Here is a 230,686-nt window from a genome sequence, read left to right on the forward strand (position 1 = left end):
TGATGAGAGCTACGACCTCTTTTCATTTGCCGTGCTGTGCCTTCGCCTGCTTAATGAGGACGGGCTGAAGGTTGCTGCCCAGCAGCTTCCGCAGACCCGGAGCGTGGATGAGCTGACCAGACTGGCCAGAAATCTGCCGGACAAAAAGCTTTCCTCCTGGCTGTGCCTGGCGCTGAAGGGCGGGTTTACCGGATCAGCGGCGGCAGCGGCGGCGTGGAAGCATCATATCTATAATCAGCGCAAACCAGCCAAAGAGACTATGGCAACTCCGCGCTGGCTGAAGAATGCCTTTGCACTTTCTTTGTTTGTGCTGGCCTTTACAATTTACTGGGTGCTCCGTTTTTGACATTATACATACTACATACGATCCAGGGCCCAATATGCCGCTCAGAGCTCTTGTATTTAACAGGCAGGAAAGGAAGCCGCAGATGGAGCAAATGAATGAACTAGTGCAGTACGTAATGGAGTCCGCGGCCGAGCATGAGCTGTGGGCACCCCATGACACCATTGTAGTCGCAGTTTCCGGAGGACCGGACTCTGTGGCTCTTTTGCGTATTTTGCATGAAATATCCTTGAACCGTACACCGCTAAATCTGATATGCGCCCATGTGAACCATGGCTTTAGAGCTGAGTCGCAGGAGGAGGCTGAATTTGTCCGCGCACTGGCGGATGAGCTGGGTTTACCTTTTGAGCTGGCTGAATTCGATATTCCCTCTATTGTGAAGAAAAGCGGTCTGGGACCGGAGGGAGCAGCGCGGGAGAAACGTTATCAGTTTCTGATTGAAACGGCTAAGCGGTATGGGGCGCGCGCCGTCGCACTGGCGCATCATGCCGATGATCAGGCGGAGACGGTGCTGATGCGTCTGCTGCGCGGCAGCGGTCCTTCGGGACTGGCCGGGATGCGCTGGAAAAGAACCGAAAAAAAGGTGGAACTCATCCGCCCCTTTCTGCGTATTAACAAAACAGCTCTTATCGGGCTGTGTCAGAGTGAAGGGTTTGCTTATGCCATGGATGCCAGCAATCTGCTTATGAAATATAAGCGGAATGCGGTTCGGCTGGAGGTGCTGCCGATGCTGGAAAAGTATAACCCCAAAGTAAAGCAGTCGCTTCTGCAGCTGTCTGAAATTGCCGGAGCGGAAGATGAATTTATGGAGGCGAATGCGTTAAAATGCTTCGAAGAGCTAGTTTTGTTCGAGCATGGAAAATACACCTTTAAGAGAGCTTCATTTGCGGCCGTGCCCTCCGCTTTACAACGGCGTTTGATTAAACTAATATTAAATTATCTGTCGGCGGATTCACGGGCCTTGGATTTTTCCAAGATCGAAGCAGTGCGCCGGGGGACGCTGCAGGAACATCCCACCGTATGGAGTCTGGATTTGGGTGGGGGGCTGATCTGTGTGCGGCAATACGATACCATTTTGTTCTCGTCCAAGCCTCCGCAGCAGCAGGTTAGCTATACATATCGGCTGTCTTTGCCCGACTCCCGCCTTGAGCTATGGGAAATCGGAAAAGCAATGACAATGACGGTGCTGGAGAGGGAAAGTTTTGCTTTACAGGGGGAGGATTCCGGGAAGATGTCAGCCTGGTTTGACAGCGATGAGCTGGTGCTGCCGCTGACCGTCCGTTCCCGATTGCCTGGAGATACCATAAAGGTTATGGGATTAAACGGAAGCAAAAAGGTAAAAGATATTTACATTGATGATAAAATACCTTCTTCCGAACGTTCTAGAATTCCCCTCGTTTGTGATGGTTCGGGCAATATCGTCTGGATTCCGGGCGTAAGACGCTCGATGCATGCCGCAGTAGGGCGGCACACGGCCTCGGTTCTGCTCTTAACTCTGGAAGAACTGGAGAAAAGCGGAGAAACGTAATGGTCGCTGTAAGTCTTTCATAGTATAACTTAGGAGGTTCGCAAGTTGCAGAACGATATTCAGGAAATCTTGATCAGCCAAGAGGAAATTCAACAAAGAATCAGGGAGCTCGGCGCCCAGCTGAGCGAAGAATATGCAGGACGCACGCCTTTAGTGATCTGTGTGCTAAAAGGCGCGTTTATCTTTATGGCAGATTTGGTTAAAGTCATTACAGTACCCGTTGAAATGGACTTTATGGCAGTATCCAGCTACGGTGGTACGACCAAATCATCCGGTATTGTCAAAATCATCAAGGATTTGGACACATCAGTTGAAGGCCGCGATGTTCTGATTGTGGAGGACATTATCGACAGCGGTCTTACGCTCAGCTATTTGATTGACATGCTGCAGGGCCGCAACGCTGCTTCTGTCAAAGTAGTCACCCTGTTCGACAAACCGTCAGGCCGTGCAGTTAATCTTGAAGCCGAATTTACCGGTTTTGTGATTCCTGATGCATTCCTGGTCGGCTACGGACTAGACTATGCCGAGCTATATCGGAACCTCCCTTATGTCGGTGTGCTGAAGCCTGAAATTTATTCCAAATGAACCAATCGACAGCCTTAGATCTACGGATCAGATTCCCGGGCCTGATGTTATTTGAGGACTCCGGGCAGGCTATGGTACAATAACTTGAGCGTTGTGAGAGGAGGTAGGGGATGAATCGGTTCATCCGGAATTCTGGTTTTTATTTGATTTTATTTTTAGTCGTGGTGGGCATTGTCCAGTTTGTCAGCAATGGAAATGAATCCGCCGATTTCCCTAGATACGATGAGTTACGGCAGGAGATCAAAACTAACAATGTGAAGAGCATGACGATTCAGTTTGAAGGTAATGCATTTCTGGTTACCGGTGAATACAAAAATTTGCCGACTGATGCCAAATCGAAAAGCTTCTCCACATATGTTCCTCCTACTGATGCAGCCATCAATGAACTCATATCCGCCAGCGATTCCAATGGCGTAGAGTTGACCCAGAAGAAAATGGAAGGCGACAGCATCTGGCTGACATTCCTTTCTTCCATTATCCCGCTGGTAATTATGTTCATCCTGTTCTTCTTCCTGTTCAATAATGCGCAGGGCGGCGGCGGCAAAGTGATGAACTTCGGCAAGAGCAAAGCCCGCCTGTACAATGAAGAGAAGAAGAAGATCAGCTTCGAGGATGTTGCTGGTGCTGATGAAGAGAAGCAGGAACTGGTCGAAGTGGTCGAGTTCTTGAAGGATCCTCGTAAGTTCGCTGCAGTAGGTGCCCGTATTCCTAAGGGGGTACTGCTGGTCGGTCCTCCAGGGACTGGTAAAACCTTGCTGGCCCGCGCTGTTGCCGGTGAAGCAGGCGTTCCTTTCTTCAGTATTTCCGGTTCCGACTTTGTAGAAATGTTCGTCGGTGTCGGTGCTTCCCGTGTACGTGACCTGTTCGAGAATGCCAAGAAGAATGCTCCATGTATCATCTTTATTGATGAGATCGATGCAGTGGGCCGTCAACGCGGCGCCGGACTCGGCGGCGGACATGATGAACGCGAACAGACGCTCAACCAATTGCTCGTCGAGATGGACGGCTTTGGCGGCAACGAAGGTATCATCATCGTCGCGGCTACTAACCGCGCAGACATACTTGATCCGGCGCTTCTCCGTCCGGGACGTTTTGACCGCCAGATTACGGTTGACCGCCCTGATGTGAAAGGCCGTGAAGCTGTACTGAAGGTTCACTCCCGTAATAAACCTCTTACGAAGGACGTCAGACTTGATGTTATCGCTAAGCGTACTACCGGGTTTACCGGTGCCGACCTGGAGAATTTGCTGAATGAAGCGGCACTCCTCGCTGCCCGCCGTAACCGCAAGGATATTACCATGCGGGAAGTCGATGAAGCGATTGACCGTGTAATCGTGGGTACTGAGAAACGCAGCCGTGTCATCAGTGAACGCGAGAAGCGCATCGTTGCTTATCACGAAGCAGGTCATACCATCGTTGGCTACTTCTTGGAGCATGCTGATATGGTTCACAAAGTAACAATTATCCCGCGCGGACGTGCTGGCGGATATGTCATTATGCTTCCTAAGGAAGACCGTATGCTTGTTACCAAGCAGGAACTGTTGGATAAAGTAACCGGACTCCTCGGCGGACGTGTGGCCGAAGAATTGTTTATCGGTGAAGTAGGAACAGGTGCATACAGTGACTTCCAGCAGGCTACACGCATCGTGCGAAGCATGATTATGGAATACGGTATGAGCGACAAGCTGGGACCTATGCAGTTCGGCACCTCCCAAGGCCAGGTATTCCTTGGCCGTGATATTGGGCATGAGCAGAACTACAGTGATTCCATTGCTTACGAAATCGATCAGGAAATGCAGAACTTTATCCGCAGTTGCTATGAGCGCTGCCGTGAGCTGCTGACTAAGTATTCTAAGGAAATGCACTTGATCGCTAACACACTTCTTGAGAAGGAAACGCTGGAACTTGATCAGATCAAAGAACTGATTGAGCAAGGGTACCTGACTGAGGATGGCAAACCGGAAGAAGTGCCTGGGGTGACTCATGAAGCAGGAGAGCCAGTCATTGATTCTATTGGTGATGTGCGTGTTCGTATTCAGGGCAAAACCGATGATGATTCAGCTACACTGCCTGATCTGACCAAGGATATCCCGAACAAAACGGATTCCGAGGACGGAAATGATCCGAACGGCGGCAATAAAGACGGCGGCGGAAGCCTGGTCTAAGTTGCCCATGACCGAATAAAGAGTATACAGTCCAACCGGAGAACCCATGGGTTCTCCGGTTTTTTTTGTAATATAAGCATGGATATACCCGGGGTTCTATGTCTTTGTGCAGCCTGTGCAGGGCGCTGCTGCTTGCCTGGTCACATTGACAGGGGGTGGAACGTTGTGTACATTAGTGATTAAATATTAAATAATAAATATACCTTGAAATAGCAGAGCTGAGTGGCTTTGCATATCTGAATGCAGCGGGTAACTGGTATAATGAATGTCCGGCTTTGATTAGCTATAAGAATTAAGGGGGAGAACAGACCGTGGAAGCTCTGGCGCTTGAGCGCAAGCAGGAACAGAACCGTGAACTTCGTGAGCGCCTCGAACAGCTTAAGAAGGAACGGAATGCAATTATTTTGGCTCATTATTATCAGCGGGATGAAATTCAGGAGGTAGCGGATTTCCGGGGGGATTCTTTTTTACTGGCTCAAAAGGCAGCGGAGACCGATGCGGAGGTTATTGTATTCTGCGGTGTGCATTTCATGGGCGAAAGCGCCAAGATTCTTGCCCCGAACAAAACCGTACTGATTCCGGACGAACGTGCAGGCTGTCCTATGGCGGATATGGTCAATGTGGATGGGCTCCGTAAGCTCAAGGCGCAGCATCCGAACGCCAAGGTGGTCACCTATATTAACTCGTCGGCTGAGATTAAGGCGGAAACGGATATTTGCTGTACCTCGGCCAACGCCGTCAAGGTGATTGAATCGCTCGACGCGGAGGAAATCATCTGGGTGCCGGACAAGAACCTGGGCAATTATGTTCAGGAACAGACCGGTAAGAAGCTGATCATCTGGGAAGGCTATTGCAACACTCATGATATGCTCACGGTTAAAGATGTTATTGAAATGAGAGCCAAATATCCGGAGGCAGAATTTGTGGTACATCCGGAATGCCGCCCTGAAGTAGTTGCGATGGGTGATTATGTAGGCAGCACCACCTCGATCATTGAGTATTGCCGGAAATCGGACCGCCGGCAGTTTATCGTTGGAACAGAGGACGGTACTGGCTACCAGCTGCGCAAAGACAGTCCGGATAAGGAATTCCACTTTGCGACAAAATTCCTTGTCTGCCCTAATATGAAAGTTAATAATCTAAAGAAACTGGTAAAATGCCTGGAGACGATGAAGCCGCAGATTTACGTACCGCCCGCTGTCGCCGACAAAGCCAGAACCTCCCTAGAGCGCATGCTACAAGTCCGGTAGCATGCGCTACTCTTTCGTTGAAACAGGTGAAAAGCGGTCATGATTCCACAATATTTAGTAGATTTCGATCTTCGTGAGCTCCCTACAGTAAAGACAGACTGCCTTGTAATCGGCTCGGGGATTGCCGGATTGTTCACAGCAATTAAAGCCAGTGAAGACCGGAAGGTTATTATGATTACTAAGAAATCACTGATGGAGAGCAACACCCGGTATGCACAGGGCGGAATTGCTGCAGTATTCTCAGAAGATGATTCACCAGTCTACCACCGCCAGGACACCCTAATGGCTGGAGCGGGGCTTAACTCTTCCGCAGCAGTGGATGTATTGGTGCATGAAGGTCCTGAGGGTGTGCGTGAACTGATCCGCCTCGGCACCATATTCGATAAGGAAAACGGTGTACTGGCTTTAACACAGGAAGCAGCACACAGCCACCGCCGTATCCTTCATGCTAATGGGGATGCTACCGGCTATGAAATTGTCCGTGCACTCGCGGAACAAGTCCAGCAGCATGAGAATATTGAGATCTGGGATGACCATTTTGTTATAGATCTTATTACAGAGGGGGGAGAATGCGTTGGTGCGCTGGTGCAGCGTCTAGGCGGCGGAAGACTGTTCCTGCAAGCCGATGCCACGATTCTCTGCTCAGGGGGAGCGGGGCAACTGTACCGCTATACTACGAATCCCGAGGTTGCGACCGGGGATGGGGTAGCGATAGCCTACCGGGCCGGAGCCCATGTGCGGGATATGGAATTTATCCAGTTCCATCCGACAGCACTGAGTTATCCCGGAGCACCACGTTTCCTGATTTCCGAGGCTGTACGCGGTGAGGGAGCTGTCCTGCGCAATATTAATGGTGAACGGTTCATGGAGCGTTATCATGAGCTGCTGGAATTGGCACCCCGTGACATCGTAGCCCGGGCGATTATCAGTGAGATGGAGCTCACCAAGTCAACCTTCGTATACCTCGACATTACACATGAGCCCGCGGATATGGTTAAACACCGGTTCCCGACAATTTATGAGACATGTATGAGTTACGGGCTCGATATTACAAGTGATTGGATTCCTGTGGCTCCTGCTGCGCATTATATGATGGGGGGCATCAAGACTGATCTGAACGGAGAAAGCAATATCGCCCGGCTGTTTGCCTGCGGCGAGGTTTCTTCGACCGGAGTACAGGGAGCAAACCGCCTGGCCAGCAACTCTTTATCCGAAGCTATCGTATTTGGACGGCGGATTATTGAACGTATCCGCCAGCTTCCGCCGCTTGGCCGGGATATCGTATCCGCAGGGTGTGATGAAGGGCGGGTAGAATCACCGACCCAAGCTATAGTCGAACGTCGGCTTAAGCTGCAAAAGGTAATGGTGCGATATGCCGGTCTCCGGCGGAATGAGGAAATGCTGGAAAAAGGGCTGGAAGAACTAAAACGGCAGCTGCCGATTTTTGGCTCTGCTCTAACCAAACGTGAGGAATATGAGTTTGCCAACATGCTTACCTGCTGCCTGCTGATCACAGAATCGGCTTTGGCGCGGCAGGAGAGTCGTGGAGCACATTACCGTGAGGATTATCCGCTAAGGGATGATGCGAAGTGGCAGAAACATTTGCTCCAGATTCGCGATCTCGGAATAGTGGAGGAATTAAGTGATGATGTTTAATGGATACAACGAAGAATTAGTGCAATTAATCAAGGGTTGGCTGCAGGAGGATGTCGGTTCGGGTGATATTACAACACGGACGACGATTCCCGCAGGACACGAATCCAAGGGAATCATCCATGCGAAGGAAGCCGGTGTCATCTGCGGCCTGCCTGTGGCAGAGCTGGTTTTTGAAGTTGTGGATCCGTCGCTTGTCTTTACGGCACTGGTTCAAGAAGGCCAGAGCGTGGCAAAGGGAACGGTAATTGCGGAAGTAGAGGGAAGCACGCACGCAATTCTGACCGGGGAGCGGCTTGCGCTTAACCTGATGCAGAGATTGTCCGGTGTTGCTTCACGGACAGCTGCTTTTGTAGAAGCGCTGAATGGTCTGCCTACACGGCTTGTTGATACCCGTAAGACTACACCGGGACACCGGATGCTGGAGAAGTACGCTGTCCGCGTTGGCGGCGGGGCGAACCACCGGTTCGGATTGTACGATGCTGTGATGATCAAGGATAATCATATCAAGGGAGCCGGAGGTATTCGTCAAGCTGTAGGCCGGGCCCGGGCGAATATACCGCATACCATGACCATTGAAGTGGAGACCGAGAGCCTGGAGCAGGTTGAGGAAGCTTTAGCTGCAGGAGCAGATATTATAATGCTGGACAATATGGCGCCTGAGCTGATGAAGGAAGCCGTTAGAAGAATTAAGACCAAATCACCGCATGTCAAAACCGAAGCTTCGGGGAATGTTTCCCTGGAGACTGTTCGCAGCATTGCTGAATCAGGCGTGGATGTGATTTCTGTTGGAAGGCTGACCTATTCCTTCACTAGTCTGGACATCAGTCTGGATCTGAATGCCAAGAAGGAGGCGCCTCTCTCATGATACTGGCGGTCGATATCGGCAATACCAATATTGTGCTCGGTGTTTACCGGAAGCGTGAGCTGCTGCACCATTTCCGGCTCAGCACTGCGCGTCAATCTACGGCCGATGAATATGGCGTGCTGATTCATAATTTGTTCCATATGTCGAACATATCGTTTAAAGATGTGGAGGGCGTAATTATCTCCTCTGTTGTCCCTCCACTTGTCCAAGTAATCGTTGAGATGTGTGTAAAGTATATCGGCAAAGATCCGCTGCTGGTTGGTCCCGGAATCAAGACCGGTCTTAATCTGCGTTATGAAAACCCCCGTGAAGTAGGGGCTGACCGGATTGTGAATGCTGTTGCGGCTATTGAACAGTACAAATGCCCGCTAGTGGTCGTGGACTTCGGGACTGCAACTACATTCGACTGTATTGATGCCGGTGCCAATTATCTTGGCGGGGCCATTGTACCGGGGCTCGGTATTTCCACCGAGGCCCTGTATCAGCGGGCATCCAAACTGCCGAGAATCGAGCTGGAGAAACCCAAGAAGGTAATTGGGCGCAATACGGTGCATGCCATGCAAGCCGGGATTATTTTTGGTTATGCCGGCCAGGTTGAGGGAATCGTACGGAGAATCAAGCAGGAAATGAATGCGCCGGTACTGAAGGTCATAGCAACAGGCGGGCTTGCAACGCTTATTGCCGGGGAGACGGACTGTATAGATGAAGTTAATCCTATGCTGACACTTGAAGGCCTGCGTATTATTTATGACCGTAACCAATAAAGATAAAGAAGCCTGAACGAGGCTAAGAGAGTGGAGGGATATGCACCCAATGGAAACAAAAAAAGACCGGCTGATCCGGGGGACTGCACTGGACGGAAGAGTCCGGGCATTTGCTGTCCGCACGACAGCACTCGTTGATGAATTGCGGCGCAGACATGATACGTACCCGACGGCTACAGCCGCACTGGGCCGTACAGTAACCGCAGCAGCCATGATGGGCGCTATGCTTAAAGGAGAAGAGAAGCTGGCTATTATGGTCAAAGGCAACGGCCCGATTGGACAGATTACGGCTGAATCGAATGCTCTTGGGGAAGTGCGTGGCTACGTGAGCAATCCGCATGTGCATCTGCCCAGCAACAGTCTTGGCAAACTGGATGTGGCCGGTGCTGTAGGCACCGAAGGATTTATTGATGTGAGCAAGGATTTGGGGATGAAGGAGCCTTATCGCGGAAGCGTACCTATTATTTCAGGTGAGCTTGGCGATGATTTCACCTACTACTTTGCCGTTTCCGAGCAGACACCGGCGGCGGTCGGGCTGGGTGTATTGGTGGAACCGGATAACTCTGTGAGTGTTGCCGGAGGATTTATCATCCAGCTGCTTCCAGGTCTTACCGATGCTGAAATTACTGAGATTGAACAGGCAGTAGGCGCTATGCCATCTGTTACTACCCTGCTTGATCAGGGACTTGAACCTGAGGAAATGCTGCGCTATCTTTTACCGGATGCCATAGTACTGGATGAACTGGATATTAATTTTGTCTGCCAATGCTCGCGGGAGCGGGTGGAACAAACATTGGTCAGTCTGGGCCAGCACGAGCTGGAGCGTTTAATCGAAGAAGACGATCAGGCGGAGGTTGTATGTCATTTCTGCAACGAGGCCTATTTATTTAATAAGGATGAACTTCAGGTTATCCTGGATCAAGCGAGATCGTAGGGCATGCGATGATGACTAGACAGGAGCGCGTGCTGCGCAATGCCGTTGTCATACTTGCTGTCGGCACTTTAGTCCTTGGAGGGCTGCTCTTTTGGAGTCTGCGGGCCATGTACATTCTGAAGGGTGAGGCTGCTGAGGGTGAATCCGCTGATATCGCCAGCGCAGGCGGACAGCCGGTAACGGACCGGGAATGGATAGATGAACTCAAAAAAAAGCACGGTGATGAGGTGCTTCTGGGTATACTCAATCACATTGTAGTCGATAAGGAAGCCAAGGCGCTTGGCATTACCGTGACAGATACAGACATCGAGCAGGAACTTCAGCGCAGTATGGCTGGTTATGGCTCAGAGGAACAGTATTACACGCAAATGCGGTCTGAGCTGGGACTTTCCCGTCAGGAGGTGCGTGAGGAGGCGGTTTACCGGCTCACTCTCCAGGCGGTGGCCACAAAGGACGTTATAATCAGTGAATCGGCAATCGATGATTATTTAGCGGAGAATTCCGCACGCTTCACACCCAAGAAGCAAATGCAGCTCTCGATGATCAAGGTGGAGACTTACGATGAGGCAGACCATGTGATGGACCGGCTGGAGCAGGGAGAGGATTTTGCCGCTGTAGCCAAGGAGGTCTCCATCGACACCGAGAGCAGGGAGCACGGAGGCAGCATCGGAATGGTGGAGGAGGATGACCCTTTCTGGCCTGGGGATCTGCTGCAAACGGCTGCAGGACTTGAGGCGGGCGATATCGCCGGGCCGCTGCAGACCGGTGAAGCTTATGCCGTAATCCGGCTGGAGAAAATGATTGATCCCCCTAAACCGGATGAGGCGGAAATCCGGGAGCAGGTACGCCGGGAGCTGGCACTGGAGCAGGCTGCCCCGTTACAGCAGGTAGAAAGCGATCTGCGTACTAAATATGACACAGCGATATATATTGACAACGGCCTGCAAGATTGATAATATGAGGTTAAATGTAAAACCTACCGTTTTAGTCGGGAATAACCGGCGGCGGATTACACAAAATGGCCGCCTTACAGCGTTATAACTTGACGCTGCGGTATTGAATATCCTGGTGCAGACTCATCGTCCCCTTGAGAGATAAGCCGCAATACATCAAACACCCGGAATTACATGCTGAAGACTTATGTCACAAGTTATGCACTCATAGATTATTAAATATTCCAAGGAGGTTTTTGCTCATGGCTAAAGTCGTCAACAGCGTAACAGATTTGATCGGTGGCACACCGCTTGTTCGTTTGAATCGGATCACTCCCGAAGGTTCCGCAGATATCTACTTGAAGCTGGAATACCAAAACCCGGGTTCCAGCGTTAAAGACCGTATTGCCCTCAGCATTGTTGAAGAAGCTGAGAAGGATGGTCTTCTGAAACCGGGCGGAACGATTGTAGAAGCTACCAGCGGTAACACTGGTATCGGCTTAGCACTTGTTGCAGCTGCCAAAGGCTACAAGGCAGTTATTGTTATGCCTGAAACGATGAGCCTTGAGCGCCGTAACCTGCTTCGCGCTTACGGTGCTGAACTCGTACTGACTCCGGGATCGGAAGGTATGAACGGTGCGGTTAAGAAAGCCGAGCAGATTTTGGCCGAGAATCCGGATTACTTCCTTGCTGAGCAGTTTAAGAACAAAGCTAACCTGAAGATTCACCTGGAAACAACCGGTCCTGAAATCGTAGAAGCGATTGAATCGATCGGTGGACCATTGGATGCGTTCGTTGCAGGCGTAGGTACTGGCGGAACCATCTCCGGTGCCGGCGAAGTACTGAAGAAGCAATATCCTGATGTGAAGATTTATGCGGTAGAGCCCGCTGCTTCACCTATTCTGGCCGGCGGCAAACCAGGCCCGCACAAAATCCAAGGGATTGGCGCTAACTTCATTCCGGATATCCTGAACCAGAACATTTATGATGAGATCATTCATGTGGAAAACGACGAAGCCTTCGAAACTGCACGCCGTGTTGCCAAAGAAGAAGGCGTGTTGTCCGGTATTTCTTCCGGTGCCGCTGTATTTGCAGCGCTTAAAGTAGCCAAAGAGCTGGGAGCAGGCAAAAAAGTCGTTGTCATTATTCCAAGTAACGGCGAACGCTACCTTAGCACTCCGCTGTATAACTTCGAAGTATAATTATTGAAATTTCTTATAAGAGTCTTCCTCTCCGCTCATTCAGGGATAGTGAAGGCTCTTTTTTGTGCATGCTGTTAGAAGAGACGATGTGGCGATATTCAGAGCTGTTGATGCGTTTTGAATGCGAGAATAAGCTTTATTTTACATAAATCCAATCTTCGGGGTTTTCAAAGCGTCCTGAAGTACAGTATACTGACAGGCAATAAACGATGATAACCATGTAAGCTTCACAAAACTTAAGCGAATGCTTACGAAGCGAGTTTTGTTGTGTAGAACCATCAAAGAAGTTGCAGCTTCGCAAAACTTTAAGGAGGATGGCTTTGGAAATCTTAACGGCGTGGCAGGACTGGGAGCAATGGGCAGATGAGAGCTGGAGCCTTCTTCCCTTGATTATACAATCACCACAGGATAAATCCGGCTTGCCGGCTTCTTGGATGAAGGCCTGGGAGCAGGCCTCCGCTTATTCAGTGGTACTGGAGAGCGGGAAAGGCGGCCGCTATACTTACCTGGGGCTTAGCCCTGTCTCCGTAATAGAAGGCAAAGGTGCACAAGCGGCAGCAATGGATTTAATTCCGGGAACATCGGGCTATCAAGTCCGGGAAGCTGCTGCAAAGGATCATTTGCACGGTAAACCGCTGGATGTGCTGCAGGGATGGATGAAGGGATTCACTTCCCCGCGCGCAGAGATCTCAGGATTACCGCCGTTTCATGGCGGCTGTGTGGGATTTCTCAGCTATGATGTAGTCCGTTCCCTGGAGAGGCTGCCTACGCTGGCCCAGGATGATCCGGGATTTCCTGATTATTTGTTTATGCGTTTCGAAGAGCTATGGATTTACGATCACCAGGAGGACATGCTTTATTGTACTGTTCATGTCCCAGTGACTGCCGGTAATAAATCTGATCTGTCTGGCCTCAGACTTCTCTATTCCGAGTCTGTACAGCGGGCGGAGAAGATGCTTGAACAGTGGCGGCTGATCGGTTCTGCTGCAGAACCGGAAGCACAGACCCAGGCAGCGGAGATGGACAGAATTGTCGCTGTGATTGAGGAGAGCATTAACCTGTCCGGAGAGTGGCCTGGCATGAGGTCAGCCTTTTCACCAGAGCACTTTCAGCAGGCCGTGCTCGATGTTCAGGAATACATCCGCCAGGGCGACGTATTCCAGGTCAACCTCTCGCTGCGCCAGGAGGCGCAGCTGAAAGCCCCGCCGGAGGATGTTTATGAATGGCTGCGCAAGCTCAACCCGTCCCCGTACATGGGGCTGCTCCGCTCGCCCGGCTTCGCGCTCTCCAGCGCTTCGCCGGAGCTGCTCGTCAAGCTGCACGGGGACAAGGTCAGCGCCCGCCCCATTGCCGGTACCCGGCGCCGGGGGTTCACTCCCGCGGAGGATGCCGCCATGGAGGCGGAGCTGCGCGGGAGCGAGAAGGAGATCGCCGAGCATATTATGCTTGTCGATCTGGAGCGGAGCGACATCGGCCGTGTCGCTGCATATGGATCGGTCAGCGTGCCGGAGCTGCTGACCGTGGAGCGATACTCGCATGTGATGCATCTCGTCTCGCAGGTGGAAGGGCGCATCGCCCCCGGCCGGGATGCTTATGATGTCATGGCCGCCTTGTTTCCCGGCGGCACCATCACCGGCGCGCCTAAGGTGCGCACAATGGAAATCATCGAAGAGCTGGAGCCGGTTCGCCGCGGCCCATATACCGGTTCACTGGGCTGGATTGACTATAACGGCAATATGGAATTAAATATTATTATACGGACGCTGGCAGTCAAGGACGGAGTAGGATATATTCAGACAGGCGCAGGTATCGTGATCGATTCCGATCCGTACCGCGAATACCGGGAATGCCATAACAAAGCCAAAGCGGTAGTGAAGGCGGTTCTCTGCAGTGAGCTTCAGCAGGAATCACGGATCACCGGCGGCGCCAAAGGGGGAGCAACACTATGATCTTGGTCATCGATAATTATGATTCCTTTACGTACAACCTGGTACAGTATTTAGGCGAACTGGGGGAAGAAGTGAAGGTGCACCGCAACGACGAAATCACGGTTCAGGAGATTGAAAAGATGGCTCCAGATCATATTCTGATCTCACCGGGACCCTGCACCCCGAATGAAGCGGGCATTAGCCTGGAGCTGCTGCAGCATTTCAAAGGCGTCATTCCGATCTTCGGCGTATGTCTGGGACATCAGGCGATTGGGCAGGCCTTTGGCGGCAACGTCATTCGCGCGGAACGTTTAATGCACGGCAAAACATCGCCGATTTACCATAACGGCACATCAGTTTTTGAGGGACTGGAATCCCCCTTTACCGCTACAAGATACCATTCATTAATCGTGGAACGCGAGAGCCTGCCGGATTGCCTGGAGATTACGGCAGAGACGGCGGAAGGTGAAATTATGGCACTGCGTCATAAAGAGTATCCGATTGAAGGTGTCCAGTTTCATCCGGAATCAATCATTACCGATCATGGCCACACCATGCTCCGCAACTTCCTGAAACGGAGAGCCGGAGAACCGGCATGAACTATATCGGACTGAATCAAAAGACAGTCGAGGCCAAAGACGCCGTGGTTTCCGCTCTGGATCACGGCTTTTTGTACGGCATGGGCCTGTTTGAAACCTTTCGTACTTATGGAGGAGTCCCTTTTCTGCTGCGGCACCATCTAGATAGGCTGGCGGACGGCTGCAGACAGCTGGGAATTCCGTTTGAGGCAGATGAAGACTCCCTGCGTAAATGGATTGGACAAGTAATGGCAGCGAATGAGCTGCAGGAAGCATATATCCGTTATACAGTTACCGCAGGTGAGGATATTTTGGGGCTTCCGGCCGGAGAGTATACGCAGCCTAATCATTTGCTCTATATCAAAGAGCTGCCCAAGGTGCCTGCGTCCCTTTACACGGAAGGCAAGCCGCTGCAATTGCTGCGGATACCGCGCAATACCCCGGAAGGGCCGGTTAGGCTGAAGTCGCTGCATTATATGAATAACATTTTGGCCAAACGTGAGCTTGCCGGATATGCCTCAGCTGCGGGCGGTGCGGAAGGGCTAATGCTGACGGATAAAGGGTTTATTGCGGAGGGCATCGTCAGCAATCTCTTTTACATCAAAGACGGGATACTCCATACTCCGGATATAGCTGCAGGCATCCTGCCCGGCATTACCCGGGAAATGGTGCTGGAACTGGCCCCGGGGGCAGGATTGCGCACAGAAGAGGGGTTTTACCGCTGGGAGCAGCTGCTCGCTGCTGAGGAAATATTTCTGACGAACTCGGTGCAGGAGATTGTCCCGGTGACGGCACTTTGGCAAGGTACTGAGTCATTGATGGTTAGCGGCGGGCGAAGCGGCAAGAACACGGCTGAATTGATCAGGTTGTACAGGGAAAGGACGGAAGGACTGAAATGAAACCTGTTATTTATAGACGGAACTACCGGTTTAAGGACAATGAACTGGTCTTAGGCGACCGTACCTTGATTATGGGTATCTTGAATGTAACCCCTGACTCTTTTTCCGACGGGGGCTTGTGGAATGAGCCGGATAGAGCGGTAGAGCATGCACTCCAGATGGCGGCTGAAGGTGCCGATATTATTGATATAGGCGGTGAATCCACACGTCCCGGCCATCAGCCGGTGAGTATGGAGGAAGAGCTGGAGCGGGTGCTTCCTGTTATTGAGAGCATTCACCGCGCAGCGCCCCATCTGGTTCTTTCGATAGATACGTACAAGGCAGAGGTAGCCCGGCAGGCTATTCAGGCGGGAGCACACATTATTAATGATATCTGGGGTGGCAAAGCTGACCGTGATATGGGCGCTGTAGCTGCTGAAGCCGGATGTCCCTTCATACTGATGCATAACCGTCATGACCGTAATTATAAGGATCTGGCGGCAGATATATCTGCGGATCTCAAAGAGAGTATTGATTTGGCACTGGCTGCAGGTGTAAAGCCGGAGAACATCATCCTTGACCCGGGTATCGGGTTTGCCAAGGATTATACCGAGAATTTGCAGGCGATGATGGCGCTGGACAGCTTGACTGAGCTGGGATATCCGGTACTGCTGGCTACCTCCCGCAAAAAGTTCATCCGGACTGCACTCGGTCTTCCAGCGGATGATGTTGTGGAGGGAACCGCCGCGACTGTAGCATTCGGCATTGCCCAAGGCTGTCAGATCGTGCGGGTGCATGATGTGTCCTTAATCAAACGAACCGTTCAAATGTGCGATGCTATGCTGTATGCCGCCTCTCTGCAAGTGCGGAAGTAGGTTAGGCCTACAGCGGCTGACTATTTTTATAATAAGAAAGCAGGTACTGTAATGGATAAAATGACGCTGCACCGCATGGAATATTACGGATATCACGGAGTGTTTGAAGAGGAACGCAAGCTTGGCCAGCGCTTCTATGTGGATCTGGAGCTGGAGCTTGATTTGCAGTCTGCAGGGCTGAATGATGATCTGACGCAGACCGTGAACTATGCCGAAGTGCATGAAACTGTTAAAAATATTGTCGAAACAAAGTCCTTTAAGCTGATCGAAGCTTTGGCGGAACATATTGCATCCGTGTTACTGGACACTTATACTATTATCAATGCAGTAACGGTCAAAGTGACCAAGCCGCATCCGCCGTTCGACATTCATTTTCAGGGAGTGACCGTAGAACTGCGCAGAACGAGAAAGTGAGACCAGGTCCATGAACATACATTCCACCTCTGAGGCATCAGAGGCTTATATTGCTTTAGGGGCTAATTTGGGTGACCGTGAGGGAACCTTGAAGGAAGCTTTGAACAGGCTGAACCAGCATGAGGGAATTGAAGTTGTACGCTGCTCCAGAATATACGAGACCGAGCCGGTAGGCTATCTGGATCAGCCGCAGTTTTTGAATATGGCTGCAGCCCTGCGTACTACGCTTGCGCCGGAGGATTTGCTTCATGTCATGCTGGCGATTGAGACACAGCTCGGCCGCGTCCGGGATATCCGGTACGGACCGAGAACCGTCGATTTGGATTTGCTCTGGGTAGAAGGCCGGAGTCTGGACACGCCCGAGTTAACGCTTCCGCATCCCCGGATGATGGAGCGGGCGTTTGTGCTGATTCCGCTAAGTGATATTGTTCCGCAGAATGATGCATCGTTCGGACTTTACGGAATGATTGCTGCAGCGCTTCAAGATTTGGACGGAAAGGAAGGAATGCGCTTGTGGACATCAAACGAATGGGACGGCGGGTCAGAGCATTCCGGAAGCTAAAAGGGTATACCCAGCAGGAGCTGGCGGATTCTGTCGGAATTTCCCTCGCTGTGCTCGGCGCAGTAGAGAGGGGCAATCGTCGTTTGGAAGATAAAATTTTAAATAAAATTGCGGATGTTCTCGGCGTTTCAGCCGAAGAGCTGGCCAATCCCTCCCCGTGAGACGGAGCTTTTATATAAACCAAAGAGTAAAGGAAGTGAAAGAACATGCTGAAAATTGGCGGTATTGAATTGAAGAACCAGGTGGTTCTGGCGCCTATGGCCGGCGTATGCAATCCTGCTTTTCGTCTGATCGCAAAAGAGTTTGGCACAGGTTTGGTCTGCGCAGAAATGGTCAGTGACAAGGCAATCCTGCACGGCAACAAGCGCACACGAGAAATGCTGTTTGTGGATGAGCGGGAGAAGCCGCTTAGCCTGCAGATTTTTGGAGGCGACCGTGAATCGCTGGTTGGAGCGGCAAGAGTGGTGGATAAAGAGACCAATGCCGATATTATCGACATTAATATGGGCTGTCCTGTCCCTAAAGTGACCAAATGTGATGCCGGCGCCCGCTGGCTGTTGAATCCTGACAAAATTTACGAGATGGTGTCGGCTGTCGTGGAAGCCGTGGATAAGCCTGTCACCGTAAAAATGCGCATCGGCTGGGACAGTGAGCACATCTTTGTAGAAGAGAATGCGCGTGCTGTAGAACGGGCCGGCGGCCAGGCCGTCAGTGTGCACGGCCGTACACGCGAGCAGCTGTATACCGGACATGCGGACTGGAAGTATATCAAAATGGCCAAAGAGGCTGTTTCGATTCCCGTTATCGGTAACGGGGACGTGAATACACCTGAGGATGCGCGGGCAATGCTTGATCAGACCGGCTGTGACGGAGTCATGATCGGCCGCGGCGCATTGGGCAATCCGTGGATGCTGTACCGTACGGTGCAGTATTTGAAAACTGGCGAACTGATGCCTGAGCCTGAAGTTGAAGAGAAAATCAAAGTAGCGATTCTTCACATGGACCGGTTGGTGACCCTTAAGGGGGAAGCGGTCGCCGTTCGTGAAATGCGCAAGCATATGGCCTGGTATTTGAAAGGTCTTAAAGCTGCCGCCCGTGTGAAGGATGTCATTATGGAAGAAACAAGACGCGACGGAATGGTGCGGATTTTGAATGATTTTGTCGTACAGCTTAGAGATGAAGAGGAAAAGGAAGACCTGAGCCCTTCTCTTTCGGCAGTATAATTTCCGCTCCTGCATCGGGGATCTCCATGCTTCTGCTTACATTATCAGATAACACTGAACTTTATATGGGGCGTCATTGACATTTAGTAGCGGTTCCAATATAATTTCACAGTATAAAATCGCCGTTACAGCAAGCGTTAATGCAGCAGGGAGGGTTCTTATCCCTCCGGATTCGCATATAGTATGGTGTTTTCAATAAATGTATACGACAGGAGAATCGGTTGAGATGAGCGATAAAGAAGTCATCCTTACGCCGGACGGACTTAAGCGTCTGGAAGAAGAACTGGAGACCCTCAAATCCGTGAAACGCCGCGAAGTGGCCGAGCGGATTAAAGTAGCAATCGGCTACGGGGATATCAGCGAGAACTCGGAGTATGAAGATGCGAAGAACGAACAGGCTTTTATCGAAGGCCGTATTATTACTCTGGAAAAAATGCTCCGCAACGCCCGAATCATCAACAGCGACGAGATTGTTACTGATGTGGTAAGCATTGGGGTTACGGTTAGCGTTGAAGATTTGGAATATGGCGACGTGATGGAGTATACCATCGTCGGCACAGCTGAATCCGATCCGTTAAATAATAAAATCTCTAACGAAAGCCCGGTAGGTAGAGCCATTATCGGCAAAAAAGTCGGCACAATCGTCGATGTTAGTGTTCCTGCAGGCGTCATTCAATATAAAATTCTCGATATTAGAATGAAGTAACTTACAGTTGTACCCCGAAAGCTTCCTTAGGGAAGCTTTTTTCAAAGTATAACAAGCGAAAAATATGGGTGAACATATATAGCTTATATTTTGTACTGAAACGGACTGCCCTCGCTCAATACCCGCGGGGAGCCGTTTCTTCTTATGTATATGACATGATGGTTTTAGAGAGGATGAACGAACATGACCGAGGAATTGAATACCGTGGAGAGCACGGAAAAAGAGCTTAGCGAGCTGCTGCAGATCCGCCGTGCGAAATTGGACGAGCTGCGTGCACTGGGAATCGACCCGTTCGGCAAGAAATATGAGCGTACTGCAGGAGCCGGAGACCTTCTGGCTAAGTATGACGGACAAACCAAAGAGGAACTGGACGAGCTTGCTCTGGATGTAAGCATTGCCGGCCGCATCATGGGTAAACGGGTAATGGGAAAAGCCAGCTTTGCCCACATCCAGGACCTAAGCGGTAAAATCCAGATTTATGTGCGCCAGGACAGCATTCCTGAAGAGCAATATGCAGCATTTAATGTTCTTGATTTGGGGGACATCATCGGTGTCCGCGGAACGTTGTTCAAGACCAAAACAGGTGAAACGTCGATTAAAGCGAGCAACCTCGAGGTATTGTCCAAATCCCTGCTTCCTTTGCCTGAGAAATATCATGGCCTGAAGGATGTAGAGCTGCGCTACCGTCAGCGTTATGTAGATTTGATTATCAACCCAGAGGTACAGCAGACCTTTATTGCCCGTTCACGGATTATCCAGTCGATGCGCCGTTATCTGGATTCACTGGGTTATCTTGAAGTTGAAACTCCGACTCTGCATGCAATTGCCGGCGGGGCTGCTGCACGTCCGTTCATTACCCACCACAACACACTGGATATGCAGCTGTATATGCGTATTGCTATCGAGCTCCACCTGAAGCGCCTGATTGTAGGCGGTCTGGAGAAAGTCTACGAAATCGGCCGCGTCTATCGTAATGAAGGGATTTCAACACGCCACAATCCGGAATTCACCATGATCGAGCTGTACGAAGCTTATGCTGACTACAAAGACATTATGCAGCTGACGGAGAACATGATCGCCCACATCGCCCAGGAGGTTCTTGGCAGCCAGAAGATTAACTATCAGGGACAAGAAGTCGACCTCTCACCGGGATGGCGCCGTGTAACCATGGTTGATGCTGTTAAAGAAGTAACGGGTGTTGACTTTGGCGTTCAGATGACCGATGAAGAAGCCCAGCGTCTGGCTAAGGAGCACCGTGTGCCGGTTGAGAAGCACATGACCTTTGGCCATATCCTCAATGCGTTTTTTGAACAATTTGTTGAGGAAACGCTGATCCAGCCTACGTTTGTAATGGGTCATCCGGTTGAAATCTCGCCACTGGCCAAAAAGAATGAGCAGGATCCGCGGTTTACGGACCGTTTTGAGCTATTTATTGTTGCCCGTGAGCACGCGAATGCCTTTAGTGAGCTGAATGACCCGATTGACCAGCGTCAGCGGTTCGAAGCTCAGATTCACGAGAAAGAGCAGGGTAACGATGAGGCTCATGAGATGGATGATGACTTCATCCGTGCGCTGGAATACGGTATGCCTCCTACAGGCGGACTCGGAATCGGTGTAGACCGTCTGATCATGCTGCTTACCAACGCCGCTTCTATCCGTGATGTTCTGTTGTTCCCGCATATGCGTAACAAAGACTGAATAATGTCCTGATCCCAAAACCACAATAACCAGGGAAGCTGTACAGGCAGTTTCCTTGGTTCACTGGTGGAATGAGCTGCTGTTAGAGATAATGTGCTTAGCCGTAGCCTAACAAATGCAGAATAGGCATAATCTTTTAAAATAATGCTTGCAATCAAACGCTATACATGATATATTCTATTTCTGGCCGCGAAACATCAACGCCGAGCTCGAAAAAGAAGTTAAAAAAAGAGCTTGCATTGAACGGCTGGATGTGATATATTATAAGAGTTGCTGGTGACGAGATGATCGGCACTGACAACGAGCTTGATCTTTGAAAACTGAACAACGAGTGAGTATCGGAAATCACTTCGGTGAGATCCAAAATTAGAGAATGCAAATTCTCGTCAGATGTTTCAAAATGAGCAATCGCTCTTTCTAAATACCAATTTGGAGAGTTTGATCCTGGCTCAGGACGAACGCTGGCGGCGTGCCTAATACATGCAAGTCGAGCGGAGCTTATCCTTCGGGATAAGCTTAGCGGCGGACGGGTGAGTAACACGTAGGCAACCTACCCCTCAGACTGGGATAACTACCGGAAACGGTAGCTAATACCGGATAATTCCTTTTCTCTCATGAGAAGAGGATGAAAGGCGGAGCAATCTGCTACTAAGGGATGGGCCTGCGGCGCATTAGCTAGTTGGTGAGGTAACGGCTCACCAAGGCGACGATGCGTAGCCGACCTGAGAGGGTGAACGGCCACACTGGGACTGAGACACGGCCCAGACTCCTACGGGAGGCAGCAGTAGGGAATCTTCCGCAATGGGCGAAAGCCTGACGGAGCAACGCCGCGTGAGTGATGAAGGTTTTCGGATCGTAAAGCTCTGTTGCCAGGGAAGAACGTCCGGTAGAGTAACTGCTACCGGAGTGACGGTACCTGAGAAGAAAGCCCCGGCTAACTACGTGCCAGCAGCCGCGGTAATACGTAGGGGGCAAGCGTTGTCCGGAATTATTGGGCGTAAAGCGCGCGCAGGCGGCTATTTAAGTCTGGTGTTTAAACCTTGGGCTCAACCTGGGGTCGCACTGGAAACTGGATGGCTTGAGTACAGAAGAGGAAAGTGGAATTCCACGTGTAGCGGTGAAATGCGTAGATATGTGGAGGAACACCAGTGGCGAAGGCGACTTTCTGGGCTGTAACTGACGCTGAGGCGCGAAAGCGTGGGGAGCAAACAGGATTAGATACCCTGGTAGTCCACGCCGTAAACGATGAGTGCTAGGTGTTAGGGGTTTCGATACCCTTGGTGCCGAAGTTAACACAGTAAGCACTCCGCCTGGGGAGTACGGTCGCAAGACTGAAACTCAAAGGAATTGACGGGGACCCGCACAAGCAGTGGAGTATGTGGTTTAATTCGAAGCAACGCGAAGAACCTTACCAGGTCTTGACATCCCTCTGAATCCTCTAGAGATAGAGGCGGCCTTCGGGACAGAGGAGACAGGTGGTGCATGGTTGTCGTCAGCTCGTGTCGTGAGATGTTGGGTTAAGTCCCGCAACGAGCGCAACCCTTGACTTTAGTTGCCAGCAGGTAAGGCTGGGCACTCTAGAGTGACTGCCGGTGACAAACCGGAGGAAGGTGGGGATGACGTCAAATCATCATGCCCCTTATGACCTGGGCTACACACGTACTACAATGGCCGGTACAACGGGAAGCGAAACCGCGAGGTGGAGCCAATCCCAGCAAAGCCGGTCTCAGTTCGGATTGCAGGCTGCAACTCGCCTGCATGAAGTCGGAATTGCTAGTAATCGCGGATCAGCATGCCGCGGTGAATACGTTCCCGGGTCTTGTACACACCGCCCGTCACACCACGAGAGTTTACAACACCCGAAGTCGGTGGGGTAACCCGCAAGGGAGCCAGCCGCCGAAGGTGGGGTAGATGATTGGGGTGAAGTCGTAACAAGGTAGCCGTATCGGAAGGTGCGGCTGGATCACCTCCTTTCTATGGAGAATCGTTTCCTGCAACGGAAACATTCAAATCGGAAGCTCAGCTTCCAAAACTCAGGTTTAGGCCTGTTACTCACTCGTTGGTCAGTTTTGAGAGTTTAAGCTCTCAGCAGTACCTTGATCCTTGAAAACTGGATACCGAAACGAATTTGCGTTTTAGAACATCTTTTAGCTGAAACTTGTGTAAGCAAGTTGAAATAGTTATTAGTTGATACGAATTTTTCTGTGAAGGAAATGAAGATCTTGAATTTATTCAATGGTCCGATATTTCTCCTCCGGAGAAAATCGAGGTTAAGCTAATAAGAGCACACGGAGGATGCCTAGGCGCCAGGAGCCGACGAAGGACGTGGCGAACAACGAAACTGCCTCGGGGAGCTGTAAGCAAGCTTTGATCCGGGGGTGTCCGAATGGGGAAACCCAGCTGTGGTAATTCGCAGTTACTCACATCTGAATACATAGGGTGTGTAGAGGCAGACCAGGGGAACTGAAACATCTAAGTACCCTGAGGAAGAGAAAACAATAGTGATTCCGTCAGTAGCGGCGAGCGAACGCGGAACAGCCTAAACCAAGGGGCTTGCCCCTTGGGGTTGTGGGACGTCTCACATGGAGTTACAAAGGAATATGGTAGGTGAAGAGGTCTGGAAAGGCCCGCGATAGAGGTAAAAGCCCTGTAACCTAAACTGTATTCTCTCCGAGACGGATCCCGAGTAGTGCGGGGCACGTGAAACCCCGTATGAATCCAGCAGGACCATCTGCTAAGGCTAAATACTACCTGGCGACCGATAGTGAAACAGTACCGTGAGGGAAAGGTGAAAAGCACCCCGGAAGGGGAGTGAAATAGAACCTGAAACCGTGTGCTTACAAAAAGTCAGAGCCCGATCTATGGGTGATGGCGTGCCTTTTGTAGAATGAACCGGCGAGTTACGTTTAACATGCAAGGTTAAGGTGAGAAGCCGGAGCCGCAGCGAAAGCGAGTCTGAATAGGGCGATTTAGTATGTGGACGTAGACCCGAAACCGTGTGATCTACCCCTGTCCAGGGTGAAGGTGCGGTAACACGCACTGGAGGCCCGAACCCACGTATGTTGAAAAATACGGGGATGAGGTGGGGGTAGCGGAGAAATTCCAATCGAACTCGGAGATAGCTGGTTCTCCCCGAAATAGCTTTAGGGCTAGCCTCGGTGAATGGAGTGGTGGAGGTAGAGCACTGATTGGGTGCGGGGCCCGCAAGGGTTACCAAGCTCAGTCAAACTCCGAATGCCATTAACTTCTTGCCGGGAGTCAGACAGTGAGTGCTAAGATCCATTGTCAAAAGGGAAACAGCCCAGACCATCAGCTAAGGTCCCCAAGTGTGTGTTAAGTGGGAAAGGATGTGGAGTTGCACAGACAACCAGGATGTTGGCTTAGAAGCAGCCACCATTGAAAGAGTGCGTAATAGCTCACTGGTCGAGTGACTCTGCGCCGAAAATGTAACGGGGCTAAACACACCACCGAAGCTATGGCTAGATACGTATGTATCTGGGGTAGGGGAGCGTTGTATGTGGGTTGAAGGTGTACCGTAAGGAGCGCTGGACAGCATACAAGTGAGAATGCCGGTATGAGTAACGAAAAGATCAGTGAGAATCTGATCCGCCGAAAGCCCAAGGTTTCCTGAGGAAGGCTCGTCCGCTCAGGGTAAGTCGGGACCTAAGGCGAGGCCGAAAGGCGTAGTCGAAGGACAACAGTTTGAAATTACTGTACCACCGTAATCCGCTATGAGCGATGGGGTGACGCAGGAGGGTAGTGACGCGGACTGATGGATGTCCGTCTAAGCAGTGAGGCTGGTGTGTAGGCAAATCCGCACATCGTAAGGCTGGGCTGTGATGGGGAGCGAAAATTATAGTAGCGAAGGTCATGATCTCACACTGCCAAGAAAAGCCTCTAGCCAGGAGAAGGTGCCCGTACCGCAAACCGACACAGGTAGGCGAGAAGAGAATTCTAAGGCGCGCGGAAGAACTCTCGTTAAGGAACTCGGCAAAATGACCCCGTAACTTCGGGAGAAGGGGTGCCTCGGTAGGGTGAATAGCCCGAGGGGGCCGCAGTGAAAAGGCCCAAGCGACTGTTTAGCAAAAACACAGGTCTGTGCGAAGCCGCAAGGCGAAGTATACGGGCTGACGCCTGCCCGGTGCTGGAAGGTTAAGGGGAGTGGTTAGGAGCAATCCGAAGCTATGAACCGAAGCCCCAGTAAACGGCGGCCGTAACTATAACGGTCCTAAGGTAGCGAAATTCCTTGTCAGGTAAATTCTGACCCGCACGAATGGCGTAACGACTTGGGCGCTGTCTCAACGAGAGATCCGGTGAAATTTTAATACCTGTGAAGATGCAGGTTACCCGCGACAAGACGGAAAGACCCCATGGAGCTTTACTGCAGCTTGATATTGAATTTGGGTACGATCTGTACAGGATAGGTGGGAGCCGTAGAGGCAGGAGCGCAAGCTTCTGCGGAGGCGCCGTTGGGATACCACCCTGATCGTATCTAGGTTCTAACCTAGTACCCTAAGCGGGTACGGGGACCGTGTCAGGCGGGCAGTTTGACTGGGGCGGTCGCCTCCTAAAGAGTAACGGAGGCGTTCAAAGGTTCCCTCAGAATGGTTGGAAATCATTCGAAGAGTGCAAAGGCATAAGGGAGCTTGACTGCGAGACCTACAAGTCGAGCAGGGACGAAAGTCGGACTTAGTGATCCGGTGGTACCGCATGGAAGGGCCATCGCTCAACGGATAAAAGCTACCCTGGGGATAACAGGCTTATCTCCCCCAAGAGTCCACATCGACGGGGAGGTTTGGCACCTCGATGTCGGCTCATCGCATCCTGGGGCTGAAGTAGGTCCCAAGGGTTGGGCTGTTCGCCCATTAAAGCGGTACGCGAGCTGGGTTCAGAACGTCGTGAGACAGTTCGGTCCCTATCTGTCGTGGGCGCAGGAAATTTGAGAGGAGCTGTCCTTAGTACGAGAGGACCGGGATGGACGTACCGCTGGTGCACCAGTTGTTTCGCCAGAAGCATGGCTGGGTAGCTACGTACGGACGGGATAAGCGCTGAAAGCATCTAAGCGTGAAGCCCCCCTCAAGATGAGATTTCCCAATTAGTAAGACCCCTTGAAGACGACGAGGTAGATAGGTTGGAGGTGGAAGTGCAGTAATGCATGGAGCTGACCAATACTAATCGGTCGAGGGCTTATCCAAAAATTTCGAAGAACGCAGATTCGTTTCGGATTCAGTTTTCAGGAATCAAGATTCCTGAAGCATTTACGCTGTAAATGCCTGTTTGGTGGCGATAGCGGAAGGGTTCCACGCGTACCCATCCCGAACACGACCGTTAAGCCTTCCAGCGCCGATGGTACTTGGACCGAAGGGTCCTGGGAGAGTAGGACGCCGCCAAGCACATGAAGCCATTGTTGAGTAATCGACAATGGCTTTTTTTGTTGTTTATATAGAGATTATGAAATGAGCCTAATGTCCACCCCGTATGGACTTTCGTCCAAGAATTCGCTTACTCTGTGGCCATTTTCCGAATACCTCCTCTGATGATGTAATATTCTTGACAGGCCAAAAAGCCTTTGCTAAGATGGCAATAATATATTTTTGGACAAGCATCTCAAACCTTAATTGAAGATCTCAATGTGCCTAACTTCGCTGTGACGGTCTGTGTCTATCGGATATGGACTTTAGCCGGAGTTTCTTCATTTATAAAGTTTGCGGACGTTTAGAATAAAGACATTCGAGGAGGAATGACCCAGGTGTGGGAAGATAAGTTTGGTAAAGAAGGACTGACTTTTGATGATGTGCTGCTGGTGCCGCGTAAATCCGAGGTACTGCCGAAGGAAGTGGATCTGTCTACAGTTTTGAGTAAAACTGTGAAGCTCAATATTCCGCTTATGAGCGCGGGGATGGATACCGTAACTGAAGCCGCAATGGCAATTGCAATTGCCCGTGAAGGCGGAGTGGGGATTATTCATAAGAATATGTCCGTGGAGCAGCAGGCTGAAGAGGTAGACCGCGTTAAACGTTCCGAAAGCGGCGTTATCACCAATCCTTTTTCCCTAACACCTGATCATCTGGTGTCCGACGCCGAACGGCTGATGGGCAAATACCGGATTTCGGGCGTTCCGATTGTAGACGATAACAATAAACTGGTTGGCATTATTACTAACCGTGACATGCGCTTCATTCATGACTATAGCGCTCCGATCAGTGAATATATGACCAGAGACAACCTGGTAACAGCTCCTGTAGGAACTACACTCCAGGAAGCGGAAGTGGTGCTGCAGCGTCATAAGATCGAGAAGCTGCCGCTAGTGGACGATAATAAGATTCTTAAAGGTCTTATTACTATTAAAGATATCGAAAAAGCCATCCAGTTCCCTAACGGTGCTAAGGATGCCCAAGGACGTCTTCTGGTAGGTGCAGCAATCGGTATCTCCAAGGATTCACTGGAACGGACAAAAGCTTTGGTTGAAGCCGGTGTCGATCTGATCGTAGTTGATTCCGCACATGGACACCATATCAATATTATTGAAGCAGTACGTAATCTGCGTGCCCAGTATCCTGACCTTACCATTGTTGCCGGTAATGTAGCGACAGGAGAGGCTACGCGGGAGCTGATTGAAGCAGGTGCTTCGATTGTTAAGGTTGGTATTGGTCCAGGCTCGATCTGTACCACGCGTGTTATTGCCGGTATCGGCGTACCGCAGATTACAGCAATCTACGATTGTGCAACGGTTGCCCGTGAGTATGGCGTACCGATCATCGCCGACGGCGGGATCAAATACTCAGGGGAGATTACCAAGGCTATCGCAGCTGGCGCTTCGGCGGTTATGATGGGAAGCCTGTTCGCCGGTACCGAAGAAAGTCCCGGGGAATCGGAAATTTACCAAGGACGTAAATTCAAAGTATACCGCGGTATGGGCAGCATGAGTGCGATGAAGCAAGGCAGTAAGGACCGCTACTTCCAGGACGATGATAAGAAGCTTGTTCCGGAGGGTATTGAAGGACGCGTTGCCTTCAAAGGATCACTGTCCGACACGGTTCATCAGCTGATCGGCGGACTCCGCTCAGGTATGGGGTACTGCGGTACTAAGACATTGACTGAACTGCGGAATGATACCTCCTTCATCCGGATTACAGGTGCCGGACTGCGCGAGAGTCATCCGCATGACGTACAGATTACTAAGGAAGCACCTAACTATTCCTTATAATCGGCCAAATTCGCTAAATTACGGACAGACAGGGCGAAATTCGTTCTGTCTGTCTTTTTTTGCAGGTACCCCTGTGTTAGAATAGAACAAGCAATGGATATGAACCAAAGGAGAGTAGTAATTTTGAAGCACAAGCGGAAGTTCAGCAGTAAACAATTTGTGATCAAGACAGCGACAGTAGGTCTGCTTTTAAATATGTTAGCTTCTCCTGCAAGTTCAGTACTGGCCGATGCGGTGAAGACCCCGGCTACAACAGAAGCAGGTACTGCTGCCACAGGCACTGCAACAGCCAAAGCAGCTGTAGCCAAAATACCCTCTGTAGAATCGCTAGGACTTAACGTGAGCTCGGCAGTATTAATTGAACCTACTACCGGTGAGGTGTTGTTGTCTTATAATGCAGATCAAGCTCTGCCCCCTGCGAGTATGACGAAGATGATGACAGAGTATCTTGTAGCCGAAGCCGTGAAGAATGGACAGCTTACCTGGGACCAGAAGGTCATCGTACAGGAGAATGCCGCCCAGCAAATCGGTTCCCGGATCTTTTTGGCACAAGGTGATGAACATACAGTTAAAGAGCTGTACATAGCTATGGCAGTTGGCTCAGCCAATGATGCTACGGTTGCTTTGGCGGAACTGGTTTCCGGATCTGAACAGCAATTTGTGACATTGATGAACGAAACTGCCCAGAAGATGGGGATGAAGACAGCGTATTTTATCAATTCGACGGGTCTTGACCGGGCAGATATGCCGGCTAAGTACCGTCCGGAAACGGACCGCGAAACGGTCATGTCTGCGATGGATGCGGCTATTCTTGCAAAATATATTGTAACTGATCATCCTGATTTCACTGAATTCACAACCATACAGTCTTATAAATTCCGTGACCGGGATACCAAACCTATGGTTAACTACAACTGGATGCTGGAGGCTAATAAGGATATTGCGAACTTTAAGGCATACGCCTACCCGGGTCTTGACGGACTGAAGACGGGACATACTAGCAATGCCGGCAACTGCTTCACTGGTACGGCCGTGCGAGACGGCATGCGTCTGATCAGTGTAGTTATGGGGGCCGATTCAGAAGCGCATCGTTTTACTGAAACCAAGAAAGTGCTTGATTTTGGCTTCAATAACTTTGAGATCAAGCAGGTCGTGGCCGCTAAGTCGGTAATCACCGGCAACGAAACCGTGCCTGTACAAAAAGGCAAGAACGAAAGTGTATCCGTGGTTACGGATGCAGGTGTAACTTTCATGGTCCCTAAAGGAACGGTTTCACCTCAAATCGAAACTGCCGTTACGGTGAATGATCCATCAACTTTGGTGGCTCCAATCCCCAATGCTACAGCAGTCGGTAAGGTAACCTACACTTATAAGGTGGAAGGCATGTCTCAGGTCCAACAGAAGACCGTTAATTTGATTACAGCTGAGGAAGCAGAGAAAGCCGGATGGTTCAAACTGCTGATGCGGGCAATAGGCGATTTTTTTGGTGATCTGTTTACAGGAATTAAAGATCTGTTCTAGAGTCAGCAATGACTTTAGGCAGACAGAAATCCGAGTAAATGGGTTGTATATATAACCGCCCTGCGGTAGAATTATTATTTAGATTCAGTCAGATTATTCGGGAGGCTTGGACATGGAAACTGGTACATCGAGAGTTAAAAGAGGCATGGCAGAAATGCAAAAAGGCGGCGTCATCATGGACGTCATGAATGCAGAACAGGCAAAGATTGCTGAGGCTGCGGGTGCAGTAGCCGTAATGGCTCTGGAACGGGTTCCTTCCGACATCCGCGCAGCAGGCGGTGTAGCACGGATGGCAGATCCTACAATTGTAGAAGAAGTTATCAAGGTAGTCAGCATTCCCGTAATGGCTAAAGCTCGTATCGGCCATTATGTAGAAGCTAAGGTCCTGGAGTCGCTGGGCGTTGATTATCTGGACGAGAGTGAAGTTCTGACTCCTGCCGATGAAGTTTTCCATATCGACAAGCGTGAATTTACAGTTCCTTTTGTATGTGGCGCAAAAGACCTCGGTGAGGCACTTCGCCGTATTAATGAAGGGGCTTCCATGATCCGTACCAAAGGCGAACCGGGAACAGGCAATATCGTTGAAGCTGTTCGTCACATGCGCTTCATTAATAGCCAGATCCGCAAAGTGACTAACCTGTCCAAGGACGAGCTGTACCATGAAGCCAAAACACTGGGAGTTCCTTACGAGCTTCTGCTTGAAGTCCACGAGCTTGGCAAACTGCCGGTTGTTAACTTTGCTGCAGGCGGTGTAGCTACTCCTGCCGATGCAGCCTTGATGATGCATCTGGGAGCGGATGGCGTATTCGTAGGTTCCGGTATTTTCAAATCGGATAATCCGGAGAAGTTTGCCCGTGCGATTGTTGAAGCAACCACACACTTCACTGACTACAAACTGATTGCTGAAGTATCCAAGAACCTCGGCACCCCGATGAAGGGGATTGATATTGCAACTCTGGCTCCGTCAGAACGCATGTCGGAGCGTGGCCGTTAATAGAGAGAAGGTTTCCCGGATGAAAATAGGAGTGTTGGCGCTTCAAGGCGCTGTAACAGAGCATATTGTCAGTATAGAGAAAACCGGAGCCGAGGGCCTTCCCATTAAGCGCGTAGAGCAGCTTGAGGAAGTGGAAGGACTGATCATCCCTGGCGGAGAAAGTACTACGATCGGCAAGCTGATGCGCAAATACGGCTTCATTGAAGCCATACGTGACTTCTCAGCCCAGGGCAAACCTATTTTCGGTACATGTGCGGGAATGATTGTGCTGGCGAAGAGAATTGCCGGAGGCGAACCTTCTCATCTTGAGCTGATGGATATTACCGTTGCCCGGAACGCTTTTGGCCGCCAGCGGGAGAGCTTTGAGTGTGATCTGGATGTAAAAGGGATAAATGAGCCGGTCCGTGCCGTCTTTATCCGTGCTCCGCTCATTAACGAAGTGGGTCCGGATGTCGATGTCCTGACGGTCTATAATGATGAGATCGTAACGGCGCGCCAGGACAACCTGCTGGTATCCTCTTTCCATCCGGAGCTGACCGATGATTACCGCCTGCATCAATATTTTGCCGATATGGTGAAGGCTAGTGTAGAAGCTAAACAATAGAACTGCATACAAGAACATCCTGACTCTTTCAATGCTGCAACAGCAATTTGAAAGAGTTTAGGCTGTTTTCAGGAGGGAAACTTTGTGCTAGATGTAAAAGTATTGCGCAGTGATTATGCCAAGGTAGAAGAGGCGCTTAATAAACGCGGGAAATCACTTGATTTGATTGCAGGCTTTCCACAGCTTGACTTGCGCCGGCGTGAACTGCTGCAAGAGACTGAAGGGCTTAAGAACCGCCGTAACATCGTTTCAGGCGACGTGGCTAAGAAGAAAAAGAATGGCGAGCCGGCAGAAGACTTGATTGCTGAGATGCGTACGGTATCCGACCGGATCAAGGAGCTGGATGATGAAGTCCGCGAACTCGAAACACAAATCGATGAGCTGACCATGAGCATTCCGAACATTCCTCATGAATCGGTGCCGGTAGGCAAATCCGAGGAAGAGAACGTTGAAGTGCGGCGCTGGTCGCAGCCAAGAGAGTTCGGATTTACGCCCAAATCCCATTGGGAGCTGGCACAGCAGCTGGATATCCTTGATTTTGAAGCCGCTGCCAAGGTTACAGGTTCCAGATTTGTGTTCTATAAGGGTCTTGGCGCCCGTCTGGAGCGCGCCTTGATCAACTTCATGATGGATCTTCACAGCGGAGAGCATAACTACGAGGAAATGCTGCCGCCATATATCGTAAATAAGGACAGCTTGTATGGTACAGGTCAGCTGCCGAAGTTTGAAGAGGATCTGTTCAAGCTGCGGGACACCGAATATTACCTGATTCCTACAGCCGAAGTACCGGTAACGAACTACTACCGTGAGGAGATTCTGACAGCTGCAGATCTGCCGAAATATCATGTTGCTTACAGCTCCTGTTTCCGTTCTGAAGCGGGTTCAGCAGGCCGGGACACCCGCGGGCTTATCCGTCAGCATCAATTCAATAAGGTAGAGCTTGTAAAGCTGACTACCCCTGAGACCTCATATGAGGAGCTTGAGAAGATGACAGCTGACGCTGAACGCGTACTGCAGCTTCTGGAGCTGCCGTACCGGGTGCTGGGCTTGTGTACCGGAGATATGGGCTTCACAGCAGCTAAGACGTATGATTTGGAGGTCTGGCTGCCTGAGAGCGGCATGTACCGTGAAATCTCCTCCTGCTCCAATACAGAGGACTTCCAGGCGCGCCGGGCTAATATCCGTTTCCGTAAGGAGCCTAAGGCAAAGCCTGAATTCGTTCATACCTTAAATGGTTCCGCATTAGCTGTAGGACGGACCGTGGCAGCTATTCTGGAGAACTACCAGCAGGAAGACGGCAGTGTGCTGATTCCGGAAGCACTCCAGCCATACATGCGTAATGTGAAATCGATTAGTCCGAAAATTTCTCAATAATATGCTTGCGTATTATTAGGATAATGTGATACAATTCCTAATGCATGTGAAATTTTGATGCATTGGAGAGGTACCGAAGCGGTCATAACGGGGCGGTCTTGAAAACCGTTAGGGTGCAAGCCCACATGGGTTCGAATCCCATCCTCTCCGCCATATCCTTATAAACTAATGAATTGCAGATAGAAGCCATCTTCTCCGGAAGGCGGCTTTTTTTGTGCTCTTCTGCCCCTACAAATATCCGAATATGGCTGGCAGTGGAGTGAGTGATCAGCAAGCAGGAATAAAAAAACCCATTTCTCCGCAATGTATTAGGGAAGGAGGGTGATTATAACAATGAACCGAGAAATGCAATTGGACCAGAATAGTCTGGTTTCGGCGTGGCAGGAGCGTTTGCCTGCTCTAATGGACGATGGGGACAGCTTTAGCCTGCAGGGGGATGCAGCAGACCCGAAGAGTCTGTTGATTCATTTTAACGCTGCCGGCCATCAGGCCTATTCCCTTGATTTCCGTTGTACCTATGTGGACAGCCGGGAGGTTGCCGTAGATTTGATTGATGTGGAGCAGGGAGGGCGCCATACTGACGAACGTACTGATGCCGTACAGCAGCTTGCGCAGCAATATACTAGACAGATTCATGAGTGCGCCCAGGCGTTGCAGAATCTGACCAATCCATAGGAGGAATAGTGAGATGAGCAAACCCAAAAGTATGCCGGTTCCCGGCGTAGAGACTAACCATGAGCCTAGGGAGGAGCATCACTCCTCCGGGCCTAAGCCGTTATCCGGTTCTAAAAAGGTAAAGCAGGCTAACCATGTGGATCATCACAACCGGCAGGGATAAGATTGAAACCAGAGGCGCGAATGAAACGTAATGTTTCTCGTATTTGCGAAATGGTTTATCATTAGGAGGGGAAATAATTTCTTTACATGGGAGAGGAGAACAATAATGATTAAAAAATGGGGGTTGTCAGCTGCTGCATTGTTGCTTACAGCTGCAGTGATTTTACCCGGATGTGCAAGTAAAGAACAGGCGCCTAAAGAGGCGTTGAAGTCGGCTGCAACCAAAGCCATGACAATGACATCTTATGAAATGCAGAGCAAGCTCACAGTGAATAATCTGACTATTGATGCACCTGCAGGGGAAACCGATGGAACTACGGGCATGGTGCTAAATATGCTGAAGAATGCGGATATTTCCGTGAACGGAGTTTATCAGGCCGATCCGAGGCAGACTGAATTAACGCTGGTGCTGAATCTGAAGGGCGATATGGCCATGACCTTCAATATCCCGATGGTGATGACCGGGGAAACTCTGTATGTCAAAATACCTTCAATTCCGCTCCTACCGCTTCCTGAGACTATTGTAGGCAAGTTCCTGAAGATGGATCTGAAGGATTTAGCGGAACAGGAAGGTGTTGAGTTCAACCCTGCTTCACTGGATACTAAGAAAGCGCAGGATCTCACCAATGAAGTGCTGAGCACGCTGCTGGGTGAGTATGATGAAAAGACCTATTTTTCAGACGTGAAGCCTAAGGATGCCGCATTGCCTGAGGGTGTAGAAGCCAACCAGGTTGTACGGTTCCAGGTGACTAATGATAACGTCAAAGAAGCGATCACAATTCTTGTAAATAATGCATTGCCTAAGATTATTGATATCCTGAGTAAAGAAGAATACAAAGAAATGCTGCAAATTGATGAGGCTGATCTGGCCAAAGCCAAGGAAGAGCTGCAATCCAGCGAGACCCGGGCAGAATTCGATAAAAGTTTGGCGGACCTGGGCAACTATCTTACAGTTAACAAGTTCCAGCTGAACACTGCAGTCAACAAGGATGATTTCCCGGTGTATCAGGATCTGCTGATGGACATTGTGGTTAAGGATCCGGAGCAAGGCCAAAATGTGAGCTTGTCACTAACCGGAAGCAATCAATACAGTAAGATTAATGAGAAACAAACCTTCACGATTGGTATACCTGAGGGTGAGAATGTCATTACAATGGAAGAGCTGCAGCAGCAGTTTGGCGGAATGAGCACTTACTAATCTTTTAAAATGAGAAAAACCTGCAGGAAGGCGAATCGCTCGCACTTCTGCAGGTTTTTTGCGTGTTAAGGTTGGATTTATTCCGCCAGGAAGTCGTCTGCCAGAATGGCATAGGTCCGGTGATCCTGCCATTCCCCGTTGATCTTAAGGTAGCGGCGGGCGACACCTTCAGCCTGAAAGCCGTTTTTCTCCAGCACCCGGCGTGAGGCATCATTATGAAGCAGGATAGCTGCCTGCACCCTATGGAGCGCAAGGCCACGGAAGGCATAGTCCAGAATCAGCCTGGCGGCAGCAGTTGTATAACCCTTGCCCTGGAAGGTATGATCTATAAAATAGCCGAGGTCGCCATATTGTGCTACACCGCGTACGATATTGGAGATAGTGATCTGTCCGGCCAGTTGCCCGTCCAGCAGGAAGATTCCAAACATATAGCCCCTGTCCTGGTCTGCATCGTTCATACGCTGGCTGATCAGCAGCTCCTGGCTTTCAAGTGTAAAATAATCGGCCTCACGCAGCGGTTCAAACGGCTGATGATGTTCCCTGTTACGCAGACGCAGCTGGAGCAGATCATTTGCGTCCTGCTTCTGCAGCAGGGAAAGGTAGATGCCCTGAGCATTATTGTAAAGCTTAAATGACATGGTGATCCTCCTATTATCCGCAAGTGGCAGCGTAGATGATGGGCTTTATAGCCTTTGGTACAAAAACGGACTAGAGCTTCGGCGGCCTCTGCCGCAACCGGCGGAAGAAGGAAGTTAGCAGCTCTGCGCATTCTTCCTGCAGGACACCTTGAATAACCTCGGTCCGGTGGTTGAATCTCGGTTCCTCCAGCAGATTCATAAGTGTGCCGGCGCAGCCCGCTTTGGGATCTGTGGTGCCGTAGACAGTTAACGGCAGCCGGGACTGAACCATCGCCCCTGCGCACATGGGGCAGGGCTCCAGCGTCACATACAGCTGGCAGTCAAGCAGTCTCCAGGAATTCAGCGCTGTGCTGGCTTCCCGGATGGCCACCATTTCGGCATGTGCAGTAGAGTCCAGCGTAGTTTCGCGCAGATTGTAGCCGCGTCCGATAATCTCGCCGTGACGAACAACCACTGCGCCGATGGGCACCTCGCCCAGGCTTTCAGCTTTTCGGGCTTCCGCAATGGCCTCTCTCATCCATAATTCGTGAATCGCCAGTTCTTCCGCCGACAGTTCACCGGTTTGAATATTCAAGCTCATCTTCCCTTCTAATAACCCTCTTTGTACAACGAACAAATATTCGTTCTTAACAAATTGTGCATAACTCTGTGGATAACCGCCGACTTATACACAATATTGTGCACATCGCCATTTAATAAATTGTTTATATGTGAATAGCCTGTGGATGGTTTTCACCTTTTCTTCTTGCTATTGTAGAGAAACCGCCCTTAAAATTCAATGTTTTATGGAGGAGAGCCAGATTTGAAATGTCTTTTCAAATGGTTAGGCAAAAGGTATGATATTCATGAACACTCCGCTTGATTTTTTTACCAGCGGATAAGAGGTGAAAAAGCAGCTTGTCCATAAAAACTAAATTATCAGCTATTATTTTTGGTTCGGTATTGTTAATCCTGGCACTCAATTTAACGCTGAACCTTTATACAGCCCGCAATAACCTGCGCAGTGAAAGCGAAAATAATATGAGGATGACGGCTATGCAGATTGCGGTCTCCTTCGAGCAAAGCAACTACAGCTCCAATTATGTACAGCAACAAATGGCCCAGAATCTTCGGCTGGCTGCCATACTTGCCGCTGAGGAGCTTGATCCGGATATTAAGAATGTGAATAACAACCAGCTGAAGAAGCTGGCAAAAAAGCTTGGTGTGTCTAATATTTCACTTCTTGTCAAAACTGATGATGACATTGTAGTGGCTAAATCCTCCGATCCTGCCGAGCTTGGGCTGTCTACCAGGGGCATGGATTATTGGTATGTAGCTTTACTTGAGCTGTTTGCAGGTCAAAGAGTATCGGTTAGGCAAGGCCAGACCCTTGAGAATTTCTGGTCAGGGCCCTTTGAATTCTCTACCTCCACTCCCAAGTACATCGAGAAATGGGGATATTACCGCGATCCGTCGAGAAACTATATTATCGATCCTTATATCCGCAGTACGGCAGTAAGTGACTATGTGAGAATTATGGAGCCCGAGGAACTGATCCAGCGATCTAAGGAAGTCAACTCGGGACTATTAGAGATCACAGGAATTAACCCCAAAAGCTTTGGTTCGGAGAGCATGCAGCCTGATGGCTCCGACAGTGTCAATTATAAGCTGCAAAACCGACCGATTCAGTATGGAACCTATATTTATGGTAACGTTGAAGAAGACAGGGTGGCGATCATGGCGGCGCTGAGCAAGGATGCCCCAGTTACACTGGAAACAGAAGCGCTGGGCAAAAGAGTGCTCAAAAGCTTTATCCCGATTAGCCAACCGGGCATCGATGACTATGTGATATGTGTGGTAATGGATTATTCGGTAATCTCTTCGGTAATCAAGAAGGAGCTGGTTAATAATATTACGACATCGGTGCTGCTGTTAGTCATCTTTTTCGTATGCAGCTATGCACTGGCTGGTGTTGTTACCCGTCCTATTCAGGATATTCTGCGAAAGGTCAGTGATGTTGCTGTTGGCAAGTTTGAGTCCCCGCTGAATGTGGACAGCCGTGACGAGCTGGGGCAGCTGGCCAGCCGGATCAATGCCATGACCTCACACCTGCTTCAGCACACGAATCAGCTGGGCAAGACGCTCGAAGAGAACAGGGCGGTTAAAGAGCATCTGGAGTCCGTCATCAACGGCACCTCGGATGCGATCCACACCGTAGACATGGAGGGCCGGATCACCAGCACCAACAGGGCTTTTGAAGAGCTGTACGGCTGGAATGCGGCTGATGCACAAATTAAGATGCCTTATCTGGTGCCGGCTACGGCGCAGAAGCAGGAAGAAGCGAGGCTGCAGGAGCTGAAGAATGGAGCTGTTCTGCCGCCGATAGAGACGTTCAGACTCAAGCGTGACGGATCGATTGTGGAGGTCAGCGTCAGTACCTCGATCATCCGTGATGAAGATGGCCGCCCGCAATCGTTTGTACATGTCTCCAGGGATATGACCGAACGTAACCGGATTGAAGAACTGCTGAGACGATCTGAAAAACTGACTACTGTTGGCCAGCTTGCGGCTGGGGTAGCCCATGAAATCCGTAATCCGCTTACGACACTCCGCGGATTCCTGCAGCTCCAGAAAGAGAAGGGTCTTCTCATACCGCTCCATATTGATCTGATGCTCTCAGAACTGGAACGGATCAATATGATTGTGAGTGAATTTCTGATTCTGGCCAAGCCGCAGGCTGTCCACTTCCAGGAGAAGGATGTGCGGCACATTCTGAATGATGTCATTTCCCTGCTGGGCAGCCAAGCCCATCTCTTCGGCATTGAATTTGAGTCGCAGTTCTCTGAGCAGCCTGCAATGGTACATTGTGAGGAGAACCAGTTGAAGCAGGTATTTATAAATATCGTTAAAAATGCAATTGAAGCTATGCCTGAAGGCGGCACCATCACCGTTAAGCAGCAGACGAAGGAGAATTCTGTTATCATTGTACTCTCGGACGAAGGCGAGGGAATCCCTGAGGATATGCTGCCGAAGCTGGGTGAGCCTTTCTTTACGAATAAGGAAACAGGAACAGGTCTTGGGCTGATGGTCAGCCAGCGGATTATCCAGGCCCATAAAGGCAGTATGGAAATTCGCAGTGAATACGGCAGCGGGGCTGAAATTACAATTATACTGCCTGCAGCACGTGAGCCGGGACCCCAGTCAAGGATTGATTAAAGAACGGAGTGAAGACAGAAGTGAGAATTAATAAATTCATCAGTGAGACAGGATACTGTTCACGCCGTGAAGCAGACAAGCTGGTTGAGAGCGGAAGGGTGACCATCAACGGAGAGCGTGCTGTGCTTGGCAGCCAGGCCTCTACGGGTGATAAGGTGCTGATCGATGGAAAAGAGCTTGAAACGGGCAGCAAGGTCGTTTATATCGCTCTAAATAAACCGGTGGGCATCACCTCCACCACAGAAGCCCATATTCAGGGCAATATCGTTGATTTTGTGGGCCATCATGAACGTATTTTCCCGATAGGCCGGCTCGATAAAGATTCAGAAGGCCTAATCCTGCTTACTAATGACGGCGATATCGTCAATAAAATATTGCGTGCTGAAGGTAAACACGAGAAGGAATATGTTGTAACGGTAGACAGACCAGTTACACCGTCCTTTATCACAGGGATGTCGAGTGGAGTCAAGATCCTTGGCGGCAAGACGCTTCCCTGTGAAGTGACACGGATAAGTGAGCGGGTATTTCGCATCATTCTGACCGAAGGAAAGAACCGGCAGATCCGCCGTATGTGCAGTGCTTTTGGTTATGAGGTTAGACGCCTCCAGCGTATCCGTGTTATGAACATTCGCCTGGGAACCTTACAAACCGGTCAATGGCGCGAGTTATCGGCACAGGAGAAGCAGGAGCTGGGAGCCATGCTGAATTATGAACTACAGTAGCGGCCAAAAAACGGGGCAATAGCCAAAAGTAAAGAGCTGTTCGGCGGGGAGACCCGGAGAACAGCTCTTTATTTGCACACTGGCACTTATTTGCCGGAAGGAACAACGGTTGTAGTATTCGCTGCCTCCTGGTATTTACGAAGGATGGAGACTTCTACACGGCGGTTCTTGGCCCGTCCGGCCGCAGTAGTATTGGGGGCAATCGGATGATATTCCCCGTATCCGATCGGACTGAACTTGACGGGATTCAGGTTCGGGTTCAGCAGCAGAATTTTCATGAAATGAAGTGCACGGTCTACGCTGAGGTCCCAGTTGGACGAGTAGCTGCTGTTGGAAATCGGAATGTTATCCGTATGTCCCTGCACCAGCACATCGTAATCGGGAAATTGCTGCAGCATGCTTGATATCGACTTAGCCAGCTGGCGCGACTCATCTTTTACCTCTGCCTGTCCGGACGCGAACAGGGCGTTGTCGCTGATCGTAATCATCAGCTGCGACTGATTCAGCTTGGTGCTGAGCAGATCGCTAAGCCCGTTTTTATCAATATACTGATCGAACTGCTTCTTCAGCTTCTCGAGATCCTCTTGTTCCTGTTTACGCAGCTTGGCAAGATCGGATTCTCCCGTATTTTCGGCAACGACACTGTCCATCTTATCATTCTTGCCCTGATCGAGCTGGGACTTAGTAGGAGTCGCTGACCGTTGGTCGAGAATGCCTGTTCCGCCGTTCAGCGCGTTGCTGAAGGCCTGGCTCATTTCTTCAAATTTCTTGGCGTCTGTAGCACTCATGGCGTACATAACGAGGAACAGGGCGACCAGCAGTGTCATTAAGTCAGAATAGGGCAATAGCCAGGATTCGTCGGCATGCTCTTCGTGTTCTTCATGTCTAGTCTTTTTGCTCACTCGAGCCGCCCTCCTTACTGCTTAGCTTGGCACGCTCCGAAGGAGTCAGGAAGACAGACAGTTTCTGGTTAATAGCGATGGTTGAAACCCCTGATTGGATGGACAGCAGCCCCTCCACCATCATCAGTCTGATTTGTATTTCTTTTTTGGAGATTCGTTTGAGCTTGTTAGACATCGGGTGCCACAATACATAACCGGTGAATATACCGAGCAGAGTAGCTATAAATGCGCCGGCGATCGCGTGGGCCAGAATTTCCATATCACTCATATCCGCAAGTGCGGCAATCAAGCCGATAACGGCCCCGAGTACACCAAGTGTTGGAGCATACATACCCGCCTGGGAGAAAATCAGCGCTCCGGCTTTATGTCTATCTTCTGTAGCATGGATATCTTCCATCAAAACATCACGGACAAATTCCTGATCGTTGCCGTCGATAATCATGCGCATCCCGTTTCTCAGAAAATCGTCCTCGATTTCGTCTACTTTGGATTCAAGCGCCAGCAATCCTTCACGCCGGGTAATGGATGCCCATTCCATAAACAAAGTGATCAGATCAGACTTTTGCACCATTTTCTGCTGAATAAAGAGCAGCTTGAACAATTTGGGAATACTTTTGATTTCCGACATCGGAAAGGCCATGAAAATGGAGGCTGTTGTACCGAGAAAAATGATGAGATAAGCTGCGGGAGTGTTCAAGCTGGTAAGCGGAGCATGCTTGAGCACCATCCCATAAAGGACTGCAATCAGACCAAAGACCAAACCAAGTATTGTTGAAATTTCCATTTATGCACCTCGTCCATGAGAATTAAGAAGTGATCCGTTATAACCGCATATATCATCCTTGAACAGCGGCGGGACACCCTGTGTGTAATAAAATCACGTATATTCTTATTTATCGTCAGCATTCCCTTTTTTGTGAAGTCATTTTTTCGGCTATAATGGGTAAGGTAAGTTATTATTCATCTGTGGAGAAAACGGAGTGATAGACGTGGGTGTTAAGCACGGAAGAGATTACAGCGAGATCTTAAATGAACTGACGGAAGCCGTTGGGCGTATTTCGGACGGGTATCTATTCTTTGAAATGGAGCCGGACGAATGGCAGGAGCTGCCGCAGGAATCGAAGATGGAAGTATGGGAAGCGCTGGCAGAGGATCTGTTTTATGCGCTTGGCAATGAGCCTATGATTCAGGTGGGCAGCGGTGTTGTGATCTATGATAAGGAGACGCACCGGATCAACATTTTGCTTGGTGAGGAAGATTTGGCATCGGTGGTTCTTGTCTAGAGCGGATGCAGCGGCAGGCGGCAAGTTTGCCCGGCGGCTGCGGCACGTGGTAAAATTGAGGCTGACGAGTGCTATTTGCCGGGAATTGAGAATACATTAAACCGAAAAAAAGCCTTCATCCTGGCGCATCCCTTGGTCTTTTAGAAGCTAAGGGATGTTTTGTTTAAGGCTTTATAGAGTAGGTAAAGAACTGGGTTGTACGGACTTTACTGCTAATTTAGTAAGGGAGGAAGCAAATTGCAATTTACAGAGGAAGAACTGCGTGAGCAGATAAGTAAGCTGGAGGGGTGGAAGCTGGACCAGGGGGGTGTGGTGCGCAAATATATGTTCAACGAATATATGAAGGGCATTGCCTTTGTGGATGAAGTAGCCGCCATATCTGAGGCCTTCGATCATCATCCGCATATTACCATTGACTACAAGACTGTGATCCTGCGCTTATCGGCAAAAGAAGAGAGCGGCCTCGGAGCGCTTGATTTCCGCCAGGCCCATGAATTTAATGAAGCCTTTGAGAAAAACCGCTAGGACACTGTTCAATATATTGCATATAAAAATGCCCGTGTTCAGGATAATCCGTTTATCCTCACACGGGCATTTTGTATAGTGGGCCAGTTACTTCTTCTCTGCAAGCCATAGGGCGACGTTTGCGATTTCCTCAGGAGCCAGCTTATCCTTAAAGGAAGGCATTTGCCCGCGTCCCTTGGAGACGATACTGTAGATGCCTTCAGCATCGTGTTCGCTGCCCTCATGCTGCAGACTCGGTCCTACATTACCCTGAAGCTGATCGCCATGGCAAGAAATACAATTGGCTGTAACGATTGCTTCTGCACTTGCGGCATCCAGTGTGACTTGCGGCATCGTCGGCTTACTTTCTTCTGCGACCTCTGCTTTGCCTGGCAGTGTGAACAAGAGCACTACCGCAAAGGCGCAGGCGGCGAAAAACAAACCGCTCATGATCCATTTCTGCATCTCCATCCGTCCCCTCCATGTAAGCTGCTTTCTTCATTATACCGAATGGTAAAGCGTTGTCATAGAGTTTGTGTCAAAAAAAGGAACGATTTTCGTTGCATAATTTAAAAGTTACCTGTATTTAGTGTTATTTATCATAGACCATGCAATAAAAAGGCCTATCGCCACTTGGAGTGCGGCGTTCATACGTGTCGGTGATGGTGAAGCCGCATTTCTGGTATGTTCGAATAGCCCGTTGGTTCCAGGTCAACACCTCCAGATCGATTTCCCGTTCCGGGTAACGCTTCAGGGCAGCCTGCACAATGGCTCCCATGAACAAATGGCCCATTCCGCGACCGCACAAGTCCGGCCGCATGCCGATGCCGAGCCTGACCACACCCTCCATCGGGAACAGCTGTGCGAAGCCGCAAAGATCTCCTTGCTCGTTCACTACGGATACATACTGTTGACTGCGCAAAACCGGATCTCCGAATTCAATACCGAGCGCCTGCATTTGCTCCCAGGGCATCCATCCGTAGATATTATAGGGCGGCTTATAAATCCACTCACAGATATTCTCGGCATGGCTGGGTTCCATAGGAACAACATGAAAGGTAACAGGGGAACTGATCATAATGGCACAGGCCTCCTTTCAAGAGGACAATACTCTATCCATATACTTAATTATATACAAAACAGGCCCCAGTCAACTCAGCTATTTTTCAAAAACAGGAGAAACTTGACAAACCCAAAAAAATATTTTATGAAATGGCGAAAATTGAGGGGAATAGGTGTTTTACAGATGAGGGGAGGGGTAAGTATTTTTATAGACAAAAAAAAAGGCCTTCCCCAAGATTTCGGCAAAAATCCTGGAAAAGCGCCTCTCTCATAACCTTTTATTGCACATCATCATTATCTTGTGAATCTGTTGCTACAGTCTGATAAGCATCCGTGCTCATGATGCGTTTGGCGCCAACGTAGCGGTTGACGTAGTAGCTGTCACTCAGCGAGCTGATGGTTACGCCGCGAGAGGATGAAGCGTGTGCGAATTTGCCATCACCGACATAAATGCCTACATGGGATACGCCACGGCCGCTTGTATTAAAGAATACAAGATCGCCTTCCCGCAGATTGTCACGGGAGATGGCAGTGCCCATCTGGTATTGGGAGCCGGATTGATGCGGCAGGTTAATGCCGATCTTGTCAAATACGTACATGGTAAATCCGGAGCAATCAAAGCCGTTTGTCGATACACCGCCGGATACGTATTTAGTTCCGATGGCTTTGTCGATGACTTTATCCATTTTGGAATCGGCGAAAGCGCTTCCTGCTCCAATGGTAAGGATGATAGAAAAACTTAATAATGCGGCTGCTAACTTCTTCTTCAAAAGTAAATACCCCTTCCAAATGCCTACGAGGTTAGCTTAAGGGTTCGGTTGAAGGTCCCCTATGACCCCTCTGTGAATAGGAGGTCAATTCACCCAAAAATTGGTTCCCCCGTTCCCCTTATGAATAAGGGAACTCGGCACGACTGTTGATTAGGATTAGCTGATCAATCAATATGACAAAACTTTTGTAAAACCCATTTGAATAATTACAAAAATGTTACTATAAGTTCACTGCGATAATTGTAACAAAGACAGAGCCAGTTGGCAATCACTTAAAACATATTAATGCATATTATTTGCACTTTTTAAGAGTCATATCTGCTAAAAAAGGCGCATATTTACGCCCGGCGTAAGCTATTTCTCTGAACAGGTTGGAATTTTTAGTAAAAAGGTGTTTCATGGGCCCTGAATCTGTGTAAAAGGTAGAATAAGGAAATAAAAAGGAAAGACCCGGAAATGATTACGGCAATAATCAGCTTCCGGGCCTGTATAAGTTACATTTAGTTGTTAGAGGCGAAATTGAGGAGAAGAATCAATCGTAAGCGACAGCCTGGTAAGCTGTTGTGCTCATTACACGTTTGGCGCCAACGTAGCGGTTGGCCCAGTAAGAATTGCTCATTGAAGTGATAGTAACGCCGCGGGAACTGGATGATTGTGCAAACTTCCCGTTTCCGACATAAATGCCGACATGGGATACCCCACTGCCCAAGGTATTGAAGAATACAAGGTCGCCGGGACGGAGATTACTCTTGGAGACGGCGGTTCCTACGCTGAATTGCGCTTTAGAAGTGCGCGGCAAGGTAAGGCCGACGCTCTTAAATACGTATTTGGTAAATCCAGAACAATCGAAGCCGGCAGTGCTTGTGCCCCCGGTTTTATACGACGTTCCCAGCGTTTTTGTAATCACGGTATCCATTTTGGAGTCGGCAAATGCGCTTCCTGCCCCCAGTGTGAATACCATCACAAGACCTAGCGCTGCTGCGGTGCATTTCTTCTTAAGATTGGTGCGGAAAATATTGTGACTTTTCAAAAGATGTACTCCTTCCAAGGCCTGCGAGGTTAGCTTAAGGATTCGGTAGAAGGTTCCCCTATGACCCCTCTAAAGCGAGATCAATTCACCCAAAATATGGTTCCCCCACTTCCCGGTGCTGGGAATTTGGCGATTTATGCACCAGAACAGTGACTGCGTATCGACAATGTTGAAGTGATTAAGGTACATACATTTTGTCAAAATAGTTTCAAAAGATTACAAAGTTGTTACCAGTGGTACAGGCATCATTGTATCAAAGGTTTTATAGTTTTGCAAATCCCCCGAAACCTTCACTGGAATCTCCAATAACGGGCAAAAGAGTCACATCCCTGTGTCAGGGATAGTGACTCTTTTAATATGCCGTTTAAACAGCTGAATTATTGTGGAAATGTTTTACTGCTCCAGAGGTGATATTGTGCGGCAATTCCCCACATTTTGAACAGCGTAGAGGGGAGCGGCGAGAATTGCCGGAACAGCAGGGCTGACATACCGGGGCACAGCAGTGAAGTTCCAAAACCCAGCAAAAGGGTAACCAGTCCGCCGGAACCAAGCAGGAGGGAAGCGCCGGTAGAGGGGAGCAGCACTTTCAGACAAGCCAGCACGGCGGAGAACATGCCGGTTCCGGCGGTGTAACCGAACTGCATGTACAACAGCACTATGCGGATGCAGTACAGATAGATCAGCCAGGCAAGCAGGTATGGAACCAGCCTCAGCAGCAGCTTGTAGTCAAAAATACCGCTTAACAGCAGCGTGTACATTTTGGGCAACAGCCAATAGAGCGGGAGCGCTGAGAGAAACCATTCGGCCAGGCTGAACACCAGAACCGGCAGCCCGTAAAGCTTCATACCGGGGAAAAAGAACAGTCCTCGTTCTCCTTTACGCTCCTGATGCAGCTCATGCAGCAGCCCGGCACGGATGAACGGGGAGAGCAGCAGCCGCAGCGCGGATAATGCCAATAGCATCCAGAGCCAGCGCTGGACACCGGGATCGCCGCTGAGCGCGAACTGCCCCTCGATGTAGTACAGCAGCCTCCCGATACCGCTGCCTCCGGCGTGGATGTCAGGATAACGCAGAAGCACCGGGATGATAGCTGACCTGATGAACCTGTACAAAAAATAGCCCCAGAGCAGCCGGTAGATAAATAGCAGAATCAGAATATAAAATTGCTCCTTCATGCTGATCCAGCCGCGGGATATCGCTCTTTTCACAATCCTTCACCTCACCAGACAAGAGTTCCGAGCAGAGTTTCAAGCAGTTTGGTTGATACTAGCGTCCAGCGGGAGAGTGTCTTCGGCGCAAGCTCCGCCAGCATGAAATTATTAAGGTGCTTGCTCTCCAGCAGAATGGAGTGGTCAGGATCAATCTCTACGGACATAAGAGGCGCTTTGTAGGTTAGCTGAAAATTGGCCGCCTTCTGCCCGCCATTCCAAATTTTCCGTACCGTGTATCCGTCCGAAAAGGTGAATTTTATGGGTACATCAGCATACTGGCTGCCTTTGTTGCTCACCTTTACCATAAATTTATAGCGGCCGTTCTCTCCCTCTGCGCTACTCTTGGCGATGCTGGTCTTTATATTGTCTACTGAGAAATCGGGCGACCCGCCGCTGTATATATATTGGTCGAAATAAGCCTGCCATGATTTTTGGGTTACCTTTTCTACGATCTTTTGGAAATCCTCTGTAGAAGGGTGATGAAACCTGTACTTGCGGGCATACGCCAGCATAATAGCGTCCATGGTTTTGGTTCCGGTCTGCCGTTCGATATCCTTAAGCACCAGCTTGCCGCGGATGTACACATTGCGGGTATAACCGTCAGCGGTAGTGTATTTCCAGGTTTCCAGATTAAGCGGCTGCGAGGTGGAAACGAGACTGGCCTGCAGGGCAATGTTGGAGGAGACACCGTATTCCTGCTCCATCAGACGGTCTTCCGCATAGGAGGTGAAGCTTTCATCCAGCCAGGCCTCTTCAAATTCGTTATTCGCCACCATGCCGTAAAAGTACTGATGGCCAATCTCATGGATGACGGTGCGCTCCAGCGAGGTGCCGGGGGAGCTTTCGGCAGCGCCGAAGGCGGTAACCAGCGTCGGATACTCCATTCCGCCTGCGCCATTTCCCTCTTTTGGGGGTACGATAATCGATAAGGTGGAATAAGGGTAAGGTCCATACCATTTGCTGAAAGCGGTTAGAGCCGCCTTGGCCGCCTGGAAATAACGCTCCTGCAGATCCTTATGCAACGGGTCCAGATATAGCTTGATTCGTACACCCGGCACATTCGGGGCAGAGAAGGCTTCCTCAGCAACTACGAAATCGGGGGAAGCGGCCCAGGCGAAGTCGTGAACATCATCTGCATAAAATTGATAGATCTTCCGGTCCTGCTTGATCTGGGCGCCCTTTACCGGAAAGCCGGTTGCCCCAACCGTGTAGTTTGCGGGGACTGAAATGGTAACGTTGTAAATACCGAAGTCGCTGTAAAATTCGGAAGTGCCATGGTACTGGTGTAAATCCCAGCCTTCCGCCTTTACTCCCCTAGTTCCTTTAGGCTCGTAGACGCTGAGCTTGGGAAACCACTGTCCTGCCATTACGAAGTTTCCTGCAGTTCCCATGCGGGCGAATATTTTCGGAAGCTTGACCTCAAACCGGATTTTGAGGGTTACACTTTCTCCGCCGTTCACCGGCTGCGGAAGATGGACCTTTACAAGCGTCTTGTCGTTTACATTTCCGTCATCGGGCTGCACATACTGCAGACGCTGCATAAGTGAGACTCCTTCGGTGGTCCGCAGGTCGGTAATGGTCATGCTGCCGAATCCGTCCGCCGGCATCGTGTCCCCGCGCAGCTCGCCTCCGGATTCCTTCATAAACGTAGTTTTTTCAGAAGCAAAGGCGTTTGGATAGAGATGAAAGTAGAGCTCTTGTACGGGCTTTTGACCAGGATGGATCCAGGTTACCGTCTCGGAGGCCTCAAGTAGGCCTGTATCCGGGATCAGCCGTACATCGATATGGTACTCGGCAACACGCTGGCTTAATGCCTCAGAAACCGGAATCGGCTTACTCTCGGGAAGTTTTGGCTGCGCAGCTTTGGACTGAGGCACGGCAGCAGGGGACTTGGCCGCTTTTGGCGCAGCAGCGGACAGAACGGCGGGGCTGTGCCCTGAAAGAACCCATATGGCGCCTCCCAGCAGGGCGAGGGCGGCCAGGGTCGCAGAGATGATTATGTACCTTAATGACAGTGGCTTCATAACTGTGATTCCTCCCGTGACAAGCATCTACGGGATGTATATGTTTGCATTCGCCGCATTATTAGCTAAAATTAAATTATTAGTGAAAGGGAAGGATGTGCACTTGTGGATAACGTACAACCGGAGGGGAAGAAGCAGATTGCTTTGAATATTGTGAACGCGAAGAGCAAGCATAAAGGCTTCGGCGCCGGATCCATTGATCTGAACAACGTATCGCCAGTCATCATTGACGGCGGTGAAGCAGTTATCGATATCGGTGCCATGCATGCCAAGAGCAAAGTGGAGAAGGGAATTAAATTCTCTACGAACCGTGAGGATGTTCCGGCTGGAAGACAGGTTTGGGTGGTGTGGGTAGCAGTGGACCGTACGCCGGAGGGTCAGCTCTACGGAGGCATTACCGCCTGCGAGATGTGGATTGACTCTGAGGCGCGCCGCGGCTGGAAGATCCTTGCCGATCATGTGAATAAGCTGGACGCCGCCCTGAAGCGGAAGATTATTCTGGATGGACTGGGTGCAGCGGAAAAGGCAGCGCTGAAATCACTGCTGATCTCCCACAATGAGGAATGGTGGGCAGCCACCTCCGATGAGCTGAAGTCTGCACTGGCTGAATAGCAGCAGGTAATACCCTGCAAGGTTAACATGAAAAGGCTTGGACCTTCGTGATCAGAAGGTCCAAGCCTTTGTTATATTGGATGAGGGATCAAGGATGTTGTAACAGAATGCTATTTGCCCGGTGCACTGATCTTACGCTTGAGCTGGCTTACTCTGGCCTGGCTGATGCCAAGCACCCCGGCGAGCTCCTTCTGGTTGGCGTACGGGTGCTCCGCCATAGCCTTCTCCAGACGCTGGCTCATTTCTTCGGTTTTCGTTCTCCGGCCGTTACGGATAGTTTCATCTTCAGCAGGGCCTTCAAGCGGTTCGGCTTCCGCAGAGAGGCGCACCGGATCTCCCAGCTCCTTGAGGCAATTGTTGCAAATAAACTGATCCTTGTAGTAGGTCACGTGGTCGAGGCTCCGGCAAAAAGTGCATTCCGTTGATGTGTACTTTCGGAGAACGATGATCTCCTCATTCAGGATAAAAAATTCGATAGGGTCCCCAATGTCGATATTTCGTGTCATACGGATTTCTACGGGAACCACAATTCTGCCAAGACTGTCTAAACTCCGGATCATGCCTGTATCCTTCATCTCATGTCCCTCATTTACATCAATATATTTTTTTGCGGATATATACGATTATAGCAGTTATTGTAAGTTTAGAGAACGGGGAAAGCGCATTCATTTATAACCTTGGAGAAATACAGGAAAGGCCTCCCGTTTTGGAATGCCAAGGCGGGAGGCCGATTAGGGTTCTCTTCTTTTTACCCAATAAATCGATGCAGAAACCATAGAATACATCCTGATCTTGTTTACCTCAGGTTGAAGGGCTGCTCCAGCTTATCCTTTACTGAAACGTAAGGGTTATTCCTGAGATAGAAGCGCCAGGGAAGCTGTGCGTATTCTTCTGCGTAAGGAATATTAATGCGCGGGGCCTGGACAATATCCAGGCTCTCCGCCGGGTTCCCCTGTTCCAGCCAGAGGGGGCTGCCTTGTACATCCAGCCGGCGGCCGTTAAGGCTTTTGTCGATCCGGAGAGCACGGCATAGCTTGCCCGGGCCTCCTGAGAGCCCGGAAGGGTTCCTGTAAGCAATGCCGCGGTAGGCCGACATCTGCGCAGCATCACCGGGTGTTAGCGGCTCTACCGCCCGGATCAGCACGGCGTGCGGGTCGCCTTCGCCGGAAGTAACCACATTGAGGCAATGGTACATGCCGTATATAAGGTAGATGTAGATTGTTCCGCCGGAGCTGAACATCACCTCCGTCCGTGCGGTTCGGCGGCCGCCAAAGGCATGGCTGCCCTTGTCTTCTATCCCTCCGTAGCTTTCTGTCTCTACGATACGGCAGCGGATCTCCCCGTCCTCTGTGCGCCGGACCAAATGCTGGCCCAGGAGAAGAGGTGCAGCCTGCAGTGCCGGTAGCCTGTATAAATCGGGTGACAGCAGACGCCGAGGGCGGACGGTTTCCCGGCTCGATCCGTCCTCGTGTTCATTGCAGTCCATAGTTGGAAAGCCCCTTTCCTGGCAAAGCGGGCGCTAAGGCATTACGCCATGCCGGTGATGTTCCCATCGTATACCCAGAATCATTGGGGCTGCAACAGGGCTAGTTCATCCACCACCGTTTGATATCATTCCACAGAGAATGCTCTTCCTTGCCCGGGTCAGCTGTACCTGGGGAGCCTTCTGCCGGAGCAGTTTCCCCGCCGGTGCCGTGCTGGTCACAGTACTCCGTGGGCTCTGTGCCGCTGATGAAGGTCTCCAGCTCTTTCTCTGGACAAGCGGCTGTGGCGAGCTTGCCGGATTGCGGATTGATGTAGACGCTGACCACCCCGTCGGGAATGGGGAAAATTTTCGGAGGCACGTTGGCCAGTGCTTTTTCTGTGAATTCGGCAAAGATCGGGGCGGCCCGCCGCCCATCGGACGTAGCGATATCGCGGCCCTTGTCATATCCTACCCAGACCGCGGTGGACAGCTCCGGCGTAAATCCGACCATCCAGCCGTCGGTATCAGTCGTTCCTGTCTTGCCGGCCACAGGACGCTTGATAATTGCTGCTACGCGGTTGCCCGTGCCGCCGCTCTCAAAGACGCCTTCCATCAGCCGGGTCAGGACATAGGCTGCTGCCGGCTCCACAACCTTTTCTCCCTGATCCTGAGGAGCCTCGTAGATCAGATTACCTTTGGAATCGGTAATTTTCAGAATGGCGGTCGCCGGCTGCCTGATGCCTCCGCCGCCGATCACAGCAAAGGCAGAGGCCATCTCCAGCGGACTGACAGGAGAGGTGCCGAGCGCGAGGGAAGGCACGCTTTGCAGCGGGCTGCCGATTCCCATCTTGGCCGCCATTTCTGCGACTTTATCTGCGCCTATTTTCATAATCGTATTTACCGCATAGATATTGTCGGAAGCGGCGATAGCCTGGCGCATATTGATCTCCCCGAGGTATTTGTCGCCGAAGTTTTTGGGCTGGTAGGTTTTGCGGTTGTTGTCGTAATGGAACAGCGTCGGCTGGCTGTTGAATACCGACAGGCCGGTCATCGTCTTTGAAGAGAGGGCCGTTAGATACATGATTGGTTTAAAGGATGACCCCGGCTGGCGGGTCGTCGCCAGAGCATGATTGAACTGGTTGGTACGATAATTTTTCCCGCCCACCATTGCCTTGATATAGCCGGTGCGCGGATCGATGGATACCAGCGCTGTCTCCAGTTCACTGGCGGCATCCATTTCTTTATCAACGGCCTCCTCAGCAGCCTGCTGCATATCGGGATCAAGGGTGGTAAAGACATTCAGTCCGCCAAGCTCCAGTTCATCACTGCTGATATGGAGTGTGTCCAGGACAAGCCCGCGCACATAATCACGGAAATAAGGGGCGAGAACGGTAGTATTCTTCTGGCCCTGTGGTTTGAAGCTTAAGGTCTCCTGTGCCGCCGCCCGGGCTTGTACCGCTGTGATGTCACCTACCTCTACCATGGCTGACAAGATGATGCCTTGCCGTTTCTTGGCATTCTCCAGATGGGTATACGGTGAATAATAGGTGGGCCCTTTAGGAATTCCGGCAAGCATTGCACTCTCTGCCAGATTAAGATCTGCAGCTGCTTTGCCAAAATACATCCGGGCCGCTGCTTCAATTCCATATGCGCCATGACCGTAATAGATTTCATTTAAATACATGTTCAGAATTTCGTTTTTGCTGTACTTCATCTCAAGCTGCATCGTGTAAAGGGCTTCCTTGGATTTGCGGGTCCACGTCTTTTCGTGGGTAAGATAAAGATTGCGAGCGAGCTGCTGGGTCAGGGTGCTGGCTCCCTGCGTGCGTTTTCCCGCCTCCACATTGGCAAGCACAGCCCGTGCCATTCCTTTCAGGTCAAAACCGGAATGATCATAAAATTTGCGGTCCTCCACGGCCAGGGTAGCCTGGATAAGCTGCGGGGCTATCTGGCTCAGTGTAACAGGGTCCCGGCTGCGTCCGTCCGTAGTAAAGGTGGTCAGTACATTGCCCCGGGAATCGAGCAGCTTGGAGCGGATATCATCGCCGATCGGCGGAAGCGGTTTGTTGTATAGATAGCCTAGTAGTGCTCCGGCAGCCAGCAGGAACAGCACGGCCGTGGCGGCCAGCAGCCGGACCAGCCGGCGGAGGCGGTGTCTCTTGACTTTGGGTTTAGCGGTATCACGCGGCATGGCTTCAGGCTCCTTGTCCTTCAAAATTACGAAACGGCCATGGGTATCTTGGCAAAGATTTGGCTAGTTAGTTTTCATTATGGGGAAGGTGGGGCTCAGATATTCAAGGCAGCGATACTTTATGCAAAAAGGAAGCCTATCAAGCGGACCTGGCAAAACGGTAACCAAATTGTTTTCTTTTTGTGATCTTCTCCGGGTAGATAGAGGAGCGGGCGGGGAGTATAACAGAGTAGTGTCAGTTCTAAAGGGTATATATACCACAGGAGGTGTTATCATGAATTGGACCCTGAATATACGCTTAAGAGTGCTAACTCTTCTCTCATGCGGGCTTCTGGCTGCCTCAGTCTGGGGAACAGCGGCGCCGGCCCAGGCAGCAGCGGCACCGGCCTGCGGCAGCGGGGATCATGGTTTGCTGCAGCAGCTGCAGGCCAAGCATTCCGCTGCAGAGGAAACGCCGCTCAGCTTCACGGATATCCAATTTCTCAGCGGAGATACAGGACGGGCTGCAGGCAGCGGCTTTATGATCGGTACATCAGATGGCGGCTGCCATTTCCAAAAAATCTATGAAGGCCAATGGAATTTCCGGCAAATCTCTTTCCCGGATAATGTGCATGGCTGGGCTCTAGCTTCCGTTAAGGAGGGTACGGATGCCTATCTCATCGCTACGGCTGACGGAGGTTCAACCTGGAAGAGAATCTCGGAAACGGCAGTGGGGTTTGAAAGAATTGCATTCACGGATAGTAAGCACGGCTTTGGTTACGTGCGTGCCTTTACGTATTACACAGAAGACGGAGGACTCAGCTGGAGCCAGATCAAGACCCCGGCGAATACACGCGGCGCAGAGTTCAGCAGCCGGAGTAACGGCTGGGCGGTGGTGGTAGCGCCTGGAGAAGGCTACCGGATCATGAAAACCACGGATGGCGGGGCATCATGGAAGCTTTCCCTGAAATCAGCCTTTGCCTACCCGGAGTATGGAAGAGTATATGCCAAAGGTGATCAGGTGTACGCGTTTCTGTATGGCGGAACAGGGATGTCCCAGACCTCTTATTCGCTGTACGCCAGCAGCAATCAAGGGGGAAAGTGGAACCGTGTGATTGCTGAGGATACTGCAGGCGGCGGACCGGCACCGGGCAGCGGCACAGCATTGCTTAAGAAAGGTCCTGCTTCAGGCAAGCCTGGCAATATGCAGCTGGTCGGCAACAGCACAGCCTTTCTGGTCGGTTACTCTCCCGCAGGCGAAAAGGTTGCCGTCGGCCGCACCTTTACGGGGGGCAGACAGTGGGCTAATCTTCCGCCTATTGCCGGTTTTGACGGGATTATTTCCTTCCCGGACAGCAAGGACGGCTGGATGGCTGTACGGGGCCAGAACAGCTCTTCCCTGTACGCCACCAAAGACGGCGGCGCGACCTGGAAGGTTAAGTTTACTTTTAAGGGAACAGAACAGTAGGATATTAACTAAACTAAATCGGCATGGGCTAAGGAAGGCGGCTCCTTTAGGGGCCGCTTTTTTCTGTAAAATGACAGCACCCTGCACTTTGTCACTATAATCCCGGCTGAGTGTGATTTTGGCCTTCAGTATGGTAAAATTTTAGTTACTTTATCAGGACTGTCGTGTGTAAACGCAGAACCTGCAGACGAACCTTAGGAGGACTGGAGAATGGCTTTCCGCGTATCCGCCGTTCAATATCATTTACATACGATCTCCTCGTTTGAGGAATTTGCCGCCCAGTGCGAGCACTATATAAAGACAGCCGAAGAATACGGCACGGACTTCATTCTGTTTCCGGAGTTTCTTACGACCCAACTGATGTCTATCGGAGACAGCCGGGGAAAGGCCTCAGGCATTGAAGACCTCCCGCAGTTTACTGAACAATACCGGGACATGTTCTCGGGGTATGCCCGGAAGTACAACGTCCATATAATTGGGGGAACCCATGTGCTGCGCCGGAATGATAAGCTCTATAATGTAGCACATCTCTTTTATCCTGACGGAAGAATTGCCGAGCAGGCCAAGCTTCATATTACACCCGCTGAGGTAGAGGGCTGGAATATGGGTGCAGGAGAAGAGCTTGAGGTTTTCCAGACGGATAAAGGGACTATCGCCATGCTGACCTGCTACGACATCGAGTTCCCGGAAATTGTCCGCATGGCCAGAGCCAAGGGCGCTGATGTAATCTTTTGCCCGTCCTGCACAGATGACCGCCACGGATTTCACCGGGTCCGCTATACCAGCCATGCCCGTGCCATTGAGAACCAGATTTACGTTGTGCTGACAGGAACTGTGGGATCACTCCCTACCGTGGATCTGATGCGCGCCAACTTCGGCCAGGCTGCGGTAATTACACCGAATGATATTCCCTTCCCGCCAAAAGGGCTGCTGGCCGAAGGCGAAATTAATGATGATATGATCATTACAGCCGATCTGGATCTGGAGCTGCTCTACCGTGTCCGGGAACGCGGGTCCGTGACTACCTGGCGCGACCGGAGAACAGATCTTTATACGGACTGGACGTAAAGGGGGCAGGGGAAGAGATGTACTATAAGACCTTTTATGCCTTTGACGGCAAAGTGCCGGTCCCGGCGGTTATACGTAATTATACGGCAGCGGATTTTGATGACCTGATCACCATTCAGTCCGAGGCCTTTCCACCCCCCTATCCTGCCGAGTTATGGTGGAACCGGGAGCAGCTCCGGAATCATGTGGAGTTTTTTCAGGAGGGCGCGTTATGTGTTGAAGTGAACGGAGAACTGGCCGGCTCGGTTACGGGCCTGAAGATTCATTTTGATCCGGAAACACCGCAAGTTCATCATACCTGGTCCGAGGTTACAGCGGACGGGTACATTACTACGCACCAGCCTGACGGAGACACGCTGTATATCGCCGATCTTTGTGTGCGTCCCAAATACCGTAAGCTTGGGCTCGGTAAAGAGCTGGTGCAGTCGCTGTATCATGTGGTGGTAGAGCAGGGACTGGAACGGCTGCTTGGTGCAGGACGGATGCCGGGCTACCATACAGAAGCGTCCCGGATCTCTGCGGAGACGTATCTTGCAGAGGTTACTGCCGGCAGGCTGACTGACCCGGTAATCACCTTTTTGCTGCGCTGCGGGCGGACTCCGCTCGGTGTAGTGGAGGGATATCTGGAAGACGAGGAATCCTGCAATTATGCTGCACTGATGGAGTGGCGCAACCCTTTTCAATAGAAGACAGTACTGGAGGAGACATGAAGATGGAGTATATAAGAATTACTGACATTTCCGATCCTTTGTTCAGACAAGTACATAATCTGCTGAGTGAAGTATTCCCGCCGGAGGAAGTGCTGGAATTCAGCCTGTGGCAGGAGCCGCTGGAAGATCCGGGTATCCGTGTATTTGCAGCTGTTCATCAGGGGGAGGTTGTCGGCACCACGGAATACCGCTATTATCCGGACTGGAATGTGGCGATGACCGACTTCACCATCATTGGCCGCGAAGGCTTGGGAATCGGGCGTTTTTTGGCCCAGAGCCGTCTAAAAGACCTCAGAAGCCTTGCTGCGGATAACGGGGGTAAAGAGCTGTTCGGCATGTTTGCAGAAATATACGACCCTTACCGGGTACCGGATTTCGCTTTCGGCGGAGTCAAGCCGATGGACCCGTTTGTCCGGCGTGAGGTGCTGTCTCATCTCGGTTATGAACGGCTTAATTTTCCTTATGTACACCCTTCCTGGAAAGGCGACGGGAAGGCGGTAACCGGACTGGATCTATGCTTTATGCCGGGGCAGGAGGGGCTGGAGGCGGTAGAGGCCTCTTTGGTTGCTGACTTTCTGACCCGTTATTATGCGGTGCTGGAAGATAAGCCGGAAGCCTGGCACTCCATGGTCGATCAGCTGCGCCAGAGAGATACATTGCGGCTGTTGCCGCTGTAATTATCTGCTATATAGAATGAACTTAAAAGATACAATAGGTGAATTCTCCATTGAATTGCTCTCCGGAACTGGATATAGTGTACAATGGGTAAGCGAATATGCCTTTGATTTATGAATAGAAAGAGTAAGCGAGGAACATGTGATGTCTGAAATACAGTCCGACAAATACGGTGCTTCCGTTACGCTGGAGAGCCTGCAGGACGGACAGAGGAATGTGATGAAAGCAGCCGGAGAAGTTATTGCCAGAGGGGCGCAGCTTTATATCCGCTATGAAGAAGCAGAGCAGGGCCCGCGGGGAGAATCGGTTTCCGTCCGCACGACTATAAAGATTTCAGGCAGTGAGCTGAAGCTGATCCGGCACGGCAGCATTGAGTCCGAGCAGTCTTTTGTCCTTGGGCGCCGCCTGCCGGGATTCTACCGCTCGCCGTACACACAGTTTAATCTCTCCACCGATACGCGGAAGCTGGATATTACGCGCGAGGGACGCTCGCTGAAGGTCTCGTGGGAATACGACTTGTACGTTTACGGGGAGCTATCGGGACAGTTCGCTATCAGTTTGTATATACAGGAGGAACCACAATCATGACACAAAGTCAAAATCCGCTTCAGCTTGCCAATGAACGGGTGAAAGAGGCCATCGCAGGTGCTATTCTATCCGCCGGCCTGGTAACGCAAGAAGAGCTTCCGGCCATTGTGCTGGAAGTGCCGAAAGACAAGGCCCATGGCGATCTTGCCACAAATGCCGCCATGCAGCTGACCAAAATTGCCAAGCGCAATCCGCGTCAAATCGCCGAGGCGATTATTGAACATCTGGACACGGCCGCAGCAATGATTGAAAAAGCGGAAATCGCCGGACCCGGCTTTATCAACTTTACCCTCTCTAAGAGCTATCTTTATCCGGTGATTGCGCTGGTTGCCGAGCAGGGCGACAATTACGGCCGTATCGAAGCCGGTAAGGGGCAGAAGGTTGAAGTGGAATTTGTCAGCGCTAATCCTACCGGCAGCCTGCACCTTGGACATGCCCGCGGCGCAGCGGTCGGTGACGCCCTGTGTAATGTGCTGGATTTTGCCGGCTATCAGGTGACCCGGGAGTATTACATTAATGATGCCGGTAATCAGGTGAACAATCTGTGCAAATCGATTGAGACCCGTTATCTGCAGGAGCTGGGCCAGCCGGCGGAAATGCCGGAGGACGGGTACCATGGCGAGGATATTAAGGGATTTGCCAAGGAGCTTGTAGCCGAGAAAGGCGATGCGCTGCTGGAGATGACGCCGGGAGACCGCGCCGCCTTCTTCCGCACTTACGGTCTTACGAAGGAACTGGACAAAATCAAACGCGATCTTGGACGCTTCCGCGTAAACTTCGACATCTGGTTTAGCGAGACCTCGCTGTATGAGAACGGCCAGGTGCTGCGCTCACTGGATGAGCTGCGCGACCGCGGAGAAGTGTACGAGCTGGACGGGGCAACCTGGCTGCAGACGACCAAATACGGCGACGACAAGGACCGCGTACTGATCAAGAATGACGGAACCTATACCTACCTTACACCGGATATTGCCTATCACAGTGATAAGTACAGCCGGGGCTACGATAAAATGATCAATATCTGGGGTGCCGACCACCATGGCTACATCCCCCGGATGAAAGCGGCCATGTCTGCGCTTGGCAATGATTCCGAGAAGCTGGTCGTGCTGATTGCTCAGATGGTCAGCCTGTTCCAGAACGGCGAGAAGGTCAAAATGTCCAAGCGTACCGGCAAAGCCGTGACGATGGAAGACCTGATGGAAGAAGTCGGCCTGGATGCCATCCGCTACTTCTTCACGATGCGCAGCATGGATTCCCATCTTGATTTCGACATGGATCTGGCGATTTCCACGTCCAATGAGAATCCGGTGTTCTACGTTCAATATGCGCATGCCCGGATCTGCAGCATCTTCCGCCAGGCGGAGGAACAGGGGATTACGCTTCCCGCTGTAGCCGAGATTGACTTTACCAAGCTGACAGCTGTTCATGAATACGACCTGCTGCGCAAAATCGGCGAATTGCCTGCCGAGATCACCGTTGCGGCTGAGAGCTATGCACCGCATCGCCTGATCCGCTATGTATACGATCTCGCTGCGCTGTTCCACAGCTACTACAAAGCGGAGCGCGTCATCACCGAGGATGCCGCTCAGACCGTTGCCCGTCTCGCCCTGCTGGGTGCAGCGCGTACAACTATTGCTAACGTACTGCGTCTGGTCGGTGTTACCGCACCTGACCGGATGTAACTTACTCAAACAGAAGCTCCGCCCCCCCCATGACAGGGAGGCGGAGCTTTTTTGTGCCGGCGGCGCGGCGGGCACGGGGCAGGGCCTGTAGCGGCGCAGCGGGCGCTGCCGCCCGCCGCCATGCCGGCCCGGCCCGCCTGCGGCCGGGCCGAAGCCCTTGCCGCAGGGCGTGCTGCGCACCGCCCCGGCGGCAAGAGGCGGGCCTACGCCTTCGCGGCAGCGGCGGCGGCCCGCTTGGCCCGCGCGCCTGCACGCAGCAGGCGCAGGGCATCGGCTGCGCCGCCGCCGAGGGCGGCGCGGCGCTGGCCCTTGCGCAGCCGCACCGGGATGGCCGTGCGGCGCAAGAGCAGCTTCAGCTCGCGCGGCGTCAGCGCCGGGCGCAGCGCGAGCAGCAGGGCCGCGGCACCGGTGACATGCGAGGTCGCCATGGAGGTGCCGCTCATTTCTTTATAGCCCTCCCGCAGCCAGCAGGAGGGCACGCTTTCGCCCGGACCGTATACATCGATATACGGCCCGCGGTTGCTGAAGGCCGCTACGCGGTGCCTCCGGTCCAGAGCACCGACGGCAATCGTCTCGGGATAGCGGGCGGGGTAATCCCCGCCGCGTTTGCCGTCGTTGCCGGAGGAGGCGATGATGGCGATCCCGGCCCGGTAGGCCTTGATCACCACATCATGAAGCGCTTTGCTCCGGGTCTTCATGCCGAAGCTCATATTAATGATGTCGATCTTGTTCTGCACGCACCAGTCGATGCCGAGTACAATATCGGAGACATAGGCGGAGCCGCTGTGGTCAAAGGCCTTGACCGGATAGAGCAAGGCCCGCGGAGCTACGCCCATCATGCCGCGTGTACCGCCGGCTGCCGCCAGCGTACCGGCAATATGTGTGCCGTGTCCATTATCATCGAGCGGCAGCATGCCGCGGTGAAGCAGATTTACACCCGAGGCGAGAGAATGCTTTAAATCGGGATGCCGGTAATCGGCGCCTGTGTCGATGACACCGATCTTCACTTGGACGCCGGTGGATTTGGACCAGGCCTGCGGGGCATGAATCGCTTTCACGCCCCATGGCAGCATGGCGGTGCCGGTTTTTTCCCCTGGGACAGAGTGAACCTTTATCCGCAGGTCTTCTTCTATTCTTAAAGAGGAGGCGAATTTGTCCATCAGCCTTTCCGCCCCTGCGGCGGGTACAAAAAAAGCCTTGATCAGATTAGAAACCTGAACCTGCCGAAGCCCCGGCCGCTTCGCTTTCAGCGACTTCCACTGTGACAGCGCTCCGGCATACTGACGGTCATCATTGAAGGTTACAATACGCCGCTCCGTATTTTTGGGGGCAGCCGATATCTCCTCAAGCAGCAACTGCCAAAATCCGTAATAATCCATAGGTTACGCCGTCCCCCTCCTTGCTGCCGTGCTGCCATATTGTATGAGAGGAGGCGGGCGTCCGAATGGGAACTTGCCCTTTTTTAGCGAAATGGGCTGCCCATCGTGTCAAAAGGCGGAGCTTCACATAAAATAAACAGAAGAGACTTTAGCTCTCTTTGCAACATCCCGTAAGGAGCCGATCCTTGGCGTGGATACAGTCATGCGCGGAGGGATTTCCTCCGCCTTTTTTAATATGAATAAGCATTCGTATGTTTTACATAATAAATGATCGTTCCCATTCTCTCCGGACGGAGCTATCCTGTTGAGGGAGGCGAAGCTGACTCTGCCGGGCTCTGTCCCCCCTTTACCTGTTGCACCGCGGGAATCTTCCTGCGTCTTGCTGCATTTGACTTGCATTTTGCCCTCAAATAGGTTTTACTTAGTTTTGTTAATGGATATTATGAAATAGAAATTAACGGTAATGTGAACAATGCGTGAGAGGAAGTGTCCTTTAGTGAGTACGCCACTCAATTTAAAGCTGGACCCTGAGAAAGTTAAAGAAATGCCGATGGTGGACCTGGCTTTCCTGGTGCTCAAAGCAGCCAATACACCTTATTATTATCGTGATCTGATGGTCGAAGTGGCCAAGCTGCGCGGTATGACCGATCAAGAAAGCCAAGATACTATCGCTCAGTTATATACCGAGATTAACATCGACGGACGGTTTGCCTGTGTCGGGACCAACCTGTGGGGACTGAAACGCTGGTATCCGCTGGAACGCTCTGATGATCCTGTTGGCAATACCAAACGCGTGCGCATCATTAACGATGAGGACGACGATCTGGAAGACGACGACTTCACGGAAGAAGAAGAGAATTATGCTGCTGAGGAAGAGGATTTCGACGCTATCGACGAAGATCGCGATGACCTCTATTCTGACGACGACAGCGAAGAAGAAGTGGACGAAGATGTTGTCATTGATGAAGACGACGACATTGACGAAGACGACGCTGATGAAGACTCCGAAGACGGCGATAATGAGGATGCCGACGAGGACGAAGACGACGATTATTAGAATCATAAGCCGGGCGTAATTCCTCCCTTGACATGGGTGGGATCGTCAGAGTAAACTATTGCATGGGCTTATAATGAAAGTTAATATGTTTTCTAAAATAAAAAGTGCCCCGGCTCTACGGGTGTCACTTTTTTGTTTTTTTAGATGGTTTTTCCGTGATTGCGAAGATCTCGCCTTTCATTTTGGGCGGCGGAAGTAACTTTTGGTTTCCCCCGGTTTGATGATGGAAAAAAGGGTTACGATAAACAAAAGCGTCGCCTGAATTTCTGGACTTTATTTAGGAGGGTTTTACAGTGACAAAGTATATTTTTGTAACGGGTGGCGTTGTGTCTTCCCTTGGCAAAGGCATTACCGCTGCTTCGCTGGGCAGGCTGCTCAAAAACAGAGGTCTGAAGGTGACGATCCAGAAATTTGATCCTTACATTAACGTAGACCCTGGAACAATGAGTCCTTATCAGCATGGGGAAGTATTTGTGACCGACGATGGTGCGGAGACTGACCTTGACCTTGGACACTATGAGCGGTTTATTGACATTAATCTGTCCAAGAACAGTAATGTAACGACAGGGAAGATTTATTCCTCTGTTATCAGCAAGGAACGGCGCGGCGAATACTTGGGCGGAACGGTTCAGGTTATCCCGCATATCACGAATGAGATCAAAGAACGCGTATTCCGTGCGGGCCGCGAGACAGGTTCGGATGTAGTGATTACGGAAATCGGCGGTACTGTAGGCGATATCGAGAGTCTGCCGTTCATGGAAGCTATCCGTCAGATCAAAAGCGACATCGGCCGGGAAAATGTAATGTACATTCACGTAACCCTGATTCCATATATCAAGGCTGCGGGAGAAGTGAAGACTAAGCCGACGCAGCACAGCGTGAAGGAGCTGCGCAGCATTGGGATTCAGCCTAATGTGATCGTATGCCGTACGGAGTATCCTCTGACCGAAGATATGAAGGCCAAGCTTGCGTTGTTCTGCGATATCGATGCGAATGCGGTAGTGGAATGCCGCGATGCCTCAACGCTGTATGAGGTTCCGCTTAACCTTCGTGATGAAGGATTGGATGAGATTGTAGTCAATCACCTGAAGCTGACCACACCTGCACCGGATATGCGTGAATGGGAGAGTATGCTGGAGCGGATCCAGAAGCTGGAACGCACGGTTGAAATCGCCATTGTCGGCAAGTATGTAGCTTTGCATGATGCTTACTTAAGCGTAGTAGAGTCCCTCTCGCATGCAGGTTTTGCAGCCAATGCGGAAGTGAAGATCCGCTGGGTCGATGCGGAACAGGTTACAGATGAGAATGTGGGCGAACTGCTTGGCGGAATCGGCGGGATTCTTGTTCCCGGCGGCTTCGGAGACCGGGGGATTGAAGGGAAAATTTCCGCAATCCGTTATGCCCGTGAGCAGTCCATTCCTTTCTTCGGTATCTGCCTGGGAATGCAGGTATCCGTAATCGAGTACGGCCGTTCCATACTGGGATTGGCTGGGGCGAACAGCTCGGAGATTGATCCGGCTACACCGCATCCGCTAATTGATCTGCTGCCTGAGCAGAAGGACATCGAAGATATGGGCGGCACGATGCGTCTTGGCCTGTATCCTTGCAAGCTTTTGCCTGATTCCCTGGCAATGTCCTGCTATGATGATGAACTGGTCTATGAGCGTCACCGTCACCGGTATGAATTCAACAATGCTTACCGGGATGAGATGGAAAAAGCAGGCCTTGTGTTTTCTGGAACATCGCCGGACGGACGTTTGGTAGAGATCGTGGAACTTCCTGGACACCCGTGGTTCCTGTCGGTACAATTCCATCCGGAATTTACTTCCCGTCCGAATCGCCCGCAGCCGCTCTTCCGTGAATTTGTCAAAGCTTCACTGACCCATTCCGAGCAGCTGTAACCAATAAAATAAACAGATCCGGTAAGGATCTTTAGAAAGCCTCCAGCTGGAGGCTTTCTTTTAAATATGGATATTCAGCTAATTCCATGGAATAACCGTACCTGCTGTCCACCATTATCTGGAATGTATTTACCCTTTTTATCCAATTAGCAGGATTTTGACTATAAAGCACGAATAATAGGTTTCGTATAGAATAAATTATTGTGAGCCGTTAGCTGTGAGAGGGCGCGGTATAGACAATCTGCCTTAAATCTGGGAGGGTACGATATGGAAAAAGGGAAAGTTTTAATTGTCGATGATCAGAACGGAATCCGAATTCTCCTCATGGAAGTGTTTAATAGCGAAGGGTATACCACCTATCAAGCTGCTAACGGTAAAACAGCAATCGAAATTGTCCAGAAAGAATCCCCAGACTTGGTTCTGCTCGATATGAAAATTCCGGGAATGGATGGGCTGGAAATCCTTAAGCATTTGAAGGAGATTAATCCGGCTATTAAGGTGATTATGATGACGGCATACGGAGAACTGGACATGATTAAGGAAGCGACAAAACTGGGAGCGCTTATGCACTTTACCAAGCCGTTTGACATTGATGAGATGCGGGTGGCAGTGAATATGCATCTTCAGGACAAGCCAGTGGACCACTTCGGCTAACCTGAAATTTATGGTTTGACAAAGTCCTGTTATGGATAATATAAGAAGGTTGAGTTTGCCCGCAGCATAGGCTGGCTGAATATCGTCCCACCGGGACATTTTTTTGTGTATCCTATTTAGTATTTGACACAGGATGTGCTATAATAAGCCTGTATGTGATGTCGGTTTAAATATAAGCAACCCAACATTCTTAGGAGGATTGAAACCATGCCATTAGTATCTATGACAGACATGTTAAACAAAGCACTTGAAGGAAAATATGCAGTTGGCCAGTTCAACATCAACAACCTTGAGTGGACTCAGGCGATTCTTGGTGCAGCAGAAGAAGAAAAGTCACCAGTAATCCTTGGTGTTTCCGAAGGCGCAGCCCGTCACATGGGCGGATTTTATACTGTAGTGAAGATGGTTGAAGGACTTATTCACGACATGAAAATCACCGTTCCTGTAGCGATTCACCTGGACCACGGTTCCAGCTTTGACAAATGTAAAGAAGCTATTGATGCCGGCTTTACATCCGTAATGATCGACGGTTCCCACCACCCAATCGCCGAAAACATTGAAATGACTAAAAAAGTTGTTGAATATGCACATGCCAAAGGCGTTTCTGTTGAAGCAGAAGTTGGTACTGTAGGCGGACAAGAAGATGACGTTATCGGCGGCATCCAATATGCAGATCTTAACGAATGTGTAAGCATCGTTAAAGAAACTGGCATCGACACTTTGGCTCCAGCACTTGGTTCCGTACACGGTCCTTACCTGGGCGAGCCAAACCTCGGATTCAAAGAAATGGAAGAAATCCGCGATGCAGTTAAGCTTCCGCTCGTGCTTCACGGCGGTACAGGCATTCCGTTGCATGATATCCAGAAGTCCATCTCCCTGGGAACTTCCAAAATTAACGTAAACACTGAGAACCAAATCGCATTTGCTAAAGTGGTACGTGAAGTTTTGGCTGCTAAACCGGATGCTTACGATCCTCGTACATTCATCGCACCAGGCCGCGAAGCCATCAAACAAACCGTTATCGGCAAAATCCGCGAGTTCGGTTCCAGCAACAAAGCGTAAATTTAACGCTGCTGCAGTTGGACAGGTTATTTCAGGCTGTCCGGCTGCATAGTTTGATATGGATATATTCTTCTTGAAACGTGTGCCGTCCTTATTCCAAGGGCGGCGCAGCCGTTTCTTCTTCTTAAACCTTTAAACACTAAAAAAAGCCACAGCAGGTATTGCCAGGGCAAGCTGCAATACACGTAGGGGGAACCAGATAAATCTATGGAAAAATTAATGATTGGCGGTGGACGTCCGCTAAAGGGCGTTGTGACCATCAGCGGAGCGAAGAATAGCGCGATCGCGCTTATTCCTGCGGCTATTTTAGCTGAATCTGAAGTTGTTCTGGATAATTTGCCGTCCCTTAGTGATGTAGCCGTTTACTCCGAAATTCTCGAAGAGCTTGGCGCAACTGTCTCATGGTCAGGCAACCAGATGAGAATTAACCCCTCCCGTATCGTATCCATCCCTATGCCTAACGGACCAGTCAAGAAACTTCGTGCTTCTTATTATATGATGGGAGCGCTTCTTGGGAGATTCAAAGAAGCGACGATAGGCCTTCCCGGCGGCTGCAATTTTGAGCCCCGTCCGATTGATCAGCATATCAAGGGTTTTGAAGCACTGGGAGCAACTGTGACCAATGATCACGGTTCTATTCACCTGTATGCCAAGGAACTGCGCGGTGCGAAGATTTATTTAGACGTATCCAGCGTAGGTGCCACTATTAACATCATGCTGGCGGCTTCACGGGCCAAAGGCTCTACAATTATCGAAAACGCGGCTAAAGAGCCTGAGATTATAGATGTAGCTACCCTTTTGAACTCTATGGGCGCTGTTATTAAAGGCGCCGGCACAGAAACGATCCGGATCGAAGGCGTTACAGAGATGCATGGCTGCCGCCATTCCATCATTCCTGACCGGATTCAAGCAGGAACATATATGATTGCTGCTGCAGCAACGCGCGGCAATGTATTGATAGATAACGTTATCCCCAAACACTTGGAGGCCCTGACCGCCAAGCTGCTGGAAATGGGCGTTGAAATCGAAGAACTGGATGAGAGCATCCGGGTCATCGGCAGAGCCAGATACGAGCATGCCGATGTAAAAGCGCTGGTATACCCGGGCTTTGCCACCGATCTGCAATCCCCGATGACAAGCATGCTGACCCAGGCTGAAGGGGTCAGTGTATTAAGTGATTTTGTGTACAGCAACCGGTTCAAGCATGTGCCGGAACTGGTGCGGATGGGCGCGAAGATCCGTGTTGAAGGACGCTCGGCAATCATTGAAGGCAGCCGGCTTAATGCTGCCAAGGTTAAAGCTGCCGATCTGCGGGCCGGTGCGGCGCTGGTCATTGCCGGACTGACTGTCGGAGACGGAATTACTGAGGTCACGGGTGTGGAGTATATCGACCGCGGCTATGATAACTTAGTAACTAACATGCGCGATCTGGGCGCTGAAATTTGGCGCGAAGAGGAATAGGATTCAGATTATCTGCTATTTGGAAGGAGCGAATTTGCCTGCGAACTGCATATCTCCTTCCAAATTGGGTAATCCTATCCTAATGAGCATTTTAATAGACTTATACTTATATAAAATTGAATAGGTGGTTATTACATGGATCTTCAAATTTCCGATCTGGAAGAAATGAAGCTGACCGATCTGTATAAGCTGGCCAAGAAATACCAGATTCCATACTACGGACAGCTGAAGAAACGGGAGTTGATCTTCGCCATCCTGCGGGCGCAGGCGGAGCAGAGCGGGCTCATGTTTATGGAAGGCGTGCTCGAAATTTTGCCTGAAGGCTACGGTTTCCTAAGGCCGATTAACTATTTGCCCAGTGCGGAAGACATTTATATTTCAGCTTCTCAAATTCGTAAATTTGATCTTAGAAGCGGCGATCTTGTATCAGGAAAGTGCCGCACACCCAAAGAAAATGAACGTTACTTCGGTTTGCTTCAAGTTAACGCCGTCAACGGCGAGAATCCTGCCAGCGCAGCGGAGCGCTTGCATTTCCCGGCACTAACGCCTCTTTATCCGCAAGACAAGCTGCCGCTCGAAACATCCCCTACTCATTTGTCTACCCGAATAATGGATTTGCTCGCTCCTGTAGGCTTGGGGCAGCGCGGTTTGATTGTAGCACCTCCCAAAGCAGGGAAAACGCTCCTCCTAAAAGAAATTGCCAACAGTATCTCTACCAACAATCCCGAGATTGCACTGTTTGTATTATTAATTGATGAACGTCCTGAGGAAGTAACGGATATGCAGCGTTCGGTAAAAGGCGAAGTGGTTGCATCGACTTTTGATGAGCTCCCCGAGAACCATATCAAAGTTGCAGAGCTTGTATTGCAGCGGGCACTCCGTTTAGTTGAACATAAAAAAGACGTTGTCATTCTGCTGGACAGCATTACCCGGCTGGCACGCGCTTATAACCTTGTAGTTCCTCCATCCGGACGTACGCTTAGCGGAGGGATTGATCCTGCAGCATTCCATCGGCCGAAACGGTTTTTTGGATCTGCACGGAATGTGGAAGAGGGCGGCAGCCTGACGATACTTGCTACAGCGCTGATCGACACCGGGTCACGTATGGATGATATTATTTATGAAGAATTTAAAGGTACGGGCAATATGGAGCTTCATTTGGACCGTAAGCTGGCGGAACGCCGGATTTTCCCGGCTATCGATATCCGCCGTTCGGGAACACGCCGCGAAGAAGTGCTGCTGAGCAAGGAAGAGCTGGATACGATTTGGTCTATCCGCAAGAATATGAACGAATCGTATGACTTCGTTGAAGGTTTCCTTAAGAAGCTCCGTGACAGCAAGACTAACGCAGAGTTCCTCGCCTCATTTGATGTGGCTGGAAGTAAGGATTCCTCATCACCGAGCGGAACTGCCAGCAGTGGAGGGACTTCCAACAGCGGCTCTTCCGCGCGCCGGACACCGCGTCCCAAGACACCTACTGTCCCTACAACCTGAGAATAGATAACAAGAGGAGAATAACATGTATTTGGTATATGCCGATGAACAAGGTAACGTATATGATCATCCTGAGCTGTATGGCCTGGCCCGCAGCGGGGATATGATTGTTGAGATGCTGGAAGAAGAATTAATCCCGCTGCCGGAAGGGGCTACCCTAGTTGGCCTACCAAGTACGCGGGCAGTGGGTATGAATCCCGAGACAGGTGAAATGCTGCCGCTGCCGGAAGGGTCCCAGGCTGTTGGGGCACTGCTGCCTCAAGGCTTTACTAGATTATGCCTTCCAGGCTATGTCAAGACAGACAAGTCGTATAAGCTCCCGCTCTTTGGCTATTCCGCTGTAGTGTGGAAGGATGGCGGATTCTACGTCGCTGCAGATCTGACGGATGATCCGGAGCAGTGGAATCCTCTCAACTGTGACCGCGAGGATGTAGAAGTAGGAGTCGGTGCCTTAACGGCTAAGTATCCGGAAAACAGACTATACGACCACCTTTCTAACTGTGCGCTGGGTTATGAATGCCTTACGTCCTCCAATACGTTTCTTGGACGGTGGGAGGGCGCCGTTCCTGTTTCTTATTCGTGTAATGCCGGGTGCTTCGGCTGTATATCAGAACAGCCTGACGATAGCGGATTTGTCTCTCCCCAGACACGGATGAACTTCCGTCCTACAGTCAGCGAGATCACAGAGGTGATGCTGGAGCATCTGAAGACACCGCAGTCGATAATCAGCTTCGGACAGGGATGCGAAGGCGAGCCTTCTACCCAGGCTAAGTTGATTATTGAATCGATCCGTGAAGTGCGCTCAATTACCGATATGGGCTATATCAATATCAATACCAATGCGGGACTGAGTGATCATATCCGCGGGATCGTGGATGCAGGACTTGATCTGATGCGGGTCAGCACAATCAGTGCGCTAGATGATCATTATAATGCCTATTACAAGCCGCGGGGCTATACCCTCGCCAATGTGGAGAAGTCGCTGAAATATGCTGCTTCGCAGGGGGTGTATACCTCCATTAACTATCTTATCTTCCCTGGAGTAACAGACCGGGAGGAGGAGATTGAAGCCATGGTCGAATTTGTAAGACGCACGGATCTGAAGCTGATACAGATGCGTAACCTTAACATTGACCCCGAGAGCTATCTGGAACTAATCCCTCCGGCCCGGGGAGAAATCCTGGGGATGAAGACCATGCTTGATATCTTCCGCGAGGAGCTGCCGGAGGTAGTTATTGGTTCGTATACACATGTACCCCCTGCCGATTTAGCACGGGCCAAAGAGCGTCGTGTACGGCTCTAGCCGTTACCCGATTTAAATTTATTGCAGAGACTATTATTTCGTGCTAGAATGTCGTTGTATGTTTAATAACTCTGGGTCCGCATGAGTCCTAGGGCATGAGAGGTGAAATTCAAATGCAAGAAGCCATTCAACCAAAGTATAATATCACTAAGGTAACCTGCGCATGTGGCAACACTTTCGAATCCGGTTCTGTTAAACAAGAGCTGCGCGTCGAAATTTGCTCTAACTGCCATCCATTCTTCACTGGCAAGCAGAAGTTCCTTGATGCCGGTGGTCGCGTTGATAAATTCAAGAAGAAATACGGTATCTAATCGCCCCTGCCGCTTTGCGGCTTAAGGATTGGACTGCTCCCCGGATGGTATATCCGGGGAGTTTTTATTTACCTGAATATGCAGAATGCGCGTCTCTCCGGCATGTTCTCAATCAGGGGAGATATTGGGTGACCCATATATTCCCAAAATCCAAGGCGGTTTCTTGTGGACGGGTTGATTTTTAATGGGGTGTGAGCTATACTTATCTTCGCCGTGCTAGACGGGGAGGTAGCGGTGCCCTGTAACTCGCAATCCGCTGTAGCGAGGTTGAATTCCTGTTAGAGGTGCTGTCGATGTGAGGCCTTGGTCCCTATGGGCTGTGTTGACGGTTGGGTCCTCCGCAATGAGTGCTTGTGAACCTGGTCAGGTCCGGAAGGAAGCAGCCATAAGCAAGTTTACTCTTGTGCCGGAGGGTGGCCTAGCCCGAGCAGTCTCGTAGGGTTGCCGCTTGGATCGCAGCCATCAATAACAGGTGCACGGTTTATATTCGGATAATGATAGCATCTTTGCCACAAGCGAAGATGCTTTTTGTTTTTGGTCAAAGCCTGGGGAATATAGTATAATAAATTAGCGACAAATGCCGGAAAGCGGCAGCCTAAGAGAGGGTAATGCATAGTGGAACATATCGCGCTGTACCGTGCTTGGCGGCCGCAGTCGTTTCAGGACATGGTAGGGCAACAGCACATTATCCAGACGCTGCAGAATGCAATTCGTGAACAGCGGGTTTCGCATGCCTACCTGTTCAGCGGCCCGCGCGGGACCGGTAAGACGAGTGCTGCCAAAGTTTTGGCCAAAGCAGTCAATTGTGAACGGGGACCCGGCCCGGAGCCATGCAACGAATGTCCTTCCTGCCTGAGGATTACCGCGGGCAACGTTATGGATGTGCAGGAGATTGATGCGGCGTCGAACCGCGGAGTGGAAGAAATACGCGACCTGCGGGATAAGGTGAAATATGCACCTACCGAAGTACGCCGTAAAGTGTATATTATTGATGAAGTGCATATGCTGACAACAGAAGCGTTTAACGCACTGCTTAAGACGCTGGAGGAACCGCCGCCGCATGTAATGTTTATACTGGCGACGACAGAACCTCATAAATTGCCGGCTACGATTATTTCGCGCTGCCAGCGCTTTGACTTCCGCCGTGTATCTTTGGAGGAGCAGAGTGGTCGGCTCGCTGAGATCTGTCAGAAGGAGGGCATTACTGCGGATGCAGATGCCCTGCAGTATATCGCCCGTCTCTCTGACGGAGGAATGCGTGATGCGCTGAGTATACTGGACCAGATCTCCTCTTTTACAGACGGTAATGTAACTTATCAGCAGGTGCTGGGAATGACTGGGGGGATCCCTTCCGAACAGTTTGCCCGGCTTGCAACAGCCATTCTGGAAGGTGATATGGGCCGGCTGCTGGAACTGGTAGAGCAGCTGATGCAGGAAGGCAAGAGTGCGGACAAATGCATGGAGAACCTGCTTTATTACTTCAGGGATTTGCTGATGATCAAAATGGTCCCGGGGGCTGATCAATTAACAGACCGGGTACTGAATCCGGCTGAGTTCCGGGACATGGCGGCTGCATTCTCACGGGAGCGGCTGTTTCAGATTGTAGAAACCTTAAACCGCTATCTTGGTGAAATGAAATATGCGACCCATCCGCAGACATTGTTTGAAGTAGCACTTATGAAGCTGTGCAGCATGCAGCAGGAAGCCGCGCCATCCCTGCATGCGGCTGCGCCGGCAGCCGGTGCTATGCGGGCTGAACCGTCAACCGGCGGTCAGGCCGCTGATGCGGGAGAATTAGAGGCTTTGAAGCGGCAGATTGCTGCTTTAGAGAAGAAATTGGAACAGGCTATACAGTCGGGGGGAGTCTCGGGCGGTGGACGCGATGCGGCACCTGCACCGCGGGCATCAGCAGCGAGCTCCGCTCCGCGTATCTCCTCTCCTTCCAAGCTGCCTCCGCAGCTTGATAAATTCATCGCGGGCAAGGATAATCCTGATTTTGCGGCGGTTTATAAGCAGTGGAGTTCTGTGCTGCAGGGAGTGAAAGAGGAGAAGGTAACAGTACATGCCTGGTTTGTTGACGGTGAGCCGGTATCCGTTATGGAGGATGCGGTGCTTGTAGCTTTTAAGAACACTATTCACCGCGACACGACTGAGAAACCGGCTAACAGGCAAGTGATCGAGAATGTGTTTGCTGCACGCCTCGGCAAGCCCTACCGGCTGGTGACAATCATGCAGCGCGACTGGAATGAGGCCGCCCAGAAGTCTGCAGCCCAACCGGGCACAGAGGAATTACGCCTGGAGCATGAGCATGAAGAAGCAGGGGCGAAGACCGAACCATGGATTGACGAGGCTATCCAGCTCTTTGGAGAAGACCTTGTTGTCATAAAAGAGTAATGCTTTTAGTCTATTAGCGCATACAGCGCATTTCAAAGGAGAGAGTATCTATGAATAATATGAATCAAATGATGAAACAGGTTAAAAAAATGCAGGAACAAATGCTCAAGGCACAGGAAGAGCTGGGCAGCAAGACCATTGAAGGATCATCCGGCGGCGGTGTAGTTACAGTGCAGGTTAATGGCCACAAGAAATTGTTGTCCATTCAGATTAAGCCTGAGGCCGTTGACCCGGAAGATATTGAAATGCTGCAGGACCTCGTGATCACAGCAGTGAACGATGCGCTTACACAAGCAGAAGAGCTGGCTAACAATGATATGGGGAAATTCACTGGCGGAATGAAGATCCCGGGCTTATTCTAGGCCGGCAACACTCTAGCCCAAAGGAGAATCATCACTTTGTATTATCCAGAACCGCTAGCCAAGCTGATTGATGCTTTTACGCGTTTGCCCGGAATAGGGCCGAAAACAGCAGCCCGGCTGGCTTTTCATGTGCTCAACATGAAAGAGGACGAAGTTATTGATTTTGCCAAGGCGCTGGTCAGCGTCAAACGAAATCTTCATTATTGCTCTGTCTGCTGTAATATCACTGATACTGATCCGTGCCGGATCTGCCAGGACAAAACCCGTGATACCTCGGTGATTTGTGTGGTCCAGGATTCCAAGGATCTTGTTGCCATAGAACGCACTAAGGAATTTGACGGTTATTATCATGTCCTGCAGGGAGCGATCTCGCCGATGGAGGGTATAGGTCCGGACGATATCCGTCTTAAGGAGCTGTTGACCCGCCTGAGCGACGAGAGAGTGAAGGAACTTATAATGGCGACTAACCCGAATATTGAGGGTGAAGCTACCGCCATGTATATTTCCCGCCTTGTCCGGCCCTTCGATATTAAAATCACTAGAATAGCCCATGGCTTGCCCGTAGGCGGCGATTTAGAGTATGCGGATGAAGTAACTCTCTCCAAAGCGCTGGAAGGCCGTCGTGAGCTGTGAGCTGTCTTGAAACGGATATGCCATAACCATCTATGCTAAAAGAGGCCCAGTAGGGCTTCTTTTTTTTGTCCGATCCTTTTCCCATCACCTGTGCCTCGGGATGACGCTGATTTTAGTTCTAAGTTTGTCCCTGCCTCGATATGAATGAGAATAAGCAGCGCATAGTAATGAAGTTCTTAAGGGGGAGTCTTTATGGGATGGTGGAGTAGCAAATGGCAATGGGGCAGCGAGAAAAGCCTCAGAGAGTCTAAGTTGGATGAGGATTGGCATGTGTTCCTGGACGTACGTAAGGCGCAGGCGGAATGGGAAAGAGCGTATCTGATGTTCGATGAGGCTCTGGGACAGGACCAGATTGATTACGCCATTTATATTCTAGAAGCGGCTGAGCGCAAATATCAGATTCATCTTAAGCATGCGAAGAGTTTGGGAATCAACCGCAGTCAGATGTAAGCCTGTTTTGGTAAAAGCGAAGGAGGATCGGTATGCTAAGAACGATTGCAATAGGTGTTCTGATTGGATCGGCAATTCTGCTCACCCTGATTGTATTCCGGAAAAAGTTAGGCTGGGCCTGGCTCAGTTTGTTTGGCACTCATCTAATTCTCGCTGCACTCGGCATTTATATAGTCAATTTCTCCGGACTGCTCACCGAAATATACATTCCCCTGAATCCTGCAACCATAGGCGCAGTAACGGTTTTGGGGCTTCCGGGAGTTATTATGCTGCTCGGTTTAAAAATAACTTTGTTTTAATAGTTGACGGGGCTTGGAGATTTATGATACATTAAGTCTCGGCCCTTTGGACAAGCTATTCATTAATAACTTGTTCGGAAGACGAGCGAAAAAAGAAATTAAAAAAACGCTTGACTTAAACGAAGGTGCTATGATATATTATAAAGGTCGCTGCTGACAAGCAACGACGACGAAAAAAGAGACATTGATCTTTGAAAACTGAACAACGAGTGAGTGGGAGATCACGAAAGTGAGATCCAAAATAGAGAATGCAAATTCTCGTCAGATGTTTCAAAATGAGCAATCGCTCTTTCTAAATACCAATTTGGAGAGTTTGATCCTGGCTCAGGACGAACGCTGGCGGCGTGCCTAATACATGCAAGTCGAGCGGAGCTTATCCTTCGGGGTAAGCTTAGCGGCGGACGGGTGAGTAACACGTAGGCAACCTACCCCTCAGACTGGGATAACTACCGGAAACGGTAGCTAATACCGGATAATTCCTTTTCTCTCATGAGGAAAGGATGAAAGGCGGAGCAATCTGCTACTAAGGGATGGGCCTGCGGCGCATTAGCTAGTTGGTGAGGTAACGGCTCACCAAGGCGACGATGCGTAGCCGACCTGAGAGGGTGAACGGCCACACTGGGACTGAGACACGGCCCAGACTCCTACGGGAGGCAGCAGTAGGGAATCTTCCGCAATGGGCGAAAGCCTGACGGAGCAACGCCGCGTGAGTGATGAAGGTTTTCGGATCGTAAAGCTCTGTTGCCAGGGAAGAACGTCCGGTAGAGTAACTGCTACCGGAGTGACGGTACCTGAGAAGAAAGCCCCGGCTAACTACGTGCCAGCAGCCGCGGTAATACGTAGGGGGCAAGCGTTGTCCGGAATTATTGGGCGTAAAGCGCGCGCAGGCGGCTATTTAAGTCTGGTGTTTAAACCTTGGGCTCAACCTGGGGTCGCACTGGAAACTGGATGGCTTGAGTACAGAAGAGGAAAGTGGAATTCCACGTGTAGCGGTGAAATGCGTAGATATGTGGAGGAACACCAGTGGCGAAGGCGACTTTCTGGGCTGTAACTGACGCTGAGGCGCGAAAGCGTGGGGAGCAAACAGGATTAGATACCCTGGTAGTCCACGCCGTAAACGATGAGTGCTAGGTGTTAGGGGTTTCGATACCCTTGGTGCCGAAGTTAACACAGTAAGCACTCCGCCTGGGGAGTACGGTCGCAAGACTGAAACTCAAAGGAATTGACGGGGACCCGCACAAGCAGTGGAGTATGTGGTTTAATTCGAAGCAACGCGAAGAACCTTACCAGGTCTTGACATCCCTCTGAATCCTCTAGAGATAGAGGCGGCCTTCGGGACAGAGGAGACAGGTGGTGCATGGTTGTCGTCAGCTCGTGTCGTGAGATGTTGGGTTAAGTCCCGCAACGAGCGCAACCCTTGACTTTAGTTGCCAGCAGGTAGTGCTGGGCACTCTAGAGTGACTGCCGGTGACAAACCGGAGGAAGGTGGGGATGACGTCAAATCATCATGCCCCTTATGACCTGGGCTACACACGTACTACAATGGCCGGTACAACGGGAAGCGAAGCCGCGAGGTGGAGCCAATCCCAGCAAAGCCGGTCTCAGTTCGGATTGCAGGCTGCAACTCGCCTGCATGAAGTCGGAATTGCTAGTAATCGCGGATCAGCATGCCGCGGTGAATACGTTCCCGGGTCTTGTACACACCGCCCGTCACACCACGAGAGTTTACAACACCCGAAGTCGGTGGGGTAACCCGCAAGGGAGCCAGCCGCCGAAGGTGGGGTAGATGATTGGGGTGAAGTCGTAACAAGGTAGCCGTATCGGAAGGTGCGGCTGGATCACCTCCTTTCTATGGAGAATCGTCACCTGCAACGGTGACATTCAAATCGGAAGTATAACTTCCAAAAAGATTCAAACACTCACTCGTGTTCAGTTTTGAAAGAGCAAGTCTCTTTCGTATGCGTTTGGTGGCGATAGCGGAGGGGTTCCACACGTACCCATCCCGAACACGACCGTTAAGTCCTCCAGCGCCGATGGTACTTGGACCGAAGGGTCCTGGGAGAGTAGGACGCTGCCAAGCGGACAACCATTCCATTGGTTGGTTCAAATGTTATATATGTTATATGGGCTTTTAGCTCAGTTGGTTAGAGCGCACCTCTGATAAGGGTGAGGTCGGTGGTTCGAGTCCACCAAGGCCCACCATATAACAATTATAACTTCATACCTTTTATGGGGCCATAGCTCAGCTGGGAGAGCGCCTGCCTTGCAAGCAGGAGGTCAGCGGTTCGATCCCGCTTGGCTCCACCAATAACTTCATTACTTGCATTACCTTGATCCTTGAAAACTGGATACCGAAACGAATTTGCGTTTTAGAATATTCCTTTAAGCTGAACTTGTGTAAACAAGTTTCAATTATAGCGATGCTGGCGGTTTCCTTTGGGAAAACGCATTGGTTAAGCTAATAAGAGCACACGGAGGATGCCTAGGCGCCAGGAGCCGACGAAGGACGTGGCGAACAACGAAACTGCCTCGGGGAGCTGTAAGCAAGCTTTGATCCGGGGGTGTCCGAATGGGGAAACCCAGCTGTGGTAATTCGCAGTTACTCACACCTGAATACATAGGGTGTGTAGAGGCAGACCAGGGGAACTGAAACATCTAAGTACCCTGAGGAAGAGAAAACAATAGTGATTCCGTCAGTAGCGGCGAGCGAACGCGGAACAGCCTAAACCAAGGGGCTTGCCCCTTGGGGTTGTGGGACGTCTCACATGGAGTTACAAAGGAATATGATAGGTGAAGAGGTCTGGAAAGGCCCGCGATAGAGGTAAAAGCCCTGTAACCTAAACTGTATTCTCTCCGAGACGGATCCCGAGTAGTGCGGGGTACGTGAAACCCCGTATGAATCCAGCAGGACCATCTGCTAAGGCTAAATACTACCTGGCGACCGATAGTGAAACAGTACCGTGAGGGAAAGGTGAAAAGCACCCCGGAAGGGGAGTGAAATAGAACCTGAAACCGTGTGCTTACAAAAAGTCAGAGCCCGTTTTAGGGGTGATGGCGTGCCTTTTGTAGAATGAACCGGCGAGTTACGTTTAACATGCAAGGTTAAGGTGAGAAGCCGGAGCCGCAGCGAAAGCGAGTCTGAATAGGGCGATTTAGTATGTGGACGTAGACCCGAAACCGTGTGATCTACCCCTGTCCAGGGTGAAGGTGCGGTAACACGCACTGGAGGCCCGAACCCACGTATGTTGAAAAATACGGGGATGAGGTGGGGGTAGCGGAGAAATTCCAATCGAACTCGGAGATAGCTGGTTCTCCCCGAAATAGCTTTAGGGCTAGCCTCGGTGAATGGAGTGGTGGAGGTAGAGCACTGATTGGGTGCGGGGCCCGCAAGGGTTACCAAGCTCAGTCAAACTCCGAATGCCATTTACTTCTTGCCGGGAGTCAGACAGTGAGTGCTAAGATCCATTGTCAAAAGGGAAACAGCCCAGACCATCAGCTAAGGTCCCCAAGTGTGTGTTAAGTGGGAAAGGATGTGGAGTTGCACAGACAACCAGGATGTTGGCTTAGAAGCAGCCACCATTGAAAGAGTGCGTAATAGCTCACTGGTCGAGTGACTCTGCGCCGAAAATGTAACGGGGCTAAACACACCACCGAAGCTATGGCTAGATACGTATGTATCTGGGGTAGGGGAGCGTTGTATGTGGGTTGAAGGTGTACCGTAAGGAGCGCTGGACAGCATACAAGTGAGAATGCCGGTATGAGTAACGAAAAGATCAGTGAGAATCTGATCCGCCGAAAGCCCAAGGTTTCCTGAGGAAGGCTCGTCCGCTCAGGGTAAGTCGGGACCTAAGGCGAGGCCGAAAGGCGTAGTCGAAGGACAACAGTTTGAAATTACTGTACCACCGTAATCCGCTATGAGCGATGGGGTGACGCAGGAGGGTAGTGACGCGGACTGATGGATGTCCGTCTAAGCAGTGAGGCTGGTGTGTAGGCAAATCCGCACATCGTAAGGCTGGGCTGTGATGGGGAGCGAAAATTATAGTAGCGAAGGTCATGATCTCACACTGCCAAGAAAAGCCTCTAGCCAGGAGAAGGTGCCCGTACCGCAAACCGACACAGGTAGGCGAGAAGAGAATTCTAAGGCGCGCGGAAGAACTCTCGTTAAGGAACTCGGCAAAATGACCCCGTAACTTCGGGAGAAGGGGTGCCTCGGTAGGGTGAATAGCCCGAGGGGGCCGCAGTGAAAAGGCCCAAGCGACTGTTTAGCAAAAACACAGGTCTGTGCGAAGCCGCAAGGCGAAGTATACGGGCTGACGCCTGCCCGGTGCTGGAAGGTTAAGGGGAGTGGTTAGGGGCAACCCGAAGCTATGAACCGAAGCCCCAGTAAACGGCGGCCGTAACTATAACGGTCCTAAGGTAGCGAAATTCCTTGTCAGGTAAATTCTGACCCGCACGAATGGCGTAACGACTTGGGCGCTGTCTCAACGAGAGATCCGGTGAAATTTTAATACCTGTGAAGATGCAGGTTACCCGCGACAAGACGGAAAGACCCCATGGAGCTTTACTGCAGCTTGATATTGAATTTGGGTACGATCTGTACAGGATAGGTGGGAGCCGTAGAGGCAGGAGCGCAAGCTTCTGCGGAGGCGCCGTTGGGATACCACCCTGATCGTATCTAGGTTCTAACCTGGTACCCTAAGCGGGTACGGGGACCGTGTCAGGCGGGCAGTTTGACTGGGGCGGTCGCCTCCTAAAGAGTAACGGAGGCGTTCAAAGGTTCCCTCAGAATGGTTGGAAATCATTCGAAGAGTGCAAAGGCATAAGGGAGCTTGACTGCGAGACCTACAAGTCGAGCAGGGACGAAAGTCGGACTTAGTGATCCGGTGGTACCGCATGGAAGGGCCATCGCTCAACGGATAAAAGCTACCCTGGGGATAACAGGCTTATCTCCCCCAAGAGTCCACATCGACGGGGAGGTTTGGCACCTCGATGTCGGCTCATCGCATCCTGGGGCTGAAGTAGGTCCCAAGGGTTGGGCTGTTCGCCCATTAAAGCGGTACGCGAGCTGGGTTCAGAACGTCGTGAGACAGTTCGGTCCCTATCTGTCGTGGGCGCAGGAAATTTGAGAGGAGCTGTCCTTAGTACGAGAGGACCGGGATGGACGTACCGCTGGTGCACCAGTTGTTTCGCCAGAAGCATGGCTGGGTAGCTACGTACGGACGGGATAAGCGCTGAAAGCATCTAAGCGTGAAGCCCCCCTCAAGATGAGATTTCCCAATTAGTAAGACCCCTTGAAGACGACGAGGTAGATAGGTTGGAGGTGGAAGTGCAGTAATGCATGGAGCTGACCAATACTAATCGGTCGAGGGCTTATCCAAATTTCGAAGAACGCAGATTTGTTTCGGATTCAGTTTTCAGGAATTAAGGTTCCTGAATGGATTTACATGGCACCATATCGTTTGGAGAGATACCCAAGTGGCTATAAGGGGACCCTCTGCTAAGGGGTTAGACTGCGTAAGCGGTGCGAGGGTTCGAATCCCTCTCTCTCCGCCATTATAAATCCAAAACCTAATTATTGTGGCGGCGTAGCTCAGCTGGCTAGAGCGTACGGTTCATACCCGTGAGGTCGGGGGTTCGATCCCCTCTGCCGCTACCATATTTCCCGGAGGCTTAGCTCAGCTGGGAGAGCATCTGCCTTACAAGCAGAGGGTCGGGGGTTCGAACCCCTCAGCCTCCACCATTTTCACTTTAAGAATATTTTCACACTGTGCCGGTGTAGCTCAATTGGTAGAGCAACTGACTTGTAATCAGTAGGTTGGGGGTTCAAGTCCTCTCGCCGGCACCATTATTTTTACAAATGCGGAACCGTGGTGTAGTTGGCCTAACATGCCTGCCTGTCACGCAGGAGATCGCGGGTTCGAATCCCGTCGGTTCCGCCATTTTATGTTTTAAGGCTTGTTTTTGGCTCGGTAGCTCAGTCGGTAGAGCAAAGGACTGAAAATCCTTGTGTCGGGGGTTCGATTCCCTCCCGCGCCACCATATTACGGAGGCTTAGCGAAGTGGCCAAACGCATCAGACTGTAAATCTGCTCACGTACGTGTTCGGTGGTTCGAATCCATCAGCCTCCACCAGTTTTATGAGCCATTAGCTCAGTTGGTAGAGCACCTGACTTTTAATCAGGGTGTCGAAGGTTCGAGTCCTTCATGGCTCATTCCAAACAGAAAGTCATCATCTTCGGATGGTGGCTTTTTTGTGTTTTCAGAACTCAATTCAGCCTTTTTATAGTCTTCAAGTTTAAAATTTCTTGCTTCGTTTAATTATAAGTTTATAATGCTGAGCAGAAATGAGTGATTTCTATGATATATGATGCAATTATTGTTGGCGGCGGATTTGCCGGGCTTCAGGCGGCGATTCAATTAGGACGGTACTCTGCACATCGGGTGCTGGTAATTGATGCAGGAGGCGGGAGATCTCATCTTTGCCGGACCTATCATAATATCCTGGGCTGGCCGGATGGAGTATCGGGTGACGAAATACGTGCAAGAGGCCGACGGCAGGCTGAAGTGGCTGGTGTGGAATTCATCTCAGACAAAGTCGTTAAAGCGGATAAGTATGAACAGCTCTTCCTCTTAACCGGAGAGCGAGGCCGCCAATACGAAAGCAAAACCTTGCTGCTGGCTACAGGGGTAATGGATCGCTTTCCGGAACTGCCGGGACTTGTACCGACACTTGGCAAATCTGTGTATGTCTGTCCTGACTGTGACGGCTTTGAGATTCAGGACCGTCAGACGGTGCTGCTGGGTTCTGGTGATGCTGGCGCGCATATGGCTTTTATTTTGCGGGAACGTACGGGAGATCTGACCTACATTAATCATGAACATGAACCCGTGTCTGAGGAGAATCTCACACGCCTCCAGGCAGAGGGAATTATCTATATTGAACAAGCAGCTACCCACATAGTACAAGAGAATGACGGGATGATTAAAGGAGTTGCTTTACAGGATGGCACTCACCTTGCGGCAGAGCGCGGGTTTATTGCCTTTGGGAGAAATGCGGTGCATTCCGAGCTTGCCGCCCAGCTGGGGGTCACGCTGCATAAAAACAGGCATATTGAGGTAAATAGACGTTCCTTAATGACGAATGTGGAGCATTTGTGGGTAGCCGGCGACGTTGCCGTTCATGCGGAGCAAGCCACAGTGGCTATGGGTGAAGGGGCGATAGCTGGGATCTGGATGCATAAGGCACTGAAAAAGATAAATCCCATTGTATTGCCATTATCCAAGTCCGCAGCTTTGAGTACGGAGAAACGCTGATTTTCCAGTGGAGGGTCAAGTTCACTTATCATTCAGATAGGCCTGGCCGCATAATGTTGCAGAATATGATAAAATAGGCGAAAAGAGCAAAAGTGGTGGAGAATGGTGACGATGGATAGTGAGGCATTGCGTCAAAAATTGGAGCAGCTCACCGGAAAGAGAGCCGGAATCAAACAGCTCGGACGGCAGCATTCAGCTTCCCTATTTGGCGTGGGTACGGAAGAGCAGGAGCAGCCTGTTACGCACGATGGTTATCTATGGGTTCCTTTATATGAGAATGAAGGCCGGATCACTGCGGTATGGGTGGAGATGGAGGGTCTTACGGGTCTGGAACTGCAATTGGTTAATTATGCGGCGCGTAATTATGCCATTGCCCTTAAGGCTACCGGACTAAAAGAAGAGGGTGAGGTCGAAGCCCGGCAGCTAAGCGGCTGGCTTAACTCACAGCTGGAGCAAGAGAAGAATGATGCTGAAATTCCTGATGATATGACGCTTAAGGGCCGCCTATTCGGAGATATGGTCCCCTTTCTGCTGGTCAGTGAGAATGTGCATAATCCGCAGCTGACCTACCGGTCGCTGATGAAGCTGTTGCGCAATTATTTCGAGAATGATATTTTACTTATCCCCCTGCAGGAGAAAGAATGGTTAATTTTAGCCCGTAAGGAACTGCTCACCGGCGGGGATGATAAGGAAGATGAGGAAGAAAGTGAAGATGACCTCCTGGCTCAGACCAGTATGGGGCTGCACGAACTGATCGCCAGCGAGTGGGTCGGTGTATTTCATCTGGCTGTGGCACCTGCCATCATTCCCGTAAAAGGTTTGACCGGTTCGGTCGCATTGCTGCGGGAGACGATTGTACTCGGACGGATTTTTCAGGTTGGCGAGTATATCCACCTTCCATGGGAGCTGCATATGGAGCGTCTGATAAACAGTATTCCAGATGAACGGCGCAGACAGCTGCTGGGACAGATCGGCGACTATTCTTCTGTATTGGCCGATAAAGAAATGCTGCTTACACTGGAGACTTTTTTCGAAATGGACTGTAATGTGAGTGAGACGGCGAAGAAGCTCTACATCCACCGTAATACATTGCTGTACCGGCTGGATAAGATCAAACAGGAGACCGGGGCCGATGTGCGGAGCTTTGGCGATGCGGCGATTGTGAAATTAGCAATGTTATTGTATAAAGTGACGAAAAGAAAATAGGTTTTTTGTGAACGTTACAAATAGCCAGCAGGGCACGTCTGGGGTAAGATAAACGTACAAGAAAGCGATTTATTTTTTATTCTAATAATAAACTCGAGGGGGAAATACAATGGCAGGCGTACGTTTAGAGCATATTTTCAAAAAATACCCGGGTTCAGATAAAGCAACAGTAATGGATATCAATCTTGATATTAAAGATAAGGAATTTCTCGTATTGGTTGGACCTTCCGGTTGCGGTAAATCCACAACACTGCGTATGATCGCAGGCTTGGAAGAAATCTCCGAAGGTAAAATGTACATTGGCGATCGTGTAGTCAATGACGTTGCTCCTAAAGACCGCGATATCGCGATGGTATTCCAATCCTACGCCCTGTACCCGCACATGAGCGTGTACCAAAACATGGCATTCGGTTTGAAACTGCGTAAAGTGAAGAAAGAAGAAATCGACAAGAAAGTGCGCGAAGCAGCTAAGATCCTCGATATCGAGCACTTGCTGGAACGTAAACCTAAGGCTCTGTCCGGTGGTCAACGTCAACGTGTCGCTTTGGGCCGTGCGATCGTCCGCGATCCACAAGTCTTCCTGATGGATGAGCCTCTTTCCAACTTGGATGCTAAACTTCGTGGTCAAATGCGCGCAGAAATCACTAAACTGGTTAAACGCCTTGAAACCACTTGTATCTATGTAACGCATGACCAGACAGAAGCTATGACGATGGGTGACCGTATCGTAGTTATGTATGACGGTATCATTCAACAGGCTGCTTCCCCTGAAGAACTGTACAATGAGCCTACGAACCTGTTCGTAGCCGGATTTATCGGTTCCCCTACAATGAACTTTATCAATGGTACTTTGTCCGAGGTGAACGGTTCTGTACGTTTCCGCGCTGAGAACCTTGATGTTGAAGTTCCAGGCGGCAAAGCAACACTGCTGCGCAGCAAAGGATATATCGGTAAAGATGTGATCATGGGCGTTCGTCCAGAAGATATCCATGAAGAGCCAGTATTCCTAGAAGCTTCCCCGAACACAATCTTCACTTCGCTGGTTGATGTTACAGAAAACCTTGGTCATGAAATGCTCCTCTACTTGAGCGGCCTTGGCGCAAGCACTGTAATTGCCCGTGTAGATGGACGTTCCACTACCCGTGAAGGCAGCAAGCCTAAATTGGCTATCGACATGAACAAAATTCACCTCTTTGATAAAGAGTCTGAACTGAACATTTTGCTGGGATAAGATATACAGCTTTCCCGTTTAGAGAAGCCGCCTGAAAGGGCGGCTTTTTTGTTTGCTTACATCTTCCCGATGCCACGGACTAACAGGTATTAAGATTGCATTCATAGACGTTATCAATTAAGATAGCAGGAGAATTACCTACGGATGGGATAGGGAAGAGTTGCTGACCAGACGCGGGAAGGCGGACTAAACCGCAGGTGACGAAAGGAAGAACATACATGGCTAAGAAGGTAAAAGTATCTGAATTGGTACAGCATTTTCAATTAGAAGTGGTTTCCGGGCATGAAGGTCTAAAAAGACCAATTACAGTAGATGACCTGAATCGTCCCGGGCTGGAAATGGCCGGTTATTTCGAATATTATCCCGAAGAACGTGTGCAGCTGCTCGGTAAGACAGAGTTGGCGTTCTTTTCTATGCTTCCTGAGGAAGAGCGTAAAAGCCGGATCCGCGGGATTTGTAATGATAATACCCCGTGTATTGTGATTACTAGAGCTTTGGAGGTGCCGCAGGAGCTGATTGATATCAGCAACGAGAAGGGACTTCCGGTACTGCGCAGCTCGATGGCTACAACCATTTTTTCCAGTAGATTAACCAGCTTCCTTGAAGGCAGACTCGCTCCTACAGCCACGATTCATGGAGTGCTCTGTGATGTATACGGTGTGGGGATGCTGATTACAGGCAGCAGCGGGATTGGTAAGAGCGAAACAGCCCTTGAGCTCGTTAAGCGCGGACACCGCCTGATCGCCGATGATGCCGTGGAGATTCGCCAGACCTCCGACAATCAGCTTCATGGTACAGCACCGGAATTGATCCGCCACCTGCTGGAAATCCGCGGGGTAGGGATTATTAATGTAATGACGCTCTTTGGCGCAGGAGCCATCCGTAACCATAAGCGTATTACGCTTGTTGTACGTCTCGAAGCATGGCAGCAGGACAAACAATACGACCGGCTGGGTCTTGATGAGGAAACCACCCGGATTATCGATACAGATGTTCCTCTTGTAACGATTCCCGTTCGTCCGGGCCGAAACCTTGCTGTTATTATTGAAGTTGCGGCAATGAACTACCGCCTGAAGCAAATGGGCTTTAACGCAGCTCTACAGTTTACTAATAAACTTACAGCTACCATCTCTGAAGATATGGATGATCTGGACTAGGAGCGTGAGACTATGTTTTTTTCTTTAGCGATTAATCCCATTGTATTCTCCATTGGATCGCTGCCAGTGCACTGGTATGGGCTGATCCTAGGTGTCGGGGCACTCGCAGGATTATTTCTCGCCATCCAGGAAGGAAAGCGATTTAATATTCCACAGGAATTCTTTATGGATCTCCTGCTGCTTGGAGTGCCCTCTGCTATCATTGGCGCCCGGATATATTTTGTAGCTTTTAAGTGGGAAGATTATAAGGATAACTTTATTGATGTCTTTAAAATTTGGAATGGCGGAATTGCCATTTATGGCGCATTAATTGGCGCGATTATTTGCGGGATTATCTACTTCCGTTATAAAGGATACCCGTTCTGGCGTATCGTGGATATTTGTGCACCTGGCCTGCTCGCAGGACAAATGATCGGCCGCTGGGGCAACTTTATTAATCAGGAAGCCTACGGTGGTGTTGTGGAGGAATCGTTCCTGCGCGACAAACTGCACTTGCCCGACTTTATTGTCAATCAAATGTACATAGGGGATGCCTTTCATCATCCGACATTCCTGTACGAATCACTCTGGAGCCTGCTTGGCATTCTGCTGCTGATGGTGCTGCGCCGCCAGAATTTTGTGCGTGCGGGTGAAATCTTCCTGTCTTATTTCATCTGGTATTCCATCGGGCGTTTCTTCATTGAAGCGCTGCGTACGGACAGTCTGGGCTTCAACGGAAGCAGTGGTGTAGCATCGCTCATAAACGGACTGTGGAGTCCGATGAAGTGGATGGGCTTTGAGCAGGGTTATCTTGATCCCGCCTATGGCAATATCCGAATTTCCCAGCTTCTGGCGCTGCTAATTATCCTTGTGGCGATTGTGCTGATTGTCGTACGCAGGGTGACTGGCCAGTCCAGCGCACATTACTCTGATCCAATTGTCAGCACTAAAGCTGCTGCCGCCGACTCGGTTGTGCCGGATCATGCTGTTAATACTCCGCAGAGTACTCCACAGGCGGTACAGCCTAAAGAGGAGAAGGCGGAGAATGGAGAACCAAAGGAGTAATATTGAAATGATTGAATGTGTTCTTTTTGATTTGGATGGAACAATTGTAAATACGAACGAGCTGATCATAGGCTCGTTCATGCATGCCTTGAAGGAGAATAATCTGCCTCCGCTGACCCGGGAGCAGATTATTCCTCATATGGGCACAACACTCCAGCAGCAGCTGAGCGCATTCTCAGGTATTCTGGAGGATGTCAGCGTCCTTGAGCGGTCTTACCGTGCATATAATAATGCGCATCATGATGAAATGGTTGATTCTTTTCCGCGGGTGAATGAAACGATGGATGAGCTGTCGCGGCGCGGGATTAAGCTGGGGATTGTCACTACAAAGATTCGTCCCACAACGCTTAAGACGCTGGAGAGGTTCGATCTGCTGAAGTATATGGAGACCATTGTCACCGTGACCGATGTTGTTCATCCGAAGCCTCATGCGGAGCCTGTGCTAACCGCTATCCGCAACTTGGATGTTGATCCGCGCAAAACCCTTATGGTTGGTGACAGCGTGGTTGATATTCAATCCGCCAAAGCAGCCGGTGTACGTGTGGCGGCAGTCTCCTGGTCACTTAAAGGGGAAGAAACGCTGCGCAAATATGATCCGGAATACATCATTCATGACATGACCGATTTATTGACTATTGTGGAGCAAGGGACGAATGAATCGTGAGAAAAGTAACCCGTTATCCGGTGGAGGGGCATAATTCGCTCTGGTACATTTATCGTACGGTTAGTCCCTGGAAGGGCGTGCGCAATTTTATTTTTATCCAGATTGCCCGCTATTGTCCGATCCTGCCGCTCAAGAACTGGATTTACCGCAGGTTGCTCGGCATGAAGGTGGGCAAGCATACGGCCTTTGGGCTGATGGCGATGGTCGATGTTTTTTTTCCGGAATTGATAACGGTCGGTGAAAATTCTGTGATCGGCTACAATACAACTATTCTCGCTCATGAATACCTCATTAAAGAATACCGTCTCGGTGAGGTCATTATCGGTGAAAATGTGTTGATCGGGGCCAATACGACAATTCTTCCCGGTGTAACAATAGGAGACTGGGCAGTTGTGGCCGCAGGCTCAGTAGTGCATAAGGATGTGGCAGCCGGTTCGTTCGTTGGCGGAAATCCGCTTAGGGAATTACGTCCGGGTTCCCCGGAAGATGCGCTGCAAGCAGATGAATGAGAGGCGGCTATTGTAATACCCTGCAGTTTCAGGTTGCGTGTATCGGCGCAGAAGCTGCGGGGTCTTTTTGCGTAAAGGGGATAAAGAAGAATTGTTCTTAGGTATTCTTATAAATTATTAAGAAAACTTTCAGTGCCGCCGGAACCAGAGAAGCGCTATACTTGTAATTAGAATAGGCGCATCATCTGCGCAAACGCTGCAGTAATTATCAGAATGAATAATCAGCCCGGTGCAGGCTTCCTGATAGGTTCAGTTTCATGCATTCCGCTCAATATGGATCTCTATGAACACATCATAGCAGAGAAGAGGAATTTTATCGTGAAAGCAGCCCGACAGGAACGACTGCCACAGCTCGATATTTACCGTGCCTTGGCGATTATGGGTGTTCTGCATGTGCATTCTACATCGTTTGCGGCAGGGGAGCAGGCCCTGAACTCTCCGTACTATTACTGGCTTAACTGGATCAACATCTTTTTTAAATTTGGAACGCCATCCTTTATCTTTCTTAGCAGCTTTGTGCTGTTTTACAATTATTACGGGCGTCCGGTTACCCGGAGTCTGATCGGAAACTTTTACCGGCGTAGGCTGAAGTACATTCTGCTGCCTTATCTGCTGGCATCGCTCGGGTACTATGCACTGACTTTGTATGTAAACGGGGAATTGACGCAGCAACCGCTGGAGAATCTGTCCAGCTTTACGGAAGCGCTGTTTTCGGGCTCGGCGTATGCACATTTGTATTTTGTATTTATCAGCATTCAGTTTTATCTGCTGTTTCCGTTATTGCTGAAGCTGCTGCAGAGTTCAAGGTTTTGGGTGAAGTGGGCTTTTCCGCTCGGACTGGCGCTGCAGTGGGGGTTTATCCTATGGAATAAAGTTCAGCTGCATATTGTGGAGAAGGGCAGTCTGTCGATTTCTTACCTGGCGTATTATATGATGGGGGCTTATATTGCGGTTCATTTTGATGAGATTAAGCCGTGGCTGACGAAGCCCTGGAATGGTCTGGGGGCTACCCATAAAAGGCTGACTGTTCTACTGTTTACTGCATGGTTGGCGGCTGCCTTTATACATGTTCAGCTATGGTATGAAGCCCGCCATTTCGGGAGATGGACGGATTCGCTGTGGTACGAGCTGCTGTGGAATGTGCATACGATGCTGTCGGCGCTTGTCCTGCTGTATGCAGCTTTCTTTATCTACCGGAAGGCTCCGCGCGGGCTGGTTACTGCTTTGACACGGATGGGTGAGCTGTCGTTTGCAATCTATTTGATTCATCCGCTGCTCCTGGCGGTTTACAGAAAATTACCCCACAGCATCTCTCCGGATTCGTTTGCCTATGTGGTGTTTATATATGGGGGACTTCTTGTGGCGGGGGCCGGCAGCTGGTTGATTGTGCAGTTCATCTTTCGCAGATTTCATAAATCATGGATTATGTTGGGAAGTGTGCCGCGTTCGCTCGCCCCTCAGACTAAGACGAAGCCAGGCTACCTTGCGGGAACGGGTCAGGCCCAGGGCGGGATGAACGAAAAGCATGGAGTTTGAAGCAACAGCACGGTCTACGGAGTAATGCAGGAAATTATTATTAAATAGATTATTGGTACTCTAGGATATGGAGCTTAACAGGAGGAACATTCATGGGAAATAAAGAAAGAATTCCACAGCTGGATATTTTTCGGGCGATTGCAATTTTTGCGGTACTGGCCATTCATGCTACTTCACGCACCCTGGCGGAGACACTGGACACATCCATGTTTCATCCTTTTTTGTTCATCAACAAATTCAGCCAGTTTGCGGTTCCGTCTTTTGTATTCTTAAGCGGGTTTGTACTGTTCTATAACTACATCGACCGCCCGCTGAGCGGGAAAACGCTGGGCAAGTTTTATAGCCGAAGGCTGGTCTATATTATTGTGCCTTATGTGGTATTTTCGTTCCTGTACTTTATATTAAAAATGACGTCCGGTCATACGTGGGACATGCCGCTGGGCGATATGACGGCCAAGATGTGGAAGTATCTCTGGACCGGTACGGCGTATACACATCTTTACTACATCATTATAATCATTCAGTTCTATCTGCTGTTCCCTCTCATGCTGTGGTGCCTGCAAAAGGTCCGCCGGCTCGCTGCCTGGGCCCCGGTCATTGGGCTTGCGCTGCAGTGGGGTTTTGTCCTGCTGAACAAGTATATGACGAACCACGGGTACTGGCAGTTGTCTAAAGGCAGCCTTGCGATTACCTATTTCTCCTATTTCCTGCTGGGAGCGGCAATTGCCGTCTATTACGGACCTCTCAAAAAGTGGCTCATCCCGTCGCGCGAGGGCTGGAGATCCGGTAAAGGCGGAGTCTGGATCCTGCTATGGCTGCTATGGGCAGCTGCAGGGATTATTCATGTAGAGCTGTGGTTCAACAACTATACGAAGAAAACAGTCATTAACAGCCTCTGGTATGAGGGGTTCTCCAATCTTCATGCCTTGCTCTCCTGTGTGGTGCTCCTGCAGCTGTCCTTCCTGCTGTATGGAGCCGGACGCAGCCTGCTGACGCGGATGTTAATCTCGATAGGCGCCTGCTCGTTCGGCATTTATCTGCTGCATCCAGCCCTGCTGTTCATATACAGAAAGCTGCCGTTTCACGGCGGTTCGCTGGCCTATACGGCAGCCATTGCCGGAGGCTGGCTGGTTGCACTGCTGGGATCGTGGCTGGTCGTGGCGCTGGTCTTCCGTTATGTGAAGCCGGCCTGGGTGCTGTTCGGTTCTGCCCCGCAGAAGCCAAAAACCAAAGCGATGGTATAATGAGTTAAATATAAAAGCGCCGGGAGCCTGCAAATGCGGGTTCTTCGGCGCTTTTTGTATATGGGGTTCAGGTACAGCACTGCAGCCTATTCTCCGGCTTGCTCGCGCTGGAACGCTGCAATAGCTTCATACTGGCTCTCCAGACTGCGGAATACGGAAATAAAGATGGGCAGCAGCTGTTTGTAGACCTTGGCGTGTGCTTCAATTGGCTGATGCCGGTGGGTCGAGCCGATCATCTCAAAAACGATATCGAGGGAGCTGGCCCGTCCGGTTGCGTATAGACCAAGCACGACTGCTCCGAGGCAGGAGCTCTCAATGCTCTCCGGGATGATAACCTCCTGATCAAAAATATCAGCCATCATCTGCCGCCATAGGGACGAACGGGCAAAACCGCCGGTGGCCAGTATTTTGCCCGGACGCCCGATCCGCTCTTCCATGGCCAGCAGCACGGTGTACATATTGAAGATAACACCTTCCAGCACAGAGCGGATCATATGCTCCTTCCGGTGGGTCATGCTCAGTCCAAAGAAGGAGCCGCGGGCATCCGGATTCCACAGCGGAGCACGCTCACCGGTCAGATATGGATGAAACAGCAGGCCGTTGCTCCCCGGAGGCACCTGTTCGGCAATACGCGTCAGGACTTCATAGGGATCGATCCCGAGGCGCTTCGCGGTCTCCACCTCAGAGGCGGCGAATTCATCGCGCACCCAGCGGAACAGCATACCGCCATTGTTCACCGGTCCGCCGATGACCCAGTGCTTCTCGGTCAGGGCGTAGCAGAAGATCCGGCCCTTCGGGTCGGTCAGCGGGCGGTCGACCACGGTGCGGATTGCACCGCTTGTGCCGATGGTGGCCGCCACGACACCCGGCTGTATGGCGCCTACGCCGAGATTGGAGAGCACGCCGTCACTGGCTCCCACAACGAAGGGCGTTGAGGCCAGCAGTCCAAGCTGCTCTGCAAAGCCCGGCAGCAGCCCTTGGACAACCTGAGTAGTAGGGACAGGCTTCGAGAGGTGTTCAGCCGTAATCCCGGCAATGCGCAGGGCTTCATCATCCCAGGCCAGCTTCTCCAAATTGAACATGCCTGTGGAAGAAGCGATCGAATGGTCAATGATGTATTCACCAAACAGACGGGCAAAGACGTATTCCTTGATGGAAATAAATTTATAGGTCTGCCGGAACAGGTCCGGCTGTTCCTCGCCCAGCCACATCAGCTTGGTGATAGGTGACATGGGATGAATCGGGGTTCCCGTGCGCAGGTACAGTTCATGTCCGCCCAGTTCATTTTTCAGGCGGGCAGCTGAGGCACTGCTCCGGTTGTCGGCCCATGTGATACAGGCGGTAAGGGGCTTGCCTTCAGCATCAACAGCAATTACGCTGTGCATGGCTGAGCTGAACGAGAGGAACAGCAGCTCAGCCGGCTGGATGCCGCTTGTTTGCATCACCGTTGCTATTGTATGGATAACTGCGTTCAGAATCTGTTCAGGGTCTTGCTCAGCGACTGAAGGCGAAGGCTGATGCAGGGGATATCCTACATTTGCCTGAGTGACGATGCTTCCATTCTCTTTGAAGAGAACGGCCTTGGTGCTTGTAGTTCCAATATCAACGCCGATCATATAGGATGTACTCAACATGCAGCCCTTCTTTCAGTGGTAATTAGACAATGACACTTAATATCATAATGAAAGCCAGGCCTACTACGGATAAAAGAGTCTCCATAACTGTCCACGTCTTCAGCGTCTGTACTACGGACATTCCAAAGAACTCCTTAATCATCCAGAAGCCGGCATCATTGACATGTGAAAGTACCAGTGAACCGGCACCTGTAGCCAGCACTACGAGCTCGATATTTACGCCAGTGCTTACGGCCAGTACCGGTGCAACAATGCCTGCAGCCGTTGTCATGGCTACTGTAGCGGAACCTGTAGCCACGCGGATCAGTGCAGCTACGAGCCAGGCAAAGAATATAATATTCACATGGGATTGTGTAGCAACAGCAGCAATCGCACCGCCGACTCCGCTGTCGATCAGCACCTGCTTAAAGGCACCCCCACCTCCGATGATGAGGATGATTGACGCTGTCGGCGCGAGGCATTCGCTGGTAAACCGTGAGATATCTTCTTTCTTGAAGCCGCGGGCAAACCCCAGCGAAAAGAAGGAAAAGACCGCCGCGATGAGCAGGGCGATAACCTCATGACCAATAAACTTGGCAAAGGGTGTAAAGGCATTAACGCCGGACGGATCAAGGATATCTGCAACTGAACCCATCAGCATAAGAATAACAGGCAACAGGATGGTCAGCAGCGTAATGGCGAAGCCGGGCAGTTCCCGGACACTTTTGGCCGCGAATTGTTCAGCCAGCTCTGCGGGAGGTGTTACCTGGATGCGTTTCCCGATAAATTTGCCGAACAGCGGTCCTGCGATAATTGCCGTAGGCAAACCAACAAGGATAGAATATAGAATCGTTTTACCCAAATTTGCATTATAGGCACCTATGGCGATCATGGGCGCCGGATGCGGCGGAACGAGCCCGTGGACGGTCGACAGACCGGCGAGAATCGGAATTCCGATCTGCAGGAGCGGCATCTTGGTTTTGCGGGCCACCATGAATACCACAGGAATAAGCAGAATGACGCCAACTTCAAAAAATACAGGAATCCCGACAACGAAACCAACCAGCATCATCGCCCAGTGAACGTTCTTCTCCCCGAAACGATCCACAAGTGTGTTCGCGATACGTTCTGCGCCGCCGGATTCGGCCATCATTTTTCCCAGCATCGTCCCGAGGCCGATTACTATGGCTATCGTTCCAAGAGTGCCGCCTAAGCCGCCCGTGACGGATTTGATCAGTGTCTGATATTCCATTCCTGCCAGCAGGCCAAGAACTAGTGCAGAGAGAAGCAGCGTGACAAAAGGATTCCATTTGTATCTGGCGATAAGCATAACCAGAAAAACAATGACAAGCAATGTCCAAAAGAGCAATGTTGCGTTATGGCTAAGTCCAAGCAAATTTTGCATAGTAATCGATGCCTCCATTATAGGTGGATTCACGGAAATAGATACTGCTTATAACATAACCTGCAAGAGCGTTTTCAATAAACGAAAGTCCGGTATACTTGTCGACAAGTTACGGCGGAAAAGGGAGCAGCACAGCTCACCCTCGTGGTCATTAGTCTGCTTAGGGCAGGCTGCGGATCAGCGTTTCTCCAGAGTCGGCAAAATAGGCCTGAACGACCTTGCGGATGGTCTCCGCATTTCCGGAACGCAGGGCTTCCACTACCGTCCGGTGTTTATCAGCTACCCAATTCATCCGTTCTTCCCCGTTGTCGAAGCCTTTTTCGGTGGTAATTAGGATGACGGTCATGACGATATGACGAATACTCTTCCACAAATGCAGTATCCGGGTGTGTTTGGCTTCAGTGACAATAGCTTCGTGGAAAGAAAAATCCTGGTACGCAAACTCGACAAAATCATTGTGTTTGACAGCCAGCTTCATCTTATCGATGATTTGTTCCAGCTGTTGGATCAGCGCTTCGTGATTCCCCTCGGCCAGTCTCTGCTGGGCAAAGCTCTCGATAAGATACCGTACATCATACAGTTCCTCAACATCCTTCAGATTCAGGCCGACAACAACGGCACCCATCCGTTCAAGACGGATTAACCCTTCACTGGATAACGATTTAAGCGCTTCCCGGACGGGGGAGCGGCTGGTACCAAAGTCCGCGGCGATCCGGTTCTCGGAGAGCACCTCACCAGGCTTGATTTTCTCATCTATAATTTGCAGCCGAAGTTCACAGGCAATGGCTTCTCCGAGAGAAGCTCCTTGCAGCCAGGCGGAAGGGTATTGCATTATAAACGACTCCTCTATGCAGGATTGAATAGTACGCTAGTTGTGGTACCTTAACGATTTTAGCATACAATTCCTGCAGGGTCATCGCTTTAAAATACGTTGTCGCCGGTGCCTGGGGCCGGGACTATGCGCAGTACTGCTCAGCCTTCCTGCACAACGGCATGTCCGCCAAACTCACTGCGGAGTGCGGCAACAACCTTGCCGTGAAAAGTATCCTCCTCAAGCGACCGGTAACGCATCAGAAGAGACAGGGCGATAACCGGGGTACTGGCCTGCAGGTCAAGCGCGGTCTGAACGGTCCATTTACCTTCCCCTGAGCTCTGCATCACCCCGCGGATTCCAGCCAGTTGCGGATCTTTGGCAAAAGCATTTTGTGCAAGCTCCATGAGCCAGCCGCGGATAACAGAGCCGTTAGACCACAGGCGGGCAACGTCCTCATAGTTGAAGTCAAAGCTGCTTTTCTCAAGCAGCTCGAAACCTTCGGCAATGGACTGCATCATGCCGTATTCGATGCCGTTATGAATCATCTTGAGGAAATGTCCGCTCCCGGATTGCCCGGCATACAGATAGCCCTGATCCACAGCTAGATCGCGGAATAAAGGCTCAATTGTCGCAAAGACCTCCTGATTACCGCCAATCATAAAGCAGGCTCCGTGCTCAGCCCCGCTGGTTCCGCCGGAGGTGCCGGCATCGAAAAAGTGAATACCGCGTTCCTTCAGCTTCTCTGCACGCTCCGCAGAGTCCTTATAATGGGAGTTTCCGCCTTCTATGATAATATCCCCCGCCGCCAGCAGACCGGAAAGCTTATCGATTACGCTTTCAACAACAGCGCCCGCGGGAACCATAATCCAGATGACCCGGGGGTGCTCCAGATTAAGGACCAGTTCTTCAATGGAAGACGCAGGCTGTGCACCCAGCCCGGCTAATTGTTCGCCCCTCTGCGGATTGATATCGCTTACAACTACCTCATGTCCATGGCCCAGCAGGTTCAAAGCAAGGTTGAAACCCATCTTGCCAAGTCCGATCATTCCTAATTTCATAGCTTCTTCACTCCTCAATCAGAATATGGATGGCGTTGGTTGTATACTTGTATACAACTTTTCTTGTATCTTACTCCGGTTCCTATTCATTTGTAAAGAGTAATTTGTAAGCGATTTTATTTTAGCGGGGGTCTGGTGTACCATAAGGGTGAAGAGCAGTGAACTTTATTATCAATGTAGAACGTTCATCTTATATGGCAATAAATGCTATGCTGTTGTAGGGGGGATTATTGACGTAAAAGGACCGTCCGTGATACGATATTGCCACTGCTTTACTTTACTACCACTTTACCATAGTAAAGTGTGATATATATTTGTTCTTATGCTATCTGACGAGGTGACTAATGAAGATGTCCAAGCCGAAGGGATTTGAAAAGCCGGCCGGTGTGCGCGACTATCTCCCGCGCGCAGTGACGAAGCTGCGCAAGATTGAGAATGATGTCCTGCACTGTATGAGCCGCTGGGGATATAAACAGGTGATTACCCCTACACTGGAATATTACGATACGGTTGGTGTGGCCAGCTCCACATCCGACCAAAAACTTTATAAACTGCTCAACAACCGGGGTCAGGCCTTGGTGCTGCGTTCTGAAATGACTGCTCCGGTGGCCCGGGTAGTATCCTCTTTGTTGAAGGATGAACCGCTGCCGCTGCGCCTGTCTTACCATGCCAATGTTTTCCGGGCGATTGAGGAGGAAGCGGGACGGGAAGCAGAATTCTTCCAGACTGGAGTGGAGCTTGTCGGCGACGACTCTCCCGAGGCCGATGCCGAGGTCGTAGCGCTGGCTATCGCCTCGCTGCAGGCAGCCGGTGTGAAGTCTTTCAAGATTGCCATGGGCCATGTGGGCTTCCTCGACGGATTGTTCCAGGAGGCGGTTCCCGGTCTGCCGGAGGTTCAGGAGGAATTGAAGAACCATCTGCTGGGCCGGGATTATGTTGCCTTCCGCGATACGCTGCGGCGGCTTGAGCTGCCGGAAGCACAGAAGAGTGAACTGTACGGGCTGCTTCGCCTGCGCGGCGGCAAGGAAATCTGCGGACAGGCCCTGGAGCTCAGCAGCCATCCGCTGGCCCGCACTTCCATTGAGCATCTGTGCAAGGTATGGGAGGTGCTGGTATCCTACGGGGTATCCCAGCATGTGCTGATTGACCTGACGATGGTCGGAGACTTTTCCTATTATACAGGTATGACTTTTGAGGGCTATGCCTCCGAGCTTGGCTTTCCGGTATGCAGCGGAGGCCGGTACGACAATCTGCTGCAGCAATTCGGGCGGCCGACGCCTTCAACCGGCTTCTCCCTCAAGACCAACCGGATTCTGGACGGAGTGTCCGGAATGCCGGAAGAGGAGGAGCTACCGGTCCTGATTCAATACGATGCGCTGCGGCGGACTGAAGGGCTGGAGGAAGCGGCACGGCTGCGGTCGGAAGGCCAGATTGTCGTTACGAGACTGGCGGCGGGACCGGAAGACCTTAAGACCGTGAAGCGGCTGGACCCCGAGACCGTGGAAGCAGATGGCGAAGCGTACGGAGAAATCTATACATTCGTATCTTTTGTCAGTGAGCATGGATGAGGATAGGTTAAGAATGATTGATAATAAAGTGTGATAAATGGAAGCCGCGGAGAAGATGAGTTCATCTCTGCAGGACGGATATGAAACGGAGGTTAACTACAATGGCGCAAATACTCAAGGTAGCGATGCCAAAAGGCCGGATATACAATAAAGCGGCAGATCTGTTCCGCCAGGCGGGATTATCGATTCCTGCGGATGGGGAAGAATCGCGAAAGCTGGTAATTTCACTGCCTGAGGCAGGTATGGAATTTATTCTGGCTAAGCCGGTTGATGTGCCTACATATGTGGAATATGGTGTAGCGGATATCGGGATTGTCGGCAAGGATGTACTGCTGGAAGAGGACCGTGATGTGTATGAGCTGCTTGATCTAGGCATCGCGCGCTGCCGGATGTCCATAATCGGCCTGCCCAACTGGCAGCCGGGCATTCAGCAGCGGGTGGCTACCAAATATCCGAATGTCGCCTCACGGTATTTCCGTGAGCAGGGCCAGCAGGTGGAGGTCGTGAAGCTCAACGGTTCGATCGAGCTTGCACCGCTGATCGGTCTGGCTGACCGCATTGTGGACATGGTAGAGACCGGACAGACACTGAAGGATAACGGTCTGGTGGAGATGGAGAGCATCTTTGAGATCACTAGCCGGCTGGTGGCCAACCGTGTAAGCTACCGGATGAAGAATGCAGAAATCCAGCAGCTGTGCGACCGTCTGCAGGCGGTTATCGGCGAGCCGGGATTGCAGTTGAGATAGGATTGTAAGTTAAGCAGCCGCCAAGAAGACGTATGCGGCAGGCGAAGGGTGCACGGGAAAAAGGGTGCTCTAACGTGTAGAAGGGGGAAGCAGCGGTGAAGGTACAATCGAGCAAGGAATTCAAGCTGCAGCGCGAAGTGGAATACGGAACGCCGGAGCAGAATGAAACGGTAAGACAAATCGTAGCTGATATCAAAATAGAAGGCGACGCTGCGCTGCTCCGTTATACGGAGCGATTTGACCGCACGACGCTTACAGCATCGGAACTGCGGGTGACCGAAGAAGAACTCCAGGCTGCTTACAGCCGGGTGGAGGATTCGTTCGTCACTGCAATCCGCGCTGCCGCAGCCAATATCCGGGCGTTTCATGCCCGGCAGAAACGCAGCTCCTGGATGGATCTGCAGCCGGACGGCACGATCCTCGGACAGATCATCCGCCCGCTTAAGCGTGTGGGCGTCTATGTTCCGGGCGGCACGGCGGCTTACCCGTCCTCCGTGCTGATGAACGTCATCCCGGCGCAGATTGCCGGCGTACCGGAGATCGTAATGGTCACCCCGCCGGCTACCGGCGGCAAGGTGGGCATCGATCCTTACATCCTCGTCGCCGCCGCGGAGGCAGGCGTGAGCGAGATTTACCGGGTGGGCGGCGCTCAGGCGGTCGCCGCACTCGCCTTCGGCACGGAATCCATCGCGCCGGTGGATAAAATCTGCGGGCCGGGCAACATCTACGTGGCCCTGGCCAAACGCGAGGTCTACGGCGCTGTCGATATCGACAGCATCGCCGGACCGAGCGAGATCGTCGTGCTCGCCGACGATACCGCCGAGCCGGCCTACATCGCGGCCGATCTGCTCTCCCAGGCCGAGCATGATATCATGGCCTCGGCCATCCTGGTGACGCCATCGCAGAGCCTGGCGGATACGGTAGCTGCCGAAGTAGAACGGCAGCTGCAGGAACTTCCGCGCGAAGCGGTAGCACGCGCCTCCGTCGAGAACCACGGCGCGATTATCGTCGTGGAATCGCTGCAGGAGGGTATCGCCGTAGTCAACCGGCTGGCGCCGGAGCATCTGGAGATTGTAGCGGAGGATCCGATGGGACTGCTCGGCAGCATCGAGAATGCCGGAGCCATCTTCCTCGGTCCCTACAGCTCGGAGCCGGTCGGCGATTATTTTGCCGGACCGAATCATATTATACCAACCAACGGCACGGCACGTTTCTCGTCACCGGTCGATGTGGATGATTTTATTAAGAAATCAAGCCTGATCTATTACAGCAAGGAAGCGCTCCTGCGCGACGGGGAGACGATTATGGAGCTGGCCAGACGTGAGGGCCTTGAGGGCCATGCCCGGGCGATTCAAATCAGACTGGAGAACGAAACGAAGGGTGGAGCAGAAGAAGATGGAGAATAACAACAACGAGCTGGCAGAGCGCAAAGCCGGTCTTAGCCGCAAAACCAATGAAACGGATATTACCCTCTCTCTCGGCGTAGATGGAAGCGGCATTTCAGAGCTGGAGACGGATGTACCCTTTCTGAACCATATGCTGGATTTGTTCGCAAAGCACGGCCAATTCGACCTTTCAGTACAGGCGCGCGGCGATATAGATATTGATGATCACCACACCGTAGAAGATATCGGAATCTGTCTTGGACAAGCGCTGCGTGAAGCGTTGGGTGACAAAAAAGGCATCAAGCGTTACGCGAGTGTGTTCATCCCGATGGATGAGGCGCTGGCTCAGGTGGTTATCGACATCAGCAACCGGCCGCATTTTGAATACCGGGCTGAGTATCCGTCTCAACAGGTAGGTAGCTTCTCCACAGAGCTGGTTCACGAGTTCCTGTGGAAGTTCGCGCTGGAGGCGCGGATTACGCTGCATGTCATTGTGCACTACGGCTCCAATACCCACCATATGATTGAAGCGGTATTCAAGGCGCTAGGCCGGGCGCTGGATGAAGCGACACTGATTGATCCGCGTGTAAAGGGTGTGCCTTCTACGAAGGGAGTGCTGTAGCATGACCGTTGCAATCGTCGATTACGGCATGGGCAACCTGCATAGTGTCAGTAAAGCGGTGGAGCGGCTCGGTTATAAGAGCCTGGTGACGGGCGAGCCGGAGGAGATTTTTGCAGCTGACAGTGTCATTCTGCCCGGAGTCGGCGCGTTTGGGGATGCAATGGATCAGCTGCGCAGCAGCGGTCTCGATGTTATAGTCAAGGAGGCTGCTGCCGGCGGCCAGCCATTGCTGGGTATCTGCCTCGGGATGCAGCTGCTGTTCAGCAGCAGTGAGGAGCACGGCGAGCACACCGGACTGGACATCCTGCCCGGGTCGGTCGTGCGGTTTGCCCCCCGGGACGGCTACAAGGTGCCGCATATGGGCTGGAACAAGCTGAGCTTCCTGCAGCCGCAGAGTCCGCTGCTTAGCAATCTTACAGAGGGACATGTGTATTTCGTCCACTCTTATCACGTGCAGATGGAGCAAGCAAGTGATTTGCTCGCTGTTACAGATTACGGGCATCCGGTAACGGCGGTGGTCGGACGGGATAATGTCTTCGGAATGCAGTTTCATCCGGAGAAGAGCGGGGAACTAGGCATGAAACTGCTGGGCAATTTTTTGCAGCTGAAGCGAGAGCGGGCGTAAGCCCGCTATAAATATATTGTAGGGAAAGCGGGGATCATCAGATGTCTTCATTTATCGTTTATCCGGCGATTGATATCCGGGATGGAAAATGTGTAAGACTGCAGCAGGGCGATTACGCCCAGGAGACCATATACAACGACAGCCCGGTGCAGGTGGCAAAATCGTGGGAAGAGCAAGGCGGCCAGTTCATCCATCTTGTTGATTTGGACGGTGCGAAGGCCGGACATCCGGTCAATGATGCCATCATCGGCGCCATCGCCCGTAACGCGGGTGTTCCCGTGCAGGTCGGCGGCGGACTGCGTACGCTTGCTGATGTGGAGAAGCTGCTGGGCCTTGGCGTCAGCCGGGTGATTATCGGGACAGCGGCTATCAATGACCATGCCTTTACGGAGGCCGTGCTGGCCAAATACGGCGATAAAGTGGCTATCGGCATTGATGCCCGGAACGGCTATGTGGCTACGCACGGCTGGCTGAATACCTCTGAAGTGCGCGCGGAGGATTTAGCGAAGGAGCTCGCGGCCAAGGGTGCAGAAACGTTCATCTATACAGATATCTCCCGCGACGGCATGATGCAGGGTCCGAACATAGAGGGAATTCTCTCGATGGCCGCTGCGAGCGGACGGACGGTTATCGCCTCCGGCGGTGTGACCAGCCTGGATGATCTGCTGCGGCTTAACGTACATAGCGGCAGCGGTATTGGCGGAGCGATTGTCGGCAAGGCGCTGTATACCGGCAATATTAAGCTTACCGAAGCGCTGTCGGCGCTTGGGCAGAAATAGGGGAATCAACCGGACATTCTCACATTCAGAGAAAGGTTCCTGCAGGAGCGCCGCCGTACAGCGTGTTCCCGTAGGGAACGAAAGAGCTCCATGCTCATGCAGGTAGACCCATGCAGCGATTGCTGCTCTTACGCCCCATTCCGGGTGTCCAGAGGTCCGGGGCCCTTGGGGTCCCCCTTGGCTAAGGGGGATTTAGGGGGATCGAAAAAAGTTTTTTACATGAACATGAAAAGGTTTTATATTTGAAAAGCCTCTGGAGGTGTTGCTAGATGTTAGCCAAACGCATCATTCCCTGTCTTGATGTGAAGGACGGGCGGGTAGTCAAGGGCGTGAATTTCGTTAATCTGCGCGATGCCGGGGACCCGGTGGAGCTGGCGGCGCTGTATGACCGCGAAGGTGCCGATGAACTGGTGTTTCTGGATATTTCCGCTTCGGTGGAAGGACGGGCAACGATGGTTGAGGTGGTCCGGCAGACTGCGGGTGAGATCGCGATTCCTTTTACAGTTGGCGGCGGAATATCGACCGTGGATGATATGAAGCGGATTCTGCGCGCCGGTGCGGATAAAATCGGCATCAACACGGCCGCAGTCCAAAATCCGCAGCTTATTCTGGAAGGCGCGCGTCGCTTTGGCTCCCAGTGTATTGTGGTAGCAATGGATGCCAAATATAATGAGGCTTGGGGCGAATGGGAAGTGTATACGCACGGAGGGCGCAAGCCGACCGGGATCCGGGCGCTGGCCTGGGCCAAAGAAGCAGAAACCATGGGTGCCGGTGAGATCCTGCTGACCAGCATGGATGCCGACGGGACCAAGGACGGCTTCGACTTGAAGCTGACATCTGCTGTAAGTGATCTAGTGAGTATTCCTGTAATCGCTTCGGGCGGTGCCGGGAATATTGACCATTTCTACGATGTATTTACCGGGGGTAAAGCCGATGCCGGACTGGCGGCTACGATTTTTCATTATAAAGAGATTGCCATTCATGATCTGAAGGCAGATTTGAAGTCCAAAGGGGTAGAGATCCGATGAGCCAAGAACAAGAAGACATTATCCAAGGTATCCGCTGGAATGAATCGGGACTGCTGCCTGCCGTGGTGCAGGATGCGCACAGCCTGGAGGTGCTGATGGTTGCCTATATGAACCCAGAGTCGCTGCGTCTCTCGCTGGAGAGCGGCCAGACGTGGTTCTGGAGCCGTTCGCGCAGCGAGCTGTGGCATAAAGGCGGAACCTCCGGCAATACCCAGGCAATTACTTCTATCCATTATGACTGCGACAGTGATACCCTGCTTGTGAAAGTGCTGCCGGAGGGTCCGGCCTGTCATACAGGGGAGAATACATGCTTTTATCGTGAGATTCCGCTTAGCCATCCGGCCGTTGCGGCGCAAGGGGCGGAACCGGGCTGGACTGCAGCCGAACTGGCTGAAGAAGGACGATTCGCTGTATTGGGCGAGCTGGAGCGGGTCATTGCCGAGAGGGAAATCGAACGTCCTGAGGGCGCCTATACAACCTATCTGTTTGATAAAGGTGTAGACAAGATTCTGAAAAAGGTGGGCGAAGAAGCATCCGAAACGATTATCGCCGCCAAAAATAAAGACAACGCCGAGCTGCGCCTGGAGGTCAGTGACCTGATCTATCACCTGCTCGTGCTGCTTCAGGAGCGCAAACTTCCGCTGGATGAGATTATGGATGAGCTGAGTGCCCGTCACGAACGGCCGCGCCGCGACTAGAAGGGAGCCTTTACAGCATGCATATCGATTACCATACCCATCATGAGCGCTGCGGGCATGCCGTCGGGAAGCTGGAGGAGTATGTGCAGCGCGGCATAGAGCTTGGGCTCCAGCAGCTGGGCTTGTCCGATCATCTGCCGCTGATTCATGTCGATCCGGAGAACTACTATCCGGAGATGGCTATGCCGCTCGCCGAGCTGCCGCGTTATGTAGAAGAGTGCCTGACACTGAAGGAACGCTACCGCGGAATCATTGAGCTGCGGGTCGGGCTGGAGGCGGATTATATCGAAGGCTATGAGGAGCAGATCCGTGAGCTTTTATCGCCTTATCCGTGGGATTATCTGATTGGTTCTGTGCATTTTCTCGGGGAGTGGGATATCACGGATCACCGGCAGACCCATGGCTGGGAAGGCAAGGATGTAATGGAGGTATACCGCCGTTATTATGATGCTGTAAGGAAGTCGGCGTTATCGGGATTATATGATATTATAGGACATATGGATGTGATAAAACGGTTCGGTTTCGGCCCGCAGACCCAGGAGGACAAAGCCGAAGCGAGACAACTGGAGCGGAGTGCCCTGGAAGCGATAGCCGCCAGCGGAATTGCCATGGAGCTTAATGCTTCCGGTCTGACCAAGCCATGCGCTGAAATGTTTCCGGCGGAGCATGTGCTGCAGCAGGCACATACTCTAGCTATCCCGCTTACCCTAGGCTCTGATGCCCATGACCCGGCCAAGCTGGGAGACGGGCTGCAGGAGGCGCGCAGCCTGCTGTGGCGCACTGGCTTCCGTGAACTGGCGGTGTTTGAAGGCCGGCGCCGGACATCCGTTCCGTTCCAACTATAAATTATGATCCCCAGGAGGGTACTATGCAGCATCATCAATTGCGTATTTTTTCCGGTTCGTCGAATCCGAAGCTGGCCGCAGACATTGCGGAGCGTCTTGGTGCACCCCTCGGCCAAATTAAGCTGACCCGTTTCAAGAGCGGCGAGATTTATGTGCATTATGAAGAGAGCATCCGGAACTGCGACGTATTTTTGGTGCAATCCCTCGCTCATCCTATTAATGAGCTGTTCGTAGAGCTGCTCGTTATGATTGATGCGGCCAAACGCGCCTCAGCCAGAACGGTGAATATTATTGTCCCTTATTACGGCTATGCCCGGCAGGAACGCAAATCCGCACCGCGCGAGCCGATCTCGGCCAAAATGGTTGCCGATGTACTGACCACTGCAGGCGCTACCCGTGTTATTACAATCGACCTGCATGCGGCGGCGATCCAGGGCTTCTTCAATATTCCGGTGGATCATCTGACCGCACTCGATCTGATTAGCGGCTATCTGAAGATGAAGGGCATCTCCAATCCTGTGGTCGTATCACCCGACGCGGGACGCGCCTCCATGGCCGAGAAGCTCGCCAGCCGGCTTGATTCGCCCTTTGCCATTATGATCAAGAAGCGTCCGGCGCACAATGAATCGGTGATCACCCATGTGATTGGCGATGTCGAGGGACGAACTCCGGTTATTATCGAGGATCTGATTGACACCGGTACGACGATTGTGAACGTGGTGGAAGGCCTGAAGGAACGTGGAGCCAAGAACAGCATCGTCTGTGCAACACATGGTCTTTTCTCCGGTGATGCACTGGCCCGCATGGACCATGAGAATATCGACGAAGTGGTCGTCACGGATTCGATTGCACTGCCGGACGATCATTCTACCCGGTATAAGGTGCTATCGGTAGCACCGATGCTGGCTGAAGCCACGCGCATTATTATTGAAGGCGGTTCAATCGATAAATTATTCAGAGACGCGGGAATTTAATTTCCCGTGTTTTTTTCTGAAATAATGCATGGAAACCGCACTCCTGACCGCTTCATCTTTTTTCCTGCCGGCCGCCTTCCCTTAGCTTGAGAATCCCCCTGCCACATGTGGTATACTGTGTGAAGGCAGCTACGGCCAGAAATGGAAACGATAGAATGCTTAAGGTGGGAGCTCGGGTGCCGCTTAGGCGCTGCTCTCCTATTTTTGTGAGGATAAGGAAGCTTTATGAGGGAGGTGCCTTGCTTCCATGATTGAGAGAACTTCAGATGACGCGGAGCCCTGCAATGTAATTCCGGTTACTCTGGATGCCAATTTTTTCTTTGAAAGAGCCGTACGGTCGCTGGACCGCTTTCAATATGATAAGGCATTGAAGAATTTTCGCAAAGCCGTTGAATATGAGCCGGACAATCCGGTGAATCACTGTAACATGGCGGGTATATTATCTGAGATGGGCAATTATCAAGCATCCAATGATATTTTGACCCATGTGCTGGAAAAGATTGATCCCGCAATGACGGAATGCCACTTCTATATGGCTAACAATTTTGCCAATATGGAGAGCTTTGAAGAAGCAGAGCGCTCGCTGGTCACGTATCTGCAAGAAGATGCAGCCGGTGAGTATCTGGCAGAGTCTGAGGAATTGATGGAGCTGCTGCAATATGAGCTTGACCGTCCTGCGCCGCTGATCCGCATCCGCAGCCGGGAAGGGGTCGTGGAGCATGACCGTGCCCGGAGCCTGCTTGAGGAAGGAAAGTTTCCGCAGGCAGTCAAGCTGCTGGAAGAGATCGTGAAGAACACGCCGGATTTTCTTGCAGCACACAACAACCTGGCGTTGGCCTATTTCTATATGGGCCGTTTCGTCAAAGCCAAGGAGTGTCTGGGCGAGGTGCTGGAACAGGACCCGGGCAACCTGCACGCCCTTTGCAATATGGCGATTTTCCTGCAGTATGCCGGTGATCAGGACCAGCTTGCCGCTCTGCTTAGAATGCTGGAAGCGACCGTGCCTTTTCATCAGGAGCATGTCTTCAAAATGGCTACAACGATGGGCATCCTGGGCAGACACAAAACGGCCTACGGCCATTTCCGCCGTCTGCTGAAGGATGAAGAGGTGGGCGGAGATGCCAGCCTCTATCATTACTGTGCCGCCGCCGCAAGCAACAGCGGCCTCTACGGTGAGGCGCTTCGCTGCTGGAGACAGGCTGCGAAGCTGGATCCGGAATCAGCGGTGCCGGGCTTCTTCCTGTCACAGCTGCAGCAGGCACTGGCCGAAGACCGGGCGATGTCGCCGGTCAGCTATAACTACCAGCTGCCTTTTCAGGAGCAGCTTAAGCAATGGAAAGACAATACCAGCAGCTTCACAGCAGAAGTCCGGAGCAATCCGCTGCTGCGCGCGTCGTTCTTCTGGGCGCTGCGCTACGGTGATTCCGGTACCAAGCTGCAGGTCACAGAGGCGCTCCGCTGGATTGAGGATGAGGAGATGTCCGAAGTGCTGCGGGAACTGCTGGAGCAGGAGCCGCTTCAGGAGGATAAGCTGCAGGAGGCAGCGCTGCTTAGCCTTCAGCGGCTAATCGGCAGCGCTCCGGAGGAGAACGTGGCTCTTAAGGAAGACCGGGAGGCCGCACCGACTCAGTCTCATAAGGGTCTGCCGGAGTGGAAAGAAGACTGGCAGCGGATTGTTGATCATACGCTGGCCGTGATGGACCGGAGATACGATGCCCTTCAGAAGAAGGATGCGGAGAATCTCTGGAAGCAGTTCATCGGCAGCCTGTATCCCGATGTGCCACGCTTTAGTCACACAGAAGGCTGGTGTGCCGCCTTGGAATACTTAACAGCCAAGCTGCACAGCCGTCCGGTGACTTACCGTGAGGTGGCCCAGCGTTATGATGTCTCTGCCTCGATGGTCAGCCGGTATGCACGGCGGATCGACAGCGCGTGCGGCACCTTGAAGCTGATCGCGGAGCCGGGAGACTTGTCCCCTTCCACAGAGAAGATATAAGGGCATGAACCGCCGCCCTCAAGTAATATAAGCAACCAGGTATAAATGATGCCCGATTCTGCATCCTTATATTGTTCACCGGAAACGCGGATCAGGCTGCTTCCTAGAAGCCCCCACAGCCGTTTCTTCGAAGTAAATAATCACCCACTTGTAAGGAGGCCAATGTGATGTACAAAACAATTGTAATCGGAACAGGCCCGGCAGGGCTGACTGCCGCAATTTATTTGGCACGTGCCAACCTTAGCCCGCTTGTAATTGAAGGCTTGCAGCCGGGAGGACAACTGACAACGACGACAGAAGTGGAGAACTTTCCGGGCTTCCCTGAAGGCATTCTTGGACCCGATCTGATGGACAACATGCGCAAGCAGGCTGAACGTTTCGGGGCAGAGTTCAAGAACGGCTGGGTGGATTCCGTCGATTTCTCGCAGCGGCCCTTCAAAGTAACCGTGGATGGGCTTGGTGTACTGGAAGCGGAGTCGGTCATTATTTCGACCGGTGCTTCCGCCAGATATCTGGGCATCCCCGGCGAGCAGGAGAATGTGGGGCGCGGGGTCAGCACATGCGCTACCTGTGACGGCTTCTTTTTCCGCGGCAAGAAGATTATTGTTGTTGGCGGCGGGGACTCCGCAATGGAGGAAGCCAGCTTCCTGACCCGCTTTGCCTCCAGTGTAACCCTGGTGCACCGCCGCGAGGAGCTGCGCGCATCGAAGATTATGCAGGACCGTGCGCGTGAGAACAGCAAGGTGGCCTGGGCGCTTAACCGTACACCGCTGGAAGTGACCGTTAGCGATACGGGAGTCAAAGGGCTGACTGTGCGCAACAATGAGACAGGTCTGGAAGAACTGCTGGAAGCGGACGGTGTCTTCGTTGCCATCGGGCACACACCGAACACGGCCTTCCTGGGCGGACAGATTACGACCGATGCTAACGGGTACATTGTGGTGAACCCGGGCACGACCGAAACGAACATTCCCGGCGTCTTTGCTTGCGGAGACGTGCAGGATACCCGGTACCGTCAGGCCATCTCGGCAGCCGGAACCGGGTGCATGGCGGCCATGGATGCCGAGAAGTTCCTGGAAGGCACCATGGTGCATGACTGGAGCGAAACGCTGGATAAATGAGGATGAAGGTTCGCCTTTATATCCGGCCGTTGACAGAGCATATCCCGGTAGAGTAGATTTAATGTAATTTAATAAGATGCCCACTAGGGGAGCCTGAATTGGCTGAGACGGAAAAAGTGAATTTCCGGACCCTTGAACCTGATCTGGATCATACCAGCGTAGGAAAGTGGAGCCGGACTTTTATTTCGTATAGCCTTCTTTGGCTGTTCCCAGATAAAGCCGCTCCAGGTGGAGCGGCTTTTTTGCTGCATATTCTTATTCAAAGACCATGTTGTTCACCCAACAATCTGAGGAGGAGAAAAAATGCCAGGAACAGTGAAGCAGGAAAACGTAAATCTCTCGGGATTTCCGGGAAGCCGTAAAATCTATGTAGAGGGTTCACGCCCGGACATCCAAGTCCCGATGCGTGAGATTAGTCTTACCCCTACCAGGGGAAGCGCAGGCGAAGAAATCAATGCGCCGGTGCGTGTATACGACACGAGCGGGTTATATACCGATAAAGTTGAACAAACGGATATACGAAAAGGGCTGCCGCCTCACCGTTTATCCTGGATTGCAGAACGAGGGGATTCGGAGGAGTACGAGGGAGCAGCCCCGCAGGAGGAGGAAAACGGGAAAACAGCCGCCTGCGTGACAGAGAGCTTTCCGGGATTACAGCGGCGGCCTTTAAGAGCGCGTCCAGGTACCAATGTGACCCAGCTGCATTATGCGCGGAAGGGAATCATTACCCCGGAGATGGAATATATTGCGATCCGCGAGAACATGAATCCTGAATTTGTGAGGGATGAGGTAGCTTCCGGACGTGCAATCATACCTGCTAATCTCAACCACCCGGAAAGTGAGCCCATGATAATCGGCCGTAATTTCCTGGTGAAGATTAACGCCAATATCGGTAATTCCGCAGTTTCCTCCTCCATCGAAGAGGAAGTGGAGAAAATGAGATGGGCCACCCGCTGGGGGGCAGACACCATAATGGATCTCTCCACCGGTAAAAAAATTCATGCCACCCGCGAATGGATTATCCGCAATTCTCCGGTACCGATCGGCACCGTTCCGATTTACCAGGCACTTGAAAAGGTAAACGGCAAAGCTGAGAGCTTGACCTGGGAGATTTACCGTGACACTCTCATTGAACAAGCGGAGCAAGGTGTGGACTACTTTACCATTCATGCGGGTGTTCTGCTGCGCTATATTCCGCTTACGGCCGGACGAATGACCGGTATTGTCTCCCGGGGCGGCTCCATTATGGCTGCATGGTGCCTTGCCCATCATCAGGAGAGCTTCTTATATACGCATTTTGAGGACATTTGCGAAATTATGAAGACCTACGACATAGCCATTTCCCTGGGCGACGGACTGCGGCCGGGCTCCATTGCCGATGCCAATGACGAAGCCCAGTTCGCTGAGCTGGAAACACTGGGAGAGCTTACGGAAATCGCCTGGAAGCATGATGTTCAGGTTATGGTAGAGGGTCCCGGTCATGTGCCGATGCATAAAATCAAGGAGAACATGGATAAACAGCTGGACATCTGCCGGGAAGCCCCTTTTTATACACTGGGCCCGTTAACCACGGATATTGCTCCTGGTTATGACCATATCACCTCAGCAATTGGTGCAGCAATGATCGGCTGGTTCGGAACGGCGATGCTCTGTTATGTGACTCCCAAAGAGCATCTGGGGCTCCCAGATAAAAATGATGTGCGCGAAGGCGTGATTACCTACAAAATCGCTGCCCATGCTGCCGATCTGGCCAAAGGTCATCCGGGTGCCCAGGACCGTGACAATGCGCTGTCCAAAGCACGGTTTGAATTCCGCTGGCGCGACCAGTTCCATCTGGCGCTGGATCCGGAGCGGGCGCTGGAGTATCACGATGCGACCCTTCCGGCAGAAGGAGCCAAGACGGCGCATTTCTGTTCGATGTGCGGTCCGAACTTCTGCAGCATGCGGATTTCCCACGGCATTCAAGAATCAATGAACCAGCTCACCTAACAGGTGAAATACTAGGCTGTCTCCCGGGCTGTAAAGGCTGTGGGAGACGGCTTTTTTTATCTGGTCATCGGGTCCGGAGGCGTAGCCGCTTCTTTTTAAAACTTAGTGATTGCAATCACTATTCGTTCTAAGGGCCTATGCTAAGCTGTTGTTGAGAAGGATTCTCATTAAAAAGGAATGGTGCACATGAACAAAGTGCTGAGAATGGATGAATCCATATTCGAGCTGGTAAGCCGACACCCTGAGGTTACCGGCATTATGGTGGAGCTGGGGTTTCAGGATATTGCGAAGCCGGGGATGCTGCAGACAGCAGGCCGGTTCATGACCCTGTCGAAGGGAATTAAGCTTCGGAAAATGGACCCGGATACCGTGCGGCAGACGTTTAAACGCCATGGTTTTGAGGTTCTTGAATAGAGCAATTAATACGGATAATAAGGAGCGATACCAATGAGTGAATTGATCAATAACCGTGAAGTGGACGTACCGGAACAGACCCGCCGCCAGGCGATGCTCAAGGAGATCATTAAAGAGCTGCATGCCGGTAAAAGTGTAGAGGAAGTCAAAGCGCGTTTTGCAGAAGCAGTGGGCGATGTGACGGTGGCGGAGATTTCCGCAATGGAGCACTCGCTGATGACAGAGGAGGGCATTCCGGTAGCAGAGGTGCAGCGGCTGTGTTCGGTGCATACGGCCATCTTCAAGGGCTCGATCGAACAGATCCACCGTTCCTCGAAGCCGGAGGAGCAGCCGGGCCATCCGGTGCATACCTTCAAGCTGGAGAACCGCGAAATTGAGCGGCTGGTGAATTTCCGTCTGGAGCTGCATGCCGGCAAGTTTCTGAAGAATGACAGCGAAGAGATCATCTTTAAGCTGCTGGAGGATCTCAGCCTGCTGCTGGATCTCGACAAGCATTACAGCCGCAAGGAGAATCTGCTGTTCCCTTATCTGGAGAAGTATGGGATTTACGGTCCGACCAAGGTGATGTGGGGAGTCGATGACGGCATCCGGGCCATGATCAAAGCAGCCAAAGCGGCGCTTAGCCAATACAGCGGGAATAAGGAAGAGATCGGTGCCCAGTTAGCTGAAATCATCAAGGAAGTAAACGAGATGATCTTTAAGGAAGAGAATATTCTGCTGCCCATGGCGCTCGATAAGTTGACCGAAGACGAATGGGTCAAAATCGCCCGGGAAAGCGACGAGATCGGCTTCTGCCTGACCTCACCGGAGCAGGAGTGGATCCCCGAGCGTGCTGCTGAACCGGAAGGAGCCGCTGTGCAGGAAGAATCCGCAGGCGAAAGCCCGCAGGGCTTTATCCGCTTTGAAACAGGACTGCTGTCGCTCCATCAGCTGGAGACTGTGCTTAACCATCTGCCGGTGGATTTAACCTTCATTGACGAAAATGACGTTGTCCGCTATTTCTCGCATGGTAAAGAACGGATCTTCGCCCGGACCAAGGCCGTTATCGGCCGTACGGTTCAGAACTGTCATCCGCCGCAAAGCGTACATGTGGTGGAGAAGCTGCTGGAGGACTTCAAGGCGGGACGCAAGGATGCAGAGGATTTCTGGATTGCTATAAAGGATAAGTTTATTTATATCCGTTATTTCGCTGTCCGCGATGAAGCGGGCCGCTACATGGGCACACTGGAGTTTACCCAGAATATCGCCCCGATCCGCGCGCTGGAAGGCCAGAAACGGATATTGTCGGAATAAGGCCACAACTTTACAGAAGTGCAATAGGTGCGATGCAAGACAGATCGCGCCTTTTTGTGCGCTTTCTAACCGGAGGAGTTCATTCGGGTTTAAGAGCGTGCCGGGACGATCAAGTCATAGATTTTGGTGGTAACGCATACAACGTTAATATGACTGGGGAGGGCGCTGCAAGTGTTCTTTGAAGCCTGTCCGGATTTGTTTATTCTGTGCTTAGGAAAAATGATACACCCGGGTGTGTCACCATTCCTTGACCGCAGGGTATGCTTCTATTATAGTGGGTACGTAGGATTAACTATTTTAGCATAGAAAAAGGTGGCTTGTTACATGTCTGAACTTATCTACGTTGGCGTGGATTTAGGTGGAACCACGATTAAAGTTGGAATCTGCAATGCCGAGGGAACCCTGCTTCACACTTTTGAGGGACCTACGGGGACTGCAGATGGCGTCGATGCCGTTATCGATAATATCGAGAAGTATGTGCGCCAGATTGTAGAGGAATCCCCGTACTCTTGGGAACAGCTTGCCGGTGTAGGAGCAGGCCTGGCCGGATTTACGAATATTCGTGAAGGAATCATCATTCTTGCGCCTAACATAGGATTTAGAGATGTGCCGATCCGTTCTATTCTGGAAGGACGCCTTAACAAGCCTGTCAAAATAGACAATGACGCCAATGTGGCTGCACTGGGCGAGGCCTGGAGCGGCGCAGGACGCGGCATCGAGAATTGTGTCTGCTATACGCTGGGAACCGGTGTCGGCGGCGGGATCATTATTAACGGCAAGGTATACCAGGGCTTCGCCGGTCTGGCCGGAGAGCTTGGCCACATTTCCGTTGTGCCTGATCTGGAAGCCATTCAGTGCGGCTGCGGCAACATGGGCTGCCTGGAAACTGTATCCTCTGCTACCGGCATTATCCGCATGGCTAATGATGCTGTAGCCCGCGGAGACCGCACCTCGCTCTCCATGGTGGAGAAGATTGCTGCGAAGGAAGTATTTGATGCTGCCAAGGCCGGCGACGAAGTCGCTCTGCGTATCGTTAACCGTGCAGCATTCTACCTGGGTAAATCGATGGCTGCAGTAGCGGCTGTGCTTAATCCGGAAGTGTTTATCGTTGGCGGCGGGGTATCCAAGGCTGGCGACATTCTGTTTGATGAGGTCCGCCGTGTGTTCGCCAAGCTGGCTCCTGAGCCGCTGCAAAAAGGCGTTACCATTGTGCCGGCCGAGCTTGGAAACGATGCGGGTATTATTGGTGCGGCGGGTCTGCTGCTGCGTTCTTAATAGACTGGAATTATTCATATACTATTCTTAGGGAGGGGACGCTTTCATGACCGAATTGGAGCAATCCGGAGCGGCTGGTGCCACCCTGATCATTATTACGGGCATGTCGGGTGCAGGCAAAACCATTGCTGTACAAAGTCTGGAGGACCTGGGGTTCTTCTGTGTCGATAATCTGCCGCCGGTGCTGATTCCGAAGTTCGCCGAGCTGATTGAGCAGTCGAAGGGGAAGATCGCCAAGGTAGCGCTTGTAATTGATTTGCGTGGGCGGGAGTTTTTTACAGCTTTATCAGAATCGCTAACCTATATCAAGAACGAGTCAACGATCGGCTGCGAAATTCTGTTCCTGGACGCCACGGATTCCGTGCTGGTGCAGCGCTACAAGGAAAGCCGGCGGCATCATCCGCTCGCTCCGAAGGGCATGCCGCTTGACGGCATCCGCCTGGAGCGCCAAATGCTGGAGGAGCTGAAGAATTCGGCTACTCTCTGTCTGGACACAAGCAGTATGAAGCCTGTACAGCTTAAGGAGAAGATCGTTTCAAGATTTTCTCATCTTGGAAAAAGTACACTCTCCGTTAACATTACTTCGTTCGGATTCAAGTATGGTATTCCGATTGATGCAGACCTCGTGTTTGATGTTCGCTTTTTGCCTAATCCGCATTATGTGGATCAACTGCGGCCCAAGACTGGCCAAGACAGCGATGTTTACGAATATGTAATGAAATGGCCTGAAACGCAAGTTTTTCTGACCAAGCTGCTGGATATGCTTCATTTCCTGATTCCCCAGTACCGTAAGGAAGGCAAATCCCAGATTATTATCGGCATCGGGTGCACGGGTGGCAAACACCGCTCGGTAGCCATTGCAGAGTACCTGGGCAAGATGCTGGGAGTCAGTGAGACGGAGACGGTAGCGGTCAGCCATCGGGATTCCGAGCGTGATCGGCATTAACGAGAGAAGGGGTCAATTGTGGCTGAAGAACAAGACAAACGTCCGCGTATCGTCGTTATGGGCGGAGGTACGGGACTATCTGTCATGCTTCGCGGGTTGAAGGAAAAGCCGCTCGATATCACAGCAATAGTGACTGTGGCAGATGACGGAGGCAGCTCCGGGATTCTGCGGAGCGAGCTGCAAATGCCGCCTCCAGGTGATATCCGCAACGTCCTGACAGCAATGGCCGATGTAGAGCCGCTGATGGAACAGATTATGAAATACCGCTTCAGCACCGGAGAAGGACTGGCCGGGCATAGCCTCGGCAATCTGATTCTGGCGGCGCTTACGGACATCTCCGGTGATTTTGTCACCGCTGTCCGTGAGCTTAGCCGGGTATTCGCCGTCCGCGGACGGGTACTGCCCGCTGCGGGTGATGCCGTTGTGCTGCACGCTGAAATGGCTGACGGTACCATTATTACCGGAGAGTCCAAAATACCGGAAGCCGGAGGCCGGATCAAACGTGTCTTTTTGGAGCCGGCTGATGTGGAACCGCTGCCGGAGGCGCTGGAGGCGATCCGGAATGCAGACGCCATTCTTTGCGGGCCAGGCAGCTTGTATACGAGTATTCTGCCCAATCTGCTCGTACCGAAGCTGGCGGAAGCCGTTGTGGAGTCGAAAGCGATCAAAATCTTTGTCTGCAATGTGATGACCCAGCCTGGAGAGACCGACAATTACACCGTAAGCGACCATCTTCAAGCCGTGTACGACCATATCGGCCTGCATTTGTTCGATTATGTTATTGTCAACGACGGGGAGATTCCGGAGCAGGTACAGGTCAAATACGCCGAAAAGGGTGCGCGACCGGTGCTGCTTGACCGCGACGTGCTCGACGGCAACGGCTATAAGGTTATTGCAGATAAGCTGGTACTATTCAAGACCTATTTAAGGCATGATACGGATAAGCTCAGTCATCACATCTACCAGCTGGTGGAGGACTGGATATCCAGATAGATTCAAGGTTTAATGAACATGAAAGAGGTGAGCCCCTTGTCTTTTGCGGCCCTTACCAAAAAAGAGCTGACGATGGTGGAGAGCCAGCCATGCTGCGAGAAGGCAGAGATGTCAGCGCTGATCCGGATGAACGGTTCTGTGCAGCTTTCGAGCAAAAAGGTGGTTCTTGACATCTCGACGGAGAACGCCGCGATTGCAAGGCGGGTATATTCTTTGCTTAAGAAATATTACCAGGTCCATATCGAGCTGCTCGTGCGTAAAAAAATGCGTTTGAAGAAGAATAACGTCTATATTGTCCGAATTCCAAACCGCGTGCAGGAAATCCTGAAGGACCTGCGGATTGTCTCCGAAGGCTTCATCTTTACCGATGGGATCGATGAGGAGATCGTAGGGAAGAACTGCTGCAAACGGGCGTACCTCCGCGGAGCTTTTATGGCCGGCGGATCGGTGAACAATCCCGAGGGTTCCTCCTACCATTTGGAAATCGCCTCCATGTATGAAGAGCACTGCAAAGCGCTGGTGGAGCTGGCTGGTGAATTTCACCTGAACGCCCGCTGCATAGAGCGCAAGAAAGGCTTTATTCTATACATTAAGGAAGGCGAGAAGATCATCGAGTTCCTGAGCCTGATCGGTGCGCATCAAGCGCTGTTCAAGTTTGAGGATGTGCGGATTATGCGCGATATGCGCAATTCCGTGAACCGGATCGTCAACTGCGAAACGGCTAACCTGAACAAAACGATCAGCGCTGCGGTACGGCAGATTGAGAACATTAAGCTGCTGCAGCGCGAGGTGGGTCTGGAGAGTCTGCCGGATAAGCTCCGCGAGGTTGCGGAAATCAGACTGGCGCATCCGGACATTAATCTCAAGGAAGTGGGCGAAATGCTCAAGGGAACGGTCAGTAAATCGGGAGTAAATCACCGTTTGCGCAAAATTGATGAGCTGGCGGATAAAGTCCGCGGAGGCTGATTATTTTTTTTCTAGTGTGGATGCGGTTATAATGATATAATATTATAAAATTAATGTGAAATTTTTGGGCAGATCTCAAATAGGGGGTAAGCGTTTCATGACAAAGCACCCGGTAGTTGTACGGTTGAAGACGGGGCTCCACGCTCGGCCGGCAGCATTGTTCGTGCAAGAAGCCAACAAGTTTTCGTCGGAGATTTTCGTGGAAAAAGACGATAAAAAGGTTAACGCCAAAAGCATCATGGGCATTATGAGCCTGGCGATCAGTTCCGGCACGGAGATTTATATTAGCGCGGATGGCGCCGATGCGGATCAAGCTGTAACCGCTTTGACAAGTCTTGTTAGTAAGGAAGAACTGGAGAACCAATAAGATTTCTAGCCAGACTTACTTATTCCGTATGACAAAAAGCCCTTCGGGGCTTTTTTTATTTGCCCAGGTATGCCGGACAACGGGTTTAAGGGAATAATAATTAAAAAATTAAGTTCCGGAAGTGCTGCAACAGATGCAACTTTTACCAAACAGGCCCGTCTAGAGGGTACCAAACATTAATAAGAATTGAAAGGGGATAACAAGCATGAAGAAATGGGGCAAATCATTCGGAGCGGTGCTGCTGGCAGGAAGTTTGATTGTAGGGGGAATGGGGCTTAGCGGAGTGTTTAAAGGTCCTGAAAAGGCTTACGCGGCTGAGGATATCCAAAGAAATATTGTCAGCGTAACAGGCAAAGGCGAACTGGCCATCAAGCCGGATATCGTATATCTGTCGATCGGTGTGACTTCGTCTGCAGAAACGGCACAGGATGCGCAAAAGGCTAACGGAGCCAAAATCGCCAAGCTGACCTCTTTGCTCAAGACAACCTGGGGCATTGCCGACAAGGATATCCAGAGCACACAATTCAGCGTACAGCCTAACTACACGTATAGTGAAAAAGACGGACAGCAGGTGAAAGGTTATATCGCACAGCATACCCTGCAGGTAGCTTACCGTGATCTGGCAAAAGTCGGCGCACTGCTGGATGCTGCTTCAACAGCGGGTGCCAACAACATCGGTAATGCACAGTTTGCGATTGAAGATCCTTCGGCATTTGAAGCTCAGGTCATTGAAAAAGCGATGGCTAACGCCGATGCAAAAGCGGCAGCAATTGCAAAAGCAGCTAAGCGCAGTCTCGGCTCGGTTGTTACGGTTATCCAGAACGATGACGGCAACAACCCGGTCATTTACATGGAGAATGCAGCCATGAGTAAAGCAGCTGCGGATACAGCCGGCGGGACATCTGTAGAACCTGGTGAAGTTAAGGTTTCCACACAGCTTAACGTTGTTTACGAACTGAAATAAGAAACAGAATATTGGAGGCTCTGCTACTGCCGTTACGGCGCAGCAGGGCCTTTTTTTCAGCGGAATCAGATCCTGGGGAGATATGAAATCTCTCATTTTGTTTAAAGAAATGTAACAAGACCCTTTAAAATGGCCAGGAAAACTTAAGAAACTGTAAGCGTCATTGTAACAATAGCGGCTTCTGTTTTCACTATAATAGTAAAAGTGGACCGGGATGTTAAGCTTCCGGGTCATATGGAATTACAACCAAGATAATCATCGTACCAGCGGAAGGGGAAATCATTCATGAATTTTATATCGAAGGAACATGCCCGCAAATGGGGTGCAGGAATGATGGCAGCAGGTTTGCTGCTTGGCGGAGGAATATTGCCGGCTGGGACTAGTCAGGCTGCAGCGGTAAAAACGGTAGCTAAGGCGGAGCAATCGCAGGTTGTCCTGAAGTGGAACGGAAGCATTACACAGCAGACCGGGATTTATAGCGGCGGAAAGGTATGGGTACCTGTCAGCTTCCTGCGTGATAGCCTGAACATGCCAGTGTCGTATGATAAGGCAGACAAAATCTACTCGATTGGTAAAGGTAACACACTGACCAAGCTGATGGTCTCGGATTACGGCATTTCCATTTCAGTGAATAACTATTTCCTTGGAGATTATGAAGGGAAAAACATAAATAACCGCCTGTATGTTCCATTCGATCTGCTAACTGATTATCTCGGTTATAAGGGTGATTGGAACGCGTCTTCCGGACGGCTCAATGTGATGAAGCAGGTACAGAATGCGATCACCATTAAGACGGAGAGCTACATTAAGGAACGGGAAGATGCGCCGATCAAGCTGGATTACCCCCAGGTGAGCGGTCTGGCAAACGCGGAAGCCCAGAAAAAGATCAATGATATGATTAAACAGACGATCCTTAAGTATGCGGCAGATGCCGAGAACCAAATCGCGAACAAATCGGAGGATGACCGTCCGTACGAATTTGAAGGCGGCTATGTCGTTACCTATAATCAGAACGGTGTACTCAGCCTGGTCACACAACAATACGGCTATACCGGCGGTGCGCATGGGATGACCTACCGCAATGCCTTCACCTTCTCGATGAAGGATGGCAAACGTCTCCTGCTGGGTGACCTGTTCGGTGCCAACCCTAACTATAAAAAAGAGCTGAACGCCAAGCTGACCAAGCTTATCAAAGCGGATGGAGGCTATCTCGGCGGATTCACCGGGCTGAATACAGAGAAGTATTTTTATTTGAAGGAAGGCAAGGTAGTGTTATTCTTCCAGTTATATGAGTATACAGCTTATGCTGCCGGGTTCCCTCAGTTCACATTCACCTTTAAGGAAATGCTGCCGGATGGAAGCAGTCCGTTTGCACGCTGAAGTGACGTAACGATGGCGTAAGCCTAGGCGTATCAGAAATGCCCCTTCGCTCTGTACCAGGGAGCCGGAGGGGCATATTTGAATTCATGTTATTGCCGGTATTTCTTAGTCCACTCCTCCAGCCATTCCGCATAACTCAATCCTTTGACCGTTCCCAGATCATCCCCATTTAGTGCATAATATCCCCCCGCCAATACCAGAAGCTTATTTTTGCTCTTAGGAGTTGAACCGCCCCCGATCACCTTGCCGTCCACAAGCATAACCATTACAGAGGTGTCATAGTTGTTTTCCTTGTAAATGGAAGCATATTTCTTCTCAAGCGGATGACCGCTTACAATGAATCCATACGTGACGATCTCTTTTCCAAGATAGGATTCGGGTTCTTCCTTTTGAACTCCCCATAGTTGCATATTGTAGTATTCCCTAAGCATCTCTCTGTCTAAAGTATACCTTGAGGTCTCCCCCTCGTTAGTAATGATATGGCATCCCATTGATCTCACGAAATCTGCAGCTGTTTTTTGATCATCTGCAGCAGCAGAGCGATCCTTTCCGCTGCACCCTGAGACCATCAGCAGGATAAGTCCGCTTAAGATGAAGAGCAGGAATCTTTTCATAGAATCCCCCAGTCCTGAGAATATAAAACTTCCCTTTACCGGATCATTATTTCATTAATCCGCAGCTGTATAAATACGAATCCTAAAGTACTTACCATATAAACTTTAGATGATTCTGAATATGACCGGTATCAGAAGCTCCGCCAATGCGGGTTATGGGTACCCGCCGTTCCCCGGTGCCCGCTCCATTCATAAGCTAAACAAAGAAAGCAGCTTAATGGATGGGAGGGAGATTGGATGAGCTATCAGTACACCGCTATTGGTGATTCCCTGACGACGGGGTTCGGAGCGCTGCCCGGTAACGGATTTGTTCCGGTTTACCGCAGAATGGCGGAGGCGCGCCTGCGTACGCCCATCCGCTTAACCAATTTAGGCGTAAATGGGCTGACAACAGACGGGCTGGAGCAGCGTCTTAAAGCGGATTACAACTTCCGGCTGGCGGTCAGCGATGCTGATCTGATTACGATATCAATCGGTGGCAATGATCTGATCAAGGCCGCTAAGGCGGCAGGCACCCGCCCTGGTGATCTGTCACCACTGCTCCAGAAAGCGCTGCGCAATTGCAAACGGAACATCAGCGACATCATGGGCACGTTATCACAGCTCAAGGCAGGTATGCCGAGGCCCTATATCATCCGCATTGTCGGACTCTACAATCCTTATCCGCAAGTCGATGAAGCTACGGACTGGGTCCGGCAATTCAACCGGTATACTTCAGGCTACAGCAGCCGGGTCTGCGGATTTGCCTCCATCTATAGTGAGTTTGCCGGCAACGAGCGCGGCCTGCTGTTTATTGACCATATTCATCCGAATGGGCGAGGCTACCGGGTTATTGCAGACAAATTGGATGGCCTGGGGTATGGCCGTTTGGGGTATTAAATAGATTTCCTTAATCCATAGGCATCAATCGATAGAACCGCACAAAAAAAGGCTGCCGGGACCGCTTTGGGTCCCGGCAGCCTTTTGGCTGTTGCTTCTGTTATACGCCTGTAGGCAATGTCTTCTCGATAACTTTATCGACAATACCATATTCAGCTGCTTCAGCAGCAGTCATGAAGTAATCGCGGTCCGTATCCTTCTCGATCCGTTCCAGCGGCTGGCCGGTACGTTCGGATAGGATGCGGTTCAGCTTGTCGCGCAGCTTGAGGATGCGGCGGGCACGGATTTCGATATCCGTAGCCTGGCCTTGAGCACCGCCCAGAGGCTGGTGAATCATAATTTCGCTGTTTGGCAGTGCAAAACGTTTGCCCTTGGCACCGGCGTTCAGCAGGAAAGCTCCCATGGAAGCGGCCATGCCCACGCAGATAGTGGAAACATCCGGTTTAATGTACTGCATTGTATCAAATATAGCCATGCCTGCTGTGATGGAACCGCCGGGGCTGTTCACATACAGGTGAATATCCTTATCCGGATCTTCAGCAGCCAGGAATAGCATTTGTGCGATGATGGAATTGGCAACCACGTCATTGACCTCTGTTCCAAGGAAAATGATGCGGTCCTTCAGCAGGCGGGAATAGATGTCATAAGCGCGCTCGCCGCGATTGCTCTGTTCTACTACCATAGGGATATAACTCACGTGGAAAACCTCCTTGAATTGGCTATTCGGATGTGTTCATTTTTACTGTTACCGTATTAACCACATGATAAACAAATTCAAACAAAAAGTCAAAGAAAGTCAAACTTAGTTTCAAAAAAAAGAGCCATCAAGTGGCTCTTTGGTTAATTAACAGTATGACGACTGCTAAATTATGTACAAAAAAGTAAATAATGGCGCGCCCGCCAAGAATCGAACTTGGATCTCAGGCTTCGGAGGCCTACGTCATATCCATTGGACCACGGGCGCAACAGAAATTATTATAATACATTTATTGTACAAATGCAATGGATCAGCGTCACTGTTCAGAAAATATCTTTGCCGGCATACAGGGACAAAGTATAGCCCTACCAGAAACAGGCCTAGACCGGGCATTTCTGTGCCTTCAGCCCTGCCTTCGGGTCTTTCCATGCCTTGTTAGATGTATAAGATAAACAGAGGTTGAGAATTATACTCTCGGATGACTTGCACTCCGCGTAATATTTGGTTAGAATATGAGTGGGACTTAAAAAGTTAACCCGGGACGTTTTGAGACCACGAACAAGGGAATAGAGAAAGACGAAGTTGCAGGAGTGAAAGCATGCGCAATTTATTGGAAATCCAAAAGCAGCTTCTGCCGGATCTCATGGAAACCCTTAAGAGACGTTACACGATTCTACATCAGATCATGCTGTCCGATATTATTGGGCGCAGAACGCTGGCTGCCTCGCTGGATATGACCGAGCGTGTGCTGCGTGCCGAGACGGATCTTCTGAAATCGCAAGGGCTCATTGAGATCGAGAGTGTCGGCATGCGCATTAGCGATGCCGGTCGCAGAACGCTTGACCTGCTGGAGCCGATCGCCAAGAGTCTGTTTGGCCTGGATGATCTGGAAGAGAAGATTCGCTCAACGTATGGTCTTAATAAAGTAATAATTGTGCCCGGTGATTGCGAGACATCGCCGTTCACGAAGCGTGAGCTGGGGCGTGCAGGCGCGAAGGCATTTCTCGGAGTGCTGCGCAGCGACGATACCATTGCCGTAACAGGCGGCTCCACTTTGGCTGAGATGGCCGATCAGCTGACCTTGCCCTTATCCCTTTCCTATAAGAATGCATGGGTTGTCCCTGCACGCGGAGGACTTGGAGAGAGCATGGAAATTCAGGCGAATACGATTGCTTCAACAATGGCTAAGCGGATCGGGGCGAATTACCGTCTGCTGCATGTGCCGGATCTGCTCAGTGAGGATGCTTACCAGTCTCTGGGGCATGACTCGAACATTGGGGAGATCGTGCAAATCATCCGCAGATCGCGTATTATTGTTCATGGAATCGGCGATGCCATTGAAATGACCCGCCGCCGCAAGCTGGATGAGACGACAGTCTCAGAAATCCAGGCAGAAGGCGCGGTTGCCGAATCGTTCGGCTATTATTTTAACGAAGCTGGCCAGGTGGTCCATACCATGCTTACGATGGGGCTCCGTCTAGAGGATATCATCCGCACGGAAGTTGTTGTCGGTATAGCAGGGGGCAAACGCAAGGCCAAAGCAATCCACGCAATGCTGCGATTCGGGCAAGAGGACATTCTTGTTACAGATGAGGCTGCTGCCGTCGAAATCGGCAAAGAAATCGACAAACAGTTGCAGCAAGTTCTATAGCTTCCAAGATATGGGGAGCGCCCGCAGTTATTTTGCATTATACTTAACATTGTTGTCTTGACGAGCTTAACCGCTTGTCTTGAATAAATAAAACGAAATCTAGGAGGAACTATTCAATGAGTGTAAAAGTTGGTATTAACGGTTTTGGACGTATTGGACGCCTTGCATTCCGCCGTATTCAAAATGTAGAAGGTATCGAAGTGGTAGCAATCAACGACCTGACTGACGCTAAGATGCTTGCTCATTTGCTTAAATATGATACAACTCAAGGTAAATTCCAAGGTGAAGTTGAAGTTCATGACGGATTCTTCAAAGTGAACGGCAAAGACGTTAAGGTTCTGGCTAACCGCAACCCTGAAGAACTTCCTTGGGGAGAGCTTGGCGTAGATATCGTTCTGGAGTGCACAGGTTTCTTCACAACTAAAGAAGCTGCTGAAAAACACCTTAAAGGCGGAGCTAAAAAAGTAGTTATCTCTGCTCCAGCTACAGGCGACATGAAAACTGTTGTTTACAACGTAAACGATGACATCCTTGATGGTTCCGAAACAGTTATCTCCGGCGCATCTTGCACAACTAACTGCCTGGCTCCAATGGCAAAAGTCCTGAACGACAAGTTCGGTATCGTTGAAGGCCTGATGACTACTATCCACGCTTACACAGGTGACCAGAATACTCTTGATGCTCCACACGCAAAAGGCGACTTCAGACGTGCCCGCGCTGCTGCTGAGAACATCATCCCTAACACTACCGGTGCTGCAAAAGCAATCGGTCTGGTTATCCCAGAACTGAAAGGTAAACTTGACGGTGCAGCACAACGTGTGCCTGTAGCGACTGGTTCCCTGACTGAGCTGGTAACTGTTCTGGATAAGAGCGTTACTGTTGAAGAAATCAACGCAGCTATGAAAGAAGCTTCCGATCCAGAAACTTACGGCTACACTGAAGATGAAATCGTATCTTCCGACATCAAGGGTATGACTTTCGGTTCCCTGTTTGATGCAACTCAAACTAAAGTTCTGACTGTTGGCGACAAACAACTGGTTAAAACCGTTGCTTGGTATGACAATGAAATGTCCTACACTGCACAACTCGTTCGCACTTTGGAAAAATTCGCTAAACTTGCTCAATAAGATCGTTTTAATATAAGCAGCATCTATAGAGCGGAAACAGAACTTCCTTGTTTCCGCTCTTTCTAAATGGATTATCATGAACCAATTTTGGGTGTGGAGGAAAACTAATCATGAACAAAAAAAGCGTCCGTGATGTAGAAGTAACAGGCAAACGCGTATTCGTACGCGTCGATTTCAACGTGCCAGTGGAAGACGGTAAGATCACTGATGATACCCGTATCCGCGAAACACTTCCAACGATTAAATACCTGATCGAGAACGGTGCAAAGGTCATTCTGGCCAGCCACATGGGCCGTCCGAAGGGTCAATTCGTTGATTCCATGCGCCTTACTGGTGCTGCTGTTCGTTTGTCCGAGCTGCTCGGCAAACCGGTAGCCAAAGCTGATGAAGCTGTGGGTGATGCAGTGAAAGCGCAAATCGCTGAACTGAACAATGGCGATGTGCTTGTGCTTGAGAATGTCCGTTTCTATCCGGGTGAAGAAAAGAACGATCCTGAACTGGCTAAGCAGTTCGCAGAACTGGCTGACCTGTTCGTCAACGATGCATTCGGCGCGGCACACCGTGCACATGCTTCGACTGAAGGTATCGCTCACTTCCTGCCGGCTGTATCCGGTCTGCTGATGGAGAAAGAATTGTCCGTACTGGGCAAAGCTCTTTCGAACCCTGAGCGTCCTTTCACTGCCATCATCGGCGGTTCCAAGGTTAAGGACAAAATCGACGTTATCGACAACCTCTTGAACCTGGCTGACAATGTTCTGATCGGCGGCGGCCTTTCCTATACATTCACCAAAGCTCAAGGTTATGAAATCGGCAACTCGCTGGTAGACAACGACAAAATTGATGCTGCTCTCGGATTCATTGAGAAAGCTGAAAAATTGGGCAAAAACTTCGTGCTTCCGGTTGACGTTGTAGTTGCTGACAAGTTCGGCGCTGATGCCAACACCAAAATTGTAGATGTAACTGAAATTCCTGCAGGCTGGGAAGGTCTGGACATCGGTCCTAAGACTCGTGAAATCTATGCTGATATTATCAAAAACTCCAAGCTGGTTGTCTGGAACGGTCCTATGGGCGTGTTCGAAATCGACATCTTTGCTGAAGGTACAATTGCCGTAGCGAAGGCTTGCGCAACAACTGAGGGTTATACTGTGATCGGCGGCGGAGATTCCGCAGCTGCAGCTGAGAAATTCCACCTGGCTGACCAAATGGATCACATCTCCACAGGCGGCGGTGCATCCCTGGAGTTCATGGAAGGTAAGGCACTTCCTGGCGTAGAGGCACTGAACGACAAGTAAGACGCGAAGAAGGAGGCAATTCAAGATTATGAGCAGAACACCTATTATTGCGGGCAACTGGAAAATGTTCAAAACCGTTCCGGAAGCCGAAGGTTTCATCGCTGAAATTAAAGGCCAAGCAGAAGTAGAAGGCGTTGAAACTGTCATCTGCGCTCCTTTTACTAACCTGCCTGCTCTGGTTGCAGCGGTTAAAGGAACAAGCATCAAAATCGGTGCACAGAACCTGCACTTCGAAGATAACGGCGCTTATACAGGCGAGATCAGCGGCGTAATGCTGAAGGATCTTGGTGTAGACTACGTGATCATCGGCCACTCCGAGCGTCGTGCTTATTTCGGCGAAACGGATGAAATTGTGAACAAAAAAATGCATGCGGCTTTCCGCCACGGCATTACTCCTATCGTATGTGTCGGCGAAAAGCTCGAAGAGCGTGAAGCTGACCAGACTAAGGATGTTTGCAAAGTTCAAACCGAAGCGGCATTTGCCGGTCTGAGTGCTGAACAAGCAGCTCAAGTGGTTATTGCTTATGAGCCTATCTGGGCTATCGGAACAGGTAAATCCTCTACTTCCCAGGATGCCAACGAAGTTATTGCTTACATCCGTACCCTTGTAAAAGGCCTGTACGATGAAGCAACAGCTGAAGCTGTACGCATTCAATACGGCGGCAGTGTGAAGCCTGAGAACGTAACGGAGTACATGAGTCAAAGCGACATCGACGGCGCTCTTGTCGGCGGTGCCAGCCTGCAGCCTGCTTCCTTCGTTTCACTCGTTGAGGGGGCGAAATAAGGATGTCAGCTCCAAGACCTGTAGCATTAATCATCATGGACGGTTTCGGATTGCGGAATACAGCTGAAGGCAACGCGGTTGCCCAGGCTAATAAGCCCAACTATGACCGTTACCTGAAACAATATCCGAACACTACACTTACCGCTTGCGGCGAAGCTGTAGGTCTGCCTGAAGGACAAATGGGCAACTCGGAAGTGGGTCACCTTAACATCGGTGCAGGCCGGATCGTATACCAGGATCTGACCCGTATCGATAAGTCGATCCGTGACGGGGAATTCTTCGAGAACGAAACGCTGGTTGCTGCTGTAAGAAGCGCTAAGTCCACCGGCAAAAAGCTTCACCTGTATGCACTGGTCTCCGACGGAGGCGTACACAGTCATATTAATCACCTGTTTGCTATGCTGGATCTGGCTAAGAAAGAAGATATGCACGAAGTGTATATCCATGCTTTCATGGACGGACGCGACGTACCTCCTGACAGCGGACAAAAGTTCGTTCAGGATCTCATCGCGAAGATTGAAGAGGTTGGTGTAGGTAAAATTGCTACAGTATCCGGACGTTACTTCGCGATGGACCGTGACAAGCGCTGGGAACGTGTAGAGAAGGCTTACCGTGCTATGGTATATGGCGAAGGCCCTAAATATACCGATGCTCTGCAGGCGATCACTGGATCTTACCAGAATTCGGTATATGATGAATTCGTTGAGCCTAGTGTTATCGTGGACAGCAATGATAAGCCGGTAGCGGTAGTGGAAAGCGGCGACTCCGTCGTGTTCCTGAACTTCCGTCCTGACCGTGCGATTCAGCTGTCGCAGGTATTCACCAACTCCGATTTCCGCGGTTTCGACCGTGGTCCTTTGTTCCCGCAGGGTCTGCACTTCGTTTGTCTGACTACGTTCAGCGAAACGGTGCAAGGCTATGTGGCGTACTCGCCAAAGAACCTGGATAATACCCTGGGTGAAGTGCTTGTACAGAACAACAAGAAGCAGCTGCGTATCGCGGAAACTGAAAAGTACCCGCACGTAACCTTCTTCTTCAGCGGCGGACGCGATGAAGAGCTTCCTGGCGAAACCCGCATTCTGATCAACTCGCCAAAAGTAGCAACCTATGATCTGCAGCCTGAGATGAGCGCATACGAAGTGGCGGCGGCCTGCGTAGCGGAAATCGAAGCGGACAGACAAGATGCAATCATCCTTAACTTTGCGAACCCTGATATGGTTGGACACTCCGGTATGCTGGAACCTACCATCAAGGCCGTTGAAGTAACGGATGAATGTGTAGGCAAAGTTGTGGATGCAGTTGTTGCCAAAGGCGGCGTGGCGATCATCATTGCCGACCATGGTAATGCGGATATGGTCTTTGACGAGAACGGTCGTCCGTTCACGGCTCATACCACGAATCCGGTTCCTTTCATCGTAACGACTGAGAATGTTGTTCTGCGCGAATCCGGTATCCTTGCCGATGTGGCACCGACGATCCTGGACCTGATGGGACTTCCGCAGCCTGCGGAAATGACCGGACAATCCATGATTGCCAGCCGTAAATAAGCAAGAACCTAAGCAACGCTAACGAATACCAAAACCCTATTTAAAAGGAGATTAACTTACATGACTATTATTTCTGATGTATACGCACGCGAAGTCCTTGACTCCCGCGGTAACCCTACTGTAGAGGTTGATGTTTATCTGGAATCCGGCGCTAAAGGCCGCGCTATCGTTCCTTCCGGCGCTTCCACAGGCGCTCATGAAGCTGTAGAGCTTCGTGATGGCGACAAATCCCGTTACCTGGGCAAAGGCGTTCTGAAAGCTGTTGAGAACGTAAACGAAATTATCGCTCCAGAAGTAATCGGTATGGACGCTCTTGACCAAGTGGGCATCGACAAATTGATGATCACTTTGGACGGAACTCCTAACAAAGGCAAGCTGGGCGCTAATGCAATCCTGGCTGTATCCATGGCCGTAGCTCGTGCAGCTGCAGCAGCTCTGGATATTCCTTTGTACGTATACCTGGGCGGATTCAATGCTAAAACTCTTCCAGTACCAATGATGAACATCATCAACGGTGGTGAGCATGCTGACAACAACATCGACGTTCAAGAGTTCATGGTTCTTCCTGTTGGCGCTTCAAGCTTCAAAGAAGCTCTTCGTACAGGTGCAGAAATCTTCCACAACCTGAAATCCGTACTGCAATCCAAAGGCCTCAACACAGCTGTAGGTGACGAAGGCGGTTTCGCACCGAACCTTGGTTCGAATGAAGAAGCAATCACTACAATCATCGAAGCTATCGAAAAAGCAGGTTACAAACCAGGTGTTGACGTATTCCTGGGTATGGACGTTGCTTCCACCGAGTTCTACAAAGACGGTAAATACACACTTGCTGGCGAAGGTAAATCTTACACTTCCGCTGAGTATGTTGACCTTCTTGCTTCATGGGTTGAGAAGTACCCAATCATCACTATCGAAGACGGTATGTCCGAAGACGACTGGGATGGCTGGAAATTGCTTACTGAAAAATTGGGCGACAAAGTTCAATTGGTTGGTGACGACTTGTTCGTTACAAACACTGAGCGCCTTGCAACAGGTATCGAAAAAGGTATCGGTAACTCCATCTTGGTTAAGGTTAACCAAATTGGTACATTGACTGAAACTTTCGATGCTATCGAAATGGCTAAACGTGCTGGTTACACAGCAGTTATCTCCCACCGTTCCGGTGAGTCCGAAGACAGCACAATCGCTGACATCGCTGTAGCTACCAATGCTGGCCAGATCAAAACTGGTGCTCCTTCCCGTACAGACCGTGTTGCTAAATACAACCAATTGCTTCGCATCGAAGACGAACTGGGTGAATTGGCTCAATACAACGGCCTGAAATCCTTCTACAACCTCAAAAGATAATATCTTCTGATATTAGCTTCATAAGAGCCTGCCGGTTATCGGCGGGCTCTTATTTTTGACTTTGTGGGGATAAATCTCCCGTTCTTAAAAAAGGCATAGAGTGTGGTCCTCTCAGATAGATTCGTAGCAAGAAGGTTGTATTCGCTGGAGCGCTATGATAAAATAAAAATGCTGTTTATGAAATCGTGAAATTTAAAATTAGCATAGATAGTGATGCTTGGACGTAGGAGGTGGAAGTGAATGGATATCTTTTTGAAAGTATTGCTCCTGATTTTTTCCGTCGGTCTGATTGCGGTCGTTCTTCTGCAAAAGGGGAAAAGCGCAGGTCTTTCCGGTGCCATCTCCGGCGGTGCTGAGCATCTCTTTGGTAAAACTAAAGCACGCGGTATGGAACTCGTACTGCAGCGTGTAACAGTTGGATTGGCGGCTGGATTCTTCATTATGTCAATCATTGTTGCTATCGTCATTGACTAAATTGCATACACTAAGCCTTCGCTCTGTTCTGGATGGAATGGGGCGGGGGCTTTTTTGTTATGAAAATTTATGCGTGCTTTGACCTTCGGATGATCATAACAGGGATGGTCGGGATTGATTTCGTGTATACTAGGGTATGAAGTATATATAGGTAAAATTTACTTGAATGATTTCGGGCAGTAAAGGACAAGACATACATATATGCCAGCGGCATACGAATGCTGCGGAGGGCCGAGGTGACGTACTTGATAACACAGGAAATATTACTTGATTACATGCGGGAAACCGCTTATAAGCCGCTGACTTACGATGAATTGGTAAGCCACTTTGCATTAGAGGACAGCGCTTCGTTTAAGGCGTTTGAGGACTTGCTGGCCCTGCTTGAACAGGACGGCCGGATTGTGCTGACCCGGAACAGCCGCTATGGCGTACCGGAGCGGATGGATTTGCTGCGTGGACGGCTGCAGGCTCATGCGAAGGGCTTTGCTTTTCTGATTCCCGATGACCGTGACCATCCCGATGTATACATTCATGCCAACGACCTAAAAGGGGCTATGAACGGAGATATCGTCCTGATCCGGATCACGTCTAAGAGTCCATCAGGCGGCCGCATGGAAGGTGAAGTCGTGCGTATCGTCAAAAGAGGCGTACTCCAGACCGTCGGTGTATTCCAAAGCCTGGAGACCTATGGTTTTGTGCTGCCTGACGATAAGCGGATTAACCGCGATATTTTTATCCCGAAACAGTCCTTCAAAGGGGCAGTAGACGGTGAAAAGGTTGTCGTCCGTATCGTCAATTACCCGGAAGGCCGCTCTGCGGCTGAAGGTGAGATTATTGAAATCCTGGGGCATAAGGATGACCCGGGCGTCGATATTTTGTCGGTCATTCGCAAGCATCAGCTGCCGGAGGCTTTTCCGGCTGAAGTGATGGCAGAGGCAGAGCAAGCGCCGGACTCCATTACGGAAGAAGAGATAATTCAGCAGGGCCGCCGTGATCTGCGCGGTCTCAACATTGTTACCATCGACGGCGCAGATGCCAAGGACCTCGATGATGCGGTCAATGTCGAGCGGCTGGAGAACGGGCACTATAAGCTGGGGGTTCATATTGCCGACGTAGGCTATTATGTGCGTGAAGGCTCAGAGCTTGATAAGGAAGCTTATGACCGGGGATGCAGCGTGTACTTGGTGGACCGGGTAATTCCGATGCTGCCGCACCGTCTGTCGAACGGGATATGCAGTCTTAATCCGCAGGTGGACCGGCTCACGATGTCGTGTGAGATGGAATTCAATGAGCATATGAAGGTCGTGAAGCATGATGTCTTTACGAGTGTGATCCGCACCAAGGAAAGAATGACCTATGCCAATGTCCGCAAAATCGTGGAGGATGAAGATCCGGAGCTGCTGGAGCGCTACAGTCCGCTGATTGAGGATTTCCGTCTGATGAAAGAGCTGGCGATGAAGCTGCGCGATGCGCGGATGCGGCGCGGGGCGGTTGATTTTGACTTTGAAGAGAGCAAGATTATTGTCGATGAAACCGGCAAGGCGATCGATATTGTAAAACGCGAGCGCTCTGTAGCTGAACAGATTATCGAGGAATTCATGCTGGCGGCCAACGAGACGGTGGCTGAGCATTTCCACTGGCTTAAGGTTCCGTTCCTGTACCGGATTCATGAAGATCCGGATCCGGAGAAGCTGCAGAACTTCATGGCATTTGCCGCGAACTTTGGCTATCATGTCAAAGGCCGGGGCAACTCGGTTCATCCGCGTGCGCTGCAGGACCTGCTGGAGCAAATTGAGGGCACGAAGGAGCAGACGGTTATCAGCACGATGATGCTGCGGTCGATGAAGCAGGCGAAATATGATGCGGAAAGTACAGGCCACTTCGGCCTCGCTGCCGAATATTATTCCCACTTCACTTCGCCGATCCGCCGTTATCCTGACCTTGTTATTCACCGTGTCATGCGTGAGGTGCTTGAGAATGGCGGAGCGCTGAGCGAGAAGCGGCATGAATATCTTGCGACGCGGATGCCGGATATCGCCCAGCAATCCTCAGAACGCGAACGTGTGGCGGTTGAGGCGGAACGCGATACGGAGCAGCTGAAGAAGTGCGAGTTCATGCAGGATAAGGTGGGCGAGGAATTCGAGGCCATGATCAGCAGTGTGACCAGCTTCGGGATGTTCATCGAGCTGGATAATACCGTCGAAGGTCTCATCCGTCTCAGCGCGCTGAGCGATGATTACTACCACTTCGACGAGGCCCATATGGCGCTTATCGGTGAGCGCACCTCCAAGGTGTTCCGCATCGGCGATGAGGTGAAGATCCGCGTCGCCAAGGTGAACATGGACGACCACACGATCGACTTCGAGCTGGTCGACATGAAGCCGCGCGCGGCAGGCGAGCACCGCAGCTATGGCGGCCGCGGCGGCAAAGGCGGCCGTCCGGGTGCCGGTGGCTTCAGCAAGCCGTCCGGTGGTAAAGGCGGCAGCGGCGGCAAGGGCCGCAGCGGCGGAAAAGGCAAGCCTGGCGCAGCTGGCGGCGCGGGCAAAGGCAAGGCCGGCGGCGCAGTGAACGCCGGCAAACGCAAAGGCGGCGCGGTAACGACTGGCGCCTGGGAGACCACGCCGCCGCGCAGTGATGCGGCGGCCGGTGGCGGCGCACCAGCGGGTGCGCCTGCGCGCGGCAAGCGCGGGGGCGGTCCGGCTGAGGCTGCGCGCCGGGCCTTTGCCGCCCTGAACGGCGAAGCGGGCGGCAGCAGTGCGCCGCGTGAGCGCAGCGGCGGCGGACGCAGCCGCGGCGGAGAGGCCGGAGGCGGTGCCGGGGGACGCGGCATCAGCTTCGGCTTCGGCTCCGGCAAGGGCGGCTACGGCGCGCCGACAGGCGGCGATGCCGGCAGCGGCGAGCTGCGCGGCGTTGACGCGAACACCCGGTTCAGCAGCCGGGAGGACCGCGGGTTCGAGAGCCGCGGCAGCGGCTCGGAGGGCAAGAACAAGGGCCGCCGCAAGAAGAACAAAGGCGGCGTGTTCATCGGTACTTCGGTGACGCCGGGCAATGTGGAGACGTCAGACAACGTTTCGGCTAAGCGCAGCGACAACGGCAGCAATGCCGAAAGTGCTGTCCGCCGGAAGAAAAAGAAGAAAAAGCCTCAGGAATAGGCTGAGGGTGATATATGGGCGCTATTCCCTGCATGGGGAATAGCGCTTTTAAAGTTATCAGGTGGGTTCTATTGCACGAACTACTGCAGAATGCGAATTGTCTCCAATTGGTAAGCATTCTATTGTACGAAGTACATTCATTCAAATGCCATTACACATTTTTATTATCCCTAACCCGATGCTTACTGACATACGTATGTCAAAATGCTTAGCAAACGTTAGGGGCTTACTTCCTTGCGTTCAGCCGATTCCTTTTGATACAATAAAGATCTGATGTTCGGAGAATAGAATTGAAGGAGTGACTTTCATGGGTAAAAAAGCAGACGGGAAAGTGCTCGCCCAGAACAAAAAAGCTTCCCATGATTATTACATTGAGGATACTTATGAAGCGGGATTGGTTCTGACCGGCACAGAGATCAAATCGCTGCGTAACGGACGCGCTAATATCGGGGACGCTTTTGCTACCATTCGTAACGGGGAGATTTTTGTGCACAACATGCATATTAGTCCGTTCGAACAGGGAAACCGTGCCAACCCTACCGATCCGACCCGTACCCGCAAGCTGCTGATGCACAAGGAGCAGATCCACAAGCTGCTGGGGCAGTCCAAACGCGAGGGCTTCACGATCGTGCCGCTCAAGGTCTATGTGCGCAACGGTTACGCCAAGCTGCTGATCGGCCTCGGTAAAGGGAAGAAAGAATACGACAAACGTGATTCGGCCGCCAAACGCGATGCACAGCGCGATATCCAGCGTGTGCTGCGCGATAAGCAGAAGATCGCCAGGTAGCAGGGCCGGCGTTAGCCGAAGCCCAAAGTTCCAGAATGCTCCTGCAATTCCTTTAACCCACGTGTTAAAGTGTTGATAAATGTGCTATACTGTGTAAGTAAAGCTTATTGCTTCTGAACAGCCTTCTTGATCAAGAAAGCTGTAGACCGGATCATTTCTTGCTCGCTGGTCCGCTTAATCCGAAGCGCCCTTTCTAATGAGGGGCCGTTCTTGGATTCGACGGGGGTAGTTCGAGCATGAGTAGCGAGTAGTGGGGACGCGTCCGCTTCATCAACGCTAAAGCCTATTAAACGGCAAACAACAAACAAACTACGCTTTCGCAGCCTAAGAAACTGTGTGCGTGCTTCTACCCTGCATCGCCCATGTGACAGGGATAGGGGCTAACTAGTAGTGGGATACGCCGCTTGGTCTCCGCCTGGGGTCAACGGAAGAAGATAATCAGGCTGACCCAACGTATAGCCGGTTACGGGGCGATACTCGGGTGACATCAAAACTGTGACTACACTCGTAGAAGCTTATGTGCCGTTATCTTCGGACAGGGGTTCGAATCCCCTCGGCTCCATATGGAGTAAAGTAGAAGACACCTTAAAGGGTGTCTTTTTTCATATAATCAAAGGTATCATGGGTATCTTTCATAAGTTTTATTCTACGACAATATACAATTAGCTTTGGGCTAGAGCCTATGGAGCATTTATCACTTGTTTTTGGACTTGCTGATGATAAAATACAAATATGGTTGGATTTTACTCCCAGATGCGGAGATAGAGGTGAGGTATGGATAATTATTGGTCAACCCTTGTTCAAGGTCCCAAGACATTAGACTATACAAGGGAGCTTAGATTTAACGATGAGCGAAGGGGTTGTTTTATCAAAGCATTGGGATTGCAGCCTGGAATGAGTATTGTTGATCTTGGATGTGGTCCTGGAACATTGACCAGAAAAATATCCAAATGGCTAAGTCATGATGCTACTCTCATGGGTATTGATCGTGATTCTGCTTTTATTGAGTACGCGAGTAAAGAAGCTCAAAAGCAAGGTATAAATAATATTACATACATCCAAGGAGATATACTTAAAATTCCGCTCCCTTCTGATTCTGTTGATGCGTGCATATCGCATACTGTGATTGAACATGTTCCCAATCGGGAATTCTTGCTTGAACAACAGCGGATATGTAAATCAGGAGGTACGGTCTCAGTGATGAGTTCTCGGCCTGAGAAAAGCATTGTATCCACGCCGATATCTGCTCCAGATGCACAGATGTCAGTCAGGGAACAGGAGTTATGGAAACCGATTCATGAAATTTGGTCCAAGAAGGATTCTTCAAGAGGAATCGGCAGTTACGCAATAGAACCTTCATTGTTACCGATGCTGTTTGAAGAACTTGGTTTTATTCATATTGAAGTGGACGCAATTACGTTGCCGGTGGTCCTGGATAACTCGAGTACTCCAATCGAGCAAAAGCTAAGAATGGTTGAGATGGATCGGCAGCAGGCCATAGAGGGATTGGAGATTGGTTTAAACCAACTCGATGAAGAGTATGAACATGCTGGGGAGATCAGATTGTTGATCCACCAACGTTATGATAAGCGTAGAGACCTGGTCATAGGTCAGAAAAGAGTATGGGATTATCAAATTTATATGCTGTTTGTGGTACGTGGAATGAAACCCTGATTATCCAATACCCAAGTTTGATATTCTGGCAAAAAAATCCCCAATAAGATAAGCATGTGTTTAGGGAAGCGAAAGGCAACACAAGTTTGAAATTATTTATGATGCAAACGGGAAGCGGCATGAGCTATATGGAGTAAAGTAAAGGATACTTTGAAGGTATCTTTTTTCATTACAGCCGATGCGTTAGGCTCATAACGTATTCCATCTTCGGAAAGAATCCATTCCGAGCAGTTTTTTGCCCTGAATGTTTTTCAGATCCACTTTTTGAAAGTCAAAGTAGGCATTGACCTCCTCAAATTCTAGTTCAGTAACAGTTAATTGGAGTTGATTTGAAGCAGGAGGAATATCAACGATGAAAGCATATTAATCCTCATTGAACTGGAAGGTATCTTCGCAGTATTGAATAAAGTCATCAAACGAGAAAAAGACACTGAATGACGGGAATCTTTCGTTCTTGTTCTGATCCCAAGTCAGATGCACAAGGTAGTATTGACCTGTGCTGATTTCATGGAACAATACATCATCGGACGCATAACTGCGAGCAAATGCTGTTAGATCTTTATGATACAAACGATGAATTGCGCTCAGTTCACTTTCCAACTCCTTCTCCAGCATTCCTTTAAATTGATCTTCTAGTATGTGCCAAGGCTCTCTGAGTTTTGAATGCATGCTTACTTCCTTCTCTACGGTAAGAATGATATTCTCGCTTGATTTATTCTGCAGATCCTCTAGAGCAATTTGAATAGCCCGTTCAGCAGTATCTGATAGGGATTTCTGAGTGAAAAGGGGACCCCAGAACCCTTCTTCACTCATATATTCTTTTATATCAGGATCATGCTCAATCCACTTATGAATTAGGAAAGTAAATAATCCGTCTCGATTACGCTTAATGATTTCTACCTTATATAGTTTGCTTGGCGAATACATGACCTGAAAGACTTCATCCATAGGTTCTCCCCCCGCTGGCAATTTTTAACCCCACTATACCAAAATGCGGGAGAGAGTACTGTATTAAAGCATACTAAACGGACTTATAGCCAATCGGATACGAGAGTTTTTTCAAATATCTTAACGTATGAATCTGATTTTATTACGACTATAAAAAGTTATTGACCGAAATCCTATTGTTGAACCCATATACGTTACTGACTCTGAGGAGATAACGGTCCGGGTTGGATTTAGGGGTGCATATGTTCGTAAAAAAGCGTTTATTTCCTTCAAATTTTGTGTATAATAAAGCTGATTGTCCAACTTGTTCCAAAGGGGATGAAGAATGATGTCAATCCGCTTGAACCCGTATTTTGTTTTTAATGGAAACACAAGAGAAGCTCTGTACTTTTATGAAAAAGCGCTGCGCGGAAATGTGGTCGGGATCATGACGTTTGGGGATTTGCCGGAAGATCCGAATCATCCGTTGACTGATGAGATGAAAACCCTTGTGATGCATGCGCATTTGAAGGTTGGTGATGCAGATCTCATGTTCTCCGATACTTTTCCGGGTACGTCGCATCAGGCGGACGGTGATACGGTTCAGATTGCTATTCATCCTACAGAAGAGTCAATTGCACGGGAGATCTTCACCGCACTGGAAGACGGTGGTCAAGTGGTCATGCCGCTGCAGAAGACGGATTGGAGCCCTTTGTATGGGATTGTTAAGGACAAGTTCGGCGTTACTTTTCAAGTGAATGTCGCTCCGAATGGACAGACAGCCGAGGAGGAATGACTTGTGACAAACGTTAATCAGAGAATCGTGCCGCATATATGGTATGACAAAGAAGCGGTAGAAGCAGCTAATTTTTACGCTTCTGTTTTCCCCGAATCCAAGGTTACGAGTGTTACCACAATTCACGACACACCGTCAGGTGACTGTGATCAAGTTTCATTTGAAATATGGGGACAGAAGTTTATGGCCATCAGTGCAGGGCCCTATTTTAAGTTAAATCCGTCAGTGTCTTTCTTCGTTAATTTTGATCCGTCACGTGATAAGGACGCAGCTGAGAAAATAGATGAAGTCTGGGACAAGTTATCTGAGGGCGGCCAGGCACTAATGCCGCTAGATAAATATCCGTTCAGTGAGCGGTATGGCTGGATTCAGGATAAATATGGCGTGTCCTGGCAACTGATGCTTACAAATCCTGAGGGTGAGGAGCGTCCGGCTATCATCCCGTCTTTTTTGTTTGTGGGTGATCAGTGCGGTAAGGCGGAAGAGGCTATGTCTCTCTATTTATCTGTATTTGGCAACTCGCGGCAGGGAATGATTGCCCGCTATCCCAAGGGCATGGAGCCTGATCAGGAAGGAACCATTATGTTCTCTGACTTCATGCTGGAGAAGCAGTGGTTCACCGCCATGGACAGTGCGCATGAGCATCAATTCAATTTCAACGAAGCCATCTCCTTTATGGTAAAATGTGATTCGCAAGAGGAGATTGATCACTACTGGGAGAAGCTTTCTGCAGTTCCCGAGGCTGAACAATGCGGCTGGCTGAAAGACCGGTTTGGCGTGTCGTGGCAGATTGTGCCGGCCGAGATGGACGAGATGCTGGAGAAGGGAACACCTGAGCAAATTGCGCGTGTTACGAAAGCTTTTTTGCAGATGAAGAAATTCGACCTTGCAGCATTGCATAAGGCTTATAAGGGCGAGTGAAGCATAAACTCTACCCTCTGACAGAGAAAGCATGGTTATAGTAATGGAAAAAAGCGATGTGAGAACAACCCTCACCGCTTTTTTGATGAGCTTTGCAGCGGATCATTTATTAAAATTTACTCGCATACCCGATGATCGCCATCGCCCAGCGCAAGGACGAGAGATTAGCATAAAACCTCCGCCTGGGGTCGAGCGGAAGAAGATAATCAGGCTGACCCAACGTATAGCCGGTTACGGGGCGATACTCGGGTGACATCAAAATTGTGACTACACTCGTAGAAGCTTATGTGCCGTTATCTTCGGACAGGGGTTCGACTCCCCTCCACTATATAAATCCACAACCGCATGAGGTTGTGGATTTTGCATTTCTTCCGTTTCAATCTATATTATTACATCTACATGATCCGTTCCTTCAGAAACTTGGTAAGCTGGTTTCGGTTCAATTTACAGTGGTTGATGGTACTCAGATGTACGGCCAGAAGCTTGTTCCTCGGTGACAATCGGGCTATGCGAGCGATATCTTTACGTGCCATGGTGATAACGGATCCCCCTGTATTCAAAATAGGTATAAATACAGTCTCCAACGATATAGAACCTTCTTCCATTGTATTCAATATAAAACCGGAACCGGTCCATTTTGAAAATATCATATTAATTTCATAGTATATAGGAAGCCGTTTCCCTTGGATGGTTAAGAGGAAAATGATGACCATATGGAACAACATCAACCTTACCAAGATGTAATGGAGCAGAATAGCGTCTATCTTGATCTCCCCAAATAATATGAAGATTATACCTTGGTACTTTGGTGAAATCACCTGGATAGTCTTTCGATAGAAAACGGTTAAGCTGAAGAGTTGTATTTAAAATTCTAGGCGAAGTAAAGCTGCTGCGTACTTTTGCAATATAATGTTTCGGAATGCTCTTCGTATTTTCAAACAAACCATTACCAATTAAATAACGTTCTATTGAATTAGCGGTTGCTAACTTCAATGCCCATTTGTTTATAAATTGAGGAGCATTAAACGATTTGGAATTTTTTTTCGCAACAGGCGGCTGAAGTAAAGTAATAGTATTCTTCGTATCTATGTACTCTCGCACTAACGCTTCCAGCAGAATGACCGCTCCGAAGGAATGACCAATCCAATGTGCGCCATTAGTAGCTTTTCCTAATAACCCATTCACTACATTCAAATAGAGATCCAGAAGATTTTTCTCTCGTTTAAAAGGGGAACGCCCTAAACCTGGAAGGTCTGGAATCCATACAGGTTGACCAGTTTTTTCATGAAGCTCTAGTCCTAAAGGAAATAAATCCTCTCCATCACTCAACAAACCGTGTAATAAAATAAATGGCTTACCCTCTCCTTGTATTTGATAAATCACAGTGTTTCCGATTAGTGTTCGTTCAAATGCATGATTATGCCGGTCATTTTGATACATCAAGCGATAATCCAAATCTGCTACTACGACCGGGAAAAAATTCATAACACTCGTCTTAGTAAACCAATCTTCTCCCATGATTTTTTTCGATAAATCATTTGAAAACTTTCTATTTGTAATAAAGTTCAGTCCATCAGATGGAATTTGTGTTATTTTACTTATCCCACTTTTCATAAGTGCCTTCATGAAGCGAATGGGCACAGAGATTTTAGGTGCTGCCATATTCATACTTTCTGACATAACTTCTAATAATTCAGATATATCCGGATCAAGCTGATTGTCTTGAACAAGTGTATATGTTTGAATAGACGATTGCTCCAGCTTAAAAACCTGAACAATAAACTTCGTTAGCTCATCGTTTGAAATAAGCGGTAATTTATACCCCTTGCCTCCAGGAATAACTGGCATCAGCCCTCTTCGCATACTCGCCACAAGTAAGCCTAAGCCTGCTACTTGCTCCGTACTCCCTGTTTTACTACTGCCGACTACAGTTGGTGGATTAATCACAGAAAGCGGATAGCCTATTGCGGATGCCTGCTGGCGAATATAAAGATCTGCTAAAAATTTTGTTCTTTCATAAGGATTTTTTATTTTCAAATAGTCGTGCCCTTCTTTAAATACATCAATCGCAACCTTGCTATTATTATCATCAAAGGGGGTCATATATCCTACTACATGAATAAATTGCTGCAAGCCCTTCAATTGATGGATACTTTTAGCGAATTCACTGATATGCTTGGCACCGTTTAAAAATACAGATGTTGCCTCTTGCTTTGTCGCTTGAATATCCATTTGTCCACCTGCGTGAATAATAACATCCGTGTTCGATACCCTATCCTTATCTTCATCACTTAAACCTAAATCTGTTTTTGTCAAATCACCTTCAATAAAGTGCAGGGCCGCTTCGTTTGAAATACCTTTTTCTTGAAAAGCACGTGTTGCTTTACTTTTCGACCTCACTAAAAGAAAAATCATAACATCCTCTTTAAGAAACTCCTCCACTAATTGCCTCCCAATAAAGCCTGTTCCACCTGTTAAAAATATTGTCCTCATATCATCCGCTCTCCTTTTTAGTACTGAATAGTACTAATTTCGTGTAAAAAAAATGCTTCTCTTATCGAAGCAAGTTGAAAAATTGGTTGGCTGTTTTCGTGATAACAGTTGCATCCTTCAATATTTCTGAAAGAAACAGCGCTCCTTCAAGATTCGTTATAAAAAGTGCCGCTACCTCGTCAATATGAATCGTATTACTAAACTCGCCTTTTTCTACTCCTTGTTTTAGTAATAGAGAGACTTTCATTTGTAATCCTGTAAAAAAGAGACCTATTTTTTCTTTTATGTGCGTAGCTTGTGCAGGACTTTGAATATAAAGAGTAATAAATGGACAGCTACCCTTATACTCTCTTGACTGAACTCCCTGCGATAACTGCTTTAAAAACATCTGGACACGATCTTCAACTGATAATTGGTTCTGAGAAAGTATTTGATCAATTGCACGCTGATACGTTTCAATCCAATAATCAACGACCCCTGCTAACAATTCTTCCTTATCAGAGAAGTGATAATACACATTAGATTTTGATACTTTGCTTACACGTACTAATTCATCCATGCTTGTATAAGCAAATCCTTTTTCTAAAAATAATGTTGCAGCTACTTCAATCACACGTTTTTGATTCATTAATTTTACCTTTGTCATAACTAGAACTATACAGTACTAATTTGTATGTTGCAAGTGAGAAGATAGTGCAACTGAAATTTCATGTTTCTTGGACATGTCAACTATGGAAAAAAAGGGCTAGGGATCAGGGCTAGAGTTGATAAGTAAGCAAGCATAGGCCACCTCCCCAAACAATCTAATCATCACGCGGCGGCGAAGTGTGGTTTTGCACAGTCGCGCTTCAGTTTCCAGAATCCCTTTCCCATCAAGGCTTTAAGGATTTTTTGGGAAAGGGGTTCAACACGCCCATTCTATTCTTACGCACGCTCCTACAACTCCGCCCCCTTATATTCCATGCAGTCGCAGAGGCCAAAAAGGCTGGATCATCCATTTATTATATAAAAGACGGCAAACGGATACGTGAAGATGCCACTGGGCAAAAATTCGAGATTACTTACGATGTAGCCGGAAATCGCACTGAGCTTGTTAGTCATGACTGATTAGGAGTCTGTAATGACGGTTTTTGCTGGCACTAATGGAGCCGGGAAAAGCACAATCAGTTTTCAAATAAAGACACCCTCAGGGGTGTCTTTTGTTTTACTTTTATAGAGTTGTTGAAGGAAAGATTGAGGGAAGCTTTAGTTCATCCAGGAAAATCATCTTTCTCCAATTCGCATCAATTATTTAGCATTCATTTGGGACAGCTCTACAAACTGTTTTTTCATATCCTTCGTCACAACCAGTTCATCCAACTTGATCGTTTCGACACCTTGCGGCACTTCTTTCAGAATCTGATCAATTGTCGGCTCTCCATAGAATATCGCTTCTGGATTGTTACTGAAATGTTGTGGAATGATGACCTTTACATCCATATCGTATAACGATTGAAAAATAGCGGTGTTTTTCAATGTTTCCGGGCCGTATTCTCCCGCATAGGTCAGAACAACGTCCGCACCTTTCACGGCCTTAAGTACCTCTGGCAACTCTATCTTATCCGTCTCCCCCATGTGTACGATCTTGAAATCACCAAAACGAAATACGAATATTTCGTTGTCCCCTAAATTGGATACATGTTTGGAGGGGAACCCGGTTACTTCTACCTCACCGACTGTAATGGGTTCTTTCATCAGGGCAGGAACAAGTCTTTGGGGATCTCCCTTAAGCTGCTTCAAATCCGGAACATGATCATCATGGTAATGGGACACTGTGTAGGCATCCACCTCCATATCAGGAGCTGGACCAAAAAATGCTTTTAATTTGGCCGGGTAGGGGTCGGTCAGGAATGTTGTTCCATCAGGAAAGGTTAAATAAAAGCATGAATTCCCCACGTATTTAATGGTCAAGGGAACATTCTGTGTTGGTTTAGAAGACGGTGCGCTGGTGACAGCGGTTTCCGTGCCAGGTTCACTGCTTGCGGGTGCAGGAGATGATACCTTTGCAGCGGCTGCTTCCGTATTAGGCGTACCCCTTGTTGCGTCAGTTTTCGAACAACCCCCCAACATGGCACAACAGATAAGAATCAAAAGTAACACAGCCAGCACTCCGGTACTTCTTCTTTCAAATTTCATAGTATGACTCCCCTCAAACGATTTATGATACAGAGAAATCATACCTAATCTCCTTTGCAGCGAGAATGGTGTATCCGCAATAGCTGTTTGCTTATAAACAAGTTTTGCACTACACTCTGAAATTCTGCAGATCTATCCCTTAACCCAAAAGTGTTATAAAATGGATGGGGTAAACGACTTACAATGGATAACTGAGGTGAACGCTGTGGATTTTGTAACAACCGGTAGAGAAGTGCATTCCGGGTATCGGCTTCCGTTATACTTTGCTGAACATGAATCATGTATTAAAGATACTCGGGGCTATGGCAGATGGAGTCTGGTGCTGATTGAGAAGGGGTCAGGCATCCTATCTTACGGAGGCTTGCAAACGCCTTTTACTTCACCTGTGATTCTGTGTATTAATGAACATGAACATGTGGAACTGAACGTATCCTCCGGTATATCCATAAAGTCCGTTTATTTTGATCCATTAGTTGTGAATAGCAAATTCAATTTCGAAAATGTCCATAATCCTCATGGTGATTTCTCCGACACTGAAGAGCAGGACCTTTATCTGCTTCAGCCATTCATTAGGAGAAGTCTGGAATATCCCTGCATCTCTACAATAGATACTGCAAATGCTCAACATATCTCTAAGCTCTTGTTGCAGATGAACCAGACACTTGTGGCCCAAAGTGACTTCAATTGGCCCTGTCGCTCCCGCTCGCTTTTACTGGAAGTGCTTATTCTCCTCTCAAAGCTGATCAATCAAGAGGAAAGTCTATCAGAAGCAGAGGATACTGAACCTTGTGATAGGGTAAACGATATTTTGATTTATTTACATACAAACTATTCGAACAAAATAACGCTGAATGAATTAAGCCGAATGTTTCATGTTAACCGGACCACCTTGAATCATCAGTTCTCCCAGCTCACCAATTTGTCTGTCATCGATTATTTGATCAAGTACCGCGTGCAAATAGCCGCCACTTTGTTGAGAGACACCTTGCTTCCGGTCGCGGAGATCATGGAGAGGGCCGGCTTCCACAACACTACGCATTTTTGGAGAATGTTTAAAAAGCATACCGCGCTCTCCCCCTCCAGCTACCGGAAACAAAATTGCTGGATGTATGCTTCAGGTGAATAGTTCTTTCAATTGTAAGAGACAGGGTTTTTAAAAGTGTAAGCTCGGCTCCATATGGAGTAAAGTAAAAGACACCTTTAGGGGTGTCTTTTTTGTTTCATCAAACAAGGGCCTACACTAGCTTCACACAATGCTGCTGGATCATTGCGGCCAGCTCATCAAAACTATATTTATGATTCACCATATCAACAGTAAAGTCTTCCGCTAGCTTGCTCTCCATCTTAAAGCTCAAACCATTATAACGCAAAAAGATTACAAGTGCGGTAAATGCTGTGCGTTTGTTACCGTTTTGAAACGGGTGATTTTGACCGAGGGATTCAAAGAGAGCAGCTGCTTTACCAAAAATAGTAGGATAAGCATCATCACCAAATGCGGATGACCCGGCGCGAAGAACGGCAGATTCCAGCAGGCCGGGATTTTTCACTCCAATCTGCTCTCCTGGACTATATCTCTGTATCATTGCAACATTGATCGCTATAACTTCCTGCGTGGTCAAATAACGGACTTCACTCATCTGTCTTTGAGTCCTTTTAAGGTCTCATCATATTCATTGATAACCTCGGACAGACAATCCATGAAATCTTCACTAATTCCTGCGGGCAATGTGACCTTGGCGGACTTTTTGATAACGATCTCTCCACTGTGGGGATGGACCTCGATTTGAACAGTATCGCCTAACTCCAGGCCAATTTGTTTGAAAGCATCCGTCATGGTAATGCCCAGACTATTCCCGAATTTGGTAATCTTCCGTTCCATTTCAATCCCCCTGTCCATCGTATTGCCTCCTTATCATCCTGTTCAACTGTTATAACAATTATACGATAAGTAATGGAGATGAGAAATTATTTTTTCCGGGAGAGTATCTTTCCCCTGTCATATAATCATTATCACAGAATTCTGCATTAAGCACTCCGATATGAGCAAATGATTGTTTAGGAACCGTTTTGGGGTCTGATATGCTCAGGATGCCCGGATTAGCGGATAAATAGGGAGGTGACAAGAGGAAACCGAGGAAGCCCACAACCTTTTACAAACGGTTACAGGTGTATCTGCAACAAATACAAAACGGGAGGCAGTTAAATGAAGAAAACAATTTCAAAGGTAACCAGTATTGTTATGCTGTTTGCTCTTGCACTAACTTTAATAGCAGGCGGATGGGGGAATACCGTGGCACATGCTGCGGGCCTTACGATCACCGGCAGCGGAGGCTGGAACGAAGCCGCATATGTAGAATGGTCACCGGTTAGTAATGCCTCAGGATACAATGTATATGTTAAACCGGCAAGCGCAGCGGACTCGCAGTATCAGCAGATCCATAATGAATTGATCCGCAAATATGCTTCCTATTGGAGAGCTGATGCAGTAGGGCTGGCAGCCGGAAGTTATGTGATGAAGGTCGAGGCTGCGCTGACAGGAGGAGGGACGGCAAGTGCTGTATCCGATACGTTATCTGTAGCGTCATTTGACCGGTCCGGATTTGCTTTTTCGGCAAACTCTCCGTTAGGCACAGGTTCAGGCGCATATAATGCGAATGGCACCTTGAAAAGCGGCGCTCAGGTTTTGTATATCACCTCCCAGAATGCACAGACCGTAACGCTTCCCGTAAAAGTCAGCAGCTCAGGTGCTGTACAAAACGGCGTGGGTTTGGGCGGGATTTTGACCCTAAGACAAAAAGGCTACGACACCACTCCGCTCGCCATCCGGATTATTGGCAAAGTTACGGCCTCAGATCTGAGCGGGCAGCTGAACAGCAGCGGATATCTTCAGGTCAAAGGTAAAAGTAATTATTCGGAAATGAATATTACAATTGAAGGGATCGGGGACGACGCTTACGCCTATGGCTGGGGGCTGCTTCTGAGATATGTCGGCAATGTGGAAGTAAGAAACCTGGGCCTGATGTTATTCCCGGACGATGGCGTATCGATGGACACTGGGAATGCGAATGTATGGGTGCATAATAATGATATTTTCTACGGATCTGCAGGAGGGGATGCGGACCAGGCTAAGGGCGACGGTTCCACAGACCTTAAGAACGGTTCGTCGTACATCACGATCTCTTACAACCACTACTGGGATTCCGGAAAATCTTCGCTGGTCGGGCTGACCGAGCCGGCGGAATTCTTCGCCACCTTCCATCATAACTGGTTCGATCATTCGGACTCCCGTCATCCGCGTATCCGTGTGGCCTCTGTTCATATCTATAATAACTTCTATGATGGCGTCTCAAAATATGGCGTTGGGGTTACCAGCGGAGGTTCCGCCTTTGTCGAATCCAACTATTTTAGACATACCAAATATCCGATGATGATTTCTCTGCAAGGCACGGATGCTCTGGGAGAAGAGGGCACGTTCTCAGGCGAAAATGGCGGGATGATCAAAGCCTACAACAATCTTGTTGCGGATGCGGCCAGTCTGATTTATGCCAACTCCAATACTGGAACAGCTCCGGCTAACGCAACTTCTTTTGATGCGTACCTGGCATCGGCGAGAAATGAAACCGTTCCGGGCTCATACAAGGCTTTAACGGGCGGAACCGCTTATAACAACTTCGATACAACAGTTAACACGGGAGTAAGTGCATCTGCCGTTGACAGCGTAAGCGCAGTAGAACAGATTGTTACGGCAAAAGCCGGCCGCCTGGACAGCGGAGACTTCGCCTGGACATTCAATGATTCCGTGGATGACGCATCCTATGACCTCAATACAGCACTGATGTCCGCAATCAGAAGCTACACCACCGGGCTTGTATCGGTAGGCGGCAACTCCAGCCCAACGAGCCCGACTCCAACACCAACCGCAACGGCTACAGCTACTTCTGTGCCAACAGCAACTCCTGTGCCAACAGCAACGCCTGCACCAACTGCAACCGCCACGCCAACGGCAACGCCTGCACCAACTGCAACCGCTACACCGACAGCAACTCCAACCACTGGAGCTTACGTGCACAACTTCACCACGTCAGGGACAACAAGCAGCTTCTTTAATATTCAAGGCAATCTCTCCACCAGCAAGGGGACGGTCGTATATAATGGTCTGACTCTAACCCAATGTCTGAAAATCGAGAGCTCAACCAGCATCGCGTTCACTGCAACAAAAGCTTCTACCCTGACATTAGTGTTTAACGCAGAAGGGACCCAGATAAAAGTGGATGGAACAAGCTATCCGATCACAAACCGTATTGCTACTGTGTCACTTGCGGCGGGCGCACATACCATTACGAAGGACAGTACGGCAAACCTGTATTACATTGAGTTAAAATAGAGGGCCGGGAGAAGCATTAGTGGCAATTGAGGTGCCAGCGGCCAGTCAAAAGCAGAAAGCGACCTTTGGGGGTCGCTTTTCTCTATTTTCTAAATATTTTTTGTTGACTTAAACCATGATTTAAGTCGTATGCTATTTGTGTCGACAGTGATAGATCAGATTTGGAGGCCTTCAAAATGAAGTATGTTTCGATTGGTGAAGCTTCGGCCACTTATAAGATTCCGGAATCCACGTTAAGGTATTATGAGAAGCAAGGCTTGCTGCCGCTGATGGAGCGGGATGCCGCCGGGCGGCGGTTGTTCTCGGAAATGCAGATGGCGCTGCTTGAAACAGTGCTTCGTTTGAAGCAGACACATATGCCCATCCACGATATCAGGCAATATATCGCCTGGGTCATTGAAGGGGATAGCACAACTCAGCTGCGGCTGGATATGATGACGAAGCATAAGCAGGCGGTGCTCGATGAGATTGCAATCATGACAGACGCCCTGCAGGGCATTGATTATAAAATTGACCGGTATACAGGGCGGTTACAGAACAAATAGATGGTATATAAATTGAACTTAAAAATGTACATTAGGCAAAAGTGACGGAGGGGGATTTTGGAACTGGAGGAGCGGTAGCGTCCGCCTGAAAGCTTTTCGCAGAAAAGCTCGCTACGGAAGCATAAACTGTCTTCGGATTTCTACCGCTAATAGCGGTTAAAATCAAGAAATCTGAAGATGGGCAGCGGCCGGAAGTCCAAACATTCTCTGTAGTAACGGCTCATCCCCAAATAGAAAAATCACAAGTTTAATCTATATAGAAAAGAGGAACACTCATGAAGCTGACAGGAAACACTATACTTATCACTGGCGGGAGTGCCGGAATCGGGCTGGCTTTTGCAGAACGGTTTATCCGGGCGGGGAATCAGGTAATTGTCTGTGGACGGCGTGAAGAGGTACTTCAAAAGGCGCAGGAACAACTCCCCGGCCTGATTACCCGAGTAGTTGACTTAAATGTGGAGTCCGAACGCATAGCCTTGTTTGACTGGGTCACCGGGACTTACCCGGATGTTAATGTATTGGTGAATAATGCCGGAACTCAGCAACGGTTCAATGTGCTAAAAGCGGATGCCAGAGACAACTGGAGCTACTTCAATCAGGAGATTACAACCAATCTTGACGCGCCTTTCCACCTCTCCCTGCTGTTTGCTCCGTTTTTTGCGGAAAAAGAGGCGGCTGCCATCATTAATGTGACCTCCGGTCTGGCCTTTACGCCGTTTGCCATCGCTCCGATCTATTCCGCAACTAAGGCGGCGCTGCATTCGTTCACGATGAGCCTGCGGCACCAGCTGTCCGGGACATCCGTTGAAGTCATTGAGGTAGCTCCTCCGGCAGTGAATACCGACCTGGGCGGTGCAGGATTGCATACCCACGGGGAACCTCTGGATGCCTTCGCAGATGGGATCTTCAAAGGTTTGGAGGAAGGAAAACAGGAGATCGGTTACGGAACTTCGGTGGACCGCTTGCGCATGTCTAGGGATCAAGTGGACGAGTACACAGCAAATATGTATCAGGCTACGAAAAGTATGATTGAATAAGGAACCAGACGGCTATATAGCAAAGGCAAGGCCCTAGGAAACGGCCCTGCCTTTTTATTTTGTAATAATATCCGCTTGCTTCACATATGTATCATTCCAAAGCTGGGCCTCGATATATCGGTTCTTTTGATCTAAATCTTTTAGGAAGGATGTGATATCGCTAGTCGTTTCATGGATGAACTGAAATAATGATTCTTTAGTAAAAGGGTTCATCCGGTCCGCGGAATCCATTATGGACATACTGTCGCCAAAGGTAAAGCTGATGTCGGCCGGGTCTATATCGTTCAACAGAAGCTTTGTTTGCAGCCCATGGTCAAACCATTGATTCAAATAGGTGCTTTCCCCCAGCACAAAATAAATCGGGTGTGCACTTTGCGGGTTCCCTCCTAAAGCTATAAATGAACTGTAGAGCCACTCCTCTGTGCGGATTCTTTTTTTGTAGTAACCGTCAAAGTCCCTGTCGCAAAACCGGCTAAATGAGGTGAACGTGGTACTTGTATATTGGGAGAGTTCTTTTGCCAGCGAATAAGCATCGCTAACCGGAAGCTTGGTAAGGCTGTCCGCGGGGGAACATCTTTTATCGCAATAATTGGTTATGTACAGACTTTGGGACAACGCGCTCACTCCTAATCACATTTTATGCTGAGAGCCAACTACATCATCTGATGGTTTTCCTTTTTCTTATATTATTTAACTTTTATAAACAGTATAAGCAAGTTTCTCGTATAATGAAGTGAAATATGCTTCTTTTGGAGCAGAGATTCGGAGGAGAAAGGCTGGAATCGTCATGGCAGCGAATTGGTGGCTTGCACTCATTATTATGGTTGTGTTAAACGGAATATTGGTCTGGACGTTGTTTACAGGGCTGGAGCCTATAAGCCGCAAGGCCAAAAAGTGGTTTTTTATCGTCGTGAATGGTATCGGGCTCATTCTGGCGGTTTCCCAATTTTTCTGGATGGATTTTTAGACTGGGTTCGTTAAGCAAGACAGGTCAGCTGGTTCTTCGGAGCGTGCTTCCTTGTCTTGCTTTTAAATTATAACGGGCCGTATCGTATTTTGCCTAAGGGGGCGGGAAGTGCTATGGTTAGAATAACCTAGCTAAGGAGGTAATACAGATGAGCCAGAAGATTCCGGAGAAGGTTTTGAATGATGGCCTGAAGGTGCCAGCTATAGGTTTTGGAACAGCTTTTATTAAGGGGACAGAGGGAGTGAAGGTGCTCACGGCTGCCATTGATGCCGGGTACCGGCTGATTGATTCGGCGTTCAACTATGAGAATGAGGGCATGGTCGGACAAGCTGTCCGCCAGAGTGCGGTGCCGAGGGAAGAACTGCTGATTACTTCGAAGCTGCCGGGCCGTCATCATGCCTACAAGGAAGCACTGGAGACGATAGAGGAATCATTATATAGAGGCGGCCTGGATTACTACGATCTGTATCTGATCCATTGGCCGAATCCTAAGGTTGGTAAGTATGTGGAAGCCTGGCAGGCGATGATCGAGGCGAAGAAGCGTGGCTACATCCGCTCCATTGGTGTCTGCAATTTCCTGCCGGAGCATAATGAACGTATTATAAAAGAGACCGGGGTCGCTCCGAGCATCAATCAGGTGGAGCTGCATCCGCTATTTAATCAGGAGCTGCAGCTTACGAAGGATGCTGAACACGGCATTGTCACGGAATCCTGGAGTCCGCTGGGCCGAGGCCACAGCATGCTGGAGAATGAACAGATTGGCAGCATCGCCGCAGCTCACGGCAAAACACCGACCCAAGCCATACTGCGCTGGCATATTCAGCTTGGCGCCATCCCTATCCCCAGAGCGAGTTCCCTTGCGCATCAGAAGGAGAATCTGGAGATCTTCGATTTCGAGCTGTCGGAAGCAGAGATGAAAGTGATCTCGGCACTCGGCAGGGAAGACGGCCGTTTATGGGGGCAGGACCCGGCAACGTATGAAGAGATGTAAACGTAGAATTAGCAGTATGTCTTAACACCCGGAAGGGTGTTTTTTTATGTTTAGAACAGCGGGTGATGAACGGGGATTGCAACAAAGTTGCTAATTCATGCAAGAAAACGAATAGATTCTGGTAACAGCAAGGTTTTGCTTATATTATGTGTCTTGAGGGGGGAGACAACACGTGGAAATTATTTTTGAAGCGGATGGGACAATAGGTCAAGGCATTGCAAAAGTGACCACCCATCCCGCGGAAACAGAACATTGGGGACAGATTAGGGAGGCCATACATAACTCCGGACACAAGCTTGTAGTTATCCATCCAAAAAACGACCGCAATGTTCAGATCCTGCTCAGCTCAGTTGCAGTGATTGAATCCGAGGACCGGATGAGCAATGTACGTGTGATTACCGGTGAAAGATATCTGCTGAACAAACGGTTGAAGGGGATCGAGGACAGCCTGGAATCGCCGCATTTTGTGAAAATCAATAATACGACGATCATTAACACCAGCTACATCAAAGAGTTCTCATCGACGGATAATGCACGGATCAAAGTAGTATTAACAGATGGTTCAAGTTATTTGGTCAGCCGCTTTTATATCAAAAACTTTAGGGGGAAGCTCTCATGATCAACCAATTAAAGCATTCGTTCTTTCAGGTGTTTACGGTCACCTCGTTATGGGTGACGCTGCTGTTAACTGTTTTTAACGGGGATGAGTTAATCAGTATGCAGTATTTGTGGCGGGTCGCAGGTATTGCGGTTATAGCGGCTGCGATATTCGGGGTAATGTACGATGCGCTGTGGAATCATTTCACGTTCAGGCCGGTTTGGAACATTCTTATTTCGTCGATTCTCTCAATCACAGGCAGCACTGCGGCTGTCTGGCTATATTCAACCGAAATGTTTGAGTTCATTCTCCCCTGGTGGCCCGGGATGCTGTTGTTGACAGTGGTGCTGCACACGATAGCGTTCTACTTCTATGCCAAAGCGGACAGCAGGAAGAAGGCGGAGGAGCTGAACCGGATTATAAAATAGGCATGGGGCAGGGGACGCAGTTTCCAGCCGAAAGGACACTCCATTGGAGTGTCCTGTTTACTGCAATTTCCGCTGCTGCCCGCTTTTCACCCGGCTTGCAGTCTGCCCCTGCCTGGCAGGGAGCGCCGGCAGGGCCGGAGCGTTGCCGTTCATCTCCGGCAGCTGCTTCCAGTAGCGCTTCGGCATCAGGGATGCCCGCAGCCGGTCGTTCTTGCGCTCCTTGATTCCGATGGCGTTGTAGAATCCTTGCCAGAGGCGGCGGTAGGCTGCTTCCGCTTCGTCCGGCTCCGGCGGAATCCATTCCTGCAGCGGGATAATCGCCTGCCTGCCGGGCTGGTGGAGGAGCGCCATCCCATGGGTCTTGTCGTAGATCATGAAGCTCTCATTCTGGAACCGGTCGCAGAAATGATCCTCAATGACGGGAAGGATATACCCCCGGGGTTCAATCACTGCCGCCATGACTGGACCATATACGCTGAACCGCACGAAGCCCAGGTAATGATGCCCTTCCCGCCGGAGCTGCTGGACGGCCTTGTTCAGGGCGCTAACCGTATCGTCGGCCAGCATGTTCATGACCTTGCGGCCATGGGTAAAGCCGAGATACAGGAAGTTCAGCAGCAGCATTTCTTTATCCGCGACATTAGACCAGAAGCCGAGCCGCACCAGCTCCTCCGCCTCGGGAGAGATCTTCAGCGGGATGGAGCGCAGCACCCGGCCGGCCTTGACGCTGTCGGTTTCAATCCATTTGGACTCCAGCAGCAGGCCCTGACCGTCGCCGTCCGAGTGGATGGCCAGCGGAGTTTCCTTCCACTCATAGCTTTCAAACACGCAGCAGAGCAGGCCCTCAAAGCTGCCGTCATAAGTGTAAGCCAGGGTGGTTGTCTTGAACATGACGGCTAGCCCCCTTTCCTGAAGGTGGCCGCTCTGCCTGCCTCCGGCAAGGCTGCCATATAGCTGTCGTCGAAGAAGGACAACTGCTCCACCTCCGGCTGCTGAAACTGGGCCAGCTCCTGCCCGGACATGAGTGAACGAAGCAGGGTATGCTCGCCCACCTTTAGCCCCTCCAGCGGTTTGCCTTTGCAGGTAATGAAGAACTGGGCGCGTTTGAGCACCACGCCGAGCTTCTTCAGCGCGTAGAAATCCAGGCTTCCGGCCTTGCGCGCCTTGAGAATCCGCTGGGCGCTTCTTACGCCGATGCCGGGCACGCGCAGCAGCGTCTCATAGGGAGCGCGGTTAATCTCCACGGGGAACTGCTCCCGGTGGTTGATGGCCCAGCTGCATTTCGGGTCCAGCAGCGGGTTGAAGTTGGGCGCGGCTTCATCCAGCAGCTCCTTAGCTTCAAAGCCGTAGAAACGCAGCAGCCAATCCGCCTGGTAGAGCCGGTGCTCCCGCAGCAGCGGCGGTTTCGTATCGAGTGCGGGCAGGAGCGAGTCCTCGACCACAGGGGTATAGGCAGAATAGAAAATACGCTTCAGCCCGTACTTCTTGTACAGGCCTTCCGTAAGGTTCAGAATCTGATAATCGGTATCCGGAGTTGCGCCGACAATCATCTGGGTGCTCTGACCGGCAGGCGCGAAGCGGGGAGCATGCTTGTATTTGACGAGATCCGAGCTGTTCTCGGTGATCTTACTTTTGATGAGGCCCATCGGCTTCAGAATGGATTGTTTGCTCTTATCCGGAGCCAGACGGTTGAGGCTTTCCTGGGAGGGCAGCTCGATGTTGACGCTCATGCGGTCGGCAAGCAGGCCGAGCCGGGACAGCAGCACATCGTCTGCGCCGGGTATGGCTTTTACATGGATGTAACCTCTGAAATTATAGACGTTACGCAGCAGCTCAAGGGCGGCAATCAGCTGCTCGGTGGTATAATCGGGACTCCGCATGATGCCGGAGCTGAGGAACAGGCCCTCTATGTAATTGCGGCGGTAGAACTGCATCGTAAGATTGGCAATCTCCTCGGGTGTAAACGCAGCCCTCCGTGTAGGATTGGATTTACGGTTCACGCAGTAGGCGCAGTCATAGATGCAGCCGTTAGTCATCAGTATCTTAAGCAGGGAAATGCAGCGTCCGTCTGCTGCGAAGCTGTGGCAGATGCCCATGCTGACCGCATTGCCCAGGCCTCCGGGCTGTCCGGAACGGCTTGCCCCGCTTGAGGTGCAGGCTACATCATATTTAGCCGAAGCTGTTAAAATTTCAAGTTTCTCCATCATATCCACGGAAACACACTCCTCATAAGGAGAAGTATATACCGAACAAATGTTCCTGTCAAAGTCACTCTGAGGCTGATGAATGTAACAACGAGCTCACCAAAAGGAGCCTTGCTGCAGGACTGCAGCGGGAGGCTCCTTTCTGCTTATAGGAGTTGTAAATGCGGGTTCTTGCATCCTCTATCAACGGATATTAAGCATAGGCGCGGACTTCAATAATCTCTGCATACGGGGAACCATTAGTTGCTGTAACGACTACCCTGACAGCCCGGGTCTCAAGGGGGGCTTCCAGCAGATGAACCCGTCTCCGCTTCCGGTTGTTCTGCTCACTAAGCACGGTCACCCAGTTTCCCGTATCATCCAGCCATTCGAGACGATAGCTGCGGACCAGTTCGGGAATCACTTCGAAAGGGGTGCGGTGATGATGCAGATTGATCAGATCCTCATTCACATCATCATTAAAGATAAGCTGAATTTCCCGGATCTGCTGCTTCTCCGCCCATTCCAGGGCAAGCCAGGGCTCTGTATCCTGCTCAAGAGATTCCGAGAGCCAGATATGCGGTCCGCCATACGGTCGCCGGTATCCGTCTATTACATGCTCCGGCCGGTAGGCGCTTGTAGGAAAGGAGGTACGCAGGCAAAAGACCTTGCGGACCAGGCGTTTGGTGCTCCATTCCACCACAGGCTGGCTGCTGTCGTGGTCTTCCAAATCCTTGGAGACCCCGGGAGCTGCCCCCCGCTCCAAAGCCAGCAGTCCGCTCAGCGGCTTACCGCTAAGATACAGCTGAATGGCAGGATTCCTGCGTACGATGATAAAGGCATTTTGAGCCTCCGCCGGTGTCCAGTCCAGGCTGACGGGTACCCATTGCCTGTCTCCTGCGCCTACAGATACTTCAGTCTCATATTCCAGTACAGCGGGCACGTAATTTTCCGGCCGGCCGGTGCTCCAGAGTTCAACCTTCAGCGTCGTATCCTGTGCCGCATCCAGCAGCCAATCTAGGGTTCCGCTTATCCCCGGATCAGCGGGAAGCAGCATGGCAATGTCATGCTCCAGGGGATACCTTTCCTCGCCTGCCTCGATGGAGATCCCGGACAGGAAGGAGGAGGCGGACACCTTGGCCTGGCGGGCCAGGTCGGCATCATCACAGTTGACCAGGCCGAGCACCGAAGCATCCTGCTTCAGCAGTATCTGCTGCAGGGCCTTCGTGTGCTCACGCGACAGCTCTGCAGGCGTTAGGCCCTTATCCACGCAGAGTGCTGCGGCTGTTCCGGCTGCCTCGCCCATGACGGCGCAGGTAGCCATGACACGCGTGGTCCCAAATGCGACATGGGTCGCGCTAATGTTGCGCCCGGCAAAAAGCAGATTGGACACGTTGGCCGAGTACAGGCTGCGCAGCGGGATATGGTAGTTGCCGTCGGCATGCATATGCTTCGAGCCGCTGGCTGCCGCATACATGCCCTGCGGCGGATGCAGATCAATCGACCAGCCGCCGAAGGCAATCCGGTCCTCAAACAGCGTCTGGCTGATAATATCATTCTGGGTCAGCGTATATTCTCCGGTGAAACGGCGGTATTCCCGCTTGCCCGGCTGAGAGCCGACCCATTCAAGGGTCATGCTGCCGGCATCGAATTTACCGGAGTTCTTGATGTAATCCCAGATTCCATAGATGACAGCCCAGAGCTCGTCACGAATCCGTTCGTTGTCGTGTACAATATCCAGCTCCCCGCCCCATTCGATCCACCAGTAATGGCAGCCCGAATCGCCGCTGCGGATAATCCGCTTCATCGGGATATTCGTCTGTGAAATATCCTTGGCGAAGGATGGCGGAACGAATCTCACGGGGTGGCCGGCATCCTTGGTATAGAAGAGCAGCGTACTGCCGAGTGTAATGTCGTCGGCTGTCTCCGGAGCCCATTCTTCATTATATTCATGCCGCGCTTCCCGGCCGATCCGGAATTTGGCCCCGGCCAGGAATCCGATCAGGCCATCGCCTGTACAATCGAGGAAGACCGGACTCTCAAAGCGGATTCTCCGCTCCGAGCCCATCATCCAGCCGGTCACCGCCTGGATCTGCCGCGCGTCTTCTTCGCCTCCGGCCTCTACTTCATGCACATCCGTATTGAGGTAGAGTGCAATATTGGGTTCGGCGAGGACGGTTTCCAGAATAACCAGATCCCACAGATAAGGATTGCCGTCCGGATTGCGGTACTGGTTCTCTACGAACAGTTCGCCCATGATTCCCGTCTCCCGGGCATAGCGGTTCGTGCCGTGGGCAGTTGCCCCGCATACCCATACCCGCACCTCGCTGCTGGAATTGCCGCCCAGAACGGGACGGTTCTGAATCAATGCCACCTTCTTGCCTAAGCGGGCGGCGGCAACGGCGGCGCACACCCCTGCCAGTCCTCCGCCCACTACCGTAACGTCACTGCACACTTGCTCCATTTTCATAACTGTTTCGCACTCCCTTCATGCAGATTGTTCAGCCTTTTACCGCCGAGCTTGCCACACCTTCAATAATATATTTCTGGCCGATCAGGAATACGAGGATCATCGGGATAATACCGGCGGTCGCTGCCGCCATCATTCCGTTATAGTCCACGTTATTCTCAAGAATGAAATTCTGCAGTCCAAGCGGAACGGTGAACAGATCATGGTCGATCAGAAAGACGAGCGCATTCTCATAGTCATTCCAGTGCCACGAGAAGTCGATAATCGCCAGGGTAGCCAGAGAAGGTTTGGCCATAGGCAGGATAATCCGCGAGAAAATACGGAAATGTCCGGCCCCGTCGATAAAGGCCGCTTCAGAAATTTCCTGGGGAACCGAGAGGAAAAACTGCCGCATCATAAATACCCCGAAGATGGTGAACATCCCTGGCAGAATAAGCGCCCAGTGAGTGTTGTAAATCCCGGCCCACTCGAACATGATGAATTTGGGCACAAACAGCACCTGTGGGGGAACCATCATCATGGATAAATACACCATGAACATTGTATTCCGGCCTTTGAACTCAATTCTGGAAAATCCATAGGCGGCTAATGCGGACAGGCAGACAGCGCCTATGGTGCTGAGCACGGCAACCTTCAGTGAATTCAGGTAATACAATACAAAGCTGTTGTCACCCGTCCAGACCTTCACATGATGGCTCCAATTGAAGTGAGCAGGAATCCACCGGATCGGATACTGGAATACCTCCGCCGGGGTTTTAAATGAAGTACTGATCATCCACAGAAAGGGCACGATCATCACGATGCTGAAGAATAGCATAATAAGCGTGGCGATACACTTATTCATTATGGTTTTATTCAATGCTCTCAGCTCCTTAGTAGTGAACCCAGCGTTTCTGGCCCAGCCATTGAATGACGGTGAAAATCATAATAATCACGAACAGGGCCCAGGATACGGCGGAAGCATAGCCCATTTCGTAATAGCGGAAGGCATTCTGGTAAATGAAGAGGGATAACACCGTCGTGCTGTTCCCCGGTCCGCCCTGGGTGATCGCCTGAATGATCCCGAACTGCTTAATCGTCATAATCAGTCCGGTAATCAGCAGCAGAAATGTCGTTGGACTGACCAGCGGCCACAGGATGCTGCGGACGGTCTGCCAGGTGCGGGCCCCGTCGATACGGGCGGCTTCCAATAGTTCGGTAGATACTTCCTGCAGGGCAGCCAGATAGATGATCATGTTGTAGCCGAGCATAAACCAGATCCAGATGATGTCGATGGCGTACATCGAGGAATCCATAGTGGATAACCAGCCCGGAGGATTCGTTATGCCGATGGAGCGCAATATGCCGTTGATCGGCCCGTTATTCGGCTGGAACAGCAGCATCCAGACGAAGGCTACGGCGACTCCGCTTGTAATGTAAGGCATGAAATATAAGGCGCGGAGCAGCTTTTTCAAATATACGGAACGGTTTAAAATCACGGCCACAATGAACGCCAGCCCGATAGAGACAGGTACAGAGAGCAGAAACAGCAGCGTATTCTTGATTGCCGTATAAAAGATGTCATCGCCAAGCATTCTTTTAATGTTGGCCATGCCGGTAAATTTGGTATTTGGATTCATAAATTTGTAATCCGTGAACATGAGGTAGAACGAATAGATGGCTGGGATTATAAAAAATAAAATCACGCCAATCATATTTGGCCCGATAAAAAGATAGCCCAGATACTGCTGCCGTTTCATCCAAGATGCCTTCACATAGCCCCACTCCTTTTGGTCTTTTGCTTGCATTTCAAGCATACCAAGCGGGCGGAGGAGGGATAAGGAACAAAACCAATGACTTCATGCTACAGAAATATACATTTTCCCTGGCGGAAATCCGTAGTTTTGTTCTATGCAAAAAGAGGCGCCCCGGACGGCCGCAACGGCCCTGGGACACCCTATTGAAGGAGAAACGGACAGCATATTGATTGAATTTGAATACTTGAGATAAGGAAAGGAGTGCAGGAGGGGGATTTTACATCCTGATTGGCTGCTGCTTGTCTTTGTTTGCCTGTCTGAACTGGCTGGGCGTCTGCGAGGTGAGGCGCTTGAATATTTTGATGAAGTAATTATCGTTGACGAATCCGACCCGGTTTCCGATCTCGTATACGGGCATGTCGGAATGAAGAAGATATTCTATCGCCTGATTGACGCGGATTTGGTGCAGATAATGGATCAGGGTCTGCCCGGTCTTCCTTTTGAAAAGCGTGCTGACATAATTCTCGGCCATCATGACATACTGGGACATCGACTTTACAGTAATATCCTGGTCATAGTTGGCGTGCAGGTACTGCAGAATCTTCTGGATTTCCGGATGGGAGGTGACCTCCTCAGGAAGCAGGGGCGGCGGCTCAGCGGATGAGCTCCGGGTATCCCTGCCTCCGGCCGGACTGGGCTTCGGCAGTTCCTTGCTGATCTTCTGCAGCGTCTCGCGCAGCGAATTCACACTCATGGACAGCTTCAAAATATAGTTGGAGGCACCGTATTCCATCGCCTGCCGGACATATTCGAAGTCGCTCATACAGGTAAGCATCACAAAACGGGAGGAGTAGCCTTCTTCCCGGGTTCTTCGGAGCAGCTCCACACCATCCATTTCCGGCATGATGATATCGCTGATGACCAGGTCAGGCGTATCCTGGCGGATCATGTCCAGCGCTTCTGCGCCATTTCCTGCTTCTCCGCTGACGGTAAAGCCCAGCTCTTCCCAGGCGATGATCTCCCGTACCGATTCCCGCACAAATACCTCATCCTCGACCAGCAGTACTTTCCACATGCAGATAACCTCCCGGGTGTACATGATATTAAGCCGGATGCTCATTGCCATAAGGTGTAGACAACAGAAATGGAATCGTGAACCGGACCATTACGCCTTCACTGGAGGAGAGAACCTCAAGCGACCCTTCCCCGCGGAACAGCAGGCGGAGCCGCTCTTTAATATTGGTTAATCCGATGCCCGGACGCTTGCGCGGTGCCCGGTTCATGCCAGCCTGCTCCATGCCGACTCCGTTGTCCTTAATCTCTACAATCAGTCTGTTTCCGTCGCGCCGTAACACAATTTGGATGAGCCCGTTACCCGGCAGTGCGGTAATCCCGTGAACAATGGCGTTTTCCACGAGGGGCTGAAGACTCAGCTTGGGCACAAGCGCATAGAGGATGTCCTCCTCATAATGATAGGTCACTTCGAATTTATTACGGTAGCGGAATTGCTGAATATGAACGTAAGCCTGCACCAGCTCGAGCTCATCTTTCAGGTGTATCAGATCCTTGTCGGTATTCAAGCTGGCTTCCAGCAGCCTGCCGAGGGAGAGGGTCATGTTCGTAATGTCCTCATTATTCTCGCGGATCGCCATCCATTTGATCGTATTCAGCGTATTCAGCAGGAAATGGGGATTTGTCTGCGCCAGCAGCATTTGAAAATGCACGGCTTCCTTCTGGCGTTCCTCCGCCTTCAGCTTCTGAATCAGCAGGTTGGTGTCGTCGAGCATCGTATTGAAGCTCCGGGTCAAATCGAGAATCTCACCGCTGAATTTATGTTCCGGCAGGCGGATTTTCAGGTTTTTTTGCACGGCAGCCTTCATCTTATTCTGTAAATGGGACAAGGGACGGGTAATGGTCGTAGAAATGACCAGCGTGATCATCAGAAAGATTCCCGTCAGGGCGAAGAAGGTAAGGAAGTACTGCTGTTTCAGCCCTTCGATCTCAACGAACAGCACAGACAGGGGAATGCGGTTTACGATATACCAGTCCAGGGACTCCACATAAATATAATTAATCAGGGAATTAGAAGCCTTGTCGATAAAATACTGCTGCCCGGGATGTTCGGCGATCCTGGCTTTGACTTCCTCTGCGAGCACGCTGTCCGGGACAGACTGGGAGATATTTTCCCCCGAGCGGGTGATCACGAAGTACTGCTGCTGCAGATCAGACTGCTTGTGAATGGACCGCAGCCAATAGGAATAGTCGATGCTGATCCGGGCCATTCCGTAGGTCTGATTCTGCGTGTCCTCTAAATAAGCGTAAAGGGACAGCAGATATGCGCTTGTGGAAACATCCCGTAACACATAATTACCGTCACTCGGAACCCAGTGGTAAGAGCTTGTATTCATCAGGCTTCTGTTAAAGCCGGGATTGTTGCGCAGGTCCTTGTAAATGAGAGCGTCTTTTGGCGGATAGGAAGTGTATACGCTTTCATTTAGATCCAGAATCATAAAATAAACCGAAGGATTATAGAGAAAAAAGCTGTTGTTCAGATTTTTGAAGATGTTCTCCATCAGCCGTTTGTTCTCCAGCACATTGCGCTGTTCGGGATGAATCAGCACCGACTTAACCGTGTCGTCCTGCTGCAGAAAGATGAGTGTCTTAAAAGCGATGCTGATCTGATCCTCCAGTGTGCGGTACATCTGCTCCAGCTGGTAATGGCTTTGCTGGCTAATTTTTTTCTGGACCAGGGTCTCAATGCGCTGGAAATTATACAGATTCAGGGCACCAAAGGGCAGCAGAATAAGGCATACAAAGGCAGTAAACAGACGGTATTTCAACTTCTGAGGAACCAGAAAACGGATTAGTCTGGGCACCCGGACGCGACCTCCCATGCGCTGCAGTATGGTAAACGGTTCAAGGCATGCTTTGCTTCAAATTATATCATATAAAAAAATCCGCACAGCCGTTATTTAAAATTGCATGGTTTTGTTGCAGAGACTCAGTCCTCTCACTGAAAAAAGCAGAGATATGTTCTATCGGCCTGGCTTGACAATATAAAAAAGAGCGGGCTATGCCCGCTCTGGTAATCCTCCTTATTTGTTCTGTTTCAAATAGTCATTATGCCGGCTTACCATTGCCTTGATGGTCTGATCAAGCGATTGTGAGCCAAGGAAATATTTCTCATACTCTTGGGCACGCAGATCCATAACCTCCTGCGGCAGGCTGCGCACATAAGTCGGTGTAGTATTGTCGAACATGACGTACATCAGGGAATCGAGATCATAGGTGTCGCTTTTTTCACCAAGGAGACTGTCCAGTGCTTCTTCCTGGTTGGCATCCTTGGATGCCGGCAGTCTTCCGCCGGCGGCCATAGGCGCCATGCCTCCGTCAGCATACCACTTCAGGAATTCCCAGGCGGCTTCCTGATGTTTGGATTTGGCATTGATTGAGATATAGTCACCCAGGCCGCCGCGGGTCACATATTTGTCTGCACTCTCGGCAAGCCGGGGGACAGGGGCGAAGGCAATTTTGAAATCACGGGGGAAGTCCGTGAAGTTATTTGAGCTTCTCAGCAGCCATGCCCCGATGTTGAGCATAGGCACCTCACCGCTAAGAAACACCTGTTCAACCGGCATCTTAGAAGTTAATTGCTCGCCGAGCGGCGGTGTAGTCTTATCGTCGACCATCATCGCATTCAGCGTTTCCAGCCATTTTTTGACGAGGGGATGATCCAGATTGGAGCTGCCGTCCGCCTTTGTATAGCCCTCTTGGGACAGCACAGAATCAATAGGGTCGACATAGGGCTCCATATTCTGAATGAATCCGTAGCCCGATCCTGTTCGGAGCTTCTTCGCATATTCGCGCAGCTCATCCCAGGTCCAATCCTTCGGGACCGGCAGATTCGCAGCGTCTAACGCATCTTTGTTGAGTGCAATGAAGTACGAGCTTTTCGTTGTAGGGACACCGTAGTACTTGCCGTCAATTTTCCAGCTGTCCGCATCTGCGCCCATTTTTTCATCGATATTGTAGTCACTGAATTGGCTCAGATCGAGCGCCAGGTTGGACTCTACCCGTTTTGCGGCGTGGGAGATTGTATAGTTCACGAATAAATCTGCATCCTGCCCGGTAATCATTGCAGTATCAAGCTTGAGGTTCCCGTCATCGTCATTTACGAAGCGGACATATTCCACTTGAATCTCAGGATGCGCCTTGTTCCAATTATCGATAACCTCCTGCGGACCGGATTCCGGCGGCACACCGCCCCACATCTTAAGCGTAACCGTGTCTTTTGAATTGGAAGAACCATTACTGCCAGCGCTTTCATTATTTGAGGCGGATGAATTGCTGCCGTTGCCGGAACATCCCGCAAGCAGCCCCATGAGCAGAACCAGCGATGTGAATCCGGTGAGCCAATGTTTCTTTTTCAAAAGCGACAACCTCCCTGTGTGAACCTTGTATTGTCGTTGCAAATCAAGAATAGCAGATCAGGAAAATCGTCAGAAGTAACAAAATAACGGAGAATATGGAACATAACTTTTCAATTATCAGGCCGTATTCCGCGGAAATGCATTAAAACGTTCTATTTCATCTCCGGCATAGCAGAGCCGTGCAGCAAAAATGTAACCGCATACCTGCTTATGCTATAATAACAGTTAATAGAGATAGAATTAAGCATCGTAAGCTGTGCAAAAATAGACTGGGAGTGTTGCATAAATGAGAGGATATAATATCTGGCGGCCGCTTATGCTGATTTTGGTCGCACTGGTGACGAGGACCCTGGTGAATACGATATGCCTTATGTTTGGGATGACACCGGAGTCGGCAGGCAGTGTAGCGATGATCGGGATGATTATTGCTGCGCTGGTTATGTACAACCGGATGATGAAGAGCCGCCGCAAATAAGAGCGTACTGTTCTGGACTGCATTTACAAGCACGCTCCCCGAGCGGACCTTATGTTAACGGCATATCTGAATAACCTTGGAGCGATGTTTAATCCTCAGCCTGACCGGGCTGGGGATTTTGTCTGTTTTTGAAGAAACTGCTGTTAAATTCTATCAAACCTTTGATTCTTGTAAGGGGATTCTTTATAGTAATAGGTAATGCATAGGTTCGTGGAAAATTAGAATTTTCGGGAGGGCTGTACCGCCTTGCTATAGAACCTGCAATGGATAGCGACATGAGAAACGGGAGGAAGCAAATTGAGCACAGATAAAATTGGAGTTCCATTAGAAGGCTTTGCTGAATTCAGCAGAGTAGTGGCTGCAGAAGGCGCAGTCCTGTTGAAAAATGAAGGAAATGTACTGCCGCTCCGCAAGAACGAAACCGCTTCAGTTTTTGGCAGAACCCAAGTGAACTATTACCGCAGCGGTACAGGATCTGGCGGAAGTGTGCATGTGGCGTATACGACGAACCTGCTGGACGGGCTCCGCAGTAAGAAGAATATTAAGGTTAATGAGGAGCTGGCGGCGGTCTACGAGCAGTGGATCGGGCAGAATCCGTTCGACAACGGCGGAGGCGGCTGGGCGGCAGAGCCTTGGCACCAGAAGGAAATGCCTCTCTCTGATGAGCTGGTGCAGCAGGCCAGAAGCCAGTCGGAAAAGGCGATCATTGTCATCGGCCGTACCGCCGGAGAAGACCAGGATAATGCCGACGAGGCGGGCAGTTATCAGCTGAATGATGAAGAAAAAGCAATGCTGAAGCAGGTTACGGCGTATTTCGAGCAAACCATTGTCGTGCTGAATGTGTCGAACATTATCGATATGAGCTGGCTGAACGATGAAAGCTATGCCAACCCGATTCCTTGCGTGATTTATTCCTGGCAGGGCGGGATGGAAGGCGGTAATGCGATTGCCGACGTGCTGGCCGGAGACGTAACGCCAAGCGGCAAGCTGACCGATACGATTGCTTATTCCATCGGGGATTATCCGTCAACGGTCAATTACGGCAATGAGTTCACCAACCTGTATCAGGAAGATATCTATGTGGGCTACCGTTATTTTGAGACGTTCTGCCCGGAGAAGGTTCAATATGAATTCGGTTACGGGCTGTCGTATACAACTTTCAGCGTGGAGCCGGAAGAAGCGAAGCTGTCCACTAAAGACGGCAAGACCTATGTGTCGATTAACGTAACCGTAACCAATACAGGCAGCGAGTATGCCGGAAAAGAAGTCGTACAGGCCTATTATGAAGCACCGCAGGGCAAGCTGGGCCAACCGGCCAAAGCACTGGCGGCCTTCGGGAAGACCGGTGTGCTGTACCCGGGTGAATCAGAGCGGCTTACCCTCAGCTTCGCCCTCCATTCCATGGCTTCTTATGATGACGCAGGTGTGACGGGACATCCGTCCGCGTATGTGCTGGAAGCCGGAACCTACCGTCTATATGCGGGAACCAGCGTGAAGAAGGTACAGGCTATTGCGGTTGAAGGCAAAGAAGGCTACATTCTGGAGACGCTTGAAGTGGTAGAGCAGCTGCAGGAGGCGATGGCGCCGACCCAGAGCTTTACAAGAATGATGCCGGGAGCCCGCAAGGCAGACGGCACGTATGAACTGACTTATGTGGAAGCGCCGAAGCGGAAGGTTGATATGGCGAAACGCATTGAGACTAATCTGCCGCAGACATTGCCGCAGACCGGCGATCAAGGCTATAAGCTGCGCGATGTGCAGGAAGGCAAAGCCAGCATGGAGGCATTCATCGCCCAGCTCAGCGATGAGGATCTGGCTGCGCTGGTGAGAGGCGAGGGCATGAGCAGTCCGCTCGTTACGCCGGGTACGGCTTCGGCTTTTGGCGGCGTGAGCGATCAGCTGTTCAGCTACGGGATTCCGGTAGCCTGCACATCGGACGGCCCTTCCGGTATCCGTATGGACAGCGGGCAGAAGGCTACCCAGGTAGCCATCGGTACGCTGCTTGCGGCAACCTGGAATGCAGAGCTGGTCGAAGAGCTGTACATCATGGAAGGCCAGGAACTGCTTAGAAACAACATCGACACCCTGCTGGGACCGGGTCTCAACATCCGCCGCAGCCCGCTGAACGGGCGGAACTTTGAATACTTCTCGGAAGATCCGTTTGTTTCCGGAGTATTCGCTGCTGCCTGCACCCGCGGGATTCACAAGGGCGGTTCCAATGCTACGCTGAAGCATTTCGCCTGCAACAATCAGGAGAAATACCGCAGCAAGGTTGACGCGGTGGTGTCCGAACGCGCCCTGCGCGAGATTTATCTGAAAGGCTTCGAAATCGCCGTCAAGGAGGGCGGTGCGAACTCGATCATGACCTCGTACAACCCGGTGAACGGCCACTGGGCGGCGTCCAACTATGACCTCAACACCACGATCCTGCGCGGGGAATGGGGCTTCAAAGGCATTGTGATGACCGACTGGTGGGCGGTTATGAACGATGTTGTTCATGGAGGGGCTCCAGACCGCAAGTTTACGAACTGGATGGTCCGTGCCCAGAATGACCTGTACATGGTGGTCAGCAACTATGGTGCAGAGACCAATGCCTATGGCGATAATACGATCGAATCCCTGGCGGACGGTACGCTTACCCGTGGTGAGCTGCAGCGCAATGCCATCAATATCTGCGAGTTCATTATGCAGGCACCGGTGTTCTCCAGAGAACAAGTGATTGAAGAGACAGTGGAAGCTTTCACTGCTAATCCTGCACTATCAGAGGAGCAGGCACAATCCGTGTCCGGGCAAGGGCAGATCAGGCTGGCGGCTGAGGGAGGGACCCTCATGAAGGTTGAACAGGCCGGTGTATACCGGCTATTCGCCCGCGTGATGTCCCCAGACACTGAGCTGGCGCAGAGCGCCTGCAACGTGACCCTTAACGGCCAGGTGCTGACAACCGTTCAAACGAACGGGACGGATGGCAATTGGATTCAGCTGAAGCTGGTTAAGGCTGAGCTGGAAGCAGGCCTGTATGAAATGAAGTTCGAGCATATTAAGCCGGGCATGCAGATTGAATGGATTGAATTCAAGCAGGTGTAGGTTAGGCCGCAAATGATATTATAAGACAAGCTCCAAGACACCCTGGCCTCGTCCCGGATGTCTTGGGGCTTTTCTGTTGAATTCATAAGATAAAGCAACAATCCGCCTCCAGTTTCGTCTTAATGATATGGCGGCCGTACTCTGACATTTGACTATAACTCTAAGGGAGCTGAGAGCAGATATGAGAAAAGCAATGCTTTTGACGATATTCGTATGCGGTTTGGCACTTGCCGGCTGCAGTAATAGCACGGATACCAATAACGGTTCTGCCGAATCAAGCCAAGCTGTGCAAGAGACTGCAGCACCAGCGTCTACGGCACCGGCAACTGCCGCGCCTGATAATGACCAGCCAGAGGCAACTACACTACAAACAACTGCTCCCGCGGCTTCTCCAGCTGCCGGACAGCCATCGGCTGTTTCCGGTACACAGCAGGAGTATATCGCTAAGCTGGATGCTGTAGAAGCCGGACTCAAGGATCTGCAAAGCTTATATGATTCCGGGGTAACAGCATCCATGAGGGAGGCTGCGGATGAAGAGTACCAACGGTGGGATAAGGCATTAAATGAAATTTATAATGTGCTTAAGCAGCAGCTGTCTGCGAGCGAAATGGCAGAATTGAAAGAGAAGCAGCTGGACTGGATCACCTACAGGGACGAAACAGCTAAGAAAGCGTCATTAGAGTTTGAAGGCGGCACCATGGAGCCGCTGGAATACACAGCTGTGCTGGGAAGTGTCACGAAGGACAGGTGCTACGAGCTGGTCAAGTTGTATATGAAGTAAGACAAAAGATAAACAACATGTAGAAGACAGTGAGGCTTGAGATTTAGTTCTTTAAGAAATCCGATTATTACATATCGGGTTTCTTTTATGTTCTCCATTAATTAGACTTGCATTTTTGTTAAATTTTGGAAATATAACCGATATATCAATAATGGATAACAGAAATAAAATTGAAAGGATAAACCATAATGGATGCTGACAACCGTCCGGTACATAATGAAATAATAGTGACACAAAGAGACGTAGATAATATTTTATTGTTTATCGGTTATATAATATTTGTCCTTATTGTGCTTCGCTATTTTGGCTTTGTCTCCCTGATATTGCTTAATGTATTGACTATATGGTATCTAAATAGGGTAAGAATGTTTGATAGAGTTGGATTGTTGCAACCGGTATTGTTAGGAGTTGTTATACAAAGTGCGTTTCCTTTCTTGATAGGTTTAAACTCTATCGATTACCTTATGATTGTCATAAAAATCTTTGCTTCATATGATGTGGAAGAGAATGTTCTCTATGTCATCCTAGCAGCCTTATATATGTTAATTACAGTGATTATCATTATATTCAACCATATTATCTTAAAAAAACATGTGAAATATAAGGAGAATTTAGGGCCTGCATTAGAAATAGGCAAACTTGTTATTTGGGAGAGTGGTCTTTTATTTAGTATTTTCATAATCACTGACGGGATAGAAGATGCTCACATTAAAGTTTCCTATTTGTTACTCCTTGCACCAATTATCCTGTGCAATCATGGGTTTAAATATGGGATTGAATTGGATAAGGTACGTGAATCTAAAGGGGGAATTTAATAGCTAAATATTTAAAGATATACCAGGAATTATTATGCGGGTAAAATTTAAGATAAAAGTAGATAAACAAGGACTGTTCCAAACCGCCGGTGTCATGGCGAACGGAACAGTCCTTTTGATGTTATTTGCCCATGAGTCCCTTAAGCCCCTCCATAAACGGGCGGATCTGCTTGATCATGCCGTAGCCCATCTTCACGACAGGCATTGCCCGCTGAATCATCCCGAAGAAGCGCAGCCCGCCGCCCATGATGCCGCCCAGGCCCGCGCCCCCGGCTCCTCCGGCTCCGCCAGCCCCGCCCAAGCCGCCAAACAGCGGCCCCAGAAGCGGCATAAACGCGGACACTTCCGCCCGCTCTGTTCTTCCCGATTTGGAACGGGAGCGCGGTACGGCGGAGAGGATCACAGCCTCCTTTTCACAGCCGGTTATCCATCCTACGTACGTCTGACCGTTTTGCAGCGTAATGCAGACCTTGCGGCCTTTCAGCTGTTTGGCCTGCTTACGGACTTTTGCTGAATTTCCCATCAAGGATCACCTCGCCTTCCTATTTACTTCTATAGTACACAGGGAATTGCAGACGGCTTGTGCTATCCGGACTAAAAAAATTGATCCGGTCTGTTCACAATTAACAGTTGAGAAATAAGCGCAGGATAGGGTAGTATATCAGTATACTATTTATATTTATGAATTGATTTATATTTATGTTAAATAAATGACAGGGAGAGACCATAATGACGAATTTCCGCGATCAGATCATTGCCCATTACAAGTTTGAGGATGCAGCACATACCGGTAAAGACAGCTCCGGCCAGGGGCGGGACGGAGCGGCTTACGGCCAAGTGGCACCAGCAGTCTCTGAGGTAAACGGCCGGATGGCTGTAACGTTTGCGGGAGGGGCCAGCGGTACTTCCTACGTCCAGCTTCCTGCTGATCTGCTTAAGGATGTAAGCGACAACACGGGCGTAACGGTAGCGGCGTGGGTCCACTTCGGCAAGGGCGCGAATGTCTGGGAGCGTATATTTGACTTTGGTAAGGGGGAAGCGGGACCTTATCTGTTCCTGACCCGCAACCTGCGCGGGACGCTGTCGGCCGGAGGCGATCTGGTTGTCGATCCGGGCAGAGGATTTGCCGGCGGCGAGTGGATGCATATCGCATTGTCGGTACTCGGAACCCAAGGCGGTACCTTAAGCAGCGCGGGTCCGGTAGTGTATGTGAACGGGGAAGCGGTGGCCGACGGCTCGATCAGCCAGACTTCCAGCGGCAACTACGCCCAGCTGCGCAGATGGTTCGAGTCGTTTACGGATGCGGATAACTATAGCCGGAACTTTATCGGCCGTTCGCAATATGAGGCCGATGCCGATTTTGCCGGATCGCTCTCCGATCTGCGGATTTATAAGGCCGGGCTGTCAATGGACGAGGTGATTGAAGTGATGTGCGAGTCTTTGAGTGATGAAGAGATCGTGAAGCTGGCCAGAGATAAGTATCTGTCGTTCCCGACCTCGATTGTTACGAAGGACCTGACTTTGCCGTCAGCGCTGATGGGCGGAAAAGTGAACGTAACCTGGTCATCGAGCCAGCCAACTGTGCTGTCCAATCAGGGTCAGATTCAGCAGATAGACGCGGCGCAGGCCGTAACGATTACCGCTGTGCTAAGCAGAGGTGCAGTTTCGATTGAGAAAAGCTTTGCCGTTTCCGTGCTTCCGCAGCATCTGCCGCCTTACACGCTGACCATCCATGGCAATCAGGAAGTGCTGGATGTCAGCGAAGTGATGTACGGCCTGTTCTATGAGGATATTAATAATGCGGCGGATGGCGGGATCTATGCTGAGCTGGTGCAGAACCGTTCGTTCGAATCCTTTGCCTTTGATACATATTCCCACGCCTCCGGAGAATGCGGCTGCTCCACCGGACGGAACCGGGAGCCGCTGTTTGCCTGGTCCGGTGATACAGACAAGATGGCTCCGCAGCATCACGGCGGACTAAATGAATTCTTCGGGATTACTGACAAGGACGTCAATTCCTATTATGTGACGGTGGCCGATGGCGCGACGATCCGTAACCGCGGGTTCGCCGATTCCAACCAGCACTGCGCGATGTCGGTCAAGACAGGAGACAAGTATGACTTCACGATCTGGGCAAAGGCGGAGTCGGCGGGTACAATCACTCTCCAGCTTCAAAATACTGACGGCGCTGCAATCAGCGATGCTGTCACCGTAGAAGTTGAAGGCGGGAACACCTGGAAGAAATACGGGGTAGAGCCGGGGATCGTATTAACGGGTTCTTCTACAGTTCTGGGCCAGCTGGCGCTGACCTTTGACGGTCAGATCTCCATCGATATGGTCTCGCTCATGCCGCGTGATGTCTGGGGTGCGGGGGAAGAACCCCGTTCGCAGTCCGCCCATTCCAACTATCAGGGCAACCCGAACTACAGGCTGAGAAAAGATTTGGTGAACGCGCTTGTCGACATGCATCCGAAGTTCCTGCGCTTCCCGGGCGGCTGTATCTCGGAAGGCTCCTTCATCTGGGAGAATGTCTATGACTGGAAGGATTCAATCGGCGACATTGAGCTGCGCAAAGAGAATTTTAACGTCTGGGGCTACATGATGACCATGGGCCTGGGCTATATGGAATATTTCCAGCTGGCCGAAGACCTGAATGCCACTCCGCTTCCGGTAATGGCCTGCGGCGTACTGTGCCAGGCCCGTTCGGACTATGCCCACCCGGCAGGCGGGAAGCTCCGCGATTACTATATCAAGAACTTTACCGATCTGATCGATTTCGCCATCAGCATGGACTTCGAGCACAATGAGTGGGCGGCAATGCGCCGGAAAATGGGCCATGAAGCACCGTTTGACCTGCGCTACCTGGGCGTCGGCAATGAGAACTGGGGCACGGAATTCTTCGCCAACTTCGAAGTATTCAAGACCTCTATCGATGCTTACATGGAACGGAATTATCCGGGATACACGCTGCACATTATCTCCACAGTCGGTGCCCAGGCGGATGACGATGCCTATCAGCAGGGCTGGAAGTTCCTGAGCGGCAATCTGAGCGGTTCGGCGGAGGTCGCTTTTGCCGACGGGCAGAAGGTCATTCAAGAAACAGTCACCTGGTACGGGCAGCAGCCGAATTACATGGATACTATTGCAGACGAGCATTACTACCGTTCTAATGAATATCTGCTCAAGAACGCAGACCGGTATAACTACTACTATAGAGCTTATCAGGCAGATGGCAGTATAGACTGGAAGGAAACCTCCAAGGTATTTGTCGGAGAATATGCTTCCACGGATAAAAATACACTGGCCGGCGCAGTCGCCGAGGCTGCGGTCATGACCGGCTTTGAAAATAACGCTGACGTCGTGCTGCTGGCCGCTTATGCGCCGCTGTTCAATAAAGTGCTGACGGACGGAACGTACCGCTGGACCCCGGACTGCATCTGGTTCGATGATGAGACTGTCTGGTTCACGCCGAACTATTATGTGCAGCAGCTCTATGCCAGGTATTTGGGCAATAAAGTACTGGCAACCTCCTTCTCCACGTACAAAAACGGCAAGCCTGCAGCGCTGATCCCGCACGGCGGGATTGAAATTGCCGCAGGCAATGCTGAGGTGCTGGTGAAACGTGTGACTGTAACCTCGAACAAGGACGGCAGTGTATTGCTCGAGCAAGACTTTACCCGGGAACTAAATCCGGCTTGGCAGGTCATCCCGGGTTCTGCAGGCAGCCAGCTGCAAGCCGGCGAAGGTCTTGTGCTGAAGGCGCAGAGCGGCGGCCGGAACGGTCTGTACCTCCTGAACGACAGCTGGAGTGACTATACAGTGGAAGTTGTTGCCTCGAAGGCCGCCGGCGAAGACGGTTTCTACGTAGGTGTGGGGTTAACGGATATTTCAGCAGAGAAGAAGGACGTTCTGGAGTATGCCATCGGCTATGGCGGCAATGCTACTGGCGTCAAGGTGTTTAAGGACGGTGTAGAGGCTTACACGCTCGGAGATTACTCCTCCAGTACGGCGGCGGGCAACCTGAGAGCAGCCAGCTATGAAGCCCTCGCTGACAACACCGATTACACGATTACTGTGAACTATGGCGGTGCGAACGGCTGCAATCTGATCTGCTCGTATACAGACGGTAAGACGGCAAGTAAGGTGCTTGATTACAAGCTGGAGGCTTACAACAGCGAAGTATTCAACTCGGTCACCAAGGATGCCGAGCATGTGTATGTGAAGCTGGTTAACCCGGCTGATGTAGCGAAGGCGACGGAGCTGAAGATTCAGGAGCTGAACGTAGAAGCTGCTGCGAAGCTGATTACGTTAACCGGCGACGCCTCGCTGGTTCATGTACCTAACGTCAATCAGAAGAATAATGAAAGAGTTGTTCCGCAGGAGCGCGGAATATCAATCGGGAATAATACAGTCATTCTTAACCTGCCGGCGAACTCAGTCAATGTGCTGGTGCTGGATTTGAAGGCGTAAGGTATAAATTATCCATAAGCTTTAGTATATCCTCCGGTAATTTTCCGGAAATAGAATCAGGCGGCCTCTTTAGGGGCCGCCATTTCTCTTATGCCAGCCGAAAGCTGCTGCCGGCTTCTATGACAATACGTATGGAGTTCAGGAGGTTTGCCCGGCATGTGTGTTTATTCAGTTACATGTCTATACATTCCGGGCGGAATCGTCGATATTAGTAATGAGAGATTACGCTGCTCGTCAGATTTACTATTTTGAAATCGATTTCCTAGGAGATTACCATGAAGCTGCGGACTAAGATTGTACTGTTTATTATAACGATTTCTTTGCTCGCCCTCGCCTCCACGTATGTGATTTCGCAGGAGATTTTTCTGGACCGGTTCACGGAGTTAGACCGGGAAGCGCTGGAAGGGCGCATGTCCGATATTATCCAGACCTACGAATCGGAGCTTCGGGGTATGAACGAGACGATGCTCAATTATTCGGCATGGGACGAGACCTATGATTATGTCTCCTCCCGAACGTCCGGGGACCTGCAGAATCCCTATATTCTCAGCAATTATGATGAGGGGACCTTCCAGAGCAACCGGTTTGATCTTATGGCACTGATCAACCAGAGCGGCAGTCCCGTCTATAGCGGCTTGTATGATTACAGCGGGGAGACGGTAGCACCGGTGACGCCGGAAATTGTCAGCATTTTTGGCGATATCCGGGAGCAGCTGGATCTCCTTACGAAACCAGAGGACCGTTTCGCCGGATTGGTCATCTTGAATGACGGTCCCATGCTGATTACCTTACAGCCTGTTCTCCACAATGATATGACAGGCCCCGTCGCCGGGATGGCGGTGGCCGGCCGGAAGCTGGACGATACAGAGATCAGCCGGGTCGGGGCCCTTAGTCCGTCCGGTATAACCGTAGAGAAGGCTTCTGGTGACCTGCTGAAGGAGAGCCGGGGGCAGAACATATGGGTGAGTTATTTGCCCGAAAACCGGCTGGAGGGTCATGCTGTTATCTACGATCTGTTCGGCAATCCGGGAATCGTGATTTCCATAGAGCAGCCGCGCCATATTTATGAAATCGGCAAAAAAGCGATGGCTAATTTCACGCTGTTCTTCGTAATCTCTACCCTGGGTATCTGCGTGCTCAGCCTGCTGTTCGTGAAACGTACCATTCTGTCCCGGATGGCGGCGCTGGTCCGCGGTATCAGGATTATCGGCAAAAGCCGTGATCTGTCGATCCGTCTCGATATCAGGGGACGGGATGAACTCAGTGAGGTAGAAGTGGAGTTCAACCGAATGATTTCCTCGCTCGAAACTGCACAGGAAGAGCTGCACCGGCAGGCTATGGTTGACCCGTTAACCCAGCTGCCAAACCGCGCATTCTTTTTTGAGACGCTGAACCGGGTTATTCAGAAAGCCAATCTCCAGGGCCGGCAGATTGTTCTGCTGTTCATCGACCTCGATCACTTCAAAGCGGTCAATGATACCTGGGGGCATGATTTCGGGGATGCGGTCCTCAAGCAGATCGCCGACCGGCTAGCCGGTGCTGTCGGACCGGATGATCTGGTGTCCCGGCTTGGCGGGGATGAGTTCACTATTCTTCTCTCGCGTTTTTCCGGTACAGAGGATATTCAGGCCCAGATCTCCAAAATCCAGCAAGTGCTGGCTGAACCGCATACGCTGAACGGCCAGTTATTTCATAGTACGGCGAGCATCGGGGTCAGCATCTATCCGCAGAATGGTGAGGACGCCGAACTTCTCGTCAAGGCCGCCGATTTGGCGATGTTTCAGGTCAAGGAGAACGGACGGAACAATATATACCGCTATTCGGAAAGGCTGGAAGAGGCTTTCAGCCGCAAAAAAGTGATCGGGAGACAGCTGCGCTCCGCCGTCGATAATGGGGAGCTGGAAATGCATTATCAGCCGATTCTCTCGGCATCGAAGCTTGATATCGTTAAGGTTGAGGCGCTGCTGCGCTGGAAAAGCCCAACGTTCGGGCCGGTGTCACCCGCCGAGTTCATTCCGCTGGCGGAAGCCGGCGGATCGATCCTCGGTATCGGCAACTGGGTGCTCCGCAAGGTCTGTGCAGACCTGCGCAGCTTCCAAGACCAAGGCATTCGGCTGAAGGCAGCCGTCAATATCTCGGGCCTGCAGCTCATGCAGCCCGGTCTGCCGGAGCAATTGAAGGAGGCGCTGGCAGACAACGGGCTTACAGCAGATAGCCTGGAGCTGGAAATAACCGAGACGATGCTGATGTCGGACGAATCCATCATCACCTCTCTCGCAGATCTTCGCAGCATGGGCTTTTGCATTTCGCTTGATGATTTTGGCACCGGCTTCTCGTCGCTGAGCTACCTGCGGACCTTCCCGGTAGATCTTATCAAGATTGACCGCTCCTTCGTAGCCGGTATTCAGCCAGGGGCTTCCGACGATACACTGGTCCGCGCGATCATCGAGCTCAGCCACAACCTCGGCCTGCGCGTTGTTTCCGAAGGCGTGGAACTGAAAGAACAGTTTGACCTGCTGTGCAATCTTGGCAGCGATGAGCTTCAAGGCTACTTCATCAGCAGACCGCTGCCGGCCCCGTCCCTGGTAGATTTTATTACAAGCTATACATCAGCTGCCTCCACAAGGGAGTGATACCTAACAGGGCGGTAGAGGGATTGTAATTGAGATCAAATCTGCGTCCGGTGAAGAAGCCTCACGGTAAGCAGTTGGAAGCGGCAGGTTAAGGCTTGATGGGTTTAGATATGAACAAAATACCGCACAAGGAAAGGGATGTTCCATAAGCCGGAAGATGGCTGTTTGGAACATCCCTTTTGTCCGGGAATCTACTGCTTGAACCTATAGAGATGCATTCTGTTGCACTTTCTACAGTAGATTCCCCTTAAATCTGACGTAATACTGAATCTGCTGCACTCTATACAATAGAATTTGGTGAAAACGATGATTTTGACCCGAAGTCCAGGAATCTACTGTACGAAATACAGCAGAAGGTGATTTACCCTGGAATATGGAGTCTTTCTATTGCAGTAAATGCAATCATTTAATCGTCCATCATCTGATATGAGAGATATAACATTCAAGTTCAACCTCTACTAATTTCTTGATGCTCCAGCAGCCGCCCGGCCAGCTCATCGCCCCGGCGTTCGAGTACAGCCACGCTCTGCAGAAGCTCCGCCTGCTGCTCCCGCTGGCCCTGGTCCCACAGTTGCTTAGGGGAAGCCTGTGTCTGCAGGACGGCAGGTTCAGTCATATGGCTGTAGAAATGGTCAAGCAGTGTGTGCATCTGTTCATATACGGCGGCCATTTCACTCAAGAGTGCGTAAGCAGCCGGACTGGGCAGGAGCGGCAGAGAGGCCTGCAAGTAGGCGGCAGCGCTTCTCCGGGCATCGTTTAACGCCATCATGCAGAAGTGATTTACGCTGTAGCGGCGAGTGAACGTCCCGGCATCGGCTGCCTGGTACCAGGCGTGATCAAGAAGGCCCTCCGTCCAGGCTGCCAAGGCGCTGTATCCCAGCTGGTAGCCGTGATTCTCTCCAGCCTGCATAGAGTCCAGCTTAACCTGGAGCGAAGCGAACAGGTTATCCAGCGCCGGCGGGGCAGCGTCAAGCCGTTCAATCCGGAGCAGCTTATACGGCCAATGGTCCACGTACAAGTAACCTTTGCTGGTCTCCATTGCTTCCCGGAATTCGGGATCCTCCTGCAGCTCATTAAAGGTCTCATCATCAAAATAGCTGCGGCACAGCAGGGTGCTGCCGTTATCGAGATATCCCGTAATGACTCCCCACTCGGGGGCGACCCTTAAGTTCAAGGCGACCGGCAGATGCCCCTTATGGAGGCTCTCCATGATTTGCTGCTTCTCCCGTCTGCGCTCCTCCGGCGTTAGGCGGTTCGCCCAGCTGGCCTCAAGCCCGTAGGCGTTGAAGGCTGGCTCGGCATAGTCGTAGGCGACGAGGGCGTCTGCTGCACTGTAGTCCCACACCGGGGCAAAAGCCACCCGCCAGCATGCTCCGGATACCCCCATAACCTCCTCATAGCGGGTATCTACACCCATAGCAGACAAGGAAGTATAAAGTGCCCCTGCCCAAGAACAATCCATTCCCTTGGCAAAACCCAGGCGGGCTACGTTCTCTACGATGTACTGCTGACGGGAAGACCCGTCCGCAAATAGCCTTGTCCGGTCAGGGCTGTAGTGGATCCGTTCCCCTTCCATGCAGCTGAGTGCATGAATCCCGTCCGCATTCAGATAGACGAGCAGCAGATATTCGTTGCCCTCATGTCCCATCCCGCTTGGAAAAAGCTCCTGATCTACCGTAAAATGCGGCCACTGAAAATAAGCGTAGTGCTTCATCTTCCCCAGTACATCCCGGCTGGCAAGTTCATTGCCGTAAGCGGCATGAACAATCTCCAGCTCGCTTTTGCCAAGGGTATAGCCTTTCGAATGTACATCGATCGCCAGGAGCTGGTCTTTCAGCACATAGGTGGAGTAGATGCCTGAGGGCGTCTCGTATTTGACGATGAGCAGTTTTACGCGGTCGCTGTGAATGGACTCCGGGAAGCTGTGATCGGTGATGGCCAAACTAAGCTTACTGCCGGTAATGAATTGGTTTACAAAATGAGTGACATCCTGCTGTTCGTATCCATCGGTATAGACCGCTGACAGAACAGTAAGCTCCTGCGGCAGCAGAATGCTGTCGATCGAATGGCCCAGAATGCTTGAGAGCAGCGGCAGGGTAGCCGTTTCAGGCAGGGACTTGCCGGTTTCCCACTTGGACACTGCCTGGGCGCTGACATGCAGCTGCTCCGCTAATTGCTCCTGCGACAATTGCTTTTCCCGGCGGAGCATGGCGATCCGCTTGCCTACTTTTTCACTACTAATCATATTTTTCTTCTCCCGAATTTGAATTCGACGTCGTAATTTCATTATAATTCCATCCGGCAGAATGAACAGCGATTGAAGGAGGGGGAACGGCGCAGGAAAAGCAACTGTAAGTTGATTTAGCGCTGCTGATGCAGTTCAGCATGTAACTGCTCAACAATGGCTGAGTGCCAGGCATACAGGCCGGCGGGACGGATGCACATGAACTTGTGTTTATCCACGATAATCAGGTCTTCAGTGAGGGTGGTGAAGCGGATAAACGGTTCTGCCGACAGCATGGATAAGCCCATCCTGCCGGTCCATGTTTCCAGGGGGAGGTTGTCATGAGCCAGCAGGAGCTCCAGCAGATCGTAGAACGTTTTGTGCATGATGTTTAACGGGTAGCCCGGGCATTCCTGGCTGATGATATAGGCATCCACTTCGCTCCAAATACGCTCAATGGCAGCTTGCCTTGCAATCAGGCTCTCCCGGGAGCAATCGCCGGTGCTCATGATCTGCATCAGTCCTGCTTCCCACCCCGCTGGAGTCCAGGGCAGGGTACGGCTCAGGTGAATCAGCCATTTCGCATGCGGTATATATTCGCGGTTCGCGATGAATACAGCCTCAATTAACTGAGTTGCGGCTGTATTCATCATGGCATGGCCCTGCAAGATATCTCCACGGTGGAGCCAGATATCCCCGGCCAGCCGGAAGTGCCACCAGCAGTTGAACATGAGGCCTTCTGCCTGTATACGTTCCGGCCGCTGTGCCAGCTTCTCGTTCATGAACCGGGCAATTTGTCCGGAAGGGTCATACAGAATCCTGGCGTAGGATAAATCCCACAAGGCTACACTGTCCCAAGGCTTCTTTTGCTCCTTGTCCAAATTCGAAATCTTGATATCGTAGAGATATTCGCCCAGCTTGGTGATCCCCAGCGGAAGCGGGGAGCGCCCGTTACTCCACTGCCCGTGCTGGCCGTCCTCCAGATACAAGACCAGATCGATCTCGGATAATTCATCGGCATACCCGCGTGAACATCCGCCGTTCAGGGTAATGCCGCAGACTCCATCCAAGGCAGTGAAATCCTGCAGCCGGTTATGGAGTTCTTTCTGCATGGACTCCAGCAGATTGGGGCTGGTTACCGTTACATATGGCCTGCTCATATACAATCACCTCATCCCTAATATATAGCAGCGCAGCGTGGAATTTCACTAGCGAGTTTATCTGAAAAATAAGAAATAGCTTGCAGAGTTCCGAAATTCATGATATATTAATTCCTGCACTGCAATAAACAATACTTTGCGGTCGTGGCGGAATTGGCAGACGCGCACGGTTCAGGTCCGTGTGGTAGCAATACCGTGGAGGTTCGAGTCCTCTCGACCGCATACTAAGAAAAAAAGCTTCCGAATGGCCCCTTGGGCGTTCGGAAGCTTTTTTTCATGTCTTCATTTCGTATCCTGAATTAGCTGTATAGATTGAACTCGAAAATAAACATTGAGGGAAAAGTGGCGGACGAGAAGTTTGGAACTGTAGGAGCGAATGCGTCCGCCTGAAAGCTTTCCGAAGGAAAGCTAGCATCGGAAGCATAAGCTATCCTCGGATTTCTACCGCGAAAAGCGGTTAAAATCAGGAAATCTGAGGATAACAGCGGCCGGAAGTCCAAACATTCTCTGGAGTCACGGCTAATCCCAAAATAGAAAAAGTCTATATAGCTTCGATCAGTAAGACAGAATGGCCGGGGCTGCGCCGGGGGAAGCCTGCTGCTTGCGGAATGCGGACGGAGACATGCCGCTCTGCTTATTGAAGATGCGGTTAAACTGCGAGAAGCTGTTGAAGCCGCACTGCTCGGCGATGGCGGAGATCTTGTGCCGGGTATGAATTAGCAGCTGCTGGGCCTTGCGGACCCGGGTCATCTGGATATACTCAGTCAAGGTAAAGCCGGTGACCGCCTTGAACTGGTGCGATAAATAGTAGGGGCTGATATAGAACTCCCTGGAGATCGAATCCAGGGTCAGCTCGCTGCTGTAGCGGCTATGGATGCATGCGGTAATCGAATATATTTTTTGCATGGTCGCGTTCCCGATTTCCTCCAGTACATAGCTATTCATCTCCCGCTGCTCGGTTAAAGCGCACAGAAACTGCTGGAACAGGCTGTGAATCAGCACCGGATTCAGCGGAGAAGCGTTGTGTGACAAGGTAAAAATGGCGTTAAGGGGATCGAACACGGCTCTGCGCGGCTCGCCCGTTAACCGGTAGATCGGGACTTCTTCTCCGAAAGGGAGCAGCATATTTTTGTAAGCGGTTTCGAAACCAGGTGTATTGGTGGGCACGGCAAAGTTGATGATCAGCCGTTTATGCGGCGGGCCTACAGGATACTGGGTCATATGCAGCCGGTACGGACGAAGCAGAACGATATCATATTGCCGCAGGGCATGTACGTTACCTTCGATGATATGGGTGGCCGTGGAATCGAGCAGAATATGAATTTCATAGAAATCGTGGTCATGCTGAAACTCCATATTGATATTGTGGGACCGCTGGTCATAGTCAAAATAGTAAAATAGCGGGTCAGCCGGAGTGTTGATGCGTACGCTATACCCTTGCTCATATAACAGGTCGCTTTCAAGCATATGCCCTCGCCGCCTTATTTTATAATTTACATGTATTATAGGTCCAGAAAAGCAAAAATTGCAATGTATGCGGTTTATTACAGCAATTAATGGATAGTTTTTGAGCGGGGAGATTTGCTATAGTGGCGATGTGAAAGCGGATACAAGGGGTGAGAGGGATGTTTTTGACCGAAGAAAAGCTGATCCGTCGCCAGGCCGAACTCGGAAAGTACAGATACCTCAAGGTTCTGGAGCTTACGGAACTGGAGCTTGCGGAGGATGAGGACGGGGCTAATGGTGTTTATCCGGGGGCTGTTGCGTTTGATGGCACAATCAGGCTGCATGAACACTGGCGCGGGCGTGACCGTTATGTCTGGCTGCGTGCCGTGGCGGTGCTTCCAGAGAGGAAGGCTGGCTTTAAGATTGCAGGAAGATTTGATTTCGGGAAGTCGGGGAGCTTCAATAACTCCGGGTTCGAATCGCTGCTGTTTGTGAACGGGGCGCCTTATCAGGGTGTGGATAACAACCACCGGGAAGTTATTTTTGACGATGAATTAGGCGGACAGACTGTGGAATTGGCCTTCCGGTTATGGTCAGGTCTGGAGGGCGGGGGGCCGCCCGCCCTGCAGGAGCACCGGATCAGCGAGGCGATGCTGGGTTATCTGGATGAAACGGTTGATGATCTGTTCTATATGTCGCAGGCGGCGCTGGACACCTTCCGCTATCTGGGCAGCGACCAGCCAGAGAAGCAGTGGCTGAAAAAGGCGCTGAACGACGCATTCAATGAAATTGACTGGTCTGAACCCGGCTCGGAAGATCATATCCGCTCGCTGTACCGGGCAAATGTCAGCCTGAACCAGGCGGTTGAGGCCATGCCGCGGACCTTTGATGTGACGGTTACGGCCTTGGGCCATACCCATATTGATGTTGCCTGGCTGTGGCGGCTGAAGCATACGCGGGAGAAAACAGCACGTTCCTTCTCGACCGTGCTCCGGCTGATGGAGGAATTCCCGGAATATCAGTTCCTGCAGACACAGCCGCAATTGTACGACTATCTGGAGCGTGATTATCCCGAGCTGTTCGGGCGGATCACAGAGCGGATTAAGGAAGGCCGCTGGGAGGCGGAAGGGGCGATGTGGCTGGAGGCGGATTGTAATATTCCGTCCGGCGAGTCGCTGGTCCGCCAGATACTGGCGGGCAAACGCTATCTCCGTGAGCAGTTTGGAATCGAGAGCAAATACCTGTGGCTGCCGGATGTATTCGGGTACAGCTGGGCACTGCCGCAGATTCTGCGGGGGTCGGGTATAGACACGTTCATGACGACCAAAATCAGCTGGAACCAGTTCAACCGGATGCCGCATGATACCTTCTGGTGGCGGGGGATGGATGGCTCGGAGGTTCTGACGCATTTCATCACAACCTCGGAGAAGAACGGGGATGCGTATACGTATAACGGCCGGATGACGGCTGCGCTGCTGCGCGGAATCTGGAATTCGTATCAGGATAAGGAGATCAACGATCATCTGCTGTTTGCTTACGGATGGGGTGACGGGGGCGGCGGGCCTACGCGGGAGATGCTGGAGCTTCGGCGGCGTTTCGATAAGCTTCCGGGGATGCCTAAGCTTCAGACGGGCAGCGCGGGGGAATATTTCACCGGACTGCATGAGCGTATCCGCGGTGCTGAATCACGGGTGCATACCTGGAACGGCGAATTATACTTTGAATGCCACCGGGGTACCTATACCTCGCAAGCACGCAATAAAAAATACAACCGTCGCCTGGAGCTGCTGCTCCGCGATGCGGAGTGGCTGCACACGCTGACAGGTGTAAGACGCGGCAATCTTGAAACGGCTTATCCTGCGGCTGAACTGCGCGGGATTTGGGAGATCCTGCTGCGCAACCAGTTCCATGACATTATCCCGGGTTCGTCGATCAAAGAGGTGTACGAGGACAGTGACCTTGAATATGCGGAAGGGGAGGCGCGGTCGCTGGCTTTAATTAACGGCAGCGTCGGCGGGGAAGAAGCCGGTTACGGCAGCCCTCAGGGCAGCAGCTGTAGCGGCGGTTCTGAGGGGGAGAAATACTTCACGCTGCTGAACAGCTCGACCTGGGACCGTCCGCGTTATCTTGAACTGGCAGGCGAAGCGGACGATCCGGCCGGTATCCGGGACCGTGCCGGGAAGCTGCTGGAGCAGCAGCCGACGGCAGATGGCGGAAGGCTGGTGTATATTCCTTCCGTGCCTGCACTTGGCACAGCCGTGCTTGTATCGGAGCCGGCGGATGCCCGGGCTTCTGAATCGGGGCAGCTTGCGGCTATTGCCGGCCGCCGGCTGACCACTCCGCTGGTCGAGGCGGCCTGGAATGATCAGGGCCATTTCACTTCGATCCGGGACCTTCGGAATGACCGTGAGCTTCTGGCGCCGGGGCAGCGCGGCAATGTGCTTCAAGTGTTCGAAGACAAGCCGCTGGATTATGAGGCCTGGGACATCGACATCTTTTATCAGGAGAAGATGACGGAAATCTCGCAGCTTACAGAGTGCAGGGTGACCGAGAACGGTCCGCTGCGGGCAGTGCTGCGCATGGCTTGGACGTATCACCGTTCAGTGATCACCCAAGACATCATCTTCTACCGTGATACGGCCAGAATGGATTTCCGGACTGTCATCGACTGGCAGGGGCATAACCAGCTGCTGAAGACGGCCTTCCCGGTCGATATCCACGCGCTGGAAGCGACTTATGATATCCAGTTCGGCAATGTCAAACGGCCGACTCACTGGAATACGAGCTGGGATTACGCCCGTTTTGAAACAGTAGGCCACCAGTGGGCCGATGTCAGCGAGAAAGGATATGGCGTAGCTCTGCTCAATGACTGCAAATACGGCTATGACATCAAAGACCGTGTACTGCGGTTAACCCTGCTGAAATCGGCCGTTCATCCCGATCCGGAACAGGATCAGGGGCATCACGCCTTTACGTATGCGCTATATCCGCATACCGGTGATTTTGTAGAAGGCGGAGTGGTCCAGGAGGCCTGGGAGCTGAATAATCCCCTGCGTGCTGTACCGGGACAGCTGGAAGGCGAGCCGCTGTTCTCCATCGGAGGCGGACATGTGCTGGTCGATGCCGTCAAGCGCTCGGAAGATGGTGCCGATATTATACTGCGCCTGCATGAATATGCCGGTTCGCGGACTCAGGTGCGTATAGAGAGCGCCTACTCCATCGCATCCTGGCAGGAGTGCAATTTAATGGAGGAGCCGCAGGGCGAATGGCGGGAGGACGGCTTGTCCTTCCAGATCAAGCCTTACGAGATCAGGACGTTTAGAATCAAGCTGCGGCAGGTGTGAATATGAGAGGAGAATATGGCATGGCGGGAGCAGGAGAGGGGCAACAGATGGTGAACAGCCGGGTGAACAAGGACGAGATAACTGGAAAGCTAAATCGTGTAACGGAGAAGCTGCTGAAGCTTGACCGGCCGGACAACGAAGCTGAATTACAGAACCTGGGGGAGGATGCGGGGCGGCGGGGGTATTTCGCCCGGGATTTCGGCATGGAGGAGTGGGACTGGCCGCAGGGCGTGGGACTCTATGGTCTGCAAAAGCTGGAGCGGCATTTCGGGGACGGCCGGTATACGGCTTATGCCAAGCCCTGGATGGCCCGCCAGCTGGAGAAAGGACTGCCCAGCCGGAACATCAATACGACTGCCCCGCTGCTGTCGCTGATGGAACTGGCGGAAGCTGAGGAGCTGAGTCACGAATGGGTAAACTGGCTGATGAATGGCCTGCCCCGCACACTGGAGCAAGGTTATCAGCATGTGACAACGGGTGCAGACAAGAGTGAAATTACACTCCATGAGAATGAAATCTGGATCGATACGCTGTTTATGGCGATTCTGTTCACGGCGAAAATGGGTGTGAAATACGATAATGCGCAGTGGCGGCAGACGTCCCTGCACCAGCTGCTGCTGCATATTAAATACCTGTATGACAAAAAGACAGGCCTGTTCTTCCACGGCTGGCATTTTGGCGGGCGGCATAATTTCAGCGAAGCCTTCTGGTGCCGCGGTAATGGCTGGTTCACGCTCGGACTGCCGGAGTATCTGGAGCTGATGCGCCCGTATCTGGACAGCGGAGTCTTCACGTATCTTCAGCAGATTCTGCAGGCACAGGCAGAGGCCTTGTTGGCCTGTCAGAGTGCAGACGGACTGTGGCATACACTGCTGGACGATCCGGGGAGTTACACCGAAACGTCCGGATCAGCAGCCATAGCAGCCGGTATTCTGCATGGTGTACGCAGGGGGCTGCTGCCGGAGGCCTATGCAGAACCGGCTCTGGGCGCGATTCAGGCGGTGCTGGACCGGATTGACGATGAAGGCACAGTGCTTGGCGTATCGGGCGGCACGCCGATTGGTGCAGCCAAGGAAGATTATAAAGGAATCATTATTGCCCCCATGGCCTACGGTCAGGCGATGGCTCTGGTCGCGCTCGGTGAAGCTCTGCATTACTGCTGAGGTTTGTGCTGGACTGTAGATCCCTGAATATTCTCTAATAAAGGTAGGAGTATGATGCTTCGGGTGATTGTGTTGCTACATTCGATGGAACAGAAGGGAAGGGTTTCGTGGCAAAGTATGTCATGGAACGGGAGGCTCCAAAGATTAGTTTGATTTTCTCCATCTAATTCGACCGTTTTCCATAATTTATAATGTTTAGTTGGAAAAACTCCATCTATTCCGGGCCAAAGGCCCTCTATGGGGCGAATTCGATACAATGAAGTGGAGTTTTTCCAACTAGCCTTCTAATCCTAGCGTTGGAGGACGAAAGAGGTGGAGAAATTCCACTTAGCCTGATCAGAAGCATGTACCTTGCAAAACAATTTTTCATAAGGTTCTGATGAAGAACAGGCCTGCACAAACAGTGTGCTGCAATACTACGAGTCTGTGCGGGTCTCTAATTAGCTGTAAATAAAATGCGGTACAACCCGGCGAAAGATTTGCTTGTAGCTTCCGGATACATGGAGTATACTATTGTCGGGAAGGTTAAGCGCTTACCCTCTGAGGAGGATAAGTGATATGGTAAAACCAATCGTAGTTGGCATTATCGGCGCCGGGAGAATCGGCCGCCTGCATGCGCATAATCTGCGTGTGATGCCGTCGTTTACACTGAAGTCGATTGCCGAGGCTGTAGTGAGCGAGGATTTGCTGGCCTGGGCGGAGAGCCGCGGCCTGGGCCCGGTATTCGTGGATGCGGAAGATATTCTGAATGATCCGGAGATCGAGGCGGTGTTCATCTGCACACCAACAGATACCCACGCCGACTGGATTGAGCGGGCTGCCCGCGCCGGGAAGCATATTTTCTGCGAGAAGCCGATCAGCCTGTCACCCCAGCAGACCAGCCGGGCGCTGCAGATTGCAGAGGAAGCAGGCGTGCTGCTTCAGGTCGGCTTTAACCGCCGGATGGACCCGAGCTTCCGTAAGCTTAAGCAGCTGGTTCAATCCGGAGAGCTGGGCAGTCCGCATATTGTGAAGATCACTTCACGGGATCCTCAGCCTCCCGGCGAGGGTTATGTGCGCTCCTCCGGCGGCATGTTCATGGATATGACGATTCACGATTTCGATATGGCCCGTTATCTGATGGGCGAGGAAGTAACCGAAGTCTACACTCGTGGGGCCAATCTGGTTGATCCGATGTTCGGGCGCTGCGGCGATGTGGACACGGCCGTCATCACGCTGACCTTCGCCAGCGGAGCGATCTGTGTCATTGATAACAGCCGGAAGGCGGTCTATGGCTATGATCAGCGGGTCGAGGTGTTCGGCTCGCTCGGCTCGGCCACTGCAGACAATTGCCGCCCGACGACAGTAGAGGTATCCACCGCGGCTTCGGTCACCCGCGACCAGCCGCAGCATTTCTTCCTGGAGCGGTACAACCAGGCCTTCACCGATGAAGTTGCCGCGTTTGCCCGCACGATCCGCCTGCAGGAGCCGCTCATCTGCAGCGGGCTTGACGGCCAGCAGGCCGAGCGGCTTGCCGTAGCTGCTAAGGAATCGCAGCGGACCGGGCTTCCGGTCAAGCTGTCTGTTAGCGCCGGAGAGGGACGATCAGAGATGCAAGCCTTGTAAGCGGATGCATACCTTGAAGACCGAGGAGGACGGTGATGAAGATGTCTGATCTAATCATTAAGGCCGGTGCGCCCGGCAAGGATGGACTTGTGGCCGCGGTGAGCAAGGAGAGCGCCGGATGGAAATACGTAGGGTTTGAAGTGTATCAGCTGCAGGCCGGAGATGTGCTTAAGCGCAGCGCCGAAGGGAACGAGATCTGCCTCGTGCTGCTGGCCGGTAAGGCGGATGTTAAGGTGGACGGCCAGCTGTTCGCCGGTATCGGCGGGCGCATGTCCGTCTTTGAGGATATGCCGCCGTATGCGGTATATGTTCCTGCGGGAGCGCATTATGAGGTTACGGCTCTGAGTGAGCTGGAGCTAGCAGTCTGCCTTGCCCCGGGGACGGGTAAGTATGCCCCGAGGCTGATCGCCCCGTCCGACGCTGTGGCAGAGGACCGCGGCTATGGAAGTATGTCCCGCCGGGTAGTCAACATCCTGCCTGAGAGCAGTGAAGCCGAGAGCCTGCTGGTTGTTGAAGTGCGCACGAGCGGGGGCAACTGGTCCAGCTATCCTCCGCACAAGCATGACCAGGATAATCTGCCGGCAGAGTCCTATCTGGAAGAAACGTATTATCACCGGGTAAATCCCGCCCACGGCTTTGTGGTGCAGCGGGTATACAATGACGATAGAAGCCTTGATGAGACGATGGCCGTAACGGATCGCAGCATTGTGCTCGTTCCGGAAGGCTACCATCCGGTATCCGCCCCGCCGGGCTACGATTCTTATTATCTGAACGTAATGGCAGGTCCGGTCCGTACTTGGGTCTTCCATAACGACCCGGAGCATGAGTGGCTATTCGAGGCGCAGCAGCAACGCCCGGACAAACAGGAATAATCAAGGCAGATCCAAGAGGGGCTTCCGGAATGGCGGAGGCCCCTCTTTGCGTAGTCTGATGATGATCTGTGGACAACTCCCGGCACGGCTTCATAGACACCGTCTGGCGAGTTCCCTATAATCTATATAAGTTGAACTGAAAAAACATAAAAAAGGTAGGAGTACGGAGGGGAAGTTTGGAACTGGAGGAGCGAACGCGTCCGCCTTTGTCTGCGGATTTCAACCGCGAAGAGCGGTAAAATCGAGAGATCTGCAGACAACAGCGGCCGGAAGTCCAAACATTCCCCGCAGTTACGACCAGTACCCTAATATGAAAGTCTAAAGTTCAACCTATAATAGGTATAAGATTGCATGAACGCAAAGGCGGGCTTACTAACGATGAAACCTACGATATATGATGTGGCACGGGAAGCGGGGGTCTCCATCGCTACGGTGTCCAAAGTGTTGAATAAGAGCGGGAGGATCAGCGACAAGACGCGGGAGAAGGTGGACCGTATCATGGCGGAGCTGAATTATCAGCCGAGTCTGGTAGCCTCTGCGCTGACGAGCCGAAGGACAGGAACGATTGGGCTGATGATTCCGGATATCGCCAATCCATTTTTTGCGGAGGCAGCACGCAGTATTGAAGATTACGCACAGGAACAGGGGAGCGACTTAATCGTGTGCAGTACGGACCGGAACGACGAGAAGGCGGCCAGATATATCTCGCTGCTCTTGCGCAAGCGGGTGGATGGTCTAATCATTGCTTCCCATACCGGCAATCCTGACATGATCCGCCGTCTGCTGGCTGATCATGTGCCGCTAGTGCTGTTCTCGGCGGATATCCGCATGATGGAGAGCAACTCTGTTACGGTGGATGATTACAAAGGCGGCTATCAGGCGACAGAATATTTGCTGTCCTTAGGGCATCGCAAACTGGGCATTATATCCGACAATTTGCGGGGAGCAAGCTGCGTGCTGAGGGCTTCCTAGATGCGCTGAAGGCGGCGGGTATCCCCTTCGACAATCCGGCGAATATCACGCATACTTCGGCTACGCTTGAGAACGGCCGCAAAGCCGCCGCCGCGATGCTGGGCCAGACGGAGGCGGAGCGGCCGACAGCAGTGTTCGCCTGCAACGACCTGCTCGCTATCGGGGTATTGAAGGAGGCGCGCAGCGCGGGTCTGTCCATTCCCCGGGATCTGTCCGTAGTGGGCTTTGACAATACGATGCTGGCTGACATTTGCCATCCCACTTTAACCAGCATTGCCCAACCCCTGCGCGAGATGACGGAGCAGGCCATGATTCTGCTGAACCAAGCCATTGACAACCCGGAGATGCCGAGGCGCAAAATCATGCTGATGCCTGAGCTGGTTGTCCGTCATTCCACGGGTCCGGTACCGGGTTGAAAGAGAAAGATATCTTAAGGAGTTGGGCGTAGGTGTCAATCCATGAGAAGGTACAACAGTGGGAACGGGAAGAGGGCGTCAGGCTCTTTCAAAATCTCGGTCTGCCCCGCAATGCGGCGATTTTAGATTATGGATGTGGATTTGGTCATTATTCAATAGCCGCTTCAAGGTTTCTGGGAGGCAAGGACGGACAGGTATATGCAGTAGATATCAATAAGGATTGCCTGAAACATGTTTCTAAGGTAGCTGATGAGGAAGGTTTGGTAAATATTATAACTGCCGGAGGGAACAAGGATTATAGCTTTAACTTTTCAAATGATGTTTTTGACATGATCATGTTCTATGATCTCTTGCATGGCGATGGATTTCATAGATTCACCCTGTATGAAGAGGCTTCAAGAACTCTGAAAAAAGGCGGAATCTTGTCGATCCTGCCGTTCCATCTGTCAAACTTCCGGGATAAGGAAGGAAAGAAAACAAGCTACTCCTACCGTAAATTGGTCTTGGAAGCTCAAGATTATGGGTTTACGGAAATCGGCGAAAAGCCGCTGGGCATTCATTTTGAGAAATATCACAGCGCATATTATATAAATAAAGGCGGAGTTGAATTCGAGAATTTGGAAAGAGCAGAAATTTTGAATTTGCAAAAAAACTAAGGTTCAAGTTCATAAGCTTGGCACCTGAAAGGCCGGTCTAGTACATAGACTGGCTTTTTTGCGTGTCTTGTAAGGCTGGTGTGCAAGTGTGATGATAGCGCTTCAAATTTGGGATTGCCAAACTTGAACTTCTAAACTATACTAAAGGGGAAAATTAGGTTAAGCGCTTACCCTTCCCCGGTAATGATTTGTATTGGTTTTGTTGAACGGGCAGTAGTTGTTCCGGTCCCTTTTCTCTGAAGCTTTTTCAAGGAGGCGTCACTATGAACGGTTTACAGTTTGATCCCGCCCGGCCGCTGGACTTAATCGCCGTCGGCCGGCTCTGTATTGACTTGAATGCCAATGAAACTGGCAGACCTATGGAAGAGACCATGACCTTTACCAAATATGTCGGCGGCTCGCCTGCCAATATCGTAATCGGCACGGCCCGGCTGGGCCTGCGCACTGGCTTCATCGGCAAGCTTGCCAATGACCAGATGGGCCGGTTTATCCGCACCTATCTGCAGCAGAATGGCATTGATGACAGCCAGGTGAGCGTGGACCGCACCGGTGCGGTGACAGGGCTTGCTTTTACCGAAATTAAGAGTCCGCAGGAATGCAGCATTCTGATGTACCGGGATCATGTGGCGGATCTGCTGCTGAATACTGGGGAGATCTCGGAGGATTACATCCGGCAGGCCAAGGCGCTGCTGATCTCCGGCACCGCCCTGGCGCAGAGTCCCTCCCGTGAGGCAGTGTTTCTGGCACTGGAGTTTGCCCGCAAACATAACGTCACAGTATTTTTCGATCTGGATTACCGCCCGTATACCTGGAAATCGGCCGCAGAGACGGCTGTCTACTATAATCTGGCTGCCGAGAAATGCCACTGCATCATCGGTACCCGCGAGGAATTCAATATGATGGAGAGCCTGTACAATGTGGCAGACGAAGACGATGAAAGTACGGCCAGCCGCTGGTTCTCGCATCAGGCGAAGCTGGTTGTCATCAAGCATGGCGGCAGCGGCTCGATCTCTTATACAGCAGACGGGCAGAGTCACCGGAGCGGTATTTTCCCGGCCAAGGTACTGAAAACGTTCGGCGCCGGCGATTCTTATGCCTCCGCCTTCATCCACAGCCTGATGCACGGAGATAGTGTCAGTGAAGCCATGCGCCGCGGCAGTGCTTCGGCCTCCATCGTCATCTCCCGCCACAGCTGCTCGGACGCGATGCCGACCCTGGATGAATTGGAAGCGTTCTTACTGACAAATGAGGAGATCACTTCAGGTGCTTAGTGAGAAGGGGCTTGAGACCGGAGAACAGAGGTTAGCACCAAAGGTAGCAAAGAGAGCAAAGGGAGTACCAAACATCGAAAAACTATGCCATAGATCAGCAGCAGTACATCATTAGAGCCGAGGGAGTGGACAGAATGGCACAGCAAACCGTGCAAGTACTAAACAACTATATAGACGGGCAATGGGTAGAGGCGGATACGAAGCTGACAGAGCCGGTGTTTAATCCGGCCACTGGTGAGGAGCTGGCCAGAGTTCCGTTGTCCGGCAGAGCCGATGTTGACCGGGCCGTGGCGGCGGCGAAAGCGGCTTTTGCCGACTGGTCCAAAACGCCGGTGCCGCGCAGAGCGCGGATTTTATTCAAATATCAGCAGCTGCTCGTAGACCATTGGGAGGAACTGGCGAAGACCATTACGCTGGAGAACGGCAAAAGCTTCAAGGAAGCCTACGGCGAGGTCCAGCGCGGTATTGAGTGTGTGGAGTTCGCGGCTGGTGCGCCGACACTGATGATGGGCCGGCAGCTGCCGGATATTGCGACAGGTATTGAGTCCGGGATGTACCGCTATCCCATCGGGGTGGTCGGCGGGATTACGCCGTTTAATTTTCCGATGATGGTACCCTGCTGGATGTTCCCGCTGGCCATTGCCTGCGGCAACACCTTTGTGCTGAAGCCTTCGGAGCGTACCCCGCTGCTGGCGGCGCGCCTTATTGAACTGCTGGCGGAAGCCGGACTGCCGAAGGGTGTGCTCAATGTAGTTAACGGTGCGCATGAGGTGGTCAACGGGCTGCTGGAGCATCCTGATGTGAAGGCAATTTCTTTTGTCGGATCGCAGCCGGTGGCTGAATATGTCTACAAAAAAGGAACAGCCCACCTGAAGCGGGTTCAGGCGCTGGCCGGGGCAAAAAATCATTCCATCGTCCTGGCAGACGCGAACCTTGAAGCTTCCGCAAACCAGATTGTGAATGCGGCCTTCGGCTCAGCCGGAGAGCGCTGCATGGCTTGCTCAGTAGTGACGGTGCAGGAGGAGGTTGCTGATGAGCTGATCCGGGTCCTGCTGCGTGAATGTGACGGTATGACTATTGGTAACGGGCTGGACGAAGATACGTTTCTCGGACCAGTGATCCGCCAAGGCCATAAGGACAAAACCGCCGCTTATATTGATCAGGGTGTGGCTGAAGGAGCGAAGCTGCTCAGGGACGGCCGGGAAGATGCTGCTGTGCAGGGAGAGGGTTATTTTATTGGCCCGACGGTGTTTGACGGGGTGACCCGGGAGATGAAGATCTGGCAGGAGGAAATTTTTGCGCCGGTGCTGTCGGTAATACGGGTCAAAAATGTGGAAGAGGCGGTGGAGATCGCCAATAGCTCGCGTTTTGCCAACGGGGCTTGTATTTTTACGAATGACGGCGGGAAAGTACGCTATTTCCGGGAGCATATCGAGTCAGGCATGCTGGGGGTTAATGTCGGGGTACCGGCGCCGATGGCCTTCTTCCCCTTCTCCGGCTGGAAGGATTCCTTCTACGGTGATCTTCATGCAAACGGAAGCGATGGAGTTGAATTCTACACCCGCAAAAAGGTCGTTACTGCCCGCTGGCAGTAGAACAGGTGAAGGGAGGAAATGAAGTGGAGCGAATCAGATTAACGACGTCGCAGGCGCTGGTAAAATTTCTGGATCAGCAGTATGTGGACTTTGGCAGTGGCCCGGAACGCTTCATCCATGGCATATTTACCGTCTTCGGCCATGGTAACGTGCTCGGTCTGGGACAGGCGCTGCAGGAAGCACCGGGCGGACTGACGGTCTACCAGGGACGGAACGAGCAGGGAATGGTGCATGCAGCGACCGCGTTCGCTAAGCAGAGCCGCAGGCGGCGGATTATGGCTTGTACCGCTTCTGTCGGGCCGGGTTCGGCCAATATGCTGACGGCTGCTGCGACGGCGACGGCGAATCAGATTCCTGTGCTGCTGCTGCCCGGCGACACTTTTGCCACCCGTCAGCCGGATCCGGTGCTGCAGCAGATGGAGCATACTTACAATCTTTCGATTACGGTCAACGATGCCTTCAAGGCGGTGAGCAAATATTGGGACCGGATTTACCGGCCGGAGCAGCTGATGACGGCACTGCTGAACGCGATGCGGGTGCTGACCGATCAGGCCGATACCGGGGCGGTTACGATCGCACTGCCGCAGGATGTGCAGGGGGAAGCGTGGGATTATCCGCTGGAGTTCTTCAAGCGGCGTATCCACCGGGTCGCCCCCCGGCTCCCCCGTCCGGATGAGATCGCTGCGGCGGCCGACCTGATTGCCGGCAAACAGCGGCCTTTGCTGATCTGCGGCGGCGGTGTCCGGTATAGTGACGCCGGAGCTGAGCTGCGCGCTTTTGCCGAGAAATTCGCCATCCCCTTCGGGGAGACACAGGCCGGAAAAAGCGCGGTGGCCAGCAGTTTCGCCTACAACCTCGGCGGCATAGGGGTCACCGGCAACGGCTGCGCCAATACGCTGGCGCAGGCTGCCGATCTGGTGATCGGTGTCGGCACCCGGTTTACGGATTTCACCACAGGCTCGAAGAGCCTGTTCGCGCATCCTGAGGCGGAGTTTCTGACGCTCAACGCCTCACCTTACCATGCAGCTAAGCTGGACGCACTGGCTGTGGTCTGTGATGCTGCAGAAGGTTTGAAGGCGTTATCTGCTGCTTTGGAGGAACGCGGCTATCGCTCTGCTTATACGGATGAAATCACAGAGGCCAAGAAGGCATGGGCAGCGGAAAGAACACGTCTGGCCAGTGTGGAGTATACGGGGATAAAGGGCAGCTTGAAGGCGGGCGGTGCGAAGGATGGCGGTGTGAAGGAAGCCGATGCGTTGAATGGTGTGAAGGAAGCAGACCGCCCGGCAGATTCATTCGTGCCGGAAATTGCCGGACATCTCGATGAGAGGCTACCCGAGTATGCGGAGGCGCTGAATACTTCGCTGGCGCAGACACAGGTGCTTGCGATACTTAATGAATATATCCCTGAGGACGCCATCGTCATCGGAGCAGCCGGCAGCCTGCCGGGCGATATGCAGAGGATATGGAATTCGGCTGTGCCGGATACTTACCATATGGAATACGGATTTTCGTGTATGGGGTATGAGGTCGCCGGTGCACTCGGCATCAAATTGGCTGAACCGGAGCGGGAAGTATACGCCCTGGTCGGAGACGGCAGCTATCAGATGCTGCATTCGGAGCTGGTAACGAGCCTGCAGGAGAACAAGAAGATCAACGTCATACTGCTCGACAATGCAGGCTTCGGCTGCATCAACAATCTGCAGATGGAACAGGGTCTGGACAGCATGGCGACGGAGTTCCGCCATCGCGGCCAAGATGGCCAATTAAGCGGCGGGCTGATGGTCATCGACTATGCAGCCAGTGCCGCCGGCTATGGGGTTAAGACCTTCCGGGCGGCGACTGTGGAAGAGCTGCGTAATGCTCTAGCGGAAGCCCGGCGGGCGGAACGGTCCACGCTGATCGACATCAAGGTGCTGCCGAAGACAATGACACACGGCTATGGAGCCTGGTGGCATGTCGGTGTACCGGAAGTGTCCGGCAGCGAAGCCGTGCAGACCGCCTACGGGCAGAAAAAAGGGCAGCTGGAGAAGGCACGCAGTTATTAAGTTGTTTAAGCAGCTTGTGCTGCCGAAGCAAGGGAACTCTGCGGCGGGCGGCTGAAGCCTGCTGCCATACCTGTGATAATGGAAGGGGTAGTACCCATGATGTTCAAAGAACATGCGGTCCGGCTGGCCATTGCCCCCATCGCCTGGACTAATGATGATATGCCCGAACTGGGGCGGGACAATACGTTTGAGCAGTGCATTAGTGAGATGGCACTTGCCGGGTATGAGGGCAGCGAGGTGGGTAACAAATATCCGCGTTCTCCGGAGCGGCTGCACCGGGCGCTTGAGCTGCGCGGGCTGCAGATTGCCAGCGCCTGGTTCAGTGCCTACCTGACGGCAGGTCCTTATGAGGAGACCGCTAAAGCTTTTATCGCCCACCGTGACTTTCTGCATGAGATGGGAGCCAAAGTGATTGTGGTTTCCGAGCAGGGGCGGAGCATCCAAGGGCAGATGGATACGCCGCTGTTCGCTGCCAAGCCTGTGTTTACGGAACAGGAGTGGGCGGCGCTCGCTGCGGGTCTGGGCGGGCTGGGCCGCCTGGCTGCTGAGAAGGATATGTCGCTTGTCTATCACCACCATATGGGAACCGGAGTGCAGACGGCGGCTGAAATCACCCGGCTGATGGAGCTCACTGATCCCGGCGAGGTATCCCTGCTGTTTGATACCGGGCATCTGGCTTTTGCCGGTGAGAATCCTTTGGAGGTGCTGCGGGCTCATCTGCCGCGGATTAAGCATGTCCACCTGAAGGATATCCGGCCCGGGGTTGTCCAGCGTGTGATTTCGGATGGGCTCAGCTTCCTGCAGGCGGTAAAAGCAGGAGCGTTCACCGTGCCGGGTGACGGGTGCATTGCGTTTGCTGAGATTTTTGCCGAGTTGGCGGCGGCGTCCTATACGGGATGGTTCGTGGTGGAAGCGGAGCAGGACCCGGCGCTGGCCGATCCGCTGGAATACGCGATCAAGGCGCGCCGTTATATCCGGGAAGTCAGCGGTTTGTAAGCCTTGTTGGGCGGCGGACCGGGCGGCCGTGATCTGGCGGATTTGCCCATGTGAGTGTGTATGCGGGGTTGTGCGGCTGCGGCTGTGCTTACCCCGCCTTTTGCATTGGTTAGGAGCGTGTGGACTCCTACTGTTGCGGGGATAAAAAGCATCGGAAATGTGTGGATTAAGGAGGAAATCTTCGTAAGGAGATGGAGCCTGGCCGTCCCGGGCGGAAGTCCGGCCACCGGATGGAATCAGAGGGATAAATCCCTCTGATTGGGCGGAAACCCGGCCACCGGGCGAAAATAGAGGGATAAATCCCTCTGATTGGGCGGAAACCCGGCCACCGGGCGAAAATAGAGGGATAAATCCCTCTGATTGGGCGGGAACCCGGCCACCGGGCGAAAATAGAGGGATAAATCCCTCTGATTGGGCAGAAACCCGGCCGCCGGGCGGAATTAGAGGGATAAATCCCACTGATTGGGCGGAAACCCGGCCACCGGGCGAAAACAGAGGGATAAATCCCTCTGATTGGGCGGAAGCCCGGCCACCGGGCGAAAATAGAGGGATAAATCCCTCTGATTGGGCGGAAGCCCGGCCACCGGGCGAAAATAGAGGGATAAATCCCTCTGATTGGGCGGGAACCCGGCCACCGGGCGAAAATAGAGGGATAAATCCCTCTGATTGGGCGGAAGCCCGGCCGCCGGGCGGAAATAGAGGGATAAATCCCACTGATTGCACAGAAACCCGGCCACCGGGCGAAAATAGAGGGATAAATCCCTCTGATTGGGCAGAAACCCGGCCGCCGGGCGGAATTAGAGGGATAAATCCCACTGATTGGGCGGAAACCCGGCAGCCAAACTCTCCGGTTTGGTTTAGGGCCATCCGGCTGCTTCATTCGTCACCTCCGGGGAACAAGATTGTTACGAGAATCCATTATTTTCCCTGTTGGCCGGGTCCCGGAGGCATGTGCTATAATGGCAGCAATTCGGACGGAAGCTTCGATTATTTGAGCGCAGCCGAGTTTCCGGAGCGGCGTGTGCATGGAGCGGCCGGACCGCGGCCTGGTATCCTAACGGTTGTGGAGGGGGTTGTCTAATGTTCCGTACCTGGTATCACCGATTGCTGCTATCCTACTTTCCTATCTTTTTGCTAACTGTGACAATCCTGATTTTTGCCTCGTTTGTATTTATCAATGACATCTCCCGGATGGAGACCAAGAAGGCGGACCGCATCTCAGCCAGTTATCTCATGGATAATGTGGACCGGACGGTCAAAGAAGTCGAACTGTCTGTACTGGAAGCTGCCGAACGCAGCGATGCCTATAAGCGTTACTTTAATAATCAGGGTAAAGCGGATACGGGGGCAATCTATGCAGTAGCCCAGAGCCTGCGTGGTCTTATTCACGAATCCTCCTACATCCAATCGATCTATCTGTACGACAAAAGAAATGAAAGCGTTTTAACGGAAACTGGATTGAAGGAGCTTACCGGATTTGTAGACGAAGGCTGGATTAGGCAAATAACCTCCGGTGTTCTGCCGGAAGGCTGGCAGCCCGTCAGGGAATATAAATATGAGTTTATTCAGCGTACGCCCATACGTGTGCTTACTATAAATAAAGCCATGCCGCTTCCCTTCGGCTCAGGGGGGGTACTGGTGATCAATATCAAAATGAGCGGAATTGAGCAGCTTGTCGACAGCATGGTCAATCAGCAGCTCTCTTTCCTGACCATTTCCGGCAGCGATGGACAGACCGTGTATCAGGCGCATTCGGACAGTGAGGGTGCCGCCAGCGGCAAGCTGCTGAACACGCTTTATCTGGAGAGGCTCGGCTGGACGTTCTCCAGCGGAATTAAGGCAGGCAACCTGTTCAGCTGGGTGTCTGTGATTTCCTATCTCTGGGTGGCGATTGCCCTTGGGACGGTTATCTGTGCGATTTTTTACCTGGTCTATGTGACCCGGCGCAATTATAAACCGATCCAGGTGATTATGAACCGGATTGAAGGCCACCAGATCCGTATGATGGACCGGTCGACCGACCGGCCTGACGAAATGATGCTCATTGACGGGGTGCTGGAGGATCTGATTAACAACATGACGGATTATGATAAAAAAAGCCGGGAGAACCTGCTGCTGCAGCGCAGCAAGCTGTTCACCGATCTGCTGCACAGCGAGCGGCTCGACAACGTCATCCAGCGGCTGGAGGAACTGTCACCGCTAACCGGTGCCGATTCCTCCTCCCGCTTTATGGTTGTGCTCAGCGAAATTAACCGCTATGAGCAGGTATTTGAGGACCGTTATACAAGGGGAGACCAGAATACGCTCAAGTTTGCCTTGATGAACGTGTTTCAGGAATTGGCGCGAAATGCTGAGCTTCAGGGCTGGGCGGAGTGGGTCGGGACCGAGCGGGCCGCGATTCTCTTCCTGGCCACCGGCAGCGATGAGGAAATGACCGGCAAGATCCGCATTTTCGCTGAAGACTGCCGTTCCTGGGTAGAGCAGAATTTGCGGATCTCGCTCAGCTTCGGCATCGGCCCGGCTGCATCCGGACCGGGAACGATCCGGGAGTCTTATGCAGCGGCCGAATATGTCATGCAGCATAAGCTGCTGATGCAGGAAGATATCGCGCTGGCGGAATGCGGGGAAGCGCGCCAGCCGCTGCTTGAAACGTACAAATATCTGCAGATGATTGCCGAGTTTGTCAAACAGTTCCGGATGTCGAGCGGTCAATGGCGGGAGCAGCTGGAGTCGATTTTTGAGGCGTTTGAACAGGATTTTCTGCAGGATGACGATATCCGCTCGCTGATTCAGGCTATGCTGCAGATGCTGAGCCGTGAAGTGGCCGTGATGTCGGAGCAGCTGCAGGATGAGCTGTCGGCAGAGAATGCCCGGGTCCGGCTGAAGGGGCTGGAAAAGGCTGACTCCATCGGTGAAGTGAAGAGCATTCTGTTTGAATATTTGACAGAGTTATTCCGGACCTATGTCTCTGTCAGTGAGACCAAAAGCTACCGGGCGATGGTCAACGAGATGAAGAACTATATCGAGGAGAACTTTGCCAATCCGGATCTTTCCCTGAAGCATTTAAGTGACCGGTTTCAGGTGTCCGGCAAATATGCCAGCTACCTGTTCAAAACGGAATTCAAAATGAAATTTGTTGATTTCGTTACGGAGCTGCGGATGAAGGAAGCGGAACAGCTGCTGCTGGAGACGGAATATTCACTGCAGGATATCGCGCTCCAGGTGGGCTATGCAAATGCGATTACGTTCGGCAGGGTATTTAAGCGGGTTGCCGGCATCACGCCCGGCGATTACCGTTCTTTGAAGCGCCGCGGAGCATCCAAAGCCTAAGGCGGTTGTCCTGTTAATGAATCCATGGCGAAGCAGTTTCAGCTTGCCGGTACCAAAGGTGAAACGTCGGACTGATTCTGGCTTGCCAGGCCGCATTCCTGCTCGCAAAGCTCCGTCAGGAGCATGCAAACACGGATGCGGCCTCTTTTTTTACTGCTTATGAAAGCGGTTTATCATACGAAAATGGTTGGTCCGATAAACCGGAAGTCCGAATTCGCGGCAAAGGACATATCCGAAACAGGTTTATTGTCAGACTGCCGAAAGTTATGGAATACTGTGGGCATCCCGAACGGCAAGCGGTCAAGCAGCACATCAGAGGATTTCCGCTTAGGGATGGACAGGTGGAAGGCACGGGGATCATAAAGTCACCATTATAGCCTTGTAAAGGCGAAGGAGATGGAACAATGACAGTGAACGTAAACCAAGGATTTCTGAAGAAGGCCATCGGAATCGGATTGACCGCAGTAATGGGGGCTTCCCTGCTGGCGGGCTGCTCCTCTGATTCCAAGACAAACACGGCAGATGGAAGTACAGCAGCACCAAGTGAGAGCGCCGAGCGTGTCACACTGAAGGTAGAAATCTTTGACCGCGGCAACAGCCCGGAGCCTTATACCATTACCAACAACTATCTGTCCCAGCTGATTCAGAAAAATTTCGGCGATCCGAATAACATTGATGTCGAATTCGTGCCGGTTCAGCGCTCTGAGGAAGTTACGAAGCTGAATGTACTCATGGCAAGCAACACGGATGTGCCTGATATTGTATTTACGTATGATTCCAGTGTATTTTACCGCTACGCCCAGCAGGGCGGCCTGACAGATGTCGGGGATCTGCTCGATCAATATGGTTCGAACCTGAAGAAATTCATTGGCGACGAAACACTGGCATTCGGCCAGCTTGACGGCAAGCAGTTCTCCATCCCGGGCAAACGGGCGATTACGGGCCGTTACAGCTCCTACATCCGCCAGGATTGGCTCGATAAACTGGGCCTCCCTGTACCGACAACAACTGACGAGCTGTATACAACTTTGAAAGCGTTTAAAGAGAAGGACCCGGGCGGTCTCGGAAGCAAAAACATCCCAATGGGCATGGCGCTCGCTCCGGCCCAGTTCGAGACACTGATCTATTCCTTCATGAAGCCGATCAGCGGGGATCTGACCTACAGCCAGCGCTATGAGCTGCCGCTGCATGAGGGCTTCAAAGATGCGATGCAATTCCTCAATAAGCTCTACAATGAAGGGCTGATCAGCAAGGATTTCAGTCTGGACGAGGATAAAACCCAGCTGGCCAAGGATATTCAGAACGGCAACGTAGGCTATTGGTCAGAGGATGTGGATGTCCTGTTCTATGCCGACGGAACCCTTGATAATCTCTCCAAAAATGTAGAGGGCAGCAAGGTGCTTCCGGTGGATGTTCTGACTAACGCCAAGGTCGACAATAAGCACATTAAATCCCGCTATGCCTCGAACGGCATGTACATTATGATTCCGAAGAGCAGCAAACGTGCGGTGGAAGCGGTTAAGTATCTGGACTGGATGGCTTCAGGGAACAACCTGATCGATATCTACAGCGGTGTTGAAGGGGAAAACTATGATCTGGTTGACGGCATTCCAGTAGTTAAAGCAGATGTTCCTCAGGAATTTGCTGACCGTCTGTTCAATGCCGGTGACACAGCAATCATCTCCAACGGCAAAAACCTCGGAGATCAGGCTACCAACGAAAAAGCATGGATCAGCGGCTTCCCGGAACGCAACCAGGAAATGCTGAAGCAGTCGATTGCGATTGCCAATACCGACACCGTCGGCCCGATCGTCTTTGGTAAGCCAATTGAAGCGGAAGGCCAATACGGCACTACTCTCAATGACAAGCTGGCCGTAATTATTGTGAAGACCGCGATGGCTAAGCCGGATGAGTTCGAATCCGTATATGAGCAGGAGATGAAGGATTACATGTCCCTGGGCGGAGATAAGCTGAAGGCAGAGCTGGAGAAGGCACTTACAGAGCTTCCGGCTAAATAACAAATATAAAGTGAAAACCGGGGGGGAGGTGAGATGCCGCTTCACCCGGTTTTTCTCATAGGAGGAGACCGACTTGAGCAAAGCGAGTTACTTTAGACGGTATTGGCAACTCTATGCGCTGCTTTCGCTGCCTATTATCTATTTTCTAATTTTCCGTTATGGTCCGATGTATGGTGTGCAGATCGCTTTTAAGGATTTCAATTTGTTCCAGGGGATCGGCGGCAGTGAGTGGATCGGCTTCGACGCCTTCCGCGAGGTTTTTGGCATGAGGGAGTTCTACAGCACCCTGCGCAATACGTTTATGCTGAATTTTCTGGATTTACTGGTCTCCTTTCCGGCCCCGATTATTCTGGCGATTATGCTGTATGAAATCAAGTCGGTATGGTTCAAAAAAATATCGCAGACCATCCTCTACATCCCCCATTTTATTTCCTGGGTAATCATCGGGGGGATCGTCTATCAGTTGTTCGGCAACCAGTCCGGTATGGTGAACGAAGTGCTGCAGGGGCTGGGCCTCTCTCCCATTCCGTTCCTGACCGAAAAAAATCCTTGGCTCATTACGTACTTGTTTACTGGCGTCTGGCAAAGTGCCGGCTGGGGAACCATCCTGTATCTGGCGGCATTGACCGGTGTCAACCGCGAGCTGTTCGAAGCAGCTGAAGTCGATGGGGCAACCAGGCTCAAGAAGATCCGCTATATTACGCTTCCAAGCATTAAACCAACCATCGTGACCCTGCTTATCCTCAACCTCGGGAAAATGGTCAGCATCGGCTTTGACCGTCCTTACATCATCGGGAATACAGCGGTACGTGAATATTCCGATGTGCTCAGCACCTTTGTATACCGGATCGGTCTGGAATCGGGCCAATATACGCTGGCTACTGTAGTCGGATTGTTCCAGGCGGTGGTGGGGCTGGTATTCATTCTCGGCTCCAATTATATTTCGAAAAAAGTGACCGGCAACGGCATCATATGATAAAAGAAGGAGGCGGAGTGCTATGAGTGAACGCACCTCAAACCGGATTTTTGATATCGTCAATATTACATGTGTTACCTTGTTCGTCCTGTTCTGTCTGGCTCCGTTTTTGCACGTAATTGCTGTGTCGCTCAGCTCCAACCGGGCAATCACATCCGGTGAAGTGACGATTTTCCCGATAGAAGTGAACTGGAATGCATACATTAATGTATTTTCTGACAATGCGATGATCCGCTCGCTCATCTTTACGATCATTCTGACGGTGGCCACCACGCTGCTTTGCATGATCTTCACGATTGCAGCAGCCTATCCGCTGACCAACACTAAACTGAAGGGCCGCAAGTTTTTCATGTATCTGATCATCATTACCATGTTTTTCAGCGGAGGGATTATTCCTGAATATCTGCTGATCCGTGATCTGAAAATGATCGACTCGGTCTGGTCACTGATTCTGCCCGGTCTGGTCAGCCCGTTTAACCTGATTATCCTTATCTCCTTCTTCAACAATATTCCGCCAAGTCTGGAAGAATCGGCTGAAATCGATGGCAGCTCGCATTTCCGCACATTAATGAGCATTATCCTGCCGTTATCTATGCCGGTTATGGCCACATTGGCGCTCTTTTATGCGGTGGGGCGCTGGAACGGCTTCCAGGATTCACTTATGTATATCAATAATCCCGATCTGTACCCGCTTCAGCTCAAACTGTTCCAGATGGTGCAGAACAATATGGTCTCCGAATTGACACAGATGGAGGGGGCCAACCGGACTGCGCTGACTCCGGAGAGCCTCAAAGCAGCAACGGTTATCTTCGCTACGGTGCCGATCCTTGCCGTGTATCCGTGGCTGCAGAAATATTTTGTCAGCGGGGTCATGCTTGGTGCCGTCAAAGGGTGACCTGCAAGGCAGGGTGTACAGAAGGGAGAACATGGCTGTGGAAGACAAAGGAGCATTCTCATTCTCAACCTGCTGGAATATTAAACGGCATACGGATGGCAGCAGCATGCTGCGGGAAATCCGTGAGCTTGGCTTCCGGCGGGTGGAGCTGAACTATAATGTCACCGAAGCAATGCTGGGGGCGATTGAGCCGATGATCGAGCGGGGGGAGATCGGCGTTTCCAGTGTTCATAACACCTTCCCTCACGTTCCCGATCCCGATTACGGCACGGATTCCGTGCTGCTGGGCTTCGGGGATGAGACGAAACGGCAGCGGGCGGTGGAGCTGCTGGTCCGTTCGGCTGAGTACGCCCAGCGTTACGGCGGCGAGGCCGTGGTGGTGCATCCCGGCGAAGTGCCTTTTCCGAATGATATTGCCAAGGAGCTGGAGCAGATTTACAGCGGACAAGGCAGGGATTCGGAAGCGTACCGCAGCAAGTGGGCGGAGCTGCTGGAACGGCGGGAGGCTTATAGCGCCGGCTATGTGCAGACGATTATCCGCAGCCTGGATGAAGTATGCAACCGCGCGGCCTCCAAGGGCATAAACGTCCGCTTTGGGATCGAGACACGCTCCCGGCCGCAGCAAATTCCAACGCTCGCGGAAGCCAAAACGGTAATAAGCGCGTTAAAGGGCGCACCTGTCGGCATCTGGTATGACACCGGCCATGCCATCATGATGGACCGGATGGGCTTGTATGACAGTGTAGGAGAGATGGAGGGGTTGATGGATGATATCGTGGGCGTTCACGTCCATGAGACCATCGGCCTCTCCGACCACTGGTGTCCCTATGTGAACAGCGGAAATATGGAATTCTATGATGCCTATTTACCGATGATTGAGCGGGCCCAGGTCAAGGTGTATGAGCTGAAGGCGGCTTGCCGGCCGGAGGAAATTCATGAGAGCCACCGCCTGCTTACGGCTAAGCTGGCGGGCAGGGGGTAGGCGGTATGCTGAGCGCTGAAGATGATAAGCTGAGCGATGCAGACCGCAAGTTAAGCGATGAAGACCACAAGTTAAGTGATGAAGACCAGATCATGAGCGATGAAGACCATAAGTTAGGCAATGAAGATAGCAAGCTGAGCGATGCAGATCGTAAGCTGGCTATCCGGTATGCCCCGCGCTTATGGTTCGACCGAAGCGAGCTGTTTTTCCCGGTCCGCTTCGGTGTAACTGTGCTGCGGAAGGACGGGGTTTCCCCCTCCTTCCGGCGCCGTCTGGCCGAGAACCGTCCCGAAGTAGAAGCGATTGTGGAATATGCGATATATTACGATTATGATATCCAGCATCTCTATGATCTGGAGCATGTGTGGGTATATATCGGCAGGAACGGGGAGGTGGCGGATGTTGAAGCCAGCTTCCACGGGAAATACCTGAAAGGGCTGCTCCGCGGCTCCGCCAATCTGAGCGGAACGCGGGCCGTTCTGTATGTCCAGCCCGGCAAGCATGCCCTCTCCCCGATCCCTGAAGTCTTTGAGCTGCTGCCGGCCTTTGCCTCCTGCACGCAGGAGGAAGCCGGGGCGGACGGGCTAATCTTCGGGGATTTCTTCCGCGGCATTCTGGCTACGGACGAAGAGACAGACCGGCGGGTCCGGCGTTATCTGCAGACCTGCCGGTTCACGCCTTCTCTGTCTTATGAGGAATGGATATATGCTGACCGGGAGGATCTGTTCGTTTCCTGGAGCCAGCTGTTTGCAGAAATTCCCGGACGTATCCGCAGGGAGCTGGGCCGGCTGTAGATAAGTTATACGAGGACCAGTTATGATACAAGAAATGATTCTTAATGGAGGGAACCATCATGTATAAGCAACTGGTGGCCAGCAATGATCTGGCGGTAGAGAGCGGATTATCCCGGCAGGTGCTTGATCCGGAGTGCCGGTATTACGGAGGTACCATAGATCCCGGCACAGGCGTTGCCTGGGTCAATCACACCACCGGCACACCGACTGAGATGTGTTATTGGGGGGCCGCCCTGGTAAACCCCGATTCTAAGTACTACCGGGATGAAGAGCTGCTGGACCGGCTGCGGCTGGCAACGGAGTTCGTGCTGCGTGCCCAGCATGAGGACGGCTCCATCTCCCCGGGCTGGACGAACTATCATTCCCCGCCGGACACGGCCTTTGTCATCGTCGGTTATGCCCAGCTCTATCAGCTGCTGGCGCAGCAGGAATGGCAGCCGCTCCAGCCCGTGCTGGACAATATGAGATTGTTTCTTGAGCGGACGCTGCCCGTCATGCTTACGGGCGGCGTCCATACCCCGAACCACCGCTGGGTGATCTGTGCGGCGCTTGGATTTCTGCATAAGCTGTTTGGACTGGAAGAGCTTGTGCAGCGAGCGGATCAGTGGCTGGCAGAGGGAATGGACATTACCCCGGACGGGGAATGGACGGAGCGGAGCAACGGCATTTACAATGCAGTCAGCGACATCATGCTGATTCATGCCGCCCGCCTGCTGGACCGGCCGCAGCTCCTGGAACCGGTCCGTCTGAATCTGCGGATGATGGTCTATCTGGTCCATCCTTCGGGCGAGGTCGTGACCGATTATTCCGGGCGGCAGGATCTGGGGAGTGTCCATGATCTCTCCCCGTATTATTTGCCCTACGCAATTCTGGCCCGTGCAGACAACGATGCGCAGTTCGCTGCCATGGCGGAATGGGCCGGGCGGGCGCTCAGCCATCCGGGCGTCTGCTCGGCCAATGTGCTGGTGAGGATGCTGCTTGAGCCAGAGCTTAAGCAGTCTTTCGGGGCCGTGGCAGAGCTGCCTGTGAAGTACGAGACGCTACTGAACGGGGATTTTCTGCGGCACAGCTATCTGCAGGACATGGAGGCCGCCGGTCATCAGGGGCGGATTTTTCACAGCCGGCTGCATACCGATTTCGGGGCACCCGTTGCCCGCTTTAGGGATGAAGATACCAGTGTAACGCTGATCACGGAGACACCGTCTTTCTTTGCGCTGCGCCATGGTGCTGTGCGGCTGCTGGCCGTGCAATTGGCGTCTTATTTCAATCCGGGATTCGTCCCGATGCAGGAAATAACGAAGCTGTCCGCCGGATACCGCCTCGCAGGCGAGCAGAAGAAAGGGTATTATGGTCCGGTCGAAGGAGCCCTTCTTCCGCCGACTGCAGCAGCAGCGGTCAGCCCCTGGTATCTGCTCCCGCACCAGAGCCGTACGCTCACACATGAGCAGACGTTTCGCGTGGAGGCGGAGGTGCAGCGCACAGACACGGGCTGGACGATCCGGGTGCATTGTGAGGAGCCGGGGGAGGTCATGACCCAGCTGTCCTTTGTTTTTGGCAGGGAAGGAAGCTTTACTTCTGGCGAGCTGCAGGCGGTAGAAGAGGATCGCTACCTCTGGAGCGGAGGCGTTCTCCGCTATACCAGCGGCGAAGACTGGTTGGAACTGACGGGGGGAGAGCTTGGCCATCTGGCGAGTACGGTACGTGAAGCGAAGCTGCAGAACAACTGCAAGGCGGTGCTGGTCAATGTGATGACCCCGTTCGATAAGACATTCACCCTGACGCTCTCTCCTTCTATGAGAAGTGTCTAATCTCTGAGAGAATCGGCGGATTCCTTGACTTCTGGACTCCATATGTTAGAATGACGAAACCCTAATTCTAATATAAAGAAGTGAAGTTATGCTAGAGCCCAAGGTAAAGGGGAAACGGGGCAGCCTGTTCCTCGACAAGTATTTTTCCGGAGAATCCATAGATTACCGCCAAATGATAGCGTTATTTATACCGCTTCTGGTCGATCAGGCCTTTATTGTCGGTCTGAATCTAGTGAATACGGCGATGATCAGCTCGTCCGGTGTGGCGGCGATCAGCGCCGTTAATATGATCGATTCACTTAATATTTTTTTGATCAGTGTGTTCATTGCAGTTTCCACTGGAGGGACCGTTGTTGTCGCCCAGTATAAAGGGAGCGGTAATGACCAGATGGTCTCCAAAGCCACAGCCGGTGCAGTCTCATCAGTTTCTTTGATGGCGCTATGCATCGGCTTGTTCGGGATTGTGCTTCACGGTCCGCTGCTGAACCTGCTGTTTGGTGCGGCTTCGCCAGAGGTAATGGCCAATGCCAGGACGTATCTTATCGGAAGCAGCCTGTCCTATCTGGGTATCGCTGTTGTAGAAGCGGTCTGCGGTGCATTGCGCGGAATCGGCAGGACCAGGGCTTCACTCGTGCTGTCTCTGATCATGAACCTGATCTATGTTCTGCTGAATTTTGTATTCATTAACGGTCTGCATATGGGTGTGTTCGGGATGACCATTGCCATCAACGTATCCAGATATCTGGCTGCGGTCTGCGCACTCATCTATCTGTTCCGGATGGACAATACGCTGCATGTGAGAATCCGCGATTTGCTGGTCTTGAACTGGACGATGCTCAAACGAATTATGAATATCGGCCTGCCGTTTGCCGCAGAGCAGATGTTTTTTAACGGCGGTAAGATTCTGACCCAAGTCTTCATCGTCAGTCTGGGCACCTATGCGATTGCCACGAATGCCATCACGTCTACCCTGGCCGGAGTCATGCAGATTCCTGCGAATGCCTTGTCCCTGACGCTCATTACAGTGGTAGGCCAATGCATGGGCAGCAGAAATGTGAAGGACGCCCGCAAATTCGTCAAATCGTTTCTTTGGCTGTCGTCGGTTTCCTTTGTGCTGATGGCGCTGCTGATCTTCCCGTTTTACCATCCGCTGGTGTCCTTGTTCCATCCTCCGGCTGAGATTATCGGCGACATTTTCCTGGTCTTCCTGATCAATTCCATTGCCCAGATTCCGCTGTGGTCGATCAGCTTCATTACACCGTCGGCCCTTCGGGCCGCGGGTGATTCCAAATATACATCGATGGTTTCGATGCTGTCGATGTGGCTGTTCCGCGTTGTGCTGGGATATCTGCTCGGCATCCAGTTCGGTATGGGCATTGTCGGTGTATGGCTGGCGATGAACTGCGAATGGGGCGTGCGGGGCTTCATCTTCCTGCGGCGGTTCCTTGGCGAGAAATGGGTTCAGCATAAGGTAATCTAATCCAGGGTCGGGGCAGGATGTTATATATATGAATTCTGTACAGCCTCATTTGGGGTAAAACAGAGCAGGTACGGCGGCCGCTTTCAAGAGAAAGCGGTTTTTTTGGCGCGATTTCGTCTGCGCGGATCATGTTTTATCCGAATAAATGACAATAAACCTACTAATATTTCCTTTTTTACTATGAGTTGAATCACGCAATTACCCCAATTTACAGCAAAAATCCTACAGATTATAGTAAGTTAAAAAATTGGGTCCAAGCACATTTGCAGTATGTCTGTTGATCTACCAATCTATTAACTTTGATGTCATGGAGGAATCTAATGAAGCGCAGAACAATGAATCGCTTATTTTCCGGCACAATCGCAGGGGGAATGCTGGTTTCTACTTTACTGGCCCCTGCCGCTTTTGCGGCGCCTTCCGCGGGCAGTAAGTTCACCTCGGAACAGGCGGCAGCTATTCTTAAGGGATTGACCCCGGCACAAAGACAGGCACTGGAACAGATCAGTGTCAGTACCGGACCGGTTATTTCGCCCGAAATTAACACGGAGAGCACAGAGCTTGTCAACGTTATCGTCCAATTTATCCCTGAACCGGCGGCAGTAGCCGGGCTGACAAGTGCAGGAAAGGCGCAGAAATTCTCTTTGACCTCCGCTGAAGATCAGGTAGAACAGTCCCATGAGGACTTCAAGGCTTTTATCGGTAAACTGAAGGTCAACAAACTGGAGAGCCGCAGCGCATTCGCGTATAACCCGTCGGAAATTTCGATCTATCAGGAGTACCGCGAAGCTTTTAACGGTGTGGCTGTGACCTTGCCGGGCACTGCTGTGCGGGATTTGGCGAGTTCCGGTCTGGTCAAAAAGATCTGGAATGATACTACAGTTCAATTGCCGGAGGATACGGTTATTCCTACTGATCTTACAGGGGAAGACAACGCCGCTGATTTGACTGCAGGAGAAGAGGCCGCCGACACCAGTAAGCTGATGATGGAAAGCTTTCCAGTCATTGGGGTGGACAAGCTGCATGACGAGGGCGTTACCGGTAAAGGCATCAAGGTAGGTATTCTGGATACCGGGATTGATTATAATCACCCCGATTTGACCAGCGTCTATCACGGATACCGTAAGACGGATGGTGAAAATCCGGCGGCTGTCGATCCGGCAACCGTTAAGGGCTGGGACTTTATTGACAATGATGCCGATCCAATGGAGACCACGTACAAAGATTGGGAGGCAGCTGGTAAGCCGGAATCCGATTCAGAAGAATATTTTACTGCACATGGTACGCATGTAGCGGGGACGATTGCCGGCCAGCAGGCCAATGATGTCGATTATGCCGCCCTGGGTGTTGCGCCCGATGTCGAGCTGTATTCCTACCGTGTCCTCGGTCCATATGGATCGGGTGCGAACAGCGGGATTATCGCCGCAATCGACAAGGCGGTTCAGGATGGAATGGATGTTATCAACCTGTCGCTCGGTTCGAAGCTGAATGATCCGCTCGATCCAACGTCCATAGCCATTAATAACGCAATGCTTGCCGGTGTAGTCAGCGTAATTGCCGCAGGCAACGACGGTCCGGCGGCGGGTACGCTCGGAACACCGGGCGCCAGCGCACTGGGGATAACGATCGGTGCCTCCAGCGTGCCGATCGCCATTCCTACGGTTACGGCTTCCGTATATGATGCGGCCGTTCCGGCAGCCGCAGATGAAGAGTCTGCTACGGTTACGGATACGGTCTACCAGCCGCTGACGATGAAGCTGTTCGGGGAAGAGTTCAACTATGAACCTGCCAGCATCGTCGGTACAGAGCAGGAAATCGTATACGCGGGCTTAGGCAAGGCTGCTGATTTTGCAGGCCTTGATGTGGCTGGCAAAGTTGCCCTGATCGCACGCGGAGAGATCGGCCTGAACATCAAAATCAAGAATGCCGCCAAAGCCGGTGCGATTGCGGCCATTATCTATAATAATACAACCGGTTATATCGATAATTATCTGGGTGAGGCTTCCGGGTATATTCCGACCTTCCAGGTTGAGCAGGCGGCAGGCGAGAGCCTGAAGAAGATGGCCAAGCCTTACATCAGCTTTACGGATGTGAGCGACACCGTGTCGCAGGGCGATTTGCTGGCTGATTTCAGCTCGCGGGGGCCCGTGTCCGGAACAGATGACATCAAGCCTGACCTTGTAGCTCCGGGTGTAGCGGTATTCTCCACCTATCCGGTATATATGAATGATCCGGTCAACCAGAGCAACTATGATATCGCCTATACGCGGATGTCCGGTACGTCCATGGCGACTCCGCATGTTACCGGCATCGCCGCTCTGATTCTGCAGAAGCATCCGGACTATACGCCTTTTGATGTCAAAGCTGCCCTTATGAATACCAGCGTTGACTTAAATAAGGACTATTCGATCTATGAAGTCGGCGCAGGACGAGTAGATGCTTATCGTGCAGTTCATGCGGATACGACCGTTAAGGTGCTGGATACAACCACCAGCGTTTCCGCTGACAATGAGTATGTTGAGATTGCCGATATTACCGGTTCCCTGAACTACGGAAGTGTGTATACCGAAGAAGGGAAGACCACTTCAGCCAGCAAGACGCTGGAGCTGGATAACGGGGCTGAGAACGCCAAGACCTATCACCTGGAGCTGGAGCTGCCTTCGAGCGCCCCGATTACACTAAGCAGAGACGAGGTATCCGTACCTGCAGAATCCAGCACAACCTTCGATACCCAGCTGCTGGTAAATGATTCGGTGCCGAACGGAACCTATGAAGGATATATTCATGTAATCAACGAAGCAGATGCTGCGGACGTTTACCAATTGCCGCTGCTCATCCGGGTATCGGACAAAGGCCTCGATTACCTGGAAATGGATCCGCCCGCAATTTCTAATAACTATGTGATGCATTCCTACTCCAATTGGGTTACAACTGCCTATTTCTCTATGAAGAGCCCGATGGAGACTATGGATGTCTATCTTAAGGATTACAAGACCGGAGAGGTACTAGGATTCCTGGGCACTGTAAATACTGCAGATCTTGCTGTAGGTAAAGACATCATGCTGTTCAATTTGTTCAAAGGCTATGTCTATCCATTTACAGAAGACGGCAGCATCTCTAAAGTCTCCCGCTTTGTTCCAGAGGGTGAATATGCGCTGGAGGCGTTCTCCATAGATGCGGACGGTGAATCCTATCAAGTGGAATCACCGATGACATTGGTAGATAATACATCACCGGAGCTTTCACTTAAGACTACGAATGCTGCCGGAGATACAGCTGTACTGACTCCACAGATCATTGAAGTGAATGATGATTCGCTGTTCACGACAGAAACGTATGACGGCAAAGATATTTCCGCTATCTGGGTACACGGGAACATTACAGACAGCAGCGTGAAGACACTGCAAGAGGCGGGATATTCCTATGATCAAAGCGACAATACGGTAAGCTTTTATGAATACGGCAGCCCGTTCATGTCCGGTTACTTTAAGGCCGATAAGAACGGTGACTTCCGTTACGGGATTACGAAGGAAGACTTCGCATCGGAACCTTATGAACTGCGGCTCTTCGGCTGGGACCCTGCAACGGTAGGGACGACCTGGCTGGGCAATAAATATGTGTATCTGACCCCTGATACCACTTATGCACTTACTGAACTGGACCGGGAAACGGTAAAAGTAGGTGATACCTTTACTGCGACGATCAACATGAATAATCTGAAAGCATTCACCGGAGCGGAGTTTACACTTCAGGAACTTACCGGGAACTTCAAACTGGAGTCGCTGGATGTCACGGATGAATTCAAGGCACTTGCGGCAAAGCAGGGGGCTACGGTGGAGCTCCAGGATGATATCAAAGATTTCTACAGCAGCGTAAAAGTAAAACTGCAAGGTGAGAACCTTACCGGGATCGATGGCGATGTACCGTTCCTGAAGCTGAAATATAAAGTAAGTGGCGACTCCTACTATAATAAGGTGGCCACGATTCTGGCTACGGATCTCTTCGTGACTCAAGCCGGGACGGAAGAAGCCTTATATACTCCGTCGTATACAACGGATTATATGGATTTTGTATCCAAGACTTCGCGGTTGTACGGCTTTGTAAGCCCGGAAGCCTTCCTGGTTAACGGGGAATATATGGAGTTTGGCAAGGATTACAGCAAGATGAATTTCGAAGTATTTGCGGAAACTGAATCCGGCAAAAAATATACGGCAACCGTAGACCGGAATGCCCAATATGATCTTAAATCGATTCCTGTCTCAGACGAGGTAATCAAAGTAACCTTCAAAGCGCCGGGACACACTTCTATCAGCCGCTCAAGCACTGCTTACAAGATTGAAGACGGCAAGATGATCGGCTCGCAGCAGCTGTTATCCCTGCACGGCTCGCTGGCCGGGGATGTCAACGGCGATGAAGTTATCGACATTCTTGATTTGCAGCAGGCTGGACTGGCTTATAATACCAGTGATCCCAAGTCTGATATCAACCAGGACGGAACCGTGGATGATACAGATATCCAGTTTATCGTGAAGAACTTCCTGTCACTTGGCCAGAATGCCGCTGTAGATGCGGTTCCTCAGGACAAGATTGGCGGGATTGGCCTGGACGAGATGCTGGAACAAATCAAGAACGGCACGCCTAATAGCGGCGGCGGTACAGACAACGGCGGTGGAACCGACAACGGCGGCGGTACTGACAACGGCGGTGGAACCGATAACGGTGGTGGTACGGATAACGGCGGTGGAACCGATAACGGCGGTGGAACCGATAACGGTGGTGGTACTGACAACGGCGGTGGAACCGATAACGGCGGCGGTACCGACAACGGCGGTGGAACCGATAACGGTGGTGGTACCGACAACGGCGGCGGTACCGACAACGGCGGCGGTACTGATACAGTCAACGGCAATACTGGCAACACAAGTAATACAGGCAGCAGCAATACCGGAAGTGCTCCGGTTGTGGTTACTGAGCAAACTGTGCCGGCTTCCGATTTGGCGGCTGTCACTAACGGTGTAGCAACAGTAGACGGTAAAGCGGGCGTTCCGGTGAAACTGCCGGCTAATAGCGGGGAACTGCTCAAGGGCAGCAGCCTGGCAGTGCACACGGATGCCGGAATGGTAACCATTCCGTCTGGGGTGCTGCAGGCACTTGCAGCGCAGGCGAACGACAATAATCAGGGCAATATCTACTTGAATATTGCAGCTAAGGCGGCAACGCCTGCACCTGCTGAAGCGGGTGTGGCGCTGACAGCAGGCGGCGTTTATGATTTCAATCTCTTCTATAAGAAGGCGAATGGCGAAGAAGTGCGCCTTGCAGCCTTCCCGAAAGAAATTCAGCTAACGCTATCTTACAACAACAGTCTGAACGCCGATCTGTCAGGCATCTATTATTTGAACGAACAGACCTCTGCCTGGGAATATGTAGGCGGCAAGGTCAATGCAGCACAGCATACCATCACCGCAAATGTAGGCCATTTCAGCACTTACGGTGTACTGGCTTACGAGAAGAGCTTTACCGATCTTTCCGCTTCGCACTGGGCTACGGGAGCCGTTAAGGCATTGTCGGCGAAGCACATCGTAACCGGCCAGTCGGAAACGCTGTTCGCTCCGGATGCCAAGACAACACGGGCTGAATTCGTGGCGATGATTGTACGGGCCTTGGGATTGCATACGGGGGTAGAAGATACGCAATTCAGCGATATTCCGGCAGATGCCTGGTATGCGGATGAAGTGGCTGCGGCGCATGGGGCCGGATTGGTTAACGGCCTTACGCAGACCGCGTTTGCACCAGATCGGAGCATTACCCGTGAAGAAATGGCAGTTATTGCAGTTAAGGCTTATAAATATGCGGCAGCGAAACAAGCCGGGGCTTCGGCCAACACTCAGGTGTACAAGGATCAATCGTCCATCTCTTCCTGGGCGGCGGCGAGCATCCAAGAGGCAGCAGGCCTGGGAATTATGTCAGGGCATGCGAGCGGGCTGTTCGCTCCGAAAGCGGCGGCAAGCCGGGCCGAAACTGCGCAGACCATTTATAATCTGTTGACTGCGGCAGGCAAGTAATATCAACTTTTCATATTTAGGCAAAAAGCCGGGGGAATATCGCTGCAAGAGCGGTAACCTCCCGGCTTTTTTTAATGGAATAACTCTTGAATCTGTCTTTACCGTTGTATAATAAAGAGAGCTTACTGCTGTACTTTAACGGAAAAGAGGACTTAAGAATGACTGAGGGGAAAATCATCAAGCACTACCGGGAGAAGCAGCAATTAACCCAGCGTGAGCTTGGTCATGGGATTTGCTCAGTGACTCATCTAAGCAAAATAGAGCGGGGCATCACCGAGTATTCCTCCGAAATCATCGATTTATTATGCGGGCGCCTCAATATCAATATGGCTACAGAGATAGAACGTTTCCATATGACCCAGCGCAAGTTAAACGAATGGCATGATGCGATGGTAATGCAGCGGACGAAAGAAGCGGAGATCCTGAAGGAGCAGATTGAGCGGGAAACACTTAAAGATTTGCCCGATTACAAAATCCCGTATCCCCTGCTGTTAACCCGTTACTATTTATATAACAATGACTTGAAGCCTGCTTCCAGGCTGATCCGGGAGATTGGAAAGGATGAATATGCTTCGCCTTACGTGCGCAACTATTTTAAGCATCTTCAGGGAATCTATTATTTTTTGTCGGGTAAATTCCTGGAATGTATCGGCGTTTTGACGGAGATTGACGAGCCGGAGTATACCGAACAGGAGTATTTCTATCATTTGGCGCTTGCGTATCATTCGATTCATTCCAATATTATCGCCTACTATTATGGGGAAAAAGCGCTGCAATATTTCCGCAAGACACTTAATCTGGTGCGGATTATCGATACCGAGACCCTTTTGCTGATTCAGCTGAGTGTGAATGAACCGCATTATTTCTCGATAGCTAAGCAGTCTTACGAAAATCTGATCAAAGCCTGTGAGTTATGCGGCTCTATCGACCGCAAGTACAAGCTGCTCCATAACCTTGCCTTTGAGCATATGCGCCGGGGGCTGTACGACGAAGCGGCCGACCTGTTCGAACAGGTGATGGAGCTGATTAGCGGGCCGGACCATTCGTTCTACCTGACTGTGCTTGACTGCTATATCACTTCCTGCGTGGGCGCTAAGCGCCTTCCCGTATCCGAATTGCTTGCTTTAACCTATCAAGGGCTGACACTGGCGACGGAGCGTACAGACAACCGGGCGATTAACTTTAACCTGCTGATGCTGTCGCTGAAAGAGGATTGGCAGCCGTATTACCGTTATATTGAGGAGGAAGCCCTGCCGCATTTCCGCAGCAATGGCGACACCTATGCCATCGAGCGGTATGAGCGCAAGCTGTTGTCCTATTATCTAAAGAGCGGCGAACGCGATAAAGCACTGGATCTTTCGCTCTCCATGATTGGCGGCATGAGCAGCGGGCTGGAGAATTATTGATACATCCGGGATGGCCGAGGCGGAGGTGCTGTTTCCGTTATAAAAAAAGAGACCACCCGCGCGCAGAGCTGAAGCTGCAAGCGGGGCGGTCTCTTTGTGATGTTATTCTGCAGTGGCCGAAGCCGCTTCCTTACCGGCAAAAAAATTCGGCAAATACTCCCTGTTCGCCTCCAGCATTTCATCCAGCATGAATATAGCCGTCTCTACGGAAGGCACGAGCGGATGATGGGCGAGCGCCTGGATCGCCAGGCTGCGGTCGCCGGTAACGGCGGCGTCAATCGCCAGCTGCTCATACGTCTTCACGGCATGGATCAGTCCCTTCGCCATCGGCGGCACCTTGGTCAGCGGCAGCGGCAGCGGACCGGTCTTCGTGACGACACAGTTGACCTCAATGCTGGCATCCTCCGGCAAAAAGCTGAGAATGCCGCGGTTCGCCACGTTCAGTGTCTGAATATCATTCGTGCCGTTATGTAGCGAGCGCATCAGGTTGACCGCCGCTTCGGAATAAAAGGCTCCGCCGCGCTGCTCCAGCTGCTTCGGCTTCTCCTTCAGCTCCAGATTGCTGTAGATTTCGAACAGCTCTTCCTCGACGCGTTTGACTACTTCGGCACGGTTTGCACCCTGCCTGGCGGAGGCCAGCTGCTCTTCGAGCATGGCGTCGGTCATGTAGAAATATTTCAAATAATAAGAGGGCAGAGCACGCAAGGACTGCAGGAATTCGGGATTCCACTCCCGTGCAGGGACGTTCTTCGCGCTGTAGCCAGCCGTATCGGCCAGCATCTCATCCAGCTTGTCTTCACCCTCGACATCAATCCGGGTAATCCAGTGCAGGTGATTAAGCCCGACGAACTCGGCATAAATCCGGTCCGGCGCGGCATTGTATTTCGCTGATACCTGCTTGATCAGCCCGATCGGCGCATTGCAGAGTCCGATGCTCTTCACCTTCGAGTATCTCAGCACCGCTTCGGTCACCATTCCCGCCGGGTTGGTGAAGTTCAGCAGCCAGGCATCAGGAGCGAGCTCTTCGATATCCCGGCAGATGTCCAGGATGACGGGAATGGTGCGCAGCGCTTTCATCATTCCGCCCGGGCCGGTCGTTTCCTGGCCGATGACGCCGTATTTGAGCGGAATGGACTCATCGCGGGCGCGGGCGTCCAGCATGCCGACGCGGATCTGGGTGCTGACGAAGTCCGCTCCGGCAATCGCCTCGCGGCGGTCAGTCGTCAGGTGGACTGTAATCGGCAGACCCGATTCCTGCACCATCCGCTTAGCCAGACTGCCGACAATGTTCAGCTTACGCAGGCCGGGCTCAATATCCACGAGCCACAGCTCAGTCACAGGAAGCTCCTTGTGATGGAGAATGAAGCCTTCGATCAGTTCAGGTGTATAGGAAGAGCCGCCGCCAATCACGGCGATCTTAAGTCCTTGGTTAGCTGCCAAGATGAATCACTCCTGTCTTGTTGTTATCGGAATGGGTTCGAATTCTTGAAAGGGACGCATTTTGTCATAGATTTCACTGGTGATGCTGAGGCCGTCGCTTTCCAGCGCAGCCCACACCGCACCGACCACAGGCTCTGTGGCCAAGGTAACAACAGAGGCGTGCGGCGCGGCTTCGCGCACAGCCTGTTCAATGGGCCCGCGGATCCAGCCGCGGTCCCCCCGGGTCAGCAGGCTGCCGGCCAGCACGACGTCGAAGACGTCATGCTCCATGCCCAGCCTGCGGATCACGGCCGCTGCCGACTTGCCCAGCTCGGCACCCTGCCGGTGCAGGATGGCAAGCGCGGCGGTATCGCCGGCTGCTGTCGCCGGGAACAGCAGGCGCGCCGCATGCAGCGGCACGGATTTGCCGTGGTCGAGGAAGTCGTTGTACATGTCCCCGACCGACTTGTAGCCCAGCAGCTCCAGCAGCGCTGCCGTCAGCAGAGTTGGTGCCTCGCGCCCGTCCCAGGCACGGATCACGGTGCGGAACACCTCGACATTCAGCGCGCCGCCGCCGCCGAAATCGCCGTACATATAATCGAAGCCGCCGCACTGGAAGTGCTGGCCTTCACGGTTACGTCCTGCGGCATTGGTGCCGGTGCCGCAGATCAGGGCAACCCCGTACGGGCGGTCCGTGCCCGCCCGGAGGCCGATCATCGTGTCACCGCCAATCGTATAGCGGCTGAATCCGATGCCGCGGATCAGCGGATGGAGGATGTCGTAGTCCGTCTTGCGGTCGGCTCCGGCGAGCCCGAGATAGGTATGCCTGACATCCTCAAGCCGGAGCCCGGCCTCCGTAAGCGCGGCAAACGCTGCTGCACGGATATTCGCGGCGGCTTCCTCCACGCCGGTCTGGTGATTGCCGTTGCCGCTCCTGCCCTTACCGAGCACGTTGCCGGCGGCATCGGTCAGCAGGGCATAGGTTTTACTTCCGCCCCCATCGATCCCCATATAGTAAGCCAATGGTCGTCACTCCTAAAGTTTTGTGAGCAATCCTTCATTGATGTGTCTTCGTACAAAACTGTCTTCGAAAGCATATGCTTATATCTTTTAAAAAGTGGATTTCGTCCAGACCTGTTAATTCGCTGCTTTATACAAAAATGTGTTATAGCACGTCTTCTGATTAAAAGAAGTGGAATTTCTCCACTTATTTCTTCATTAAACACTGCGTATAGAATGCTAGTGGGAAAAACTCCGCTTAATTGTACCTAATTCGTCCCCAGAGTAGTGGATGGCCCGAAATAGGTGGAGGTTTTCCAACTAATCATCGTAAATTAGGAAAAATGATGGAATTAGGTGGAGGGATTCCAACTAAGTGTTGAATTCCCTCTTTCTGAAACAGACGCTTGCTGATCAACAGCCCTCAATTTTCTCTGCTTCATTCCAATGTTACTCGTTCTTAAGAATAATTAGCGGCGATTAGCGGCGATTTCACCATCTGTTTCGGGCAGGGCGTACGCCAATCAACAGTCTGGAGACCTCCTGGTTAAGCTTCTGAAGTACATTCTGAACGGGGATTTACCCGGCGGTCTATCTGGCGGCCGCAGTCGATTCCCGCACAATCAGCTCCGGATCAATCCGGATGCTGGCGCCCCGCTTCATATTGCCGTTCATCCGCCGCAGCAGCATATCGGCTGCGGCCAGTCCGATCTTGTCGGCAGGCTGGCGCAGCGTGGTCAGATGCGGGCGGAGCTGTGAAGCAATATAATGGTCGTCATAGCCGACCACCGCTACCTCTTCCGGCACGCGGACGCCGGCCTCCATCAGGGCATTGATCAGGCCGAGCGCGATGTTGTCATCGCCCGCGAACACTGCCGTGGGCAGCTTCCCCTCCCGGAGCCAGCGCTTGCCCGTGTCATAACCCATGCCGATATCGAAATCTCCGTGTACAATTTCGAACGGCTCTAACCCTTGCTCCTGCAGTGCCTGCAGGAAGCCGCTGCGCCGCTCGCGCGTGCTGCGGAACATCTCCTGCCCGCAGAGATGGGCGATGGAGGTGTGTCCCAGCTCCAGCAGATGGCTGGCTGCGGCATAGCCGCCTTTGACATTGTCGATGGTAACCGAGTAGGCATCATTGCTCTCCTGCTGATTATCGATCAGCACATAGGGAATGCCCCGGCGCTTCAGCTCCACGAGATAATTGTCTTCCTCCATCGGCGATAGCAGAATCAGTCCGTCTACCCGGTCCTCCTGGATCAGGTAATGATGGTCGCTGCCTTCCATACCTGTAGAGATGGAGATGGCCAGGAAATACCCGTGCAGCGCAAGCACCTCGTTCAGCTCTTTGACCACTGCATCGAAGAAGGAATCCTGCAGCGTCGTTACGATCAGGCCGATAATTCCGGTCTTGCCGCTGGCCAGACTGCGGGCAGCCGCGCTCGGCCGGTAGTCCAGCTCCCGGATCGCATCGAGCACCTTCTGCCGGTTGTTTTCCCGCACGGATCCGGCGCCGTTTAGTACGCGGGATACGGTAACAACGGACAATCCCGATTTTTTGGCTACATCAAATATACTTACTTTCATCTCCAGCGCTCCTTGCGGTGATTTTCCGAAGCTATAATACTACCTCCAGTATACAGGGTCGGGAGATGTTCCGCTAAAGGTGTTACCGCTTGATAATCTCGGTGACCTTGTTCTGAATAACCGGCATCACTTCCTCAAGTGTTTTGTGGCCGGTCTCGACCGGCTGGAGCTCATTGATGAACATGTCGTTGATCTGCGAATAGTTGGTGATCAGATGGTTGTAGGATTCATAGCCGTATTTGACCGCACCTTCGTACACCTTCTTCACATCCTCTGGATCAATGCCGTCAAAATGCTTGTAGTAAGCTTCCGCAGCCTCGGTGTTCACCGGCGGATTGCCGCCGCTCAGCTCGATGGATTTCTCCTGAACCTCTGTCGTCATCAGGAACTTGATCCATTCAAAAGCTTCCTTCGGATGCTTCGAGCCTTTTAGAATCAGCAGCGGGTCAACATACAAGGTGCTCCGTACTTTATCATTACCGCCCCATGGGACTGCGGCTACGCCGATTTTAAACGGAAAATCATTCGCGCCTGCCAGATTCCAGGAGCCGCCGATCGACATACCGATTTTGCCGGCTACGAAGGGGTCGCCGTTCTGGCCCGCTACACTTTTGCTCCACTCGGAGGTAGGTGATACTTTGTCCTTAAAGACCAGATCGAATAATTTCTGGTAAGCAGCGATAACCTCCGGTGAGTCAAAATGTGTCTCAGACGGTACGCCCCCGTTAGTCCACGTATCCGCGGAATACGGTTCTGCTCCGAAATACAGCGGCCGCATATCACGTTCAGCCCAGGTAAAGTCAACCCCGTATTGAGTTTTGGCGATATCGTCCGACACTAAGGTCATCTGTTTGGCTTCTTCGACCATTTTCTCAAACGTCCAGCTCTTGTCCTCGTAGTCACTTGGCGGATAGGAGAGCTTCGCAGCATCGAACATATCCTTGTTGTACAGCATAAGTGTGACGTACATATTCACCGGGATGCCGTAGGTACGGTCATTGACCGTATATATTTTCATCAGATTGTCCGGGATATGGTAATCCTCGGCTTTGAACCCGTCTTCGGCTATCAGGTCGGTCAGATCGAGCAGCATATCTTTGTTGTAATATTCGGCAAAACCGCCGTATCCGTAGTGGCTGGTGACATCGGGCGATTTGCCTCCGGCAATCAGGGTCTGCAGCTTGCTGTCGAACTGCTCGTAGGGCGCTTTTTCCACTTTGACCTTGATATTCGGGTGCTCCTTCTCAAAATCAGGAATCAGCTTCTCGATGAAGGTGCGGTCCTCGGAATCAATCGTATAGTGCGTAATCGTCACTTGTTCGTCTGAGCCGCCGTTGTTACCGTTGTTTCCGCTGCCTGTTGCCACATTGCCTGCCGATTTACCCCCGCCGCAGCCGGACAAAGCCGCCGCTGTAGTCAACAGTGCGGCCAGCAGCAATGCGGACCGTTTCCTAATGGTGTTCTTATTCATCCAGAATCCCTCCATCATTTCAAGAGTATTGGGCCGCTGTAAGAGTAGCGGAGATTACTTGATGCCTGTAAGTACGATGCCTTCCACGAACTGCTTCTGGGCGATGGCGAACAGGGTGACAATCGGCACCATCGCCAGCACGGAAGCCACCATTAAGAGATGCCACGGCGGAATACGGAACCGGGAGGAGGTGAGTGAGGCCATGCCGACCGGAAGCGTAAATTTGTCCGAGGAGCTTAAGTACAACACCGGGGTCAAGAGGTCATTCCAGCTGTAGATAAAAGCAAAGATCGCCACGGTCGCCAGTGCTGGAGCTGATAGTGGGAGTGCAATCGTCCGCCACATCCGCAGCTCGCCGCAGCCATCGATTCTTCCGGCGTCGAACAGCTCCTCCGGCAGTGTGGAGAAGAACTGGCGCAGCAGAAAAATGTTATACGCCGAGCCGAAGAAGGCAGGTACGACCAGCGGCAGGAAGGTGTCGATCCACTGCATTTTGGAGAAGAGCACGAATTGCGGAATCATGATCGCCGGATAAGGAAGCATCATTGTGCTCAGCAGCAGAATGAACCAGAGCTGGTTGCCCCGGCCGCGGTATCTGGCGAAGCCGTAAGCGACCAGCGCCGAGGACAGCAGCGTGCCGATGACGGTGAGGACCCCGATAATGAGGCTATTCTTGTACAACGTGCCGAACTGCAGCGTATCAAAAATCTCTGTGTAATTGCTCCAGGCCCAGCTCTCCGGCAGAAAGGTCGGCGGAAACTTCAGCATCTCCCGCTTCGATTTCAGTGAGGTGGAGACCATGAAGAACAGCGGCAGCAGCATCAGGAAGGTTGTAATCAGCAGGGCTGCGAAGCTGGCAATCTTGACCGGGTCAGCCTTCCGGCGGTGTGCCAGGGATGAAGGTGCCCGGGAGCTGGCAGCTTTGACGATACTCATCGGCGTCCGCCTCCTTCATAATGAACATACCGGTTTGACAGCTTCATAATGACGGCCGTGAATAGCATAACGACGATCAGCAGCACCCAGGCCAGTGCGGACGAGTAACCGGCGCGGTATTCCTTGAAGGCACTGGTGTACAGATTGTAGACGTAGAACCAGGTAGAGTAATTGGGGCCGCCCTGCGTCATGACAAATGCCTGGGTAAAGACCTGGAAGGAGTCGATCAGGCCCATAATGAGCTGGAACAGCAGGACCGGGGAGATCATCGGCAGAGTAATATTTACAAAAATCCGCAAGCGTCCCGCCCCATCGAGCCTGGCGGCTTCAATCAGGCTGCCCGGCACACCCTGCAGTCCGGCCAGGAAGAGGATCATCCCTGCTCCGGCGGTCCAGAAGGACATGATAATGAGCGCGTATAATGCAGTGTCGGGACTCATCAGCCACGCCGGGCCGGGAATGCCGAACCAGGAGAGCATATAATTGAAGAGGCCGATCTGCGGGTTAAAGATCCAGTACCAGAGCAGTGACATGGCCACCCCCGAGACCATGCTGGGAAAATACATCGCAGTCCGGAAGAAGCCGCGCAGGGGAAGGGTCTGATTCAGCAGCAGCGCGAAGCCGAGGGCCAGCAGCAGCTGTACAGGCACACTAATGAAGGTGTATTTCAGCGTGACCGTTACAGACTTCCAGAACAGCTCACTGCCAAACATCTCAGTGTAGTTGGCCAGGCCGATGAACCTGGGCGGATGGACAATGTCATAATCAGTGAAGCTGTAGTAGAGTGAAGACAAGATAGGGTAAAGGGCGAAGACAAGGAAGCCGATGAGCCACGGCGATATGAACATGTACATGTAGAACGTCTGCCGCCGGCTTTCACTCTTAATCACGGTCACACCAACCTTTCATCAATAAAGTTAAAGCGCTTTAACTTTTGTTGCAAATAAAAGTCGGATAAGCTCTAAATTACTGATATTAAAACTATAAAGTTTAAACGCTTAAACTTTACAGCCTTCCTGATGACAATATCATAGAGGATGGGCCGGGAATAATCAACAGTTATTTTAGACAATAAAGCGCTACCAGTCAATAAATATTACGCAAACCTGTGTTTTTTTATAATTATTGATCCTCCAAGCCGACATTCTATTATTATGTGTGAAGTATAATGACATTGATATGGCGTGGAAAGCAGGTGTTGGGATCATTGATCCCGTAATAGCGGGCGAAGAAAAAGACAGCTGCCATGATTGCTCACAGCAGCTGTCTGTCCCAAAGCTTAAATCCGGTTATGCCTTAACGTGTGCTTCCGTTCCACTGCTGATCGCCCGACAAATATTTTGCGGTCAATACCGACAATAGCTCGATGCCGACTTCATTCTGCCCGCCTTCGGGGATGATGAGGTCTGCGTATTTCTTGGAAGGCTCGATGAACGCCTCGTGCATAGGTTTCACCGTCGTCAGATATTGCGTGTGGATCGAACGGATCGTCCGGCCGCGTTCCTCGATATCGCGCAGCACCCGGCGCAGAATCCGTACATCCGGGTCAGTATCAACGAATACCTTAATGTTCAGCTGTGTCCGCAGCTTCTCGTCGGACAGCACATGCAGGCCTTCCACGATAACAATGTTGTTGGGCTTCAGCTCAACGGTCTTGTCTGTGAAGCGGGCATGCGTGGTGAAATCATACACCGGAGCATAGGCGGCTTGTCCTGACTTCAGACAATCGAGATGCTCAATCAGCAATTCCGTGTCAAAAGCCAGCGGATGATCGTAATTGATTGCTCCGCGTTCTTCGAGGCTGAGATAGGAATGGTCTTTATAGTAGTTATCCTGAGATATGAACGTCACTTTGTCAGTTCCAAGACGGTTAATAACGGAGCGGGCTACCGTTGTTTTGCCGGAACCAGTCCCGCCGGCGATACCAATAATAAGCATGGTGTTGTAATAAACCTCCCTAAGCTATTGCCTTTGCAATTCCAATATTGTAGCACAGCGGTCAACTTATTTCACCTCGGATACAGGTACTAAAACGTGAATTTTTTAAAAAAATATAAGAAATTACAGGTTTTTAAAGCTGTTTCTTCTTGAAATTTAGAAATTTGCCGTGAAATGTTATAATTTTAGAACATTGTTCAATTATAGCGTACCTGAGAGGAGAATTTGCCCTTATGCAAGAACAGATAACATTGATGGAGGCTTTTGACGGAGCTGAGATTCAATTAGCGGGCCACGGAAAACGGGATGTGCAGGTGCTGAAACAGGCATTTGCCGCTGCCGAAGGAAATATTAGCAGTGATATATACGGGGACGGCGCAGTCATCGAGGATTTCCAGGCGGAAATAGCAGGCGTACTCGGTAAAGAATCAGCGGTCTTCTTCCCGAGCGGAACGATGGCTCAGCAGATTGCTCTCCGGATCTGGTGTGACCGCAAAGGGCTGAAGACCGTCGCCTACCATCCTTTGTGCCATTTGGAGATTCATGAGCAGGACGGGCTGAAGGAGCTGCACCATATCAAGCCGGTACTGCTTGCTGACAAGGACCGTCTGATCACCCTGGAGGATGTGCAGAATATTGGAGAGGACATTGCCTGCCTGCTTCTTGAGCTGCCGCAGCGCGAGATCGGCGGCCAGCTGCCGGATTATGCTGAGCTTGAAGCCATCTCCGCCTATTGCCGTGAGCAGGGGATTATTCTGCATCTGGACGGGGCCCGGCTGTTCGAGGTGCTGCCGTATTACGGGAAGACCGCGGCAGAAGTCTGCGGGCTGTTCGACAGTGTGTATATCTCCTTCTACAAAGGCATAGGCGGCATTGCCGGGGCGATTCTCGCGGGCAGCAGGGACTTTACAGAGGAGTCTAAGATCTGGAAGCGGCGGCATGGCGGCGATCTGATCAGCCTGTATCCGTATATTATTCCTGCACAATATTACTACCGGCAACGGGCGGGCCGGATGGCTCAGTATTACACGGAAGCCAAGGAGCTTGCGGCTCTGTTCAACGCTTGCCACAAGGTGTCTACGCTGCCGGAAGTGCCGGTGTCGAACATGTTCCATGTCCATTTTGCCCTGTCCAAAGAGCAGGCAGAGCTGATTCTAATCGAAGTGTGTGCGCAGACGGGTGTAGCCCTTGCCGCAAGGCTGAAGGAAACCGGAGCAAACTCCTGTTATTATGAGCTGAACATCGGCGATTTGTACGGCGGGATTTCCAAAACCAAGCTGAAAGAGACATTCGGACTGCTCGATCAGCTGCTGAAAGAAGCTTAAACGATAATCCGGCATTCTCTGAATAAGGAGGGTGTCGTTTTTTTTTGGCTTAACTTTCTAACAGTAAAATTTTATTGCCATCCGGATCAAGGAACGGAAGCTCTTTTCCACCCCATACGGCTGTTGCCGGAGGTTCCAATTGGACGCCTTTTTCCTGCAGCTCAGCATAGGTCTGGTCAAGATTATCACAAGCGAATACAAAGTTGACCTTGCCTTCGCTTGATTTGCCCCATTTATTCTCATCCCAAATCACGATTACAGGAGCATCTTTCCGAAATCCTATAGATACACCATCGTAGTTCTCATCTGGCTCCAAGATAGGTATACCTAATTTTTCATTATAAAATTCGACCAGTTCCTTTGGATGCGTAGAAGAGATATTCACACACTGATATTTCGTAATCATCATTTACCTCCCGGGCGATATTAATTTAGCTTCATCTGCTCAATGGTTTCTTGTCCTCTTATTTTCTTACAATATAACGTATTCCGATCTTTAAAAATGACATAAGTTACTAAAAAAGACACCCTAAGGGTGTCTTCAGTGTGAGCGATATGGAGCCGGTCTACAGCCGGCAGTTACCGGTTCAACAGTGTTCTTACAAAAGAGACGCGCAGCAGCTGCTTCTTCATCAGCTTGGTGCGGAACTCGCGTTTGAGCTGGCTGTAGGCTTTGGGGCAATGGGTGCTGGCCCAGCTGTACATGAACTTGAAATCGGTATGGCTTTTGGCCGAGTTCATCAGATAATACGAGATGGTGTCATAGACGTTATGGTTGAACCATTCGTTCATTTCCGCCTTGCTGTAGCCGTAGCGTTCGATGGCCATATTGCGGATCAGCCGCTTCTCCTCCAGATTCTCGATCAGGAAGGACTGGCTGAGATTGAAGGTGATATTGTTGCCGTGGATCCGGTAAACTCCGGCAATCGTGTCGATAAATCCGGCATCGCCGATCAGCAGCGCGCGCAGATAAATCGATGCGTCGTTGACCATGTTCATGTTCAGAATATCCAGTGCCATCAGCGCTTCCCGCTTGAAGATGGTCGTGAGCGTGGAAGCGGGCTTGGGATAGTTCTTTTGCTCGAAATTCTTAAAATAGTCCTGCTTAGGCGTGATGCTCCGCAGTCCCAGGCTGGAGATTTTGAGCTGCTGCGATTTGGAGTATTCCATGAAGACATTCGCCGCGACAAAGGAGATTTCCGGGTGGAGCTTATGGAAGCTTACGGCCTTGCTGAAATAGCCGGAGTCTATGAGGTAGTCATCATCGTCCAGGAACAGGATGTACTCTCCGTCGCCGTGAGCGGCGAACGCCTTGCGCCGGTTGTTCCCCGGCCCCTGATTGGTTTCGCTGCGCATATAAATGACACGCGGTTCCTCCCCGAAGCTTGCAGCCATCATGGCATCCGTTCCGTCGCTGGAGCAGTCATCGATGACGGTGATCTCTTTATGGGGATAATCCTGGCGCAGAATGCTGTTAATCGCCTGGTTCAGGAAGTCTTTTCTATTATATGTGGTGATAATCACGCTAATCTTGGGAAGGCTGGCCGGGTCGGCGGATTCTGCAGGCTTGCTCTCCGGTGCTGTAATCCGCAGCTTCTCAAGCCCGGATAGGAGCTCGGGGAACTCTTTGCCAATGTCCGTATTGAACTGCTCCGAACAATAGAACTGCAGCGCATCCGCCGAGGCACGTCCTGATAAGCAGGCTTCAATGACTCCGGTTAGCGTCTCCAGCGGTTCCTTCTCCGCGTTATTGGCTGCTCCGCTGCTGATATTCCGGCATTTGGTGACGATGTCTTCCCGGGACAGCCCCCCTGCGGGCGGATGCTGAATATCGTCATGGAGCTGATGCAGTAATCGGTAGCCGGCCTGTTGCAATCCTTCGCTGTGATCCATATTCAGCCCTCCTAAAGGTATGGTTCTTGTCTAAAAAGTTACGGGAAGCAAGCTATAAATTTGAACTTTTAATGATTATATTTTTGGATTGGTCGTGACTGCAGAGAATGTTTGGACTTTCAGCCGCTGTTGTTCACAGATTCCTTGATTTGAACCCGCTATTAGCGGTTGGAATCTGTGAACTGCTTATGCTTTCGATGCTAGCTTTCCTTCGGAAAGCTTTCAGGCGGACGCTACCGCTCTTAGAGTTCCAAAATTCCCCTCTGTCCCTTTTCCCTAAATGTTTATTTTCTAAGTTCAATAAATATGGCCGGTGCCCGTTTAATTGTATCTGCTACAGTTAAATGAGGCGGGAAGAGAGTCAAGCCTCGGCCCTTTGCCCCGCCGCAACCTTGCGTTTAAGCCGCAGCTTGGTGAAGGCGCTTTTGGCGTAACCCCAGGCGTAATGGAAGACTTCCCGCTCCATCAGTGAGCCGACCAGGAAATAAAGGGGCAGGATGATGACGCCCAGCAGCACGCTCCACAGAATGACGGCGGTGTACGAGGTCATTTTGATATCGATGAGGTTAGCGGCAGCGACGATAGCGGCGAACACAGCGACATTGGTCAGCCAGCGGCGGAAAGTCACCCAAGGGCTGCGCTCCAGCAGCACTCTGCTGGCATAGACGATAATGTCGATCGAACGGTACAAGAGAGCAACGATCGTGCCCATCAGCACGCCGTAAATGCCGAAGAAGATTACGAAAATAACCGAAGCCCCCAGGTTGATTGCCGATTCCAGAATCGAACGGAACTGGGTATTGCGGAAGTGTCCGGCGATAGTAATCAGATTGTTGGACGAGGTCCGGGCATTCGTCAGCAGCTTAATGACCACGAACAGGACCGGCAGCCAGAAATTAATATAGTTCACATCGTTGACCCCGGCGGTGTACAGGCGCATGAACGGCAGAATTACAATGTACACCACGGTCAGGATGGAAAAGATCAGGCCCATGAAATATACCTCGTAGGCATCGTAGAACTTTACAAAAGCCTCTTTGCCTTCATGATAGCTCTGCCCCAGCGCCGATTTGATGCTTCCGTTCACTGTCTGGACGATGTTGTCGACAATGGTGAAAATCATATTGTACATCACATAGATGCTGACAATTTTCAGGTTGGTGAAGATCGTCAGGATCAACACATCGGTATTGCGAAAGACAAGATAGGAAATTTCATGCACCATAACCGAGTTTTTTTGCCCGATGGCAGCGAAGTCCGGCTTCTGGTTCAGATCAATCCACTTATAATGTTTCCGCGAATAGTAGTAGAAAGCAACGATCTGCAGCAGCGTCAGCACGAAGAAGGAGGCCTGCACGGCAATAATGTTCACACCCTGCAGCAGCAGGATGATCCGCACCACATTGTTGAGAATGTTCGCAATCGTGACGATGGAGGTCTCTACATAGCTTTTGCCCTCGGCGATCAGCAGGATGCGGAATTTACCCTGAAAATAATAATTGATCGCTCCGCCAAGGCCTGAGAAGAGGATAATCGCCATAATCGCTATACCGCTGATTTCCGAATGGATAACAAGCGGATAAATGACGGCCAGTAGGACAACAGAGATGAAATAATAAATCCCGGTTTTTTTGTAGTAGCTGGACGAGGCGGCGAGTATCGAATTGATATGCCCGCGGTCACCTGCGGCAATAGGCTTATAGAGGGCCTGCAGCGAAGCTGCGCCGATTCCGGCTTCAAGCAGGGCGAAATAGCTGATAATCTGCACTATTGAGGCGATTAGACCATTCGCTTCCGAGCCGTAGTTGACCATAATCAGCCGCGGGATGAAGAAACCGAGAATAATGGTGATCACCTGGCTGGCAAGACCGAAGCCCAGGTTCAGCATACTTCGTTTAGCTTTCATAGCTGCGTCTCCCTTCCAGGGCAAACGGTGCCGGAGACAGATAGGCGTCCAATTGTTCGAAATGCTTCTCGGCCTGATTGGCCTGCAAAGTCACATCGATTGTGTTCGTGGCCATGCTCTCATAGACCATTTCCGGAGTGAGCTCCGCCAAATGGGCGAAATCCGTATATTTGCCGTCAAAATAGGCGTCCTGCATGACGTTAATCATTTTTTTGCTGTAGGCGATCGGGAAGACCGGTTTGCCGAAGACCCAGCCGAGAATCATCGCATGGAATCTGGAGGCGACGATAAAGCTGGCGCCCGATAGCGCCGCGAGAATGTCATCAATATCTGTTTTATAGAGATGCACATGGGTCTGTCCCTGATACTCAGCGGGGATGAGGCCGAGAATATGCGTAATCGCCTCCTGGTCACCCTCGTGCTGGCAGAACGACATGAAATGCACGGCATAACCCTGCTGAATGAAATGGATTGCAACATCTTTCATTTTTTCATAATAGAGGTCGTCAAACCCGGTTAAAGCCTTGGAGGAGGGCTTGATTACTGAGATCGCAATCGTCCGGCCTTGGTTGCCGTTCTTCTCCGCTGATGGTTCGGTACCGTCATATTTTAGCTGGAAAATAATATCCGGAGCCATCCGCACATTGTCCAGATCCTTGAACAGATCATAGGAGTACTGCTCCCTGAAGCAGACGTCCGCATATTCCGGGAACACCTTCCGGTAGTGCTGGACATATCCATCATCGGTAAACGGGCCGAAATTGGCACCCATGAGATAGTAGGGTTTGCTCTTGTTGCGGACGTCCTCGGCAGCAGCCACATATTCCGCCCAGCCCTCGCCCTGCATAAAAATAGACCCGCCGATATGCACGGTTCCATCAGATTGATCCCCGAGCAGCCTCTGCACAAAATTAGGGTGCAGCTTCAGCTTGCGGAAGACATAGTTCACGCCCCGGAACAGCACGGAATCGGAAGCATAGACCCTGAGGTTCTTAATGTCCTTGAAGACCAGCTTGTAAAGACGCGGAGCAATAATCATAAAGCGGGTATCCGGGTAGCGTTCGCAGAGTACCTTAATGAATAAATCGTCGCCGAGGTTGAATTCTGTATATGCGTAGATCATCATCTTCTTCATATCTTAATTTCCTTTCTCGAAATCACGGTTTTGAGCTTGTGTTTGAACTGGATCCAGCTCCGGTCTAAGCGGATCAACCGCGCGTATAAAGGCGGGGAAATTAAGAAGGCCTTGATGTGCAGTGCAAGCTGCCGGTCATCCCCCTGGTAGTGCTTCATAATCAGCTTCATCTCCTGGGGTAATCCGGGATAGGCGCGCCCGATATCTTCAAGCAGGCTACGGATGTCCGCTCCGGTAGTTCCGTTCAGACAGGTTTTCAGGTTGTAGAAGTAGTTCTCGGTCATTTCCCTGTTCATCAGCAGCTCCGATATAGCGGCAGCTTCACTGAAGGGATGGGCTTTGAAATATTCATCCACCCGTTTGAAGGCAGCGACGACATCGAACTTGCCTACATTATAAGTACCAGTAATGGAGGAAGTCCGCTGTACATAATAAGACAGAACCTCCGGGATAGAGACTACCCGTACAGCTCTGGATAAGGCTTTATAGATGAACTCCTGATCCTCGCCGTTAACACAGCGCTCCGTATAGCGAATGCCGTGATCAAGCAGGAAGCTGCGCTTGTAGGCAATGCTGCCGGTCCAGATTCTCAGGCTTTTGTGCACAAAAATATTCTGCAGTGCTTCACTGCCCGTAGTATCGCCCGCGGCAGAAGTGAAGCTTACAATCGTTGACTGATCCTCACGGACCAGGTTGTAGCCCCAGCAGATCACGTCCGGCCCGGCGGAGCTGACAATCCTCCGTACCAGGCTGCTGTCCGCGTAATCATCTCCGTCCAGGAACAGCACATAATCTCCGGCGGCTGCGGATAGTCCGGTATTTCTGGCGGCGCTGACACCGGCGTTGGCTGTGCGGATCAGCGTGGCCTGCAGACTGGGGTGCTGCTCCAGGAAGCTGTTCACGACCGCGGAGGTCCTGTCGGTAGACCCGTCGTCGACCAGGATGACTTCGAACCGCTTCTCGCTCTGCTCCAGGAGTGAACGCAGCAAGGGCGTTACATAATGCTCTAAATTGTACATAGGAACTACAATACTTACACTCATGCGGCTGCTCCTTTCCTGAAGCGGAAGTGGTTTAACGGGCAGTTTGTCTGGAGAAAATTTCCCTCAGCCCTTTTTTGTAGCCTCTGATAGCGGGGAAATTCTTCTTGGGCTGCTCCCGGAGAATAAGATAGAGCGTTGTCCAGATCAGGGCAAGGTAGCCGATCGGTCCCGAACGTTCGTCTTTCAGCAAATGTACATGGTTAAGCACCCTTGTATAGGCCACGTCCTCAAGATTGTCCCTGGAAGCAGGAGATTCGTGGTGCAAGAGTTTCAGTTCGGGATTGATATAGAGAGGTCCGGTCTTGCGGGCGATTCGGGACATAAGAATATCTTCGCCGACACTGTAGCTTTTGAGCCAGGGGACAGGCTGCAAATCGCGGATGGCGTCTTTCTTGAAGGACATGTTGCAGCCGTGCTGGAATTCGGTCTTGAAGATTTTCCTCGCTTTGTGCCAGTTGTACATGGATCCGGCTTGGCCGCTTAAGGAGAGCTTGCCGCTCGAGAGAGATTGCTGGAAGGACAGTAAGCAGCGGATGGTGCCGAGGAAGCTGTTGCGCATTCCGATGGCGACGCCGCCGACTCCTGCACAATTCGGATGATCGAGGTAGGTTTGGTATAAAGTGGCCAAATAATGACCGGGGATTTCGACGTCATCGTCGAGGAAGAGGATCTTGTCCATGGTGGACAGCTCCACAGCCTTGATCCGCGACATCCATAGTCCCCGGTCAGTCGTTTTGCTGAAATAAATAAGGGGATAACCGCTGGCAGCTAGTAAAGCCTCATAGTCGTTTAATACTTCTTTGGGTATTTCACCGTCGTCAATAATAATGACTTCTATAGGGTAGGTCCGGCCTATGCTTTGCTTAGTTATAGAATGAATGCACCGTGTCAGGTCCTGTACCCGGTTCCTTGTGCAGATAGCCACTGACAATCCTTGCATATACTCCACTCCTTATCCAATTCTCCCATCCTATGTCTATAAATCTCACTTGGGATTATAAGCTAACTTAAGCTTACTATTGGCATCAAAAGGTTGTATATACTACTTTAGTTTACTTATTGGATATCACGGGTAGCTAAGGGAAAGAACGAAATCAGTAAATTTTTTTTGTAATTAACATTAAATTCTATTAATTCGACATAAATTGCACTGCTTAAAAATCCGATATATTAAATTATAAGCATTTTACACTAAGGAGGATAGGACCGAGGACTGATACGGGTTACCAGTGTTAACATCTTAGATAAATGGGGCTGAGTTTGTGAAAATAAAAAAGAGATCAAGACATTTGATCGTGGCTTTGGTTTTTATCCTGATCATCAGTAATTTCTATGGTATACCATACGTTGCCCGGGCACAGGCTTCAGGCCCACTTGATACAATCATCGAAGATACGCTGGAACCTGCCGGGAAATACGTTTCACTCATAGATACCAACGGGATTGGCATTTCCGAAGTGGATAATAGCAACGGGCAATGGCAGTATAACGCTGGGGGAATGTGGTTGTCCATTGTGGCACCCGAGACCGGCAAGATTGCCGTCTTCGGCAGAGATGTGATGATCCGTTTTGTTCCGAAGAAGGACTGGAATGGAACTACGCAAATCAAGTACCGCAGTTGGCTTGCTTCAGGAGAGTCCAGCGGTAATTATGTAAATGTAAATGCTGAATATTCCGGGGATCCGGAGAGTTATAGCGAACTGGAACAAGCTGCGCAGATCGTGGTTACACCTGTTAATGATGCCCCTTATATTTCGGAGTCAAGCGGCAGTACGTATCTGAATTTTGACGGTAAAGGATATGTCACGATTCCGGATCTGAATATATACTCCAATTCGCTTACAGTCGAAACCTGGGTAAATGCCAGCAGTGCTCCGACGTGGGCCCGTATTTTTGATACTTCGTATGGACCTGATAACTATAATTTACACCTTACGTTTGAAGGAAGTACAGGAAGAATAGCCCTTGAAGCTTTACCGCAAAAAGGTGCCAGAATTAAAGCCTATATGGTAAAAACCACGGAGCAGCTGCCTTTGAACCAATGGGTTCATGTAGCCGCTGTTTACAACGCTGTAGAGAAGAAGGCTTATATTTATTGGAATGGGATTCTGAAAGGCAGCGGGTTTATGGATCTTACCGATATGGCAAACGCCAGTGCCCAGAACTCCAATCTGCCGAGACCTTATAACTATATCGGTGAGAGTACATGGTCCCAGGACGCCAATTATGTTGGCGGTATGAGGGATTACCGGATATGGAAAAAGGCTAAGACCCAGGCGGAGATTGAAAGTCAGATGAACACCAGCCTTACGGGGTCTGAGGCCAATCTGATGGTCAATTATAAGTTCAATAATTCTAACGATGGAGCGGTAGCCAAGGACTCCTCCGCAGGCTTAAGGAACGGAAATATCATCAGCGGGAAATGGCAGTCCAGTATAGGGTTCAACTCCAATCTGGTGACATCGGTCAATACCCCTGTATCGAAGCCGTTTAAATTGACAGATGTGGATGCCGGAGATGTGCTTACGCTTACTGCGACCTCGTCCAATACGTCTCTTTTGGCGAATGCCAATATTACATTTTCCGGCGGAGGCTCAGATAGGAACATTAATCTGACTCCGACAGCAAACATGACAGGTACCTCTACTGTCACCGTCACAGTAAATGATGGAACTACTTCAAGCGCCAGCAGTTTCTTGTTGAGTGTTGTGGCCGGGAAATTTGATCTTAAATCCATTACGCCTTCTGTAGGTGTAATGACACCTGCTTTTAACCGTGGAATTATTTACAATAAAGTTCATGTGCCCAACAAAAGCGGAAACAGCCCGAACAACAGTATCGATATTAATGTAGCAGCGGTGAATCCCGCTGATGTAAATGTAACCGCCTATGCCGACAATGGTTCTGGGGTAACCGTATCGGGTGCCTATCCGACCTTTACTGTAGGCGGACTGGCAGTGGGTGTATATAAACCGGTAAAAATCAAAGTAGCCGATAAATTCTCAACCAACTTTAAGGAATATCAGCTC

General features: G+C 51.2%; 187 protein-coding genes, 13 tRNA genes, 6 rRNA genes, 2 other RNA genes and 3 riboswitches (2 of these 211 only partly in view). Of the genes, 155 read left to right on the forward strand and 53 right to left on the reverse strand.

The window, feature by feature from the left end:
- The 33 genes from QU597_RS00275 to QU597_RS00435 all read left to right on the forward strand — a co-directional run.
- Window positions 1–346, forward strand: partial view of a protein kinase domain-containing protein gene (locus QU597_RS00275; protein ID WP_370656224.1) — the end only. The gene continues 593 nt to the left of window position 1, outside the view; 346 of the gene's 939 nt are visible here — the last part of the coding sequence; its start codon lies beyond the left edge, outside the window; its stop codon occupies window positions 344–346.
- 82 nt (window positions 347–428) lie between these two features.
- Window positions 429–1,871 carry a tRNA lysidine(34) synthetase TilS gene (gene tilS / locus QU597_RS00280; protein WP_310830884.1) on the forward strand — a complete coding sequence of 481 codons (1,443 nt, stop codon included), beginning with the start codon at window positions 429–431 and terminating at the stop codon, window positions 1,869–1,871.
- A gap of 45 nt (window positions 1,872–1,916) precedes the next feature.
- Window positions 1,917–2,456 carry a hypoxanthine phosphoribosyltransferase gene (hpt, locus tag QU597_RS00285; RefSeq protein ID WP_206102652.1) on the forward strand — a complete coding sequence of 180 codons (540 nt, stop codon included), beginning with the start codon at window positions 1,917–1,919 and terminating at the stop codon, window positions 2,454–2,456.
- Between the two features lie 110 nt (window positions 2,457–2,566).
- A complete protein-coding gene (gene ftsH / locus QU597_RS00290; protein ID WP_310830885.1) occupies window positions 2,567–4,621 on the forward strand; it encodes an ATP-dependent zinc metalloprotease FtsH in 2,055 nt (684 codons plus the stop codon).
- A gap of 311 nt (window positions 4,622–4,932) precedes the next feature.
- Window positions 4,933–5,871: a quinolinate synthase NadA gene (nadA, locus tag QU597_RS00295; RefSeq protein ID WP_206102654.1), complete on the forward strand. Its 939-nt coding sequence runs from the start codon at window positions 4,933–4,935 to the stop codon at window positions 5,869–5,871.
- Between the two features lie 39 nt (window positions 5,872–5,910).
- Window positions 5,911–7,527 (forward strand): L-aspartate oxidase, encoded by a 1,617-nt coding sequence (gene nadB, locus QU597_RS00300; RefSeq protein ID WP_310830886.1) that lies wholly within the window; start codon window positions 5,911–5,913, stop codon window positions 7,525–7,527.
- Window positions 7,517–8,392, forward strand: a complete 876-nt coding sequence (gene nadC, locus QU597_RS00305; RefSeq protein WP_310830887.1) for a carboxylating nicotinate-nucleotide diphosphorylase — start codon at window positions 7,517–7,519, stop codon at window positions 8,390–8,392. Before nadB ends, nadC begins: the two co-directional genes overlap by 11 nt.
- Complete coding sequence (locus tag QU597_RS00310; protein WP_206102657.1) at window positions 8,389–9,156, forward strand: type III pantothenate kinase; 768 nt, start codon at window positions 8,389–8,391, stop codon at window positions 9,154–9,156. The genes nadC and QU597_RS00310 overlap by 4 nt, the downstream gene beginning before the upstream one ends.
- Window positions 9,157–9,205: 49 nt before the next feature.
- Window positions 9,206–10,090: an Hsp33 family molecular chaperone HslO gene (gene hslO, locus QU597_RS00315; RefSeq protein ID WP_310830888.1), complete on the forward strand. Its 885-nt coding sequence runs from the start codon at window positions 9,206–9,208 to the stop codon at window positions 10,088–10,090.
- A gap of 8 nt (window positions 10,091–10,098) precedes the next feature.
- Entirely contained in the window at window positions 10,099–11,043 is a 945-nt protein-coding gene (locus tag QU597_RS00320) for a peptidylprolyl isomerase (RefSeq protein ID WP_310830889.1), read from the forward strand.
- A 242-nt stretch (window positions 11,044–11,285) separates the two neighbouring features.
- Complete coding sequence (gene cysK / locus QU597_RS00325) at window positions 11,286–12,224, forward strand: cysteine synthase A (protein WP_206102660.1); 939 nt, start codon at window positions 11,286–11,288, stop codon at window positions 12,222–12,224.
- Window positions 12,225–12,544: 320 nt separating this feature from the next.
- On the forward strand, window positions 12,545–14,173 hold the full coding sequence (locus tag QU597_RS00330; protein ID WP_310830890.1) for an anthranilate synthase component I family protein: 1,629 nt from the start codon (window positions 12,545–12,547) through the stop codon (window positions 14,171–14,173).
- Window positions 14,170–14,751, forward strand: coding sequence for an aminodeoxychorismate/anthranilate synthase component II (gene pabA, locus QU597_RS00335; RefSeq protein ID WP_206102662.1), 582 nt, complete (start codon window positions 14,170–14,172; stop codon window positions 14,749–14,751). The genes QU597_RS00330 and pabA overlap by 4 nt, the downstream gene beginning before the upstream one ends.
- Window positions 14,748–15,629, forward strand: coding sequence for an aminotransferase class IV (locus tag QU597_RS00340; protein WP_310830891.1), 882 nt, complete (start codon window positions 14,748–14,750; stop codon window positions 15,627–15,629). Before pabA ends, QU597_RS00340 begins: the two co-directional genes overlap by 4 nt.
- Window positions 15,626–16,483, forward strand: coding sequence for a dihydropteroate synthase (folP, locus tag QU597_RS00345; RefSeq protein ID WP_310830892.1), 858 nt, complete (start codon window positions 15,626–15,628; stop codon window positions 16,481–16,483). The genes QU597_RS00340 and folP overlap by 4 nt, the downstream gene beginning before the upstream one ends.
- Before the next feature lie 51 nt (window positions 16,484–16,534).
- The gene (folB, locus tag QU597_RS00350; RefSeq protein WP_310830893.1) at window positions 16,535–16,897 is read left to right on the forward strand and encodes a dihydroneopterin aldolase; all 363 of its coding nucleotides are present in this window, start codon (window positions 16,535–16,537) and stop codon (window positions 16,895–16,897) included.
- 10 nt (window positions 16,898–16,907) lie between these two features.
- Window positions 16,908–17,459: a 2-amino-4-hydroxy-6-hydroxymethyldihydropteridine diphosphokinase gene (folK, locus tag QU597_RS00355; protein WP_310830894.1), complete on the forward strand. Its 552-nt coding sequence runs from the start codon at window positions 16,908–16,910 to the stop codon at window positions 17,457–17,459.
- Entirely contained in the window at window positions 17,411–17,620 is a 210-nt protein-coding gene (locus tag QU597_RS00360) for a helix-turn-helix domain-containing protein (protein ID WP_236337483.1), read from the forward strand. The genes folK and QU597_RS00360 overlap by 49 nt, the downstream gene beginning before the upstream one ends.
- A 45-nt stretch (window positions 17,621–17,665) precedes the next feature.
- Window positions 17,666–18,682, forward strand: a complete 1,017-nt coding sequence (gene dusB, locus QU597_RS00365) for a tRNA dihydrouridine synthase DusB (RefSeq protein ID WP_310830895.1) — start codon at window positions 17,666–17,668, stop codon at window positions 18,680–18,682.
- 226 nt (window positions 18,683–18,908) lie between these two features.
- Window positions 18,909–19,388: a transcription elongation factor GreA gene (gene greA / locus QU597_RS00370; protein WP_020425624.1), complete on the forward strand. Its 480-nt coding sequence runs from the start codon at window positions 18,909–18,911 to the stop codon at window positions 19,386–19,388.
- 183 nt (window positions 19,389–19,571) lie between these two features.
- Complete coding sequence (lysS, locus tag QU597_RS00375; RefSeq protein WP_310830896.1) at window positions 19,572–21,086, forward strand: lysine--tRNA ligase; 1,515 nt, start codon at window positions 19,572–19,574, stop codon at window positions 21,084–21,086.
- A gap of 426 nt (window positions 21,087–21,512) precedes the next feature.
- Window positions 21,513–23,060 (forward strand): 16S ribosomal RNA (locus tag QU597_RS00380).
- A 294-nt stretch (window positions 23,061–23,354) separates the two neighbouring features.
- A 23S ribosomal RNA gene (locus QU597_RS00385) occupies window positions 23,355–26,281 on the forward strand.
- 81 nt (window positions 26,282–26,362) lie between these two features.
- A 5S ribosomal RNA gene (gene rrf / locus QU597_RS00390) occupies window positions 26,363–26,479 on the forward strand.
- Together the 16S, 23S and 5S rRNA genes form the textbook arrangement of a ribosomal RNA operon.
- A 356-nt stretch (window positions 26,480–26,835) precedes the next feature.
- A complete protein-coding gene (gene guaB / locus QU597_RS00395) occupies window positions 26,836–28,293 on the forward strand; it encodes an IMP dehydrogenase (RefSeq protein WP_236337596.1) in 1,458 nt (485 codons plus the stop codon).
- A gap of 120 nt (window positions 28,294–28,413) precedes the next feature.
- Complete coding sequence (locus tag QU597_RS00400; protein ID WP_370656246.1) at window positions 28,414–29,814, forward strand: D-alanyl-D-alanine carboxypeptidase family protein; 1,401 nt, start codon at window positions 28,414–28,416, stop codon at window positions 29,812–29,814.
- A gap of 112 nt (window positions 29,815–29,926) precedes the next feature.
- On the forward strand, window positions 29,927–30,808 hold the full coding sequence (pdxS, locus tag QU597_RS00405; protein ID WP_054944095.1) for a pyridoxal 5'-phosphate synthase lyase subunit PdxS: 882 nt from the start codon (window positions 29,927–29,929) through the stop codon (window positions 30,806–30,808).
- A gap of 19 nt (window positions 30,809–30,827) precedes the next feature.
- Window positions 30,828–31,412 (forward strand): pyridoxal 5'-phosphate synthase glutaminase subunit PdxT, encoded by a 585-nt coding sequence (pdxT, locus tag QU597_RS00410; RefSeq protein ID WP_206102671.1) that lies wholly within the window; start codon window positions 30,828–30,830, stop codon window positions 31,410–31,412.
- Between the two features lie 84 nt (window positions 31,413–31,496).
- On the forward strand, window positions 31,497–32,786 hold the full coding sequence (serS, locus tag QU597_RS00415; RefSeq protein WP_206102672.1) for a serine--tRNA ligase: 1,290 nt from the start codon (window positions 31,497–31,499) through the stop codon (window positions 32,784–32,786).
- 64 nt (window positions 32,787–32,850) lie between these two features.
- Window positions 32,851–32,939, forward strand: a tRNA-Ser gene (locus tag QU597_RS00420).
- Window positions 32,940–33,119: 180 nt separating this feature from the next.
- Window positions 33,120–33,461 (forward strand): hypothetical protein, encoded by a 342-nt coding sequence (locus QU597_RS00425; RefSeq protein WP_206102673.1) that lies wholly within the window; start codon window positions 33,120–33,122, stop codon window positions 33,459–33,461.
- 13 nt (window positions 33,462–33,474) lie between these two features.
- Complete coding sequence (locus QU597_RS00430) at window positions 33,475–33,624, forward strand: small acid-soluble spore protein P (protein ID WP_206102674.1); 150 nt, start codon at window positions 33,475–33,477, stop codon at window positions 33,622–33,624.
- 105 nt (window positions 33,625–33,729) lie between these two features.
- Window positions 33,730–34,821, forward strand: coding sequence for a hypothetical protein (locus tag QU597_RS00435; RefSeq protein ID WP_310830899.1), 1,092 nt, complete (start codon window positions 33,730–33,732; stop codon window positions 34,819–34,821).
- Window positions 34,822–34,898: 77 nt separating this feature from the next.
- Here QU597_RS00435 and QU597_RS00440 read toward each other — a convergent pair whose 3' ends face one another.
- Window positions 34,899–35,459 carry a GNAT family N-acetyltransferase gene (locus QU597_RS00440; RefSeq protein ID WP_310830900.1) on the reverse strand — a complete coding sequence of 187 codons (561 nt, stop codon included), beginning with the start codon at window positions 35,457–35,459 and terminating at the stop codon, window positions 34,899–34,901.
- Window positions 35,460–35,529: 70 nt separating this feature from the next.
- A complete protein-coding gene (gene tadA, locus QU597_RS00445; protein ID WP_369698836.1) occupies window positions 35,530–36,033 on the reverse strand; it encodes a tRNA adenosine(34) deaminase TadA in 504 nt (167 codons plus the stop codon).
- A gap of 323 nt (window positions 36,034–36,356) precedes the next feature.
- On the opposite strand from tadA, the gene QU597_RS00450 reads away from it, so the two are divergent.
- Entirely contained in the window at window positions 36,357–38,654 is a 2,298-nt protein-coding gene (locus tag QU597_RS00450; RefSeq protein ID WP_310830901.1) for an ATP-binding protein, read from the forward strand.
- A gap of 20 nt (window positions 38,655–38,674) precedes the next feature.
- Window positions 38,675–39,376, forward strand: a complete 702-nt coding sequence (gene rluF, locus QU597_RS00455; RefSeq protein WP_310830902.1) for a 23S rRNA pseudouridine(2604) synthase RluF — start codon at window positions 38,675–38,677, stop codon at window positions 39,374–39,376.
- A gap of 86 nt (window positions 39,377–39,462) precedes the next feature.
- On the opposite strand, the gene motB is transcribed toward rluF, so the two are convergent.
- Window positions 39,463–40,278 carry a flagellar motor protein MotB gene (motB, locus tag QU597_RS00460; protein ID WP_310830903.1) on the reverse strand — a complete coding sequence of 272 codons (816 nt, stop codon included), beginning with the start codon at window positions 40,276–40,278 and terminating at the stop codon, window positions 39,463–39,465.
- Window positions 40,262–41,062, reverse strand: coding sequence for a flagellar motor stator protein MotA (gene motA / locus QU597_RS00465; RefSeq protein WP_310830904.1), 801 nt, complete (start codon window positions 41,060–41,062; stop codon window positions 40,262–40,264). The genes motB and motA overlap by 17 nt, the downstream gene beginning before the upstream one ends.
- A gap of 205 nt (window positions 41,063–41,267) precedes the next feature.
- Here motA and QU597_RS00470 point away from each other — a divergent pair, with 205 nt between their 5' ends.
- Together QU597_RS00470 and QU597_RS00475 are read left to right on the forward strand one after the other, a co-directional pair.
- Window positions 41,268–41,561, forward strand: a complete 294-nt coding sequence (locus QU597_RS00470) for a hypothetical protein (protein WP_206104919.1) — start codon at window positions 41,268–41,270, stop codon at window positions 41,559–41,561.
- Window positions 41,562–41,798: 237 nt separating this feature from the next.
- On the forward strand, window positions 41,799–42,086 hold the full coding sequence (locus QU597_RS00475; protein ID WP_310830905.1) for a 4a-hydroxytetrahydrobiopterin dehydratase: 288 nt from the start codon (window positions 41,799–41,801) through the stop codon (window positions 42,084–42,086).
- An 87-nt stretch (window positions 42,087–42,173) separates the two neighbouring features.
- On the opposite strand, the gene QU597_RS00480 is transcribed toward QU597_RS00475, so the two are convergent.
- The 6 genes from QU597_RS00480 to QU597_RS00505 all read right to left on the reverse strand — a co-directional run bounded on the left by QU597_RS00480 (window position 42,174) and on the right by QU597_RS00505 (window position 48,162).
- Window positions 42,174–42,530 carry a c-type cytochrome gene (locus QU597_RS00480; RefSeq protein ID WP_206104920.1) on the reverse strand — a complete coding sequence of 119 codons (357 nt, stop codon included), beginning with the start codon at window positions 42,528–42,530 and terminating at the stop codon, window positions 42,174–42,176.
- A 127-nt stretch (window positions 42,531–42,657) separates the two neighbouring features.
- Window positions 42,658–43,143, reverse strand: a complete 486-nt coding sequence (locus QU597_RS00485) for a GNAT family N-acetyltransferase (protein ID WP_310830906.1) — start codon at window positions 43,141–43,143, stop codon at window positions 42,658–42,660.
- Window positions 43,144–43,405: 262 nt separating this feature from the next.
- Window positions 43,406–43,897: a C40 family peptidase gene (locus QU597_RS00490; RefSeq protein ID WP_370656225.1), complete on the reverse strand. Its 492-nt coding sequence runs from the start codon at window positions 43,895–43,897 to the stop codon at window positions 43,406–43,408.
- Window positions 43,898–43,902: 5 nt separating this feature from the next.
- Window positions 43,903–44,047, reverse strand: a riboswitch (cyclic di-AMP (ydaO/yuaA leader).
- A gap of 382 nt (window positions 44,048–44,429) precedes the next feature.
- Entirely contained in the window at window positions 44,430–44,858 is a 429-nt protein-coding gene (locus QU597_RS00495) for a C40 family peptidase (protein ID WP_310833192.1), read from the reverse strand.
- Between the two features lie 72 nt (window positions 44,859–44,930).
- Window positions 44,931–45,069: riboswitch (cyclic di-AMP (ydaO/yuaA leader) on the reverse strand.
- Between the two features lie 235 nt (window positions 45,070–45,304).
- Window positions 45,305–46,135 (reverse strand): hypothetical protein, encoded by an 831-nt coding sequence (locus tag QU597_RS00500; protein ID WP_310830907.1) that lies wholly within the window; start codon window positions 46,133–46,135, stop codon window positions 45,305–45,307.
- Window positions 46,136–46,146: 11 nt separating this feature from the next.
- Complete coding sequence (locus QU597_RS00505; RefSeq protein WP_310830908.1) at window positions 46,147–48,162, reverse strand: M1 family metallopeptidase; 2,016 nt, start codon at window positions 48,160–48,162, stop codon at window positions 46,147–46,149.
- A 105-nt stretch (window positions 48,163–48,267) separates the two neighbouring features.
- Here QU597_RS00505 and QU597_RS00510 point away from each other — a divergent pair, with 105 nt between their 5' ends.
- Entirely contained in the window at window positions 48,268–48,774 is a 507-nt protein-coding gene (locus QU597_RS00510; RefSeq protein ID WP_310830909.1) for a YwhD family protein, read from the forward strand.
- A 110-nt stretch (window positions 48,775–48,884) separates the two neighbouring features.
- Here QU597_RS00510 and QU597_RS00515 read toward each other — a convergent pair whose 3' ends face one another.
- The 3 genes from QU597_RS00515 to QU597_RS00525 all read right to left on the reverse strand — a co-directional run bounded on the left by QU597_RS00515 (window position 48,885) and on the right by QU597_RS00525 (window position 52,430).
- On the reverse strand, window positions 48,885–49,349 hold the full coding sequence (locus QU597_RS00515; RefSeq protein WP_310830910.1) for an AbrB/MazE/SpoVT family DNA-binding domain-containing protein: 465 nt from the start codon (window positions 49,347–49,349) through the stop codon (window positions 48,885–48,887).
- A 221-nt stretch (window positions 49,350–49,570) separates the two neighbouring features.
- Entirely contained in the window at window positions 49,571–50,260 is a 690-nt protein-coding gene (locus QU597_RS00520) for a DNA-3-methyladenine glycosylase (protein ID WP_310830911.1), read from the reverse strand.
- Window positions 50,261–50,360: 100 nt separating this feature from the next.
- Window positions 50,361–52,430: a transglycosylase domain-containing protein gene (locus tag QU597_RS00525; RefSeq protein ID WP_310830912.1), complete on the reverse strand. Its 2,070-nt coding sequence runs from the start codon at window positions 52,428–52,430 to the stop codon at window positions 50,361–50,363.
- A 274-nt stretch (window positions 52,431–52,704) separates the two neighbouring features.
- On the opposite strand from QU597_RS00525, the gene QU597_RS00530 reads away from it, so the two are divergent.
- From QU597_RS00530 to argS, 6 genes are all read left to right on the forward strand, one after another.
- Complete coding sequence (locus tag QU597_RS00530) at window positions 52,705–53,877, forward strand: beta propeller repeat protein (protein ID WP_310830913.1); 1,173 nt, start codon at window positions 52,705–52,707, stop codon at window positions 53,875–53,877.
- Window positions 53,878–54,087: 210 nt separating this feature from the next.
- Window positions 54,088–54,945 carry a carbon-nitrogen hydrolase family protein gene (locus tag QU597_RS00535; RefSeq protein ID WP_310830914.1) on the forward strand — a complete coding sequence of 286 codons (858 nt, stop codon included), beginning with the start codon at window positions 54,088–54,090 and terminating at the stop codon, window positions 54,943–54,945.
- A gap of 17 nt (window positions 54,946–54,962) precedes the next feature.
- Window positions 54,963–55,631, forward strand: coding sequence for a GNAT family N-acetyltransferase (locus QU597_RS00540; RefSeq protein WP_310830915.1), 669 nt, complete (start codon window positions 54,963–54,965; stop codon window positions 55,629–55,631).
- 26 nt (window positions 55,632–55,657) lie between these two features.
- A complete protein-coding gene (locus QU597_RS00545; protein ID WP_310830916.1) occupies window positions 55,658–56,332 on the forward strand; it encodes a GNAT family N-acetyltransferase in 675 nt (224 codons plus the stop codon).
- 142 nt (window positions 56,333–56,474) lie between these two features.
- Entirely contained in the window at window positions 56,475–56,918 is a 444-nt protein-coding gene (locus QU597_RS00550; RefSeq protein ID WP_310830917.1) for a YwiB family protein, read from the forward strand.
- The gene (gene argS, locus QU597_RS00555) at window positions 56,915–58,600 is read left to right on the forward strand and encodes an arginine--tRNA ligase (protein WP_310830918.1); all 1,686 of its coding nucleotides are present in this window, start codon (window positions 56,915–56,917) and stop codon (window positions 58,598–58,600) included. Before QU597_RS00550 ends, argS begins: the two co-directional genes overlap by 4 nt.
- Before the next feature lie 203 nt (window positions 58,601–58,803).
- Here argS and QU597_RS00560 read toward each other — a convergent pair whose 3' ends face one another.
- A complete protein-coding gene (locus QU597_RS00560; RefSeq protein ID WP_310830919.1) occupies window positions 58,804–59,979 on the reverse strand; it encodes a S8 family peptidase in 1,176 nt (391 codons plus the stop codon).
- 496 nt (window positions 59,980–60,475) lie between these two features.
- On the opposite strand from QU597_RS00560, the gene rpoE reads away from it, so the two are divergent.
- The 36 genes from rpoE to QU597_RS00740 all read left to right on the forward strand — a co-directional run bounded on the left by rpoE (window position 60,476) and on the right by QU597_RS00740 (window position 89,264).
- Window positions 60,476–61,036, forward strand: coding sequence for a DNA-directed RNA polymerase subunit delta (gene rpoE, locus QU597_RS00565; protein ID WP_054944068.1), 561 nt, complete (start codon window positions 60,476–60,478; stop codon window positions 61,034–61,036).
- A gap of 293 nt (window positions 61,037–61,329) precedes the next feature.
- A complete protein-coding gene (pyrG, locus tag QU597_RS00570) occupies window positions 61,330–62,937 on the forward strand; it encodes a CTP synthase (protein WP_310830920.1) in 1,608 nt (535 codons plus the stop codon).
- Between the two features lie 267 nt (window positions 62,938–63,204).
- Window positions 63,205–63,591 carry a response regulator gene (locus QU597_RS00575; protein ID WP_054944066.1) on the forward strand — a complete coding sequence of 129 codons (387 nt, stop codon included), beginning with the start codon at window positions 63,205–63,207 and terminating at the stop codon, window positions 63,589–63,591.
- Window positions 63,592–63,798: 207 nt separating this feature from the next.
- Window positions 63,799–64,653: a class II fructose-1,6-bisphosphate aldolase gene (gene fba / locus QU597_RS00580; RefSeq protein ID WP_310830921.1), complete on the forward strand. Its 855-nt coding sequence runs from the start codon at window positions 63,799–63,801 to the stop codon at window positions 64,651–64,653.
- A gap of 207 nt (window positions 64,654–64,860) precedes the next feature.
- Window positions 64,861–66,114: a UDP-N-acetylglucosamine 1-carboxyvinyltransferase gene (gene murA, locus QU597_RS00585; protein WP_310830922.1), complete on the forward strand. Its 1,254-nt coding sequence runs from the start codon at window positions 64,861–64,863 to the stop codon at window positions 66,112–66,114.
- A gap of 135 nt (window positions 66,115–66,249) precedes the next feature.
- The gene (gene rho, locus QU597_RS00590) at window positions 66,250–67,608 is read left to right on the forward strand and encodes a transcription termination factor Rho (protein ID WP_054944063.1); all 1,359 of its coding nucleotides are present in this window, start codon (window positions 66,250–66,252) and stop codon (window positions 67,606–67,608) included.
- Between the two features lie 25 nt (window positions 67,609–67,633).
- Window positions 67,634–68,911 carry a radical SAM family protein gene (locus QU597_RS00595; protein WP_310830923.1) on the forward strand — a complete coding sequence of 426 codons (1,278 nt, stop codon included), beginning with the start codon at window positions 67,634–67,636 and terminating at the stop codon, window positions 68,909–68,911.
- A gap of 113 nt (window positions 68,912–69,024) precedes the next feature.
- Window positions 69,025–69,222, forward strand: a complete 198-nt coding sequence (rpmE, locus tag QU597_RS00600) for a 50S ribosomal protein L31 (protein WP_206102702.1) — start codon at window positions 69,025–69,027, stop codon at window positions 69,220–69,222.
- 211 nt (window positions 69,223–69,433) lie between these two features.
- Window positions 69,434–69,702, forward strand: an RNA gene (gene ffs, locus QU597_RS00605) — signal recognition particle sRNA large type.
- 135 nt (window positions 69,703–69,837) lie between these two features.
- Window positions 69,838–71,616: a DNA polymerase III subunit gamma/tau gene (gene dnaX, locus QU597_RS00610; RefSeq protein WP_310830924.1), complete on the forward strand. Its 1,779-nt coding sequence runs from the start codon at window positions 69,838–69,840 to the stop codon at window positions 71,614–71,616.
- Between the two features lie 50 nt (window positions 71,617–71,666).
- Window positions 71,667–71,978: a YbaB/EbfC family nucleoid-associated protein gene (locus QU597_RS00615; RefSeq protein ID WP_054944059.1), complete on the forward strand. Its 312-nt coding sequence runs from the start codon at window positions 71,667–71,669 to the stop codon at window positions 71,976–71,978.
- Between the two features lie 36 nt (window positions 71,979–72,014).
- Complete coding sequence (recR, locus tag QU597_RS00620; RefSeq protein ID WP_054944058.1) at window positions 72,015–72,611, forward strand: recombination mediator RecR; 597 nt, start codon at window positions 72,015–72,017, stop codon at window positions 72,609–72,611.
- A gap of 192 nt (window positions 72,612–72,803) precedes the next feature.
- On the forward strand, window positions 72,804–73,061 hold the full coding sequence (locus tag QU597_RS00625) for a hypothetical protein (protein ID WP_054944057.1): 258 nt from the start codon (window positions 72,804–72,806) through the stop codon (window positions 73,059–73,061).
- Window positions 73,062–73,093: 32 nt separating this feature from the next.
- Window positions 73,094–73,360, forward strand: coding sequence for a pro-sigmaK processing inhibitor BofA family protein (locus QU597_RS00630; protein ID WP_054944056.1), 267 nt, complete (start codon window positions 73,094–73,096; stop codon window positions 73,358–73,360).
- Between the two features lie 301 nt (window positions 73,361–73,661).
- Window positions 73,662–75,209 (forward strand): 16S ribosomal RNA (locus QU597_RS00635).
- A gap of 114 nt (window positions 75,210–75,323) precedes the next feature.
- Window positions 75,324–75,440 (forward strand): 5S ribosomal RNA (gene rrf / locus QU597_RS00640).
- Between the two features lie 45 nt (window positions 75,441–75,485).
- Window positions 75,486–75,562 (forward strand) — tRNA-Ile (locus QU597_RS00645).
- A 29-nt stretch (window positions 75,563–75,591) separates the two neighbouring features.
- Window positions 75,592–75,667 (forward strand) — tRNA-Ala (locus QU597_RS00650).
- Between the two features lie 144 nt (window positions 75,668–75,811).
- A 23S ribosomal RNA gene (locus tag QU597_RS00655) occupies window positions 75,812–78,738 on the forward strand.
- 83 nt (window positions 78,739–78,821) lie between these two features.
- Window positions 78,822–78,913, forward strand: a tRNA-Ser gene (locus QU597_RS00660).
- Between the two features lie 26 nt (window positions 78,914–78,939).
- Window positions 78,940–79,016: transfer RNA gene (locus QU597_RS00665), tRNA-Met, on the forward strand.
- An 8-nt stretch (window positions 79,017–79,024) separates the two neighbouring features.
- A tRNA-Val gene (locus QU597_RS00670) sits at window positions 79,025–79,100 on the forward strand.
- Window positions 79,101–79,129: 29 nt separating this feature from the next.
- Window positions 79,130–79,205 (forward strand) — tRNA-Thr (locus QU597_RS00675).
- A gap of 16 nt (window positions 79,206–79,221) precedes the next feature.
- Window positions 79,222–79,299: transfer RNA gene (locus QU597_RS00680), tRNA-Asp, on the forward strand.
- 24 nt (window positions 79,300–79,323) lie between these two features.
- Window positions 79,324–79,399 (forward strand) — tRNA-Phe (locus QU597_RS00685).
- Window positions 79,400–79,405: 6 nt separating this feature from the next.
- A tRNA-Tyr gene (locus QU597_RS00690) sits at window positions 79,406–79,491 on the forward strand.
- A 7-nt stretch (window positions 79,492–79,498) separates the two neighbouring features.
- Window positions 79,499–79,571: transfer RNA gene (locus QU597_RS00695), tRNA-Lys, on the forward strand.
- Between the two features lie 145 nt (window positions 79,572–79,716).
- On the forward strand, window positions 79,717–80,673 hold the full coding sequence (locus tag QU597_RS00700) for an NAD(P)/FAD-dependent oxidoreductase (RefSeq protein WP_310830925.1): 957 nt from the start codon (window positions 79,717–79,719) through the stop codon (window positions 80,671–80,673).
- A 111-nt stretch (window positions 80,674–80,784) separates the two neighbouring features.
- On the forward strand, window positions 80,785–81,879 hold the full coding sequence (locus QU597_RS00705) for a PucR family transcriptional regulator (RefSeq protein ID WP_310830926.1): 1,095 nt from the start codon (window positions 80,785–80,787) through the stop codon (window positions 81,877–81,879).
- 109 nt (window positions 81,880–81,988) lie between these two features.
- Window positions 81,989–83,110, forward strand: a complete 1,122-nt coding sequence (locus QU597_RS00710; RefSeq protein WP_236336446.1) for an ABC transporter ATP-binding protein — start codon at window positions 81,989–81,991, stop codon at window positions 83,108–83,110.
- Between the two features lie 218 nt (window positions 83,111–83,328).
- Window positions 83,329–84,267, forward strand: a complete 939-nt coding sequence (gene hprK / locus QU597_RS00715; RefSeq protein ID WP_310830927.1) for an HPr(Ser) kinase/phosphatase — start codon at window positions 83,329–83,331, stop codon at window positions 84,265–84,267.
- A gap of 12 nt (window positions 84,268–84,279) precedes the next feature.
- On the forward strand, window positions 84,280–85,311 hold the full coding sequence (gene lgt, locus QU597_RS00720; protein ID WP_310830928.1) for a prolipoprotein diacylglyceryl transferase: 1,032 nt from the start codon (window positions 84,280–84,282) through the stop codon (window positions 85,309–85,311).
- Between the two features lie 7 nt (window positions 85,312–85,318).
- Window positions 85,319–85,975: a pyrophosphatase PpaX gene (ppaX, locus tag QU597_RS00725; RefSeq protein ID WP_310833193.1), complete on the forward strand. Its 657-nt coding sequence runs from the start codon at window positions 85,319–85,321 to the stop codon at window positions 85,973–85,975.
- Window positions 85,972–86,484, forward strand: coding sequence for an acyltransferase (locus tag QU597_RS00730; protein WP_310830929.1), 513 nt, complete (start codon window positions 85,972–85,974; stop codon window positions 86,482–86,484). Before ppaX ends, QU597_RS00730 begins: the two co-directional genes overlap by 4 nt.
- A 318-nt stretch (window positions 86,485–86,802) precedes the next feature.
- Window positions 86,803–88,020 carry an acyltransferase gene (locus tag QU597_RS00735; protein ID WP_310830930.1) on the forward strand — a complete coding sequence of 406 codons (1,218 nt, stop codon included), beginning with the start codon at window positions 86,803–86,805 and terminating at the stop codon, window positions 88,018–88,020.
- Between the two features lie 92 nt (window positions 88,021–88,112).
- Window positions 88,113–89,264, forward strand: coding sequence for an acyltransferase (locus QU597_RS00740; protein WP_310830931.1), 1,152 nt, complete (start codon window positions 88,113–88,115; stop codon window positions 89,262–89,264).
- Between the two features lie 86 nt (window positions 89,265–89,350).
- Here QU597_RS00740 and gntK read toward each other — a convergent pair whose 3' ends face one another.
- From gntK to gnd, 4 genes are all read right to left on the reverse strand, one after another.
- Window positions 89,351–90,898 (reverse strand): gluconokinase, encoded by a 1,548-nt coding sequence (gene gntK, locus QU597_RS00745; protein WP_310830932.1) that lies wholly within the window; start codon window positions 90,896–90,898, stop codon window positions 89,351–89,353.
- Between the two features lie 22 nt (window positions 90,899–90,920).
- Window positions 90,921–92,282, reverse strand: coding sequence for a GntT/GntP/DsdX family permease (locus QU597_RS00750; protein ID WP_310830933.1), 1,362 nt, complete (start codon window positions 92,280–92,282; stop codon window positions 90,921–90,923).
- Window positions 92,283–92,442: 160 nt separating this feature from the next.
- Window positions 92,443–93,114 carry a GntR family transcriptional regulator gene (locus tag QU597_RS00755; protein WP_310830934.1) on the reverse strand — a complete coding sequence of 224 codons (672 nt, stop codon included), beginning with the start codon at window positions 93,112–93,114 and terminating at the stop codon, window positions 92,443–92,445.
- Between the two features lie 140 nt (window positions 93,115–93,254).
- Entirely contained in the window at window positions 93,255–94,154 is a 900-nt protein-coding gene (gnd, locus tag QU597_RS00760) for a phosphogluconate dehydrogenase (NAD(+)-dependent, decarboxylating) (RefSeq protein ID WP_310830935.1), read from the reverse strand.
- Between the two features lie 350 nt (window positions 94,155–94,504).
- Here gnd and QU597_RS00765 point away from each other — a divergent pair, with 350 nt between their 5' ends.
- The 22 genes from QU597_RS00765 to QU597_RS00870 all read left to right on the forward strand — a co-directional run bounded on the left by QU597_RS00765 (window position 94,505) and on the right by QU597_RS00870 (window position 117,128).
- A complete protein-coding gene (locus tag QU597_RS00765) occupies window positions 94,505–95,722 on the forward strand; it encodes an ATP phosphoribosyltransferase regulatory subunit (RefSeq protein WP_310830936.1) in 1,218 nt (405 codons plus the stop codon).
- A 101-nt stretch (window positions 95,723–95,823) separates the two neighbouring features.
- Entirely contained in the window at window positions 95,824–96,468 is a 645-nt protein-coding gene (gene hisG / locus QU597_RS00770; RefSeq protein WP_310830937.1) for an ATP phosphoribosyltransferase, read from the forward strand.
- A gap of 95 nt (window positions 96,469–96,563) precedes the next feature.
- Window positions 96,564–97,874, forward strand: a complete 1,311-nt coding sequence (gene hisD, locus QU597_RS00775; RefSeq protein WP_310830938.1) for a histidinol dehydrogenase — start codon at window positions 96,564–96,566, stop codon at window positions 97,872–97,874.
- On the forward strand, window positions 97,864–98,475 hold the full coding sequence (gene hisB / locus QU597_RS00780) for an imidazoleglycerol-phosphate dehydratase HisB (RefSeq protein ID WP_236336459.1): 612 nt from the start codon (window positions 97,864–97,866) through the stop codon (window positions 98,473–98,475). The genes hisD and hisB overlap by 11 nt, the downstream gene beginning before the upstream one ends.
- 1 nt (window position 98,476) lies before the next feature.
- Window positions 98,477–99,100 (forward strand): imidazole glycerol phosphate synthase subunit HisH, encoded by a 624-nt coding sequence (hisH, locus tag QU597_RS00785; RefSeq protein ID WP_310830939.1) that lies wholly within the window; start codon window positions 98,477–98,479, stop codon window positions 99,098–99,100.
- Window positions 99,101–99,141: 41 nt separating this feature from the next.
- Complete coding sequence (gene hisA / locus QU597_RS00790) at window positions 99,142–99,879, forward strand: 1-(5-phosphoribosyl)-5-[(5-phosphoribosylamino)methylideneamino]imidazole-4-carboxamide isomerase (protein ID WP_310830940.1); 738 nt, start codon at window positions 99,142–99,144, stop codon at window positions 99,877–99,879.
- A 269-nt stretch (window positions 99,880–100,148) separates the two neighbouring features.
- A complete protein-coding gene (hisF, locus tag QU597_RS00795; protein ID WP_310830941.1) occupies window positions 100,149–100,907 on the forward strand; it encodes an imidazole glycerol phosphate synthase subunit HisF in 759 nt (252 codons plus the stop codon).
- A complete protein-coding gene (gene hisIE / locus QU597_RS00800) occupies window positions 100,904–101,605 on the forward strand; it encodes a bifunctional phosphoribosyl-AMP cyclohydrolase/phosphoribosyl-ATP diphosphatase HisIE (protein WP_310830942.1) in 702 nt (233 codons plus the stop codon). Before hisF ends, hisIE begins: the two co-directional genes overlap by 4 nt.
- 17 nt (window positions 101,606–101,622) lie before the next feature.
- Entirely contained in the window at window positions 101,623–102,450 is an 828-nt protein-coding gene (gene hisJ, locus QU597_RS00805; protein WP_310830943.1) for a histidinol-phosphatase HisJ, read from the forward strand.
- A gap of 23 nt (window positions 102,451–102,473) precedes the next feature.
- Window positions 102,474–103,424 (forward strand): ribose-phosphate diphosphokinase, encoded by a 951-nt coding sequence (locus QU597_RS00810; protein WP_236336465.1) that lies wholly within the window; start codon window positions 102,474–102,476, stop codon window positions 103,422–103,424.
- Between the two features lie 247 nt (window positions 103,425–103,671).
- Window positions 103,672–105,420, forward strand: a complete 1,749-nt coding sequence (locus QU597_RS00815) for a tetratricopeptide repeat protein (protein WP_310830944.1) — start codon at window positions 103,672–103,674, stop codon at window positions 105,418–105,420.
- A gap of 167 nt (window positions 105,421–105,587) precedes the next feature.
- Window positions 105,588–106,541, forward strand: coding sequence for a thioredoxin-disulfide reductase (gene trxB, locus QU597_RS00820; protein ID WP_054943377.1), 954 nt, complete (start codon window positions 105,588–105,590; stop codon window positions 106,539–106,541).
- Between the two features lie 75 nt (window positions 106,542–106,616).
- Window positions 106,617–106,723, forward strand: a riboswitch (TPP riboswitch).
- Window positions 106,724–106,844: 121 nt separating this feature from the next.
- Entirely contained in the window at window positions 106,845–108,530 is a 1,686-nt protein-coding gene (thiC, locus tag QU597_RS00825) for a phosphomethylpyrimidine synthase ThiC (RefSeq protein WP_310830945.1), read from the forward strand.
- A 186-nt stretch (window positions 108,531–108,716) separates the two neighbouring features.
- A complete protein-coding gene (locus QU597_RS00830; protein ID WP_310830946.1) occupies window positions 108,717–108,944 on the forward strand; it encodes a DUF1858 domain-containing protein in 228 nt (75 codons plus the stop codon).
- A 33-nt stretch (window positions 108,945–108,977) separates the two neighbouring features.
- The gene (locus QU597_RS00835) at window positions 108,978–110,237 is read left to right on the forward strand and encodes a DUF438 domain-containing protein (RefSeq protein WP_310830947.1); all 1,260 of its coding nucleotides are present in this window, start codon (window positions 108,978–108,980) and stop codon (window positions 110,235–110,237) included.
- A gap of 324 nt (window positions 110,238–110,561) precedes the next feature.
- Window positions 110,562–111,512 carry an ROK family glucokinase gene (locus QU597_RS00840; protein ID WP_206102732.1) on the forward strand — a complete coding sequence of 317 codons (951 nt, stop codon included), beginning with the start codon at window positions 110,562–110,564 and terminating at the stop codon, window positions 111,510–111,512.
- A gap of 46 nt (window positions 111,513–111,558) precedes the next feature.
- Window positions 111,559–112,458, forward strand: a complete 900-nt coding sequence (rapZ, locus tag QU597_RS00845; protein WP_236336472.1) for an RNase adapter RapZ — start codon at window positions 111,559–111,561, stop codon at window positions 112,456–112,458.
- 18 nt (window positions 112,459–112,476) lie between these two features.
- Window positions 112,477–113,451 carry a gluconeogenesis morphogenetic factor MgfK gene (mgfK, locus tag QU597_RS00850; RefSeq protein ID WP_502572713.1) on the forward strand — a complete coding sequence of 325 codons (975 nt, stop codon included), beginning with the start codon at window positions 112,477–112,479 and terminating at the stop codon, window positions 113,449–113,451.
- Between the two features lie 36 nt (window positions 113,452–113,487).
- Window positions 113,488–114,417, forward strand: coding sequence for a DNA-binding protein WhiA (gene whiA, locus QU597_RS00855; RefSeq protein WP_054943369.1), 930 nt, complete (start codon window positions 113,488–113,490; stop codon window positions 114,415–114,417).
- Between the two features lie 97 nt (window positions 114,418–114,514).
- Window positions 114,515–114,784, forward strand: coding sequence for an HPr family phosphocarrier protein (locus QU597_RS00860; RefSeq protein ID WP_019914358.1), 270 nt, complete (start codon window positions 114,515–114,517; stop codon window positions 114,782–114,784).
- 205 nt (window positions 114,785–114,989) lie between these two features.
- Window positions 114,990–115,748, forward strand: a complete 759-nt coding sequence (locus QU597_RS00865) for an SIMPL domain-containing protein (RefSeq protein WP_310830948.1) — start codon at window positions 114,990–114,992, stop codon at window positions 115,746–115,748.
- Window positions 115,749–116,033: 285 nt separating this feature from the next.
- Complete coding sequence (locus tag QU597_RS00870; protein WP_310830949.1) at window positions 116,034–117,128, forward strand: PdaC/SigV domain-containing protein; 1,095 nt, start codon at window positions 116,034–116,036, stop codon at window positions 117,126–117,128.
- Window positions 117,129–117,217: 89 nt separating this feature from the next.
- On the opposite strand, the gene QU597_RS00875 is transcribed toward QU597_RS00870, so the two are convergent.
- Window positions 117,218–117,742 (reverse strand): hypothetical protein, encoded by a 525-nt coding sequence (locus QU597_RS00875; RefSeq protein ID WP_310830950.1) that lies wholly within the window; start codon window positions 117,740–117,742, stop codon window positions 117,218–117,220.
- Window positions 117,743–117,979: 237 nt separating this feature from the next.
- Between QU597_RS00875 and QU597_RS00880 the strand changes: the two genes are divergently transcribed.
- Entirely contained in the window at window positions 117,980–118,621 is a 642-nt protein-coding gene (locus tag QU597_RS00880) for a GDSL-type esterase/lipase family protein (RefSeq protein WP_310830951.1), read from the forward strand.
- 100 nt (window positions 118,622–118,721) lie between these two features.
- On the opposite strand, the gene clpP is transcribed toward QU597_RS00880, so the two are convergent.
- Entirely contained in the window at window positions 118,722–119,318 is a 597-nt protein-coding gene (gene clpP / locus QU597_RS00885; protein ID WP_054943364.1) for an ATP-dependent Clp endopeptidase proteolytic subunit ClpP, read from the reverse strand.
- Between the two features lie 192 nt (window positions 119,319–119,510).
- A tRNA-Arg gene (locus QU597_RS00890) sits at window positions 119,511–119,585 on the reverse strand.
- Window positions 119,586–119,916: 331 nt separating this feature from the next.
- Here QU597_RS00890 and QU597_RS00895 point away from each other — a divergent pair.
- The 11 genes from QU597_RS00895 to QU597_RS00945 all read left to right on the forward strand — a co-directional run bounded on the left by QU597_RS00895 (window position 119,917) and on the right by QU597_RS00945 (window position 133,153).
- Window positions 119,917–120,969 (forward strand): sugar-binding transcriptional regulator, encoded by a 1,053-nt coding sequence (locus QU597_RS00895; protein WP_054943363.1) that lies wholly within the window; start codon window positions 119,917–119,919, stop codon window positions 120,967–120,969.
- Window positions 120,970–121,085: 116 nt separating this feature from the next.
- Window positions 121,086–122,096, forward strand: coding sequence for a type I glyceraldehyde-3-phosphate dehydrogenase (gap, locus tag QU597_RS00900; RefSeq protein ID WP_054943362.1), 1,011 nt, complete (start codon window positions 121,086–121,088; stop codon window positions 122,094–122,096).
- 110 nt (window positions 122,097–122,206) lie between these two features.
- The gene (locus tag QU597_RS00905; protein WP_310830952.1) at window positions 122,207–123,388 is read left to right on the forward strand and encodes a phosphoglycerate kinase; all 1,182 of its coding nucleotides are present in this window, start codon (window positions 122,207–122,209) and stop codon (window positions 123,386–123,388) included.
- 28 nt (window positions 123,389–123,416) lie between these two features.
- Entirely contained in the window at window positions 123,417–124,172 is a 756-nt protein-coding gene (gene tpiA / locus QU597_RS00910; protein ID WP_054943360.1) for a triose-phosphate isomerase, read from the forward strand.
- Window positions 124,173–124,174: 2 nt separating this feature from the next.
- A complete protein-coding gene (gene gpmI, locus QU597_RS00915; protein ID WP_236336482.1) occupies window positions 124,175–125,719 on the forward strand; it encodes a 2,3-bisphosphoglycerate-independent phosphoglycerate mutase in 1,545 nt (514 codons plus the stop codon).
- 60 nt (window positions 125,720–125,779) lie between these two features.
- A complete protein-coding gene (eno, locus tag QU597_RS00920; RefSeq protein ID WP_310830953.1) occupies window positions 125,780–127,066 on the forward strand; it encodes a phosphopyruvate hydratase in 1,287 nt (428 codons plus the stop codon).
- A 240-nt stretch (window positions 127,067–127,306) separates the two neighbouring features.
- Window positions 127,307–127,540 carry a preprotein translocase subunit SecG gene (secG, locus tag QU597_RS00925; RefSeq protein WP_236336485.1) on the forward strand — a complete coding sequence of 78 codons (234 nt, stop codon included), beginning with the start codon at window positions 127,307–127,309 and terminating at the stop codon, window positions 127,538–127,540.
- Between the two features lie 245 nt (window positions 127,541–127,785).
- Window positions 127,786–130,692 (forward strand): ribonuclease R, encoded by a 2,907-nt coding sequence (gene rnr, locus QU597_RS00930; RefSeq protein WP_310833195.1) that lies wholly within the window; start codon window positions 127,786–127,788, stop codon window positions 130,690–130,692.
- A 307-nt stretch (window positions 130,693–130,999) separates the two neighbouring features.
- A complete protein-coding gene (smpB, locus tag QU597_RS00935; protein WP_206102743.1) occupies window positions 131,000–131,479 on the forward strand; it encodes an SsrA-binding protein SmpB in 480 nt (159 codons plus the stop codon).
- 200 nt (window positions 131,480–131,679) lie between these two features.
- Window positions 131,680–132,044: a transfer-messenger RNA gene (gene ssrA, locus QU597_RS00940) on the forward strand.
- A 209-nt stretch (window positions 132,045–132,253) separates the two neighbouring features.
- Window positions 132,254–133,153, forward strand: coding sequence for a class I SAM-dependent methyltransferase (locus tag QU597_RS00945; protein ID WP_310830954.1), 900 nt, complete (start codon window positions 132,254–132,256; stop codon window positions 133,151–133,153).
- Window positions 133,154–133,516: 363 nt separating this feature from the next.
- On the opposite strand, the gene QU597_RS00950 is transcribed toward QU597_RS00945, so the two are convergent.
- Window positions 133,517–134,101: a hypothetical protein gene (locus tag QU597_RS00950; protein ID WP_310830955.1), complete on the reverse strand. Its 585-nt coding sequence runs from the start codon at window positions 134,099–134,101 to the stop codon at window positions 133,517–133,519.
- 328 nt (window positions 134,102–134,429) lie between these two features.
- On the opposite strand from QU597_RS00950, the gene QU597_RS00955 reads away from it, so the two are divergent.
- Together QU597_RS00955 and QU597_RS00960 are read left to right on the forward strand one after the other, a co-directional pair.
- Complete coding sequence (locus QU597_RS00955; RefSeq protein WP_310833196.1) at window positions 134,430–134,876, forward strand: VOC family protein; 447 nt, start codon at window positions 134,430–134,432, stop codon at window positions 134,874–134,876.
- A 3-nt stretch (window positions 134,877–134,879) separates the two neighbouring features.
- Window positions 134,880–135,797: a VOC family protein gene (locus tag QU597_RS00960; RefSeq protein WP_310830956.1), complete on the forward strand. Its 918-nt coding sequence runs from the start codon at window positions 134,880–134,882 to the stop codon at window positions 135,795–135,797.
- Window positions 135,798–136,454: 657 nt separating this feature from the next.
- On the opposite strand, the gene QU597_RS00965 is transcribed toward QU597_RS00960, so the two are convergent.
- The 3 genes from QU597_RS00965 to QU597_RS00975 all read right to left on the reverse strand — a co-directional run bounded on the left by QU597_RS00965 (window position 136,455) and on the right by QU597_RS00975 (window position 140,465).
- On the reverse strand, window positions 136,455–138,290 hold the full coding sequence (locus QU597_RS00965; RefSeq protein ID WP_310830957.1) for an alpha/beta fold hydrolase: 1,836 nt from the start codon (window positions 138,288–138,290) through the stop codon (window positions 136,455–136,457).
- A 61-nt stretch (window positions 138,291–138,351) separates the two neighbouring features.
- Window positions 138,352–138,918 carry a TetR/AcrR family transcriptional regulator gene (locus QU597_RS00970; protein WP_310830958.1) on the reverse strand — a complete coding sequence of 189 codons (567 nt, stop codon included), beginning with the start codon at window positions 138,916–138,918 and terminating at the stop codon, window positions 138,352–138,354.
- Between the two features lie 659 nt (window positions 138,919–139,577).
- Window positions 139,578–140,465, reverse strand: coding sequence for an MBL fold metallo-hydrolase (locus QU597_RS00975; protein WP_310830959.1), 888 nt, complete (start codon window positions 140,463–140,465; stop codon window positions 139,578–139,580).
- A 205-nt stretch (window positions 140,466–140,670) separates the two neighbouring features.
- Here QU597_RS00975 and QU597_RS00980 point away from each other — a divergent pair, with 205 nt between their 5' ends.
- A complete protein-coding gene (locus tag QU597_RS00980) occupies window positions 140,671–141,591 on the forward strand; it encodes a helix-turn-helix domain-containing protein (RefSeq protein ID WP_310830960.1) in 921 nt (306 codons plus the stop codon).
- 109 nt (window positions 141,592–141,700) lie between these two features.
- Here the strand turns inward: QU597_RS00980 and QU597_RS00985 are convergent, their stop codons facing one another.
- Window positions 141,701–142,102, reverse strand: a complete 402-nt coding sequence (locus QU597_RS00985; protein ID WP_310830961.1) for a type II toxin-antitoxin system death-on-curing family toxin — start codon at window positions 142,100–142,102, stop codon at window positions 141,701–141,703.
- Complete coding sequence (locus tag QU597_RS00990; protein ID WP_310830962.1) at window positions 142,099–142,362, reverse strand: AbrB/MazE/SpoVT family DNA-binding domain-containing protein; 264 nt, start codon at window positions 142,360–142,362, stop codon at window positions 142,099–142,101. Before QU597_RS00990 ends, QU597_RS00985 begins: the two co-directional genes overlap by 4 nt.
- A 306-nt stretch (window positions 142,363–142,668) precedes the next feature.
- Here QU597_RS00990 and QU597_RS00995 point away from each other — a divergent pair, with 306 nt between their 5' ends.
- From QU597_RS00995 to QU597_RS01005, 3 genes are all read left to right on the forward strand, one after another.
- Complete coding sequence (locus QU597_RS00995; RefSeq protein WP_310830963.1) at window positions 142,669–144,849, forward strand: pectate lyase family protein; 2,181 nt, start codon at window positions 142,669–142,671, stop codon at window positions 144,847–144,849.
- A gap of 176 nt (window positions 144,850–145,025) precedes the next feature.
- Entirely contained in the window at window positions 145,026–145,394 is a 369-nt protein-coding gene (locus QU597_RS01000; protein WP_310830964.1) for a MerR family transcriptional regulator, read from the forward strand.
- A 275-nt stretch (window positions 145,395–145,669) separates the two neighbouring features.
- On the forward strand, window positions 145,670–146,431 hold the full coding sequence (locus QU597_RS01005; RefSeq protein ID WP_310830965.1) for an SDR family oxidoreductase: 762 nt from the start codon (window positions 145,670–145,672) through the stop codon (window positions 146,429–146,431).
- A 54-nt stretch (window positions 146,432–146,485) separates the two neighbouring features.
- On the opposite strand, the gene QU597_RS01010 is transcribed toward QU597_RS01005, so the two are convergent.
- Complete coding sequence (locus tag QU597_RS01010; protein ID WP_310830966.1) at window positions 146,486–147,046, reverse strand: hypothetical protein; 561 nt, start codon at window positions 147,044–147,046, stop codon at window positions 146,486–146,488.
- Between the two features lie 172 nt (window positions 147,047–147,218).
- Here QU597_RS01010 and QU597_RS01015 point away from each other — a divergent pair, with 172 nt between their 5' ends.
- The 4 genes from QU597_RS01015 to QU597_RS01030 all read left to right on the forward strand — a co-directional run bounded on the left by QU597_RS01015 (window position 147,219) and on the right by QU597_RS01030 (window position 149,415).
- Window positions 147,219–147,398 carry a hypothetical protein gene (locus QU597_RS01015; RefSeq protein ID WP_206102778.1) on the forward strand — a complete coding sequence of 60 codons (180 nt, stop codon included), beginning with the start codon at window positions 147,219–147,221 and terminating at the stop codon, window positions 147,396–147,398.
- 148 nt (window positions 147,399–147,546) lie between these two features.
- The gene (locus QU597_RS01020; RefSeq protein ID WP_310830967.1) at window positions 147,547–148,389 is read left to right on the forward strand and encodes an aldo/keto reductase; all 843 of its coding nucleotides are present in this window, start codon (window positions 147,547–147,549) and stop codon (window positions 148,387–148,389) included.
- 172 nt (window positions 148,390–148,561) lie between these two features.
- The gene (locus tag QU597_RS01025; protein ID WP_310830968.1) at window positions 148,562–149,008 is read left to right on the forward strand and encodes a LytTR family DNA-binding domain-containing protein; all 447 of its coding nucleotides are present in this window, start codon (window positions 148,562–148,564) and stop codon (window positions 149,006–149,008) included.
- Window positions 149,005–149,415 (forward strand): hypothetical protein, encoded by a 411-nt coding sequence (locus QU597_RS01030; protein ID WP_310830969.1) that lies wholly within the window; start codon window positions 149,005–149,007, stop codon window positions 149,413–149,415. The genes QU597_RS01025 and QU597_RS01030 overlap by 4 nt, the downstream gene beginning before the upstream one ends.
- Before the next feature lie 57 nt (window positions 149,416–149,472).
- Here the strand turns inward: QU597_RS01030 and QU597_RS01035 are convergent, their stop codons facing one another.
- From QU597_RS01035 to QU597_RS01070, 8 genes are all read right to left on the reverse strand, one after another.
- Window positions 149,473–150,306: a TIGR03915 family putative DNA repair protein gene (locus QU597_RS01035; RefSeq protein WP_310830970.1), complete on the reverse strand. Its 834-nt coding sequence runs from the start codon at window positions 150,304–150,306 to the stop codon at window positions 149,473–149,475.
- A 5-nt stretch (window positions 150,307–150,311) separates the two neighbouring features.
- Window positions 150,312–151,622: a putative DNA modification/repair radical SAM protein gene (locus QU597_RS01040; protein ID WP_310833197.1), complete on the reverse strand. Its 1,311-nt coding sequence runs from the start codon at window positions 151,620–151,622 to the stop codon at window positions 150,312–150,314.
- Between the two features lie 190 nt (window positions 151,623–151,812).
- Window positions 151,813–154,068, reverse strand: a complete 2,256-nt coding sequence (locus tag QU597_RS01045) for an FAD-dependent oxidoreductase (protein WP_310830971.1) — start codon at window positions 154,066–154,068, stop codon at window positions 151,813–151,815.
- Window positions 154,069–154,099: 31 nt separating this feature from the next.
- Window positions 154,100–154,912: a carbohydrate ABC transporter permease gene (locus QU597_RS01050; RefSeq protein ID WP_310833198.1), complete on the reverse strand. Its 813-nt coding sequence runs from the start codon at window positions 154,910–154,912 to the stop codon at window positions 154,100–154,102.
- A 28-nt stretch (window positions 154,913–154,940) separates the two neighbouring features.
- Window positions 154,941–155,822: a carbohydrate ABC transporter permease gene (locus QU597_RS01055; protein WP_310830972.1), complete on the reverse strand. Its 882-nt coding sequence runs from the start codon at window positions 155,820–155,822 to the stop codon at window positions 154,941–154,943.
- Window positions 155,823–156,081: 259 nt separating this feature from the next.
- On the reverse strand, window positions 156,082–156,879 hold the full coding sequence (locus QU597_RS01060) for a response regulator (RefSeq protein ID WP_310830973.1): 798 nt from the start codon (window positions 156,877–156,879) through the stop codon (window positions 156,082–156,084).
- A 28-nt stretch (window positions 156,880–156,907) separates the two neighbouring features.
- Complete coding sequence (locus tag QU597_RS01065; protein ID WP_310830974.1) at window positions 156,908–158,680, reverse strand: sensor histidine kinase; 1,773 nt, start codon at window positions 158,678–158,680, stop codon at window positions 156,908–156,910.
- A 219-nt stretch (window positions 158,681–158,899) separates the two neighbouring features.
- Window positions 158,900–160,234: an ABC transporter substrate-binding protein gene (locus QU597_RS01070; protein ID WP_310830975.1), complete on the reverse strand. Its 1,335-nt coding sequence runs from the start codon at window positions 160,232–160,234 to the stop codon at window positions 158,900–158,902.
- Window positions 160,235–160,520: 286 nt separating this feature from the next.
- On the opposite strand from QU597_RS01070, the gene QU597_RS01075 reads away from it, so the two are divergent.
- From QU597_RS01075 to QU597_RS01090, 4 genes are all read left to right on the forward strand, one after another.
- Window positions 160,521–160,709: a hypothetical protein gene (locus QU597_RS01075; RefSeq protein ID WP_310830976.1), complete on the forward strand. Its 189-nt coding sequence runs from the start codon at window positions 160,521–160,523 to the stop codon at window positions 160,707–160,709.
- A gap of 297 nt (window positions 160,710–161,006) precedes the next feature.
- Window positions 161,007–163,793, forward strand: a complete 2,787-nt coding sequence (locus tag QU597_RS01080) for a glycoside hydrolase family 3 C-terminal domain-containing protein (protein WP_310830977.1) — start codon at window positions 161,007–161,009, stop codon at window positions 163,791–163,793.
- A 181-nt stretch (window positions 163,794–163,974) separates the two neighbouring features.
- Window positions 163,975–164,574 carry a lysozyme inhibitor LprI family protein gene (locus QU597_RS01085; protein WP_310830978.1) on the forward strand — a complete coding sequence of 200 codons (600 nt, stop codon included), beginning with the start codon at window positions 163,975–163,977 and terminating at the stop codon, window positions 164,572–164,574.
- Between the two features lie 188 nt (window positions 164,575–164,762).
- Window positions 164,763–165,389 carry a hypothetical protein gene (locus QU597_RS01090; protein ID WP_310830979.1) on the forward strand — a complete coding sequence of 209 codons (627 nt, stop codon included), beginning with the start codon at window positions 164,763–164,765 and terminating at the stop codon, window positions 165,387–165,389.
- A gap of 121 nt (window positions 165,390–165,510) precedes the next feature.
- Here the strand turns inward: QU597_RS01090 and QU597_RS01095 are convergent, their stop codons facing one another.
- The gene (locus tag QU597_RS01095) at window positions 165,511–165,912 is read right to left on the reverse strand and encodes a hypothetical protein (protein ID WP_310830980.1); all 402 of its coding nucleotides are present in this window, start codon (window positions 165,910–165,912) and stop codon (window positions 165,511–165,513) included.
- A gap of 206 nt (window positions 165,913–166,118) precedes the next feature.
- Between QU597_RS01095 and QU597_RS01100 the strand changes: the two genes are divergently transcribed.
- Window positions 166,119–169,859, forward strand: coding sequence for an alpha-L-arabinofuranosidase family protein (locus QU597_RS01100; RefSeq protein WP_310830981.1), 3,741 nt, complete (start codon window positions 166,119–166,121; stop codon window positions 169,857–169,859).
- Between the two features lie 275 nt (window positions 169,860–170,134).
- On the forward strand, window positions 170,135–172,492 hold the full coding sequence (locus QU597_RS01105; RefSeq protein WP_310830982.1) for a bifunctional diguanylate cyclase/phosphodiesterase: 2,358 nt from the start codon (window positions 170,135–170,137) through the stop codon (window positions 172,490–172,492).
- 448 nt (window positions 172,493–172,940) lie between these two features.
- Here the strand turns inward: QU597_RS01105 and QU597_RS01110 are convergent, their stop codons facing one another.
- Both QU597_RS01110 and QU597_RS01115 read right to left on the reverse strand, forming a co-directional pair.
- Window positions 172,941–174,737 carry a helix-turn-helix transcriptional regulator gene (locus tag QU597_RS01110; protein ID WP_310830983.1) on the reverse strand — a complete coding sequence of 599 codons (1,797 nt, stop codon included), beginning with the start codon at window positions 174,735–174,737 and terminating at the stop codon, window positions 172,941–172,943.
- 116 nt (window positions 174,738–174,853) lie between these two features.
- Window positions 174,854–175,876, reverse strand: a complete 1,023-nt coding sequence (locus tag QU597_RS01115; RefSeq protein WP_310830984.1) for a DUF4037 domain-containing protein — start codon at window positions 175,874–175,876, stop codon at window positions 174,854–174,856.
- Window positions 175,877–176,014: 138 nt separating this feature from the next.
- Here QU597_RS01115 and QU597_RS01120 point away from each other — a divergent pair.
- Window positions 176,015–176,098, forward strand: a tRNA-Leu gene (locus QU597_RS01120).
- Between the two features lie 333 nt (window positions 176,099–176,431).
- Here QU597_RS01120 and QU597_RS01125 read toward each other — a convergent pair.
- A complete protein-coding gene (locus tag QU597_RS01125; protein ID WP_310830985.1) occupies window positions 176,432–177,343 on the reverse strand; it encodes a helix-turn-helix transcriptional regulator in 912 nt (303 codons plus the stop codon).
- 158 nt (window positions 177,344–177,501) lie between these two features.
- Here QU597_RS01125 and QU597_RS01130 point away from each other — a divergent pair, with 158 nt between their 5' ends.
- From QU597_RS01130 to QU597_RS01235, 22 genes are all read left to right on the forward strand, one after another.
- Window positions 177,502–180,666, forward strand: coding sequence for an alpha-mannosidase (locus tag QU597_RS01130; RefSeq protein WP_310830986.1), 3,165 nt, complete (start codon window positions 177,502–177,504; stop codon window positions 180,664–180,666).
- A 20-nt stretch (window positions 180,667–180,686) separates the two neighbouring features.
- Window positions 180,687–181,829 (forward strand): glycoside hydrolase family 88/105 protein, encoded by a 1,143-nt coding sequence (locus QU597_RS01135; protein WP_310830987.1) that lies wholly within the window; start codon window positions 180,687–180,689, stop codon window positions 181,827–181,829.
- A gap of 558 nt (window positions 181,830–182,387) precedes the next feature.
- The gene (iolG, locus tag QU597_RS01140) at window positions 182,388–183,434 is read left to right on the forward strand and encodes an inositol 2-dehydrogenase (protein WP_310830988.1); all 1,047 of its coding nucleotides are present in this window, start codon (window positions 182,388–182,390) and stop codon (window positions 183,432–183,434) included.
- A 41-nt stretch (window positions 183,435–183,475) separates the two neighbouring features.
- Window positions 183,476–184,306: a 5-deoxy-glucuronate isomerase gene (iolB, locus tag QU597_RS01145; RefSeq protein WP_310833199.1), complete on the forward strand. Its 831-nt coding sequence runs from the start codon at window positions 183,476–183,478 to the stop codon at window positions 184,304–184,306.
- A 378-nt stretch (window positions 184,307–184,684) separates the two neighbouring features.
- Window positions 184,685–185,278, forward strand: coding sequence for a LacI family DNA-binding transcriptional regulator (locus QU597_RS01150; RefSeq protein WP_310830989.1), 594 nt, complete (start codon window positions 184,685–184,687; stop codon window positions 185,276–185,278).
- 5 nt (window positions 185,279–185,283) lie between these two features.
- Window positions 185,284–185,694 (forward strand): LacI family DNA-binding transcriptional regulator, encoded by a 411-nt coding sequence (locus tag QU597_RS01155; protein WP_310833200.1) that lies wholly within the window; start codon window positions 185,284–185,286, stop codon window positions 185,692–185,694.
- Between the two features lie 32 nt (window positions 185,695–185,726).
- Window positions 185,727–186,350 (forward strand): class I SAM-dependent methyltransferase, encoded by a 624-nt coding sequence (locus QU597_RS01160; RefSeq protein ID WP_310830990.1) that lies wholly within the window; start codon window positions 185,727–185,729, stop codon window positions 186,348–186,350.
- Window positions 186,351–186,613: 263 nt separating this feature from the next.
- On the forward strand, window positions 186,614–187,621 hold the full coding sequence (iolC, locus tag QU597_RS01165) for a 5-dehydro-2-deoxygluconokinase (protein WP_310830991.1): 1,008 nt from the start codon (window positions 186,614–186,616) through the stop codon (window positions 187,619–187,621).
- Window positions 187,622–187,755: 134 nt separating this feature from the next.
- Complete coding sequence (locus QU597_RS01170) at window positions 187,756–189,216, forward strand: CoA-acylating methylmalonate-semialdehyde dehydrogenase (protein WP_310830992.1); 1,461 nt, start codon at window positions 187,756–187,758, stop codon at window positions 189,214–189,216.
- 23 nt (window positions 189,217–189,239) lie between these two features.
- Entirely contained in the window at window positions 189,240–191,264 is a 2,025-nt protein-coding gene (gene iolD / locus QU597_RS01175; protein ID WP_310830993.1) for a 3D-(3,5/4)-trihydroxycyclohexane-1,2-dione acylhydrolase (decyclizing), read from the forward strand.
- A 99-nt stretch (window positions 191,265–191,363) separates the two neighbouring features.
- A complete protein-coding gene (iolE, locus tag QU597_RS01180; RefSeq protein ID WP_310833201.1) occupies window positions 191,364–192,260 on the forward strand; it encodes a myo-inosose-2 dehydratase in 897 nt (298 codons plus the stop codon).
- Window positions 192,261–193,209: 949 nt separating this feature from the next.
- The gene (locus QU597_RS01185; protein WP_310830994.1) at window positions 193,210–193,341 is read left to right on the forward strand and encodes a hypothetical protein; all 132 of its coding nucleotides are present in this window, start codon (window positions 193,210–193,212) and stop codon (window positions 193,339–193,341) included.
- The gene (locus tag QU597_RS01190) at window positions 193,341–195,590 is read left to right on the forward strand and encodes a helix-turn-helix domain-containing protein (RefSeq protein WP_310830995.1); all 2,250 of its coding nucleotides are present in this window, start codon (window positions 193,341–193,343) and stop codon (window positions 195,588–195,590) included. The genes QU597_RS01185 and QU597_RS01190 overlap by 1 nt, the downstream gene beginning before the upstream one ends.
- 404 nt (window positions 195,591–195,994) lie before the next feature.
- On the forward strand, window positions 195,995–197,608 hold the full coding sequence (locus QU597_RS01195) for an extracellular solute-binding protein (RefSeq protein ID WP_310830996.1): 1,614 nt from the start codon (window positions 195,995–195,997) through the stop codon (window positions 197,606–197,608).
- 73 nt (window positions 197,609–197,681) lie between these two features.
- On the forward strand, window positions 197,682–198,584 hold the full coding sequence (locus QU597_RS01200; protein WP_310830997.1) for an ABC transporter permease: 903 nt from the start codon (window positions 197,682–197,684) through the stop codon (window positions 198,582–198,584).
- A gap of 22 nt (window positions 198,585–198,606) precedes the next feature.
- On the forward strand, window positions 198,607–199,479 hold the full coding sequence (locus tag QU597_RS01205; protein ID WP_310830998.1) for a carbohydrate ABC transporter permease: 873 nt from the start codon (window positions 198,607–198,609) through the stop codon (window positions 199,477–199,479).
- Window positions 199,480–199,510: 31 nt separating this feature from the next.
- Window positions 199,511–200,461: a sugar phosphate isomerase/epimerase family protein gene (locus tag QU597_RS01210; RefSeq protein WP_310830999.1), complete on the forward strand. Its 951-nt coding sequence runs from the start codon at window positions 199,511–199,513 to the stop codon at window positions 200,459–200,461.
- Window positions 200,462–200,466: 5 nt separating this feature from the next.
- Complete coding sequence (locus QU597_RS01215; RefSeq protein WP_310831000.1) at window positions 200,467–201,255, forward strand: hypothetical protein; 789 nt, start codon at window positions 200,467–200,469, stop codon at window positions 201,253–201,255.
- A 59-nt stretch (window positions 201,256–201,314) separates the two neighbouring features.
- The gene (locus tag QU597_RS01220) at window positions 201,315–203,063 is read left to right on the forward strand and encodes a hypothetical protein (RefSeq protein WP_310831001.1); all 1,749 of its coding nucleotides are present in this window, start codon (window positions 201,315–201,317) and stop codon (window positions 203,061–203,063) included.
- An 88-nt stretch (window positions 203,064–203,151) separates the two neighbouring features.
- On the forward strand, window positions 203,152–204,543 hold the full coding sequence (locus tag QU597_RS01225; protein ID WP_310831003.1) for an MATE family efflux transporter: 1,392 nt from the start codon (window positions 203,152–203,154) through the stop codon (window positions 204,541–204,543).
- Between the two features lie 320 nt (window positions 204,544–204,863).
- The gene (locus QU597_RS01230; RefSeq protein WP_310831004.1) at window positions 204,864–210,602 is read left to right on the forward strand and encodes a S8 family serine peptidase; all 5,739 of its coding nucleotides are present in this window, start codon (window positions 204,864–204,866) and stop codon (window positions 210,600–210,602) included.
- 158 nt (window positions 210,603–210,760) lie between these two features.
- Complete coding sequence (locus QU597_RS01235; RefSeq protein ID WP_310831005.1) at window positions 210,761–212,008, forward strand: helix-turn-helix domain-containing protein; 1,248 nt, start codon at window positions 210,761–210,763, stop codon at window positions 212,006–212,008.
- A gap of 102 nt (window positions 212,009–212,110) precedes the next feature.
- On the opposite strand, the gene QU597_RS01240 is transcribed toward QU597_RS01235, so the two are convergent.
- The 7 genes from QU597_RS01240 to udk all read right to left on the reverse strand — a co-directional run bounded on the left by QU597_RS01240 (window position 212,111) and on the right by udk (window position 220,355).
- Window positions 212,111–213,448 (reverse strand): 6-phospho-beta-glucosidase, encoded by a 1,338-nt coding sequence (locus tag QU597_RS01240; protein ID WP_310831006.1) that lies wholly within the window; start codon window positions 213,446–213,448, stop codon window positions 212,111–212,113.
- A gap of 6 nt (window positions 213,449–213,454) precedes the next feature.
- Window positions 213,455–214,450, reverse strand: a complete 996-nt coding sequence (locus QU597_RS01245) for an N-acetylglucosamine kinase (RefSeq protein WP_310831007.1) — start codon at window positions 214,448–214,450, stop codon at window positions 213,455–213,457.
- Between the two features lie 567 nt (window positions 214,451–215,017).
- Window positions 215,018–216,010 carry a LacI family DNA-binding transcriptional regulator gene (locus tag QU597_RS01250; protein ID WP_310831008.1) on the reverse strand — a complete coding sequence of 331 codons (993 nt, stop codon included), beginning with the start codon at window positions 216,008–216,010 and terminating at the stop codon, window positions 215,018–215,020.
- Window positions 216,011–216,092: 82 nt separating this feature from the next.
- Entirely contained in the window at window positions 216,093–217,481 is a 1,389-nt protein-coding gene (locus QU597_RS01255; RefSeq protein ID WP_310831009.1) for an ABC transporter substrate-binding protein, read from the reverse strand.
- A 54-nt stretch (window positions 217,482–217,535) separates the two neighbouring features.
- Window positions 217,536–218,417: a carbohydrate ABC transporter permease gene (locus QU597_RS01260; protein WP_236336556.1), complete on the reverse strand. Its 882-nt coding sequence runs from the start codon at window positions 218,415–218,417 to the stop codon at window positions 217,536–217,538.
- Window positions 218,414–219,271 (reverse strand): carbohydrate ABC transporter permease, encoded by an 858-nt coding sequence (locus tag QU597_RS01265; protein WP_370656247.1) that lies wholly within the window; start codon window positions 219,269–219,271, stop codon window positions 218,414–218,416. Before QU597_RS01265 ends, QU597_RS01260 begins: the two co-directional genes overlap by 4 nt.
- Before the next feature lie 442 nt (window positions 219,272–219,713).
- Window positions 219,714–220,355, reverse strand: coding sequence for a uridine kinase (gene udk, locus QU597_RS01270; protein ID WP_054943298.1), 642 nt, complete (start codon window positions 220,353–220,355; stop codon window positions 219,714–219,716).
- A 233-nt stretch (window positions 220,356–220,588) separates the two neighbouring features.
- Here udk and QU597_RS01275 point away from each other — a divergent pair, with 233 nt between their 5' ends.
- Window positions 220,589–221,680, forward strand: a complete 1,092-nt coding sequence (locus QU597_RS01275; RefSeq protein WP_310831011.1) for a threonine aldolase family protein — start codon at window positions 220,589–220,591, stop codon at window positions 221,678–221,680.
- A gap of 49 nt (window positions 221,681–221,729) precedes the next feature.
- Here QU597_RS01275 and QU597_RS01280 read toward each other — a convergent pair whose 3' ends face one another.
- The 6 genes from QU597_RS01280 to QU597_RS01305 all read right to left on the reverse strand — a co-directional run bounded on the left by QU597_RS01280 (window position 221,730) and on the right by QU597_RS01305 (window position 228,597).
- Window positions 221,730–222,086, reverse strand: coding sequence for a VOC family protein (locus QU597_RS01280; RefSeq protein WP_310833202.1), 357 nt, complete (start codon window positions 222,084–222,086; stop codon window positions 221,730–221,732).
- A 173-nt stretch (window positions 222,087–222,259) separates the two neighbouring features.
- On the reverse strand, window positions 222,260–223,573 hold the full coding sequence (locus QU597_RS01285) for a glycosyltransferase family 2 protein (RefSeq protein WP_310831012.1): 1,314 nt from the start codon (window positions 223,571–223,573) through the stop codon (window positions 222,260–222,262).
- 361 nt (window positions 223,574–223,934) lie between these two features.
- Window positions 223,935–225,479 (reverse strand): lipopolysaccharide biosynthesis protein, encoded by a 1,545-nt coding sequence (locus tag QU597_RS01290; protein WP_310831013.1) that lies wholly within the window; start codon window positions 225,477–225,479, stop codon window positions 223,935–223,937.
- Window positions 225,469–226,614 carry a polysaccharide pyruvyl transferase family protein gene (locus QU597_RS01295; protein ID WP_310831014.1) on the reverse strand — a complete coding sequence of 382 codons (1,146 nt, stop codon included), beginning with the start codon at window positions 226,612–226,614 and terminating at the stop codon, window positions 225,469–225,471. Before QU597_RS01295 ends, QU597_RS01290 begins: the two co-directional genes overlap by 11 nt.
- Window positions 226,611–227,657: a glycosyltransferase family 2 protein gene (locus QU597_RS01300; protein ID WP_310831015.1), complete on the reverse strand. Its 1,047-nt coding sequence runs from the start codon at window positions 227,655–227,657 to the stop codon at window positions 226,611–226,613. The genes QU597_RS01295 and QU597_RS01300 overlap by 4 nt, the downstream gene beginning before the upstream one ends.
- A gap of 31 nt (window positions 227,658–227,688) precedes the next feature.
- Window positions 227,689–228,597, reverse strand: coding sequence for a glycosyltransferase family A protein (locus tag QU597_RS01305; RefSeq protein WP_310831016.1), 909 nt, complete (start codon window positions 228,595–228,597; stop codon window positions 227,689–227,691).
- A 355-nt stretch (window positions 228,598–228,952) separates the two neighbouring features.
- Between QU597_RS01305 and QU597_RS01310 the strand changes: the two genes are divergently transcribed.
- Window positions 228,953–230,686 carry the 5' end (the start) of a cadherin-like beta sandwich domain-containing protein gene (locus QU597_RS01310; protein ID WP_310833203.1) on the forward strand. Its footprint extends 4,524 nt past the window's final position, so the window shows 1,734 of its 6,258 coding nt (coding positions 1–1,734); its start codon is at window positions 228,953–228,955; the stop codon falls past the right edge of the window.

This window comes from Paenibacillus pedocola (assembly GCF_031599675.1).
GTDB classification, from domain to species: Bacteria; Bacillota; Bacilli; order Paenibacillales; family Paenibacillaceae; genus Paenibacillus_AQ; species Paenibacillus_AQ pedocola.

Bases quoted from the DNA above. Each gene is read 5' to 3' on its own strand.
- tilS (WP_310830884.1), top strand. From the start codon at position 429: ATGGAGCAAATGAATGAACTAGTGCAGTACGTAATGGAGTCCGCGGCC.
- ftsH (WP_310830885.1), top strand. From the start codon at position 2,567: ATGAATCGGTTCATCCGGAATTCTGGTTTTTATTTGATTTTATTTTTA.
- nadB (WP_310830886.1), top strand. From the start codon at position 5,911: ATGATTCCACAATATTTAGTAGATTTCGATCTTCGTGAGCTCCCTACA.
- nadC (WP_310830887.1), top strand. From the start codon at position 7,517: ATGATGTTTAATGGATACAACGAAGAATTAGTGCAATTAATCAAGGGT.
- QU597_RS00310 (WP_206102657.1), top strand. From the start codon at position 8,389: ATGATACTGGCGGTCGATATCGGCAATACCAATATTGTGCTCGGTGTT.
- hslO (WP_310830888.1), top strand. From the start codon at position 9,206: ATGGAAACAAAAAAAGACCGGCTGATCCGGGGGACTGCACTGGACGGA.
- QU597_RS00320 (WP_310830889.1), top strand. From the start codon at position 10,099: ATGATGACTAGACAGGAGCGCGTGCTGCGCAATGCCGTTGTCATACTT.
- cysK (WP_206102660.1), top strand. From the start codon at position 11,286: ATGGCTAAAGTCGTCAACAGCGTAACAGATTTGATCGGTGGCACACCG.
- pabA (WP_206102662.1), top strand. From the start codon at position 14,170: ATGATCTTGGTCATCGATAATTATGATTCCTTTACGTACAACCTGGTA.
- QU597_RS00340 (WP_310830891.1), top strand. From the start codon at position 14,748: ATGAACTATATCGGACTGAATCAAAAGACAGTCGAGGCCAAAGACGCC.
- folP (WP_310830892.1), top strand. From the start codon at position 15,626: ATGAAACCTGTTATTTATAGACGGAACTACCGGTTTAAGGACAATGAA.
- folB (WP_310830893.1), top strand. From the start codon at position 16,535: ATGGATAAAATGACGCTGCACCGCATGGAATATTACGGATATCACGGA.
- folK (WP_310830894.1), top strand. From the start codon at position 16,908: ATGAACATACATTCCACCTCTGAGGCATCAGAGGCTTATATTGCTTTA.
- dusB (WP_310830895.1), top strand. From the start codon at position 17,666: ATGCTGAAAATTGGCGGTATTGAATTGAAGAACCAGGTGGTTCTGGCG.
- greA (WP_020425624.1), top strand. From the start codon at position 18,909: ATGAGCGATAAAGAAGTCATCCTTACGCCGGACGGACTTAAGCGTCTG.
- lysS (WP_310830896.1), top strand. From the start codon at position 19,572: ATGACCGAGGAATTGAATACCGTGGAGAGCACGGAAAAAGAGCTTAGC.
- pdxS (WP_054944095.1), top strand. From the start codon at position 29,927: ATGGAAACTGGTACATCGAGAGTTAAAAGAGGCATGGCAGAAATGCAA.
- pdxT (WP_206102671.1), top strand. From the start codon at position 30,828: ATGAAAATAGGAGTGTTGGCGCTTCAAGGCGCTGTAACAGAGCATATT.
- QU597_RS00425 (WP_206102673.1), top strand. From the start codon at position 33,120: ATGAACCGAGAAATGCAATTGGACCAGAATAGTCTGGTTTCGGCGTGG.
- QU597_RS00430 (WP_206102674.1), top strand. From the start codon at position 33,475: ATGAGCAAACCCAAAAGTATGCCGGTTCCCGGCGTAGAGACTAACCAT.
- QU597_RS00435 (WP_310830899.1), top strand. From the start codon at position 33,730: ATGATTAAAAAATGGGGGTTGTCAGCTGCTGCATTGTTGCTTACAGCT.
- QU597_RS00440 (WP_310830900.1), bottom strand. From the start codon at position 35,459: ATGTCATTTAAGCTTTACAATAATGCTCAGGGCATCTACCTTTCCCTG.
- motA (WP_310830904.1), bottom strand. From the start codon at position 41,062: ATGGAAATTTCAACAATACTTGGTTTGGTCTTTGGTCTGATTGCAGTC.
- QU597_RS00480 (WP_206104920.1), bottom strand. From the start codon at position 42,530: ATGCAGAAATGGATCATGAGCGGTTTGTTTTTCGCCGCCTGCGCCTTT.
- QU597_RS00485 (WP_310830906.1), bottom strand. From the start codon at position 43,143: ATGATCAGTTCCCCTGTTACCTTTCATGTTGTTCCTATGGAACCCAGC.
- QU597_RS00495 (WP_310833192.1), bottom strand. From the start codon at position 44,858: ATGGTATTCACACTGGGGGCAGGAAGCGCATTTGCCGACTCCAAAATG.
- QU597_RS00505 (WP_310830908.1), bottom strand. From the start codon at position 48,162: ATGAAGCCACTGTCATTAAGGTACATAATCATCTCTGCGACCCTGGCC.
- QU597_RS00515 (WP_310830910.1), bottom strand. From the start codon at position 49,349: ATGAAGGATACAGGCATGATCCGGAGTTTAGACAGTCTTGGCAGAATT.
- QU597_RS00520 (WP_310830911.1), bottom strand. From the start codon at position 50,260: ATGGACTGCAATGAACACGAGGACGGATCGAGCCGGGAAACCGTCCGC.
- QU597_RS00525 (WP_310830912.1), bottom strand. From the start codon at position 52,430: ATGCCGCGTGATACCGCTAAACCCAAAGTCAAGAGACACCGCCTCCGC.
- QU597_RS00530 (WP_310830913.1), top strand. From the start codon at position 52,705: ATGAATTGGACCCTGAATATACGCTTAAGAGTGCTAACTCTTCTCTCA.
- QU597_RS00535 (WP_310830914.1), top strand. From the start codon at position 54,088: ATGGCTTTCCGCGTATCCGCCGTTCAATATCATTTACATACGATCTCC.
- QU597_RS00540 (WP_310830915.1), top strand. From the start codon at position 54,963: ATGTACTATAAGACCTTTTATGCCTTTGACGGCAAAGTGCCGGTCCCG.
- QU597_RS00545 (WP_310830916.1), top strand. From the start codon at position 55,658: ATGGAGTATATAAGAATTACTGACATTTCCGATCCTTTGTTCAGACAA.
- QU597_RS00550 (WP_310830917.1), top strand. From the start codon at position 56,475: ATGTCTGAAATACAGTCCGACAAATACGGTGCTTCCGTTACGCTGGAG.
- argS (WP_310830918.1), top strand. From the start codon at position 56,915: ATGACACAAAGTCAAAATCCGCTTCAGCTTGCCAATGAACGGGTGAAA.
- QU597_RS00560 (WP_310830919.1), bottom strand. From the start codon at position 59,979: ATGGATTATTACGGATTTTGGCAGTTGCTGCTTGAGGAGATATCGGCT.
- QU597_RS00575 (WP_054944066.1), top strand. From the start codon at position 63,205: ATGGAAAAAGGGAAAGTTTTAATTGTCGATGATCAGAACGGAATCCGA.
- fba (WP_310830921.1), top strand. From the start codon at position 63,799: ATGCCATTAGTATCTATGACAGACATGTTAAACAAAGCACTTGAAGGA.
- murA (WP_310830922.1), top strand. From the start codon at position 64,861: ATGGAAAAATTAATGATTGGCGGTGGACGTCCGCTAAAGGGCGTTGTG.
- rho (WP_054944063.1), top strand. From the start codon at position 66,250: ATGGATCTTCAAATTTCCGATCTGGAAGAAATGAAGCTGACCGATCTG.
- QU597_RS00595 (WP_310830923.1), top strand. From the start codon at position 67,634: ATGTATTTGGTATATGCCGATGAACAAGGTAACGTATATGATCATCCT.
- rpmE (WP_206102702.1), top strand. From the start codon at position 69,025: ATGCAAGAAGCCATTCAACCAAAGTATAATATCACTAAGGTAACCTGC.
- QU597_RS00615 (WP_054944059.1), top strand. From the start codon at position 71,667: ATGAATAATATGAATCAAATGATGAAACAGGTTAAAAAAATGCAGGAA.
- QU597_RS00625 (WP_054944057.1), top strand. From the start codon at position 72,804: ATGGGATGGTGGAGTAGCAAATGGCAATGGGGCAGCGAGAAAAGCCTC.
- QU597_RS00630 (WP_054944056.1), top strand. From the start codon at position 73,094: ATGCTAAGAACGATTGCAATAGGTGTTCTGATTGGATCGGCAATTCTG.
- QU597_RS00700 (WP_310830925.1), top strand. From the start codon at position 79,717: ATGATATATGATGCAATTATTGTTGGCGGCGGATTTGCCGGGCTTCAG.
- QU597_RS00705 (WP_310830926.1), top strand. From the start codon at position 80,785: ATGGATAGTGAGGCATTGCGTCAAAAATTGGAGCAGCTCACCGGAAAG.
- QU597_RS00710 (WP_236336446.1), top strand. From the start codon at position 81,989: ATGGCAGGCGTACGTTTAGAGCATATTTTCAAAAAATACCCGGGTTCA.
- hprK (WP_310830927.1), top strand. From the start codon at position 83,329: ATGGCTAAGAAGGTAAAAGTATCTGAATTGGTACAGCATTTTCAATTA.
- lgt (WP_310830928.1), top strand. From the start codon at position 84,280: ATGTTTTTTTCTTTAGCGATTAATCCCATTGTATTCTCCATTGGATCG.
- ppaX (WP_310833193.1), top strand. From the start codon at position 85,319: ATGATTGAATGTGTTCTTTTTGATTTGGATGGAACAATTGTAAATACG.
- QU597_RS00740 (WP_310830931.1), top strand. From the start codon at position 88,113: ATGGGAAATAAAGAAAGAATTCCACAGCTGGATATTTTTCGGGCGATT.
- gntK (WP_310830932.1), bottom strand. From the start codon at position 90,898: ATGTTGAGTACATCCTATATGATCGGCGTTGATATTGGAACTACAAGC.
- QU597_RS00750 (WP_310830933.1), bottom strand. From the start codon at position 92,282: ATGCAAAATTTGCTTGGACTTAGCCATAACGCAACATTGCTCTTTTGG.
- QU597_RS00755 (WP_310830934.1), bottom strand. From the start codon at position 93,114: ATGCAATACCCTTCCGCCTGGCTGCAAGGAGCTTCTCTCGGAGAAGCC.
- gnd (WP_310830935.1), bottom strand. From the start codon at position 94,154: ATGAAATTAGGAATGATCGGACTTGGCAAGATGGGTTTCAACCTTGCT.
- QU597_RS00765 (WP_310830936.1), top strand. From the start codon at position 94,505: ATGTCCAAGCCGAAGGGATTTGAAAAGCCGGCCGGTGTGCGCGACTAT.
- hisG (WP_310830937.1), top strand. From the start codon at position 95,824: ATGGCGCAAATACTCAAGGTAGCGATGCCAAAAGGCCGGATATACAAT.
- hisB (WP_236336459.1), top strand. From the start codon at position 97,864: ATGGAGAATAACAACAACGAGCTGGCAGAGCGCAAAGCCGGTCTTAGC.
- hisH (WP_310830939.1), top strand. From the start codon at position 98,477: ATGACCGTTGCAATCGTCGATTACGGCATGGGCAACCTGCATAGTGTC.
- hisA (WP_310830940.1), top strand. From the start codon at position 99,142: ATGTCTTCATTTATCGTTTATCCGGCGATTGATATCCGGGATGGAAAA.
- hisF (WP_310830941.1), top strand. From the start codon at position 100,149: ATGTTAGCCAAACGCATCATTCCCTGTCTTGATGTGAAGGACGGGCGG.
- hisIE (WP_310830942.1), top strand. From the start codon at position 100,904: ATGAGCCAAGAACAAGAAGACATTATCCAAGGTATCCGCTGGAATGAA.
- hisJ (WP_310830943.1), top strand. From the start codon at position 101,623: ATGCATATCGATTACCATACCCATCATGAGCGCTGCGGGCATGCCGTC.
- QU597_RS00810 (WP_236336465.1), top strand. From the start codon at position 102,474: ATGCAGCATCATCAATTGCGTATTTTTTCCGGTTCGTCGAATCCGAAG.
- QU597_RS00815 (WP_310830944.1), top strand. From the start codon at position 103,672: ATGATTGAGAGAACTTCAGATGACGCGGAGCCCTGCAATGTAATTCCG.
- trxB (WP_054943377.1), top strand. From the start codon at position 105,588: ATGTACAAAACAATTGTAATCGGAACAGGCCCGGCAGGGCTGACTGCC.
- thiC (WP_310830945.1), top strand. From the start codon at position 106,845: ATGCCAGGAACAGTGAAGCAGGAAAACGTAAATCTCTCGGGATTTCCG.
- QU597_RS00830 (WP_310830946.1), top strand. From the start codon at position 108,717: ATGAACAAAGTGCTGAGAATGGATGAATCCATATTCGAGCTGGTAAGC.
- QU597_RS00835 (WP_310830947.1), top strand. From the start codon at position 108,978: ATGAGTGAATTGATCAATAACCGTGAAGTGGACGTACCGGAACAGACC.
- QU597_RS00840 (WP_206102732.1), top strand. From the start codon at position 110,562: ATGTCTGAACTTATCTACGTTGGCGTGGATTTAGGTGGAACCACGATT.
- rapZ (WP_236336472.1), top strand. From the start codon at position 111,559: ATGACCGAATTGGAGCAATCCGGAGCGGCTGGTGCCACCCTGATCATT.
- QU597_RS00860 (WP_019914358.1), top strand. From the start codon at position 114,515: ATGACAAAGCACCCGGTAGTTGTACGGTTGAAGACGGGGCTCCACGCT.
- QU597_RS00865 (WP_310830948.1), top strand. From the start codon at position 114,990: ATGAAGAAATGGGGCAAATCATTCGGAGCGGTGCTGCTGGCAGGAAGT.
- QU597_RS00870 (WP_310830949.1), top strand. From the start codon at position 116,034: ATGAATTTTATATCGAAGGAACATGCCCGCAAATGGGGTGCAGGAATG.
- QU597_RS00875 (WP_310830950.1), bottom strand. From the start codon at position 117,742: ATGAAAAGATTCCTGCTCTTCATCTTAAGCGGACTTATCCTGCTGATG.
- QU597_RS00880 (WP_310830951.1), top strand. From the start codon at position 117,980: ATGAGCTATCAGTACACCGCTATTGGTGATTCCCTGACGACGGGGTTC.
- QU597_RS00895 (WP_054943363.1), top strand. From the start codon at position 119,917: ATGCGCAATTTATTGGAAATCCAAAAGCAGCTTCTGCCGGATCTCATG.
- gap (WP_054943362.1), top strand. From the start codon at position 121,086: ATGAGTGTAAAAGTTGGTATTAACGGTTTTGGACGTATTGGACGCCTT.
- QU597_RS00905 (WP_310830952.1), top strand. From the start codon at position 122,207: ATGAACAAAAAAAGCGTCCGTGATGTAGAAGTAACAGGCAAACGCGTA.
- tpiA (WP_054943360.1), top strand. From the start codon at position 123,417: ATGAGCAGAACACCTATTATTGCGGGCAACTGGAAAATGTTCAAAACC.
- gpmI (WP_236336482.1), top strand. From the start codon at position 124,175: ATGTCAGCTCCAAGACCTGTAGCATTAATCATCATGGACGGTTTCGGA.
- eno (WP_310830953.1), top strand. From the start codon at position 125,780: ATGACTATTATTTCTGATGTATACGCACGCGAAGTCCTTGACTCCCGC.
- secG (WP_236336485.1), top strand. From the start codon at position 127,307: ATGGATATCTTTTTGAAAGTATTGCTCCTGATTTTTTCCGTCGGTCTG.
- smpB (WP_206102743.1), top strand. From the start codon at position 131,000: ATGGGTAAAAAAGCAGACGGGAAAGTGCTCGCCCAGAACAAAAAAGCT.
- QU597_RS00945 (WP_310830954.1), top strand. From the start codon at position 132,254: ATGGATAATTATTGGTCAACCCTTGTTCAAGGTCCCAAGACATTAGAC.
- QU597_RS00950 (WP_310830955.1), bottom strand. From the start codon at position 134,101: ATGGATGAAGTCTTTCAGGTCATGTATTCGCCAAGCAAACTATATAAG.
- QU597_RS00955 (WP_310833196.1), top strand. From the start codon at position 134,430: ATGTCAATCCGCTTGAACCCGTATTTTGTTTTTAATGGAAACACAAGA.
- QU597_RS00965 (WP_310830957.1), bottom strand. From the start codon at position 138,290: ATGAGGACAATATTTTTAACAGGTGGAACAGGCTTTATTGGGAGGCAA.
- QU597_RS00970 (WP_310830958.1), bottom strand. From the start codon at position 138,918: ATGAATCAAAAACGTGTGATTGAAGTAGCTGCAACATTATTTTTAGAA.
- QU597_RS00975 (WP_310830959.1), bottom strand. From the start codon at position 140,465: ATGAAATTTGAAAGAAGAAGTACCGGAGTGCTGGCTGTGTTACTTTTG.
- QU597_RS00985 (WP_310830961.1), bottom strand. From the start codon at position 142,102: ATGAGTGAAGTCCGTTATTTGACCACGCAGGAAGTTATAGCGATCAAT.
- QU597_RS00990 (WP_310830962.1), bottom strand. From the start codon at position 142,362: ATGGACAGGGGGATTGAAATGGAACGGAAGATTACCAAATTCGGGAAT.
- QU597_RS00995 (WP_310830963.1), top strand. From the start codon at position 142,669: ATGAAGAAAACAATTTCAAAGGTAACCAGTATTGTTATGCTGTTTGCT.
- QU597_RS01000 (WP_310830964.1), top strand. From the start codon at position 145,026: ATGAAGTATGTTTCGATTGGTGAAGCTTCGGCCACTTATAAGATTCCG.
- QU597_RS01005 (WP_310830965.1), top strand. From the start codon at position 145,670: ATGAAGCTGACAGGAAACACTATACTTATCACTGGCGGGAGTGCCGGA.
- QU597_RS01015 (WP_206102778.1), top strand. From the start codon at position 147,219: ATGGCAGCGAATTGGTGGCTTGCACTCATTATTATGGTTGTGTTAAAC.
- QU597_RS01020 (WP_310830967.1), top strand. From the start codon at position 147,547: ATGAGCCAGAAGATTCCGGAGAAGGTTTTGAATGATGGCCTGAAGGTG.
- QU597_RS01030 (WP_310830969.1), top strand. From the start codon at position 149,005: ATGATCAACCAATTAAAGCATTCGTTCTTTCAGGTGTTTACGGTCACC.
- QU597_RS01035 (WP_310830970.1), bottom strand. From the start codon at position 150,306: ATGTTCAAGACAACCACCCTGGCTTACACTTATGACGGCAGCTTTGAG.
- QU597_RS01040 (WP_310833197.1), bottom strand. From the start codon at position 151,622: ATGATGGAGAAACTTGAAATTTTAACAGCTTCGGCTAAATATGATGTA.
- QU597_RS01045 (WP_310830971.1), bottom strand. From the start codon at position 154,068: ATGAAAATGGAGCAAGTGTGCAGTGACGTTACGGTAGTGGGCGGAGGA.
- QU597_RS01050 (WP_310833198.1), bottom strand. From the start codon at position 154,912: ATGAATAAGTGTATCGCCACGCTTATTATGCTATTCTTCAGCATCGTG.
- QU597_RS01060 (WP_310830973.1), bottom strand. From the start codon at position 156,879: ATGTGGAAAGTACTGCTGGTCGAGGATGAGGTATTTGTGCGGGAATCG.
- QU597_RS01075 (WP_310830976.1), top strand. From the start codon at position 160,521: ATGAGAGGATATAATATCTGGCGGCCGCTTATGCTGATTTTGGTCGCA.
- QU597_RS01085 (WP_310830978.1), top strand. From the start codon at position 163,975: ATGAGAAAAGCAATGCTTTTGACGATATTCGTATGCGGTTTGGCACTT.
- QU597_RS01090 (WP_310830979.1), top strand. From the start codon at position 164,763: ATGGATGCTGACAACCGTCCGGTACATAATGAAATAATAGTGACACAA.
- QU597_RS01095 (WP_310830980.1), bottom strand. From the start codon at position 165,912: ATGGGAAATTCAGCAAAAGTCCGTAAGCAGGCCAAACAGCTGAAAGGC.
- QU597_RS01100 (WP_310830981.1), top strand. From the start codon at position 166,119: ATGACGAATTTCCGCGATCAGATCATTGCCCATTACAAGTTTGAGGAT.
- QU597_RS01105 (WP_310830982.1), top strand. From the start codon at position 170,135: ATGAAGCTGCGGACTAAGATTGTACTGTTTATTATAACGATTTCTTTG.
- QU597_RS01110 (WP_310830983.1), bottom strand. From the start codon at position 174,737: ATGATTAGTAGTGAAAAAGTAGGCAAGCGGATCGCCATGCTCCGCCGG.
- QU597_RS01115 (WP_310830984.1), bottom strand. From the start codon at position 175,876: ATGAGCAGGCCATATGTAACGGTAACCAGCCCCAATCTGCTGGAGTCC.
- QU597_RS01125 (WP_310830985.1), bottom strand. From the start codon at position 177,343: ATGCTTGAAAGCGACCTGTTATATGAGCAAGGGTATAGCGTACGCATC.
- QU597_RS01130 (WP_310830986.1), top strand. From the start codon at position 177,502: ATGTTTTTGACCGAAGAAAAGCTGATCCGTCGCCAGGCCGAACTCGGA.
- QU597_RS01135 (WP_310830987.1), top strand. From the start codon at position 180,687: ATGGCGGGAGCAGGAGAGGGGCAACAGATGGTGAACAGCCGGGTGAAC.
- iolG (WP_310830988.1), top strand. From the start codon at position 182,388: ATGGTAAAACCAATCGTAGTTGGCATTATCGGCGCCGGGAGAATCGGC.
- iolB (WP_310833199.1), top strand. From the start codon at position 183,476: ATGTCTGATCTAATCATTAAGGCCGGTGCGCCCGGCAAGGATGGACTT.
- QU597_RS01150 (WP_310830989.1), top strand. From the start codon at position 184,685: ATGAAACCTACGATATATGATGTGGCACGGGAAGCGGGGGTCTCCATC.
- iolC (WP_310830991.1), top strand. From the start codon at position 186,614: ATGAACGGTTTACAGTTTGATCCCGCCCGGCCGCTGGACTTAATCGCC.
- QU597_RS01170 (WP_310830992.1), top strand. From the start codon at position 187,756: ATGGCACAGCAAACCGTGCAAGTACTAAACAACTATATAGACGGGCAA.
- iolE (WP_310833201.1), top strand. From the start codon at position 191,364: ATGTTCAAAGAACATGCGGTCCGGCTGGCCATTGCCCCCATCGCCTGG.
- QU597_RS01185 (WP_310830994.1), top strand. From the start codon at position 193,210: ATGTGCTATAATGGCAGCAATTCGGACGGAAGCTTCGATTATTTGAGC.
- QU597_RS01190 (WP_310830995.1), top strand. From the start codon at position 193,341: ATGTTCCGTACCTGGTATCACCGATTGCTGCTATCCTACTTTCCTATC.
- QU597_RS01195 (WP_310830996.1), top strand. From the start codon at position 195,995: ATGACAGTGAACGTAAACCAAGGATTTCTGAAGAAGGCCATCGGAATC.
- QU597_RS01205 (WP_310830998.1), top strand. From the start codon at position 198,607: ATGAGTGAACGCACCTCAAACCGGATTTTTGATATCGTCAATATTACA.
- QU597_RS01210 (WP_310830999.1), top strand. From the start codon at position 199,511: ATGGCTGTGGAAGACAAAGGAGCATTCTCATTCTCAACCTGCTGGAAT.
- QU597_RS01215 (WP_310831000.1), top strand. From the start codon at position 200,467: ATGCTGAGCGCTGAAGATGATAAGCTGAGCGATGCAGACCGCAAGTTA.
- QU597_RS01220 (WP_310831001.1), top strand. From the start codon at position 201,315: ATGTATAAGCAACTGGTGGCCAGCAATGATCTGGCGGTAGAGAGCGGA.
- QU597_RS01225 (WP_310831003.1), top strand. From the start codon at position 203,152: ATGCTAGAGCCCAAGGTAAAGGGGAAACGGGGCAGCCTGTTCCTCGAC.
- QU597_RS01230 (WP_310831004.1), top strand. From the start codon at position 204,864: ATGAAGCGCAGAACAATGAATCGCTTATTTTCCGGCACAATCGCAGGG.
- QU597_RS01235 (WP_310831005.1), top strand. From the start codon at position 210,761: ATGACTGAGGGGAAAATCATCAAGCACTACCGGGAGAAGCAGCAATTA.
- QU597_RS01250 (WP_310831008.1), bottom strand. From the start codon at position 216,010: ATGAAAGTAAGTATATTTGATGTAGCCAAAAAATCGGGATTGTCCGTT.
- QU597_RS01255 (WP_310831009.1), bottom strand. From the start codon at position 217,481: ATGAATAAGAACACCATTAGGAAACGGTCCGCATTGCTGCTGGCCGCA.
- QU597_RS01260 (WP_236336556.1), bottom strand. From the start codon at position 218,417: ATGAGTATCGTCAAAGCTGCCAGCTCCCGGGCACCTTCATCCCTGGCA.
- QU597_RS01265 (WP_370656247.1), bottom strand. From the start codon at position 219,271: ATGTACATGTTCATATCGCCGTGGCTCATCGGCTTCCTTGTCTTCGCC.
- udk (WP_054943298.1), bottom strand. From the start codon at position 220,355: ATGCTTATTATTGGTATCGCCGGCGGGACTGGTTCCGGCAAAACAACG.
- QU597_RS01275 (WP_310831011.1), top strand. From the start codon at position 220,589: ATGCAAGAACAGATAACATTGATGGAGGCTTTTGACGGAGCTGAGATT.
- QU597_RS01280 (WP_310833202.1), bottom strand. From the start codon at position 222,086: ATGATTACGAAATATCAGTGTGTGAATATCTCTTCTACGCATCCAAAG.
- QU597_RS01285 (WP_310831012.1), bottom strand. From the start codon at position 223,573: ATGGATCACAGCGAAGGATTGCAACAGGCCGGCTACCGATTACTGCAT.
- QU597_RS01290 (WP_310831013.1), bottom strand. From the start codon at position 225,479: ATGAAAGCTAAACGAAGTATGCTGAACCTGGGCTTCGGTCTTGCCAGC.
- QU597_RS01295 (WP_310831014.1), bottom strand. From the start codon at position 226,614: ATGAAGAAGATGATGATCTACGCATATACAGAATTCAACCTCGGCGAC.
- QU597_RS01300 (WP_310831015.1), bottom strand. From the start codon at position 227,657: ATGAGTGTAAGTATTGTAGTTCCTATGTACAATTTAGAGCATTATGTA.
- QU597_RS01305 (WP_310831016.1), bottom strand. From the start codon at position 228,597: ATGCAAGGATTGTCAGTGGCTATCTGCACAAGGAACCGGGTACAGGAC.